This window comes from Pseudomonas sp. GW821-FHT01E05, assembly GCF_059422425.1.
In genome coordinates, this window is record NZ_JBWKWW010000008.1 from 57,672 (window position 1) to 284,673 (window position 227,002).

Annotated in this window: 208 protein-coding genes, 1 tRNA gene and 22 pseudogenes (2 of these 231 only partly in view); 105 read left to right on the top strand and 126 right to left on the bottom strand. The window is 58.8% G+C overall.

The features are described from left to right. The 6 genes from AC07W5_RS18550 to AC07W5_RS18575 form a co-directional block, all read right to left on the bottom strand. Nucleotides 1–835, bottom strand: partial view of a quaternary amine ABC transporter ATP-binding protein gene (locus AC07W5_RS18550; protein WP_495024056.1) — the 5' portion only. Its footprint begins 284 nt before the window's first position; 835 of the gene's 1,119 nt are visible here — the first part of the coding sequence; the start codon lies at nt 833–835; the stop codon falls past the left edge of the window. Between the two features lie 76 nt (nt 836–911). Continuing rightward, nucleotides 912–1,760: a glycine betaine ABC transporter substrate-binding protein gene (locus AC07W5_RS18555; protein WP_494995577.1), complete on the bottom strand. Its 849-nt coding sequence runs from the start codon at nt 1,758–1,760 to the stop codon at nt 912–914. Between the two features lie 72 nt (nt 1,761–1,832). Further along, the gene (locus AC07W5_RS18560; protein ID WP_494995578.1) at nt 1,833–3,179 is read right to left on the bottom strand and encodes an NAD(P)/FAD-dependent oxidoreductase; all 1,347 of its coding nucleotides are present in this window, start codon (nt 3,177–3,179) and stop codon (nt 1,833–1,835) included. After that, entirely contained in the window at nt 3,176–4,693 is a 1,518-nt protein-coding gene (locus tag AC07W5_RS18565) for an aldehyde dehydrogenase (RefSeq protein WP_495013422.1), read from the bottom strand. Before AC07W5_RS18565 ends, AC07W5_RS18560 begins: the two co-directional genes overlap by 4 nt. Beyond that, nucleotides 4,686–5,597 (bottom strand): dihydrodipicolinate synthase family protein, encoded by a 912-nt coding sequence (locus tag AC07W5_RS18570; RefSeq protein ID WP_494995580.1) that lies wholly within the window; start codon nt 5,595–5,597, stop codon nt 4,686–4,688. Before AC07W5_RS18570 ends, AC07W5_RS18565 begins: the two co-directional genes overlap by 8 nt. Beyond that, entirely contained in the window at nt 5,594–6,307 is a 714-nt protein-coding gene (locus AC07W5_RS18575; protein ID WP_494995581.1) for a GntR family transcriptional regulator, read from the bottom strand. Before AC07W5_RS18575 ends, AC07W5_RS18570 begins: the two co-directional genes overlap by 4 nt. A gap of 530 nt (nt 6,308–6,837) precedes the next feature. Between AC07W5_RS18575 and AC07W5_RS18580 the strand changes: the two are divergent. The 5 genes and pseudogenes from AC07W5_RS18580 to katG form a co-directional block, all read left to right on the top strand. Continuing rightward, nucleotides 6,838–6,963 (top strand): annotated as a pseudogene (locus tag AC07W5_RS18580) (MFS transporter); the annotation flags it as partial. 150 nt (nt 6,964–7,113) lie between these two features. Beyond that, nucleotides 7,114–8,052, top strand: a complete 939-nt coding sequence (locus AC07W5_RS18585) for a LysR substrate-binding domain-containing protein (RefSeq protein ID WP_494995582.1) — start codon at nt 7,114–7,116, stop codon at nt 8,050–8,052. Between the two features lie 147 nt (nt 8,053–8,199). Next, complete coding sequence (locus AC07W5_RS18590; protein ID WP_494995583.1) at nt 8,200–9,456, top strand: aromatic ring-hydroxylating oxygenase subunit alpha; 1,257 nt, start codon at nt 8,200–8,202, stop codon at nt 9,454–9,456. Between the two features lie 9 nt (nt 9,457–9,465). Next, nucleotides 9,466–10,608: an FAD-binding oxidoreductase gene (locus AC07W5_RS18595; protein ID WP_495024057.1), complete on the top strand. Its 1,143-nt coding sequence runs from the start codon at nt 9,466–9,468 to the stop codon at nt 10,606–10,608. Between the two features lie 1,293 nt (nt 10,609–11,901). Beyond that, nucleotides 11,902–14,136, top strand: coding sequence for a catalase/peroxidase HPI (gene katG, locus AC07W5_RS18600; RefSeq protein ID WP_495024058.1), 2,235 nt, complete (start codon nt 11,902–11,904; stop codon nt 14,134–14,136). An 822-nt stretch (nt 14,137–14,958) separates the two neighbouring features. On the opposite strand, the gene AC07W5_RS18605 is transcribed toward katG, so the two are convergent. Continuing rightward, nucleotides 14,959–15,300 carry a hypothetical protein gene (locus tag AC07W5_RS18605; protein WP_494992919.1) on the bottom strand — a complete coding sequence of 114 codons (342 nt, stop codon included), beginning with the start codon at nt 15,298–15,300 and terminating at the stop codon, nt 14,959–14,961. Between the two features lie 5 nt (nt 15,301–15,305). After that, complete coding sequence (locus AC07W5_RS18610; protein WP_494992920.1) at nt 15,306–15,545, bottom strand: hypothetical protein; 240 nt, start codon at nt 15,543–15,545, stop codon at nt 15,306–15,308. Nucleotides 15,546–15,627: 82 nt separating this feature from the next. Here AC07W5_RS18610 and AC07W5_RS18615 point away from each other — a divergent pair, with 82 nt between their 5' ends. Further along, nucleotides 15,628–15,864 (top strand): hypothetical protein, encoded by a 237-nt coding sequence (locus tag AC07W5_RS18615; RefSeq protein WP_495013560.1) that lies wholly within the window; start codon nt 15,628–15,630, stop codon nt 15,862–15,864. On the opposite strand, the gene AC07W5_RS18620 is transcribed toward AC07W5_RS18615, so the two are convergent. Next, a complete protein-coding gene (locus AC07W5_RS18620) occupies nt 15,861–16,202 on the bottom strand; it encodes a LysR family transcriptional regulator (RefSeq protein WP_495013561.1) in 342 nt (113 codons plus the stop codon). The two genes, AC07W5_RS18615 and AC07W5_RS18620, sit on opposite strands and share 4 nt — an antisense overlap. A gap of 148 nt (nt 16,203–16,350) precedes the next feature. Here AC07W5_RS18620 and AC07W5_RS18625 point away from each other — a divergent pair, with 148 nt between their 5' ends. After that, the gene (locus tag AC07W5_RS18625; protein WP_494992923.1) at nt 16,351–16,971 is read left to right on the top strand and encodes an isochorismatase family protein; all 621 of its coding nucleotides are present in this window, start codon (nt 16,351–16,353) and stop codon (nt 16,969–16,971) included. A gap of 187 nt (nt 16,972–17,158) precedes the next feature. Here AC07W5_RS18625 and AC07W5_RS18630 read toward each other — a convergent pair whose 3' ends face one another. Further along, nucleotides 17,159–19,159, bottom strand: coding sequence for a peptidase U32 family protein (locus AC07W5_RS18630; RefSeq protein ID WP_494992924.1), 2,001 nt, complete (start codon nt 19,157–19,159; stop codon nt 17,159–17,161). Nucleotides 19,160–19,295: 136 nt separating this feature from the next. Next, nucleotides 19,296–19,676: a RidA family protein gene (locus AC07W5_RS18635; protein WP_495013563.1), complete on the bottom strand. Its 381-nt coding sequence runs from the start codon at nt 19,674–19,676 to the stop codon at nt 19,296–19,298. Nucleotides 19,677–20,190: 514 nt separating this feature from the next. On the opposite strand from AC07W5_RS18635, the gene AC07W5_RS18640 reads away from it, so the two are divergent. Beyond that, nucleotides 20,191–21,027 carry an SDR family oxidoreductase gene (locus AC07W5_RS18640; protein ID WP_495024059.1) on the top strand — a complete coding sequence of 279 codons (837 nt, stop codon included), beginning with the start codon at nt 20,191–20,193 and terminating at the stop codon, nt 21,025–21,027. Nucleotides 21,028–21,127: 100 nt separating this feature from the next. Here AC07W5_RS18640 and AC07W5_RS18645 read toward each other — a convergent pair whose 3' ends face one another. The 5 genes and pseudogenes from AC07W5_RS18645 to AC07W5_RS18665 form a co-directional block, all read right to left on the bottom strand. After that, the gene (locus tag AC07W5_RS18645) at nt 21,128–22,042 is read right to left on the bottom strand and encodes an AraC family transcriptional regulator (RefSeq protein WP_495013565.1); all 915 of its coding nucleotides are present in this window, start codon (nt 22,040–22,042) and stop codon (nt 21,128–21,130) included. Nucleotides 22,043–22,262: 220 nt separating this feature from the next. Then, nucleotides 22,263–23,327, bottom strand: a complete 1,065-nt coding sequence (locus tag AC07W5_RS18650) for an alpha/beta hydrolase family protein (RefSeq protein ID WP_495024060.1) — start codon at nt 23,325–23,327, stop codon at nt 22,263–22,265. Between the two features lie 80 nt (nt 23,328–23,407). Then, nucleotides 23,408–23,785 carry a DUF1330 domain-containing protein gene (locus AC07W5_RS18655; protein WP_495024061.1) on the bottom strand — a complete coding sequence of 126 codons (378 nt, stop codon included), beginning with the start codon at nt 23,783–23,785 and terminating at the stop codon, nt 23,408–23,410. A gap of 196 nt (nt 23,786–23,981) precedes the next feature. Next, nucleotides 23,982–24,092 (bottom strand): annotated as a pseudogene (locus AC07W5_RS18660) (2-hydroxycarboxylate transporter family protein); the annotation flags it as partial. A gap of 212 nt (nt 24,093–24,304) precedes the next feature. Then, nucleotides 24,305–25,240 carry a Ppx/GppA phosphatase family protein gene (locus AC07W5_RS18665; RefSeq protein ID WP_495024062.1) on the bottom strand — a complete coding sequence of 312 codons (936 nt, stop codon included), beginning with the start codon at nt 25,238–25,240 and terminating at the stop codon, nt 24,305–24,307. A gap of 221 nt (nt 25,241–25,461) precedes the next feature. Between AC07W5_RS18665 and AC07W5_RS18670 the strand changes: the two genes are divergently transcribed. Further along, nucleotides 25,462–25,674 carry a hypothetical protein gene (locus AC07W5_RS18670; protein WP_494992931.1) on the top strand — a complete coding sequence of 71 codons (213 nt, stop codon included), beginning with the start codon at nt 25,462–25,464 and terminating at the stop codon, nt 25,672–25,674. A gap of 269 nt (nt 25,675–25,943) precedes the next feature. Here the strand turns inward: AC07W5_RS18670 and AC07W5_RS18675 are convergent, their stop codons facing one another. After that, nucleotides 25,944–26,168 carry a hypothetical protein gene (locus tag AC07W5_RS18675; RefSeq protein ID WP_495024189.1) on the bottom strand — a complete coding sequence of 75 codons (225 nt, stop codon included), beginning with the start codon at nt 26,166–26,168 and terminating at the stop codon, nt 25,944–25,946. Nucleotides 26,169–26,335: 167 nt separating this feature from the next. Between AC07W5_RS18675 and AC07W5_RS18680 the strand changes: the two genes are divergently transcribed. From AC07W5_RS18680 to AC07W5_RS18700, 5 genes are all read left to right on the top strand, one after another. After that, on the top strand, nt 26,336–27,712 hold the full coding sequence (locus AC07W5_RS18680; RefSeq protein WP_494993093.1) for a pyridoxal-phosphate dependent enzyme: 1,377 nt from the start codon (nt 26,336–26,338) through the stop codon (nt 27,710–27,712). Beyond that, on the top strand, nt 27,709–28,887 hold the full coding sequence (locus AC07W5_RS18685) for a cystathionine gamma-synthase (protein ID WP_495024063.1): 1,179 nt from the start codon (nt 27,709–27,711) through the stop codon (nt 28,885–28,887). Before AC07W5_RS18680 ends, AC07W5_RS18685 begins: the two co-directional genes overlap by 4 nt. Before the next feature lie 591 nt (nt 28,888–29,478). After that, nucleotides 29,479–30,219, top strand: coding sequence for a response regulator (locus AC07W5_RS18690; RefSeq protein WP_494992933.1), 741 nt, complete (start codon nt 29,479–29,481; stop codon nt 30,217–30,219). 5 nt (nt 30,220–30,224) lie between these two features. Continuing rightward, a complete protein-coding gene (locus AC07W5_RS18695) occupies nt 30,225–31,529 on the top strand; it encodes an ATP-binding protein (RefSeq protein ID WP_495024184.1) in 1,305 nt (434 codons plus the stop codon). Between the two features lie 127 nt (nt 31,530–31,656). Further along, complete coding sequence (locus tag AC07W5_RS18700; RefSeq protein WP_494992935.1) at nt 31,657–32,175, top strand: HvfX family Cu-binding RiPP maturation protein; 519 nt, start codon at nt 31,657–31,659, stop codon at nt 32,173–32,175. A gap of 358 nt (nt 32,176–32,533) precedes the next feature. Here the strand turns inward: AC07W5_RS18700 and AC07W5_RS18705 are convergent, their stop codons facing one another. The 4 genes and pseudogenes from AC07W5_RS18705 to AC07W5_RS18720 form a co-directional block, all read right to left on the bottom strand. Continuing rightward, nucleotides 32,534–33,286, bottom strand: a complete 753-nt coding sequence (locus AC07W5_RS18705) for an HvfC family RiPP maturation protein (RefSeq protein ID WP_495024064.1) — start codon at nt 33,284–33,286, stop codon at nt 32,534–32,536. After that, on the bottom strand, nt 33,279–34,136 hold the full coding sequence (locus tag AC07W5_RS18710; protein ID WP_494992937.1) for an HvfB family MNIO-type RiPP peptide maturase: 858 nt from the start codon (nt 34,134–34,136) through the stop codon (nt 33,279–33,281). The genes AC07W5_RS18705 and AC07W5_RS18710 overlap by 8 nt, the downstream gene beginning before the upstream one ends. Nucleotides 34,137–34,205: 69 nt before the next feature. Continuing rightward, nucleotides 34,206–34,649 carry an HvfA family oxazolone/thioamide-modified RiPP metallophore gene (locus AC07W5_RS18715; RefSeq protein ID WP_495024065.1) on the bottom strand — a complete coding sequence of 148 codons (444 nt, stop codon included), beginning with the start codon at nt 34,647–34,649 and terminating at the stop codon, nt 34,206–34,208. Between the two features lie 438 nt (nt 34,650–35,087). Continuing rightward, a pseudogene (locus AC07W5_RS18720) lies at nt 35,088–35,279 on the bottom strand (glucarate dehydratase); the annotation flags it as partial. Between the two features lie 147 nt (nt 35,280–35,426). Here AC07W5_RS18720 and AC07W5_RS18725 point away from each other — a divergent pair. Further along, complete coding sequence (locus AC07W5_RS18725; RefSeq protein ID WP_495024066.1) at nt 35,427–36,044, top strand: hypothetical protein; 618 nt, start codon at nt 35,427–35,429, stop codon at nt 36,042–36,044. 1,158 nt (nt 36,045–37,202) lie between these two features. Here the strand turns inward: AC07W5_RS18725 and AC07W5_RS18730 are convergent. Further along, nucleotides 37,203–37,502, bottom strand: a complete 300-nt coding sequence (locus AC07W5_RS18730) for a hypothetical protein (RefSeq protein WP_495024067.1) — start codon at nt 37,500–37,502, stop codon at nt 37,203–37,205. Between the two features lie 480 nt (nt 37,503–37,982). Here AC07W5_RS18730 and AC07W5_RS18735 point away from each other — a divergent pair. The 3 genes and pseudogenes from AC07W5_RS18735 to AC07W5_RS18745 all read left to right on the top strand — a co-directional run. Further along, a pseudogene (locus AC07W5_RS18735) lies at nt 37,983–38,603 on the top strand (tyrosine-type recombinase/integrase). Between the two features lie 182 nt (nt 38,604–38,785). Further along, nucleotides 38,786–39,502 (top strand): hypothetical protein, encoded by a 717-nt coding sequence (locus AC07W5_RS18740; protein ID WP_495024068.1) that lies wholly within the window; start codon nt 38,786–38,788, stop codon nt 39,500–39,502. Nucleotides 39,503–39,912: 410 nt separating this feature from the next. Beyond that, nucleotides 39,913–40,071: pseudogene (locus AC07W5_RS18745) on the top strand (bifunctional NADH-specific enoyl-ACP reductase/trans-2-enoyl-CoA reductase); the annotation flags it as partial. A 26-nt stretch (nt 40,072–40,097) separates the two neighbouring features. On the opposite strand, the gene AC07W5_RS18750 reads toward AC07W5_RS18745, so the two are convergent. Both AC07W5_RS18750 and AC07W5_RS18755 read right to left on the bottom strand, forming a co-directional pair. Next, the gene (locus tag AC07W5_RS18750) at nt 40,098–40,802 is read right to left on the bottom strand and encodes an SDR family oxidoreductase (RefSeq protein ID WP_495024069.1); all 705 of its coding nucleotides are present in this window, start codon (nt 40,800–40,802) and stop codon (nt 40,098–40,100) included. 225 nt (nt 40,803–41,027) lie between these two features. Continuing rightward, entirely contained in the window at nt 41,028–41,525 is a 498-nt protein-coding gene (locus AC07W5_RS18755) for a MarR family winged helix-turn-helix transcriptional regulator (protein WP_495013580.1), read from the bottom strand. Between the two features lie 26 nt (nt 41,526–41,551). Here AC07W5_RS18755 and AC07W5_RS18760 point away from each other — a divergent pair, with 26 nt between their 5' ends. Then, the gene (locus AC07W5_RS18760) at nt 41,552–42,292 is read left to right on the top strand and encodes a Mut7-C RNAse domain-containing protein (protein WP_495024070.1); all 741 of its coding nucleotides are present in this window, start codon (nt 41,552–41,554) and stop codon (nt 42,290–42,292) included. 330 nt (nt 42,293–42,622) lie between these two features. Here AC07W5_RS18760 and AC07W5_RS18765 read toward each other — a convergent pair whose 3' ends face one another. The 4 genes from AC07W5_RS18765 to AC07W5_RS18780 form a co-directional block, all read right to left on the bottom strand. Beyond that, on the bottom strand, nt 42,623–43,243 hold the full coding sequence (locus AC07W5_RS18765; RefSeq protein WP_495024071.1) for a dihydrofolate reductase family protein: 621 nt from the start codon (nt 43,241–43,243) through the stop codon (nt 42,623–42,625). A 201-nt stretch (nt 43,244–43,444) separates the two neighbouring features. Beyond that, nucleotides 43,445–43,924: a VOC family protein gene (locus AC07W5_RS18770; RefSeq protein WP_494992945.1), complete on the bottom strand. Its 480-nt coding sequence runs from the start codon at nt 43,922–43,924 to the stop codon at nt 43,445–43,447. 344 nt (nt 43,925–44,268) lie between these two features. Next, nucleotides 44,269–45,192, bottom strand: coding sequence for an NADP-dependent oxidoreductase (locus tag AC07W5_RS18775; protein ID WP_495024072.1), 924 nt, complete (start codon nt 45,190–45,192; stop codon nt 44,269–44,271). A 76-nt stretch (nt 45,193–45,268) separates the two neighbouring features. Further along, on the bottom strand, nt 45,269–45,709 hold the full coding sequence (locus AC07W5_RS18780; RefSeq protein ID WP_495013557.1) for a DoxX family protein: 441 nt from the start codon (nt 45,707–45,709) through the stop codon (nt 45,269–45,271). A gap of 212 nt (nt 45,710–45,921) precedes the next feature. On the opposite strand from AC07W5_RS18780, the gene AC07W5_RS18785 reads away from it, so the two are divergent. Then, a complete protein-coding gene (locus tag AC07W5_RS18785; RefSeq protein ID WP_495024073.1) occupies nt 45,922–46,821 on the top strand; it encodes a LysR family transcriptional regulator in 900 nt (299 codons plus the stop codon). A 204-nt stretch (nt 46,822–47,025) separates the two neighbouring features. On the opposite strand, the gene AC07W5_RS18790 is transcribed toward AC07W5_RS18785, so the two are convergent. Next, a complete protein-coding gene (locus AC07W5_RS18790) occupies nt 47,026–47,355 on the bottom strand; it encodes a hypothetical protein (RefSeq protein WP_495024185.1) in 330 nt (109 codons plus the stop codon). A gap of 454 nt (nt 47,356–47,809) precedes the next feature. On the opposite strand from AC07W5_RS18790, the gene AC07W5_RS18795 reads away from it, so the two are divergent. The 8 genes from AC07W5_RS18795 to AC07W5_RS18830 all read left to right on the top strand — a co-directional run bounded on the left by AC07W5_RS18795 (nt 47,810) and on the right by AC07W5_RS18830 (nt 55,249). Further along, a complete protein-coding gene (locus AC07W5_RS18795; protein ID WP_495024074.1) occupies nt 47,810–48,112 on the top strand; it encodes a putative quinol monooxygenase in 303 nt (100 codons plus the stop codon). Between the two features lie 539 nt (nt 48,113–48,651). Next, nucleotides 48,652–49,428 carry an ABC transporter substrate-binding protein gene (locus AC07W5_RS18800; RefSeq protein WP_494992950.1) on the top strand — a complete coding sequence of 259 codons (777 nt, stop codon included), beginning with the start codon at nt 48,652–48,654 and terminating at the stop codon, nt 49,426–49,428. 92 nt (nt 49,429–49,520) lie between these two features. Further along, the gene (locus AC07W5_RS18805) at nt 49,521–50,210 is read left to right on the top strand and encodes an ABC transporter permease (RefSeq protein WP_494992951.1); all 690 of its coding nucleotides are present in this window, start codon (nt 49,521–49,523) and stop codon (nt 50,208–50,210) included. Between the two features lie 12 nt (nt 50,211–50,222). Continuing rightward, the gene (locus AC07W5_RS18810) at nt 50,223–50,921 is read left to right on the top strand and encodes an ABC transporter permease (RefSeq protein WP_494992952.1); all 699 of its coding nucleotides are present in this window, start codon (nt 50,223–50,225) and stop codon (nt 50,919–50,921) included. Between the two features lie 8 nt (nt 50,922–50,929). Continuing rightward, nucleotides 50,930–52,042 carry a succinylglutamate desuccinylase/aspartoacylase family protein gene (locus tag AC07W5_RS18815; RefSeq protein WP_495024075.1) on the top strand — a complete coding sequence of 371 codons (1,113 nt, stop codon included), beginning with the start codon at nt 50,930–50,932 and terminating at the stop codon, nt 52,040–52,042. Nucleotides 52,043–52,060: 18 nt separating this feature from the next. After that, on the top strand, nt 52,061–52,825 hold the full coding sequence (locus tag AC07W5_RS18820) for an ABC transporter ATP-binding protein (RefSeq protein ID WP_494992954.1): 765 nt from the start codon (nt 52,061–52,063) through the stop codon (nt 52,823–52,825). 132 nt (nt 52,826–52,957) lie between these two features. Further along, nucleotides 52,958–53,866, top strand: coding sequence for a MurR/RpiR family transcriptional regulator (locus tag AC07W5_RS18825; protein ID WP_495024076.1), 909 nt, complete (start codon nt 52,958–52,960; stop codon nt 53,864–53,866). Between the two features lie 489 nt (nt 53,867–54,355). Further along, nucleotides 54,356–55,249 carry a CHAD domain-containing protein gene (locus AC07W5_RS18830; RefSeq protein ID WP_495024077.1) on the top strand — a complete coding sequence of 298 codons (894 nt, stop codon included), beginning with the start codon at nt 54,356–54,358 and terminating at the stop codon, nt 55,247–55,249. Nucleotides 55,250–55,549: 300 nt separating this feature from the next. Here the strand turns inward: AC07W5_RS18830 and AC07W5_RS18835 are convergent, their stop codons facing one another. Next, nucleotides 55,550–57,163 (bottom strand): PEP/pyruvate-binding domain-containing protein, encoded by a 1,614-nt coding sequence (locus AC07W5_RS18835; RefSeq protein ID WP_495024078.1) that lies wholly within the window; start codon nt 57,161–57,163, stop codon nt 55,550–55,552. A 9-nt stretch (nt 57,164–57,172) separates the two neighbouring features. Beyond that, entirely contained in the window at nt 57,173–59,125 is a 1,953-nt protein-coding gene (locus AC07W5_RS18840) for a DUF47 domain-containing protein (RefSeq protein ID WP_495024079.1), read from the bottom strand. Between the two features lie 671 nt (nt 59,126–59,796). Here AC07W5_RS18840 and AC07W5_RS18845 point away from each other — a divergent pair. The 4 genes from AC07W5_RS18845 to AC07W5_RS18860 are packed head-to-tail and all read left to right on the top strand — an operon-like array spanning nt 59,797 to nt 64,519. Continuing rightward, the gene (locus AC07W5_RS18845; protein ID WP_494992959.1) at nt 59,797–60,318 is read left to right on the top strand and encodes a winged helix-turn-helix transcriptional regulator; all 522 of its coding nucleotides are present in this window, start codon (nt 59,797–59,799) and stop codon (nt 60,316–60,318) included. A 23-nt stretch (nt 60,319–60,341) separates the two neighbouring features. Next, the gene (locus AC07W5_RS18850) at nt 60,342–61,469 is read left to right on the top strand and encodes an HlyD family secretion protein (protein WP_494992960.1); all 1,128 of its coding nucleotides are present in this window, start codon (nt 60,342–60,344) and stop codon (nt 61,467–61,469) included. Beyond that, nucleotides 61,466–63,031, top strand: a complete 1,566-nt coding sequence (locus tag AC07W5_RS18855) for a DHA2 family efflux MFS transporter permease subunit (protein WP_494992961.1) — start codon at nt 61,466–61,468, stop codon at nt 63,029–63,031. Before AC07W5_RS18850 ends, AC07W5_RS18855 begins: the two co-directional genes overlap by 4 nt. Before the next feature lie 21 nt (nt 63,032–63,052). Continuing rightward, nucleotides 63,053–64,519, top strand: coding sequence for an efflux transporter outer membrane subunit (locus tag AC07W5_RS18860; RefSeq protein ID WP_495012456.1), 1,467 nt, complete (start codon nt 63,053–63,055; stop codon nt 64,517–64,519). A gap of 36 nt (nt 64,520–64,555) precedes the next feature. Here the strand turns inward: AC07W5_RS18860 and AC07W5_RS18865 are convergent. Both AC07W5_RS18865 and AC07W5_RS18870 read right to left on the bottom strand, forming a co-directional pair. Next, nucleotides 64,556–65,076, bottom strand: a pseudogene (locus AC07W5_RS18865) (IS5 family transposase); the annotation flags it as partial. 110 nt (nt 65,077–65,186) lie between these two features. Beyond that, entirely contained in the window at nt 65,187–65,849 is a 663-nt protein-coding gene (locus tag AC07W5_RS18870) for a hypothetical protein (RefSeq protein ID WP_495012455.1), read from the bottom strand. Nucleotides 65,850–66,646: 797 nt separating this feature from the next. Here AC07W5_RS18870 and AC07W5_RS18875 point away from each other — a divergent pair. Next, a complete protein-coding gene (locus tag AC07W5_RS18875; RefSeq protein ID WP_495012454.1) occupies nt 66,647–67,198 on the top strand; it encodes a GNAT family N-acetyltransferase in 552 nt (183 codons plus the stop codon). 166 nt (nt 67,199–67,364) lie between these two features. Here AC07W5_RS18875 and AC07W5_RS18880 read toward each other — a convergent pair whose 3' ends face one another. From AC07W5_RS18880 to AC07W5_RS18920, 9 genes are all read right to left on the bottom strand, one after another. Beyond that, entirely contained in the window at nt 67,365–68,258 is an 894-nt protein-coding gene (locus tag AC07W5_RS18880) for a pirin family protein (protein WP_495012453.1), read from the bottom strand. A gap of 522 nt (nt 68,259–68,780) precedes the next feature. Continuing rightward, nucleotides 68,781–70,769, bottom strand: a complete 1,989-nt coding sequence (locus tag AC07W5_RS18885; protein ID WP_495024080.1) for a thioredoxin domain-containing protein — start codon at nt 70,767–70,769, stop codon at nt 68,781–68,783. A gap of 10 nt (nt 70,770–70,779) precedes the next feature. Then, nucleotides 70,780–71,628 (bottom strand): putative Fe-S cluster assembly protein SufT, encoded by an 849-nt coding sequence (gene sufT, locus AC07W5_RS18890; protein ID WP_495024081.1) that lies wholly within the window; start codon nt 71,626–71,628, stop codon nt 70,780–70,782. A 6-nt stretch (nt 71,629–71,634) separates the two neighbouring features. After that, on the bottom strand, nt 71,635–72,093 hold the full coding sequence (gene sufU, locus AC07W5_RS18895) for a Fe-S cluster assembly sulfur transfer protein SufU (RefSeq protein ID WP_494992968.1): 459 nt from the start codon (nt 72,091–72,093) through the stop codon (nt 71,635–71,637). Then, nucleotides 72,090–73,364 carry a SufS family cysteine desulfurase gene (locus tag AC07W5_RS18900; protein WP_495024082.1) on the bottom strand — a complete coding sequence of 425 codons (1,275 nt, stop codon included), beginning with the start codon at nt 73,362–73,364 and terminating at the stop codon, nt 72,090–72,092. Before AC07W5_RS18900 ends, sufU begins: the two co-directional genes overlap by 4 nt. Next, nucleotides 73,361–74,680 (bottom strand): Fe-S cluster assembly protein SufD, encoded by a 1,320-nt coding sequence (gene sufD, locus AC07W5_RS18905; protein ID WP_495024083.1) that lies wholly within the window; start codon nt 74,678–74,680, stop codon nt 73,361–73,363. The genes AC07W5_RS18900 and sufD overlap by 4 nt, the downstream gene beginning before the upstream one ends. Continuing rightward, nucleotides 74,677–75,441 (bottom strand): Fe-S cluster assembly ATPase SufC, encoded by a 765-nt coding sequence (sufC, locus tag AC07W5_RS18910; RefSeq protein WP_495012448.1) that lies wholly within the window; start codon nt 75,439–75,441, stop codon nt 74,677–74,679. The genes sufD and sufC overlap by 4 nt, the downstream gene beginning before the upstream one ends. Before the next feature lie 15 nt (nt 75,442–75,456). After that, on the bottom strand, nt 75,457–76,905 hold the full coding sequence (gene sufB / locus AC07W5_RS18915) for a Fe-S cluster assembly protein SufB (RefSeq protein ID WP_495024084.1): 1,449 nt from the start codon (nt 76,903–76,905) through the stop codon (nt 75,457–75,459). 246 nt (nt 76,906–77,151) lie between these two features. Further along, nucleotides 77,152–77,469, bottom strand: coding sequence for a Rieske (2Fe-2S) protein (locus tag AC07W5_RS18920; RefSeq protein ID WP_495024085.1), 318 nt, complete (start codon nt 77,467–77,469; stop codon nt 77,152–77,154). A 275-nt stretch (nt 77,470–77,744) separates the two neighbouring features. On the opposite strand from AC07W5_RS18920, the gene AC07W5_RS18925 reads away from it, so the two are divergent. From AC07W5_RS18925 to AC07W5_RS18935, 3 genes are read left to right on the top strand one after another with little or no spacing between them, the layout of a single operon-like run. Further along, on the top strand, nt 77,745–79,118 hold the full coding sequence (locus tag AC07W5_RS18925) for a glutamine synthetase family protein (RefSeq protein WP_494992974.1): 1,374 nt from the start codon (nt 77,745–77,747) through the stop codon (nt 79,116–79,118). Between the two features lie 52 nt (nt 79,119–79,170). Then, nucleotides 79,171–80,562: an aldehyde dehydrogenase family protein gene (locus tag AC07W5_RS18930; RefSeq protein ID WP_495024086.1), complete on the top strand. Its 1,392-nt coding sequence runs from the start codon at nt 79,171–79,173 to the stop codon at nt 80,560–80,562. Between the two features lie 2 nt (nt 80,563–80,564). Then, nucleotides 80,565–81,725, top strand: a complete 1,161-nt coding sequence (locus AC07W5_RS18935) for an iron-containing alcohol dehydrogenase (RefSeq protein WP_495012445.1) — start codon at nt 80,565–80,567, stop codon at nt 81,723–81,725. A 251-nt stretch (nt 81,726–81,976) separates the two neighbouring features. On the opposite strand, the gene AC07W5_RS18940 is transcribed toward AC07W5_RS18935, so the two are convergent. Both AC07W5_RS18940 and ggt read right to left on the bottom strand, forming a co-directional pair. Further along, nucleotides 81,977–82,447: a YbhB/YbcL family Raf kinase inhibitor-like protein gene (locus AC07W5_RS18940; protein WP_495024087.1), complete on the bottom strand. Its 471-nt coding sequence runs from the start codon at nt 82,445–82,447 to the stop codon at nt 81,977–81,979. 165 nt (nt 82,448–82,612) lie between these two features. Next, on the bottom strand, nt 82,613–84,340 hold the full coding sequence (ggt, locus tag AC07W5_RS18945) for a gamma-glutamyltransferase (RefSeq protein WP_495024088.1): 1,728 nt from the start codon (nt 84,338–84,340) through the stop codon (nt 82,613–82,615). Between the two features lie 217 nt (nt 84,341–84,557). Here ggt and AC07W5_RS18950 point away from each other — a divergent pair. Further along, a pseudogene (locus AC07W5_RS18950) lies at nt 84,558–84,791 on the top strand (flavohemoglobin expression-modulating QEGLA motif protein); the annotation flags it as partial. A gap of 84 nt (nt 84,792–84,875) precedes the next feature. Here the strand turns inward: AC07W5_RS18950 and AC07W5_RS18955 are convergent. Further along, the gene (locus AC07W5_RS18955; protein WP_495024089.1) at nt 84,876–85,130 is read right to left on the bottom strand and encodes a hypothetical protein; all 255 of its coding nucleotides are present in this window, start codon (nt 85,128–85,130) and stop codon (nt 84,876–84,878) included. Nucleotides 85,131–85,348: 218 nt separating this feature from the next. Between AC07W5_RS18955 and AC07W5_RS18960 the strand changes: the two genes are divergently transcribed. The 3 genes from AC07W5_RS18960 to AC07W5_RS18970 all read left to right on the top strand — a co-directional run bounded on the left by AC07W5_RS18960 (nt 85,349) and on the right by AC07W5_RS18970 (nt 88,860). After that, nucleotides 85,349–87,091, top strand: coding sequence for an ABC transporter permease (locus tag AC07W5_RS18960; protein WP_494992980.1), 1,743 nt, complete (start codon nt 85,349–85,351; stop codon nt 87,089–87,091). A 14-nt stretch (nt 87,092–87,105) separates the two neighbouring features. Further along, a complete protein-coding gene (locus tag AC07W5_RS18965; protein ID WP_494992981.1) occupies nt 87,106–88,428 on the top strand; it encodes an ABC transporter ATP-binding protein in 1,323 nt (440 codons plus the stop codon). A 237-nt stretch (nt 88,429–88,665) separates the two neighbouring features. Beyond that, a complete protein-coding gene (locus AC07W5_RS18970; protein ID WP_494992982.1) occupies nt 88,666–88,860 on the top strand; it encodes a hypothetical protein in 195 nt (64 codons plus the stop codon). A 45-nt stretch (nt 88,861–88,905) separates the two neighbouring features. Here AC07W5_RS18970 and AC07W5_RS18975 read toward each other — a convergent pair whose 3' ends face one another. The 9 genes from AC07W5_RS18975 to gabT all read right to left on the bottom strand — a co-directional run bounded on the left by AC07W5_RS18975 (nt 88,906) and on the right by gabT (nt 95,861). Beyond that, nucleotides 88,906–89,088: a DUF1289 domain-containing protein gene (locus tag AC07W5_RS18975; RefSeq protein WP_494992983.1), complete on the bottom strand. Its 183-nt coding sequence runs from the start codon at nt 89,086–89,088 to the stop codon at nt 88,906–88,908. Between the two features lie 3 nt (nt 89,089–89,091). Next, complete coding sequence (locus tag AC07W5_RS18980; RefSeq protein WP_495024090.1) at nt 89,092–89,463, bottom strand: hypothetical protein; 372 nt, start codon at nt 89,461–89,463, stop codon at nt 89,092–89,094. 84 nt (nt 89,464–89,547) lie between these two features. Beyond that, on the bottom strand, nt 89,548–90,933 hold the full coding sequence (locus tag AC07W5_RS18985) for a sensor histidine kinase (RefSeq protein WP_495024091.1): 1,386 nt from the start codon (nt 90,931–90,933) through the stop codon (nt 89,548–89,550). Then, complete coding sequence (locus AC07W5_RS18990; protein WP_495012439.1) at nt 90,909–91,574, bottom strand: response regulator transcription factor; 666 nt, start codon at nt 91,572–91,574, stop codon at nt 90,909–90,911. Before AC07W5_RS18990 ends, AC07W5_RS18985 begins: the two co-directional genes overlap by 25 nt. A 139-nt stretch (nt 91,575–91,713) precedes the next feature. Then, nucleotides 91,714–92,151 (bottom strand): hypothetical protein, encoded by a 438-nt coding sequence (locus AC07W5_RS18995; RefSeq protein ID WP_495024092.1) that lies wholly within the window; start codon nt 92,149–92,151, stop codon nt 91,714–91,716. 29 nt (nt 92,152–92,180) lie between these two features. Then, a complete protein-coding gene (locus AC07W5_RS19000) occupies nt 92,181–92,948 on the bottom strand; it encodes a COG4705 family protein (RefSeq protein ID WP_495012437.1) in 768 nt (255 codons plus the stop codon). A 334-nt stretch (nt 92,949–93,282) separates the two neighbouring features. Further along, nucleotides 93,283–93,771 (bottom strand): Lrp/AsnC family transcriptional regulator, encoded by a 489-nt coding sequence (locus AC07W5_RS19005; RefSeq protein WP_003174918.1) that lies wholly within the window; start codon nt 93,769–93,771, stop codon nt 93,283–93,285. A gap of 45 nt (nt 93,772–93,816) precedes the next feature. Continuing rightward, nucleotides 93,817–94,473, bottom strand: a complete 657-nt coding sequence (locus AC07W5_RS19010; RefSeq protein ID WP_495012436.1) for an HAD family hydrolase — start codon at nt 94,471–94,473, stop codon at nt 93,817–93,819. 95 nt (nt 94,474–94,568) lie between these two features. After that, nucleotides 94,569–95,861, bottom strand: a complete 1,293-nt coding sequence (gabT, locus tag AC07W5_RS19015) for a 4-aminobutyrate--2-oxoglutarate transaminase (protein WP_495012435.1) — start codon at nt 95,859–95,861, stop codon at nt 94,569–94,571. Nucleotides 95,862–96,133: 272 nt separating this feature from the next. On the opposite strand from gabT, the gene AC07W5_RS19020 reads away from it, so the two are divergent. After that, the gene (locus tag AC07W5_RS19020; protein ID WP_495024093.1) at nt 96,134–97,060 is read left to right on the top strand and encodes a 2-hydroxyacid dehydrogenase; all 927 of its coding nucleotides are present in this window, start codon (nt 96,134–96,136) and stop codon (nt 97,058–97,060) included. Nucleotides 97,061–97,194: 134 nt separating this feature from the next. Here the strand turns inward: AC07W5_RS19020 and AC07W5_RS19025 are convergent, their stop codons facing one another. From AC07W5_RS19025 to AC07W5_RS19085, 13 genes are all read right to left on the bottom strand, one after another. Next, nucleotides 97,195–98,274, bottom strand: a complete 1,080-nt coding sequence (locus tag AC07W5_RS19025) for a tartrate dehydrogenase (RefSeq protein WP_495024094.1) — start codon at nt 98,272–98,274, stop codon at nt 97,195–97,197. A gap of 26 nt (nt 98,275–98,300) precedes the next feature. Further along, nucleotides 98,301–99,758 carry an NAD-dependent succinate-semialdehyde dehydrogenase gene (locus AC07W5_RS19030; RefSeq protein ID WP_495024095.1) on the bottom strand — a complete coding sequence of 486 codons (1,458 nt, stop codon included), beginning with the start codon at nt 99,756–99,758 and terminating at the stop codon, nt 98,301–98,303. 250 nt (nt 99,759–100,008) lie between these two features. After that, complete coding sequence (gene argE / locus AC07W5_RS19035) at nt 100,009–101,166, bottom strand: acetylornithine deacetylase (RefSeq protein ID WP_495024096.1); 1,158 nt, start codon at nt 101,164–101,166, stop codon at nt 100,009–100,011. Then, nucleotides 101,163–102,317, bottom strand: a complete 1,155-nt coding sequence (locus AC07W5_RS19040) for an NAD(P)/FAD-dependent oxidoreductase (RefSeq protein ID WP_495024097.1) — start codon at nt 102,315–102,317, stop codon at nt 101,163–101,165. Before AC07W5_RS19040 ends, argE begins: the two co-directional genes overlap by 4 nt. Then, a complete protein-coding gene (locus AC07W5_RS19045; RefSeq protein ID WP_495024098.1) occupies nt 102,314–103,705 on the bottom strand; it encodes an FAD/NAD(P)-dependent oxidoreductase in 1,392 nt (463 codons plus the stop codon). The genes AC07W5_RS19040 and AC07W5_RS19045 overlap by 4 nt, the downstream gene beginning before the upstream one ends. After that, the gene (locus tag AC07W5_RS19050; RefSeq protein ID WP_494992996.1) at nt 103,687–103,995 is read right to left on the bottom strand and encodes a (2Fe-2S)-binding protein; all 309 of its coding nucleotides are present in this window, start codon (nt 103,993–103,995) and stop codon (nt 103,687–103,689) included. The genes AC07W5_RS19045 and AC07W5_RS19050 overlap by 19 nt, the downstream gene beginning before the upstream one ends. Beyond that, nucleotides 103,992–105,833: an ABC transporter ATP-binding protein gene (locus AC07W5_RS19055; protein ID WP_495024099.1), complete on the bottom strand. Its 1,842-nt coding sequence runs from the start codon at nt 105,831–105,833 to the stop codon at nt 103,992–103,994. The genes AC07W5_RS19050 and AC07W5_RS19055 overlap by 4 nt, the downstream gene beginning before the upstream one ends. Before the next feature lies 1 nt (nt 105,834). Next, nucleotides 105,835–106,710, bottom strand: coding sequence for an ABC transporter permease (locus AC07W5_RS19060; protein ID WP_495024100.1), 876 nt, complete (start codon nt 106,708–106,710; stop codon nt 105,835–105,837). Next, nucleotides 106,707–107,663, bottom strand: coding sequence for an ABC transporter permease (locus AC07W5_RS19065; RefSeq protein ID WP_495024101.1), 957 nt, complete (start codon nt 107,661–107,663; stop codon nt 106,707–106,709). Before AC07W5_RS19065 ends, AC07W5_RS19060 begins: the two co-directional genes overlap by 4 nt. 33 nt (nt 107,664–107,696) lie before the next feature. Next, nucleotides 107,697–109,334, bottom strand: coding sequence for an ABC transporter substrate-binding protein (locus AC07W5_RS19070; RefSeq protein WP_494993000.1), 1,638 nt, complete (start codon nt 109,332–109,334; stop codon nt 107,697–107,699). Between the two features lie 94 nt (nt 109,335–109,428). Beyond that, entirely contained in the window at nt 109,429–110,703 is a 1,275-nt protein-coding gene (locus AC07W5_RS19075; RefSeq protein ID WP_495024102.1) for an NAD(P)/FAD-dependent oxidoreductase, read from the bottom strand. Nucleotides 110,704–110,759: 56 nt separating this feature from the next. Next, the gene (locus AC07W5_RS19080) at nt 110,760–111,428 is read right to left on the bottom strand and encodes a haloacid dehalogenase type II (protein ID WP_495024103.1); all 669 of its coding nucleotides are present in this window, start codon (nt 111,426–111,428) and stop codon (nt 110,760–110,762) included. A gap of 536 nt (nt 111,429–111,964) precedes the next feature. Continuing rightward, entirely contained in the window at nt 111,965–113,437 is a 1,473-nt protein-coding gene (locus AC07W5_RS19085) for an aldehyde dehydrogenase family protein (RefSeq protein ID WP_495024104.1), read from the bottom strand. 241 nt (nt 113,438–113,678) lie between these two features. On the opposite strand from AC07W5_RS19085, the gene AC07W5_RS19090 reads away from it, so the two are divergent. After that, nucleotides 113,679–114,536: a GNAT family N-acetyltransferase gene (locus tag AC07W5_RS19090; RefSeq protein ID WP_495024105.1), complete on the top strand. Its 858-nt coding sequence runs from the start codon at nt 113,679–113,681 to the stop codon at nt 114,534–114,536. A gap of 69 nt (nt 114,537–114,605) precedes the next feature. Further along, nucleotides 114,606–115,319 (top strand): cupin domain-containing protein, encoded by a 714-nt coding sequence (locus tag AC07W5_RS19095; protein ID WP_495024106.1) that lies wholly within the window; start codon nt 114,606–114,608, stop codon nt 115,317–115,319. 24 nt (nt 115,320–115,343) lie between these two features. Here the strand turns inward: AC07W5_RS19095 and AC07W5_RS19100 are convergent. From AC07W5_RS19100 to sorA, 3 genes and pseudogenes are all read right to left on the bottom strand, one after another. Next, a pseudogene (locus tag AC07W5_RS19100) lies at nt 115,344–115,475 on the bottom strand (AMP-binding enzyme); the annotation flags it as partial. 76 nt (nt 115,476–115,551) lie between these two features. Continuing rightward, on the bottom strand, nt 115,552–116,190 hold the full coding sequence (sorB, locus tag AC07W5_RS19105) for a SorB family sulfite dehydrogenase c-type cytochrome subunit (RefSeq protein WP_495012423.1): 639 nt from the start codon (nt 116,188–116,190) through the stop codon (nt 115,552–115,554). An 11-nt stretch (nt 116,191–116,201) separates the two neighbouring features. Further along, on the bottom strand, nt 116,202–117,443 hold the full coding sequence (gene sorA, locus AC07W5_RS19110; RefSeq protein ID WP_495012422.1) for a SorA family sulfite dehydrogenase catalytic subunit: 1,242 nt from the start codon (nt 117,441–117,443) through the stop codon (nt 116,202–116,204). A gap of 385 nt (nt 117,444–117,828) precedes the next feature. Here sorA and AC07W5_RS19115 point away from each other — a divergent pair. The 3 genes and pseudogenes from AC07W5_RS19115 (at nt 117,829) to amrS (ending at nt 120,078) form a co-directional block, all read left to right on the top strand. Next, nucleotides 117,829–118,302: pseudogene (locus AC07W5_RS19115) on the top strand (MaoC family dehydratase). A gap of 185 nt (nt 118,303–118,487) precedes the next feature. Beyond that, nucleotides 118,488–118,778 carry a hypothetical protein gene (locus AC07W5_RS19120; protein ID WP_494993008.1) on the top strand — a complete coding sequence of 97 codons (291 nt, stop codon included), beginning with the start codon at nt 118,488–118,490 and terminating at the stop codon, nt 118,776–118,778. A 211-nt stretch (nt 118,779–118,989) separates the two neighbouring features. Continuing rightward, the gene (gene amrS, locus AC07W5_RS19125) at nt 118,990–120,078 is read left to right on the top strand and encodes an AmmeMemoRadiSam system radical SAM enzyme (RefSeq protein ID WP_495024107.1); all 1,089 of its coding nucleotides are present in this window, start codon (nt 118,990–118,992) and stop codon (nt 120,076–120,078) included. 52 nt (nt 120,079–120,130) lie between these two features. Here amrS and AC07W5_RS19130 read toward each other — a convergent pair. Continuing rightward, nucleotides 120,131–120,262, bottom strand: a pseudogene (locus AC07W5_RS19130) (3-methyl-2-oxobutanoate hydroxymethyltransferase); the annotation flags it as partial. Between the two features lies 1 nt (nt 120,263). Beyond that, nucleotides 120,264–120,517: pseudogene (locus tag AC07W5_RS19135) on the bottom strand (IS30 family transposase); the annotation flags it as partial. Nucleotides 120,518–120,691: 174 nt separating this feature from the next. Between AC07W5_RS19135 and AC07W5_RS19140 the strand changes: the two are divergent. Further along, nucleotides 120,692–121,585 carry a LysR family transcriptional regulator gene (locus tag AC07W5_RS19140; RefSeq protein WP_494993010.1) on the top strand — a complete coding sequence of 298 codons (894 nt, stop codon included), beginning with the start codon at nt 120,692–120,694 and terminating at the stop codon, nt 121,583–121,585. On the opposite strand, the gene AC07W5_RS19145 is transcribed toward AC07W5_RS19140, so the two are convergent. From AC07W5_RS19145 to AC07W5_RS19155, 3 genes are read right to left on the bottom strand one after another with little or no spacing between them, the layout of a single operon-like run. Continuing rightward, a complete protein-coding gene (locus AC07W5_RS19145; RefSeq protein ID WP_495012420.1) occupies nt 121,573–122,745 on the bottom strand; it encodes a (R)-mandelonitrile lyase in 1,173 nt (390 codons plus the stop codon). The two genes, AC07W5_RS19140 and AC07W5_RS19145, sit on opposite strands and share 13 nt — an antisense overlap. A gap of 19 nt (nt 122,746–122,764) precedes the next feature. Next, the gene (locus AC07W5_RS19150; protein ID WP_494993012.1) at nt 122,765–123,820 is read right to left on the bottom strand and encodes an alpha/beta hydrolase; all 1,056 of its coding nucleotides are present in this window, start codon (nt 123,818–123,820) and stop codon (nt 122,765–122,767) included. A 60-nt stretch (nt 123,821–123,880) separates the two neighbouring features. Then, nucleotides 123,881–124,975: an alpha/beta hydrolase gene (locus AC07W5_RS19155; protein ID WP_495012419.1), complete on the bottom strand. Its 1,095-nt coding sequence runs from the start codon at nt 124,973–124,975 to the stop codon at nt 123,881–123,883. Between the two features lie 309 nt (nt 124,976–125,284). On the opposite strand from AC07W5_RS19155, the gene AC07W5_RS19160 reads away from it, so the two are divergent. Beyond that, complete coding sequence (locus AC07W5_RS19160; RefSeq protein WP_495012418.1) at nt 125,285–125,446, top strand: DUF2986 domain-containing protein; 162 nt, start codon at nt 125,285–125,287, stop codon at nt 125,444–125,446. Nucleotides 125,447–125,537: 91 nt separating this feature from the next. Further along, nucleotides 125,538–125,687 (top strand): annotated as a pseudogene (locus tag AC07W5_RS19165) (transposase); the annotation flags it as partial. Between the two features lie 115 nt (nt 125,688–125,802). Here AC07W5_RS19165 and AC07W5_RS19170 read toward each other — a convergent pair. Continuing rightward, nucleotides 125,803–126,729 (bottom strand): LysR family transcriptional regulator, encoded by a 927-nt coding sequence (locus tag AC07W5_RS19170; RefSeq protein ID WP_495012417.1) that lies wholly within the window; start codon nt 126,727–126,729, stop codon nt 125,803–125,805. A 143-nt stretch (nt 126,730–126,872) separates the two neighbouring features. On the opposite strand from AC07W5_RS19170, the gene AC07W5_RS19175 reads away from it, so the two are divergent. The 4 genes from AC07W5_RS19175 (at nt 126,873) to AC07W5_RS19190 (ending at nt 129,929) form a co-directional block, all read left to right on the top strand. Continuing rightward, the gene (locus tag AC07W5_RS19175) at nt 126,873–127,487 is read left to right on the top strand and encodes an NADPH-dependent FMN reductase (protein ID WP_495012416.1); all 615 of its coding nucleotides are present in this window, start codon (nt 126,873–126,875) and stop codon (nt 127,485–127,487) included. Nucleotides 127,488–127,608: 121 nt separating this feature from the next. Then, nucleotides 127,609–128,463, top strand: coding sequence for an SDR family oxidoreductase (locus AC07W5_RS19180; protein WP_495024108.1), 855 nt, complete (start codon nt 127,609–127,611; stop codon nt 128,461–128,463). Between the two features lie 41 nt (nt 128,464–128,504). Beyond that, on the top strand, nt 128,505–129,410 hold the full coding sequence (locus AC07W5_RS19185) for an NmrA/HSCARG family protein (protein ID WP_495024109.1): 906 nt from the start codon (nt 128,505–128,507) through the stop codon (nt 129,408–129,410). A gap of 135 nt (nt 129,411–129,545) precedes the next feature. Beyond that, complete coding sequence (locus AC07W5_RS19190) at nt 129,546–129,929, top strand: VOC family protein (protein ID WP_495024110.1); 384 nt, start codon at nt 129,546–129,548, stop codon at nt 129,927–129,929. Between the two features lie 31 nt (nt 129,930–129,960). Here AC07W5_RS19190 and AC07W5_RS19195 read toward each other — a convergent pair. Beyond that, a pseudogene (locus tag AC07W5_RS19195) lies at nt 129,961–130,263 on the bottom strand (PhzF family phenazine biosynthesis protein); the annotation flags it as partial. 153 nt (nt 130,264–130,416) lie between these two features. Here AC07W5_RS19195 and AC07W5_RS19200 point away from each other — a divergent pair. Next, a complete protein-coding gene (locus tag AC07W5_RS19200) occupies nt 130,417–130,698 on the top strand; it encodes a DUF3761 domain-containing protein (RefSeq protein ID WP_495012412.1) in 282 nt (93 codons plus the stop codon). Between the two features lie 307 nt (nt 130,699–131,005). On the opposite strand, the gene AC07W5_RS19205 is transcribed toward AC07W5_RS19200, so the two are convergent. The 3 genes from AC07W5_RS19205 to AC07W5_RS19215 form a co-directional block, all read right to left on the bottom strand. Further along, on the bottom strand, nt 131,006–131,791 hold the full coding sequence (locus AC07W5_RS19205; protein ID WP_494993014.1) for a sulfite exporter TauE/SafE family protein: 786 nt from the start codon (nt 131,789–131,791) through the stop codon (nt 131,006–131,008). 250 nt (nt 131,792–132,041) lie between these two features. Then, nucleotides 132,042–132,575: a DUF3087 domain-containing protein gene (locus AC07W5_RS19210; RefSeq protein WP_495012411.1), complete on the bottom strand. Its 534-nt coding sequence runs from the start codon at nt 132,573–132,575 to the stop codon at nt 132,042–132,044. A gap of 151 nt (nt 132,576–132,726) precedes the next feature. Continuing rightward, nucleotides 132,727–133,731 carry a GlxA family transcriptional regulator gene (locus tag AC07W5_RS19215; protein ID WP_495024111.1) on the bottom strand — a complete coding sequence of 335 codons (1,005 nt, stop codon included), beginning with the start codon at nt 133,729–133,731 and terminating at the stop codon, nt 132,727–132,729. A gap of 53 nt (nt 133,732–133,784) precedes the next feature. Here AC07W5_RS19215 and AC07W5_RS19220 point away from each other — a divergent pair, with 53 nt between their 5' ends. Beyond that, nucleotides 133,785–134,612 carry an MBL fold metallo-hydrolase gene (locus AC07W5_RS19220; protein WP_495024112.1) on the top strand — a complete coding sequence of 276 codons (828 nt, stop codon included), beginning with the start codon at nt 133,785–133,787 and terminating at the stop codon, nt 134,610–134,612. Between the two features lie 259 nt (nt 134,613–134,871). After that, nucleotides 134,872–135,153 carry a DUF3303 domain-containing protein gene (locus AC07W5_RS19225; RefSeq protein ID WP_495024113.1) on the top strand — a complete coding sequence of 94 codons (282 nt, stop codon included), beginning with the start codon at nt 134,872–134,874 and terminating at the stop codon, nt 135,151–135,153. Between the two features lie 111 nt (nt 135,154–135,264). Here the strand turns inward: AC07W5_RS19225 and yfcF are convergent, their stop codons facing one another. Beyond that, nucleotides 135,265–135,897, bottom strand: a complete 633-nt coding sequence (gene yfcF / locus AC07W5_RS19230) for a glutathione transferase (RefSeq protein ID WP_495024114.1) — start codon at nt 135,895–135,897, stop codon at nt 135,265–135,267. A 419-nt stretch (nt 135,898–136,316) separates the two neighbouring features. On the opposite strand from yfcF, the gene pcsA reads away from it, so the two are divergent. Together pcsA and AC07W5_RS19240 are read left to right on the top strand one after the other, a co-directional pair. After that, nucleotides 136,317–137,036: a phosphatidylcholine synthase gene (pcsA, locus tag AC07W5_RS19235; protein WP_495024115.1), complete on the top strand. Its 720-nt coding sequence runs from the start codon at nt 136,317–136,319 to the stop codon at nt 137,034–137,036. 10 nt (nt 137,037–137,046) lie between these two features. Then, nucleotides 137,047–137,448 (top strand): DUF488 domain-containing protein, encoded by a 402-nt coding sequence (locus AC07W5_RS19240; RefSeq protein ID WP_495024116.1) that lies wholly within the window; start codon nt 137,047–137,049, stop codon nt 137,446–137,448. Nucleotides 137,449–137,626: 178 nt separating this feature from the next. Here the strand turns inward: AC07W5_RS19240 and AC07W5_RS19245 are convergent, their stop codons facing one another. Next, nucleotides 137,627–138,886, bottom strand: a complete 1,260-nt coding sequence (locus AC07W5_RS19245; RefSeq protein ID WP_495024117.1) for a cation:dicarboxylate symporter family transporter — start codon at nt 138,884–138,886, stop codon at nt 137,627–137,629. A gap of 113 nt (nt 138,887–138,999) precedes the next feature. Next, complete coding sequence (locus tag AC07W5_RS19250; RefSeq protein WP_495024118.1) at nt 139,000–139,425, bottom strand: VOC family protein; 426 nt, start codon at nt 139,423–139,425, stop codon at nt 139,000–139,002. A 187-nt stretch (nt 139,426–139,612) separates the two neighbouring features. Between AC07W5_RS19250 and AC07W5_RS19255 the strand changes: the two genes are divergently transcribed. Continuing rightward, on the top strand, nt 139,613–140,488 hold the full coding sequence (locus tag AC07W5_RS19255) for a LysR family transcriptional regulator (protein WP_494993023.1): 876 nt from the start codon (nt 139,613–139,615) through the stop codon (nt 140,486–140,488). A 30-nt stretch (nt 140,489–140,518) separates the two neighbouring features. Here the strand turns inward: AC07W5_RS19255 and AC07W5_RS19260 are convergent. Further along, nucleotides 140,519–140,683, bottom strand: a pseudogene (locus AC07W5_RS19260) (tautomerase family protein); the annotation flags it as partial. Here AC07W5_RS19260 and AC07W5_RS19265 point away from each other — a divergent pair. After that, a pseudogene (locus AC07W5_RS19265) lies at nt 140,673–140,768 on the top strand (LysR family transcriptional regulator); the annotation flags it as partial. The pseudogenes AC07W5_RS19260 and AC07W5_RS19265 sit on opposite strands and share 11 nt — an antisense overlap. Nucleotides 140,769–140,782: 14 nt before the next feature. On the opposite strand, the gene AC07W5_RS19270 reads toward AC07W5_RS19265, so the two are convergent. The 3 genes from AC07W5_RS19270 to AC07W5_RS19280 form a co-directional block, all read right to left on the bottom strand. Continuing rightward, a complete protein-coding gene (locus tag AC07W5_RS19270) occupies nt 140,783–141,367 on the bottom strand; it encodes an isochorismatase family protein (RefSeq protein WP_494993024.1) in 585 nt (194 codons plus the stop codon). 63 nt (nt 141,368–141,430) lie between these two features. Then, the gene (locus AC07W5_RS19275; RefSeq protein ID WP_495012405.1) at nt 141,431–142,267 is read right to left on the bottom strand and encodes a pirin family protein; all 837 of its coding nucleotides are present in this window, start codon (nt 142,265–142,267) and stop codon (nt 141,431–141,433) included. Between the two features lie 10 nt (nt 142,268–142,277). Next, nucleotides 142,278–143,348 (bottom strand): alkene reductase, encoded by a 1,071-nt coding sequence (locus AC07W5_RS19280; protein WP_495024119.1) that lies wholly within the window; start codon nt 143,346–143,348, stop codon nt 142,278–142,280. Between the two features lie 101 nt (nt 143,349–143,449). Here AC07W5_RS19280 and AC07W5_RS19285 point away from each other — a divergent pair, with 101 nt between their 5' ends. Next, nucleotides 143,450–144,331, top strand: a complete 882-nt coding sequence (locus tag AC07W5_RS19285) for a LysR family transcriptional regulator (RefSeq protein ID WP_495024120.1) — start codon at nt 143,450–143,452, stop codon at nt 144,329–144,331. Nucleotides 144,332–144,432: 101 nt separating this feature from the next. Here the strand turns inward: AC07W5_RS19285 and AC07W5_RS19290 are convergent, their stop codons facing one another. Further along, nucleotides 144,433–145,356: a LysR family transcriptional regulator gene (locus tag AC07W5_RS19290; RefSeq protein WP_494993028.1), complete on the bottom strand. Its 924-nt coding sequence runs from the start codon at nt 145,354–145,356 to the stop codon at nt 144,433–144,435. A gap of 138 nt (nt 145,357–145,494) precedes the next feature. On the opposite strand from AC07W5_RS19290, the gene AC07W5_RS19295 reads away from it, so the two are divergent. Continuing rightward, nucleotides 145,495–146,550 (top strand): tartrate dehydrogenase, encoded by a 1,056-nt coding sequence (locus tag AC07W5_RS19295; protein ID WP_495024121.1) that lies wholly within the window; start codon nt 145,495–145,497, stop codon nt 146,548–146,550. Between the two features lie 106 nt (nt 146,551–146,656). Further along, nucleotides 146,657–148,012, top strand: a complete 1,356-nt coding sequence (locus AC07W5_RS19300) for a dicarboxylate/amino acid:cation symporter (protein WP_495024122.1) — start codon at nt 146,657–146,659, stop codon at nt 148,010–148,012. A gap of 139 nt (nt 148,013–148,151) precedes the next feature. Here AC07W5_RS19300 and AC07W5_RS19305 read toward each other — a convergent pair whose 3' ends face one another. Next, a complete protein-coding gene (locus AC07W5_RS19305; RefSeq protein ID WP_495024186.1) occupies nt 148,152–148,586 on the bottom strand; it encodes a DUF1801 domain-containing protein in 435 nt (144 codons plus the stop codon). Nucleotides 148,587–149,030: 444 nt separating this feature from the next. On the opposite strand from AC07W5_RS19305, the pseudogene AC07W5_RS19310 reads away from it, so the two are divergent. Both AC07W5_RS19310 and AC07W5_RS19315 read left to right on the top strand, forming a co-directional pair. Beyond that, nucleotides 149,031–149,213, top strand: a pseudogene (locus AC07W5_RS19310) (hypothetical protein); the annotation flags it as partial. After that, a tRNA-Gln gene (locus AC07W5_RS19315) sits at nt 149,193–149,267 on the top strand. The pseudogene AC07W5_RS19310 and the gene AC07W5_RS19315, both read left to right, overlap by 21 nt. Nucleotides 149,268–149,411: 144 nt before the next feature. Here AC07W5_RS19315 and mug read toward each other — a convergent pair. Together mug and AC07W5_RS19325 are read right to left on the bottom strand one after the other, a co-directional pair. Next, a complete protein-coding gene (gene mug / locus AC07W5_RS19320) occupies nt 149,412–149,939 on the bottom strand; it encodes a G/U mismatch-specific DNA glycosylase (protein WP_494993098.1) in 528 nt (175 codons plus the stop codon). 12 nt (nt 149,940–149,951) lie between these two features. Beyond that, nucleotides 149,952–150,575 carry a TetR/AcrR family transcriptional regulator gene (locus AC07W5_RS19325; protein ID WP_495024123.1) on the bottom strand — a complete coding sequence of 208 codons (624 nt, stop codon included), beginning with the start codon at nt 150,573–150,575 and terminating at the stop codon, nt 149,952–149,954. 253 nt (nt 150,576–150,828) lie between these two features. Between AC07W5_RS19325 and AC07W5_RS19330 the strand changes: the two genes are divergently transcribed. The 5 genes from AC07W5_RS19330 to AC07W5_RS19350 all read left to right on the top strand — a co-directional run bounded on the left by AC07W5_RS19330 (nt 150,829) and on the right by AC07W5_RS19350 (nt 157,110). After that, nucleotides 150,829–151,965 (top strand): HlyD family secretion protein, encoded by a 1,137-nt coding sequence (locus tag AC07W5_RS19330; RefSeq protein WP_495024124.1) that lies wholly within the window; start codon nt 150,829–150,831, stop codon nt 151,963–151,965. After that, nucleotides 151,965–153,464 (top strand): DHA2 family efflux MFS transporter permease subunit, encoded by a 1,500-nt coding sequence (locus tag AC07W5_RS19335; RefSeq protein ID WP_495024125.1) that lies wholly within the window; start codon nt 151,965–151,967, stop codon nt 153,462–153,464. The genes AC07W5_RS19330 and AC07W5_RS19335 overlap by 1 nt, the downstream gene beginning before the upstream one ends. 19 nt (nt 153,465–153,483) lie before the next feature. Next, nucleotides 153,484–154,950: an efflux transporter outer membrane subunit gene (locus AC07W5_RS19340; RefSeq protein WP_495024126.1), complete on the top strand. Its 1,467-nt coding sequence runs from the start codon at nt 153,484–153,486 to the stop codon at nt 154,948–154,950. 144 nt (nt 154,951–155,094) lie between these two features. Further along, entirely contained in the window at nt 155,095–156,045 is a 951-nt protein-coding gene (locus tag AC07W5_RS19345) for an aldo/keto reductase (RefSeq protein ID WP_495024127.1), read from the top strand. A 126-nt stretch (nt 156,046–156,171) separates the two neighbouring features. Further along, nucleotides 156,172–157,110, top strand: a complete 939-nt coding sequence (locus AC07W5_RS19350) for a LysR family transcriptional regulator (protein WP_495024128.1) — start codon at nt 156,172–156,174, stop codon at nt 157,108–157,110. 63 nt (nt 157,111–157,173) lie between these two features. Here the strand turns inward: AC07W5_RS19350 and AC07W5_RS19355 are convergent, their stop codons facing one another. Continuing rightward, on the bottom strand, nt 157,174–157,446 hold the full coding sequence (locus AC07W5_RS19355) for a DUF2790 domain-containing protein (protein WP_495024129.1): 273 nt from the start codon (nt 157,444–157,446) through the stop codon (nt 157,174–157,176). A gap of 313 nt (nt 157,447–157,759) precedes the next feature. Here AC07W5_RS19355 and AC07W5_RS19360 point away from each other — a divergent pair, with 313 nt between their 5' ends. Further along, nucleotides 157,760–158,026 carry a glutathione S-transferase family protein gene (locus AC07W5_RS19360; RefSeq protein WP_495024130.1) on the top strand — a complete coding sequence of 89 codons (267 nt, stop codon included), beginning with the start codon at nt 157,760–157,762 and terminating at the stop codon, nt 158,024–158,026. Here the strand turns inward: AC07W5_RS19360 and AC07W5_RS19365 are convergent. Then, nucleotides 158,013–158,579 (bottom strand): hypothetical protein, encoded by a 567-nt coding sequence (locus tag AC07W5_RS19365; RefSeq protein WP_495024131.1) that lies wholly within the window; start codon nt 158,577–158,579, stop codon nt 158,013–158,015. The two genes, AC07W5_RS19360 and AC07W5_RS19365, sit on opposite strands and share 14 nt — an antisense overlap. A 463-nt stretch (nt 158,580–159,042) precedes the next feature. Between AC07W5_RS19365 and AC07W5_RS19370 the strand changes: the two genes are divergently transcribed. The 4 genes from AC07W5_RS19370 (at nt 159,043) to AC07W5_RS19385 (ending at nt 161,652) form a co-directional block, all read left to right on the top strand. Then, a complete protein-coding gene (locus AC07W5_RS19370; RefSeq protein ID WP_495024132.1) occupies nt 159,043–159,387 on the top strand; it encodes a DUF2946 family protein in 345 nt (114 codons plus the stop codon). An 85-nt stretch (nt 159,388–159,472) separates the two neighbouring features. Further along, nucleotides 159,473–160,498 carry a TonB-dependent receptor gene (locus AC07W5_RS19375; protein WP_495024133.1) on the top strand — a complete coding sequence of 342 codons (1,026 nt, stop codon included), beginning with the start codon at nt 159,473–159,475 and terminating at the stop codon, nt 160,496–160,498. Between the two features lie 168 nt (nt 160,499–160,666). Beyond that, nucleotides 160,667–161,041: a copper homeostasis periplasmic binding protein CopC gene (copC, locus tag AC07W5_RS19380; RefSeq protein WP_495024134.1), complete on the top strand. Its 375-nt coding sequence runs from the start codon at nt 160,667–160,669 to the stop codon at nt 161,039–161,041. A gap of 107 nt (nt 161,042–161,148) precedes the next feature. Further along, on the top strand, nt 161,149–161,652 hold the full coding sequence (locus AC07W5_RS19385; protein WP_495024135.1) for a TlpA disulfide reductase family protein: 504 nt from the start codon (nt 161,149–161,151) through the stop codon (nt 161,650–161,652). Nucleotides 161,653–161,914: 262 nt separating this feature from the next. Here AC07W5_RS19385 and AC07W5_RS19390 read toward each other — a convergent pair whose 3' ends face one another. From AC07W5_RS19390 to AC07W5_RS19410, 5 genes and pseudogenes are all read right to left on the bottom strand, one after another. Beyond that, a complete protein-coding gene (locus tag AC07W5_RS19390; protein WP_495024136.1) occupies nt 161,915–162,643 on the bottom strand; it encodes a hypothetical protein in 729 nt (242 codons plus the stop codon). A 341-nt stretch (nt 162,644–162,984) separates the two neighbouring features. Next, the gene (locus AC07W5_RS19395; RefSeq protein WP_495024137.1) at nt 162,985–163,752 is read right to left on the bottom strand and encodes a sterol desaturase family protein; all 768 of its coding nucleotides are present in this window, start codon (nt 163,750–163,752) and stop codon (nt 162,985–162,987) included. A gap of 306 nt (nt 163,753–164,058) precedes the next feature. After that, nucleotides 164,059–164,214, bottom strand: a pseudogene (locus tag AC07W5_RS19400) (histidine/lysine/arginine/ornithine ABC transporter ATP-binding protein); the annotation flags it as partial. 57 nt (nt 164,215–164,271) lie between these two features. Further along, nucleotides 164,272–165,051 carry an ABC transporter substrate-binding protein gene (locus AC07W5_RS19405; protein WP_495024187.1) on the bottom strand — a complete coding sequence of 260 codons (780 nt, stop codon included), beginning with the start codon at nt 165,049–165,051 and terminating at the stop codon, nt 164,272–164,274. Nucleotides 165,052–165,139: 88 nt separating this feature from the next. Continuing rightward, the gene (locus AC07W5_RS19410) at nt 165,140–166,309 is read right to left on the bottom strand and encodes a M20 aminoacylase family protein (protein ID WP_495024138.1); all 1,170 of its coding nucleotides are present in this window, start codon (nt 166,307–166,309) and stop codon (nt 165,140–165,142) included. 117 nt (nt 166,310–166,426) lie between these two features. Here AC07W5_RS19410 and AC07W5_RS19415 point away from each other — a divergent pair, with 117 nt between their 5' ends. The 3 genes from AC07W5_RS19415 to AC07W5_RS19425 all read left to right on the top strand — a co-directional run bounded on the left by AC07W5_RS19415 (nt 166,427) and on the right by AC07W5_RS19425 (nt 170,391). Beyond that, entirely contained in the window at nt 166,427–167,416 is a 990-nt protein-coding gene (locus AC07W5_RS19415; protein ID WP_494993047.1) for a LysR family transcriptional regulator, read from the top strand. 262 nt (nt 167,417–167,678) lie between these two features. Then, nucleotides 167,679–169,202, top strand: a complete 1,524-nt coding sequence (locus AC07W5_RS19420; protein WP_494993048.1) for a nucleobase:cation symporter-2 family protein — start codon at nt 167,679–167,681, stop codon at nt 169,200–169,202. Between the two features lie 457 nt (nt 169,203–169,659). Then, nucleotides 169,660–170,391 (top strand): CPBP family intramembrane glutamic endopeptidase, encoded by a 732-nt coding sequence (locus AC07W5_RS19425; RefSeq protein WP_495024139.1) that lies wholly within the window; start codon nt 169,660–169,662, stop codon nt 170,389–170,391. A 24-nt stretch (nt 170,392–170,415) separates the two neighbouring features. On the opposite strand, the gene AC07W5_RS19430 is transcribed toward AC07W5_RS19425, so the two are convergent. Together AC07W5_RS19430 and AC07W5_RS19435 are read right to left on the bottom strand one after the other, a co-directional pair. Next, complete coding sequence (locus tag AC07W5_RS19430) at nt 170,416–172,779, bottom strand: DNA polymerase II (RefSeq protein WP_495024140.1); 2,364 nt, start codon at nt 172,777–172,779, stop codon at nt 170,416–170,418. Nucleotides 172,780–173,053: 274 nt separating this feature from the next. Next, nucleotides 173,054–173,614 carry a DUF4174 domain-containing protein gene (locus AC07W5_RS19435; protein ID WP_495012389.1) on the bottom strand — a complete coding sequence of 187 codons (561 nt, stop codon included), beginning with the start codon at nt 173,612–173,614 and terminating at the stop codon, nt 173,054–173,056. 280 nt (nt 173,615–173,894) lie between these two features. Between AC07W5_RS19435 and AC07W5_RS19440 the strand changes: the two genes are divergently transcribed. Both AC07W5_RS19440 and AC07W5_RS19445 read left to right on the top strand, forming a co-directional pair. Further along, on the top strand, nt 173,895–174,254 hold the full coding sequence (locus AC07W5_RS19440; RefSeq protein ID WP_494993053.1) for a hypothetical protein: 360 nt from the start codon (nt 173,895–173,897) through the stop codon (nt 174,252–174,254). Between the two features lie 260 nt (nt 174,255–174,514). Further along, complete coding sequence (locus AC07W5_RS19445; protein WP_495012388.1) at nt 174,515–175,387, top strand: undecaprenyl-diphosphate phosphatase; 873 nt, start codon at nt 174,515–174,517, stop codon at nt 175,385–175,387. Between the two features lie 52 nt (nt 175,388–175,439). Here AC07W5_RS19445 and AC07W5_RS19450 read toward each other — a convergent pair whose 3' ends face one another. Further along, complete coding sequence (locus tag AC07W5_RS19450; RefSeq protein WP_494993055.1) at nt 175,440–175,862, bottom strand: HD domain-containing protein; 423 nt, start codon at nt 175,860–175,862, stop codon at nt 175,440–175,442. A gap of 664 nt (nt 175,863–176,526) precedes the next feature. On the opposite strand from AC07W5_RS19450, the gene AC07W5_RS19455 reads away from it, so the two are divergent. After that, nucleotides 176,527–176,820 (top strand): fructose-bisphosphate aldolase, encoded by a 294-nt coding sequence (locus AC07W5_RS19455; RefSeq protein WP_495012387.1) that lies wholly within the window; start codon nt 176,527–176,529, stop codon nt 176,818–176,820. A gap of 248 nt (nt 176,821–177,068) precedes the next feature. Here the strand turns inward: AC07W5_RS19455 and AC07W5_RS19460 are convergent, their stop codons facing one another. After that, on the bottom strand, nt 177,069–177,992 hold the full coding sequence (locus AC07W5_RS19460; protein WP_495024141.1) for a LysR substrate-binding domain-containing protein: 924 nt from the start codon (nt 177,990–177,992) through the stop codon (nt 177,069–177,071). Between the two features lie 232 nt (nt 177,993–178,224). Between AC07W5_RS19460 and AC07W5_RS19465 the strand changes: the two genes are divergently transcribed. The 5 genes from AC07W5_RS19465 to AC07W5_RS19485 all read left to right on the top strand — a co-directional run bounded on the left by AC07W5_RS19465 (nt 178,225) and on the right by AC07W5_RS19485 (nt 184,291). Continuing rightward, nucleotides 178,225–179,517 carry a dicarboxylate/amino acid:cation symporter gene (locus tag AC07W5_RS19465; RefSeq protein WP_495024142.1) on the top strand — a complete coding sequence of 431 codons (1,293 nt, stop codon included), beginning with the start codon at nt 178,225–178,227 and terminating at the stop codon, nt 179,515–179,517. An 11-nt stretch (nt 179,518–179,528) separates the two neighbouring features. Beyond that, the gene (cuyB, locus tag AC07W5_RS19470) at nt 179,529–181,001 is read left to right on the top strand and encodes a cysteate racemase (RefSeq protein WP_495024143.1); all 1,473 of its coding nucleotides are present in this window, start codon (nt 179,529–179,531) and stop codon (nt 180,999–181,001) included. A 689-nt stretch (nt 181,002–181,690) separates the two neighbouring features. Then, the gene (locus tag AC07W5_RS19475; protein WP_494993060.1) at nt 181,691–182,143 is read left to right on the top strand and encodes a hypothetical protein; all 453 of its coding nucleotides are present in this window, start codon (nt 181,691–181,693) and stop codon (nt 182,141–182,143) included. A 986-nt stretch (nt 182,144–183,129) separates the two neighbouring features. Further along, nucleotides 183,130–183,531 (top strand): hypothetical protein, encoded by a 402-nt coding sequence (locus AC07W5_RS19480; protein ID WP_494993076.1) that lies wholly within the window; start codon nt 183,130–183,132, stop codon nt 183,529–183,531. Nucleotides 183,532–183,967: 436 nt separating this feature from the next. Continuing rightward, complete coding sequence (locus AC07W5_RS19485) at nt 183,968–184,291, top strand: helix-turn-helix domain-containing protein (RefSeq protein WP_495024144.1); 324 nt, start codon at nt 183,968–183,970, stop codon at nt 184,289–184,291. Here AC07W5_RS19485 and AC07W5_RS19490 read toward each other — a convergent pair. Next, a complete protein-coding gene (locus AC07W5_RS19490) occupies nt 184,288–185,193 on the bottom strand; it encodes a hypothetical protein (RefSeq protein WP_495024145.1) in 906 nt (301 codons plus the stop codon). The genes AC07W5_RS19485 and AC07W5_RS19490 overlap by 4 nt on opposite strands. A gap of 239 nt (nt 185,194–185,432) precedes the next feature. Here AC07W5_RS19490 and AC07W5_RS19495 point away from each other — a divergent pair, with 239 nt between their 5' ends. From AC07W5_RS19495 to AC07W5_RS19505, 3 genes and pseudogenes are all read left to right on the top strand, one after another. Beyond that, nucleotides 185,433–186,890 carry an IS1182 family transposase gene (locus tag AC07W5_RS19495; RefSeq protein ID WP_495024146.1) on the top strand — a complete coding sequence of 486 codons (1,458 nt, stop codon included), beginning with the start codon at nt 185,433–185,435 and terminating at the stop codon, nt 186,888–186,890. A gap of 334 nt (nt 186,891–187,224) precedes the next feature. After that, nucleotides 187,225–187,356: pseudogene (locus AC07W5_RS19500) on the top strand (AAA family ATPase); the annotation flags it as partial. Between the two features lie 119 nt (nt 187,357–187,475). Continuing rightward, a pseudogene (locus AC07W5_RS19505) lies at nt 187,476–187,853 on the top strand (transposase); the annotation flags it as partial. Nucleotides 187,854–187,945: 92 nt separating this feature from the next. On the opposite strand, the gene AC07W5_RS19510 reads toward AC07W5_RS19505, so the two are convergent. The 4 genes from AC07W5_RS19510 to AC07W5_RS19525 all read right to left on the bottom strand — a co-directional run bounded on the left by AC07W5_RS19510 (nt 187,946) and on the right by AC07W5_RS19525 (nt 193,080). Continuing rightward, a complete protein-coding gene (locus AC07W5_RS19510) occupies nt 187,946–188,701 on the bottom strand; it encodes a class II aldolase/adducin family protein (protein ID WP_495024147.1) in 756 nt (251 codons plus the stop codon). Next, nucleotides 188,698–189,648, bottom strand: a complete 951-nt coding sequence (locus AC07W5_RS19515) for a CobW family GTP-binding protein (RefSeq protein WP_495024148.1) — start codon at nt 189,646–189,648, stop codon at nt 188,698–188,700. Before AC07W5_RS19515 ends, AC07W5_RS19510 begins: the two co-directional genes overlap by 4 nt. Next, nucleotides 189,645–191,393 (bottom strand): amidohydrolase, encoded by a 1,749-nt coding sequence (locus tag AC07W5_RS19520; RefSeq protein ID WP_494993065.1) that lies wholly within the window; start codon nt 191,391–191,393, stop codon nt 189,645–189,647. The genes AC07W5_RS19515 and AC07W5_RS19520 overlap by 4 nt, the downstream gene beginning before the upstream one ends. Before the next feature lie 82 nt (nt 191,394–191,475). Further along, a complete protein-coding gene (locus AC07W5_RS19525) occupies nt 191,476–193,080 on the bottom strand; it encodes a 5-guanidino-2-oxopentanoate decarboxylase (RefSeq protein WP_495012379.1) in 1,605 nt (534 codons plus the stop codon). Between the two features lie 150 nt (nt 193,081–193,230). On the opposite strand from AC07W5_RS19525, the gene AC07W5_RS19530 reads away from it, so the two are divergent. From AC07W5_RS19530 to tnpC, 6 genes and pseudogenes are all read left to right on the top strand, one after another. Continuing rightward, complete coding sequence (locus tag AC07W5_RS19530; RefSeq protein WP_494993066.1) at nt 193,231–194,136, top strand: LysR substrate-binding domain-containing protein; 906 nt, start codon at nt 193,231–193,233, stop codon at nt 194,134–194,136. A 300-nt stretch (nt 194,137–194,436) separates the two neighbouring features. Next, complete coding sequence (locus AC07W5_RS19535; protein ID WP_495024149.1) at nt 194,437–195,528, top strand: ABC transporter ATP-binding protein; 1,092 nt, start codon at nt 194,437–194,439, stop codon at nt 195,526–195,528. A 90-nt stretch (nt 195,529–195,618) separates the two neighbouring features. Next, nucleotides 195,619–196,731 (top strand): ABC transporter substrate-binding protein, encoded by a 1,113-nt coding sequence (locus AC07W5_RS19540; protein WP_494993068.1) that lies wholly within the window; start codon nt 195,619–195,621, stop codon nt 196,729–196,731. Nucleotides 196,732–196,741: 10 nt separating this feature from the next. Next, nucleotides 196,742–197,614 carry an ABC transporter permease gene (locus tag AC07W5_RS19545; RefSeq protein WP_494993069.1) on the top strand — a complete coding sequence of 291 codons (873 nt, stop codon included), beginning with the start codon at nt 196,742–196,744 and terminating at the stop codon, nt 197,612–197,614. Between the two features lie 7 nt (nt 197,615–197,621). Next, entirely contained in the window at nt 197,622–198,449 is an 828-nt protein-coding gene (locus AC07W5_RS19550; RefSeq protein ID WP_494993070.1) for an ABC transporter permease, read from the top strand. 63 nt (nt 198,450–198,512) lie between these two features. After that, nucleotides 198,513–199,165 (top strand): annotated as a pseudogene (gene tnpC, locus AC07W5_RS19555) (IS66 family transposase); the annotation flags it as partial. Here tnpC and AC07W5_RS19560 read toward each other — a convergent pair. Next, nucleotides 199,102–199,533 (bottom strand): LysR substrate-binding domain-containing protein, encoded by a 432-nt coding sequence (locus tag AC07W5_RS19560; RefSeq protein ID WP_494993071.1) that lies wholly within the window; start codon nt 199,531–199,533, stop codon nt 199,102–199,104. The pseudogene tnpC and the gene AC07W5_RS19560 sit on opposite strands and share 64 nt — an antisense overlap. A gap of 769 nt (nt 199,534–200,302) precedes the next feature. Between AC07W5_RS19560 and AC07W5_RS19565 the strand changes: the two genes are divergently transcribed. Genes AC07W5_RS19565 through AC07W5_RS19575 form a run of 3 tightly spaced genes read left to right on the top strand, consistent with a single transcriptional unit; the run spans nt 200,303 to nt 203,496 of the window. Beyond that, nucleotides 200,303–200,767, top strand: a complete 465-nt coding sequence (locus AC07W5_RS19565; RefSeq protein ID WP_494993072.1) for a MarR family winged helix-turn-helix transcriptional regulator — start codon at nt 200,303–200,305, stop codon at nt 200,765–200,767. Then, entirely contained in the window at nt 200,760–201,965 is a 1,206-nt protein-coding gene (locus AC07W5_RS19570) for an HlyD family secretion protein (protein ID WP_495012374.1), read from the top strand. The genes AC07W5_RS19565 and AC07W5_RS19570 overlap by 8 nt, the downstream gene beginning before the upstream one ends. Then, nucleotides 201,958–203,496 (top strand): MDR family MFS transporter, encoded by a 1,539-nt coding sequence (locus AC07W5_RS19575; protein ID WP_495024150.1) that lies wholly within the window; start codon nt 201,958–201,960, stop codon nt 203,494–203,496. Before AC07W5_RS19570 ends, AC07W5_RS19575 begins: the two co-directional genes overlap by 8 nt. Nucleotides 203,497–203,534: 38 nt before the next feature. Here AC07W5_RS19575 and AC07W5_RS19580 read toward each other — a convergent pair whose 3' ends face one another. From AC07W5_RS19580 to AC07W5_RS19605, 6 genes and pseudogenes are all read right to left on the bottom strand, one after another. After that, on the bottom strand, nt 203,535–203,993 hold the full coding sequence (locus AC07W5_RS19580) for a metallophosphoesterase family protein (RefSeq protein WP_494993075.1): 459 nt from the start codon (nt 203,991–203,993) through the stop codon (nt 203,535–203,537). A gap of 134 nt (nt 203,994–204,127) precedes the next feature. Next, nucleotides 204,128–204,886, bottom strand: a pseudogene (gene blaOXA, locus AC07W5_RS19585) (class D beta-lactamase); the annotation flags it as partial. Nucleotides 204,887–205,159: 273 nt separating this feature from the next. Further along, nucleotides 205,160–205,363 carry an FAD-dependent monooxygenase gene (locus AC07W5_RS19590; RefSeq protein WP_495024151.1) on the bottom strand — a complete coding sequence of 68 codons (204 nt, stop codon included), beginning with the start codon at nt 205,361–205,363 and terminating at the stop codon, nt 205,160–205,162. A gap of 151 nt (nt 205,364–205,514) precedes the next feature. Next, on the bottom strand, nt 205,515–205,898 hold the full coding sequence (locus tag AC07W5_RS19595) for a c-type cytochrome (RefSeq protein ID WP_495024152.1): 384 nt from the start codon (nt 205,896–205,898) through the stop codon (nt 205,515–205,517). A 3-nt stretch (nt 205,899–205,901) separates the two neighbouring features. Beyond that, nucleotides 205,902–206,627, bottom strand: coding sequence for a hypothetical protein (locus AC07W5_RS19600; RefSeq protein WP_495024153.1), 726 nt, complete (start codon nt 206,625–206,627; stop codon nt 205,902–205,904). A gap of 369 nt (nt 206,628–206,996) precedes the next feature. After that, a complete protein-coding gene (locus AC07W5_RS19605) occupies nt 206,997–207,620 on the bottom strand; it encodes a TetR/AcrR family transcriptional regulator (RefSeq protein WP_495024154.1) in 624 nt (207 codons plus the stop codon). 398 nt (nt 207,621–208,018) lie between these two features. On the opposite strand from AC07W5_RS19605, the gene AC07W5_RS19610 reads away from it, so the two are divergent. The 4 genes and pseudogenes from AC07W5_RS19610 to AC07W5_RS19625 all read left to right on the top strand — a co-directional run bounded on the left by AC07W5_RS19610 (nt 208,019) and on the right by AC07W5_RS19625 (nt 211,347). Then, nucleotides 208,019–208,861: an enoyl-CoA hydratase-related protein gene (locus AC07W5_RS19610; protein ID WP_495024155.1), complete on the top strand. Its 843-nt coding sequence runs from the start codon at nt 208,019–208,021 to the stop codon at nt 208,859–208,861. A gap of 223 nt (nt 208,862–209,084) precedes the next feature. After that, nucleotides 209,085–210,761 (top strand): AMP-binding protein, encoded by a 1,677-nt coding sequence (locus tag AC07W5_RS19615; protein ID WP_495024156.1) that lies wholly within the window; start codon nt 209,085–209,087, stop codon nt 210,759–210,761. Further along, a pseudogene (locus AC07W5_RS19620) lies at nt 210,749–210,866 on the top strand (hypothetical protein); the annotation flags it as partial. The gene AC07W5_RS19615 and the pseudogene AC07W5_RS19620, both read left to right, overlap by 13 nt. 52 nt (nt 210,867–210,918) lie before the next feature. Continuing rightward, the gene (locus AC07W5_RS19625) at nt 210,919–211,347 is read left to right on the top strand and encodes a nuclear transport factor 2 family protein (RefSeq protein ID WP_495024157.1); all 429 of its coding nucleotides are present in this window, start codon (nt 210,919–210,921) and stop codon (nt 211,345–211,347) included. Between the two features lie 502 nt (nt 211,348–211,849). Here AC07W5_RS19625 and AC07W5_RS19630 read toward each other — a convergent pair. From AC07W5_RS19630 to AC07W5_RS19685, 12 genes are all read right to left on the bottom strand, one after another. Next, a complete protein-coding gene (locus AC07W5_RS19630) occupies nt 211,850–213,280 on the bottom strand; it encodes an IS1182 family transposase (protein WP_495024158.1) in 1,431 nt (476 codons plus the stop codon). Nucleotides 213,281–213,609: 329 nt separating this feature from the next. Then, complete coding sequence (locus AC07W5_RS19635; protein ID WP_495012370.1) at nt 213,610–214,539, bottom strand: malate dehydrogenase; 930 nt, start codon at nt 214,537–214,539, stop codon at nt 213,610–213,612. Nucleotides 214,540–214,890: 351 nt separating this feature from the next. Next, the gene (locus AC07W5_RS19640; RefSeq protein ID WP_495024159.1) at nt 214,891–216,210 is read right to left on the bottom strand and encodes an OprD family porin; all 1,320 of its coding nucleotides are present in this window, start codon (nt 216,208–216,210) and stop codon (nt 214,891–214,893) included. A 192-nt stretch (nt 216,211–216,402) separates the two neighbouring features. Then, nucleotides 216,403–217,236, bottom strand: coding sequence for a phosphodiesterase (locus AC07W5_RS19645; protein ID WP_495012368.1), 834 nt, complete (start codon nt 217,234–217,236; stop codon nt 216,403–216,405). 25 nt (nt 217,237–217,261) lie between these two features. Further along, nucleotides 217,262–218,293, bottom strand: coding sequence for an ABC transporter ATP-binding protein (locus tag AC07W5_RS19650; RefSeq protein ID WP_495024160.1), 1,032 nt, complete (start codon nt 218,291–218,293; stop codon nt 217,262–217,264). Then, nucleotides 218,290–219,084, bottom strand: a complete 795-nt coding sequence (locus AC07W5_RS19655; RefSeq protein WP_494993080.1) for an ABC transporter permease — start codon at nt 219,082–219,084, stop codon at nt 218,290–218,292. Before AC07W5_RS19655 ends, AC07W5_RS19650 begins: the two co-directional genes overlap by 4 nt. Beyond that, nucleotides 219,081–219,899 carry an ABC transporter permease gene (locus AC07W5_RS19660; protein ID WP_495024188.1) on the bottom strand — a complete coding sequence of 273 codons (819 nt, stop codon included), beginning with the start codon at nt 219,897–219,899 and terminating at the stop codon, nt 219,081–219,083. The genes AC07W5_RS19655 and AC07W5_RS19660 overlap by 4 nt, the downstream gene beginning before the upstream one ends. 51 nt (nt 219,900–219,950) lie before the next feature. Beyond that, nucleotides 219,951–220,955: an ABC transporter substrate-binding protein gene (locus AC07W5_RS19665; RefSeq protein WP_495024161.1), complete on the bottom strand. Its 1,005-nt coding sequence runs from the start codon at nt 220,953–220,955 to the stop codon at nt 219,951–219,953. Next, on the bottom strand, nt 220,939–221,958 hold the full coding sequence (locus AC07W5_RS19670) for a LacI family DNA-binding transcriptional regulator (RefSeq protein WP_495012364.1): 1,020 nt from the start codon (nt 221,956–221,958) through the stop codon (nt 220,939–220,941). Before AC07W5_RS19670 ends, AC07W5_RS19665 begins: the two co-directional genes overlap by 17 nt. A 325-nt stretch (nt 221,959–222,283) precedes the next feature. Further along, on the bottom strand, nt 222,284–222,979 hold the full coding sequence (locus AC07W5_RS19675; protein WP_495024162.1) for a tRNA (adenine(22)-N(1))-methyltransferase: 696 nt from the start codon (nt 222,977–222,979) through the stop codon (nt 222,284–222,286). Between the two features lie 362 nt (nt 222,980–223,341). Then, nucleotides 223,342–223,473, bottom strand: a complete 132-nt coding sequence (locus AC07W5_RS19680) for a hypothetical protein (protein ID WP_454743288.1) — start codon at nt 223,471–223,473, stop codon at nt 223,342–223,344. Between the two features lie 160 nt (nt 223,474–223,633). After that, nucleotides 223,634–224,212, bottom strand: coding sequence for a TetR/AcrR family transcriptional regulator (locus tag AC07W5_RS19685; RefSeq protein WP_495013612.1), 579 nt, complete (start codon nt 224,210–224,212; stop codon nt 223,634–223,636). A 180-nt stretch (nt 224,213–224,392) separates the two neighbouring features. Between AC07W5_RS19685 and AC07W5_RS19690 the strand changes: the two genes are divergently transcribed. From AC07W5_RS19690 to AC07W5_RS19700, 3 genes are all read left to right on the top strand, one after another. Then, nucleotides 224,393–225,409, top strand: a complete 1,017-nt coding sequence (locus tag AC07W5_RS19690) for a zinc-binding dehydrogenase (RefSeq protein ID WP_495024163.1) — start codon at nt 224,393–224,395, stop codon at nt 225,407–225,409. A gap of 155 nt (nt 225,410–225,564) precedes the next feature. Beyond that, nucleotides 225,565–226,542 (top strand): zinc-dependent alcohol dehydrogenase family protein, encoded by a 978-nt coding sequence (locus AC07W5_RS19695; protein ID WP_495013610.1) that lies wholly within the window; start codon nt 225,565–225,567, stop codon nt 226,540–226,542. Nucleotides 226,543–226,618: 76 nt separating this feature from the next. Then, a protein-coding gene (locus tag AC07W5_RS19700) for an NADPH-dependent F420 reductase (protein ID WP_495024164.1) crosses the window boundary here: on the top strand, nt 226,619–227,002 show its 5' portion. Its footprint extends 216 nt past the window's final position; the window shows 384 of its 600 coding nt (coding positions 1–384); the start codon lies at nt 226,619–226,621; the stop codon falls past the right edge of the window.

Sequence of the window (227,002 nt, forward strand, 5' to 3'; positions counted from 1 at the left end):
TGGAAATGCCCGCCACAAATTCCGCGACGTAGTCGTCAGCCGGATTGAGCACGATCTCCTCGGCCGTACCCACCTGGATAATCACGCCGTCCTTCATGATCGCGATGCGGTCACCGATTCGAATCGCCTCGTCCAGGTCGTGCGTGATAAACACGGCGGACTTGCCAAGCTCCTTGGTCAACTGGCGAAATTCATCCTGCAACTGCCGGCGAATCAACGGATCAAGCGCACTGAAAGGCTCATCCATCAAAATCACTTCAGGATCCGCAGTAATGGCACGTGCCAACCCCACACGTTGCTGCATACCTCCAGACAACGCGCTGGGATAATGTGAAGACCAATCGCTCAAACCCACCTTGGCCAAGGCCTGCTCGGCTACCTTGTAACGTTCAGCCTTGCCCACGCCCTGCACTTCCAGGCCAAACGCCGTGTTCTCCAACACTGTTCGATTTGGTAACAAAGCGACGCTCTGAAAGACCATGCCAATGTGACGCGCCCTAACCTCACGAAGCTGTGCAGCTGTAAGGGAAGACAGATTCTTGCCTTTAACCAGGACTGTCCCTGAGCTAGGTGTGATCAGCTTATTGAGTAGCCTGATAAGTGTGGATTTGCCACTGCCGGACAATCCCATGATGCAAAAGATCTCTCCTCGGCGAACCTGGAGACTGACGTCGGAGACGCCGACCACGCAGCCGTAGTTTTGCAGGATCTGAGTCTTGGTGAGCCCCTGCTGAACAACAGCATTCATTGCTGCAGGTGCGGCTTTCCCGAAGATTTTCCAGACTGACTGGCAATCTATCAGCACTTCGTTGGTGTCAATTTTGGGCGTTGTCATTTTCGTAACCCGTGAACCAGTTTTCTGGTTTTTCTAATTAATCAAAGGGCGGCAGTGGCTACAAAGCAAAAATTGATTAGTTCTTGATATTTTCCCAACGCTTCAGCAGCTCGGCGTGGCTATCCGTCCAGCCCTTGATAGCCTGCTCCATCGTCTTGCCATCCTTGACTTCAGCATTCATCGCGGTGATGTCTGCGATCGGCACGTATACGCTCGCCATGAGTTCGCGAGCACGTGGATTGCCTTCAGCAAAGCCTTTGTGGCCGATCCAGTAGTAGCCTTGCTGTGGTGGGAATATGGCTTTTGGATCTTTCAGGAATTTAAGATCGAACTTCTTGGTCATCCAGGAGGGTTCCCAGACGGTTACAACTACCGGCTCTTTACGGTCGACGGCTGATTTCAACGCTGCAGTCATCGCGGTGGTACTGCCCTCGACCAGCTTAAGCTTGAGGTCATACGCTTTAACTACGTTGTTAGCGTCGCTCATCAAGCCAGACCCTGGCTCGATACCGATAATTTTGCCGCCCAGTTTTTCCGAGTTAGCATTCAACTGATCAATGGAATCAATGTTGACATAGCTCGGCACTGCAAGACCTTGGTAAAGGCCAAAGGAAACAGGAGATAGTTTCTCGATCTTGTTCTTGTTTTTGTTCCAGTAATCGTTCGCCGCATAGTCCGTTTGGGACGCCAACACCTGAACATCACCCTTGGTTAACGCAGCGTACGCGATGCCCCACTCGGAAAAATCTACAACTTTCACTGTGTAGCCAGCGTCTTCAAGCACCTTCTTGGTGATACCGGTGATGGGCGTCAAATCCTCCCAAGTCATCGTACCCATGGTGATGTTCTTTTCTTCGGCGTGAACTGGCAAACTCATTACACCAGCCACAGCGACAGCGCAGATTGCCTTCCAAATCTTTTTCATGGCGTACTCCGAACTACGGTTAAAACTAGAGATTAGGCCTTTATGAAATAAAAGCCGGTTGTGTGAAACACTTCAGCCCTCTCGCCCTGCTCTCAGCGCCTGCCAACGAATAACCGAGTTGACACCCAGCTTCGTTAATATCCTGGGTGGAAGCCTGCTTGGCCCAGGCGCTTGACTGAAACTTTCTAAAAACTTTGAATTGGTGCCGGAGGCCAACTCAGCGGCCATCACGCCCGCCAGGGTACTCTTGACAGTTCCCAGCCCATTTTCGCAGCAAGCCGAATAGAGGTTTTCTTCTATCTCGCCAAAGGCTGGAGCGCTGTTACGGCTCAAGCAGAGGCGTCCAGCCCAGCTAAACTCCAATGGAGTCGACTTCAGTTCGGGAAAGCGCGCGTCCAGCGAATGCCGTTGCTCTTCGGCAATCCCGGCAACACGCTTTAGTGTCACTTGAATACTTGGGTCATACGTGAACTTTGTACGGATAACGATGCGCGAAAGCCCATTTGAAGTAATCTTGCGAACGGTCGCTCCCATCGGATCCGCGGGTAACAAGGCCCATCGATCCTTACCTGTCACCGGCCTTCCAAACTCATGATGACTATAAGCAGCCGTCATCGAAGCGTAGGTAAACACGTGCAGCAGTCGACCTTGAAAATGGCCGAAGTCTTCGATATGGCCATTGACTCCAAGAATCACCTTAGGTGCATTAACCACACCACGATGAGACCTCGCCTTCCAGCTATTTCCCGATCTGGAAAGTTCAATAATCGGAGAGCGTTCATAAAGGCTGACGTTCTTATCAAGCCCAAATGCGAAATCCCTAATATATTGAGCGGGCTGAATCATCACCGCACCGGGCGTATAAAGCCCACCATGGTAATAACGGGAGCCGGTGATCTCTTGCATCTGCGCAGCGTCCAGCAACTCGTATTGCTCGCCAATGCCCTTTAGCGATTTCGCATAGTTGTCATTGAGCTTCATCCCCCGCTCTGTTGCAGCCGCGTTGATCTTTCCGGACGGATCAAAGGTCTCGACAGACATGCCGTACTCGCGTGCGGCTTGCGCTGCAAAAGCGATAGCAAAGCGGTTCTGGGCGATTTCCAACGACGTTGCAGACTCAGCGGCAACCGAATACTCCCCAGATGAAAGACTGTGGGGCACGTCGATCATGAAGCCAGAGTTTCTTCCTGCTGGCCCCTTCGCGACTTCATGGGCATCAACGACCGCGATGCTATCGCCGGGATGCAGTTGGGCTAGCCTGCGCGCAGCGGACAGACCTGCAAACCCTGCTCCGATAATCAGCCAATCTGCCGACACGCTCCCATCAAGCATGCGCACAGGAGCAGTGCGCGTGGAAATCGCCTCCCAACCTGAAACCCCGGTGTCTACCGGTAGGCGCTTGATGGTCTGGGTGCTCATTTTTCAGTCTCTTCATCCGACCGACCAGAAACATCGATCCAGATGGTTTTGATTTCGGTGTACTGATCGTGAGCAAAAATCGATTTGTCTCGACCGCCGAACCCTGACTCCTTGTAGCCGCCGAAAGGCGTGGAAGCATCGCCCTCACCAAAGCAGTTCACGGTGACGATGCCGGCGCGAATTTCCCGCGACAACTTGATCGCCCGTCGCAGACTGCCGGTATAAACAGAGGCGGCAAGGCCGTATACCGTGTCATTGGCCAAGGCAATGGCTTCGGAGATCGAGCTGAATGTGGTGACCGAAAGAACCGGGCCGAAAACCTCTTCCTGGAACAGCCGGTTGTCCCGACCTACGCCGTCAATCACGGTCGGCTCTACGAAGGCACCGTCTTTGGTCGCGCCGCCGTACACAACTTCGAGCTTTCCAGCGGTGGCATGCTCAAGGTACGACTTCACTTTCGCGAAATGCTCAGGGCTGACCAACGCCCCTACACGGTTTTGCGGATCGAGTGGATCGCCCATTTTCCATTCGCGGATGTAGGCGCCCATGCGCTGTAGCAGCTCATCTTTCACGGATGTGTGGACTATCAGGCGCGAGGTTGCAGAGCAATTCTCGCCCATGTTCCAGAACGCGCCGTTTACGACATGCTCGGCAACGCGATCCAGATCTTCCGCATCGTCCATCACCACGGCAGGATTTTTCCCGCCGCATTCGAGGACAATACGTTTCAGATTCGAATCGGCTGCGTAATGCAGAAACCGGCGACCGGTCGCGGTGGAGCCAGTGAAGCTCACCATGTCGACATCGTGATGCAAGCCAATCGGCTCCCCGACATCCTTGCCTGTACCCGTAATGATGTTGAGCACACCTGCGGGGACACCGGCTTCAAACGCGAGCTGCGCAACGCGCAACGTCGTCAGCGAGGTTTGTTCGGCGGGTTTGACGATCACCGAGCATCCCGCTGCGAGCGCCGGGCCGATTTTCCAGGCCAGCATTAGTAGAGGAAAGTTCCAGGGCAGCACGCAGCCCACTACACCTATTGGCTCGCGAACAACCATGGTCAGTGCGTCACTGCCCACAGGGGCGGTGTTGTCATAAATCTTGTCGATCAACTCCGCGTGCCAGCGCAGCGTGTGAATGGTGTCCGGCACATCGACCAACTGACATTCACTGACGGGCTTGCCGCTATCGAGGCTTTCCAGGACTGCCAGTTCGTGTTGATTGCTTTCAAGCAGATTCGCGAACTTCAGGAGAACGGCTTTTCGCTCCCTGGGAGAAATCGATCTCCAGCGTCCATCCTCAAAGGCTTCTTTAGCGTTACTAACTGCATAATCGACATCTTCAGACGCGCATGCGGCAACATCTGCCAGAAACTCACCCGTCGCCGGATTGGTCGTGGCGAACGTTTTGCCAGAGATCGCGGGCTTGAACGCGCCATTGATGAACGCGTTAGAAGGAAACGAAATACCTTTAGCGATGGCGGCGTATTCGGCCTTGCTCAGAAGATCACCCATGGCTGGCTCCCGAAGTGATGTTGGCAACGTCGCGCTTCACATCGCTGATGATCGCTTCAAGGCTTTTCTTCTCTTCTGAATCAAGCGGCTGAAGCGGCAACCGCACGTCCCCTACTTTCAGTCCAGTCAGCTCGCAACCAAACTTGATCGACTGCACGAACTTGCCGCCGTCCAAAGCATTCATCAGAGGCATCATCGCCGACATGATCTGACGGCCTTTGTCGAAGTCCTTTTCAATGACGCAGGCTTCGTAAAGCGCCACGTGCTCTTTCGGCAAAAAGTTGGAGCCTGCACACACCCAACTTCTGGCACCCCATGCAAAAAACTCAAGTGCTTGATCGTCCCAGCCGCATGACAGTGCGATGTTGGGAAACTTACGCGCGAGGAGATGCACCTGCCCCATGTCGCCGGAACTTTCCTTGATGGCAATTACGTTTTTCGATTTGCTCACACGGGTGAAGTAATCCTCGTCCATCGAAACGCACATGCGACCCGGGTAGTTGTAAAGCATGATCGGCAGATCGGCAGCACGATCAATGGTTAATGCATGTATCGCGTTTTCCTCGGAGGTAGGGAGCGCGTACGGTGGACTGGTGACGAGAATGGCGTCCGCTTTGATCGCTTTGGCATCCTTCGCATACTGCACCGCATCTTCAGTGCGAATGGCCCCGGTGCTAATGATCAGTTGCACCCGAGTGCCGATCACATCTTTTGCATAAGCGGCAAGCTCAGTACGTTCTTCTGCCGTCTGCGCATAATACTCGCCGGTCGACCCGCCGATAATAATGCCGTGTACCTTCGCCTCAATCAGCGACTCCAATACTTCGGAGTACACGCTCCAGTCGATCTCCCCATCAGGCTTATAAGGAGTCACCGCTGGTGTATAGATGCCTTCAAATTTCAAGATGATTTCTCCGAATATGAGTTACGTGGAAGGTCAACGAGCGCGTCCGCCTTGATGCCTTGGGGCGCGATAAAAATCTCCATGTTTTCTCGGGACAGTTCCCAATGTTCAAACACGAGATCAACTACTGCTTGTTCATCGCGACGTTCAATAGCCTCGATAAAAAAATCATGGTGCCCCGCAGAAAGTTCAAGACGCTCCTCCATATCCTCATTTTGAGGTCGGAAAAATGTATTACCGATTCGGGAGTGATCAATGAGCAATCTTTCCAAACTGGGTTGGAGATATTGGTTGCCGGCCATTTCGCCCATGATCGCGTGAAAACGATTGTTCTCGACGACCATTGCCAGCGCATCCCTTGAGGTGGTGGCAATGCGGAACCGGTGCTGCGTTTCTTTCAAATCGATCAGTTGGCGTGGCTTGAAGTTTTGAACCGCCAGACGGCCAATGGCTGCGTATATCATCGGTGCAACCAGGAAGAAATTTCGCAGTGTCGAGTGATTCATTGGAATAACCCGAGCGCCCCGGTTTTCTCGAATATCGACATAACCTTCACCGGCCAAGCGTCGGAAAACTTCTCGGACGGGCGTTCGGGATAAGCCATAACGCTCGCTGAGAATGACTTCATCCAGCGCTTCGTCAGGATCCAGTTCCATCGTCAAAATTTGACGTTTCAGGTCTTCGTAGAGACAAGTTTTGCCGTTTTTCACAAACGACCTCCAGAGGTAGTTTCGCTGTCAGGTGCGGCTGACTGATGAGTCGAGACTCGCATGGGTTTTGGGGATGGTCAATAGATTGTATTTTTTGTGTATACATAAAAAACACATGAAAAACACATGATTTTTTTGAAGAATTTTCTTTAAATTCATCAAGTTACTTAATTATTAAAAAAACGACGTAGTCGGTCACAGGAAAGAATATGGTCGTTTTTGGAATGTTTTTTCCTAGATCATTCCATAATAAAGCTTATTACCAAGCGCACTTTTGTATAGGGGCGGTTGGCCCGGTACGACGTTCCAGGAAGCGTTTGCGACATGCCTTTGAGGCAGCGGAGAGGCTTTAGTGAATGCGGACTGAAGACCCATTGTCAGAAGGCGATTCAAAGGAGGCGGTTCCAGCGTTTCTCGGTGCTGAGCGAACAGGCAATGGCGTGTCGCTCCAGAACAACCGCAGCGGCATACATGAGCGTATCGTCAAAGCAACCAAGCATCACTACGCAATGGCGGCATCACGTCGATAAGGTTTCGATGGATGGCCTGCGTCCTTGATCGGTTATGCCCTGGTGGGAGCTGGATGCTCAAACATCGTCCCTGTGCTTTTTACCGCCGCAGGCCGGCAGCAATGTATGCCACAGGGAGCGGCTATCCTGCAGATCGACACTGCCAACTGCACCCTTGGCGCAGCTCCCGTGAGCTGGTCACGTAGAGTTCGCCTGTACCCCGCATGACCGCCATGTCGGCTCGGTGCTTGAACGCAAGCGGTTGCTGCGCCCGTTCTCCTTTCAGGATCAACCACGATGGATAGTGAAGAAACCAGCAAAAAGGTTAAGGGTTACCGCCGGCTGATCCCTTCCATGACGGCGTTGATGGAGTTCGAGGCAGTAGCGCGGTTGAGCAGTTTCACACTGGCGGCTCAGGAACTGGGAGTGACCCAAGCCGCAGTAAGCAAACAGGTCAAATACCTGGAAGAAACCTTGGGTACCAGGTTATTCCATCGTCTACACCGTGCCATCAAATTAACCAGCGAGGGGTACGTGCTGTATTCGGTGGTCTCCGAATCCATGCAACGCATGGCGAGCGTCTTCGACAAGATTTCCGAGGGCATTCCCGAACAGGAATTGGTGCTTGCCTGTACTGCGGCGTTTTCACAACTACGAATCTTGCCCAGGCTGGCCTCATTGCGCCTGTCACAGCCGAAGCTGCAACTGCGCTTGATTACACACATACTCAATCCTGACGTAAGCCGACAGGATGTAGATATCGCCATTCGCTTCGGGAATGGAAAATGGGAGGACGGCACTTCGATTTTCCTGTTTGACGAAGAAGTTTTCCCAGTGTGTTCGCCGACCTGGTTGACCACTCATCCCGCACCCATGTCAGTCGACGACTTCCTGCATATGGATCTCATCGATTCGGAAACAACGCTCGAAGGTTGGATGACTTGGAATAGCTGGTTCAAGGAGCTGGGGCAGAGTCGCCCAAAGATGAATTACAGCCTGCGCTGCAGCAGCTACAACGACACTGTGCAGGCAGCGCTACAGGGGTATGGCATAGCCTTGGGCTGGAACAGGTTGCTTGGCCCTATGCTCCTCAGTGGTGAATTAGTTCGTATCACCCCCTATGTGGTCAAACCCAAAGATGCTTATTACTTGATTGTCCCGAATGGTCGAGAAATAACGCCATTAGTTAATGTCCTGGTCGATTGGTTGCGAGATGAATCAGTATTAGCGCACTGAAGTAAATGGTAAAAAACCGGCTGAAATTTCGCATAACTTTTAGATATGCCAAGGTGAGAATAAAGCGCATTGACGCAACCCTGAAGCATTTCGATACTTGCCTCACCGTCACCTGCTGATGATTTAGATCGACCCCATGAGGCTATAATGACAACTACCGTCGTGAAATCCCAACAAGAGCTTGTTACCGCGCGCACACCAGGCCATGGCATGCATGGGGCGTTGTTTGGCCGCCAGGATATTTTCGAAACCGACGTCGATATCTTTTTCACCAAACATTGGATTTTGGTAGGCGTCACGGCTGATATTCCCGAGCCTGGGGATATTTCGACCATAGACATCGGCAAATCCTCGATCATCGTCGTACGCGACGACGACGAGCAGGTGCAAGCATTTCGCAACGTATGCCGTCATCGCGGAGCGCGTCTGAAGCCGGCCGGCAAGTCGACTGTCGGTATGCTGGTTTGCCCTTACCATCAGTGGACTTATGATCTTGATGGCAGCCTGAAGCACGCCGCTCACATGGGCAAGGATTTCGATCCAAAGTGTAAAAGTCTGATTCCTGTTCATACAAAAGTTGCCGGCACGCATGTGTTCGTTTGCCTTGGCGATCAGCCTCCCGAAGATATCGCATATCTGGAAGAAACAATGGCTCCTCGGCTAGCCCCCTACAACATCATCTATTCGAAGATTGCCTATGAGGCGCAAATCATTGAAGACGGTAATTGGAAATTGGTCATCGAGAATAATCGCGAGTGTTATCACTGTTCAGCGACGCATCCGGAATTAACAGCATCTTTCCTGCCGGAAGATTTCGGTTTCTGCGCCGATGGTCTTAGCGAAGAATCGCTTCAGGCGCTAGATGAATATGAAGAACGCAATGCTGCTGCAAAACGGAACTGGGAAAACGACGGGTTTATCTGCGACGCGGTAGAACACCTGGACGTAGACGCAGTGACCCAATTTCGCACGCAACGGCTGGTCATCGCCGGCAATGGCGAGTCTCAAACGCTCGACACCCGGGTGGCTTGTACGCGCCTGTTCGGTGACCTGACCCGCCGCGACCTCGGCGACGTTCACCTGTGGACTCATAACTCCTGGACGCATGTGATGAGCGATCACGCGGTGATTTCCTACATCATCCCTCTCGCACCTGACAAGACCTTGGTGCGTACCAAGTGGCTCGTGAATGCAGACGCCATTGAGGGCGTGGATTACAACATCGATAAGCTGACCGAAGTGTGGAAAGCGACCAATCAGCAGGACGCTAACCTTGTCGCAATCACTCATAGCGGTACGCAAGATCCTGGCTACTCGCCTGGGCCATTCTCGGCGTTCACCGAATCCTACGTTGATCAGTTCTCTCGCTGGTACGCCGCGCGGCTTGCCGCACACGGTGTGTGAGGAATGACCATGACCACCTATGAAAAAACGCCGGTTACCGCAGGCGCCAGATCCGCGCAGAGGGTATTCACAAATCCTGACACCTGGAGCGCCTGCGGCGCACAGTGGAACAGTGGCGAACAAAAGGCGCTGCAATGCTGCGCTGTGCGCGACGAAACCCACGATGTAAAGACCTTTATCTTTCGTAGTGCGGATTTCAGCGCAATAAGTTTTGAGCCAGGGCAGTTCATTACCGTATCGCCGATTATCGCGGGGCAAAGCGTGTCACGCTGCTATACGGTGTCATCATCTCCCACTCGCCCCTTTGCGCTTTCGATCACAGTCAAACGCGTTCCCGGCGGGACAGTGTCGAATTGGCTGCACGATAACTTGCGCGAAGGCGATATGTTGCTTGCTTCCGGCCCCGCTGGCAGCTTCACGCCGGTCGGCCGTCCAGCTGCCAAGCTGCTTTACCTGTCGGCGGGTTCCGGAGTGACACCTCTGATGTCCATGACACGGGCGAGTTTCGACATGGCGGCCAGATTAGATATCGTCTTCGTGCACAGTGCGCGAACGCCAATCGACATTATTTTCCATGACGAACTGAGTCGGATGCAGGCCAGCATGCCTGGCCTGCGCGTCCTGAATATCTGCGAAGGGCGCGGCGTCGACACGGATTGGGCCGGGCCGATCGGCCGCCTGGATTTGGCCCTGCTCAGCGAGCTGGTACCAGATTTCAAGGAGCGCGAAGTGTTCACCTGCGGGCCGCAAGGCTACATGGATGCGGTCAAAACTCTACTCAAACAGGGAAGCTTTGATTTCCAGCACTATCACCAGGAAAGCTTCGATATCGCGGTGCTGGACGAAGAACCGCTCATAGAACAGTCGTCCGTCCTCGATCGGCGGGAGCGCTTTTTTACGGTCACGCTGTCCCGCTCGGGTAAAACCTTCAGCATGCCAGGCAACCAGACGGTACTGGCGGCTGCAAAAAAAGCCGGTGCTATCGTCCCCTCCTCCTGCAGCCAAGGGGTCTGCGGCACATGTAAAACAGCCGTGCTGCAAGGCACGGTGGAGATGAACCACAACGGGGGTATCCGCCAGCGTGAAATCGACAAGGGGCTGCGCTTGCTCTGCTGCAGTAAACCTACGTCAGACCTTGTCATCGATTTGTAAGCCCCACACCGCACAAATCAACCCTCAAGGCATCAGCAATCCATAGGTCGTCGACTATTGAAAGCCACTCGACGACCGTGGCCTTGATCCCTTCTCAATGTCAGGCGCTGATACGCCTACATTTACAGAAGCCAGTATTCACGGCACGCCAGCATCTCAGTTTACCGTTTGATGACTGACAATGGCATGGGGCGCTTGGAGGCGCCCTTTGTTTTTTTCAGGATTGAGCTGATGGACCGTCACCGTCAGTTCGGTCAGACGATTGCCGGGCCTTGCTACAAAGGTCGCTTGGCGTGGACTGCAGTCCACCGCCTATTGCGTCGCGTGTCAAGGGTTGCCAGGTCATTGCTGAGCCGCGTAGGCGACTCCCCGGTGACTTCCCACAGCAGCGCTGTTATAGCTTCCCCGTTAACCGTGCCGTGCTCTTGTAGAAGATCCGCCACAGCGGTGACAGCGGGCCAGTAACGACGCACCAGACAGCTGGACCGGGCGATTGCTTGGGATTCGGCATCGAGTAGCTTTCGTGCGGGCAGCAAACTGATCAACTCGTAACCCCGGCACCGGTCACCCCGGCCACTGCCGCTGATGAATTTGTCAGATCTGGTGTGCCTGTAGACTGCTTCGGCTACTGGGCCGGCGAAGCATTGGAGAAGGTCGCGTTCAATAGACTCGACCATGGAGGGCAAGTATTCAGCAATCCCGGGGGGGTCGAAGGATGGGTGCGGGACACAGTAATCAGCCTCTACCAACCCCTCTACGTTTTGCGGGTTGCCGCGCAGATCAATCATTGGGCCGGCGAAGGCTTCTGTCCTGGTGCGCACAGTGACGCGCTCTATGTGCTGATCATTCCACCAAAAGGCCAGGACGTGGCCAGCTTCGTGGATGGCCGTGCGGCGCGGGCGCTGATTCATGGGCGGGTCCTCTGCCGTGCATGGGTTCGTCGCGTAAAAGGTCTTACGAGAGCTACTCATACCCGCTGCTCCATCTCCAGAGGCCCAATAAAAGATTATGCCTATCAAGACCGAATACGCCACCTATTAGCTGACTGCTTTATAGGGGTCTACCCTTAACGCAGCGCTGGTGAAAACTGGCCGGTTGAGACCTGATAAGAGATACGAATAAGTCAGAAGCGTACTAGGCTTGCCGTGGGCCACCATGCTGGTAACTCGATTGCTGCTATCCGGATTTCCCGTGTGACCACGACGATCAATTGATCGAACAGCTGGCCCTGCAGCCGATGTCATTGATTTCGCTCGTCGCTATTGCGCGCCCACACCGGGCCGGGATAGCCGGATGAACACGACCAAAGGTAGCTCACACATGGCAACTGAATCGAAATGCCCGTTCAATCACGCCGCCGCGGGCGGTGGCCCGTCGAACCGCGACTGGTGGCCGAACCAACTCAATCTGAAGATCCTGCACCAGCACTCGTCCCTGTCCGACCCCATGGACGCGGGCTTCAACTACGCCGAAGCGTTCAAAAAACTGGACTTTGAGGCGCTCAAGAAAGACCTGCACGCGCTGATGACCGATTCGCAAGACTGGTGGCCTGCGGACTTCGGTCACTATGGGCCGCTCTTTATTCGCATGGCCTGGCACGCCGCGGGCACGTACCGCACCGGTGACGGGCGTGGTGGTGCCGGCTCCGGTCAGCAACGCTTCGCGCCGCTCAACAGTTGGCCGGATAACGTCAGCCTCGACAAGGCGCGTCGACTGCTCTGGCCGATCAAACAAAAGTATGGTCGTAACATCTCCTGGGCCGATCTGATCGTCCTCACCGGCAACGTCGCGCTGGAGTCCATGGGCTTCAAGACCTTTGGTTTTTCCGGAGGCCGTCCGGACGTCTGGGGACCAGATGAGGACGTCTACTGGGGCTCCGAAAGCACCTGGCTGGGGGGCGATGTGCGCTACGGCAAAGAGGAGAGCCGTACCGTCCAGGAGCGCAACCTGGAGAAACCGCTCGCCGCGGTGCAAATGGGCCTGATCTACGTAAACCCGGAAGGCCCGGAGGGCAACCCGGACCCGGTCGCTGCTGCGGTGGATATCCGCGAAACGTTCGCTCGCATGGCGATGAATGACGAAGAAACCGTGGCACTGATCGCAGGCGGCCACGCCTTCGGCAAGACCCACGGCGCCGGCCCTGTATCCAATGTGGGGCCCGTGCCCGAAGCCGCTGGCCTCGAAGAGCAGGGCCTGGGCTGGAAGAGCAGCTTCGGCACGGGCAAAGGTGGCGACACGATCTCCAGCGGCCTGGAAGTGACCTGGACCACGACACCCACGAAGTGGAGCAACAATTACCTGGAGAACCTGTTCGGCTTCGAGTGGGAACCGACCAAGAGCCCGGCGGGTGCAAACCAGTGGACGGCGAAAAGCGGCGCCGGCGCGGGCATCATTCCGGATGCTCACGACCCGTCCAAGCGTCGTAATCCAACCATGCTGACCACGGACCTGTCTCTGCGATTCGACCCGATCTATGAAAAGATTTCGCGGCGCTTCCTTGCGAATCCCGATCAGTTGGCCGACGCGTTCGCCCGCGCCTGGTTCAAGCTGATCCACCGCGACATGGGACCGCTCTCGCGCTACCTCGGCCCGGAAATGCCCAACGAAAAACTCCTGTGGCAAGACCCCATCCCGGCGCTCGACCATGCCCTGGTCAACGACAGCGACATCGCCTCACTCAAGAGCAAGTTCCAGTCCTGTGGCCTGACAGTCTCGCAGCTTGTATCAACTGCCTGGGCGGCGGCTTCCACCTTCCGTGGCTCCGACAAGCGCGGTGGCGCCAACGGTGGGCGCCTGCGCCTGGCCCCGCAGAAGGACTGGCCGGCCAACCAGCCTGAGCAACTGGCGAACGTGCTGGCGACCCTCGAGAAAATCCAGAGCGAGTTCAACAGCGCGCAGACTGGCGGCAAGAAGATCTCGCTGGCGGACCTGATCGTGCTGGCCGGTAGCGCTGGCGTCGAACAGGCGGCGAAAAATGCCGGTCACACCATAACGGTGCCTTTCATGCCAGGACGCATGGACGCGAATCAGGAACAGACGGATGTCGAGTCTTTCGGGTTTCTCGAACCCATCGCCGATGGCTTCCGTAACTACCTCAAGACCCGTTACCGGGTACCGGCCGAGGCATTACTGATCGACAAGGCGCAACTACTGACACTCACCGCGCCAGAAATGACGGTGCTCATTGGCGGCCTGCGCGTGCTCAATACCAACGTCGGACAAACCCGGCACGGGGTCTTCACCAAGCGACCTGAAACGTTGACCAACGACTTCTTCACCAACCTGCTCGACATGGGCGTGGAATGGAAGCCGGTCTCGGACGCCAATGAAGAGTTTGAAGGACGCGATCGCAAAACCGGCGACCTCAAATGGACAGGCACTCGTGTCGATCTCGTCTTTGGCTCGAATGCGCAATTGAGGGCGTTGGCTGAGGTCTACGCATGCAGCGACGCCCAGGAGAAGTTCGTGAAAGACTTCGTAGCTGCCTGGACCAAGGTGATGAACCTTGACCGCTTCGACCTCAGGTGATGCGAACGTTGGACCTGGTCTTGAACTGGGTCACCTCGACCTGATCGCTCAGGTTGGGGGACTCCAGGGAGGTTGCCGAGAGTAGATGCGGCATATTCCATTCGGTGCTCCTGAAAACCCGCAACGCCTCCCTGTGTGGAGGCGTTGGACTTTTTGCTCGCCGCATCGCGCAGTGACGCCCAGCCGCAGGTTGTAAATGCAGGGAACAGGCTTCGTCGGCGAGACTCGCCGGTACAGCGTCAGGTTCGGCAAAGCCGTGGGGAAGTCACCGACGCTTTCAGGAATCAAAGACAAGCCTTTGTTCATTCCCGACTCACAAAAAAGCCCCACCCGGCTCAACACCGAATGGGGCTCGATGACGCTGAACTCGCCTTAGGCGACGTTCATGGTCTTGATCGTTCCCACGCTCTGCGTGGGAATGCCGCCCCGGACGCTCTGCGTCCGCTGTAGAGATGACGCAGAGCGTCACCGGATGCGTTCCCACGCGGGAGCGTGGGAACAATCAACCCCGACTCACAAAAAAGCCCCACCCGGTTCAACACCGAATGGGGCTCGATGACGCTGAACTCCCCTTAGGCGACGTTCATGGTCTTGATCGTTCCCACGCTCTGCGTGGAAATGCCGCCCCGGACGCTCTGCGTCCGCTGTAGAGATGACGCAGAGCGTCACCGGATGCATTCCCACGCGGGAGCGTGGGAACGATCAAAGCCTTTGTTCATTCGCAGAAAAAAAAGCCCCGCAACCGAATGCGGTGCGGGGCAAAAAAATTGGTTGGTTGCGGCCAACCAAAGGAGCTCTATGAAAAGCGTTTACGGGCCGGGGTCAGATGCAATCCTGTGCGGCGCGTTCAAAACTCGAAGGCAGGAAGTTCGAGGCCAGCAAATGCCGCTCGTAGATGAACACCTTGCCGCCGTTCCCGGCCTTGTAGGCTTCCAGCACGTTGTCCGCCGAGACCTTGCTCGGCACCACGATCCGGTAGCTGCGCTGGGTCTGCGAGACAGTCGGGTTCAACGCACTGCCCTGCAATTTCGGTACGACGCAGTCGGCGTATTGGGCAGGGGTCTTGTTGGTCTGCAAGGTCAGGGTCGGATCGTTCGGCGCGGAGGCACAACCGGCGAGCAGCAAAGAGGCAAACGCCGTGGCAGACACGAAAAAAGGGCGCATCGGTCTCATCCTGAAAATAAAAGGTTCGGTTCATCAAACAGCGGAACTGCGTCACGAGCGCCGCCATTGCCATTGGTGTTTTGTGTGTTCAACCAGGTGCAGTAACCACTCCGCCCGTCAGCTGGGCTGACCAGAGCCAGTCGGGTCAATGTCTTCATGGAGCAAAGTTCTTGAGCCGCGTGTTCGATGGAGGCGATTTTCCGACTATTGCCGACAAAGCAGAACTTGCGTTTCGTAATGGTCATTATCACTTCTAGCAATAGTTGCGCGCCGTGCAGACGGATGCACACTCCATCACAACCAGAAAAGATTGATGAGGATCTCTCCTTGAGAACTTTTGACCTGATCCGCGACGCCGTTTTGCCCGATTTCCGTGACCGGGTGGCCGAGTATTTGATCCAATACGAAACCGTACTGTTGTGCGAAAACGCGCCCGACCCGGAGCTTGCGCGGGCCACCGCCAATCAGTTGCGCGGTTATTTGCGCGGGTTGAACACCACGCGGGTGCTGGGCATAGCGGATTGGGAGGAGCTGGATCGACGAGTGGTGAATACGTGGCTTTAGCGCCCGACCAAACACAGGCTCGACTTCCCGAACTGCGCCGCAGCATCCGGGCCGCCAACGCCCTTTCTTGCGATCTGAAGGTGTCCACTGAGCAATAACACCGGACGAGCCACCTTCAACGGCGGGGCCAGCGCGTGGCGATGGAACTCCGCGCCGATTTCCGTCACGACAAAACGCCGTGACGTGCGCTGAATCAGCCGTGCACCCAGCGATGCCTCCAGCACGAGGATGCGCCGGCTGATGCTAGACTTGGGTACGTCGAGCGCCCGAGCCGCAGCCGTGATGCCTTGGTGTTCGACCACCCTGGCGTAGTAGTAGACGTCACTGAGATCGAGCATCGGCAGCCCTCGGTGCACACGGCAGCCGACGTCTCGCGTCGACTTATCGTCCCGTCGTATAGACGATGGTTCTCATTTTGGCTAATTGTTCTCGGATTGTCCCAGCGCCAAGGTTAATGCATCTCAACCCGCCCCGGAGAGCCTTGCCATGAACTCGCCCCAGCTCCACGAACGCCTGACCCGCGAAAATGCCATCCTGCTGCTGGTCGACCATCAGGTCGGCCTTTACACCGGCGTGCGCGACATCGACACACTGGCCCTCAAGCACAACGTCGTCGGCCTGGCCAAGGCAGCGCTGGCGCTGAAGTTGCCGATCATCGTCACTACGACGACCGAGGGGATGTGGGGGCCGCTGATCCCTGAGCTCGTCGAAGCGCTGCCGGGTGTGAAGCGCATCGAGCGCACCACCGTCAATGCCTGGGACGAGCGTCGCGTCGTCGATGCGGTCAAGGCGACCGGCCGCAAGAACCTGATCGTGACGGGTATCTCGACCGACGTTTGCCTCGCCTTCCCGGCGATCTCGGCAATTGCCGACGGCTACAACAGCTATGCAGTGATCGATGCTTCCGGCGGCTTCACCCAGACGCAAGTCGCCATGGGCGTGGCGCGCATGCAACAGGCCGGCGTGATCCCCGTCGGTTATTCGAGCGTCGCCGTTGAGATTCTGGCCGACAACGCCGCACCCGAAGCCGAGGCCGTCTACGCTGCGCTCGGCATGCCCTTCGCCGGCCTCGTGTATGGCCTGAAGCAGTACTTCTCGCACAGCTGAGCGCCTACCGATTCACCACCAACCCTCCCTCTACAAGGAGTAAGGAGATGAGCAAGAAGAGCTATACGTAGACCAGGTTCTGCGCGGACGATGCAGCGCTTGTCCTGGATGGCTTCCTGCCCCTTGATCGCGCGAAGTTTGGCCAAGCGCGCGGGCGCGGTGCCGTAACTTCGCGCTCGCCCGTCACTCAGTGCGGGCCGCGAGGGATAGTCTTGAGCAGGTCCTCGGGGCTGATGTGCCCGACGACCGACTGCACCGCGCTGCCCGGTTGCGGCAGGTCAAGGATGTGACCCTTGATCTTGCCGACCACGTGCATCTCGCAGGGCTTGCAGTCAAACTTCAGCGTCAGCACCTCGTCGCCGTGTATCAGCTGCATCGGCGCGACCTTGGTGCGCACGCCGGTGACGCCCTTGGCTTGCTTGGGGCAGAGGTTGAAGGAGAAGCGCAGGCAATGCTTGGTGATCATCACCGGCACTTCGCCGGTTTCCTCGTGGGCCTCGAAGGCCGCGTCGATCAGCTTGACCCCGTGACGGTGATAGAAGTCGCGGGCCTTCTGGTTATAGACGTTGGCCAGGAACGACAGGTGCGACTCCGGGTACACCGGTGGCGGCGTGGTCTCGGCCTTGCGTCCGCCCCGTGGGTGGGCATTGATGCGGGCCGCGGTCAGCGCTTCGATGACTTCGCGGCGCAGGGCCTTGAGCTGCGAGTTGGGGATGAAGTACGCCTGCGGTGCATCCAGTTTGACGTCCGTGGCGTGGTACTCGGTGGTACCCAGCTGGCCGAGCAGGTCGTGCAGTTGCTCCAGGGCCTGTTCCGGCTTGTTGGCCAGGCCGAACGGACCGTCCAGGGCGACGCTGGCGCTGATGCCCTCCTCGCTGGTGGCGGTCAGTTCCAGGCGTTCCTCGCGCAGGCGAGCGACCCAGGCAAGGCCCACCCGGCGCTCGGCGGAGGTCTTGAGCAGGGCCTGCTGCCAGTTGTGATCCAGGTTGCGGCTCAGCGGGTGGTTCGGCCGTAGCTTGTACATCCCTTCCGGCATCTCGTTGGGCTCGACGCGGTAACGATAGCGTTTTTCGCCGTCCTCCTCGAACTCGCCCTTGGGTTCGGCGATGTTGGCGCGAAAGCCCACCACTTCGCGCTTGACCTGCACGTTGAGGCCATCACCGTTGGACAACGGTTCATGGGTCACCACCTGCAAATCGCGCTTGCCGACCTTCTCCACCACACCCACCGGCAGGCCGGTAAAGGTTGGCGTGTCGAAGGCGCCTATGTCGATCTTGCGCTCGCTGACGAAATAATCGGTGCTGCCACGGTGGAAGGTCTTTTCCGGGTCGGGCATGAAGAAGTGCGCGGTGCGGCCGCTGGAAGCACGGGCCAGGTCCGGACGGTCTTCGAGGACATCGTCCAGGCGCTGGCGGTAATAGGCGGTGATGTTCTTCACATAGCCCATGTCCTTGTAGCGCCCCTCGATCTTGAACGAACGTACGCCGGCCTCTACCAGGGCGCGGATGTTGGCGCTCTGGTTGTTGTCCTTCATCGACAGCAGGTGTTTCTCGAAGGCAACTACGCGGCCCTGGTCGTCTTTGAGGGTGTAAGGCAGGCGGCAGGCCTGGGAGCAGTCGCCACGGTTGGCACTGCGACCGTTCTGCGCGTGGGAAATGTTGCACTGGCCGGAGAACGCCACGCACAGTGCGCCGTGGATGAAGAACTCGATTGCTGCATCGGTCTCGTCGGCGATGGCGCGGATCTCCTGGAGGTTCAGCTCGCGGGCCAATACCAGTTGGGAGAAACCGGCCTGATCGAGAAACTTGGCCCGTGCCAGGGTGCGGATGTCGGTCTGGGTGCTGGCGTGCAGCTCGATCGGCGGGATATCCAGCTCCATCACACCCAGGTCCTGGACGATCAGCGCGTCGACGCCGGCATCGTACAGTTGGTGGATCAGCTTGCGGGCAGGCGTGAGCTCGTTGTCGTGCAGGATCGTATTGATGGTGGTGAACACCCGGGCGTGGTAACGACGGGCGAACTCCACCAATTGGGCGATATCGCTCACCTCGTTGCAGGCGTTGTGGCGGGCGCCGAAGCTCGGGCCTCCGATGTACACGGCGTCGGCGCCATGCAGGATGGCCTCGCGGGCGATGGCCACGTCGCGGGCGGGGCTGAGCAGTTCCAGGTGATGCTTGGGTAGGGACATTTTTTTTAGTCTGGCTTGTCACGGTCAAGGCACGCATTGTAGCGGCGAAACGCTTGACCGGCACCCGTGTGCTGCCCGGTGGCGGCCGCTCGCTGAGCGGGGCCGCCGGATAAGCTCACGGAATAAGCCCGCGGGTTCAGCCCCGGGCCGCCATCGCGGTGACTTCCACGCGCATGCCTTCGACCGCCAGGGCGGCCACGCCAACGGCGGCGCGAACCGGCCAGGGCTTGGCGAAGAAGCGCTGGTAGACCTCGTTGAAGGCGGCGCGGTCGGCCATGTCGGTGAGGTAGATGGTCAAATGCAGGACCCGGTCCATGGAACTGCCGGCGCGCTCCAGCGCTACCTTGAGCGCCTGCAGGGTGCACTCGCTCTGCAGGGCGATGTCGCCCAGCTCCAGGCTGCCATCGGCGCGGGTGGGAATCTGAGTGGAGACCAGCAGGCCGCCAAAACCGGCGACGTCGGATGAGATGGATTCCGGGTCGGGGTCGGGGATGAAGGTGAGGTCGTGGTTTGCCATGGGGATCTCTTGCTTGAGGTGGTAAAGGGGCGGTCGTGTATGGGCGGTGGGCCCGACATCGTCAGCGGGCTCGGTCCGCCAAGTCCGCAGGGGCATTCAATGAGGCAACGCCTTTTGCGCGGCCAGTTTACAGCGCCATCGTCGGGCCGTTCGTGAATTAGCTCGAAAACCCGGAAGGCAAGCAGATGGGCGTTTGCCGTGCTGGTGTATGCCCATCAGGCCGACGGCGTGATCCAGCTACGCGCTTGCGATCCGATTGAATCGTCTACTCCGAGCGCCGAATCCCCCCTATATCGAGAAAAATCCATCGGGCGCTTCTGATGCAATTCCGTCATTTCAGGCAAGAAATGCACCGATCCATGCAAGCTGTTTCACAGCGGGCCGCAGACAATGGCAGCGGGAACAAACGCTTTATGCTTGCCACTTGCTCACCTTCATTCGTGAAGCATGTCCAGCCACGGTTGAAACCCACCTCCCGAGCAGCACGCACACAACGAGAAATGAGGAACAGCACATGACTGAGAAAAAAGTCTGGATGATCACCGGCGCAGGTCGCGGGCTGGGCGTAGACATCGCCAAGGCGGCGCTGGCCGCCGGCCACGCAGTCGTCGCCACCGGTCGCAACCCCGAGAAGGTCGCGGCAGCACTTGGCGCCCACGCTGACCTGTTGACCATCAAACTCGACATCACCCGCCTTGAGGACGCCCAGGCCGCGGCCAAGGCGGCTGTCGAAAAGTTCGGTCGCATCGATGTGCTCGTCAACAACGCAGGCAATTTTTACGCGGGCTTCTTCGAAGAGCTCAGCCCCGAGCAGGTCCGCGATCAGATCGAGACGCTGCTGTTTGGCCCGATGAACATCACGCGCGCCGTATTGCCGGTGATGCGCAAACAGCGCAGCGGCCTGTTGCTCACCCTCTCCTCCACGGCCGGCATCACCGGTGGACTGTTCTGCTCAGCGTACGCCGCGGCAAAATTCGGGATCGAAGGCTGGATGGAATCGCTCACCCCGGAGATCGCACCCTTCGGTATTCAGACGATGCTGGTCGAGCCCGGTTTCTTTCGCACCGAGCTGCTCACCACCAGCTCGACCACCTACGCCACGCCCAACATTGACGACTACGTGCAACGCACCAGGGAGACCATCGCGGCCTGGAACAGCATGGACGGTAAGCAGGGCGGTGATCCCGCCAGGCTCGCCACCGCTCTCGTGCAGTTGGCCGGGCTCGAGAAGCCCCCTGCCCGTTTCGCCGCCGGTGCCGATGCCGTACAGACCTTCGAAGCCAAGGCCAACGATCTGCGCGCCCAGGCCGACGCCTACCGAGCGCTGTCTTGCTCCCTCGCCTACGACTGACAGAGCCGATGAAACCACGACGCGCGGGATAATGATGAGGAGGCCAATGCTGATCCCGATCGTCGTCGCCAACACCGCCAGGATCAGCAATGGCCTGCCATCAATGCACACGCATGCGCTTGATGTCCCGCTGCGGCGGCTCGCCAAACAACCGGCTGTATTCGCGGCTGAACTGGGATGGGCTGACGTAGCCCACCCGGTCGCCCGCGCTGCCGGCATCGACGTTTTCGCTAAGCATCAATTGCCTGGCCTGCTGCAACCGTAACTGCTTCTGGTATTGCAGCGGGCTGATGCCGGTGACGGCGCGAAAGTGCTGACGGAACGTTGAGGGGCTCATGTGCGCCCGGGCAGCCAGTTCATCCATGCGCAGCGGCAGACAGAAATTCAGCTTGAGCCAGGCCACCGCCTTGGCGATCTGCTGGCTGGGCGAACCGGCGGTGACGATGTGGCGCAACTGCGGACCGTGGGGACCGGTCAGCAGCCGCACGATGATTTCGTCCTGAATCAGCGGCGCCAGTTGCGGCAGTAACACCGCTTCGTCCAGCAGGTCAACCAGCCTGACCAGGGCATCGAGGGTGGCCGCATCCAGCGTCTGCACCGTGATCGGTCGATAAACACAGTCCTTCGGCGGCTGCGGTAATTGCATCTCGGCGGCAATGCGCATGATCGTTGTACTGTTCAATAACAGCATCAAGCCGAGAAAAGGCTGCGAAACGCTGGCCCGCGTCACATGAGAAACCACGGGCAGGTCAACGGTGCTGAGCATCGATTGGCCCGCAGCATAGGACAGCACTTCGTCCGCCACCATCACCTGCTTTGCGCCCTGGACCGTCACCCCCAGCCCAAGCCCGTAGAGGCAGTGCATCGGCGCCGTCGCGGCCTTGCGCCGATGAACAGTGAGTGCGGGGAGCGCGGTGTTGTAATCGCCATCAGTCGGGGCAATTCGGGCAATTGCGCGAGCAAGCGCGCTGGTATCTACGGCGCTGGGCGTGTTTACTTTATCTTCGGGACGCACTGTCAACTCCAAGCGTTTGACTCAATGCTCAAAGCATAGCGCTCTGTGCAGTCGCAAATTCGCTGCCTGACCTGACGCCTTCATTTCAGGCAGTAAAATGGTGGATGGCTGGATACTCTCCTTGATCCAACCCAGGCGTTAACCGTCGCGGTCATCCGCGGCTCAGTCAACAGGCTTGCGGCCTGTTGTGCCGGCTCGATTCAGCAAGCCCGCTTGTGGGTCATGCAAAGTGGGAATCAAACCACTCCAGCATCAGTTCAGGATGAGTCCCGAAGTAGTTGTAACCCTGAAAACGCTGGTCCGTCCCCTCAATCCAGAACAGTTTCTTGTCGCGCGAAGAGAGGGTATCGAAGATCTCCTGCACGTTCGACGGCTTGGTCAGAAAATCGTTACGGACCTGGGCGACCAGGGTCGGAACGGTCACGGCCCTGGCATATTCCATCGGCCAGACGTCGGCCAGGCGATAGCCCGTGCGCGTGTGGAAGGCCACGTCGAATCGTTCGACACCATTGACGATTTTTTGCGTTTGCATGGCGGTTTCGACGAAGACTCGCGGCGTCACCGGTTGCAGCGCAATCATCGCCTTGATGTGCTGGAACTCTTGCGGGTGCTTTTTCATCCCCACGATGGTGGCATTGGCACCCAGGCAGCGGCTGTACAGCGCGGTCTTCATGTCCTTGGTGTCGGACCGGGATTTCGCATAGCGCAAGGAGCCAATCACGTCACGGTACTCCAGCACACCGTGGCCATTGACCCCACCGCTGCCCGTTCCGCTGCGGCCATGGTTGCGCATGTCGTAGGCAATAATGGTGTAGCCCGCCTCGTGCAGAATTTTGTACTCCGGCAGGAAGTTCACCTCGAAGCCACCAAAATTCGTCCAGGGTTCCAGGTGCCCCGGGTAGCCGTAGCGGTTGCAGGGCATCGGATGGTTGCAGATGATGAGCCGGTCTGATTTGCCCGGAATGAACCAGCCCTCGATCGTCACGCCATCCATTGCCGGAAAGAAGATCTCCTCGTACTCCATGTCGTACTCATTCGGCCATCTCAAGATCGGCGTACGCGTCGAATGCGCCATCAAGTCGGCCAGACCATTGATGAACTCGTCGGATTTAACTTCGGGCATTTTGATACCTGTGCTGGTTTGCTTGTCCGCAGCCTGAACGGCTCCGAGTGTGGCGGCCACAATCGGCAGCGCGGCGAGGGCCGCGCCTGCTTGCAGAATTTGTCGACGGCCGTGAGCAGGGACACTCTGCGGCTGAACGGTGATGTCACGGGGGTTGCCCATATCAAGCTCCTGATTACCGTTGAGAAGTCGATTCAGCTGAGTGTTGGGGGAACAGAACGCCCCTTGTGCATCGACCCCCACTACTGCTGCGCAGGCACCAATCCTTCAGTGATCACGACCGAGCCTTGGGTGGCCGCGATGCGAAGTTTCTTCGCCGCGGTGTATTCAGCAGAGTTGTAGAAGCGCTGAGCGTCGGCAAGAGTTGGGAACTCAGCGATAGCCATCACCGACTTTGGCTGGCCTTCGACTACTGGTGCGTTGAGGTTGAAAACGATCACCTTGCCGCCGTATTTCGGCGCGAGCGGCCCGGCCGCTTCCATGTACTTCTGGAACGTTACCTGATCCTTGATTTCGTAGTTGGCGATCATGTAGCCGTGCGGTTGCGCATCCTGTGCCTGGCTGGTGGTGGCAAGCGCCGGGATGATCGCAGCAACACCACCTATGACGAGCTTCTTCATCGTATGAATTTCCATGGATTTGAATGGCAGACAGCACGAAACACCAGCCGATCCGGATGAGTCATCGGCGCTGAATCGTGGTGCTCGAAGTATGTGGTGCAGTGCCCGGAGCGAGTTGCCGGATCTGTTTCTTCTATTGCCTGATTCAGCGAATTCGCCCGCCGGGTCGTGAGCGGGACTCTGTCCTTACCTGAGATCAGGCAAACATTCTGAGCAGTAAGGTGGCCAGGATGACGGTTGAAGCCCCCCCGATACGCGTGGATATCTGCGCGAAGGGCATCAAGGACATGCGATTGGATGTCGAGAGAGGATTTCTTTGCTACTCCGAGCGCTCATAGAGCGCCCGGGCACTTGAGACTTGGATTCAGATATCGCTGGCGGGCCAGTCGCCGGAGCATACGGTATCGGCCTCTGCATCCGTAGATAGAGCAGCCATCAGGCTGCACGTTCGGGAGCGGCAATGAATCCAGAGGCGGTTCACCTCGCTGATACCTGCTTCTCTCAGGTAGCTGTCCGTGATTAGTGTTTACACATCAGACCATGAAGAACCCCGAACCTTAAGCCTGGCTCGGATGGCGTCATATGCGGGATGCCAAATACCTTGAACGCCGCCAGCATGACCACCAGACCGCCAGGCAGGATGCTCAGGCGATGGCTTTGCAAGCCCGCCAATTTGAGTTGTTTGACATGCCCCACTTCGAGCAGACGCAACGACAGGCGCAACAGACCGCCGTAGGTGATACCACCTTGGTCATAGTCGTTCAATCCGTTGGCCTTGAGCACTTTGGCCAGCATCCGTGCGGTACCTGAAGAGCCGATAGTCTGCTGCCAACCCCGCGCGCGATAACGGCGCACCACTTTTTCAAACTGTAGAGTGGCCACACGCTCAGCCTCCAGGAGCGCCTGAGCCGTGATACGCCCCCCTTGAAAGTAACGCGCACCAATGGTGCCGCTGCCAATGGCAATACTTTCGGTGACAAGGGGCTGAGCGCCCCTACCAAGAATCAATTCAGTGGAGCCGCCGCCGATATCCACGACCAGTCGCATACTCTCTGCACCAGGTATCCTATGGGCAACACCGGCATACACCAGTTGCGCCTCTTCATGCCCGGAGATGACGTCAATACGAAAACCCAGGTGCCGCTCCGCGCTGCCCAGAAACAGTTGAGCATTATCAGCTTCGCGCACCGCACTGGTCGCCACTGCCCGCACACGACCCGCCTCAAAGCCGCGTAATTTTTTGCCAAATCGCGCGAGCGCTTGCCATCCCCGATCCAGCGCCAACTCATCCAGATCCCCGCCTTGAAATCCCTCTGCCAAACGGACGGGCTCACGCAGGGTTTTCACTTCCTGGATCACGAACTGCTGGTTCCGTTTGACCGACTGACCAATCATCATGCGAAACGCATTGGAACCCAGGTCAATGGCCGCAAACAGGGAGGCGTCGCCTTTCATGGGGGATTCCTTGCAAATTCATCAACCAGCAGGCGGATGCCTGCTGTGCGCTGAAGACGGTTTGCGAGGATCTTGCCATTAGTTCGATGACGCCAAGATGACACCCTCTAACCTTTTCAAATGAACAGACACCCGGCCAATCTACCTGGATAACCGTGATGCTCCGGCACACTAGCCATGACGCTGCTAGGCTTTTCAGTTCACTCTGAGGAAATGTCGCCATGCCAGCAACGCCCCAACTGCCGGACATACTCGAAACCCTCCACGAAAACCAGCTCGCGCTCGCCGACGCCATTGAGTCGATAGCGATGTGGATCGATCAGAGGGGATCCACTGGCGTTTCCAGCACCGCTCTTGGAGCTGTCGCCACACTCGACTTGAACGCCGAGTCCGTCAGAAAGGGAATTGAGTCGCTGAGAAAAACCCTCAGATGAAACCCGTCAACCAGGTGCCTGCGCCGCTTGCGAGTCGCTATTGAGATCTCGAAATGGTACGAGCTTTTTTGCCTGGGCTCGTAATTGACCTGCACCACCTCACGAAGAAAGGGCTCTAGTGATGCTGATCAGAATCGAGGAAACGAACACGCCCGAAGGCTGGGTTGTCTGGATGAACGCGTGGTGCGTCAAATTTCGCAGCTATGCAGAAGCCGAAGCATTCGTGAAAAGACTGGAAGACCGCATAAACGCATCGCATCCCTTGCCTATCAGCATAAACAGACCTGTAGCAGAGCTGTCTTAAGGAGCCGTCTTCGATGCACCAGTAAATTCGTCATCGAGAACCAGCGCTCGCACGTCACCAAAGCCAACACCATCATCTTGCGCTCCAGACAGACCGACTGCGCCGCCTGTGCAATGAAGGCAATGACGCGGCTCTGGCTGGCGTAGGCGTAAATGTGCGCAGAGGTTAAGCGCACTGCAATTGTGTTCATCCGGTTGGTTGTCGTTTCGGCGGCGACGCTACCGGCTGGCTGCGCAAGGTTGCGGGCGGCGCAATCCCGGCCTATGTTCCAAGCGAGACATTGCCAGCGACTGACGCACGATAACTCGCCGCAGGTTGCTGTCCATCCAGTGCCGATTGCTGCAGCGAGGTGACGACATGCCGAACGACTCCCGCCCCGCCGTGCTCGAACTGATCGGCAATACGCCGCTGGTGCGTGTCAGCCGCTTCGATACCGGTCCATGCACGCTGTTCCTCAAGCTCGAATCGCAGAACCCCGGTGGTTCGATCAAGGATCGCATCGGCCTGGCGATGATCGACGCCGCCGAGCGCGATGGCCGCCTGCGACCCGGCGGCACCATAGTCGAAGCCACCGCCGGCAACACCGGCCTCGGCCTGGCCCTGGTCGGCCGCGCCAAGGGTTACCGGGTGGTGTTGGTGGTGCCGGACAAGATGTCCACCGAGAAGGTCCTGCACCTCAAGGCGATGGGCGCCGAGGTGCACATCACCCGCTCCGACGTCGGCAAGGGCCATCCCGACTACTACCAGGACGTTGCTGCGCGGCTGACGCAGGAGATTCCCGACGCCTTCTTCGCCGATCAGTTCAACAACCCGGCCAACCCGCTGGCCCACGAGTGCAGCACCGCTCCGGAGATCTGGGCGCAGACTCAGCATGATCTGGATGCCATCGTCGTCGGCGTCGGTTCGGCCGGCACGCTGACCGGGCTGACCCGTTTCTTTCGCCGCGTGCAGCCGGACCTGGCCATGGTGCTGGCCGATCCCGTCGGCTCGGTGGTCGCCGAATACAGCCGCAGCGGCACCCTCGGTACGCCCGGCTCCTGGGCGGTGGAAGGCATCGGCGAAGACTTCATTCCGTCTATTGCCGACCTTTCCAGCGTGCGCCAGGCCTATTCGATCAGCGACGAGGAAAGCTTCGATCATGCCCGCCAACTGCTGCGCGCCGAAGGCATTCTCGGCGGCTCTTCGACCGGCACGTTGCTGGCGGCGGCACTGCGCTACTGCCGCGAGCAAACCGAGCCGAAGCGGGTGGTCAGCTTCGTCTGCGACACCGGCACCCGCTACCTGTCGAAGGTCTACAACGACCAGTGGATGACCGATCAGGGCCTGATGCAGCGTAAGCACTACGGTGATCTGCGCGACTTGATCGCGCGGCGCTTCGAGGATGGCCGGGTGATCAGCGTGGGCCCGGACGACACGCTGCTTACCGCCTTCCAGCGCATGCGCCTGGCTGATGTGTCGCAACTGCCGGTGCTGGTGGACGGACAGCGGCTGGTCGGCGTGATCGACGAGTCCGATATTCTGCTTGGCGTGTACGAAGACGCTTCGCACTTCCGTATGACCGTCACCAGCGCGATGACCGACAAGCTGGAAACGCTGCCTCCCGGCGCCAGTCTGGCTGAACTGCAGGCGGAGCTCGACCGTGGGCTGGTGGCGATCATCAAAGACGCCTCGGGCTTCCACGGCCTGATTACCCGCGTCGACCTGCTCAATCACTTGCGGAGATCCCTGCCATGAGTCAGCACGACGAAACCGCCGCGCCACGCGCCTTCGCCACCCGGGTGATCCATGCCGGACAGGCGCCGGACCCTTCCACCGGGGCGCTAATGCCGCCGATTTACGCCAACTCCACCTATGCGCAGCAGAGTCCCGGTGTACACAAGGGCCTCGACTACGGGCGCTCGCACAACCCCACGCGCTGGGCGCTGGAACGTTGCGTGGCAGACCTCGAAGGCGGTACCCGTGCATTCGCCTTCGCCTCCGGGCTGGCCGCGATCTCCACCGTGCTCGAACTGCTCGACACTGGCGCGCACATCGTCTCCGGCAACGACCTGTACGGCGGTACTTTCCGACTGTTCGACAAGGTGCGCCGGCGCAGCGCCGGGCATCGCTTCAGCTTCGTCGATCTGACTGACCTGGAGGCATTCGAAGCCGCGCTGCAGGACGACACGCGGATGGTCATGGTCGAGACGCCGAGCAATCCGTTGCTGCGCCTCACTGACCTCGCCGCCATCGCGGGCATCTGTCGCGAGCGAGGCATCATCTGTGTGGCCGATAACACCTTCGCCAGCCCGTGGATACAGCGCCCGCTGGAGCTGGGTTTCGATATCGTGCTGCACTCGACGACCAAGTATCTGAACGGCCACTCCGACGTGATCGGCGGCATCGCGGTGGTCGGACAGAACGCCGAACTGGCCGAGCGCCTGGGCTTCCTGCAGAACGCGGTGGGAGCTATCGCCGGGCCGTTCGACGCGTTTCTCACCCTGCGCGGAGTGAAGACTCTGGCGCTGCGCATGGAGCGCCACTGCAGCAACGCGCTGGAGCTGGCGCAATGGCTTGCGCGTCAGCCGCAGGTGGCGCGCGTCTATTATCCGGGCCTGCCGTCGCACCCGCAGCACGAACTGGCGCAGCGGCAGATGCGCGGTTTCGGCGGGATGATTTCCCTCGACCTGAACAGCGACCTGGCCGGCGCCAAGCGTTTCCTCGAAAGTATGCGGATCTTCGCCTTGGCCGAGAGCCTGGGCGGGGTGGAAAGCCTGATCGAGCACCCGGCGATCATGACCCACGCCAGCATTCCCGCAGACACCCGTGCGCAGCTCGGCATCGGCGATGCGCTGGTGCGTTTGTCAGTGGGTGTCGAGGATGTCGAAGACCTGCGCGCCGACCTGGCCCAGGCGCTGGCGCGGATTTGAATAGGTAGTTGCAGGAGCGAATTTATTCGCGATAAAAGCCCCAATGAACTGGCAAGCGAACTTGCAGCTTATCTCGCAAGGCGCTTGCCGGTGGGCAACAGCGGCATGACTAGCCTCTCCTTATGTCGGAGAGATTGTCGCGAGAATACCGATCACGATCGTTAACGCTAAAAATCCGCCCAAGAAAATTGCAAGCTTAGCCATTAGGCCTCCTGAATGAGAGGTTTGCGGTACAGCGAAAATCGAGTCACATAGCGACTCTCCCATCAGGCTCAACTGGTGAGGCCCGCCGGGAGGATCATTGTCCGACGGAGGCTGGTTTCGATACAGATGCAGGTAGCGAAGAAAAACACGGATCAGTGCAACGGGCCGGTCTGTTGAGTGATTCGCTTCACTGCGAGGAGGAAGCCCCCTCCCCCGTTGGCGTTCATTTCAGGCTCGGGAGTTGTTGCGGATGTGTCCGTGACGGGGGCCGGTTGCCTCTCCACGTATCTGCCGGCGCACTGGATACACTGCAATACAAAGCGCGACAGGCAAGTGCCATCGGGCTCTGTACACTTCAGGGCACAACCACAGCACAGGTGCCGGGCGATGGAGCATGTCGATCACATCCTGATCGTTGACGATGATCGCGAGATCAGGGAACTGGTAGGCAACTACCTGAAGAAGAACGGACTGCGCACCACCATCGTTGCCGACGGCCGGCAGATGCGCGCCTTCCTCGAATCCAACGCGGTCGACCTGATCGTGCTGGACATCATGATGCCCGGCGACGACGGCCTGCTACTGTGTCGCGAGCTGCGCGCCGGCAAGCACAAGGCCACGCCGGTGCTGATGCTGACCGCACGCAACGACGAAACCGACCGCATCATCGGCCTGGAAATGGGCGCCGACGACTACCTGACCAAACCCTTCTCTGCGCGCGAGCTGCTGGCGCGCATCAATGCCGTGCTGCGCCGCACGCGCATGCTGCCGCCGAACATGACCATCAGCGAAAGCAGCCGGCTGATCGGCTTCGGCCAGTGGCGCCTGGACACCACCGCGCGTCACCTGCTGGACGGCGACAGCACCCTGGTCGCGTTGAGCGGCGCCGAGTACCGTCTGCTGCGAGTGTTCCTCGACCACCCGCAACGGGTGCTCAGCCGCGAGCAGTTGCTCAATCTCACCCAGGGCCGCGAGGCGGATATCTTCGACCGCTCCATCGACCTGCTGGTCAGCCGCCTGCGCCAGCGTTTGCAGGACGACGCCCGCGAGCCGGCCTACATCAAGACAGTACGCAGCGAAGGTTATGTGTTCTCCCTGCCCGTGCAACTGGTCGAGCCACAATCGTGAAGAGCCTGCCGCGCTGGCCGCGCACCCTCGCCTCGCGCCTCGCGCTGATCTTCTTCACCGGGCTGGTACTGGCCTACGGGTTGTCCTTCAGCTTCCAGTTCTACGAGCGCTACCAGAGCGCGCGCTCGATGATGCTGGGCAACCTGGAACGGGACGTGTCCACCTCGGTGGCGATCCTCGACCGCCTGCCGGCGGCGGAACGCGCGGACTGGCTGCCACGGCTGGAGCGGCACACCTACCGCTACCGCCTCGACGACGGCGAACCGGGCCAGGCGCTGGACCTGGACGAGGCGCCCATTGCGGCACTGTCCCTCGACAAGGCCATCGGTCGCCAGTACGCGCTGGACTTCCAGACCATCCCCGGGCCGGTCCCCCACTTCCAGGTCCATCTGCGCATGGCCGACGGCAAACCGCTGACCGTTGACGTGACCCCGGCGCCGGTGCCCCTGTCGACCTGGCTACCGATCGTGCTGCTGATCCAGCTCGCCGTGTTGTTGCTGTGCACCTGGCTGGCCGTGAAAACCGCGATTCGCCCGCTGACGCGCCTGGCCCAGGCGGTGGACCGTCTCGACCCCAACGCCCCCGGGCCGCACCTGGATGAAACCGGGCCGCGGGAAGTGGTCTACGCGGCGGTGGCCTTCAATGCCATGCAGGCGCGCATCGCTGCCTACCTGAAAGAACGCATGCAACTGCTGGCCGCCATCTCCCACGACCTGCAGACGCCCATCACGCGCATGAAGCTGCGGGTCGAGTTCATGGACACGTCCGCCGAGAAGGACAAGCTGTGGAACGACCTCGAAGCCATGGAGCATCTGGTGCGCGAAGGCGTGGCCTATGCCCGTAGCGTGGAGGGCAGCACCGAGGCCAGTTGCCGGGTGAACCTTGACGCCTTCCTCGACAGCCTGGTGTTCGACTACCAGGACAGCGGCCAGCAGGTGGCCCTGTGCGCGAAGAATGGTGCAGTGATCGAAACCCGGCCCCATGCCCTGCGCCGGGTGCTGGTGAACCTGATCGACAACGCCCTCAAGTTCACCGGCGCCGCGCAGCTGGAAGTCCGTTCCGGCGCAGGCCATACGACGCTGATCCGAGTGCTGGACAACGGCCCCGGCATCCCCGTCGAGGAATTGGAAGAAGTGCTCAAACCCTTCTACCGCCTGGAAACCTCACGTAACCGCAGCACCGGCGGCACCGGCCTTGGGCTGGCCATCGCACATCAATTGACCCAGGCCATCGGTGGCACCCTCACCCTGTCCAACCGCGACGGCGGCGGCTTGTGCGCGCAGATCGAGCTGTGCGGTCCGGCGGCCTGAGGGCCGCCTCTACACTGGGATACACAACGGCCTGCGGCGGACACACTGCAGATAAGACCGGTTGCAAGAATCCTGAACACAATAAGCGACGGCACCCCGCCGTCGCCGGTTGATTCAGGAGCTCTCCATGAAAACTATCGCCTTGCCATCGGGCTGGAAACTGTTCGGCATCCTCGCACCGCTGAACCAACTGGGCGCCTGGAGCGCCGACCTTGCCCTGCGGGTGTTCCTCGCCTGGGAGTTCTTCGAATCCGGCAGGGAAAAATGGAACGGCGAAAACTGGTTCGCGCAGATCCAGTCCGCCTTTCCCTTCCCCTTCAACCACCTGCCCGCCACCCTCAACTGGGAACTGTCGATGTGGACCGAACTGCTCGGCGCCCTCTTCCTGCTGCTGGGCCTGGGTACGCGGCTGTCGGCGCTGGTGCTGATGGTGGTGACGGTCGTGGCGATCGCCGCCGTGCACTGGCCGGCGCAGTGGTCGAGCCTCGCCGAACTGGCCCGGGGTTACGCCATCAGCAACCAGGGTTTTGGCAACTACAAACTGCCGGCCATCTACCTGGTAGCGCTGTTGCCGCTGCTACTGAACGGACCGGGCAAACTGAGCCTGGACTACTTGCTCCAGCACTGGCGCCGGCAACGGGCCTGAGCCCGCAAGAAAAGTCCGTCGCAAGACGCAATGCCAGTCAGTTAAGGAATTTCAGGTTCAGCACTGCCCCCCGTAGCAGCTGCCGAAGGCTGCGTCCGGCGGCGAAGCCGTCGCAAATCCTGCTTCCACGATTTGTCTGGAATACTGCTGTGACTGTTTTACGACTGCTGCGCAGCCGGACGCAGGCTTCGCCAGCTGCTACGTTCGCGTAATGTCTTAACTGACCGGCATTAGTCGCAAGACGGGCTTAATGAGATGGTCCGCCTGACCGAGAAGCCCTGCAGGTTTACGCTTGCAGGGCTTTCTCATTTTCGGTCGTGGATCACGCCACCCCCGGTGTGGAAGCGGCAGTGGGGATTCAGAGGTGGACCTGGGTGCCGATCACGATGCCCTGGGCGCGCAGCGACTCTAGCAGCGCCAGGCCTTGGTGCTCGATGGCCTGGGCATCGCCGCCGGCCGCTGCGGCCAGGGCCTGCAGGTGCTCCCGCCCACTGCGCGGGTGAGCGGCCAGCGAGGCCAGCAGGTGATACGCCAGAGGCGCCAACCGGGCAAAATGCACCTGATGCCCGGCATCGCGGTGCACCAGCAGCAAGGTCGGCACTTGCGGTGCCTCGGTGGGTTGATGGTCCGCAGCGATGCGGGTCACCGGCCAGCGGTACGCCAGCGGCATGGCCAGGCAGGACAGCAGCGGGACACCGGCCAGCAGGTCACCGTCCTGCTGGTGCGGCGGGTCCTGGGCGTCACTCAGGTACAACTGCGACTCGACCCACTCGTAGTGGGCCAGCTCCACCTGCCAGGGCGCGGCCGGGTCGGTATCCGCCTGCTGCTGTTGCAGGTAGGCGACGAACTCTTCGGCGATGCCCGTGAACAGTGGCGTCTGGCTGCGATGCCCGGCATAGAAGTCGCGCACCCGGGCATGCCAGCGTGCATCCCCGAGGGTGGACCGCAGCACCGGGAAGCTGCCGGCCAGCAGCCCTTCGATGGCGTTGTAGAACAGCTCGCGATAGACCTTCAGGCGCCGCGCCTCGATGCCCGGCGGCGGCGCCTGACGGGTCGGGTCGCGCAGGTGGCGGGCCAGGGTGAATTGTTGCTCGCGCAGGGTTTCAGACATGAGCGGCACTGCTGTTGGCAAGCGCGCCAAGACAGGCCTGCTGGATGGCTCGGATGCGCCCGGTTTCTTCCAGCAGGTCGGCCAGCGGCGGGTAGTTGAAATCGCGTTCCAGCACCGTGGGGTGCACACCGAAACGCTGGTAAGCGGCGGCCAGCAGCGCCCACACGCCGTCCCTCACTGTAGCGCCGTGGGTGTCGATCTTCAGGTCCGCGGCTTCGTCGTAGTGGCCGGCGACATGCAGGCTTGTCACCCGTTGTAGCGGTAGCGCGTGAAGGAATGCCAAGGCGTCGTAACCGTGGTTGCAGGCGTTGACGAACAGGTTGTTGACGTCCAGCAGCAGGTCGCAATCGGCCTCTTCCAGCACCGCTGTGATGAAGTCGATCTCGCTCAGTGCCTGGTACGGTGCGGCATAGTAGCTGATGTTCTCCACCGCGATGCGCCGGCCGAGGCGCTCCTGGGTTTCGCGGATGCGCGCGGCGACATGCTGGATGGCCTCGTCGGTAAAGGGGATCGGCATCAGGTCGTAGAGGTGGCCGTCATCGGTGCAATAGCTCAGGTGCTCGCTATACAGGCTGACCTGGTAGCGTTCAAGAAACTGTCGCGTGCGGACGAGAAAGTCCCGGTCCAACGGCTCGCTGCCACCCAGTGACAGCGACAGCCCGTGGCAGGCGACAGGAAAGCGTTCGGCCAGGCTGGCCAGCCCCTCGCCAAAGGCGCCGCCGACGCCGATCCAGTTCTCCGGCGCGCATTCGAGGAAGTCCACCGCGCCGTCCTCCATCGCCAGCAGCGCGGGTAGCAGCCCACGGCGCAGGCCGAGCCCGGCCTGGATTGGGTTATCGATCATGCTCATGGTGTGGCTCCGGGAAAACGCACGACGCCCCGCCTGTCAGGCAGGAGGGGCGAGGCGCAAGGGGGCAGGTCAGGACTTGTCGTTCTGCAGGTGGCTGAACAGGCCGTCGGGCATCGGCTTGCCGTTGGCCTGGTAGATGGCCTTCAGATGGTCGTAGGCCTCGCGTTCAGAAATGAAGCCGTCGTGGTTGCTGTCGATCTTGTCGAAGTCGGCGGCGCGATCCTTGGCCACGACGAGAAACTCGTCGCGCGAGACCTTGCCATCATGGTTGCTGTCGGTGCGTGAGAAGGACGCATCGCCGCACTTGCCCTCCCCGCATTTGCCTTCGGCCTGGCTCACCTTGGTGCCGGCGCCGCATTTGCCTTCACCGCATTTGCCTTCGCCGGCGGTTTTTGCCGAGGCCAGTTGGTAGCCCTGGGCCAGGGGCTCCACCGCGAAAGCAGAACCGCTGAGGAACATTCCGCCGACCAGGGCGGCGCCGATCAGGCCAAGGGTGCAGTGGGTACGAGACATGGTAATTCTCCAGTGTGGATTACGGCAGCGCCGTAGGGTTTGCGCTGCCCACCGGGGCGGCGCGTCGCAAGGTCATGGCTCGAACAGGGTTGAGGTCAGCGGGAGGTGGCATTTGCCGGATCCTCACCTCGCATGGCCCGCCGTGTTCGGGTGTGGCCATTTCGAGGGATGGATGTATCACCGGTGTATCCCGGCGCGAGGGGTTTTGTAAGGCAGTTGCAACACACAGCCGTGAGATACAGTGTGTTACAGCGGCGCGGACGGGAGACGCCGGCCAGGAGGTCTATGTCCTCAAGGGGGGATGCCCCCCACCACGCCAAGGATCAGCGCAAGTCAGGGTCATCAAAACCCGTGTTCGCGCTGACACAGTTCGGCGCGCCCTGCCCACCGCCCTGCCCCGACGGGCTTGCGCCCCATCAGGCCAAGTACCGCACGGGCTCAGAAACGCGGTTTGATGGTCTTCCACTCCGGCTTGTAACGTTGCATCTGTTTCACGTCATCGCGCTGTCGAATGCCGCATGTCAGGTATTGGTCGTGCAGCTTGCCCATCTGAGCGTGATCCAGTTCAGGACCCAGCCCGGGCGCACGGGAGATCTTCACGCAGCCATCGACGATGGGCAGCTTGCCGCCTTAGATCCAACTGTTGGAACACCACTTGGGGCGGACCGTGAGCACCATGCTCAAGACACTGTACGTGCTCAAAAACCACGTCATTCGTTCTCTTGACTCTGTGTCGCGTTTTCTGCCGCTACACTCAAGCGGAACAAGGCATTACATATGGACAAGGCGCGTTATAAGAAAAAAGTGGCGCAAAACATTACGCCATCTATATCACCTACTTATAGTGAGTCGCTCATGAGCCGTCGATTGCTCACCGTTTTCATCGCGATGTCTCTTTCATGGTCAAGTGTGCATGCCGGTTACTGGAAGGATTCAAATGGCAATCCATCCCCAGACACCGAATCAAGACGATCCATCGGCGAGTTTGGTGGCTCACTATTAATCACTTCCGATCTCGACTGGGAAAAAAAGTGGAGTACTTCGCCCGAAACCATTCCCGTATTTAACGAAGCAAAGATTGTTACCCAAGGTAAAAGAATCTTCACGTTGATTTTTTTTGCAAACCCGAAGCTGGATGCCAATCACGATGCAAACATAACGTGCGATCTGAAAGTCATCAGGCCGGACGGTACTGAATCGATCAATCAGAAAGATACCGTTTGTTTTCAACGACGCCTCAAGGGGAAGCCGAACAACCTGTACCTCGCCGCCCCCGTGATCGATTTCATCGGAGAGCCAGGCGACCCCACAGGTATCTGGACGGTAGATATCATTCTTAAAGACAACTTGCGCAAGGTTGTCCTGCCACTAAAAACAACTTTCACTCTGAAGTAGGCGCGCGACAACCCAAGCGCTGCCTTGATAAATTTAATATGCATTAAATATATAAGGAGCTGAAATGTTTAAATATATTAAGCGAGCTTTAGGAGTGCTAGCACTAACATTATGGTTCTCATCATTTTTCGTATGGGACTATTATGCCACTCATCGAGAGTCAACATATAGGCCTGGCAGCGAGAAAGTTTACCCTCTAAATACTCATGGATCCATCGTATACATAACATCGAGTGAGCATTTTTTCCTGTATGGCTTGATGGTTGGTGGAGCCATTTGTTTTTTGTTGACAGCAATAGTACACCTGACTGGAGGCCGAAATTAATTAAGGCAACTGGGTTTTACTGACAAAACGGAAGATAGGGCCTGAGTCGTGATCATCAGGTAGTGGACCTGCAATAGGAGGGTGTATGCTTAGATTAACTTTACAACTGATGATGTTGTGGTACATATTTATATCAGCTGCAATGGCGTTTGTGCCAGAGCGGGTGCTCGACTGTATAAAGCGAAGTCGCATCTGGATGTGGTACATGAAAACCATGTTTGGTATTACAATCGAGTCTCTTAGTAGTAAAACAGCTGTTCGATGGGTGCTCATTCAAGGAGGCATAGGTTTGGTTGCGGCATTGCTGGCGCAGTATGCTTGGCTTATTAATCCTACCTCTAGCCCATAGGCAGCCGTTCATCGGCGCCAATATTCACCGCATCCACGAATATTAACTCCTTAATTTAATTAAAGTATTTTCGCTGTAAAAGATCGACGGCGATCATTACTGATATTAAAGCCGCAACACCCAAAGACAACATATAAAGATGGTCGGATTGCGTCGAGGTTATATATGAATAGGCCCCGTGATCATTGATCAAAATTTGATGCGTCGCGTCTGAGCTTTTCGTGCCTTCCCCCCGCATATCGAACAAACAAGCTATTTCGATAGAAAAACAGTAAGACACCAGAAAACCCAGCCAAAAATTTAGAAGCAAAAATAACCATTTTCATGTTCGTCATCATAAATGCCCAACAGGTCTAGGAGCAGTATTCGTTTGTCTAGCAAAAGCTTCCTCGCCAATCTCACCACCTAGCATCAATCTCCCCCCTATTGCCATTTTACTTTGAGCCCCCAGTCGCCCAAACTAACGTTATTGCACCGAGAAAAGTCATGATCCACGAATGTTGAGAACTATAAATAGTGAGAATAAAAACACAAGAATGGCTGTTACTATTGCATAACAAAAGCTAAAGCCGATTTTGATAAGCAATATGTCGTCCGCTGCAACTTTATAGCCGATATATCCATTTATCAAAGCAGATGTTACGACTCCAATTGCCAAAATAGAAGGTGTTTTGTAGTCTGGAGCAAACAATGGAATGAGAGCCACATACGTTCCGCTTGTCGAGATGGTGAATATGACAACAATTCTTATAGCTGAGATAATATTGTTTTTCGTTGCGCTCATATTTATTCCCCTCTGATAGTGGCTTCCAAATAAGACTATTCAGCTTAATCGCGCATTTTGCATGGCAAGTTTTTTGAGTCTAGCACTGTGATCGGTATAACCAGTTAAGACGTCCATATAATTTCCCTTTGGCTCAACACGAGTAAGCCCCGGTTGAACAGACGTCGCTACCATAATTTTCCCGGCGGGTTTACTGCTGACTGCTAACGCTGACAGGGCCACTGAGGCCCGTCGCGCACGCCCCTGAGTTTGGCACCGAGATCGGCTCTTGGCCGTCATCAGCAGGCAATCTGCGGCACTGGTTGTGCGAAACAGCCAGGGCCTGCAATGTAATTTGCGCAAGATGTGGTTTCATACCGCTTGTAAGCTATTTGAACGCCGTTTCTTGCGATCAATCCAATGACTGCTGTGGGTCGAATAGCGACCACCACTCGTTGTGGCTGATCCACCCTTGTCCTCCCTCAACGTGGAGGACGAGCCATGAACACTATTGCTACATATAACCAACAGCCTTGGAACAAGGGAAAGCTTGTCGGGCAGAAAGTCCCGCTCCGAGTCAGAGATATCTGGGCCATCCGGGTCAGACTCCAGCTCGCGGAGAAGACACGTGATTTGGCGCTCTTCAACTTGGCCATCGATAGCAAGCTGCGTGCCTGTGATTTAACCAAGCTGCGAGTACGAGACATAGCCCATGGGGAGCATGTTCCGTCACGGGCCATCGTGATGCAGTAGAAAACCCAGCACCCAGTGCAATTTGAAATCACCGAGCAGACCCGAACGGTCCTGGAAGCTTGGATGCAACAGGCTCATCTTCGCAGCGAAAACTTCTTGTTTCCGAGTCGGTTGCACTTCTCCGATCATCTCTCAACCAGGCAATACGCTCGAATAGTCAAAGCGTGGGTGACCGCCATTGGCCTCGATCCAACTATGTACGGTACTCATACTCTACGGCAAACCAAGGCATCGCTGATCTATCGGAGGACGAAGAACCTGAGAGCTGTGCAACTCCTGCTTGGTCATACAAAGCTTGAAAGCACCGTCAGGCACCTGGGAATTGAGGTAGATGACACACTTGAAATGGCGGAACAGACGGAAGTCTGACTTTCCACTGTGACGGTCGAGGTTAGACCGTCGCTGTCCGACCCGGTGTAGATAGTCCGTCCGTTTTCTCCACATCGGACGCTCGACTCGACCAGTTATCCTACAATCATGTGGATGCAATAGACTTTCTTGAACTGTGGGCCGCTAAGAAATCATATCCAGCCAATATCAAGGAAGACCAAATGAAATCCACGCCGAACGTACTTCCCTGGAAAAATACCCCATATGAGATGGAGTGCAATCTTGCGATGGGTCATCTTCTTATGAACCTCAAGCCGCGATTGCAGGTCAATGGCCGCGTCCATGCTGAAACCTATATTGCGGCGATCGGGGCAATTGCGGGCTACGCTGCGCAGCGCACGCTGTTCGCCGAAACGCCGCCGGTTGTCGGGCACAACATTCATCGCATAGGCACGAAGTCTGGCGAACAGTACTGGTTTGGCGATGCACTGAACAATATGCTCATGCCCAAAACGGAAGCCGATGGGAATCGCTGCCTTTGGTCGTTGGCGGCCGGCGGCGCATTAGGTGCTGGCCTGCAGCCTCAGCAATTACCCAATCTCGATGCGATGTTTAAACACGTCGTGACGACGATTGGCGGAGCAAATGAAGGTCGATCTTCAGTTCCTGCTCAGCATCAAGCTCACCTTGCTGCACGAGATCTGCTGAAACTAGTGTGGCCTTTAGCACTCACCTGTCTTTCAGGAAAAATTCCTGGTGCCAAGCGCGAATTTGGAGCCGCGCCTGTCGCATGGTGGTCGGCCATCGCAGCACAAGCCTCGAATCGCCCTATCCAGGATGTGAAACAAGTGTTGGCCCCCGATATCGCTCTGACCTTGCTTATGGAGTCCGCAATTTATTGCAGCAAACTTGACCAATCGAGTATCGAATCAACGTAGGACCGCTTGGGGCCTGGGTAGCAATGCCTGGGGCATATTGAAACTGTTGAGCACTTTTGGGCGTCGAACCAGCGGCTATTGTTTGCGATCTGAGTAGGCCCGTCGACTGTCGGCTTCTGGCCGATTCTGTTGAAAAAGTCGGCTTCAGTTTCCGCGACAGAAAAGTACGCGTCTGAGATTGAAATCCGAGTTTTGCGCAGAAGGTTCAGGACTCAGATTTTACGTAGCAGCGCGCTGAAAACGCGCTTTCACCGCTTAATACATGGGTAGCCAGGCCGGGTCGACTTTTTCAACACAATCGACCCGTTGCCGTCATTCAGATCGCAGCTCGGCAACGGCCATACTCGAAGTCTAACGGCCATTCGCCCACGTGGGATCGCCTGGCGCTTGTCGGTCTTTGCCGACATATGGACCAGGTCACGAACGAGATCCTGTACGAGCCGACCGACTTCGCCAGCTACAGGACCGACTCCCCGCGTCTGTTCGGCTTCGAGATCGCCGACGTCGACTACAAAGCTGACGTGAACCCGGACGTGAAGATCCCGGGCATCATTGACGTCACGGCCTGACCCGACAGGCGACCGCTCCGGCGCAGTCAGTGCGGCGTCGCCTCATTCAGATAGACGCCCGCCGACAGTCCGGCCTTCACCTGCCGCGTGAGCTCGTCAGTGCACACTTCCTCCGCGCCCGCCTCGATCGCGTCGTACGCTTGGCGCACAACGTCGGCCGGCGTCGCCTTCGGCACTTCCAGCCCGCGCGTCAGATCCGTATCGATAAAGCCGGCATGCAGCCCGACGACCTGTGTGTGCTGCTCGCGCAGCGAATGGCGCAGGCCGTTGGTCAGCGCCCACGCGGCCGACTTCGACACGCCGTAGCTCGACAGGATCGGCCGGTTCACCCAGCTCGCGACGGACAGCACGTTCAGGATTGCGCCGCCGCCGTTGCCGGCGAGGCTCGCCGCGAACGCCCGCGACATCGCCAACATCCCGAGCACGTTGGTTTCGAAGTGATCGCGCAACGCGTCGAGCGCGCCGTCGTCCATCAGGCTGCCGAGCCGTGCGATGCCCGCGTTGTTGATCAGCAGCGTGACGTCACGCGCCGCGTCGGCGGCCGCGGCCACTGCCGCCGGATCGGTCACGTCTAGCTTCACGGGCACGACACCCGGCAGCGTCACGCTGGCTGGATCGCGCGCGCCCGCATAAACCTTCCGCGCCCCTCTATCGAGCGCCTGCTTCGCGAACTCGAGGCCAAGCCCGCGGTTCGCGCCCGTCACGAAAATGACAGCACCTTTGATTTTCATAATCTTTCCTTTCGAATGATGAATCGCATGCGCGCTGGTTCGCCGCTCGCGTGAGATCCGGTGGAAACAAGGCTGCAATCGCGTAACGAATCATTGCACCGCCTATCGACCTTTTCTGCAAAGCCACACGACACACCATCTGCGCTCGCGCTCTGCGACTGAGACCGCCGAGCCCTCGATGTGTCAAGACCGGAAAGGGATAGCGACAATACGACCGTTAATCGCTCATTCGCCGTTTCGGACTGACTTGATAAGATTGTTCCGCAGCGCCACGATCGCCTTTTGCACTTTAGCGAACTCGTCTGGCGCGAGGCCAGTCGCCTCAGAGAGACTCATAGTCAGGGCTTTTTCGCGCAGCTGTCGACCGTTTTTCGTGAGCCTGACCCGCACCTGACGCTCGTCTTCTGGATCGCGCTGCCTCTTCAGATAACCCATCACCTCAAGTTTCTTCAGCATCGGTGTGAGTGTGTTGGATTCGAGAAACAGCTTCTCGCCCAGACCGCTGACGGTCTGGTTGTCTTCCTCCCAAAGCGCAACAATCGTGATGTATTGCGTGTAAGTGAGCCCAAGCTCCTCGAGCATCGGCTTGTATGCCTTGCCGAACGCCAGGTTCGCGGAGTAGATCGCAAAGCACAAATAGTCTGACAGTGGCACGGCCTCAGCGGGCGCTTGGTTCGTAGTTTGGGGCCTGCCGGAGAAGATGTCCGGACTAGACTCGCTCATCCAGCAGCCCTGCCATACTGTTCAGCATGACCCGTGCAACCTTCCGCTTCTACGAGGAGCTCAACGATTTCCTGCCGGCCGAACGGCGGTGGCAGTCCTTCACCTGCGAGTGTGCGCGAGGGGCGACGGTCAAGCACATGATCGAGGCGCTCGGGATACCGCACACCGAGGTCGAGCTGGTGCTGCTCAACGGCGAGTCGGTGGGCTTCGAGCGGGTGATCTTCGACAGTGACCGGCTGGCGGTGTATCCCAAGTTCGAAGCGCTGGACATCAGCCCGCTGCTCAAGGTTCGTGCGCAACCTTTACGGGTGCTGCGCTTCGTCGCTGATGCGCACCTTGGCGGACTGGCCAGCCTGCTGCGCATGAGCGGCTTCGACACCCTCTATGACAATCGCTTCGAGGATGGCGAGATCGCCGAGATCGCTGCGCAGCAAGGACGCATCGTGCTAACCCGCGACCGCGAACTGCTCAAGCGGCGGATCATCAGCCACGGCTGTTACGTGCATGCCCTGAAACCGTCACTGCAGCTGCGCGAATTGTACGAGCGCCTCGACCTGGCGCGTAGCGCGCGGCCATTCAGCCTGTGCCTGCATTGCAACCTGCCGCTGCACGAGATCAGCCCGGAACTGGCCCGGCCGCAGGTGCCGCCACGCGTTGGCGCCCTCTATTCGCACTTCCTGCGCTGCGACGCCTGCCAACGGGTTTACTGGGAGGGTTCGCACTGGCGCAGCATGTGTGCACTGCTGGCACCTCTGCTGGACCGATAGCCGAGCGCATCGGGCCGGCGGCGTTGCCAGGGATAACCGGCTTTTGCATCAGGTAGATAACGGCCAGAAACGGACACCCGGGAACGCCTGCTCACGGCCCCAAGCTGCGGGAGTGACTGTCAGTCTGGGGCGCAGAGCTCCGGTCGTTACCTGTTGCAACCGACCTCAAGAGAACCCGCATTGATTTCATTCAATGCGAGCAGTTAGGGAATGAATCTGATTGGTCGCAGAGGCAGGCGTGTTTGCTCGACCATGCGCCTGCTCGCGTGAAGGCCGTGGCCCGTCAGGGACGTCGGCCTTCAACGAGTTGTCAGGCGTCACGGGCTTTTCCTACTCTTCAAACGCTCCCGTGCGCACGTCGCCGCTGCGCACGTAATGGGTGATCAGCACACCGCCAGGCGTGCTGGTCGAGTGCGCCAAAGTGAAGGCCGACGCTTGTGCGTTGTCGCCAAACAGGCGCTTGCCGCGCCCAAGTACGATGGGAAAAATCATAAGCCGAAGCTCGTCCACCAACCCGGCTGCAAGCAGTTGGCGCACCATATCGCCGCTGCCCTGCGTCAATAGGTGGGCGCCGTCCTGGTGCTTGAGCGCGCGTATCGCGTCGGCAAGGTTTCCCTCCAACGCATGACTGTTCTGCCAATCAAGCGTATCGGATCGATGCGTGGCCACATGTTTAGGCACGCTGTTGAACAGGTTAGCGATGACGCGGTTTTTTGAATCGGCCTGTCTGTGCGGCCAATACGCCGCGAATATGTCGTAGGTGCGACGCCCCAGCAGCAACTCGAACGGCTGCGCGAACAGGTCCTGTATGGCCTGGCCAAAGGCTTCGTCGGCGTAGGGCACTATCCAGCCACCGAGGCGGAATTCGCCGCCGGGATCTTCTTCAGACCCGCCGGGCGCTTGAATAACGCCATCCAGACTCATGAAAGCGGCAACGGTGAGCTTGCGCATACTCTTCTCCTGGTTCGTCCTCGTGAAAGTTCTCGTACAGGAAACGCCTACGATCACTGCGACCAATCAGATTCATTCCCTGACGGATAGTCGAACGAGACTCTGCGAAATCGACAGTGCGATGCCCGGATGACGCCTTGTCCAGCGCTTGGCTTGAGCACCGGCCAGCATCCGACAGCGCCCAGCCCCAAGCCGCGCGGGTTAACGCTCAAGAGCCGCTTCGATCGCAGCGATGTCGATCTTTCTCATCCCCATCATGGCTTCGAACGCGCGCTTGGCCGTCGCTCGATCGGGATCGGCTATCGCGGCCGTCAGGACGCGTGGCGTGATCTGCCACGACAGTCCCCACTTGTCCTTGCACCAGCCGCATACGCTTTCCTGGCCGCCGTTTCCGACAATCGCGTCCCACAAGCGGTCCGTTTCGGCTTGGTCGTCGGTCGCAACCTGGAACGAGAAAGCCTCGTTGTGCTTGAACGCCGCCCCCGCGTTCAGCCCGAGACAAGGGATGCCCATCACCGTGAACTCGACCGTCAAGACATCGCCCTGCTTGCCCGCCGGATAGTCGCCAGGCGCACGAAGGACAGCTCCCACTGCGCTGTCCGGGAACGTCTCGGCGTAGAACTTCGCAGCGTCCAACGCGTCACCGTCGTACAAGAGACAAATCGTGTTCTTGCTGACCATCTTGGTTCTCCAAAATCGGGACTGACACCTTCATTCTAGCCGCGCAGCCAGCCGGACCACTTCGGCAACTTGCCTACCATGGGGTAGCGCGCATGCGCGATCGTCCCCCACGGCGCCGATCGAGTGGAATTGTATTCACACATTGGATCAAGCCCATGGCCGGCGCGCTTTCACAGTACTCACGACGCAGACCGCCCCAAAGCTGACGCTCATTTCCTCCGCCAGTCATAAGCTCTGATTCCAACCGCTAAAGCTTTTGCACCTCTTCAACAAATCAGACCATCCAATCAGGCGATGCAATCAAGCGATCGCCTGCATGCTTGCGGTCTTTTATTGCCTGATTTTTATTGGCCAAGATTGAGTACGATTTTGCCACGTGTATGTCCGGCCATACTTTTTCCTACGGCCTGCTTCACCTGCGAGATCGGGAACACTTCGACCTCTATTGAGAGTTGGCCGGCATCGAACAACTCGGCGATGGCCGTGAGTTGCCTGCCATCCGGCCGAGTGGCGAAGTTTTTTGCCGAAACGCCGTGCACCTTCGCCAACTCTGCGTTCGGCGCACTGACCGGCGACACCAGGACCCCGCCCCGCTTCAATACCTTCCAGGAATGTAGCTGGGTTTCGCCGCCAATCAGGTCAAGCACGATATCCACATCCGCCACCACATCCTCGAAGGCCTGGCTACGGTAGTCGATCATCTGATTCGCGCCGATTTTTTCCAGATAGTCATGGTTGCCGCTCGAAGCGGTGGCAATGACCGTGGCGCCGGCATGCCTGGCTATCTGCACGGCCATGCTGCCGACTCCGCCGGCGGCACCGTGAATCAGCACTCGCTGACCCGCCTTGAGGCCCGCCTGCTCATGCAATGCTTGCCAGGCCGTCAGTGCCGCCACTGCCACACCACTGGCCTGCAGGGCGGAAAGACTGCGCGGCCTGAGCGCCAGGCGATCTGCTGGTACGGCAGCCTTTGTGGCATATCCACCGACGATGCCGATAAAACCAAATACCTTATCGCCGACTGCAAAACCACTCACGCCCTTGCCAATCGCGGAAATCGTTCCCGCCACTTCGGTGCCCGGCGTGTAGGGCAACGGCAACGGGATGAAGGCTTTCATGGAGCCGGAAAGAATCTTCCAATCGATCGGGTTGACCGCGGCACCTTCCACGTCGATCAGCACCTCGCCCTCCCCCGCAAGCGGGTCGGCGGCGTCTTCCAGGCGCAGCACATCCGGGCTGCCGTATTCATGCACACGTATGGCTTTCATGGTGAATCCTCGGATGATTTCGAAAGATGAAACCCGGGAGGCGCCGCAAGCGTTCATTCACTGCGGCGCCATTGGCTCAGCGACGACGGGCATCGAGGCTGAAGCGACCGGCGCCGAACGCGACGACCTGCAACAGGCCGCCCGCCATGGCGATGTTCTTGAAGAAGTGGATGAACTGGTTCTGGTCGCTCAGACCGTTATGGAATGCCAGGGCGGTGAACACGCTGAACAGGGCAAGCACCAGCGCAACAGTACGGGTGCGGTAGCCAGCGATCAGAGCAATACCGCCGCCGATTTCGATGATGATGGCCAACGCTAGAGCAAGTTGCGGGAACGGCAGACCAACCGAACCGATGTAGCCGATCATCATCGCCGGGGCGCTCAGTTTGGAGACGCCCGAGAGGATGAAGATGGCGCTGAGGAACACACGGCCGACCAGAGCAGCCGTGGCGGTGGTAGCGACAGAGCCGGACAGTTCATGGGTATCGCGGGAGGTAGTTGCTGTAGATTGAGACATGGGTTGTTCTTCCATCAAATAGGGCGCATCCACCATGGAGCGCCGCATTGAGGAAAGTCTGCCACTCACTCTACAATCGCAATAGCCGACTAATTTCGACGATTACGTTCTAGTTTTTCGAAATGTAATCACGCCCTGCTCATCTGGTACTTGCGGCACTACTGCACGTGAAATCAACATAAATGCCCCCGCAAGTGTTCAAGGAAATCGAAATGATCTCAGACCCAGGTACCCCCACTCTCGATCAACTGCGTGTATTCCTGACGGTTGTCGAGGTCGGCAGTTTTGCCGCGGCGGCGCGAAAACTGAGCAGGGCCACTTCTGTCATCAGCTACTCGATTTCCAATCTGGAGATGCAACTCGGCATTGTTCTGTTCGATAGAAACACCACCCGCAAACCCCAACTGACCGATGCGGGACGTACTGTGCTCGCCGAAGCACGCACCATCACTAATGGGGTCAACGGGTTGCGGGCCAAGGTGAAGGGGCTGCTGCAAGGCCTGGAGGCAGAGATCCACCTGGTGCTCGATGTGCTGTTGCCTGCCGAGCGCGTGGTCGATGCGCTCAAATCATTCCAGGAGACCTTTCCTACCGTATCCCTGCACCTTCATATGGAAGCCCTGGGCGCCGTCACTCAGCTCGTGCTCAATCGCAAGGCCAGCATCGGCGTGGGTGGCCAACTCGATAACATCATCGATGGAATCGAGCGCATCGGCATCGGCAGCGTCGAACTGGTGCCGGTCGCAGCGCCCAGCCACCCGCTGGCAACGACTCGGCTGAACGCCCCAGGCGCTGGACGCGAGCATGTCCAGTTGGTGCTGTCGGATCGTTCACCCTTGACCCAAGGCAAGGACTTCGCCGTCATCGGCACGAGGACCTGGCGCCTGGCGGATCTGGGGGCCAAACACATGCTGCTCAGGGAGGGGATAGGCTGGGGCAACATGCCGTTGTCCATGGTCAGGGATGACCTGGCGGCAGGCCGCCTTGTGCAACTCGACATGCCGGACCTCAAAAGCGGTGTCTACAGCTTCGATGCCATCTATCGCACGGATACACCGCCCGGTCCGGCGGCAAAATGGCTGATCGAGCGCTTCGCACAGCAACACGAGTAAAGCACCGACCATTCCAGTTTTTCGACCATTAGCGTCGACTTTATTCGGCTATTGCATGTCCTTTGCGTGTGGCAAATTCCTCCTCGCCGTGGCAGCGTCGCCGCGCCCGATCAGGAGCCCTGCCATTACAAAGGTGGATCACTTCCTGGCGCTTCTCGTGTGTGCGGCAATCTGCACCAGCGCCAAGGCCTCCATGCCACATCGTCATTTACGCGCCAACTTATACCTGACGCACTCTTCATAGAAGCTCTGCCGGACGGCAGCGGGCTTGAATCGGGATTTACTGTCGTAGGTTTGCTCGGTAATGCCCAAGGCCATCATTCGCATCCACCCCTTGCTAAACTTGTAAGCCTGTATCTTCTGGCGAGCGGCATACAGTGAAACCCCCGACAGCTTGAGTTCCTGGGCTCGTTGCGCGGTACCCGCTCCCCAACTGCACATAAACCGATCATTCGACATCAGCTCCTTGGCCTGGGCAGAGACTGTAACGCTCGCCAGGGCCAACGAGATGAGCGCGATCAATACATTCCGCATTTGCATTCCGCCTAACCACCTGAAAATAAAGTAATTTTGGCGATAACTTTCAGGCTTGGGGGCCAGCAATATGCCTTCTATTCGGCTTGCTGGAGTTACTCAGTGACACCCGGCCGAGATGGGTCCAGACAGTAGCCGCTGTTTCGGGTCGTTCTCTGCCAGTGGTGACTGACTGCAACCGGCCAGGAACTGCCGATCAGCAAAAATTTAGCGCCAATGAAGTTTACTCAAAGAACTATGCTGGTTTACTCGGCACGAGTCCTGGAAGCCCACTGACTCAATGCTGCGTCTGAAGCAACACCCTCAGAGGCGGCGGCAACGGCCACATTGCAGCGCTTGGGCGGCTGGGCAGTACCGTCGTGGCGGGTGTCTATGCCGAATCGGAGAGTATCGCGTCGGGCTTACTGGAAAGCGTGACGCAGGGTGATGCAGTCATCGCAACAGGAGGCACATCATGGTCAAAGTAGCGTTGTTCGTTCGTCTGCAAGCAAAACCCGGGAAAGAGAAAGAGGTAGAGAGCTTTCTCCTGGGTGGCCTTCCAATCGTGGAGCAAGAGCCAGCCACCACGGCCTGGTTCGCAATCCGCTTGGGACCGTCCACCTTTGGCATCTTTGACGCCTTCCCGGATGAAGCAGGCCGACAGGCCCATCTTTCGGGCAAGGTCGCAGCGGCGCTTATGGCCAAGGCTCCCGAGCTGTTTGCCAAACCGCCGTCAATCGAGCTGGTTGACGTCCTTGCGGCCAAACTACCCGGTTAAGCCGGCTCGACAGGGCGCTCCAGGCAACGTCCCTGCTGCCCGCGTTGCCTCACCGATGTGCAGGGGATCAACGCCGTAGAGATCCTGCAGATCGTTGCCAACATACGCGTAGCGGTGCTGTAACGGGGCTGCGCGCCTTCGCTCCAGCGTTGCCCACCCGATGCAACGCTGCGCTTGTTCCCCCTTCCGCCCTTTCAACCTCAGCGTGAATTCGTTATTGCGACGGATCTGGTACGCCCACGCCCCCCCGGTTTGCACCCATCTGCAGAAATGACGACCCGGCTGGAGACTCACCAGAAATGATGTTTTTATTTTCATAAATTTGATTTATGAAATAAAACGTGTCATTTATAGGCTCGACAAGATCATCAATACCGATCCACCTCGCCAGACCGGACGGCAAGCACCCTCACCTTTCAGGGCAGATCGCGACGCCGACTGAGGCAGTACCTCAGCCACAGCAGTTCCCCGAGAAGCGCCCACGCCGGGTACTTGCGGGTATCGAACCACCCAAACACCCTACAAAAGGAGTCAACAATATGAACAAGACTGGACTTCTAGGTGCTCTGGCACTTTGCGCCTTCAGCATCCTGGCCCACGCCGACGAAGAGAGTCTGCGTATCGGTATCGAAGCCGCCTACCCACCCTTCTCTTTCAAGACCCCGGAAGGCAACGTCAGCGGTTTCGATTACGACATCGGTAACGCGCTATGCGAGGAGATGAAGGTCAAATGCCAATGGGTCATTCAGGAATTCGACGGCATGATCCCCTCGCTGAAAGTGCGCAAGATCGATGCCGTGCTGTCATCGATGTCGATTACCGATGACCGCATGAAGTCAGTCGACTTCAGCAAAAAGTACTACCACACGCCGGGCAAGTTCGCGATGAAGGACGGCAGCGTGATCAACAACCCTCTGGTTGATCTCAAAGGCAAGAAGGTCGGCGTGCAACGCTCCTCGACTTACGACCGCTTTGCCACTGAGCAGCTTGAGAAAGCCGGGGTCGAGGTCGTGCGCTACTCCGCACAAAATGAAGCGTTCCTTGACCTGGCTTCGGGTCGTCTGGACGCCACGCTCGCAGACATCGTCAACACCGATGAAAGCTTTATCAAAACGCCTGCCGGGAAAGGTTTCGCCTTGGTAGGGCCGGACATCAACGACCCGAAATACTTCGGCAGAGGCGCCGGGATCGCCGTGCGCAAAGGTGACAGCGCGAACGCCGCACGCCTGAGTGCAGCGATTGACGCTATCCGGGCCAATGGCAAGTACCAGCAAGTGATGGCCAAGTACTTCGCGTTCGATATCTACGGCGAATAAGCGTCCACCCGTAACTCCGGCGCCGGCCCGTTGCAGGCGCCGCCTTTGGCTTGTCCCGCGCGCCTCCCGGCGCTCGTTTGAGGAACTTCATCATGCTTCACGGCTACGGATCGAGCATTCTCGATGGCGCCTGGCTGACTATTAATCTGGCCCTGACCTCCATGACCCTGGCCATTGCCCTGGGTCTGATCGGTGCAGCATTTCGCTTGTCATCGATCAAATGGCTGGCGGCGCTGGGCGAAGGCTACACAACCGTTATTCGCGGCATCCCGGACCTGGTGTTAATTCTGCTGATCTTCTACGGCGGCCAGGATCTGGTGAACCGCATTGCCCTTGCGCTCGGTTACACCCGGTACTTCGACATCAATCCCTTTATTGCCGGCGTCTGCACCATGGGCTTCATTTTCGGCGCCTATCTCTCGGAAACCTTTCGCGGCGCCTTTATGGCGATCCCTAAAGGTCAGGGCGAGGCCGGGGCAGCCTACGGCATGAGTGGCGCGCAGGTGTTCTGGCGGATTCTGGTGCCGCAGATGATTCGTTTCGCCATTCCCGGCTTCACCAACAACTGGTTGGTACTGACCAAATCTACCGCGCTGATCTCGGTCATCGGTTTGCAGGACATGATGTTCAAAGCCAAGAACGCAGCGGATGCAACCCATGAGCCCTTTACCTTTTTCCTCGCGGTGGCGGCTCTTTATCTGATGCTGACCAGCCTGTCGTTGCTGGTGCTGCGTTATCTGGAAAAACACTACTCGGTCGGCACCAAAGCCGCCGAACTGTGATTGGGAGCGAACATGATCCTCGACTACAACCTGATCTGGGAAAACCTGCCGCTGTACTTCAATGGCGCCTTGCTGACCCTGAAAGTACTGCTGATTTCCCTGGCCTTTGGCCTGGTGCTGGCAATTCCGTTGGCGCTGATGCGGGTGTCCAGATCACCGCTGATCAACTTCCCTGCCTGGCTTTACACCTATGTGATTCGCGGCACGCCAATGCTGGTGCAATTGTTCCTGATCTATTACGGGCTCGCGCAGTTTGAGGCGGTACGCCAAAGCGTGCTCTGGCCTTACCTGTCCAGCGCGACCTTTTGTGCCTGCCTGGCCTTTGCGATCAATACCAGTGCCTACAGCGCGGAACTCCTGGCCGGCAGTTTGAAGTCCACTTCCTGCGGCGAGATCGAAGCAGCCAAGGCCATGGGCATGTCGCGCTTCACCCTGTACCGCCGCATTCTCCTGCCGTCGGCCTTGCGCCGGGCGCTGCCGCAGTACAGCAACGAAGTGCTGATGATGCTGCAAACCACCAGCCTGGCGTCCATCGTCACGCTGGTCGACATCACCGGGGCCGCACGTACGGTCAGTTCGCGGTTCTATCTGCCGTTCGAGGCCTTCATCACCGCCGGCCTCATTTACCTGGTCCTGACCTTCATCCTGGTTCGTCTGTTCAAGCTGGCCGAGCGCCGCTGGCTGGCGTATCTGGCACCGCGCAAGCACTAAGGAGCTTTATGAAGCACATTCAATACCTGTTGCCGTGGAGTGCCTCGGGCACTGAACGACACCTGTCGCTGTTTCGTTTTGGCAGCGGGCCGCGCAAGGCTTATATCCAGGCATCGCTGCATGCCGACGAGTTGCCGGGCATGCGCGTCGCCGTTGAACTCAAACGCCGCCTGCGCGAGCTGGAAGAGCAAGGCCGCCTGACGGGCGTGATCGAGTTGGTGCCGATGGCCAATCCGATCGGTATCGCGCAGATGTTCCAGGCCACCCACCAGGGCCGCTTCGAGTTCTCCAGCGGGAAGAACTTCAATCGCGACTTCCCGGAGTTGGCTGACGCCGTGGCACCACACCTGGAAGGTCAATTGGGCGAGGATGCCAACGCCAACGTCGCACTCATCCGCCGCGCCATGAGCGATGCCCTCACCAACATGAGCGCACCGACATCGGAACTCGATGGCCTGCGCCGACTGCTGATGCAGCACGCTTGCGATGCCGATTTCGTACTGGACCTGCACTGCGACTTCGAGTCGATCATGCTGCTTTACGCCATGCCGCAAAACTGGCCGCGCTTGCGCTCGTTGGCCGCGCGCCTGAATGCTCGCGCCGCGCTGTTGGCGCAGGATGCTGGCGGCAGTGCGTTCGATGAAGCCTGCGCCATTCCCTGGCTACGCCTGGCCGAACGCTTCCCTGCCGCCAATATTCCGCTGGCGTGTGTGGCCACCACCATTGAATTGCGCGGCATGGCCGACACCGAGCGCGAGCAATGCGTCGACAACGCAGACGCCATTCTTGGCTTTCTTGCCGAACAAGGCCTGATCAGTGGTGATTGGCCGGACGCTCCGCCGACCTGCTGTGAAGCCACGCCGTTCGCCGGTGCACAGTACGCCTATGCACCGCATCCGGGAGTGGTGAGTTTTCTGCAACCGGTGGGTGCCTGGGTCAAGGTCGGCGACCCGCTGTTCGAAGTGATTGATCCGCTGACCGATCGCCACAGCGTGGTGCTTGCCAGCACCGACGGCATCCTCTATGCCCGCGAACGTCTGCGCTTTGCCCAGCCCGGATTGTGGCTGGCCAAGGTCGCAGGCGTTACCCCTATTCGCCAGGGTCGCTTGCTCAGCGACTGATTCAAAAGAGTGGAAACCATGTACAAACTCGAGATTCAGGATCTACACAAAAGTTACGGCACACACGAAGTGCTCAAGGGCGTGTCCCTGGAGGCGCAAGCCGGTGACGTGATCAGCATCATCGGCTCCAGTGGCTCTGGCAAAAGTACCTTCCTGCGTTGCATCAACCTGCTGGAGCAGCCCAACGCGGGCAAGATTCTGCTTAACGGCGAACAGTTGAAACTGGTGACCAACAAATCCGGCGGGCTCAAGGCCGCCGAGCCCAAGCAGTTACAACGCATGCGTTCGCGGTTGGCGATGGTGTTTCAGCACTTCAACCTCTGGTCGCACATGAGCGCCCTTGAAAACGTCATGGAAGCCCCCGTGCATGTCCTGGGCATGGACAAGCAACAGGCTCGGGAAAAGGCCGAGCACTACCTGAACAAAGTCGGCGTGGCGCACCGTCTGGACGCCTACCCGGCGCACATGTCTGGCGGCGAGCAGCAGCGCGTGGCGATTGCCCGCGCGTTGGCCATGGAACCTGAAGTGATGCTCTTCGATGAGCCGACTTCAGCACTCGACCCTGAACTGGTCGGCGAAGTGCTTAAAGTCATGCAGGACCTCGCCCTGGAAGGTCGGACCATGGTGGTTGTGACCCATGAAATGGGCTTCGCTCGCGAGGTATCCAACCAACTGGTATTCCTCCACAAAGGCCTGGTCGAAGAGCGCGGCAACCCGCGCGAAGTGCTGGTCAAGCCACAGTCCGAGCGCCTCCAGCAGTTCCTGGCCGGCAGTTTGAAATAACCGGTACCCTCACTCACCAACCGTTGGCTCTGCGCTGCACGCCAGCGGTTGGCTTCGGATACACTTCAGCCAACCTTATGCCAGGGCACCAGGCACAGTCCCTTCTAACCATCAAAAAATGTTGAGCCGGATATGCCGACCCCATCGAAAAACACGACTGTCTATGCCGCACCGGTGATGCGCAAACTGGCGGAAATCGTTTCCGATTTGCAGCCGTCACTGCGCAAGGTGGCGGACTTTATCCTGCGTCACCCACTCAAGGCAGCCACGCTGACCATCGAGGAACTGGCTCACGAAACGTCTACCTCACCAGCCGCGGTCAACCGCCTGGCCAAGGCCTTGAATCTGGGTGGCTACACCGGCATGAAGGCCGAGCTGGTGGCGACCTTGCAGCAAATGGTGTCCCCGGTCGACAAACTGCGCAACGAACTGGCACACCGCACCGGTGGCGCGTTTGGCCTGCATGAGCAAATCCAGAGCGCTACCAGCAATCTCGGCACCGCAGGCACCAACAACCATGCAGACACCTTTGAAGCTTTCGTCACCTGCCTGACCAAGGCCCGCAAAATTTACATACTGGGATTCGGCAACAGCGTCTACATGGCGGGACTCGCAGCCTCGACCCTGATGCCCTTCTGTGCCGACGCCACCGCCATCAGCATGGAGGGCGGCAACGAAAACGCCGCTTACCGCCTGGCCGCCATCACCGATCAGGACATCCTGTTGGCGATCTCGCTTCCGCGCTATTCCCTCGACACCTTGCAGCTCTCACGCTTTGCCCATGAACGTGGCGCTACGGTGCTGGCGATCACCGACTCACCCGCCTCGCCGTTGACCAATATTGCCCAGCACGTGCTATTTGCCCCCGCCGACCACCCGGTACTGACCAGTTCCAACATCGCCGTACTCGCGCTGATCGAAGGATTGGTGGCGGGCGTGATGGCGCGCAACAAAGAAGCCGTGAAGCTGGCAACCGAACTGACCGAAAGCGTGATGTCTTACCTGCATATACCCAATAGCAGCAAATCGTTAAAGAAGTGATAACGCGCTCAAGGCGGCGGGCACATCGAACGCCTGCCGGTGGCAGCATCACCCCTCGTGAGGCGCAGCCGCCAGACCGGAGTGCTTCACCGCTTCACGCAGCAGATCGGCCAGGTGGTCCTGAAGGTTGGCATAGCTAGCTTCCAATGCAGGCACTTCGTGGAGTGGGCGCGAAAGCAGAGCATGGCAACACGGGATGAGGAAGTTTCATGGCCGCTAACCAGTACGAATGCACGCTAAGCTGACGAAAAACTCAGAGCGCAAGCGTTCTGTTATGTGAGCCAGACGAACGTTGGATGTTCTGAATACGACGACCTTCTGCTGAGTGAGGGCATGAAACACATGCCTGTACCGGGCAGAAGGTCGTTGTTTATTGCCCGGCACCCTGCGTATTGACCCGATCAGTGTTTCACTGAGGAATGCTTTCCTCTAAGCCCCAACTTCCTCTGCTAATCTGGCTCCATCATCTCTGCAGTTGGATGGAATTTGATGGCATTCGTAGACTTGTTCGTTGCCCAAATCGTAGCGATCGAGGTAGGGCTCTACCATGCTCACGCCCGAATGGACGCCAGGACGGACAGTGAAGCGTTGCATGACCTCAGAATCAATCTGCGGCGCATAAGAAGTCTGTTACGGCCATTGCGCGAATTAGAAGGCATCGCACGACTGAATGAGGCAGCCGCCGAGGTGGGCAGGCTGACCACCCCCGAGCGTGATCTGGAGGTATTGATCGAAGAGCTTGAGGCGCAAGGGTTCACAAAGCAGGCCAATGTCAGAAAGGCTACTTTACAGGCCAGCTATGGCCGGATTGTTAGAGACCGTGCGATCAACCAGCTCTTTTCACAACTGGATGAGTGGCCCCCGGTTTTCCGAAGTGCTGAGCGGGCAGGCGCATTACGCAATATTAAAAAGCAGATCATCAAACGCTTGCACAAGCAGGTCGAGCGTCTCAAGACTGCGTTAGCAGACCCGCAGTTTGATCGCCATCAGTTAAGAATTCTGGTCAAGCGTACGCGCTACCTGAACGATGCTTTTCCTCAACTTTCACTCCTGTCTGATGAAGCCGCAGCATCGCTCAAGGCAGTACAGTCAGCCCTCGGCGCTTGGCATGACCATTTCCAGTGGTGCCTCAAAGCCAAACACGAAAAAGACCTGCAGCCGCTTGCGCAGGTGTGGCACGCAGCAGCCGAAACTGCACTCATGAAAGCAGAGGCTCAGTTGGCACAGCTGCTACGGCTACTTGCGACGAAAAAGCGCTTACCTCAAAGATCTGGCAAAAAACAAAATAAAGACCTGCCGATGCACGGCAATGCCACTCACGTAGCGCTCGCGGGCAATGACAATTCCGTCAGCATTTCACTGCAGCTTGTCGGTAGGGAATGAGGAGCATCGAGTCGAGCTTGCAGTCGTTCGGCAAAGGCTTCTGCTTGCTCATGACTGCGAAAACTCACAGCGCAGGTACCCAATGTTACCTCCCACCCAGCCTTGCTCTGTGCTGGTTTTATCTCAACTTTCATCCGTAAAGTCCTCAGGGAAATGACACAAGGAGCAGATGATAGCTTGTTCACAGCATGTGGCCAAACGCCATGTGATGGCTCTATCTTGCGGCTTTCAGGCTTTCAGGCTTATTGATTGTTGATGCCGTCAGTTGGCAGGGTAGCGTTTTAGACCAGTCGCGCTGCGCTAACTCGGGCCGTCGCGCCAGCGCCGCAGGTCGGCCAGCCAGGCCTCCGGCCGCTCGATCAGCGTCTCGTACTCGCCGCGCCAGATTTCGCCGCTGTCGCCGTCCAGGGTGATCAGCTCGCCCTCGGCCAGCACCTCGCCGCTGGCGAACTGTAGGTAGCCGCGCTCGGCCTCGACGTGCAGGCTATTGCAGCCGACCAGGCAGACCTTGTCCATCTGCCGTGCCACCACCGCAGCGTGGGCGGTGCGCCCGCCGCGCACACTGAGCACGCCGTTGGCCAGGGCGATGCCGGCGAGGTCCTGGGTCGCCATCTCCGTCCTTACCAGGATTACCGACCTACCGGCTCGGTGCAGCGCTTGCGCCGCGGCCAGGCTAAGGGCGATGCAGCCGCTGGCGACCCCAGGGCTGGCGGGCAGGGCACGCGCCAGCGGCATATCACCGGGGCGCAGCGCCAGGTGGCGGCGGCCGACAGCCTCCAGATCCAGACCCGCGAGCCGTTCCAGGGCGCGCGCCGGGTCGATCCGGCCCTCGCGCACCTGCTCGACCGCCACCACCACCGCCGCCCAAGGGGTGCGCTTGCCCGAGCGGGTCTGCAGCAGGTAGAGCACGCCTTCCTCGATGGTGAATTCGAATTCCTGCATGTCCCCGAATGCGGCCTCGAGCACCGTGGCGGCCTCCTGCACCTCGGCCGCCAGCGTCGGCATGCAGCGCTCGAACAGGTTCAGGTCGCCCAGCGCGTGGCGGCCGGAGACAAGGTCCTCGCCCTGACTGTTGAACTGGAAGTCGACGTACAGGTGCTTCTCGCCGGTCGCGGGGTCGCGGCTGAAGGCGACCCCCGAGCCCGAGGTGCCGCCGCTGTTGCCAAACACCATCGCCTGCACCGCGACCGCAGTGCCGAGGCCTTCCGGGATGTCATTGAGCTGGCGGAAGGTCGCCGCCTTGCCAGAGTCCCAGGATCTGAGGATCGCCAGTACCGCGCCCTGCAGCTGGTCCTGCGGATTCTGGGGGAACTCCTGGCCGGTTACCGCGCGGAACAGCTCGAGGCTCTCCCGGGTGAGCGCGCGCAGCGCGTGGAAGTCGAGCTCTGCCGGAGCGGCGACCCCCGCGGTGGCGAGATGCCGGGCGGTCAGATCATCGAAGCGACTCGCCGGTGCGGAATGCACCACTTCTGCGTAGCTTCTCACCAGGCGCCGGTAGGAGTCCCACACCAGGCGCGGGTTGCCGGTGATGCGCAGCACTCCTGCGGTAGTGGCGTCGCACAGTCCGATATTGAGCAGGGTCTCCAGCATGCCCGGCATGGACACCGGCGCGCCGGAACGCACCGACACCAGCAGTGGCCGGCGGTGGCCGCCGAAGCTGGTGCCGCTGCGCTGTTCCAGCCAGCGCATGTGATCTACCAGCGCACCGCCGAGTGTCGGCAGCGCGCCTCCTGCCTGATGCCAGGCCCGGTACCAGTCGGTGGTGAGAACGAAGGCTGGCGGCACCCGCAGACCGGCCGCGGCCATGCCCGCGAGGTTCCAGGCCTTGACCCCGAGCCGATCGGCGCCGGCCGCCGGTGCCGCCTCGCCGGCACCGATATGGAAGATCTGCTGAATGAGGGGCAGGTCGCTCATAGGTACTCCTCACAGGGCCGCGCGGGCCAGCGTCTGATCCCGCAGCATCTGCACGGTGTGCCTCAGGGCATCGGTCGCGCGCTCCAGATTGCCGGCGATGGCGTCGAGCACATAGAGCTCGCGCGCCTCGATCTCCTCGGCGAGCAAGGCATGGCGGACCTGACGCAGGGTGTCGTCGGCCATCTTCTCCAGATCGACTACCCGGTGCGCCGCCTGGAGGAAATCCTGCATGTCCTCGCGCGCCGTTCCCCGCCCCAACGCCTGTGCCGCGACCAGCGCCTTGAGGTATTCCTGAGTCGCCGACAGGGCGAGCGCGAACAGCGCCGCCAACGGAGTAGCGGCCGGGTGCGCCAACGGGCTGCGCGGCAGCAGCGAGCAGTGAAAGGCGGCCTCTTCCAGCTCATCGGTGACGTCGTCGGCACGGCTGGCGAGCCGGAGCATGAATTCACCGCATTCGACGCGCGGGCTCCTCTCGCGCACGCGCAGCACCAGGTCGTCGGCGCGCCGCTCCCAGTCCTTAGCGCGCAGGGCACGGGCCGCCAGGCACTGGTTGAAATCGGCGATGCCCAGTTGCAGCCAGGCGTCGCGCAGGCTTTCGGCGATCTCGACGGTGTAGGCCGCGTGTTCGACCACCGCGTCGAACAAGTCCTGTTCAGCACTGTGGAAGTAGCTGAAGAACTCGGCTTGCACCTCGTCGCGCACCAACGCCTGGGAGCGCCCGGCGAGCAGAGCATTGCTGCAGGCTGCAAGCACGAACTGCAGCAGGTGGCGCGCCTGCGGCAGGCCGATGATCTGTTGGAGTTGTTCGCCATAGCGCAGGCTGCCGTGGCCAGCCGACTCGAGCGTGTCGTATAGCAACTGCTGGCCACCACAGAGCAGGAAAGCTATGTGTCCATAGCCGTTCTTCGCCGCCCAGGACAGCAGCGCGATCGTCTCCTCGTTCGGCAGGAACGCCTTGAGCTGCTTGCGCGCCTTGTTCCAGTCGATCAGGAACACCAGCCGCGAGCCCAGCAGGTCGAGGAACTGCAGCAGCTTGTCGCGCTGGGCGGAGCGGAAGCGACCGATGCACAGGCGATAGAGCCCATCCTCCATGCTCGGGTCCTCGCGCGAACGGGCGCCTTCCCAGTCGACTTCGACGGCATCGAACAAGCCTTGGAAGAACTGCAAGCGCTGGAGGTGGACATCGGTGTAGGTGACGGTCACCTCGTCCACGCGCACATGCACCACCAGTACATGGGCGTCGGTGGTGCCGATGTCGTTCTGGATGATCAGGGTGTCGCCCGAACGGGTCACCGTGGTGCCAAGGCCGGGATGGTTGAACTTGAGCGGCGCCGTCTGGTGGAGGCCGGCCATGAACGCGCGCACCGCGTCCCGATCCGCCTCGTCGATGTTGTAGACCGCCGCCCCTTCCAGATACTCCGCGGCAAGCCGGCTTTGCACCTGGTTGAGCGCCTTGTGCGCATCCATCACCAGCAGATGCCAGCTGTCACCGGCTTCGCGGTCGCCTGAGGTCAGCAGGCCCAGGGCCTGGTCGTCGAGCAGGTCATCGGCAGGGCGCTGGATCCGTTCTGACAGACGCGCCAGTCGCGTAGTGAATTCCGCCTCTTCGCCGCTCCCGGCTTCGCCGCTTGCCAGCAGACCGAGCGGCACCAGCATTTGCTGCATGTCCTCGACGATACCGCAGACCAGTCCCTCTGCATAAGGGATGCGATAGCGGCCATTCTCCTGCAGGGCACTGCCGACCACTGTATCCAGCTCTACGCTATCCACACCGCAGGCCAAACGCTCGACGTGCATTGAGGAAAATGGCAAGTCTGGTCGTCGCGCATGGGAGCGAGCCGCCTGCAACAGGGCGAATCGGTATTTCAGCCGATCATTGGCGGCGAGCGCCGTGTTCACCAAGGCCGGCAGGGCGATGACCTCCTCGCCCAGGGCAAGCATGATCTTGCTCTTGTCCACCATGATGAACCCTCGCCGGGACCTTTCCCTTGTCTCTTCAGATTAGTCGCGCAGGGTGTCGCCCTGGGGGCGACTGGATGATCGGCAGCGGAGGCCGTGGCCGTTCGTCATAAACCTGCTGGACAGAGGGGGAAGGCTGGTTGCAGCGGGAGATGCCCAGTGGTGGTAATCACATCGTTTTTTTACCCTTGTTTTGCTCTATCTGTTCAAGTTGTTCTAGAACACGGAGCCCGGATGTGCTGCGGGACACGCTTTGGAACTGTCGGTCACGCAAGGCAATGACGCGGTCAAAGCACATTCAGATGCTGAAGATCTGTTGTCGCTGACTACTAACCGGGCCTGACCGTCCCCCCTGATCGTAGTTCGGTACGCGGCCTCCCGCCGCCGAGGACTTGCCTGGTCACCCAAGCGCGACCAGCCACGCGGTTTTCAAGGAATACGGGGCACCAAAGGCCTGCTGAGCCCAGACTAAAAAAGATCAACAAAGCCCCCGCATATCCATTCGCATCCTTCCCTCCCCCTGCGCCATCGAGCGAGCAGGCAATCGTACCGGCCCGGCGCCGAGAGCTGGCCGACGATCGGCACCGATTCTTCGTCAGAGTAACTTTCATTATGAAATTCACTATGTAATATTATGACCGAAATATAAACGAACACCGATCTGGAGAATCCCGATGAAAAGAGCCAGCTTCCAACCCATGCCTTGTCCGGTCGCCCATGCCCTCGAGCACATTGGTGACGGCTGGAGCTTGCTGATCCTGCGCGATGCCTTCTACGGCCTGCGCCGTTTCGACGAGTTCCTCAACAGCCTTGGTATCGCCTCGAACACCCTGACCCGCCGCCTGAATGATCTGGTGGCAGCCGGTTTGCTGGAGCGCCGCCCCTATCAGGACAATCCGCCACGCCATGAGTACCACCTCACCGAAGCGGGCCGGGATCTACGCCCGGTCATCCTGACGCTGATGGCATGGGGCGCCCGCCACTCCAGCGGTTCAGACAAAGTTTTCCTGGCAGACGAAACAACCGGACAACCCGTGGCGCTGGCGTTGATGGATGCCAATACCGGTAAGCCCATCACCCATGAGGGCCACCGAGTACATGTGTCGCACGATGCCGATGAATTGACTCAATGGCGTGTCCGTACCGGCCAGGCCTACCGCCAGACCGATGCTCTGGTCAGTCACTTTCCCAATTAACCTTCCGCAGAGGTCATTTCGCCATGGAAGCTCAAGTCAGCGCTGAGCCCAAACAAGCAGACACCCCCGCCTCATCCGCCCCCGCCCGCCGCAAGAAAGCATTGCGCCTGGGGCTGCTGGCCCTCGCCGTGATCGGCGCCGTCGGCTATGGCAGCCATTGGTGGTTGGTCGACCGCTTCATCGAAGATACCGACGACGCCTACGTGGGCGCCGATGTCACGGTCATCAGCGCCAAAGTGCCGGGTTATATCAGTGAGGTGGCGGTGCTGGACAACCAGTTTGTCAAAGCCGGCGATCTGCTTGCCCGTATCGATGTGCGCGACTATCGCGCCGCATTGGCCAAGGCCGATGGCGCCGTGGCGGCGCAGCAGGCCAGCCTGATCAATCTCGATGCGACCGAACAGCTGCAACAGGCGGTGATCGACCAGGCCAAGGCACAGATCGATGCCTCGGATGCCGAAGCGCAACGGGCTGGAGATGATCGCACGCGCTATCAGAATCTGGTGCGCAGCCAGGCTGTGTCGGTAGAGAGTGCCCAGCGGGTCGATGCCACCTGGAAAACCGCCCGAGCTGATCGCGCTCGGGCTGACGCCGGACTGCTGGCGGCACGCCGTCAACTGGCGGTGATCGAAAGTCAACGCGGCCAGGCCCGGGCAGCGCTGCAACAAGCACAAGCCGAGCGCGAACAGGCCCAGCTGAACATCGGCTATACCGAGTTGCGCGCGCCCGTGGATGCTTACGTCGGTAACCGCCGCGCCAGGGTCGGCACCTACGCCGCCGCTGGTAGCCAACTGATCTCGGTCGTGCCGGCGAAGGGGCTGTGGATCGACGCCAACTTCAAGGAGGACCAACTGGCGCGCATGCAGGTTGGCCAAGGTGTCAACATCCGGGCCGATATCCTGCCCGGCCGTGAGTTTCACGGTCACATCGAAAGCCTGGCGCCGGCCACTGGCGCGCAGTTCAGCGTGCTGCCACCGGAAAACGCCACGGGCAACTTCACCAAGATCGTCCAGCGAGTGCCGGTACGGGTACGTCTGGACATCGCCGATGCCGAATTGGGTGCACTACGTCCCGGGTTGTCGGTTGTTGCTCAAGTGAACACTCATGATGCGTTGCAGCACAACGACGCTGCATTGGCAGGCCAGCCATGAGCAGCCCACTGCCCACACTGACCATGGCACAAAAAGTCGCCGCCTTCGCCACCATGTGCGTCGGCATGTTCATCGCCCTGATCGACATCCAGATCGTCTCCGCCTCGCTCAAGGACATCGGCGGCGGCCTGTCGGCCGGCGCAGACGATACGGCCTGGGTGCAGACAGCCTACCTCATCGCGGAAATCATCGTGATCCCCATGTCCGGCTGGCTCTCGCGAGTGATGAGCACGCGCTGGTTGTTCGCCGTGTCGGCAGCCGGTTTCACCTTGACCAGCCTGCTGTGCGCGTTGGCCTGGAACATCGAGAGCATGATCGCTTTTCGCGCCTTGCAAGGCTTTCTCGGCGGCTCGATGATCCCGTTGGTGTTCACCACGGCATTCATGTATTTCACCGGCAAGCAGCGGGTGATCGCAGCCTCCACCATCGGCGCCATCGCCTCGCTGGCCCCGACCCTGGGCCCTGCAGTGGGCGGCTGGATCACCGACATTTCATCCTGGCACTGGCTGTTCTATATCAACCTGGTACCCGGCCTGTTCGTGACTTTTGTCGTGCCGATGCTGGTCAAGGTTGACCGGCCCAACCCTGCCTTGCTCAAGGGGGCTGACTATATCGGCATGGTCCTGATGGCTGTGTTTCTTGGTTGTCTGGAGTACACCCTGGAGGAAGGGCCGCGCTGGAACTGGTTCAGCGACAGCACCATCGCTACCACCGCCTGGATTGCGGGCATTAGTGGCGGATTGTTCATATGGCGCTGCCTGGAAATTTCCGAACCCATCGTCGACCTGCGCGCACTGGGCGATCGCAATTTTGCCCTGGGCTGCCTGTTTTCCTTTATCACCGGTATCGGCATTTTCGCCACTATCTACCTGACGCCACTGTTTCTAGGGCGCGTACGTGGATACGGCTCGCTGGACATCGGCCTGGCGGTGTTTTCCACCGGCGTGTTCCAGCTGCTGGCGATCCCGGTGTATGCGATGTTGGCCAACCGCATCGACCTGCGCTGGATTCTCATGCTGGGGCTGTCCTTGTTTGCCCTGTCGATGTGGGACTTCTCCCCCATCACCCATGACTGGGGCGCCAAAGAGCTGCTGCTGCCGCAGGCAATACGGGGCTTTGCCCAGCAAATGGCCGTTCCGCCCGTCGTCACCCTCACCCTCGGCGCCTTGGCCCCTAACCGCCTCAAGCTCGCCTCGGGGTTGTTCAACCTGATGCGCAACCTGGGCGGAGCCATTGGCATCGCCGCCTGCGCCACCGTGCTCAACGACCGGACCAACCTGCATTTTCTAAGACTGGCCGAGCACCTCAATACCCGCAACGAAGCCATGAATACCTGGCTCGACCAACTGACCGTGAATGCACAACTGCTCGGGCAGAACAGCATTGATGCCAGCCAGGTCGCACTGCATCAACTGTGGGCCCTGACCTGGCGGGAGGCACAAACGCTAACTTATGCCGACGCTTTCCTGATGATCATGGCCTGCTTCGTGGTCGCCACGTTGCTGGTGCCGTTGATGCGTAAAGTTCAGCCGCCCAAACAACCGTCCGCCGACGCTCATTAATCACGCTTGAAGGATTATTCGATGAACACTTTGCTTGATCGCATGCTTCCCTATGGGCGCTTTGTGCTGGCTGCGCTGGCCATCACGGTGGCCGGCTGCACAGTGGGTCCTGACTACCAGCGCCCCGCCGATCAGGCCGCCACTCAGTTCATGGCGCAGGACGCCTTGCAGCGCCGCGACGCCGGGCGCCCCGCACCCGAGCTGGAAAGCTGGTGGAAAGGCTTTGAAGACCCGCAACTGACCCAGTTGATTCAGAGGGTTCTGGCGCAGAATCTTGACCTGGCCGTGGCCATGGCCCGCGTGGAGCAGGCTCGTGCCGTCGCCCGAGAGGCCGGCGCGACGCGCCTGCCTCAAGGAAGCCTCGATGGCCAGGTCGTGCGGCAACGCCAGTCATTGAAAAGCCCTCAGGGCCAATTGGCTAGCAGCCAGCCCGGCTATGACCGCAACCAGACATTGAGCGACATCGGCGCCGGCGCGAGCTGGGAGCTGGATCTGGCGGGGGGGCTCAAGCGCGGCGAGCAGGCAGCGCTGGACGACGCCCAGGCCGCGCAAGCCAGCCAGGCAGGTGTACGCGTTTCCGTTGCCGCCGAAGCAGCTGACGCTTACTTGCGCATTCGCGGTGCTCAGCAGCGTATTCAGGTATCCGAACAGCAGGTAAAAAACCAAAGCGATTTGCTCGATCTGGTCGAGACACGCCTGGCCCAAGGGCTGGGCAACCAGCGCGAGACCGCCCAGGCCCGGGCAGTGCTGCAACAGGCGCGTACCACCCTGCCGCCCTTGCGAACCGAACTGGCGGTGCAACTCAACCGCCTCGACGTGCTGATGGGCGCCGCGCCCGGTACTTATGCCCGCGATCTGGCCGGTACCCCGCCCGATTTTTTTGATTACAAGATTCCACAGATTCCTTCCGACATCGCCCCAGGACAAATGCTGCGCCGGCGCCCTGATGTGATCGCGGCCGAGCGGCGTTTGGCCGCCAGCAACGAGCGGATTGGCGTAGCCACTGCGGAGTTTTACCCGAAGGTTTCGCTGGGTGGCCTCCTGGGTTTCTCCAGCCTGCATGGCGGTTCACTCTTTACAGAACAGGCATTCCAGCCACAGGCGCTGTTGGGGCTGCATTGGCGCCTGTTTGATTTCGGCCGTGTCGACGCGCAGGTCGCCCAGGCCAAAGGCGCAAATGCCCAGGCGCTGGCTGAATACCGCCAGTCGATGCTGCGCGCCAGCGAAGACGTCGAAAATGCCGTGGTGACCCTGACTCAACTAGAAGCCCAACGTCAGGATCTGGCCCTTGAAATCTCCTCCAGACAAGCCGCGCGACAAGCAGCGAGCGAGGCGTACCAAGGCGGTGCGGTGAGCCTGATCGAAGTGTTGAACGAGGACCGCGAACTACTCCGCACACGAGACCAGATGGCAGAACTCAATGCCAACGATGCGCGTGCCGCAGTGGCCACGTTCCGCGCTCTAGGGGGCGGATGGACCGTAGAGTAGCGCCGGTACGGTCGGCGAAAACCCAACTTTTTGAGACTTGGGCTTGTCGAACAGTCTGGGCAAGCCAGGCTTGGGCTTACGCTTCATGGTGCGCAAAAGAATCACCGGCTGCATCCGGTAGCGGTCGCAATAGCGCCGAAGGTGTTCAGCATCGTATCCTTTGTCCGCCAATAGCCAGCGACAGCACTTGCGAGGTCGTCCCCTCTGGCTGCCTGGGACTTGAACCTGATCAAGCAACGGCTGCGCATGAGCAATATCGCTGGCCTGTCCACCTGACAGGTTGAAACACAGAGCGATTGCGGTCGAATCGCAGAGCATATGAATCCTGGTCGTGAGGCCGCCGCGACTGCGGCCCAGTGCATGGTCTAGCGGTTCTTCAGGCCCCCTATTTTCCCGGTGCCGGAAGAGGCTCGGGTTGCGCGTATCGCGGTGGAGTCGATCATCCAGGTGTCCAGATCAATCAACCCTTGCTCGTTGAGCCTGATATGCAGGCGCTTGAGCATTTGGTCAAAGATGCCTCGATTGCGCCAGTCGCGAAAGCGTTGATAGACCGTCGATCATTTCCCAGGACGCATCGCTGAGTTTGTATCGCTTGGCCATCAGGGGCTCCTGCCTTTGATGGCGGCGATTTTACCCATTTCGGTGTTTCAAGGGTTTTCGTACAAACCTAGCGTGCATTCATACTGGTTTGCGGCGATGAAACTTCCTCATCCCGCGTTGCCATGCTCTGCTTTCGCGCCCACTGGGTCAGCGCCAGCATCATCGCGAACCCAAGCACAATCAGCACCGGATAAGCCATCAGCAACTCGAACAGCGAATATTTCCACGCAAGGGGGCGCCCAACGCCCAGCATCGCCGCATACATCCAGGACACGCCCGACAGCGCGCCGGAGAAAATAGCCAGCATCCGAACGCCAAACGTGAGATCGAACAACGACCCGGCCTTTTGCAGCGCAGGCAGCACGGCACGATGCAACAACATACCGTTAAACGTCAGTAGCAGGACAATGATGACTTTGGCCTGGAGTTTCGGATTCGCAAAATAGCTCATTCCCTTATCAAGATAATCCACACCGATCACAGCCGCCCCTGTGATCCACAAAAATACCAATGCAATAACCACAGTCTTTTGAAGACTCTGCATATGCGCATTATCGTGTTCGGTCGACACACGACCCTTTAATAAATCATTGACCATCGCAACATCACTGGTAAATACCAGACCAATAGCTACGCAACAGGCCACAAGATGAACATAAACAAGTCCTAACCGCAAAAACTCCATGGTCTCTTTCTGCTCGAGAAGGCTGATAATTGTATTTAACGCCACGGTTAATTCCCCCACTTAATACAATAGTGCAAACTGATCACTTAACAGGCTTATGAATTGCTTCATCACAACCATGATCAATCTCGTACAAACGGAACCAAATCAAAGACTTGGTATTACAAAAAAAATCGGCTCGCCCAGCGAGTCACGGATCCTGGCATTCGACCACTCCAAATTCCGAGTAAAAAAGCCCCATTTGCATTCAATGCACATGAGGTTCAACGTCCACTTCTTTTTTACTACTGACGCAGATCAGGTTCACAAGGATGCTGTCCGCTGGATGTTCAGAGGCCGGTACCCCCTGATCGTTCAGTACTGCCGACAGACGGTGGCAAATTAACACCTTAACGCTACCGCCTAATGCCAGCATCCTTCTCTCTAATGCGCGTAGCAGCAGGGCTGCTTCCCAACCGGTGCCGTTGATCGCACGAACAGTGAATAAGCATGCGCAAACAGACCAATATCGACCGAATTACATTTAAGTATCATTCCCAATAACAGCAAAGAACTCCCACTGACACGTGCAGACTTAAGGTAAAACTTGCGCAGCATGTCTGCGAGTTGAAGGACTTCAATCCCCGCCCCCAGTAGCTGCGGTTGACAGCATTCACTTTTGGCCTGGGTTGCGTGAAAACATTCGGGATTGTCTAACTCAGCGAATTTTCGTACAGAATCTAATTACAGTTAGCCATAATCGGAGTCTGTACGTGGCCGGGATGCTGCCAACTAACCTTGCATTCAAGAGGGACGCACTAAGGCGTGCCCCTTAATTTAGCGTTATGCACAAGGAGGAACGAGTGCACTTATTTGAAACACAGAGGCTGATCGGGCGGCCATTATCGCGGCAGGATCTGCCCGCACTTACAGAGATTCTGAGCGATCCTGAGGTGATGAAGTACTCTGTTCGTGGGGTTTGCGACGAGAATGCCACGCGTAATTTTATTGACTGGTGCCTGGAATGCTATGCATCTCACGGAATGGGTCCATGGGCGCTGGTGGAAAAGGTTTCCAATGACCTCGTTGGATTTTGTGGTGTTGGGCCAGAATTGGTTGACGGAGTAGAAGAAGCTAATTTGGGTTATCGGTTGGCCAGAAGGTACTGGAACCAGGGTCTTGCGTGCGAAGCAGCCAAAGGAGTTCTTGATTTCGCTTTTGCTCGCAGGCAACTGGCATCCGTCGTCGTAATAATCGAGCCGGAGCATGTGGCCTCGCTCAGAGTTGCTGAACATGCTGGATTTAACGAGTTCGACGTTCTTGAATTTCATGGTCGGCCGGTGCGCTTGTACCGGTTGACTTGCCAAGACTGGAATACATCGCATAACAACTCCATGCACGCGACAAGCGCGTGATGGCGGTGTCGACCTCTTGGGGCATTACATGGCGCCGCTCGCTTACGCCCAGATGCAGGTGGTTGCTCAGGCTGTCGAAGCGAGCGGTGGTGATGGCCGAACACAAATTATCTGACAGTCCCCCTGAACCTGCATCAGTCAAAACGCTTTCAGCAGCGGAGTCGGGTCATTTGTAGATCGGTACTGAAACCGATCCGGACCGCTGCCCGGCCTCTGCCCGTAGACGTTTGCCCAACTCCGTAATCTTTGCCTCTGCGGCTTTCAACGCTTCCAGGCTGGTGTGCACGGAGTAGTTACCCATATGCAGATCGTGAGGGTGAGCAATGGCCGACCCGAGCACAAACACCACGTCTTGCTTGTCCCCAGCCTCGAGTTTCAACGCACCGTTACCTGGCACGAAGGCGACGAGTTCTCCCGCCTGGACAAGCTGCGGTGTATGAACCGTTCCCCGACTGACACTGAGCCAAAGCACCTCATGCCCGGACGGTGGCTGGTACTCCCAGCTTTGACCCGCGGCCAGTGTCACCAATAGATAGTTCAGGCCCGAAGGGGCACGTACGGGGCTGCGAATGCCCTGGTAGTCACCGACGATTACGCGCGCCGGCCCTACCTGTGGGATGGCATGTGCTTCCAGGTACTGGCTGTCGACCGGTGCGTTTTCCAGGTCAGCGGGCAGCGCGATCCACAGCTGAAACCCCTGGATCCGCGCCGAGGTGCCGGCAGACATTTCTTTCCCATGCCAGACACCCCCGCCTGCGCGCATCCATTCGACACCGCCGTAGCCGATGAGTCCGAAACCTGCATCCGGATCATCAAAGCGAAGGTTGCCTTCAGTGATCACGGTAATGGTCGCGATCCCCGAATGGGGATGCAGCGGCATGCTGCCAATGAGCGACGTATCGGCGTCGATCAGGTCGAGAAACACAAACGGCTTGAGTAACTGGCCCAGGTCCGAAGGACTCATGAGTCGAACAATGGGGCCGTGCCCATGACCGCGGGTGCGCAGGCTGATGTCGCGCGAGGCATTTTTTTGGGGAGCGGTGGCGGGACTCATGTTCATGTTCTCTCCATTTTCGAAGTGGCGTCAGAGGTATTGGCCTGCCGCAGCTGCAAGGCCACGAAGATACGAATGGCCCAGACGATGCGGTTCAAAGCCGTCGTTGAAAGTGTCATGTAGCGTTTTTCCTGAAAGGGTTTACGAAATTGAGCCCAGCGTATCCAGACGCCTATTGATTGAGTAGTAGGCATAATTGACTTGAACCCGTCCATTCCTGGAAGTAATACGGTGCTGGACCTCAACGAAATCTCGATGTTTGTTCAGGTGGTGCAGGCAGGCAGTTTTGCTGGCGCGGCGCATGGGAATGCCGCCCAACACCCTGAGCCGGCGCGTTCGTTGAGCAGATCGTCAAGTATTTGCAGGAGGATGTTCTGTCAGGCCGCTAATAAGCCTGCTCATGGCATGTTGTGTTATCCGTCGATATTCCAGAGCGTGGGGGCGCGGACAAAAAGTACCCGCAAACAGAAAGTACCGAGGTACAACTTCCAGCAATAGCTACTAGCCCAAGGGAATGTGCATAGACGTTCACCCCAGGCAGCGCTCTACGAGCTCCGCGGCACTGGTTACTGGCGCTTCGCAGGTACGGTTACGGCACACATAGGCGCTGGTTTGCCCTGCGATCGCAAGCCGGCCGACGCCGTTGGGCACATCCTCGGCAAAGGCCAGGACTCGTGCCGGCAGGTAGCGGCGTCGCAGGCTCGCCACCAAGGCGCTGGCGGCGCAACGTTCGCCAGCGATGACGATGCTGACCGGACCACGCTGTACGAAGTCCTGCGCCGCCAGGAGATGGGCAAAGTCGAAGGGACTCCGGGCGGCTGCGGCGCGGTACATCGTGAACACCTGCTCGGCACGCTCGCGGTATAGCTCGCGGCCGGTCAGCTCAAAGAGTCGCAAGAACGCGAATACGCTGCTCGAGGTGCCCGACGGCCAGGCATTGTCGTGCGGTGCGCGGGGCCTGTGCACCAGCGGCTCGCCATCACTGGGCGTGAAGTAGAGCCCGTCCTCCCAGAACTTCTCGAGGATCAGCTCGACCAACCGCGTGGCGCGTTCGAGATAACGCTGATCGAAGTCGCACTCGTAGAGATCGAGCAACGCGTTGGCGAGGAAGGCGTAGTCCTCGAGAAAACCCGGAACCTTGGCCGTGCCCTCCCGCCAAGCCCGGTACAGGCCTGCCTCGGGCGTCGAAAGACGGTCCAGAATGAAATCGGCGGCGCGTCTCGCGGCGTCCAGGTGGGTTGCGGTTCCGGTCGCCTGATAGGCGGCGCAAAGACCCTGGATCATCAGCGCGTTCCAGCTGGTGAGGATGTTCTCGTCGCGCCCCGGACGAACGCGCCGGGCACGCGCCACCAACAGCTTGTCGCGCAGGCCCGCCAGTTGCGCTTCCTGCGTCACGTCCAGTGCGACGGCGCGGTGCAGCACGGTGCTGCCATGCTCGAAGTTCCCGCTGGCGGTCACACCCCAGGCCCGACAGGCCAGCGCGGCGTCCGGGTCGCCGAGGACGGCCTGCACCTGCGCGGGTGTCCACACATAGAATTTGCCTTCTTCACCCTCGCTGTCAGCGTCTTCGCTGGCGTAGAAACCGCCCTCAGGATGCGTCATGTCACGCAGCAGGTAGTCGATCGTCTCTTCGAACACGCGCCGCCAGGCAGGCTTGCCGGTCGCGCGATAGGCGTCGGCATAGAGTTTCACCAGCTGACCGTTGTCGTAGAGCATCTTTTCAAAATGCGGTACGGCCCAGCGCTCATCCACGCAGTAGCGAGCGAAGCCGCCGCCCAGGTGATCGTAGAGTCCACCGGCGGCCATGCAATCGAGGGTCAGCGCAAGGGACTGCAGCAAGTCCGGCTCGTGCAAGCGCTGATAGAGGCGCAGGACGAGATCGTGGCACGCCGGGTTGGGAAACTTCGGTGCGCTGCCCAGGCCACCATGCACAGGGTCGGTGTTCTTCGCAAACAGTCGGGCAGCAACGGCCGGTGGGTCTTGCTCCGGCGGCGTCTCGCCCTCCAGCATCAGCGTCTCCATCTCGCGGTAGCCCTGGAGGAGCAGCTCGACGTTCTGGCGCATCGCCGCGCGGTTGTTCTGCCAGGCCGCGCTCAGACCGTGCAGGAGCTGGGTGAACCCAGGCCTGCCATAACCCTCCTGCGGCGGGAAGTAGGTGCCGCCGAAGAACGGCTCGCGCTCCGGCGTGAGGAATACCGTTAGCGGCCAACCGCCGCCCTGCCCCATCATCTGCACGACTTTTTGATAAATGTCGTCGAGGTCAGGCCGCTCCTGGCGGTCGACCTTGATGTTGATGAAGCGCTCATTCATCAGGCGCGCAACCTCCGGGTTCTCGAACGACTCATGGGCCATTACGTGACACCAGTGGCAGGCGGCATAACCCAGCGACAGGTGGATGGGCTTGTCCTCGTCGCGCGCGCGGCGGAACGCCTCCTCGCCCCAGGGATACCAATCGACGGGGTTCTCTGCGTGCTGGCGCAGATAAGGTGAAGTTTCCCTGGCGAGTCGATTGCTCATCACTGACTCCTCACAACAGACCCAACTGCAGGCGGGCTGCATCGGACATGCGGCTTTGATCCCAGGGCGGCTCCCAGACGATTTCGACCTCGACCTGGCTGACCCCGGGGATGGTTTCGACCCTGGTGCGCGCCTCCTCCTTCAGCACGTCGCCCATCCCGCAACCGGGCGCGGTCATGGACATCTTGATCTCGACTCGCTGGCTGCCATCGGCGAGCGGCCGGGCCTGGCATTGGTAGATCAGCCCGAGATCGACCACATTGACCGGAATCTCCGGGTCGTAGACGGTGCGCAGCATATCGAGCACCTGCCGGATGTCGAAGGCGCCGCTCGCCGCCGGCTGGGCGCTCGCCTGGGGCTGCCCGCCCTGGTGAACATCCAGCCCCAGGGCATCGGCGTCGGCGGCGGCGATCCGCGCCAGCCGGCCCCTGGAGATTTGAACCGTGAAGCTGCCACCGAGTGCCTGGGTCACCACCACGCGCTCGCCGCGCCCCAACTGCAGCCGCTCCCCGCCCGGAATCAGGGTCACCGCGCAGTCCCGCGCAAGCTCTATCCACTGGGGCCGTCTTGGCTGGTTCGGGTTGTCGAACTGGAAACCGGCGCCGCGCAGGTCATGCACGAAATCGATGGACAGGCCATCGGCTCGCCGTGCGCTCGCCGGATCGAGCAACAGGCTGATGCCGTCCGTTTCGACGGCCATATCGCCTTCCTCGCCGGGCTCGAAGAGCAACTTATGCACGAAGCGCTCGTCGATATTGAGCCGCACCCCGTCCACGCGCCCATCCTCCAGGGCGTCGCGCAAGATTCGCCGCGCCGAGTCGCTGAGACGAATGCTGGGGATGGGTAGATCGGCTGCCATGGCTTATTACTCCGTCGTGACCTGTGAGCTGCCACCTTCGAGAGCGCTGCGCAGCGTGTGCCAGGCCAGGGTGGCGCACTTGACCCGCACCGGGAACTCCCAGACCCCTGAAAGCACCGCGAGCTTGCCAAGCTGCGCGGGCGTCACCCGGGCGTTTGGCCCCTCGGTGAGCAGCGCATGCACATGGGCAAAAAGTGTCAGTGCCTCCTGCGGCTTCTTCCCCTTGACTGCAAGGGTCATCAGGGATGCCGAGGCCTGGGAGATGGCGCAGCCGGCCCCCTGGAAGGCAATGTCCTCGATCACGCCGTCCGCGAGCTTGATATAAATCCTGAGCTGATCGCCGCACAGCGGATTGAAACCTTCCGCCGTACAGGTGGCGTCCAGGAGCTCGCGGAAATTGCGCGGCCGCTTGCCGTGGTCGATGATCACGTCCTGGTAGAGGTCGCGCAGTTCATCGTTGCTCACCGGAACACCTCCTGGACCTTGGCCAGACCTGCCACCAGCGCATCGATATCTTGCTCGGTGCTGTAGCAGCCGAGCGAGGCGCGGGCGGTGGCGGCCAGACCGAAGCGGTTCATCAACGGCTGCGCGCAGTGGTGCCCGGTGCGAATCGCGACCCCTTCACGGTCCAGAATGGTACCGATATCGTGCGGATGGATGCCGTCCAGAACGAACGAGAGGACGCCGACTTTCTGCGCCGCGGTGCCGATCAGCCGCAGGCCCGGCACTGCCGCGAGCGCCTTCTGTGCATAGGCCAGCACCGCCTGCTCGTGGGCGGCGATGGCCGCTGGCCCAAGCAGGCCCAGGAAGTCGACCGCCGCGCCGAGACCAATCGCGCCGGCCATGTTCGGTGTCCCTGCTTCGAACCTGTACGGCGGTTTGTTGTAGAGGGTCTTCTCGAAGCTGACCGAGAGGATCATGTCGCCGCCGCCCTGGTAGGGCGGCATGGCTTCGAGCAGCTCGTGGCGACCGTAGAGCACGCCTATACCGGTGGGCCCGTACATCTTGTGACCCGACAGAGCGTAGAAGTCGCAACCCAGCGCTCGCACATCGACCTTAAGGTGGGGGGCCGCCTGGGCGCCGTCGACCATTACGCGCACGCCCCGGGCATGGGCGAGTTCGACAATGCGCCGGATCGGGTTGATGGTGCCGAGCACATTTGAGACATGGGTAACGGCCACCAGCCGGGTCCGGGGCCCGATCAGCCGTTCCAGCTCATCGAGCAGGAGTTCGCCTGCGTCGTTGATCGGGGCCACCCGCAACCGGGCGCCGGTCTGCTCGCAGAGCATCTGCCAGGGCACGATATTGGAGTGATGCTCCATGGTGCTGATCAGCACCTCGTCGCCCGCGCGCAGCTGCGCCTTGCCATAGGTTTGCGCCACGAGATTGACCGCTTCGGTCGTGCCACGGACGAAGACAATCTCCTCGACGTGCTCGGCATTGAGGAAGCCCTGGACCTTGGCCCGAGCCTTCTCGTACTCCTCAGTGGCGCGCACCGAGAGGTAATGCACGCCTCGGTGCACGTTGGCGTTCTCCTGCAGGAAGAAGCGTGACATCGCGTCAATGACCGCCTGCGGCTTCTGGCTGGTCGCGGCGCTGTCGAGGTAGATCAGCGGCTTGCCATAGATCCGTTGCTTGAGGATCGGAAACGCCTGGCGCACGCGCTCGACGTCGTAGCCTGGCGTAAGGTCGAGCTGTTTCGAGCGTGCCTGAAGGCTGCTTTCGAGGTCATTCATGCCGACACCTCCAGGCCCCGCAGCTGCGCGGCGACCAGTCGCTCCACATGGGCCCGCAGCGGCTCCAGGTGAATGAGCTCCAGCATCTCGCTGACGAACGCATAGATCACCATAGACCGCGCCACCGCCAGGGGAATCCCCCGCGAGCGCAGGTAGAAAATAGCCTGCTCATCCAGTTGGCCGATGGCGGCGCCGTGGGCGCACTTGACGTCATCGGCGAAGATCTCCAGCCGTGGCTGGGTGTTGGCCTGGGCCAACCCCGACAACAAAAGATTCTTGTTGGTCTGGCTGGCATCCGTCTTCATCGCACCCGGACGCACGATGATCCGCCCGTCGAAGACCCCATGCCCGTGACCATCGATCACGCCCTTATAGAGTTCGCGGCTGGTGCAGCGCGGTGCCAGGTGCTCGATGGTCGTCTGGTTGTCCAGGTGCTGCTCGCCCCGGGGCAGGTACAGGCCGTTCAGGGCGACCTGCGCGCCAGGACCCTCGAGCATGATCCGCACCTCCTGCCGTGCCAGCGCCGCACCCAGTGCAAAGGAGTGCGCGGCGAAGTGGCTGCCCTGGGCCTGACGCACATTGAGCAGCGCGACATGGAACGCCGCCGTGCTCTCGTTCTGCACCCGGTAATGCTCAAGCGCAGCATCCGCGTCGAGTACCACTTCGCTGATGGCATTGCTGAGGTAGACCTCTGCCCCGCTGCCGACGTGGCTTTCCACCAGGGTCGCGCGGCTCCCCGCTCCCATCAGCACCAAGGCGCGCGGCTGGGTCATCAGCGGTGTGACGCCCGGGGCCGAGAGGAACACCAGATGGATCGGCTCATCGACCGTCGTATGGGCGGGTATCTGCACCAAGGCTCCGTCCTCGGCGAGGGCCGTATTGAGCGCGGTGAACGCCTGCGGTCGTGTGCGGAAGGCATGGGAGAACGGCGCTTCGAGCGTCCCGCTGTCGGCCGACAGCAGCCTGGCGAAATGGGTCACCCGGGTCTCTGGAGGTAGCGCCTCAAGCACCGAAAACTCAGCAGCGAAATAGCCATTGACGAAGACCAGCCGCGGGCCGCCATAGTTGCCGACGAGCTGCTCGATACTGGCGTCGGACAGGCCCCCGCTCGCGCCCGGCTCGGCTGGCCGCAAAGGAGTCTCCAGGATCGGCGCAACGCGTGTGTACTTCCAGGCTTCGTCCTTGGCCGCAGGAAAGCCGTGTTCGGCCACCCACTGGAACGCTGCGTTGCGCAATTCTCCCAGCCAGGCGGGCTGCCGGTCGTTGGCCCTGGGCTCAAGCCGCGCGAGAAACGCTACGCTCGCCGGAGTATTCATCGCATGGCTCCGGGCGCTGACGGTGCCTGCTCGAAGCTCCCATAACCGTGCTTCTCGAGTTCGACGGCCAGGGCCTTGTCGCCGGACTGCACGATCCGGCCGTTGGCCATGACGTGGACGCGATCCGGGACGATGTAGTCGAGCAATCGCTGGTAGTGGGTGATGACCAGCAGCGCGCGATCCTTGCTCCGCAGCGCGTTGACGCCGGCCGCGACTATCCGCAGCGCGTCGATGTCGAGGCCCGAGTCGGTCTCGTCGAGGATGGCCAGTTTGGGTTCCAGAATCGCCATCTGGAAGATCTCGTTGCGCTTCTTCTCGCCACCCGAAAAGTCCACGTTGACGGAGCGGTTCATGAAGCTCTGGTCCATCTCGACCAGCGCCATGCGCTCCTTGGCGAGCGCGAGAAAATCCAGCGCGTCGAGCTCCTCGAGTCCGCGCTGCTTGCGCACGGCGTTGAGGGCGGTGCGCAGGAAGTAGAGGTTGCCGACGCCAGGGATCTCGACCGGGTACTGGAACGCAAGGAAGATGCCGGCGACCGCGCGCTCTTCCGGCGCCATGGCGAGCAGATCCTGGCCCTCGTAGAGCACCTCGCCGCTGACCTCATAGGTATCAAAGCCCGCCAGCACTTGGGCCAGCGTGCTTTTACCCGAGCCGTTAGGCCCCATGATCGCGTGCACCTCGCCGGCGTCGACCCGCAACGTGATACCCCGCAGGATTTCACGGCCCTCGACGCTGGCGTGCAGATTGTTGATCTCGAGCATGCTCCACCCCGGGCCTCAGCCCACGCAGCCCTCCAGGCTCACGCCCAGCAGTTTCTGGGCTTCCACCGCGAACTCCATCGGCAGTTCCTTGAACACCTCGCGGCAGAAGCCGTTGACGATCATCGGCACCGCGTCCTCAGCGCTGATGCCGCGCTGCCGGCAGTAGAAGAGCTGCTCATCGCTGATCTTCGAGGTGGAGGCTTCGTGTTCGACCTGGGCGCTCGGGTTCTTCACCTCGACATAGGGGAAGGTGTGCGCGCCACACTGGCTGCCCAGCAGCAGGGAGTCGCACTGCGTATGGTTGCGGGCGCCGGTCGCGGCCTTCAGGATTTTCACCAGGCCGCGGTAGGTGTTCTGCCCATGGCCGGCTGAGATCCCCTTGGAGAGGATAGTGCTGCGCGTGTGCCGGCCAATGTGGATCATCTTGGTGCCCGTGTCCGCCTGCTGGTGGTTGGTCGTCAGGGCGACCGAGTAGAACTCGCCGACCGAATAGTCGCCCTGGAGAATCACCCCCGGATACTTCCAGGTGATGGCGGAACCGGTTTCGACCTGAGTCCAGGAAATTTTCGAGTGCGCGCCTGCGCACTTGCCGCGCTTGGTGACGAAGTTGAAGATGCCGCCGACCCCGTCTGCATCACCCGGGTACCAGTTCTGCACCGTGGCGTACTTGATCTGGGCGTTGTCCAGCGCGACCAGCTCGACCACCGCCGCGTGCAGCTGATTCTTGTCGCGCATCGGCGCGGTGCAGCCCTCCAGGTAGCTCACGTAGGCGCCCTCCTCGGCGACGATCAGCGTGCGCTCGAACTGGCCGGTATCCGCGGCGTTGATGCGAAAGTAGGTCGACAGTTCCATTGGGCAGCGCACGCCCTTGGGCACGTAGCAGAAGGAGCCGTCGGAAAACACCGCCGAGTTCAGTGTGGCGAAGAAGTTGTCGCTGTAGGGGACGACCGAACCCAGGTACTTGCGTACCAGCTCCGGATGGTTCTGCACGGCTTCGGAGAAGGAGCAGAAGATCACGCCGACTTCGGCCAGTTTGTGCTTGAAAGTAGTCGCCACCGAGACCGAATCGACCACAGCGTCCACCGCCACGCCTGTCAGGCGCTCCTGCTCGGCGAGCGAGATGCCGAGCTTGCCAAACATCTCGCGCAGCTCGGGGTCGACCTCGTCGAGGCTATTGGGCCCCGGCGTTTTCGGCTTGGGCGCCGAGTAATAGATGATGTCCTGGTAGTCGATGGGCTCGTAATGGACGTTCTGCCAGGTTGGCTCGCGCATCGTCAGCCAGTGGCGGTACGCTTTCAGGCGCCAGTCGAGCAGCCACTGCGGCTCGTTCTTCTTCACCGAGATCAGGCGGATGACGTCTTCGTTGAGCCCGCGCGGGGCGGCGTCGCTCTCCAAATCGGTGACGAAGCCGTACTTGTACGCCCGGCTGCTGAGTTCGCGGATCCTGGCATTGTCAGTGCTCATCGCTGACTCCTCCTGCGTCTGGCAGGACGAATTGATCTTTTTACTATACTCCCTTGCGGCGCGTGCGAGATCGCCAAGATCGTCCGAACGGGGGTACGCAAAACCTGTAGGAGCACGGCTTGCCGGCGATGGCGTCCTTGATATCGCCATCGTCGGAACGCCGCCCGGACCAAGCTCGGCTCCTACAAGGCCCGCAGCCTGCAGCCCCCAGCCCTAAGCCCGCGCAGCCCGCGCAGCCCGCAGTGCTCAAGTCTCTGCCGGCTCGCGCACCAGGATGTCGTCGCCGTCCAGCCGAACCTCGAACTGTTCGACCCGATAAGCCGATTCCGTGAGGCATTCGCCGCTGATCACGTCGAACTCATAGGCGTGTATGGGGCACGTCACGACGCTGCCGCAAAGCGTGCCTTCGCCCAGCGGGCCGTCCTCGTGCGGGCAGCTGTTGTTGATGGCGAAATACTGGCCGTCCACATTGAACAGCGCGACGGGCGTTCCCCCAAGGTTCACGGTCTTGCCGGTACCGGGTTCGATATCGCCCACGCAGGCGACCTTGACGAATTCACTCATGGTGCCACTCCAGGGTGCGACCGGCGCTCGGGCCATGATGCTGAGTCACCCGACTCAACAGCTGCACGGCCCCCTCTTGAATGTCATTTTAGCTTCTGGATCTGCTCCTGATTCGTCGGGTTTCGCTCCCCCAAAACTTGCGCGCAGCAACAGTAGGCTAAGCTTTCAGCAGCTCATTGCTCATGATGCTCGCTCCGGCAGGTTTTGGGTTTTCTGAAGAGCGTCTGCAACAGCTATTTCAGACAGGCCCAAGCATTTCACGCAGGACTGACGTGATGACCGAGCCCCTCCTCAGCTTTGAAGAACTCAAGCTCGCCGCCGCCTGCGGTGAAATCGATACCGTGCTGGTCTGCATGGTCGATATGCAGGGGCGACTGGTCGGCAAGCGATTCCAGGTCGAGTTTTTCATCGACAGCGGCCATGAAGAAACCCACTGCTGCAATTACCTGCTGGCCGACGACATCGACATGGAGCCGGTGCCGGGATACGCCGCTGCCAGTTGGAGCAAAGGTTATGGCGATTTTGTGCTCAAACCCGACATGGCCACGCTGCGTCGCGTGCCCTGGCTTGAGTGCACGGCGCTGGTGCTCTGCGACGTGCTCGATCATCACCACAGGCGGGACCTGCCCCACAGCCCGCGGGCGATCCTGAAAAAGCAGGTCGAGCGACTGCGCGAGCGCGGCTACAGCGGCATGTTCGCCTCCGAGCTGGAGTTCTATCTGTTCGACGAGAGTTACGAGGCTATCCACGAGCGCAACTACCGCAACCCGAAGACCGCCGGCCACTACATCGAGGATTACAACATCCTGCAGACCACCCGCGAGGAGCCGGTGCTTCGAGCGATTCGCAAACACCTGCAGGCATCAGGCATTCCCGTGGAAAACTCCAAGGGTGAATGGGGGCCGGGCCAGGAAGAGATCAACATCCGGTATGCCGACGCCCTGACCATGGCCGACCACCACGTCATCATCAAGCACGCCTGCAAAGAGATCGCGCAACTGCAGGGCAAGGCGATCACGTTCATGGCCAAGTGGCGCTATGACGCCGCGGGCTCCAGCAGCCATATACACAATTCGCTGTGGGACAAAAATACCAGGAAGCCCCTGTTCTTTGACCCCAAGGCCAAGTTTGGCATGTCCAGGCTGATGTGCTCGTGGGTGGCCGGGCAGCTCAAATACGCCAACGACATCACCTGTTTTCTCGCGCCCTACATCAATTCGTACAAGCGTTTTCAGGCCGGCACCTTCGCGCCGACGCGGGCGGTGTGGAGTCGGGACAATCGCACCGCGGGCTTTCGCTTGTGTGCAGAGGGCAGCAAAGCCATCCGCATCGAATGCCGTATCGGCGGCGCCGACCTCAACCCCTATCTGGCCTTCGCCGCCTTGATCGCCGCGGGTCTGGCCGGCATCGACGAGAAACTCAGCCTTGCGCCGCCCTTTGAGGGCGATGCCTACCTCGACGAGCACTTGCCTGAAGTGTCCAAGACCCTGCGCGATGCCTGCGCCGCGCTGCGGGCCTCGACCATGTTGCGCGAGGCATTCGGTGATGAGGTGGTCAACCACTACGTGCATACCGCCGACTGGGAACAGAAAGAATACGACCGGCGGATAACCGACTGGGAACTGCAGCGCGGCTTTGAGCGCTATTGAGCTATTCATTATTGAGCTATCCATTATTGAGCTATCCATTATCGAGAAAGTCATGACCGCAATGATTCAACTCATCTCACCGGTCGATGGCCGGGTCTACGCCGAACGCCGCCGCACCGAGGCGGCGCAGATCGAGCAGGCTCTGGCGGCTGCCGGCGCCGCCCAGGCGCAATGGAAGCGCCGGCCGCTGAGCGAACGCGCAGCCTGTTGCAGTGCCGCCGTGGACTCGATGCTGGCGATGAGCGCCGAAATCGTGCCGGAGCTGGCCTGGCAGATGGGCCGCCCGGTCCGCTTTGGCGCTGGCGAGCTGCGCGGCTTCGAAGAACGCGCACGGCACATGATCGCCATTGCGCCTGAAGCCCTGGCGGCGGTAGCACCCGCCCCTCTCGCGGGTTTTCGGCGCCATATCAAACGCGAACCGGTGGGTACGGTGCTGGTCATCGCGCCCTGGAACTACCCCTACCTTACTGCGGTGAATTCGATCATCCCGGCGCTGATGGCCGGCAACAGCGTCATCCTCAAGCACGCCACGCAAACGCTGCTGGTGGGTGAGCGCTTCGCCGAGGCGTTTCGCCGCGCCAATCTGCCCGAAGGCCTGTTCCACAACCTGCTGCTCGATCATGGGCAGACCGCCGCGATCATCGCCTCAGGAAGCGTGCAGCAGGTGAACTTCACGGGTTCGGTGGACGCCGGCAAGGCCATGGAAGTCGCCGCCATGGGACGCTTCCTCGGCCTGGGGCTGGAACTCGGCGGCAAAGACCCGGCCTATGTCCGCGCAGACGCCAACCTTGAGCATGCGGTGGAGAACCTGGTGGACGGCAGCTTCTTCAACAGCGGGCAGAGCTGCTGTGCCATCGAGCGGATCTATGTCGATAAAAAAATCTACCCGGCCTTTGTCGAACGCTTCGTCGCCCTGACTCGCCAATACGTGCTGGGCAACCCACTGGACGAAGCCACCACACTGGGCCCGCTGGTGACACCGAGCGCCGCCGAATCCGTTCGCCGGCAGATCGCCGAAGCACTGGCACTGGGGGCCAGTGCACTGATCGATCCAAAGGCTTTTGCCGCCGACGCGCCCGGCAGCGCCTACCTCGCGCCGCAGGTGTTAGTGGACGTCACCCATAACATGTCGGTGATGCGCGAGGAGAGTTTTGGCCCGGTGGTCGGGATCATGCCGGTTGCCAGCGACGAGGCAGCCATCACCTTGATGAACGACAGTGCGTTCGGGCTCAGCGCCTCCATCTGGACGCAAGATCTCGCCGCCGCCGAACGCCTGGGCGACGAGATCGCAACCGGCACCGTTTTCATGAATCGCTGCGACTATCTGGACCCGGCCCTGGCCTGGACCGGAGTGAAGGACAGCGGGCGCGGCGTAACGCTGTCGCGCATTGGCTACGAAAACCTGACTCGAGCAAAATCCTTCCATCTGCGCCACGAGATCTGAACATGAGCCTGACCGCGAACTGGAACTACCCCACAAGCATCCGCTTCGGTGTCGGCCGCATCGCCGAGCTGGCCGAGATCTGCCGCAGTCAAGGTATCCAGCGACCGTTGCTGGTCACAGACAGTGGCCTGGCACGTTCCTCGATCACCACGGCAACGCTGGACTCCTTGCGCGCTGCGGGCCTCGGTGTAGCGCTGTTTTGTGACCTCAAGCCCAATCCGGTGGAAGCCAATCTGGCGGGTGGGCTCCAGGCTTGGCATACCGGGAAACACGATGGCGTGGTCGCCTTCGGCGGTGGCAGCGGCCTGGATATGGGCAAGCTCATCGCCTTCATGAGCGGCCAGACCCGACCGGTTTGGGATTTCGAAGACATCGGCGACTACTGGACACGTGCCGACGAAAGCAGTATCGCCCCGATCATCGCGGTGCCGACCACCGCCGGTACCGGTTCCGAGGTGGGCCGTGCGGCGGTGATCATCGACGAGCGTACGCACACCAAACGCATCATCTTCCACCCGAAGATGATGCCGCGGGTGGTGATCAGCGACCCGGCCCTCACCGTCGGCATGCCGGCAAAAGTCACCGCCGGCACGGGCATGGATGCTTTTGCCCATTGCCTGGAGTCGTACTGCGCCCCCGGTTTTCATCCCATGGCCGAAGGTATCGCGGTGGAAGGCATGCGCCTGGTGGCCAATGCACTGGTACGGGCAGTCCACACACCCTCCGACCTCGATGCGCGAGCGCACATGCTGGCGGCTGCCGCGATGGGCGCCACCGCATTCCAGAAAGGGCTGGGCGGGATGCACGCACTCGCGCACCCGGTCGGCGCCCTGTACGACACCCATCACGGCATGACCAATGCCACGTTCATGCCCTATGTCCTGAAGTTCAATCGCCCAGCCATCGAGGAACGCATCACCCGCCTGGCAGCTTATCTGCGTCTGCCCACCCCGGGTTTCGACAGCTTTCTGGCCTTCGTCCTCAAGCTGCGCAAGGACATTGGCGTGCCGCATACGCTGGTTGAGCTGGGAGTGGATGATCGGCAGGCCGATCTGATCGCGGACATGGCGATTGTCGACCCCTGCGCCGGCGGCAACCCGCTGCCATTGACACGAAATGGCGCGGCAGAAATTTTCGCAGCGGCTTACCACGGCCGTCTGTAGGAGCAGCCGGTCGACGCTCGATTGGTCCGGGCGGCGTTCCGACGATGGACTTACCACGGCCGACTGTAGGAGCCGAGCTCGCTCGCGATGGACGTTAACGATAACGCGTGCTTTCTGAATAAACGCGTCGCCCTTGAGTCCATCGTCGGAACGCCGCCCGGACCAATCGAGCGTCGACCGGCTGCTCCTACACAAAAGCCGTCAGCCAAAGATCGTCCGAATGCGGCCCGAGCCTTCGGCAGCTCCTGCGCTCACCTCATTTTACGATAGGTGCCAATCAGCTCGGCCTTTGCCAGTACATGGCCGCGCATTGCGCTTTCGAGTTGGGCTTTGGTCGGCAGCTTCAGGTCCGGCAAGACCGTGTCCAGCGCGTAGAGCTTGTGAAAATACCGATGGTTGCCGATAGGCGGACAAGGGCCGCCGTAGCCGGTTTTCTGCCAGTCGTTGAGCCCCGGCAGCGTGCCGGGCGGCAGCATGCGCAGGTCTTCGGGCAACTCGGTTGTCGCCGCGGGCAGGTTATAGAGCACCCAATGCACCCAGGTCATCCTGGGGGCAGCGGGGTCCGGCGCGTCCGGGTCGTCCACGATCAGCGCCAGACTCTGGGTGCCTGGGGGGACACCGCTCCAGGCCAACGGCGGAGAAACATCCCGGCCTTCACAGCTGTATTGCGCCGGTATCGGACCTTGGGCATGAAAAGCGGGAGAATCAAGCATGAATGGCATGACCGCTACCTCTTTTTAACGTGTGTTTGACACCAGACTTGTGCCGCGCGGACTGGTTCCGCTGTTCCCGATAACAAGCACTCTTGTTGCACGCGACGCAGGTTCAACGCGATCAGGCTGAACTTGCGCCGCTCAACGAAGCCCTGAAACAGGGCTTCACATCACTTAGTAGCCCAGTGACAGGCCCGTGTTGCGACGCGGATCGTTCGCGCCGTAGAAACGGTTTTTGCCGACCGGTTTTGCGCCGAGCGAAGGTGCCCCGACCAATATCGCCGCGACATGGTTGGCGTTCTGCGGGCCGATGAACTTTTGTCCCCAGCTTTCGAGGATTTTCTGGGTATCAGCACTGACGGCGAACGTTTCAAGATTAGTCTCTTCAGGCAACCACTGTTGATGGAATCGTGGCGCATCGACCGCTTCCTGAATATTCATCTTGTAGTCGATGACGTTGAGGATCGTCAGCAAGGTCGCAGTGATGATCCGGCTGCCGCCTGGCGTACCGACGACCATGAGTGTTTTGCCGTCCTTGGTGACGATCGTCGGGCTCATTGAGGACAGTGGGGCTTTGCCTGGGGCGATAGCGTTCGCTTCCCCTTGCACAAGACCGTACATGTTGGGCACGCCGACCTTGGAGGTGAAGTCGTCCATTTCGTCGTTGAGGATGATGCCGGTCTTGCTGGCCATGACCCCTGCACCAAACCAATCGTTGAGGGTGTAGGTCACCGAGACCGCGTTGCCCCATTTGTCGACGATCGAGTAATGCGTGGTGTTGTTACCCTCGTGAGGCGCCACTCCAGGTTTGATCTCGCGGGAAATACCGGCTTTTTGCGGGGCGATAGCGGCGCGCAGCTTAGCCGCATAATCCTTGTCCAGCAGGTGCGCCAGCGGGTTCTTGACGAAGTCGGGGTCGCCTAGATAGCTGTTGCGGTCAACATAGGCGTGACGCATGGCTTCAATCTGATAGTGCAGCCCCTGAGCCGAGTGAAAGCCCAGGTTGGGCATCGGATAGCCTTCGAGGATGTTCATGATCTCGCAAATAATGACCCCACCCGAGCTCGGCGGCGGTGCGGAGACGACGTGGTAGCCACGGTAGTCGCACTCGATCGGCGCGAGTTCGCGGGTCTGATACTTATCAAGGTCGGCTTGCGTGATGAGGCCCTTGCCGGCCTTGCTCGAGTCGACGATAGCCTGGGCAACCCAGCCCTTATAGAAGCCCTCAGCCCCCTTACTGGAGATTTCCCGTAGCGTCTTGGCCAGGTCCTTTTGCACCAGCTTCTGGCCGGCCTGCATCGGCTCACCTTTGTTCAGGAAAATCGCGCCCGAGTCGTGCATGTCTTTCTTGAAGACGTCGGTCGCGGTTTCGAATAGATCGACGTCGCCCTGTTCAAGCACGAAGCCGTCCTCGGCGTATTTGATGGCTGGTGCAATGACATCGGCACGCTTCATCGTGCCGTATTTCTTCAGCGCCAGCTCCATGCCTGAAACGGTTCCCGGGACGCCGACTGCCAGGTGTCCCTTTGTACTGAGGTCCGGGACGACATTGCCATCCTTGTCGAGATACATGTTCGCGGTGGCTGCCAGGGGCGCCTTTTCGCGGAAGTCGAGGAAAGTCTTGCGGCCATCGGCCAACTGGATGGTCATGAAACCGCCACCGCCGATGTTGCCCGCAGCGGGGTAAACCACTGCCAGCGCATAACCGACCGCCACCGCCGCATCGACTGCGTTGCCGCCGTCCTTGAGCACATCGACGCCGACGTGGGTGGCCAGATGCTGGGCCGTGACCACCATGCCATTCTCGGCAGCGACCGGGGCTTGCGAAGCTGCTTGTGCACAGGTGAATCCAAGAGCGAGTGCCGTGGCAATAAATGATTTGGCAAGGGGCTCGAAATTCATGAGTCGATTCTCTTGTTTTAAGGTAAGTAAATGTCGTGTCGGATGGCCGACAGCCAAAAGACTGTAGGACAGTTTCAGCCTGCTCGACCGGCTAAATCACAACCATCGGACTCGCACACCCGCCAGGCGGGCAATCTCTTGGACTCCAGCCGCAACACGATGCTCTGGCAGAGCCTGAGTTTGGGAAAACTGATCCTCGTCCCCCAAGGAGGTTTGCGTGAGCACAGCGCCCCTGTCCGAACTCGATACCGCGCTACCCGGTCTGGCCCGCAAGATCCGCGTGCTGGATGCCCTGGCCTGGCCGGACGGGGTCGAGGAAGTCTTCCTGGCGCACTGGCGCGCCGCAGGTGCAGAACTGCCCAGGGTCGAGCTGCGCCCACGCGAGCACGGTGCTGACATCGCCTCCCTGGAAGCGTTTGCGGGTCGCTGCGATGAGGGGCACCCCGACGGCTGACAATGGATACGCACAGTGCGCAGAGCCGAACCAGACGCTGTGCAGAGCGCGATCCTTTAATATTCAAAAGTTATGTGAATTTTACACTTCTGTAATATTTTGATACGTATAATCCCGCCCTGAAAAGCGATTCATTGGCGCCTGGCCTGCTGGCAGCTGCAACACACGCAACACCCAAGCCAATGGCTTGATGACGTTAGCGTCAGGGTGCGGTTTCGCTTTTCCAGCCTCAATACCCATTTCAACCCCGCCAAAGGAGACTCCAGTCGTGGATCCTGCCCATTCTCGGTGGGCCATGTATGGGATGCCGAACACGGCGTAACCGGTGCGCGACATTATTCAGCAGTCTGTACCACTGAGTAACTCGGCCGCTCCCCCGGCAACTGCCCTGTAGCGTTCATTTGCGTGGCCTCCCTCCGTCGTTTTTTTTACCACTGCTCTAGAGTGTGCTGTGCTTAGACTGCCTCTGCTGCGCAGTTTCGTGCGTTTGTACTCTGGAAGGTGTTGACCTGTGGTCACGAACCACACTCAGAACGCTGCTGGAATCGCTGAACATGAAAAAGGTATTCCGTCATTACATCCCGGCTACGGCAAGGCGGCTGCTGCCCAATCGCTGGGATCTGGTAGCCCTGCCGCTGGTTGTCGGCTTTTTGCTGTTTTTCTCGATCGGTGCGCGTGAGACATGGGCGCCGATTTCGACCTTGCAGAGCCAGGTTATTTCGCTGGATCCGGCCAACCTGCCCGAATATGCGGTACGCACTACATTGCGCATGCTCGCGGCAATGGTTGCCTCGCTGATATTCACCCTGGTTTACGGTACGTTGGCTGCCAAAAGCCGGCGGGCAGAGAAATTGCTCGTGCCGGTACTGGATATCCTGCAATCGGTGCCGGTTCTAGGCTACATCTCGTTTACCGTGACGTTTTTTCTGTTGCTGTTTCCAGGACGAGTACTGGGCGCGGAATGCGCCGCCATTTTTGCCATCTTCACCAGCCAGGCCTGGAACATGACCTTCAGTTTCTACCAGTCACTGCGCATGCTGCCCCGTGATCTGGAAGAGGTATCCAGCAGCCTGCAGCTTTCCGGCTGGCAAAAATTCTGGAAGCTGGACGTTCCGTTCGCCATACCGGGGTTGGTCTGGAACATGATGATGAGCATGTCCGGGGGCTGGTTCTTTGTGGTTGCCTCTGAAGCCATCACCGTGGGTGACAAGACCATCACGCTGCCAGGCGTGGGCTCCTATCTGGCGACCGCCATTGAACAGCGCGACATGCATGCGGTGGGCTATGTCATTCTGGCGATGATTGTGGTCATCCTGATCTATGACCAGTTCCTGTTTCGGCCGCTGGTGGCATGGGCGGACAAGTTCCGTATGGAAGACACGGCCTCCCAGGGCGGCGCACCGGAGTCCTGGGTGCTGAATCTGATCCAGCGCACCCGGGTCATTCAGCGTCTGTTACGACCTTTTGTCCGCGCCATGACCCGCATTGGCCACATGCGCCTGAGCTTGCCACGAGCCCAGGCCATAGCGATGAACACGAGCCCGGCAACCTCACGAATCATTGACTGGGTCTGGGGCGGGCTGATTACTGCGCTCGCCCTCTACGCGCTGTACCACATAGTGCTCTACGTCAGCAGCGAAGCGACCTTTGCAGAGCTCTGGCATGTGCTCGGTCTGGGCTTGATCACGCTGTTGCGGGTGGTTCTGCTGATTGCCGTCGCGTCACTCATTTGGGTTCCACTTGGGGTGCTGATTGGTCTGCGTCCGCACCTTGCGGAAAAAATCCAGCCCTTGGCCCAGTTCCTTGCGGCGTTCCCGGCCAACCTGTTGTTTCCAGTGTTTGTCATCGTGATCCTGCACTACAAGTTGAACCCGGATATCTGGCTGAGCCCACTGATCGTGCTGGGTACTCAGTGGTACATTCTGTTCAACGTGATTGCCGGCGCCAGTGCGTTTCCGAATGACTTCAGAGAGGCGGCTACCAATTTCCGCATCCGCGGCTGGCAGTGGTGGCGCAAAGTAATGCTCCCCGGCATCTTCCCGTATTATGTGACCGGGGCGATTACCGCCTCTGGCGGGGCCTGGAACGCCAGTATCGTTTCCGAGTTCGTTTCATGGGGACAAGACAAGGTGGTGGCACATGGCTTGGGTGCCTATATCGCGCAAACCACGGCGGCCGGCGATTTTCCGAAAATCACCTTGGGCGTGGTGGTCATGTCGCTGTTTGTCGTGGCCTTCAATCGTTTGGTGTGGCGACCGATGTACGCCATTGCTGAAAACAAACTCCGTTTGAATTAACCCGAGTCGGTCTCATGAATAGCCATACCGAATACTCCAGCGCAGCCTCCGAAATCTACTCGCTCACCAAGGTGAGCAAGGGCTTTGGCAATGGCAAGGATGAGCGGCAAGTTCTTAGCAACGTTGACCTGACCCTGCGCGAAGGCGAGATTGTGGGCCTGCTGGGCCGCTCCGGCTCGGGTAAGTCGACGTTGCTGCGCATCATCGCCGGCCTTATACAATCCACCTCTGGCGAGGTCCGATACAACGGCTCATTGTTGTCGGGTCCCGCTGAAGGTGTGGCCATGGTCTTTCAGACCTTTGCCCTGTTTCCGTGGCTGACCGTACTGGAAAACGTAGAGGCCGGTCTCCAGGCGCTGCAGGTAGAACCAAAAGCTGCGCGCAAGCGCGCGCTGGCCGCGATTGACCTGATCGGCCTTGACGGGTTTGAAAACGCCTACCCGCGTGAGCTGTCCGGCGGGATGCGTCAACGGGTGGGCTTCGCCCGAGGCCTGGTGGTCAACCCCACCTTGTTATTGATGGACGAGCCTTTCTCTGCCCTGGATGTACTGACGGCAGAAACGCTTAGAACCGATTTGCTGGATTTGTGGAGCGGGGAGCAGCTACCGATCAAATCCATCCTGATCGTGACTCACAATATCGAAGAAGCGGTATTGATGTGCGACCGTATTCTGGTCTTGTCGTCAAATCCCGGGCGGGTTGTGGCGGAAATCAAGGTGCCGTTCGCCCACCCACGCAACCGTCTGGATAAGCCCTTTCGCAAGATGGTCGATGACATCTATGCATTGATGACCAACCGGCGAAGTGCCGACGCCAAGACCGGCAAGGCCGAACTGCAGGTGGGCAGTCAGTTGCCAGATGTCTCAACCAACCTGATGGCTGGCCTGATCGAAGCACTGGCGGCCGAACCCTATAACGGCCATGCAGGCTTGCCGAACGTTGCAGAGCGGTTGTTGCTGGAAGTGGACGATTTGTTCCCGGTGGCAGAGATGCTGGAACATCTGGGGTTTGCTGAACTCAAGGGTGCCGAGATCACACTCACCGAGGCTGGCAAGCTGTTCGCCGAGTACGGCACCCAGGAACGCAAAGTCATGTTCGCGGAACATCTGCTCAGACAGGTGCCATTGGCCGCGCGAATCCGACAGGTATTGCAGGAACGGCACGGGCACTGGGCGCCACGTGTACGTTTCGAGCAGGAACTGGAAGATTCACTCAGTGAAGCTTTTGTGGAAGAAACACTGGAAAGCGTAATCAGCTGGGGACGATACGCTGAAATTTTTTCCTATAACGACCACACCGAGACGTTCAGTCTGGAAGACGTCGAAGGCAGCCTGTAGCACTCGCCACGGGAGACAGGCCAAGGCAGAGCACGATTGTGTGCCCTGCTGGCCGACAGGATCCCGATGAAGAAATACGAAAAATACAGAACCTGTACCAAACTCCAACAGCCATGCGTTCGACGCTAATGCTGCGCCACTCCTGCGACAGGTTGGAACAACGGCAGGGTATGTGGCGGCGTTCGGAAGGTTATCGGATCATGCATTGTGTAGCTTCCAGCCAGGCGAGACTGAAAAATGAAGTTGAATCACGTCAAAGTTTTTTTAATGGTCAGCACTTTATTGTTGAGCGCCTGCTCTGGAATGACTACCAGCACTTGTTTTTCAGAGAGTTGCCGTCAGTCTGACACCAGTAACCCCAAGCTGAATGTTGGGGGGGCAACGCTGGGTAACAGTTTCAATCAATACAGTTCGGGACTGTTGCACGACTGAAACGGTTCCAGTGTCGGATGGCTTATCCGCGATGAAGCCAGCGGCTCACGCGTTCTTTTTTTGCAGACTTTGCAGGCGCAGGCTCGCTCGTTGCACGACGGCCATCTTTTCGGGGCGCTTCATGCGCTTCCATTTTCTGATGTCCTCCTTGGTGCGGCCACAACTCACACACAGCTCACCGCGCAGCTGACAAACGGCAATACACGGGTTTTCGATATCTTTGGCCATGCGTCAACCTCGAGTCGAGCGCTTGCGCGCCAGGCGTTGCTGCCAGTTTCCGGCATTGGCGCGCTGACATTGCTCTTCAGTGTCAAATTGCACGTGGGCCGAGACCGGACTGACGACAATATCCGCGTCACTGAACGCCGCGGCAGTCAGTTCGACCATGCGCTCACCTCGCCCGCTGGCCAGGGCCTGGCTCTTGTTGACCTGCGTGTCGAAGATCCAGGTAACCATCAGGCTGGCGGGGAACACCGTGTAATCCACCTCGTGGGTCAGCCAGGAGAACCCTGTAATTTCCGCTTTGGCCGTCTCACAAGCCTCGGTCAGGGTAGCCACCAGGCGACGCTCGATTCGCGCCTGATCGCGTTTGCTTAAAAGCATGGGTTGATCCTTGTATGAGTATCCAGAGCTGGCCGAAGGGGTATATGGGCCAGCCATGTGTTCTTTTCGCGGATGAATCCGCTCCTACAGACGGGCGACGACGGGGGCTCTGCGGGTGATCGCTGACGGCAACCACACCGAAACACACAACCCGCTTCTTCCCGTCTCATCGCAAAATCCCAGGCGGATCCGTGCCCCGTTGCGATCCGCTATCGCCTTGACGATGGACAGTCCCAATCCGGACCCCACCTCATGGCTCCCCAGGCTGCGATAAAACGGATCGAATACACGCTCCCGTTCCTCAGCCGCAATCCCGGGGCCGGAGTCCCTGATCTGCAACAGCGCCCCGCCCACCTCCATGCCCACCGAAAGGTCCACCCGCCCGCCCACAGGTGTGTAGCGAATGGCGTTATCGACCAGGTTCTTGACCACGGCGAGCAGGTCGATCTCATTGATCAGCACCTGCACATCCTGTTCGTCCTCGACGCCGATGTCGATCTGCTTGATTTCGGCCAGCGGCAGCAGGTCCTCCAGCACGCGACGATAGACACCATGCACGGAAACCGGCGATGTGGGCAGCATCGAGGTCGATTGTGCGGTGGCCAACGCCAACAGTTGATCAATGAGATTCTTGCCGCGCTCGATCCCCCGCCGCAACGGAAACAGACGCTCCCGGGCCAGAGTCGACATCTCTGCGCCAGCCAGGCGTTCGGCTTGCAGGGACAGCGCCGTCAGCGGCGATCGGAGTTCGTGGGCAGCGTCGGCGACGAAGCGGCGCTGGGTTTCCATCGACTGAGCCACACGGTTGAGTAATCGATTGATGGCCAGCACGAAGGGGCGGATTTCGGCAGGCAGATGGTTCTCGTCAATGGGGTGCAGTTCCTGCTCGCCGCGCTGGTCGATTTCACAAGCCAGTACCGCGATGGGTCGAAACAGCTTGCGCACCAGATCGGCAACCACCAGCAAGAGCACGGGAAACAGGATGAAAAACGGCAGCAGGCCGCGCCAGGCGCTCTCGCGGGCGTCCTTGTCGCGCACGCCGGTTTCCTGCGCGACGGCGATGCGTTCGCCACTTTTCATGGTCTTGACCAACACACGAAACGGTTCGCCACCGACTTCCAGCGTCGACAGCCCATCGACCAGCGTGGTCGGCAGTGGCAGCGGTGCCCCGGCATCAACGTTGCCCGACGCCTTGCTGCCATCGGTCAGGTGCTGAATGATGACCCTGGATTCTTCATCGTCGCCCTCGATACCCCCGCCGTGCTGCGGATAGGCCAGCGTCATCTGCTGACGCTCGAACAGCGCGGCCACCTGACGCAAGGTATTGTCCTGCATTTCGAGGGTTTCATCGAAGGCAGAGACGAAGGCGAAAATACCGGCCACGATAGCGACGATCAGGATGACCAGCGACAGGGAAACGGACAGCCTGAGTTGGACTGACTCGCTCAGTCGCTTTTTGAAACCATCCATCCCATACCCCTGACATTCTTGATGATGTGGCTACCCAGCTTGCGACGCAGTGCATGGATCAGGAACTCCACCGCATTGCTTTCCACTTCATTGCCCCAGCCATAGATACGGTCTTCGAGATCGCTGCGCGAAAGAATTGCGCCCGGCCTGATCAACAGCGCCTGCAGCAGCGAGAACTCACGGCTGGAGAGCTGGACGCCGGGATTTTCTTCGGTGCTGGCTTGTTTCGAGATCGGGTCCAGCGACACCACGCCGTTGCTGAACACGGGTAACGCGCTGCCACCTTTGCGGCGCAGAACGGCACGCATGCGGGCCAGCAATTCCGCCATTTCAAAGGGTTTGAGCAGGTAGTCGTCAGCGCCGCCATCGAGGCCGCGCAAGCGATCGTCGAGGCTGTCGCGGGCAGTAATGATCAGCAGTGGAACGCCGTTGTTGCCGGCACGAATGCTGCTCAATACCGCAAGGCCGTCCTTGCCGGGCAGGCCAAGGTCAAGCAGCACCAGGTCATAATGTTGAGTGTCCAGCGCAGTAAGGGCGGTCAGCCCATCCCTGACCCAGTCGGCGGCGTAACTGGCATCCGTCAGCGCGCCCTGGATCGCATCCCCGATCATGGGATCGTCTTCGACCAGCAATATCCGCATGGCCCTCTCCGGTGATAAGTGAGGCTCGACACTCACGCGGGTATACCTGCGTGAGTGTCGAGCCCGCATTGAATCACCTGTTCAAGCGTGCGCGAAGCGATTTATCTGGATTGAAAGCCGTCCCCTTCGCTTCTTGCCGTCATTTTTTTCCTTGCAGCGTATTGAAGGTTTTCAGCAAATCATCCATTGCCGCCTTGCAGTCGCTCTGTTTCGGGGTGCTGGCGCGCAAGGCCTCAAGTGCAAGGTCAATGGCCTTGTCCAGTACATGCCAGTCACTGGCAGCACGAGGCTTGATGCCGGCTTCCGCGGAGTCCCAGGACAATTCCAGGTCCTTGATACGTGTTTTCGCGCCCGGCAAGTCGTTCTTGTCGACGAGATCGGCGACGTTTGCCGCAATGCTCTGGAACGCCGACAGGTCGCCCAGTTTCGAGGCCGAGCTCTGCTGAACACTGGCCGCGCCCGAAGTAGCGCTCGTTTTTGGGGCGTCAGCAGGTTTCGAACACCCGGCGGCCAGGCCAAATACGACGATGGCTGAAAGGATGGCGGCTTTACGAATGGCGGTTTGAACGTAGACCATGATGATTCCTTGATAGGCTTTTGAACGTGTTATTCAGTGACGAGTTTGCGACTGCCGACGCTCATCTGCGCGGCGGCCACCAGAATCAGGATGACACTGAGGAAAATGGCGCTGGTCCACATCGCGCCCATGCCGAGGCCACCATAGGTCTTGGCTTGAGTCAGCAAGTCTCCCAGGGAGGCGCCGAAAGGACGGGTCAGGATGTAGGCGATCCAGAAAGTCAGGACCGTGTTGCCACCCAGGCGCCAGGCGGCGAAAGTCCCGGCGATCAGCCCGCCGAAAATCACAGCGCCCAGTGTGAAGCCAAGGCCCAGCGCCTCGGTGGCCAGATCGCCGGCCGCCGTGCCCAGCGCAAAGGTGCACAGCACCGTCGCCCAATAGAACAACTCCCGGCGCGGCGTGACGATTTCATTGATGGACAGGCTGCGTTCAAACCTGAACCAGACCATGAAATTGATCGCCAGCAGTACGGAAAATACGGCCGTGCTGGCATACAGGCTGATGCCCAGCTTGTCGGTGAGCACATCGGTAATCTGCGTCCCGACAACGCTCACCAGCACCACGGTAAGCCAGTAAATCCAGGGTGTGTAGGCGCGTGTGCGAAGTTGCCCGAACAGTGCGATCGCCAGCAGCACAGCCATGCCGATACTGGTCAAACCCTGTCCTAAACCCGCATCGACGGCAAGAAAGTCGGCACCGGTTTCACCCACGGTGGTGGACATGATCTTGATGACCCAGAACGACAGCGTCACTTCGGGGACTTTGTTGAGCCAATCGGCTTTTGTAAGCGGCTTCATGTGGGGTGCGTCTCCATAACAGCGCTGCAATTGGCGCAGGAGAGAGACTACGCAGGCAAACTTAGCTGGGACTGAGGAACGTCGACATTCGTCGGGAGCGCTGTTGCGAACCCGCTGCACACGGTGCCCTCGATGAGCATTTTTGTGGCCGGAAACAGCTATTTATGCGAAACACACCAAAATCAGGCGCAACGAGAGACCCAGCAGGCCCAAGGCTCTATCGAGGCGCACTCCAAATACGCTACCGATTGATTGGTACGTCAAAGCAGCCCGTCGCGCGCCTCTTTTAAAGGCGCGGCAAGCTGCATAACAGGAGGATGTTTGCAGAGTCAGTTCAGTGACGCAGCAATTTGCGCAGCGGCACGCCGTCCTTGAGCACCGGAGACTTGATGACGATGTAACTGAAGTACTTGGAGATGCCGATGTTCTTGTCCAGCAGGCTTTCGACCACTTCCTGGTAATGCTGGATGCTGCGGGTCATGAAGCGCACCAGATAATCATAGCCACCGCTGATCAAATGGCATTCGAGCACTTCGTCCACCAGACGGATATTGGATTCGAACTTGGCGAAGTCTTCACGCTTGTGGTCGCTCAACGTAATCTCGGTGAAGACCGTGACCGAATCGGTGATCTTCGCCAGATTCAGGTGAGCCTTGTAGCTGGAAATATACCCGGCCGATTCAAGCCGTTTGACCCGTTGCAAACAGGGGCTTGCCGACAATCCCACGGCATCGGCCAGGCTGACGTTGGTCATACGACCGTCTTTCTGCAGCTCAACCAAGATGCTGATATCGATCCGGTCCAGTTTCACTAAACCTTCCATTGGGTACCTCTTGATTGCCGTTTGTAGGACAATCTTCTAGCAAAATCAGCGCCGTAAAGACAGCTGATGCTGAGCCACCAGATCAGCCATGCTGTTTATGCAGTAATCCGCGGCGCAAGGCTGAAGGTGTTTCGCCCGACCACGACAGATCAGGCACACATGGGTGGCAGCCTGCCGACCGGCAGATGGCCGGGTCACTTGCAGAATTGTCCCGACTTCAAGCTCATTGGCCTGCAACCAGTCGTGATCCAGCAAGGGATCGCTGGCCAGTGAAATGAAATCATCGGGCATGATCCCCAAACGCTCACAGAGCAGCCCTCGATCTTCGGCATCCCGGTCGCCTTGCACCAGCATGCGATAGAACTTGCGCAGGTACAACATCGCGCCGGGCGCATCCTCGAACAGCGACCAACTGGTGACCGAGCGGGCAAAGCTCATGCCCTCCTCCCAACTGGCCCTCAGCCCCCAGCGCTCGGCCAACTGGCGATGGGCGAAACACAGCAGGCCACTGAAGCCCAGCTCACCGAAACGCGGGTAAAGCGCACGCACGACCTCGCCGTACTCGGCCAGCACCTGTTCCTTGTCCGGATTACCGCCCAAGCTTTCGAGCAGCGGTTGCAATGCCGTCCAGACACCCGAGTCCCGATCGACCAGGACCTCATCGCAATCGATGAGCAGTGCTCGATAATCAGTCAGCCCCATGGTGTACAAAGCCTCCGATGATGCGTTCCATCAATTCATGCTCCATAAATGCTCCCGGGCGATAGCCTGCGGCACCGCCCCGAGCAGGCATGAGTTCAGTTCAAGACTCGTGCCAGTGCCGCTTCAAGAATCCGCAGCGCTTCGTCGATCTGTTCTTCCCGGGTGACCAGCGGCGCGAGGAAGCGCAGCACGTTGCGGTACACCCCGCATTTGATCACCAGCAGGCCGCCTGCCCGGGCTTCATCGATCAGCCGCTGGGTCAGGTCTGCATCCGGGCTACGGGCCTCATCATCCTTGATCAATTCGAGTGCGAGCATGAACCCGGTGCCTCGCACGTCGCCGATACGCGGGTGGCGGGCCTGCAAGCGCAGCAGCCCCTGACGCAGACGCTCGCCCAAGGCTTCGCCACGGGACAGCAATTGCTCCTGCTCGTAGGCCTCGATCACCGCCAGTGCAGCAGCGCAGGCCAGGGCGTTACCGCCGTAGGTGCCACCCAAGCCGCCGGGCAGCGGTGCGTCCATGATCTCGGCCTTACCGACTACTCCGGACAGCGGCAAGCCACCGGCAAGACTTTTGGCGACGGTCACCAGGTCCGGCTGGATGCCGGCGTGCTGGAAACCGAACCACTTGCCGGTACGGCCGAAACCGGTCTGGATTTCATCGAGAATCAGCACGATGCCGTGCTTTTCAGTGAGGGCACGCAAGGCCTGGAGGAACTCCACCGGCGCCGAGAGGAAACCACCGTCGCCCTGCACCGGTTCGATGATGATGGCCGCGACCCGCTCAGGGGCAACCTGGGTGGCCAGCAACTCGTCCAGTGCCTTGAGTGCCATCTCGCTGCTGACACCGCGATAGGTATTCGGATATGGGGTATGAAACACCTCTGGCGCGAACGGTCCGAAGTTCTGTTTGTACGGCTGGCTCATGCCGGTCAGCGTGGTGCCGAGCAAGGTGCGACCGTGAAACCCGCCGCGAAACGCGATCACTGCCGAGCGGTTGGTGTGGGCGCGGGCGATCTTGACCGCGTTTTCCACGGCTTCGGCACCGGAAGTGAAAAAGGCCGCTTTATAGGCTTCTTGACCACCGACCAACTCACACAAACGCTGGGCCAGATCGAGGTAAGGCTTATAGGCAACCACCTGGAAACACGCGTGGGAGACCTTTTGCAACTGGGCCTGCACCGCAGCGACCACCTTCGAGTGGTTGTGACCGATGTTCAACACGCCGATGCCGCCGACAAAATCCAGGTAACGCTTGCCATCCACATCCCACAACTCGGCACCCTGGGCCCGATCGATCACCAACGGGTGAGCGGTAATCAGACCACGTGGCACGAATTGATCGCGCTGACGGAGCAAATGAGGGGTTTCGTCGACTTTGCTATTCATGGCATTTCCCATCGTGAGTCCGGCAACCGGGAAGTGGTTGCGATGGTGTTCAGGTTAAGGCTTGCGCGAAACGAACTACGCCGAACTTGCCCCCTGAGAAATTCGGATCGACTGTTTTCACCCTGCCAAACGGCAGATTCCTTCAGCCCGTCGATTCTGCCGGGTCATGGCCAATAGAACGTGGCGCAACGCGTTTAATCCGGCCCTTTCGACAGATCCTGCTCTGTCATTGCGCCATGCTGGACAGCACCTTCACCTTTCAGGAAATGCCCATGGCCCTGCTTTATAAAGCTGACCCTGTGCGCGGCGAACAGTGGAAAGCGCTGTTCGCCGAACACGCCCCGGATATCGAATGGCGCGCCTGGCCGGACATCGGCGACGCCAAGGACATTCAGTACCTCGCTGCCTGGCAGGCACCTGACGATCTCGAGGTTCTGCTGCCCAATCTGCACGTGCTGTTCGCCTTGTCCGCAGGAGTCGATCAACTGGATCTCAGCCGCCTGCCGGCGAGCTTGCCGGTGGTGCGCCTGCTGGACCCCGGCATCACCCGCGGCATGTGCGAATACGCCAGTTTCGCGGTGCTCAGCCTGCACCGGGACATGCTCCGCTATCGCCAGCAACAGGCGGCGCGGTGCTGGCAAGCCCACTTACTGCAACCGGCGGCCAAGCGCCGGGTGGGCGTCATGGGCCTCGGCACCCAGGCCCGGCAGATACTCGCCACCTTGCAGCCCCTGGGCTTTGCGTTGTCCGGCTGGGCGCGCAGTGCCCACCGGATCGCGGGCGTCGATTGCTATGCCGGTGCCGAACAACTGCCGGCGTTTCTGAGCCAGTGCGACATTCTGTTGTGTGTGTTGCCACTGACCGAACAGACCCAGGGCATCCTCGATCGCAGGCTGTTCCGGCAACTTCCCCATGGCGCGGCGCTGATCAACATGGGACGTGGCGGGCATCTGGTGGAAAGTGATCTGCTTGAGGCGCTGGACAGCGGACAGCTCAGCGGCGCCGTACTCGATGTGCTGCAGGAAGAACCGGCACCGGCGGACCATCCTTTTTGGGATCATCCGCAGATTCTGCTGACCCCGCATATCGCGGCAATGACCCAGCCGGAAAGTGCGTTTGGGGTGTTACTGGAGAACATTCGCCGGCATCAACGGGGCGAGTCGATGGTGGGTGAGATCGATCGAAAACAAGGTTACTGAATACACCCCCATTGATCGTTCCCACGCTCCCGCGTGGGAATGCAGCCCGGGACGCTCTGCGTCCCAAGAGCCGAACGCGGAGCGTCCGGTGAGGCATTCCCACGCGGGAGCGTGGGAACGATCATCAATCAACCTCAAAGTCCCTCGGCAATCGCTCTGCCCACCTCCTGAGTCGAGCCCTTCCCGCCCAAATCCGGGGTGATCGGCCCGTCAGCAATCACCCGCTCGATCGCCTGCAGAATCCCGTCATGCGCCGCGCGATAACGCTCGTCACCGTTGCCGAGGAAATCCAGCATCAACGCCCCGGACCAGATCATCGCAATCGGGTTGGCGATGTTCTGCCCATAGATGTCCGGGGCCGAGCCATGCACCGGCTCGAACAACGACGGAAAACGCCGCTCCGGATCGAGATTGGCCGAAGGCGCGATGCCGATGGTTCCGGCGCAGGCCGGCCCGAGGTCGGAGAGGATGTCGCCGAACAGGTTCGACGCCACCACCACATCAAAGCGGTCCGGTTGCAGCACGAAACGCGCGCACAGAATGTCGATGTGCTGTTTGTCCCAGGTGATGTCCGGGTACTGCTCGGCCATCAACGCCGTGCGCTCGTCCCAGTACGGCATGCTGATGGAAATGCCGTTGGACTTGGTCGCCGCCGTCAGGCGTTTGCGTGGTCGGGTCCGGGCCAGCTCGAAGGCGAACTTGAGAATCCGGTCCACGCCGCGCCGGGTAAACACCGACTCTTGCAAGACGAACTCATGTTCGGTGCCTTCGAACATCTTGCCGCCGACCGAGGAATACTCGCCTTCGGTGTTCTCGCGAATCACCACGAAATCGATGTCCCCCGGTTTGCGCCCGGCCAATGGGCACGGCACGCCCGGAAACAGCCGCACAGGGCGGATGTTCACGTACTGGTCGAAGTCCCGACGGAACTTGAGCAGCGAACCCCAGAGGGAAATGTGATCCGGCACCTTGTCCGGCCAGCCCACGGCGCCGAAGTAGATCGCGTCAAAGCCCTTGAGCTGTTCGAACCAGTCGTCGGGCATCATCTGCCCGTGTTCCAGGTAGTAATCGCAGTGGGCCCAATCGAGCACCTCGATGCTCAAATCCAGCTGCCATTTCTTCGCGGCCTGCTCCAGTACCCGCAACCCTTCGGGCAGGACTTCCTTGCCGATGCCATCGCCGGCAATCGCGGCGATTCTGAATGTCTTGCTCATCAATCATGCCTCCCCGTGTCTGTGAATTACAGCCCACCGATATGGAAGGCTTTGACTTCAAGATATTCATCCAGGCCGTACTTGCTGCCTTCACGGCCAAGCCCCGACTGTTTGATGCCGCCGAACGGGGCGACTTCCATGGAAATGATCCCGGTATTGAGGCCGACCATGCCGAACTCCAGCGCTTCGCCGAAACGCCATGAGCGGCGCAAGTCCTGGGTGAAATAGTAGGCGCCCAGGCCATAGGGCGTGGCATTGGCCAATGCGAGTGCTTCGGCTTCATCGGTAAAGCGCATCAGCGGCGCCACCGGGCCGAAGGTTTCTTCATTGGCCAGCAGCATGCCGGCGTGGGTATCACCGAGTACCGTTGGCTGGACAAACTGGCTGTCGCCCTCGGGAACACCGCCGCAGAGCAAACGCGCGCCCTGGCTCAGGGCGTCGTCAATGTGCCGGGCGACCTTGTTCACCGCTGCCGGGTTGATCAGCGGGCCAATAGTGACGTCGGCGTCGAGGCCGTTGCCAACCTTGAGCTTGCCCACCTCCTCCACCAGCCGCTGGGCGAAGCGTTCGTAGATGCCGTCCTGCACCAAAATGCGGTTGGCGCAGACGCAAGTCTGGCCGGCGTTGCGAAACTTGCTGAGCATGATGCCGGCCACCGCCTGTTCCAGGTCGGCGTCGTCGAACACAATGAACGGCGCATTGCCGCCCAGTTCCAGGCTCAAGCGCTTGATGTGTTCGGCACTCTGGCGCATCAGCAAGCGGCCGACCGCCGTGGAGCCGGTGAAGGAAATCTTGCGTACGGTCGGATTGCCGGTCAGCTCCTCGCCGATCCCCGCCGGCATCCCGGTCAGCACGTTGAACACCCCGGCCGGAATGCCGACCCGCTCGGCCAGTACCGCCAGGGCCAGCGCCGACAGCGGCGTCAGGTCCGAGGGTTTGACGATGATCGGACAGCCGGCCGCCAAGGCTGGCGCGCACTTGCGAGTGATCATCGCGTTGGGGAAGTTCCACGGGGTGATGGCGGCGCAGACCCCGACCGGTTGCTTGAGGGTCAGCAGTCGGCGGTCGCCGCTGGGGGCCGGCATGGTTTCGCCGTAAACCCGCCGAGCTTCCTCGGCGAACCATTTGACGAAACCGGCGCCGTAGCGAATTTCGCCTTTGGCTTCATTCAACGGTTTGCCCTGCTCACAGGTCATGATCAGCGCCAGATCGTCGAGGTTGTCGATCATGGCCTGATACCAGCGCTCCAGCAGCGCCGCACGTTCCGCCGCCGGACGTGCACGCCACGCCGGCCACGCCCGCTCTGCCGCTTCGATGGCGCGGCGGGTTTCCGCGCCTTGCATGGCCGGCACCCGGGCCAGGCATTGGCCGTTGGCCGGGTCGATGACGTCCAGGGTCGCGGCGTTGTCGGCGCCGATCCACTGACCGTCGATGTAGGCACGTTCTACCAGCAGGCTTGGGTCTTTCAAACGATTCTTGAGCATGGTCGAGTCCTGATCCGAGACACTTGCCAGTCTAGGGAGGTGCCACGAACGAGGATGCTGAAAGCGTCGCAACGGCAGCGTCGGATGCTGAAAATCGCGGTGGGACGGCAGGCTCTACCGAGGTGTTTTATGGTCCGTTACTGATCGTTCCCACGCTCCGCGTGGGAATGCCTCAATGGACGCTCTGCGTCCGCTCTTGGGACGCGGAGCGTCCCGGGCTGCATTCCCACGCAGAGCGTGGGAACGATCATCACTGCTTCAGGGAACCGAGCAACCCTTCAAGAAAGCGCTCTCCGGCCTCCATCTGGCTGATCTCGATGAACTCATCCGGCTTGTGCGCCTGTTCGATGGAGCCTGGCCCGCAGACCACCACCGGCACATCCAGACGCTGTTTGAACAACCCGCCCTCAGTGCCAAAAGACACTTTGGCAATGCTGGTATCCGGCGCGGCAAAGTGCTTCAGAAAACGCACTGCTTCAACGCTCGGGTGTGTCTCCAGGCCGGGATAGACATTCAGGGTTTCGATCTCGATGGCCGCGACGCTGGACAGCCGCTTGGCCTCGCGCACGATCACTTCGGCACGCTCCTGCATCTGCTCCAGGAACTGATCCAGATCGTCCGCCGGCAAGTTGCGCACTTCGAAATCCAGGGTGCACAGGTTCGGCACGATGTTCAGCGCCTTGCCGCCGACAATCTGCCCGACATGCACGGTACTGTAAGGCACGTCGTAGTCCGCATCCTGGGCGCCCTGCTCTTGCAACTGCTGCTGACTTTGACGCAGTGCCGCGATGAAATCGCAGGCCACGTGAATCGCATTGACTGATCGCGGTGCCAGCGAGGAATGGGCTTCCTGGCCCCGGCAGTACGTGCGGTAGGAGCCCTTGCCCTTGTGTCCCAGCACAAATTGCATATTGGTCGGTTCACCGATCAGGCACAAAAACGGTCGCACCGGTGCCAGGTGCAACACGTCCAGCAAACGCCGCACGCCAACGCAACCGGTCTCCTCGTCATGGGACAGCGCCAGCTGCAGCGGTCGGCTCAACGGGCTGTCCGCCGCATCGAGCATGGCGTCGATGGCCAGGGCAATGAAGCCCTTCATGTCGCAGCTGCCGCGGCCGTAAATCCTCCCGTCCTGCACCGTCGCCTGAAACGCCGGGAAGGTCCAGGCCTGGCCTGCTGCCGGGACCACATCGGTGTGCCCGGACAGCAAGATGCCAGGCAACTCGCCAGGCCCGGTACTGGCGAACAGGTTGGCCTTGTGGCCGCTTTCGTCCTTGACGATCAGCGACTCGATGCCCTTGGTCAGCAGTAGTTCGCGCACGTACTCGATCAAGGCCAGGTTTGACTCCGAGGAGACGGTATCGAAGGCCATCAAGCGTTTGAGAATATCCAGTACACGGGGTTTCATGAGGCCTTGCTCCGTTGCTCGGCTGAAGGGGCGAACCGGCGGATGGAGAACGGCTCAATCGAAGTGCTGGTGCTGCCGGTGCTGATCAGTTCGGCCATCACATCGCCGACGCCCGGGCCGAGCTGAAACCCGTGACCGCAGAAACCGAACGCGTAGAACAACCCGTCGACGGTGCCGCTGGGACCCATCACCGGCAGGGAATCGGGCAGGTAACCTTCGATGCCGCTCCAGACCCGGATGATGTTCAGGTTGCCGACACCCGGCAACAGGCGGCGCATCTGCTGGATCTGGTTGAGAATGCTGCGCGGCTCGACCTGAGCCCTGCGGGTGAGCATGTCCGGTTTGCTGCGGTAGCCACCGCCGATGACGATGTTGCCGCGAGGAATCTGCCGGAAATAAATCACTTCTTCAGGGATCCTGGTGTACACGCCGATCACCGTCGGCAAGGCATACGGCACCGGCTCGGTTACGGCCATTTGCGGGCCATGGGTATCCAGTGGCACCGGCTCGCCGAACTGCGCCGAAAGCTTCTGCCCCCAGGCACCGGCGGTAATCAGCAAGCGTTCGGCGTTGAACTGGCGACCATCGGTGGTGGCGATGTTGAACTCACCGCCCACCTTCTGCACCTCGGCAACTTCCGTCTGTTCTTCGATCCGCGCGCCGAGGCGTCGTGCCGCCCGGGCAAACGCCGGTGCCGCCAGACGCGGATTGGCGTGCCCGTCGTGGGGTGCGTAGGAGCCGCCCTTCACATCCGGCCCGAGGAACGGGAAACGCTGGTGCAGCTCTGCACCTCGATAGATTTTCAGGTCCAGCTGCGCCGCCTCCGGGGCTGCGGCATAGGCTTCAAGCTCGGCGATTTCGTCTTCGCGGTAACACACCCGCATGTGCCCGCTGGCGATGAACTCGAGGTCGTCGTCGATCAGCTCCGGCAAGCGCTTCCACAGCGCCCAGGAACGGTTGGCCAATTCCAGCTGCCCAAGGAAACGCCCCTGGCGCCGGACGTTGCCGAAGTTCACACCGCTGGCGTACTGACCGATCTGGTCGCGCTCCAGCAGGATCACCGACTGCCCGCGTCGGCGCAGAAAAAACGCCGCCGCCGAGCCCATCAGGCCGCCGCCGACAATCACCACATCGGCTTTCTGTACCGTCATGGCGACACCTCCTCGGTGAGCATCGAAAGCGGTTTGACCGGTGCCTGGCCGCGCTGGCGGCCGACCTGTTGCACATTGACGCCCGCCGCAGCGGCAATCACCTCGGCTCCGGCCTGGGAGCAATAACGGCCCTGGCACCGGCCCATGCCGACCCGGCTGAACGCCTTGGCCCGATTGACTTCGCAGGCGCCCTTTTCGCTGACCGTGCGACGCAATTCACCGGCGCTGATCATTTCACAGCGACAGACGATGGCTTCGTCCGGCAGTGCCTTGGCCTGGGCCGCCGGCCAGGGAAATGCCTGGGCCAGACCGAGACGAAATTCGTCCATCACCGCCAGGGCACGCCGCTGTTCGGCCCGCAGCCCGGCGTCCACCGGTTGCTGCAGATCTTCCAGCAGCGCCATCGCCACCAGGCGTCCGGCGTGTTCGGCCGCATCGGCTCCGCGAATCTTCGAGCCGTCACCAGCGGCATACACACCACTGACCGTGGTCCGGCCTTCTTCATCGGTGGCCAGCAACCATTGGCTGGACGCCTCATCGAAGCGCAGACGGCAACCGGCCAGATCTGCCAGTTGAGTTTCCGGGCGCAGGTGATAACCCAGGGCCACGGCATCGCAATCCACCGCCAATGTCTCGCCTGCGGCGGTCAGCACCCGCACACCACTGACGCCGCTCGCAGCGTCACCCATCACTTGCAGCGGTTTGATCCCCAAGTGCACAGCAATCCTGGCCCGATACAGCTGCGCCAACAGTTTCATGCCGGTGAACAGCAAACCGGGGCGCGCCAGCAATTTCGGTAATGCGCCGATGCGTTTGCTCAGCGGCGAGGTGTCGAGCACCGCCGCCACGTTGGCACCGGCTTTGAGGTATTGACTGGCGACCAGATACAGCAACGGCCCGCTGCCCATGAACACCACGCTATGACCAATGGACACCGCCTGCGACTTGAGTGCGATCTGCGCGCCGCCCAGGCTATAGGTGCCCGCTAACTGCCAGCCTTCGATCGGCATCAAGCGGTCGGTGGCGCCGGTGCAGAGGATCAGCGCGTCGTAGTCGACGGTCGAGTGTTTGCCCTGGCTGACGCAGCACAGTTGCCCCGGTGTCAGGTTCCACACCAGGGTGTCCGGGCGGTAGTCGATCAACCCGCGCAAGCGGTCGAAGCTTTGGTGCAAGTCTTTGGCCTTGGCGGCCTCGGTGCCGTACAGCGTGGCGTAATCGCGGGTAAAACCTTCCGGTTGGCGACGGTAGATCTGCCCGCCATCCCGGCGATTTTCATCAATCAGAATCGGCTTGCAGCCCGCCGCCAGCAAGGTTTCGGCGCAGCGAATACCGGCCGGCCCGGCGCCGACGATAACGACTCGATGAGTGCTCAGCCGTGCAGTGGCCATATCGCCTCCGGTTGTGTGGTGACGATATCCAGCCCTTCACGGACTTCGTTGGAACAGGCGCGCAGACGTTCTCCGTTGCGGGTCCAGACCCAGCAATCCTGACAGGCGCCCATCAGACAAAAACCGGCTCGTCGGCCCGAATCGAACTCCGATTGGCGCAAGGCCGAGCCCTGGGTCAGCAACGCGACCATCAGGGTATCGCCCTGCAACGCCTCGATGGGTACGCCGTCCACCTTCAAATTGACGGTCAGTCGGCCCTGCTCGGCCAGCCTCACAAAACGCCCCTTCATGCATAGGCTCCCAGGGTCATGGTGTTTAAATCCTGCTGAGTCTTGAGCAACTCGGCACTGTCGCGATGACAAAGGATTTCACTGCCGCCAACAATTGTCCGACGGTTCGGCGCGGTGCGATTGCACACGCCATCGACGCGCACCGGGCAGCGATTGAGAAAGGTGCACAGCTGCGGCACGTTGGCCTTCGCACCGATCGGCGGCAGCGTGCCGCAGGTGGTGCCACAGTTCTCCAGCCAACCCTGGCGCAGCTCCGGCACCGAGTGGATCAACAGGTCGGTGTAGGGATGGAACGGTGCCTGGGCGAACGACTGCCGACTGCCGGCCTGGACCTTGTGGCCGCTGTACATCACCACGATGTCATCGCACAGCGCCCGCACGGTTGAGATGTCGTGGCTGATGAACAGATAGGACACCCCCAGTTCCTGGCGCAAGTCGCGCAACAGTTCGAGAATCGCCGCGCCGACCACGGTATCCAGCGCCGAGGTCACTTCGTCGCACAGAATCAGGTCCGGTTTGGCCGCCAGGGCCCGGGCCAGGTTGACCCGTTGCTTTTGCCCGCCGGAGAGTTCATTCGGGCGACGCTCGGCCAGGCTCCGTGGCAAGCGCACCAGGTCCAGCAGTTCATCGATACGCTGGCGCAACGCGGCGCCCTTGAGGCCGAAATACATCTTCAGCGGTCGGCTCAGAATGGTGCTGACGCTGTGCATCGGGTTGAGCGCGGTGTCGGCGTTCTGGAAGACCATTTGAATGCGTCGGAACTGTTCATCGGTGCGCTCGGAGAGGCTGCCGCCCAACGGCTGACCATCGAAGGTCAGGCCACCCAACGCGGGCGTCAGCAACCCGGCCACCACCCGCGCCAGCGTCGACTTGCCGGAACCCGACTCACCGATCACGCCGATCGCCTGGCCCCTGCGCACCGTCAGGTCGATGTCTTCCAGCACGCGGATCGACGGCATGCCTTGCAGGTTCTTGTTGCCGTAGCCGGCGGTCAGTCCCTTGATGGTCAGCAGCGGTTCGTCTTCGGCGACACCGCAGGGCGGGCGAATCGTTGTATCCGGTCGCGCCGCCGCCAGCAGGCTGCGGGTGTATTCATGGGCGGGGCCTTTGAGCAAGGGCGCGGTGGCGCTCTGTTCGAAGATCTGGCCACCATTGAGCACCACAATCTGGTCGGCCATCTGCGCCACCACGGCCAGGTCGTGGGATACGTAGACCGCCGTCGCGCCGCGCTCGCGCACTACCCGCTTGAACGCGCGCAGCACGTCGATTTGAGTGGTCACGTCGAGGGCGGTGGTCGGTTCGTCGAGCACCACCAACAACGGATCGCTGATCAGCGCCATGGCCGCCATCACCCGCTGCAGTTGCCCGCCGGAGACCTGATGGGGATAGCGCTGGCCAATGTGATCGGGGTCCGGCAGGGCCAGGTCGCGGAACAGCTCGATGGCCTTGGCTTCGAGCACGGCCCGGCTGCCCAGGCCATGAATCAATGCGCCCTCCACCACCTGGTCGATGAGCTTTTTCGCCGGATTGAATGCCGCAGCGGCGCTTTGGGCGATATAAGACACACGGTTGCCGCGCAGGCCTTGCAGCTGGTTTTCGCTCAACGCCAGCATGTCGTGCTCGCCGACTTGCACCACGCCGCCAGCCAACCGACAACCGCGCCGGGCGTAACCGAGCAGCGCCAGGGCGATGGTGGTCTTGCCGGAGCCGGACTCACCGATCAGCGCCAGTACTTCACCTTTTTCCAGGGAGAAGCTCACGCCCTTGACGATTTCCACCTCGCCGCGTAAACCACAGGCGACCACGCGCAGGTCCTGGACTCGAATCAATTCACTCATCTCAATGACCTCCCGCACGTCGACTACGTCGGGACGACAGTCTGTCGATGAACAAATTCACACCGATGGTCAGGGTGCCAATGGCCAGGGCCGGAATCACGATGGCTGGCGCGCCCTGATTGAGGCCGCCGATGTTCTCGCGCACCAGTGAACCGAGGTCGGCATCCGGCGGCTGCACACCCAGGCCGAGGAAACTCATGCCACTGAGCAGCAACACGATGAAACCGAAGCGCAGCCCCAAGTCCGTCAGCACCGGGTTAAGCATGTTTGGCAGGATTTCCACACACGCGATATACAGCCGGCGTTCGCCACGGGTTCGGGCCACTTGTACGTACTCCAGCGCTTCGATGTTCACCGCCATGCTGCGGGCGATGCGGAACGCGCCGGGGGTGAAACTCAGCACCGCCGTGCAAATCAGCAACGTCACCGAGGAGCCGAAGGCCGAGACCATGATCAACGCCAGCATCTTGCTCGGGATTGAAATGAAGGCGTCCATCAAGCGACTGATCACCTCATCCAGCCACTTGGGCGAGACCACCGACAGCAGTGCGCAACTGGTGCCCAGACCGCTGGCGAGCACCGCGGCAACTAACGCCAGGCCGACAGTGAAGCGCGCACCAACGAGGATCCGGCTGAGCATGTCGCGGCCCAGGTAATCGGTGCCGAACGGGTACGCGGCACTCAGGCTGTCGAAGACATTGTCAGAGACCACTTCGCCTACCGGATGCGGCGCCAGCCACGGGCCGAAGACCGCCACCAGCAACCAGATAAAACACATCGCAGCCCCAACCAGACCCAGCCAGGACGGTCCATGAGACACCTTGCCGACCGACAGGTCGGGAGTCGCAGGCATCGATTTCACAATGAGCTTGTTCATTGGTTTCTCAGCCTTGGATTGGAAAGAATCGCGCACAGGTCGGCAATCAGCACCAATCCCAGGTACGCCGTACAAAACAGCATGGTGCAGGCCTGGACCAGCGCCATGTCACGGTTGGTCACCGCATCGACCATCAGGCTGGCGATGCCGGGATAGTTGAAGATCGTCTCGACGATCACCACCCCGCCCAGCAGATAGGACAGACTCAGGGCGATGGCATTGGCAATCGGTCCGATGGCATTGGGCAAGGCATGACGCAAGACAATCCGCACCGGGCTCACGCCTTTGAGCCGGGCCATTTCCACATAAGGGCTATCGAGTTGATCGATCACCGCCGCCCGGGTCATGCGCGCCATTTGCGCGACGATCACGCAGCACAGCGTCATCACCGGCAAGGCGTAAGTGCGCAGGAATTGCAGTGGTGAGGTGATGTCGCTGGCATAGGACAACGCCGACAGCCATCCGAGGTTCACCGCAAAAATCAGCACCGCCAGGGTCGCTACCAGAAACTCCGGTACTGCAACCATTGCCAGGGTGAAAAGACTGAGGAAGCTGTCGATGCGCCCGCCCCGGCCCATGGCCGAACCGATACCCAGAATCAAGGCCACCGGCACTGACACCAGCGCCGTGGCGGCCGCCAGCATCAAGGTGTTGGGAACCCGCCCGGCCATCAATTCGCCGACCGGCATGGCATTGGAGACGGACAGGCCCATATCGCCGCTGAGCAGGTTCATCAGCCAATGCAGGTAACGCACCACACCGGACTGATCCAGCCCCAGTTTCAGGCGTAGCGCCGCCACTTGTTCCGGCGTCGCAAACTGCCCAAGGGCCTGTTGCGCCGCGTCTCCCGGCAGCACCGCCGTGATGGCGAACACCACCATCGACACGATCAACAAGGTCACGATCGCAGCGCCCAGGCGCCGACCGATCAGCCACAGTGTGTTGCAATTCATAGCACTACTCCCGCAAGAACCTGCACCAGCCCATCAAGCGTCCAGCCAGACCTGCTCGGCGAACATGTAACCCATGAAACCGCCCAGCGGGTTGCTGCCATAGCCTTTGATGCGCTGGTCGACGCCATCGATGTTGCTGATGAACACCGGAATGCCAATGCCGCAGTGTTCATGCGCCAGGGTCTGCATGTCCGCGTACATCTTGCTGCGCTTGGCGTCGTCGGTTTCGCCCCGGGCGAGCATCAGCAACTGGTCGAACTGCTCGTTCTTCCAGCCCGATTCGTTCCACGGCGCGCTCGACTGGAAGAACTGCGAGAACATCACGTCGGCGTTAGGTCGCGGGTTGATGTTGCCGAAGCTCAACGGATGCTTCATCCAGTGGTTGGACCAGTAACCATCGCTGGGCAGGCGGTTGACATCGAGCTTGAGCCCGGCCTGTTTCGCCGACTGCTGCAACAGCACCGCGATGTCCACCGAGCCGGTGGCGGCTGGCGAAGCGGCCAGCGCCATGCTGACATTGTCCATCCCGGCTTTTTTCAGCAGGAAACGCGCCTTCTCGGGGTCATAGACCGTCTGCGGCAGGTCGGCGTTGTAGTAGCGCGAACCGGGAGCGATCGGATGGTCATTGCCGACCACCGCAAACCCACGGAATACCGCGGACTTGATCTGCTCACGGTCCATCAGGTGCTTGAGGGCCTGGGTGAATTCCGGGCTTTTGCCGGGCATCTGATCCTGACGGATGATCAAGTCGGTGTAGTTGCCCGACGGCGCATCGACGACCCGGTGACCGGCGCTGGCCTTGATTCGCGTGGTCGAACGCGGGTTGACCTCGTTGATCATGTGCACGTCGCCCGACAGCAGTGCGTTGACCCGCGATGGCTCGTCGGCAATGGCAATGAACTCGATCTCGTCCAGATAAGGCAGGCCCGGTTTCCAGTAGCCGGTATTGCGCGCAGCAATCGAGCGCACGCCCGGTTTGAACTCCTTGACCTTGAACGGCCCAGTGCCGATGCCCTGGTTGAAGTCGGTGGTGCCTTCGGGAACGATCAGCAGGTGCGACACCGCCAGGATCGACGGCAGTTCGGCGTTCGGTGCGCTCAGGCGGATCTGTACCTCGTTGGCGCCAGTGGCCTTGATCTCGACGAATTGCTCCATCAGCGGCATGACCTTGGAACCGGTCAGCGGATCCTTGTGTCGCGACAGTGAGAACACCACGTCGGCGGCGCTCAGGGTTTTGCCGTTGTGGAACGTTACGTCCTTGCGCAGGGTGATGGTCCACAGCGTGGCATCGGTGTTATCGATGCGCTCGGCCAGTTCCAGCTGCGGCACCAGATGGCCGTCGAAACGGGTCAGGCCGTTGTAGAACATGAAGTGGCGCACGTAGTCGGTGGACAGCGCCCCTTTGGCCGGATCCAGCGTATCGGCGGTGGAGCTGGACATGCCGGCGACGCGAATCCGCCCGCCCGGCTTGCCTTTGCCAGGGCTTGCGGCTTCGTCGGCAAACAGCTTGCCGGCGGCACCGAACAGGCTACCGGCGCCCGCGGCGGCAACCCCGGCCACCCCCAGCATTTGCAAGGCACTGCGGCGCGACATGCCGCGATTGAGCCCTTCGAATACCCGCAGGCTCTCTTGGCCCGAGATCAGTTTTGGGTCGGTCTTGTTGTCAGTCATATCAGTTGTACCTGTCGATAAAGAGAAGGCTCGAGTGTTCCGGTTGACCGGAACGTCCTGGAAACGCAAACGACGGTGACACCACAACATCAACTCAATGCAAATAGTCCTGGAACCGGTAATAAGCGCCCACCAGCGGCAGGAACCAGGGCTTGCCGAAATGCCCGGGAATCGCCGGCCAGTCCAGTTCGCGCCAGGGGTTGGCCTCGACATTGCCGTCCATGACCTCGGCCATGACCTGGCCCATGTGCACCGACATCTGTACCCCATGGCCGCTGTAGCCCATGGAGTGATAAACCCCGCCATGCTGGCCGGCACGCGGCAGCCGGTCGGAGGTCATGTCCACCAGACCGCCCCAGCAATAGTCGATCTTCACGTCGGCCAACTGCGGGAACATCTGCACCATCGCGGCGTGCAGTACCTTGCCGCTCTTGGCGTCGGAAACGCTGTTGGACATGGCGAAACGTGCCCGGCCGCCGAACAGCAGACGGTTGTCGGGCGTCAGGCGAAAGTAATTCCCGATCATGCGGCTGGTGACGTAGGCGCGCCGGGTCGGCAGCAGTTGGTCGATCAAGGCCTTGGACAAAACCTCGGTGGCAATGACAAAGCTGCCGACCGGAACGATCCGCCGCCGATACCAGCTCAATCCACCGTGCTGACAGGCGCCGGTGGCCAGCAGAACCTGCCCGGCTTGCAGCGAACCCTTGGTGGTGTTGACCTGATAACCGTTGGCATTGGCTTTCCAGTCCGTCACCGGCGTGCCTTGATAGATCAGTGCGCCGTGGCGTGCGGCGGCTTCGGCCAGGCCGACGCCGAAACGCCCGACATGCATCTGCACGCCGTTGCGCTGCAGCAAGCCACCGTGAAACTGGGCCGAGTCGACTTCAGCGCGTATCTGTTCGGCAGACAGCAACTCGACATCGGCATCGACCTCCCGGCGAATCAATTCGCAGGTTCGCGCCAGCCCTTCGTAATGCAGCGGCTTGGCTGCCAGCTTGAGCTTGCCGTTGCGCTTGAGGTCGCAGGCGATCTGCTCCTGCTCCACCAGCGAAACGACGCTCTGCACAGCGCTTTCATAAGCCTGGTAATAGGCCCGCGCCTTATCGGCGCCGAGGCTGGCGCTCAAGCCGGCATAGTCCTGAGCAACGCCGGTATTGCACTGGCCGCCGTTGCGCCCTGACGCCTCGCCAATCACCCGGCCGGCTTCCAGCACCACCACACTGGCGCCCTTCAAAGCCAGCGCCCGAGCCGCCGCCAGACCGGTGAAACCGCCACCGACAATGGCCACGTCGACCTGCCCGGGCAGTGCACCGAGCTGGGCACCGGTGAATGCCGGAGCGGTGTCGAGCCAGTAGGATTCGCTGCGCATGTCTAAACCGCCTATGCCAAAAAGAGTGCCTTGAACAGTGCCGTTACCGTTACGATTCAGAGACCGACCAGCGCGGCCAGCCCGCCGATGTCGGTGATCTGCTGGTAGCCGTAGAAAACATTGGCCGGAACTTCGTGGCCACGGGCGACGAAGGCCTTGTTCTTGATCTTCATGTCGTGGGCCGGCATCAGGTCGTAACGGAAGCTGGAAGAGACATGCAAGATGTCTTCCGGGCCGCAGTTGAGGTTGTCGAGCATGTACTCGAATGCCGCCAGACGAGGCTTGTAGGCCTGAGCCTGTTCGGCGGTGAAGACCTTGTGGAACGGTGCGCCAAGCTTGTCGACGTTGGACATGATCTGGCTGTTGCTGGCGTTGGAGAAAATCACCAGAGGGATCTTGTCGGCGATTTTCGACAGGCCGGCCGGTACGTCAGGGTGCGGGCCCCAGGTTGGCACGGCGTCGTAATACAGCTGACCTTCGTCACGGTATTCGATCCCCCAACGCTTGCAGGTCCGCGCCAGGGCGGTCTTGAGAATCTCGTCATACGGCATCCAGTCACCCATGACCTGGTCCAGGCGATAGGCGGAGAAGTCCTTGACGAACTGATCCATCTGCTCGGGCACGACACGATCGGCGAATAGTTCGCGAGTCATCGTTCCCATGTGGAAATTGGTCAGCGTACCGTAGCAGTCGAACGTAATGAATTTGGGGCGAAGAAAGCTCATTGAGTGCGGTCCTGAAAGTTCGTTGAGGTCATGGCGTGACAAGCATTCGCTCCGTTCCGGGAGCCGTGATGCAACGCTGCAGCACACCGTCATTACAACACCGTGAAATCAGCAGATGGCGTTAAAAGCGACCTCTGCTTGATACAAACCACCGTTTTACCGCCCCCCCTCAGCAGACTTTGCGGCTCGCTCCAGCCTTGGGCAAACCCCGTATTTGTGCGCTCTTATGGATCCTTGTTACCCCGCGGGGCTCAAGCACACACTTGTGTGCCGCAGAACCTGCGCCGGGCTCAACGAGAACGGGCGCTTCCGCGAGAAAGCGCCCGTTTGGGTGCGGTTTGAAACCTGCCTACGATCCCTGTAGCAGCTGCCGAGCCTGCGAGGCTGCGTCCGGCTGCGCAGCAGTCGCAAAATCAGAACTCGCGGTACATCAGACAGATCCCGCATACCAGGTTTACGACTGCTTCGCAGCCGAACGCAGCCTCGCAGGCTCGGCAGCTGCTACGGATTACGTCGTTCGTTAATTGATCGGCGGGTTAGCCAGCGATATCGATCAGCACACTCTTGAATCGCAAATTGGCTTCGAACGCTTCTCGCCCCAGGTCCTTGCCGATGCCGGAGCGTTTGTAGCCGCCGGTCGGCAGGATGTAGTCATTGCTGCGCCCGTAACGATTGACCCACACCGTTCCCGCCTCCAGGCGCCGAACCAGGCGCAGGGCGCGGTTGATGTCGGCGGTGTGCACACCCGCCGCCAGGCCGTAGGTGGCATGCGCGGCCAGGCTCAGTGCCTGCTCTTCATCATCGAACGCCTGGATCGTCAGTACCGGGCCGAAGATTTCTTCGCACACCGCCGGGTTCTCATTATCCAGACCGGCCAGCAAGGTTGGCTGGTAATAAGCACCGCCCAGGCCCTCGAACAATCCGCCGCCGGTCAGTACCTCGGCCCCGGCCTGACGCGAGCGCTGGACGATACCGTCGATGCGGCTGGCCTGTAAACGGGAAATGATCGGTGACAGCGTGCTCTCGCTCGACCAGGTCGGACCTGGACGCAGCTCCTCGAAATACGCCTGCAAGTGCGCGATAAACGGTTCCATGATCGAACGCTGGATCAACAGCCGCGAACCGGACACGCAGACCTGCCCGGCATTACCGGTAATGGCCAGCGCCACGGTGCGAGCGGTTTTCGCGATATCCGGCACATCGGCGAAGACCAGTTGCGGGCTCTTGCCGCCGAGTTCCAGTGTCACCGGTTTCGGTCCTGTCAGTGCACAGGTGGACATGATGCTCGACCCGGTCGCCGTGGACCCGGTAAAGGTCACCTTGGCCACACGCGGGTGGCGACATAAGGCATCGCCGGTGACGCGACCATCGCCCTGGACCACGTTGAAGATCCCGGCCGGAATACCCGCCTGCAACGCCAGCTCGGCAAAGCGCAGACTGGAGAACGGCGTCAATTCCGACGGTTTGAGCACCACGGCATTACCTGCCGCCAATGCCGGGGCAACTTTCCAGGAGGCCATGCTCAGGGGGAAATTCCACGGCGCGATGGCGGCGATGACGCCGTAAGGTTCGGCGATCTGCATGCCCAGCCGATCCGTCTGGGTCGCCGCGACGTGGCCGCCGTGCTTGTCCGCCAGTTCGGCAAAGAAGCGAATGCCTTCCGCCACGTAGGGAATGTCCCAGGCGATCACGTCTTTATGGGGACGGGTCGAGCCCACCGCTTCGAGCGGTGCCAGGACGGCTGCATCGGCTTCGATCAGGTCGGCCCAGCGGCGCATGACCCGCGCCCGCTCCCGGGGTGGGCGGCTTGCCCAATCGCTGCGGTTGAAAGCCTGCCAGGCATTGTTGACGGCTTCATCCACCAGGTCGGCATCGGCGACCGGCAGTTGGGCATAGACCTGGCCGTCCGACGGTCGCACGACCTCCAGCCCCGGTTGAGCATCGCGGTATTTTCCGGCGATGAAATGAGCGCTGCGCACAGCGATAAGACGAGGATCGAAGCTATCCATGGAGCACTCCAAAAAGGGACGGCGAGTCGTGAACTCAGGCCTTCATCGTAGAAAAAAAGCCCAAGCATTTGCTGCCGACCTTAGTGTGCAATTAAGTAGTAAGTGTGGTCTGTGGGCCTTGGGCGTGCGGAATCTGCCGAATGTTCCAGCCCCCCTTGTCAGGCCTTCACACAGATGGGATACAGGCACCATCGCTCTGGAAAACCGGTCGATCGCGCACACTGTCCAACGGAGACTCGCCATGTCCGCCTCGCAACAATCTGCTTATGTCTATCGCCCGATGACGGCCGCCGACCTGCCCTCGGCCCATGCCTTGTCCGTGCAGTTGAAGTGGCCCCATCGCCTGGAAGACTGGACCATGTTGCAGCGGGTCAGCGAAGGCTTTGTGGTCCTGGACGGCGAGCGTCTGATCGGCACGGCTTTCGCCTGCCCTCAGGGTGAGTTCGCCACAATCGGCCTGGTGATCGTCAGCAACGACTATCAAGGCCAGGGTATCGGTCGCCAGCTGATGGAGCAGGCACTTGACGCCTGCACATCACGTACCCCGATGCTGAACGCCACCCTTGCCGGTGCGCCGCTTTACGCCAGCCAGGGTTTTATCGAATTCGGCCGGGTTCAGCAGCATCAAGGCCAGGCGCAAGCACCCGCACCCGAACCGCTGGCAGACGGTGAGCAATGCCGCCCACTACGTGAGTCTGATCGGGCTCAGCAAATTTTCCTGGCCAACGCCGGCAGCGGGCTGGAGCGGCAAACCGTGCTCACGGATCTGTTCGATATCGTCGAGCACTCGGTGGGTATCGAGCGCGACGGCCAATTGCGCGCCTTCGCCCTGCTGCGTCCCTTCGGTCGCGGTCGCTGCATCGGCCCAGTCGTCGCAGAAAACCTCGAACAGGCCAAACACCTGATTGCGGTGTTGCTGGCCCAAGTGCCGGATGCCTTCGTGCGCATCGACATTCCGGCGGACTGCGGCCTGGGCGATTGGCTGGAGCTGGCCGGGCTCAAACAGGTCGACACCGTGGCGCAAATGTCACGGGGCACACCGCCGCAAGCGCTCAACGGCGTCCGGCAGTTCGCACTCGTGACCCAAGCCATTGGCTGACAACGGTGCGCAATACAGCCACTTGCACCCAACACCCTCTACACCCTGTTTCCATGGAGCGTCACCCGTATGTCCCAACCTACCCTTATGCTGCTGGCCCGCGCCGACGGCAGCAGTGTTTCTACCTCCTTCAATGCAGCGCCTTTGAGCTCCATCGATCCGTTTATGGACAGTCGTCAGATCGCCTACACCGGATCCGATGGGGTATCTGCGGGGATCGTGCATGCGTCCGGCGCGCTCAGTATTGATGATTTTCCACATACCGAAGTGATCGTGGTCCACGCCGGCCACGTCGTACTGCAATCCCCGGGGCAGACGCTGGAACTGGGGATCGGAGCCAGCGCAGTGATCGGTCGCGGGACCGCGTTGCGGATCGAGGCGCAAATCGACACTCAGTGGGCATTCTGCGCGGTAACCCGCCCCACCGCTGCCCCGACACCAGGACTGACAGCGCTCGACCCGCAGGCGATGCTGTCTCCCTCGGCGGCACCGGAACCACACATACTGATCGGGCCCGCTCCGCAGTGCCGGTCACGCAATGCCTTCGAAGACGACACAACAGACCTGCGAGTGGGTGTCTGGGACTCGACACCTTACGAACGCCATACTCGAGCGCACAAACTCAATGAGCTGATGCACCTGATCGAAGGCAGCGTCACCCTGCTGGCTCCCGACGGAACGAGCCTGACGGTCAACACCGGTGACACCGTGTTCGTAGCGCAAGGTACGCCGTGCGCGTGGAAAAGCACTCGGTATGTACGAAAGGTTTATGCCGTTAAATAAACCCGGTGTGGGAAGCCAATGTGCTCGGTCAAGGTATGCCCCCGACTCGCACACCACCAGGGCCATGGGGCGTTCACCCCATTGCTTATCGGCAATGCCCACGACCGCGACCCACATCACCGCGGAGTGTTTGCTGATCAGGCTCTCCAGTTCCAGACAGTACTCGGCGTCCACAGCGTTTTGAGTTCGGCTGCATTACACCATCAGGTATCTGGCCGAGCCGGGACCGGGCTTACTGGTGCAGTACGAAAGTCGCCAGGGTTTGCAGGTCGTCCGGGCTTAACTGCGCGAAAGGCGGCATCGGGATATCCCCCCATTTGCCGGTACTGCCGTGCTGAATGCTGGACGTTACCTTGGCCAGTGCCTGCGGGTCATTGGCATACTTGGCAGCCACATCGTGATAGGCCGGACCTACGACCTTATGATCGATCGCGTGGCAGGACAGACAGGAGTTGCTCTGCAGCAAGGCCATGGCGTCGACTTTGGCTACCGGCGCCGCCGTGATCTGGCCTGCCGATGGATTCGAGGCAGCCTGCACATCGGCATCGCTGGCATGGGCACTGCCGTAGGTCACCGCAAGGTAGGCGCCGATGATGCTCACATCCTGATCGCTGATCGGAGCACCATACACGTGCTGCATCTTGCTCGCTTCCCCAGTCCACTGCGCCAGGCTCATGCCGGGAGGCTGGAAGTTGATGTAGTCGGCAGAATGGCAGGTGGAGCATTTCTGCTGGGCCAACTGGTAGCCAGGCAGCGCATTGGGCTTGAGCACAGCCGTTTCGGGCGGCAACGTGATCGATAGTGGCGCTGCGCTAGCCATGGCAGCCAAACAAACCTGAGCCGCGCACAGCAAGGTGGTCATGCGTTTCATGCGGGGCCCCCTCAGGCGACGGTCACGTGGCTGGTTTCTACGACGTGGCGGCGGTAGCCACCGGGGTTCCAGTCGGCTCGCAGCGGCTGCGTTTCGCCCGCACTGTTACTGGCTCGCACCATCAACTGTGTGGCGCCCTTGCTGGTAAAGGTGATCGGCAACGTCCACTCACGGAAGGAGAAACGGCCAAGATCTTGCCCGAGCCTGGCTTCGCGCCAACTTTTTCCGCCGTCGATCGACACTTCCACCTTGTTGACTCCAATGCCGCCGTCGAACGCAATGCCCTTGAGCACCACGCTTTTTTTCAGCGGCAACACATCGCCGTGTTTGACGCTGGTGATGAAACTGCGTACCGGCATCTTGGATATCGGCCGCGTTTGCGCCGCAGTGGTGCCGGGGGCGACGCAGAAACAATCGTTGTCCGGAACGCGGTAGCCTTTAGCCATAAAGAAACCGTCGTAGGTGTGGTCGACGACTTCGATTTCACTCAGGTGCTTGACCCAGTACGTGCCGAAATAGCCTGGCACCACCAGACGTATCGGGTAACCGTTGAGGAATGGCAGGTCGGTACCATTCATAGACCAGGCGATCATGGGCTCGCCGTCCATGGCATGGCTGATGTCCAGGGCCTTGATGTACTCCGGCGTGCTCGGCAACACTGGCTTATCGAGCCCACGGAATGTCACTTGCCTGGCGTCGGCTTTCACCCCTGCCTTTTCCAATACCGCCTTGAGCGGTACCCCCACCCAGCGGGCATTACCCATTGAACCATTGCCCAGCTGAGCGCCGAACACGCGCGGCATCGAGAAGCCACGGCTGTTACCCGAACACTGATTGACGGCCACCACTTCTACCGGTTCGGCGAGGGCCTTGAGTTCTGTAAGGGAAAGTGACAGCGGCGTGTTGACCGAGCCCTTGATCGTCAGACGATAGCTGTCCGGATCAATGCTGGTAGGGATATTGGCCAGATGGTAACGCACAAAAAAGGCGTCATTCGGCGTGATGGGCCCTTCGTTGAAGACGGGGAATGGCGTCTCAAGGTGCGGTGGGCGGCTGGTCACCAGGGTCAACGGTCGTTTTTGCGGGTATTGCACCAGCGGTCGTGGGCCGGCAGCAAAGGTCACTTCTTCCGGTGTTTCGTCGGCTGCCCTGGCGAGGTTTGCCAATGGAGAAGCTGCCAGAGCCAAGGCGAAGGCATCGCGTAGTACGCGCCGGCGGCTGGGGTTGCCGTTATCAACAAGACTGAACTTCATGCTGCTCTCTCCAGGATTGTTTTACTGAGATGCAACTGACAGCCCCCCGTCAAGGCGGAGAGGCATCCGACGTAATGTATAAGCGGGTTTCGATTAACTGACCGACTTCGGTGACCAAGCCAGTATCGTCACGCACAAAGCGCCTGCTTTTCATTGAGCGTCAGTGACTTAACATTTGATGACAGATGATGCCGACACGTGAAGTATAGCGAGCCCGTCATCAAAACAATGCCTTCAAAGCGTCGATTCAGAAAGTTCAACGGAGTACTGACCGGATAGCTAGTGGCCTGGGCGGTTAATTCATTTCTTATTTATTGAACACTCCCTTGCCGCTACCCGTGCGATGAGTGGCCAATCCATAAAAACCACGACGAAGGATTATTCAGTGATCAGCATCAGACAGCGCGCCGCAAAAGGGCTGCACGTGGGTGATAGTTTCACGGTTTCCCGACTCTTTTCCGAGGAAGACATTTAGCTCTTCGCGAGGATTTCCCGGGACTACAACCCGGTGCATTTCGATACGCGCTACGCCGAGGCCCGCCGCTTCAGGACGCCGATTTCCCATCGCCTGCTGACGGCAAGTCTGGTCACCGAGATCGGCTGGCTGGCGTCCGGCATGACTTTCCACTTCAAGAAGCCGGTCTATGCCGGCGACACCATCCGCTGCCACTGGCTCATCAAGGAAATGGATGAACAGGGCCGAGCCTCAGCGACTATCACGATGACCAACGAAGAAGGCTTCACCGTACTGGAAGCAGAAACCAGCGGCGTCGTGCCTGGCGTGAAGGAGCGAGAAATCCTGACGCAGATGCTTGCTGAAGGTGATCCCACAAATGCTGTGGGGCCCCCTGGTGAATGACCGGGTCGACTCCGGTCAGTCGTGAAAGGCGGGAATCGGCCAGCAGCAGCCGATGGTCGTTGCATTTCGCTTGTCGCCGGCGTTTGGCTAAGCTGAATAAATAGGGACGAACTGAAACCCAAGTGATTGCGGCCATCAGCGAAACTGGATTGGCATTCTGACGGTAACTCACAAAGGAGATTCATATGTATACGGTTGTAAGAACCTACTTGGGTGCTGGAGCAAAGCAGCTTTTCGATTTTCTGGAAGAGCGCAAGGCCGACGTCGAATCTACCCTGCGCAAAGTGCCTGGCCTGGTTAGCTACACACTGCTCAATACGGGTGATGGCGGTATATCGGTGACTGTTTGCACGGACAAGGCCGGCACCGATGAGAGCTTGAAAGTCGCGCGCGACTGGATACAGAAAAATGCCTCGCATATCCACGCGAACCCGCCGGTCGTAACGGAAGGTCCGGTCATTGTGCAGATCAATTAGCGCGCCCTTGCGATCCCTCACGACGATATCGCTGTCGCAGGCATTGCTTTTGCCGATCCTGGGCACTCTGCAGCCAGGCTGCCACCGATCTGAAGTTTTGTACGTTTGCCCACAAGTGAGGAGCGCACACGGCTGAAACGCGCCCGCCGATTCTGGCATGTAGATATCCGTCTGGCGTGCGACACAGTCAGCAAGCGGCAGGAACCTGGCTATGAATGACCTGTCTGGACATTACTCCGGCCGCTGGTGGCACAACCTGCCCGATGGCCGAATTCAGTGCGACCTGTGTCCTCGTGACTGCAAGCTGCGGGACGGACAGCGCGGCGCCTGCTTCGTGCGCATGCGCGAAGGCGGGCAGATGGTGCTGACCACCTACGGCCGCTCATCCGGCTTTTGTATCGACCCTATCGAGAAGAAACCGCTCAACCACTTCCTCCCCGGCTCGGCGGTGTTCTCCTTCGGCACGGCGGGCTGCAATCTCGCCTGCAAGTTTTGCCAGAACTGGGATATCAGCAAATCGCGGGACATGGACCGTCTGATGGATCAGGCCAGCCCGCAGCAGATAGCCCTGGCTGCGCAAAGGTCGGGCTGTAGCAGCGTGGCCTTCACCTACAACGATCCGGTGATCTTTGCCGAATACGCCATCGATACAGCAAACGCTTGCCATACGCTCGGCATCAAGACGGTGGCCGTGACCTCAGGCTATGTGCACGACGAGCCCCGGCGCGAATTCTTCGCGGTGATGGACGCGGCGAATGTCGACCTGAAGGCTTTTACCGACGACTTCTATTTCAAGCTCACCGGCGCGCATCTGCAGCCAGTGCTGGATACCCTGGTCTATCTGCAGCATGAAACCGACGTCTGGACGGAAATTACCACCTTGCTGATTCCGGGCTACAACGATTCGAATGGTGAAATCGAGGCACTGTGCGCCTGGGTGTTCACGGAGCTGGGCCCGGATGTGCCCATCCACTTCACCGCCTTCCACCCCGATTTCAAGATGCTCGACACGCCGCCGACTCCGGCGGCGACGCTCACCCGCGCCCGACAGATAGCCTGTGCACAGGGGCTACGCTTTGTCTACACGGGCAATGTACATGATGCTGAAGGCGGCACGACTTCTTGTCCGGGCTGCGGCGAGCCATTGATCGTGCGTGACTGGCACCGCATCCTGCACTACCAGGTAACGGCAGGCGGTCGCTGTCCGCAGTGCGACTCCCCCATCGCCGGGCGCTTCGAGCAATATGCCGGCGCGTTCGGCCAGCGCAGAATTCCGTTGCGGCTGAACCCTGACCTCTGAGCAGGGGCAGCGTCCCATCAATAGCAAGCAACGAGCGCGCCGATCACATGGGTGCGCCGATACCTATGACCGGGATGCGCACCGCCTGGCTGATCTGTTCGGCCAAAGGACTGGGCAGGCATTCCACCAACAGCATCGCGGCCCCGGCCTCCTCCAGAGTTCGGGCGGCCTCAACCAGTTGGCGCGGCTATGGAGCGGATCGAGTTACCTGCCACCACTGCACGCGGAATCTCTTCGCGTTCAGCCAACGTCAGCGCCAATCCGGACCTGCGGCGTACAGCGGGCCTGATCCCCCTGTCTCCGCCAAGATGCGTTGTATCGATGAGTGGTTTCGTTCAAATAGTTGGGCGATCTGCTGGGGAGAGTCGCCTTTGCGCCAGTGATCCCACATCAGTTTTTTCTGGCTTTCGGTGTAATAGATCCGAGGTCTCTGCTTCATCTGCAACATTCCTTCCGCTTACGCAGAATTTAGTAGTGTTGCATCGACCGGTTGAATCCACAGCCAAAAGCGGATAGTCACGGTCGGTATATTTTATTCTTCGCTCGCTTGGCTACCGGGCGATCAATCGCCCAGATGGCATAATCGCAGACTGTTTATAACAGGGGCATATAAATGACCGTCGCAAGCTATGATCAACTCGCAATCTTCTCGGCCGTGGCCCAAGACCGCAGTTTCACCCGCGCCGCCGCCAGGCTCGGCATGTCTCAACCGGCCTTGAGCCGGGCAATGCGTCAATTGGAGGAGCAACTGGGGGTCAGGTTGCTTGCCCGCACCACTCGCAGCGTCTCCCCCACCGAAGCTGGCGAGCATTTGCTGCGGGTGATCGCCCCCCGGTTTGAAGAAATCGACAGTGAACTGGCCTTGCTCAGCGAATTCCGCGACAAACCGGCCGGCAAATTGCGCATCACGGCGGGTGAGCACTCGGCGATCACGCTGTTGCATCCGGTGCTAGCGAAACTGCTGCCCGACAATCCCGATCTCAATATCGAAATCATCGTCGACTACGGCCTGACCGACATCGTGGCGGAGGGGTTCGACGCCGGCGTACGGTTAGGTCAGCAAGTAGCCAAGGACATGATCGCGATGCGCATCGGCCCTGACATGCGGATGGCGGTGGTTGGCTCCCCGGCGTATTTCACCCGATATCCCAAGCCGGTCACCCCGAGTGACCTCATGGTGCACAACTGCATCACCCTGCGCATGCCGACTTACGGCGGTCTCTTTCTCTGGGAGTTCGAGAAAGACGGGCAAGAACTGAACGTTCGGGTCGAAGGCCAGCTGGTGTTCAACAACATCGCCATGCGCCTGGAGGCCGCCCTCCAAGGGTTGGGTTTGGCCTATATGCCGGAGGACCTGGTGCAGGCACATGTTGCGCAGGGTCGATTGATTCGCGTACTCGAAAATTGGTGCGAACCGTTCTCTGGCTACCACCTCTACTATCCGAGCCGGCGCCAGAGTTCACCGGCTTTCACGTTGCTGCGCGAAGCCTTGCGCTACTTGGGTTGATTGGCCTGGAGGGTGTCCAATGCTTCGCCGGCACGCTTGGCCGCAGCAGCATCACCTTGGTCGGCCAGCAGTTGGATCAGTTGACGCAACTGTGAAGCTGTCAAACCGACCCGTAGACTGGCAGCCATGTGCGAACGGAGTTGTGCCTCCACGCCAGGTGTGACCGCCAGCGCTGCAACCGTCGCCAGCTCACGACTTTGCCAGTCCAGGTTGTCACGCTCGAAGATGTCGCCGAACAGATGCACCTGCAAGTACTGGTTGATGACCGGAACGAAGTCGAACAGCGGGCCCTGAACAGGCGCACCGGCGATTCGCGTCTGATTGGCTTTGCCTGCTGCCAGGAGTTCATCGCCGACGGGAATGACCCGACCGGGCTCGCGCCCCGGATCGTCCTGAACGCCGCGTTGCTTGCGTACCTGGACCACACTCATCAGCTCGCCGAGTGCATTGAGACTGCGTGGAAAACCGCTGTAGGCGTAGAGTTGCACCAGAATTTCCTTCGCCTCGCTGACCGTCAGGCCCGCATCCAGCCCCTGATTCAACGCGGTATTGAGCCCGGACATGTTGCTCGTGGCCATGGCGGCGGCCATCAACGGGATGGCCTGTTGCCTGGCGGACAGCGTCTCGGACACCGGTTGGGTCGCCGGCACGGCTTTCGGTGCCTGCGAACCTTGGGCGTTGTATTGCTCGTCAGTCACTTTCTCCAGCCATTGCACACTCTTGCCATCCACCGAGCCAGTCACGGCCAGGTGCGTCATGGCGCTCGTCGCAGCAGCGCCATGCCAGTGCTTGACGCCCGGAGGGCAGACGATCACGTCACCCGGGCGGATTTGCTGCATCGGCTTGCCCCATTCCTGGACCAGTCCCACGCCGGAAGTCACCACCAGTCGCTGTCCTGCGGGGTGGGTATGCCAGGCCGAGCGCGCGCCTGGTTCGAAGCTAACATAAGCGCCGGAAGCATTGATCTCGTCCGTGGCGGGAAACAAAGGATCGACACGTACCCGCCCGGTGAAATAATCCGTAGGTCCCGCAACCGCCGCCTGAGTGCCCGCCCGGCTGATCTGCTGCGCGGTCCGGGACTCACTGGCATTGTCTGCACCGGCGGCGTCGGCAAAGGGGGCCGCGGCGCACACCGCGATGCCTATCAAGGTGTTCTTCATGAGGACGTACCCCTTCAAGTCAGAGCGTTCTGGCGTAAAACGCGGTCAACTGGCCCATTGCGACGTCCACATACGCAGGCACCCAGTAGGTGTCGATATGCGTCGCGCCATCGATGATGAAAAGTTTTTTGTCCTGGGTACCGGTGGCCTTGGCAAAGGCTTGTTGCGACATGTACAGGCTGTCGGCCTTGCTGCCCGCGATCATCAGCAACGGCTTGTCGATCAGCTCGATCTGATCCGTGGCATCGAAGCTCATCAGGTCCATCAGGCTGCTCTGGGTGTAACGGAAAGTCGAGTTGGGGTGAGCGTGGGTCTTGCCGTAATACTCGAAGCCCTGTCGATACAGATCAAACGGCAGCTTGGCGATCTGTTCATCGGTCAGTTTGACATCACCGACGTAGAGAACTTCCCCACCCGCCGCTTCCTGGGCGCGGGCCGCCGACGCCTGCTGCAAGCGTTCCTGAATCGTCGACAGCTGCGAATCCTGGTAGCCATTACGGCGAACCAGCCCGGAGTTGAACATGCTCAAGGTCGCAATCGACTGGAAGCGCTTGTCGGTTTGCGCCGCCGCCAATGAATAACCGCCACCACCGCAGATACCCAGCAAGCCCAGACGCTTGCTGTCGACGCCGGGATAACCGGCAATGAAGTCAGCCATGCCATGGATGTCTTCGATGCGATGCGCCGGTTTGTCCACATTGCGCGGCTCACCACCACTGGCCCCTTGATACGCCGCATCCGCCGTGATCGTGATGTAGCCCTGATCCGCCAGACGCTGGGCATACAGGCCCGCGACCTGCTCCTTCACCCCACCATTGGGGTGCGCCACAACGACGACCGGGTATTTTTTCGCCGCATCATAGTTCGCCGGGGTGTAAACGTTGGCGGCAATGTCCAGGCCATCCAGTTTGTAGGTGACCGGATGGATATTGACCTTACCCGGTTCGTTCCTGGTCAGCGCTCCACCGTAGGTCAAAGTGAATGGATTCTGCTTGTAGTCCGCAGCCTCGGCTTCGACGCCCGACATCCCGATCATGGCAGCCATCAATGTGGCCTTCAGCGTGGTTCGCATCATAGGAATACTCCTGACATTTCAAGTTTGTGAGAGGGGTGGCCGATATCGCCACGCGCTTGGTCAATCCAGATTTTTTTCAGCGAGAAACTGCGAAACCAGATCAGCGATCTCGACGTTGTTCATATCCGAAAAAGGAAAGTGGCTATTGCCCTTGATACCGATCTCCGGCAGGTGAACGAGCGTGACGTCACCGCCATGGCGATTCACCGTATCGCGCCACAGGCGCGCCATCTCGAGCCGCGCACGCCAACTGTCCTGGGCCGGCAACCGAACCGGTTGGTCGGGGATGTTGTCGCCGTAGAAAATAACGATGGGGATTTGGGTCAGTGCTTTGAACTGTTCCGCCGATACGGCCTGAGCCGAGAGCGTGTCGAACGCGCTGGCAATCGGCGCGGGCACCTCCCCCTCTGGAAACACGAAACTGCTGCCCGGTTCGAACGCTACGATGGCCCGCACGTTAGGGCTTTTGATCGCCGCCAGCCAACCGGGGCCGCCGCCCTGAGAATGGGTAAACAAAATGGCCGGCCCCGTCTTTTCCAGCAGAGCGGAAACGCCATTGGATACCACGTCAATGTCGTAAGGCCCGGTGTTGGGCGTCATCGACCGAAAGAACTGCTCCAGCGCCGCCTGCCCACGTGGAAACTGGCTGCCTTCGAAGCTCTCGGGCCACAGGCCGATGCGGAATTGATTGAACCACAGCTGCTCATCCGGCACTGGTTTGATCGTCATTTCAACCAGGCTGCGTCCCGCATCGCCACGGCGCGGCTGGTCGATCAGGTACGTGGAGAATCCTCGCCGCAGGAAAATGTTCTGGAACCCTTCACGGCCGTCGGCCGTTGTCTCCCAGGACTTCGCGGACTGCCCCGCGCCATGCAGCATGAGAATCGGCAGCGGACGAGCGTCGACGGGAACCTGATAGAACGCATACACATGGTCGCCGTGAAAGGTCTGGCCATCGGGCATCAACGGTTTGTAGGGGTCGAAGGTTCCCGGCTGGGTGATCAACCCACCGCCGGCAATGAGGCTGCCCTGATCCTTGATGATCAGCGGGGGGTGACCGTCAGCGCTGACAAACGCACTGGCACCTAGCGCGAAACAAAGACTGCCGGCCTTTGCAGTGGCGGGCATGCTTTTGCGGATGAAACTCTGAATCATGGCTTGCTCTCGATTTGATATCGCCGAGATGCAAATTACCTTTCAACGATTAATCGATAAAGCGCGCCAATCACATAGCACTAATACCATATTCACATAAATTCGATTAGTAAACCGAAAAGCTCGCCACATGCGGAAATGACAATTTTGGGTCAATAGATGCCCTTTACGACAGGCAGCTATCGGCCCAAAAGGTCATTCGGAGGCGTCCAGGAAACCAGGGGCGATTCACTAAGAGCGTGCTACAGGGATCTGTTTCAATATTTTAAGCTGATATCATTCAAGAATTTACAAGCCGAGTAGAAACTTATGAATCGTCGTAAAAAAATAAAGCAGTTATTAAAGGCTCACGCAAAAAAGGCCAGTGCCAAATTGGCACCGCCAAACAAGTCTAAATACATTAGTAAAGCTGACCGATTGAAGCTGGCGGCTGAATCCAGTCACGACTCAATCATTTCCTCTGAAAGCTGATCTATGCATCCTGAGAACCACCGGAATTTACAAATCTGGTTGGGCCAGGCATTCCGATGGCACGTACCGCGAGGATGCGGCTCGCTTCAATATGGCTATAGCCTTGATCGAGCACCAGGCCTGCGGCCTCGTGCTCAAGCAAAACTACAGCTACATCGAAGCCAGCCGTTCACTCGGCGTCGGCGAATCGGCCCTGCGCCGTTGGGTTGATCAGGTTCAGCAGGAGCGCCAAGGCGTCACCCGAACGACGGTCCAGGAGCGACGTTCTTCGTTCGCCCTTACTTGTGTGGGCACGAAGGCGGGCAGGTCGTCCGCGAGTAGTGGTGACGCAGGCGTAGAGGCCCAGCCGCCACTCGCTATCGACGCCGCACAGGTCGATGCACCTGCGGTGCGTCTGCCACATTCATCTTTTGGATCACCAACTCGATGAACGCCGATACCGCGAGCGGCAGGTGCCGGCGGCTCGGATACAGCACGCTCATGCTGTAGCCGGCGCGCTGGTATTGAGGCAGCACCGGGACGAGCACGCCGGCCTGAACGTCGAGCTTGGCCATCGCGGGCGGCAGCAGAGCGATGCCGAGTCCGGCCACGGTGGCCTTGCGTAGTGCCTGCGCGGTATTGCCGCTGAAGCGACCGGCGACTTGCACTTCTTCCTCGCCATTCGGGCCTACCAAACGCCATGTGGCGTGGCCGCTGGGATGCGCGGGGATCACACAGTCGTGGCTCACCAGATCCTGCAGTGTGTGGGGTGAGCCGCGCGCAGCAATGTAAGCGGGGCTTGCCACCATTCCGTCGCTGCGGGGGTCGAAGATTTGACGGCCGACATAGCCTGAATCGCGCAAGGGCCCGCCGCGAAAGGCGATGTCGATCTGCTCTGCGATCAAGTCGGCTTTCGCATCGCTGAGCACGAAGTCGAGTCGCACGCGCGGATGCGCGGCCAGAAACTCGGCCACCCACTCCATCGGGAAGAAGTCGAAGAAGTCAGCCGGCGCCGCCACCCGCACCAGGCCACTGGGTGCACTGCTGCCCGTAATCAACTCCTGCCCCGCTTCGAGCAGGCCGTCGACCGCTCCCGCGCAACGCTCATGAAAGCCTTGGCCAGCACTTGTGAGCGTGAGCTTGCGGGTGGAACGTTGCAGCAGTCGCGTGCCGAGATGAGCTTCGAGTTGCTGGACGCGGCGACTCACGGTATTGGGCGGCAAGCCCAGCCGCCGCGCCGCCTCTGCAAAGCTGCCGCTGCGCACCACCTGCACAAACATGGCGATGTCATTGAGGTCGAGCATGGCCGGCCATTCCTAGCGTGGGTGGACGAGTTCAATCCAATTGTACCGGCTAGTCAATCAATCGGCCCAGCCCTACCGTTCAGCTATCGAGCCGCGAGGCTCCCAACTCCGCACAGCGAGTTTTGCAAGGAGATCGATTTGCCATGACCAACTCTTCCTCCATAACCACCATGACCCAGCAGCAACAACCTCGGATCGGCATCGTCATCGGCTCGACACGCGAAGGCCGCTTCGGCAAAAAGCCTGCGCTCTGGATCCACGAGATCGCCAAGCAACGCGACGACCTCGCCTTCGAACTGATCGACTTGCGCGATCACCCATTGCCCTTCTTCAACGAGCCGATGTCGCCGGCCTGGGGGGCGGTGAAGAACGAGGCCGCGCAACGTTGGGCCGACAAGCTCGCGACCCTGGATGGCCTGATCGTGGTCACGCCCGAGTACAACCATGGACCGAGCGCGGTGCTGAAGAACGCGTTCGACTATGCGTACAAGGAATTCATCCGCAAGCCGATCGGATTCGTCGGCTACGGCGGGGTCGGCGCGGCACGCGCGGTCGAGCAGCTTCGGCTGACCACCATCGAATTGCAGATGGCGCCAGTGCGCCATGCCGTTCACATCGGCATGGTGGAGTTCCTGGGCATTTGGCAACAGGGCAAGAGCTTCGATGACTTTCCGCACCTGGCGCGGGCCGCCAACGAGTTGCTCGACGACATCGCGTGGTGGACCAAGGCGCTCAAGAGCGCGAGGGACGCCGCATGAGCATCACCCTCGCCACCGAAGCGCGCGCCATGCCCACAGCGTTGGTCACGGGCGGCAACAAGGGGATCGGACGCGCAACTGCGCATGCACTTGCGAAAAAATGACCAAGACGGAGGTTGACATGAAAATCGGTGTGAGTGGCGCCAGCGGCCATTTGGGCAGAGCCGTCGTTTCGGAACTGCTGCAGCGTCCCGACGGGCACGAGGTAGTGGCTATTACGCGCACGCCCGAAACCGTCTCTGGACCGACTCAGGGACGATTCGGGGACTACAACCGACCCGAAAGCCTTGCGCAGGCCTATGCGGGTCTCGACCGTCTGCTCATCATCCCGGCCCTGGAGCCCGGAAAGCGCGCGGCGCAGAACGTCGCAGCCATCGATGCGGCCGTGAGGGCGGGCGTCGAGCATATCGTCTTCATGTCGACCGCGGGCGCGCGGCAGGAGGAGGAGCCGGCGCTCAGCGCCTCCTATTGGCGGGGCGAGCAGCATCTTATCGCCACGGCGCCGGCCTGGACCATCCTGCGTATGAACTACTATGCCGAAGGTCTCGTGCAGCAGGCGCAGGCGTCGCTGAGCCAGGGCGTGCTGACCGGGCTGGCCGAGAACCGGGTTGCTTTCGTTGCACGCGGTGACGTGGCAGCCGCCGCAGCCGGAATCCTGATCGGCGACGGCCATGCAGGAGCGATCTACAACGCTACCGGCCCCGAGCGCCTGTCGGGTGCGGAACGCGCGGCCCTCATCGCCGAAATCACTGGCCGGCCGCTGGCGTTCCGTGTCGTCACGCCAGAGCAACTGCGCGCCGGACTGACACAGGCGGGTCTGCCGGTGGAGGTCGTCAACATCGCCATCAGCATCCAGGCGAGCTTCGCGGCGGGTGCGTTCGACATTGTGACCGGCGACGTCGAGCGCCTTGGCGGCCGGCCACCCAAGCCTCTGCGCGACGTACTTGCCGGGGCGCTGAAATCTCCTTCGGCCTGAAGACTTGCACCCGAACCGAAACTACTCATGGGAGAACTGCCATGTCAAACACCAAAAAGCTCATCGCAGTCGTCGGCGCAACCGGTCATCAGGGCGGCGCCGTTGTGCGCGCGCTGCAGGCGAGCGGTCAATTCAAGATACGCGCGTTGACGCGCAATCCGGACAAGCATCCGCAGTTGGCTGACGAAGTCGTGCTGGCGGATCTGGATCGTCCGCAAACACTGAAAGCCGCGTTTGCTGGAGCACACGGGGCTTTTCTGGTAACCAATTCCCGGGAACCGGGCACAGACGAGCGCAAGCAGGCACTCGCAGCCGTTCACGCGGCGAAAGATGCCGGCGTTCAGCACTTCATCTGGTCGACGCTTCCGAACGTGGAGACGATCAGCCGCGGCAAGCTCGATGTCCCGCATTTCACGGACAAAGCAAAAATCGACCGCATCGTGAGGGAGGCTGGATTCGCGCACCACACATTCGTGATCGCGCCGTTCTTCTACCAAAATCTGCTCGGCGTAATGGCTGCGCAGAAGCAAGCGGATGGAGCCATGGGTTGGGCGATACCGCTCGATCCGCACAAGCGCGTCATTCATATGGGCGACATCACCGAACTCGGCTACATCGTGGTTGGCGCATTCGCGCAGCCGGAACTCGCGGGGCACGGCGAATATTTGCCGCTGGTCGGCGACTTCCTGAGCTTCAATGAGGTCATCGCCACGCTGAATCGACAGGGACACAAGTTCTCGTTCAAGCAAGTCCCGCAAGAACTCTTTGCCGGCTGGTTCCCAGGCGCCAGGGAAGTCGCGCAGATGCTCGCCTACTTCGAGGCCCACACCTACCTCGGTGCGGATTCGCGCGACGCAATTACACTGGCCAACAGAGTCGCCGGCCGACAGCCGACGAAGTTTGCCGCGTGGGCTCGGGCGAACTTCGCGATCCCGGCACCCGCCTGAAAACACGACTCTGCGAAGGAGATCCCGAAGCGGTTGCAGAGGCGATGGTGGCCTTTCAAGAGACAACCGGGCGTCAGGGAATATTAGGCTCGCAGCCTATTTCGAAAACCTGGTCGAGGAAAAAGGAGGCGCAGCGTGAGCGTGCAGCTAAACCATACTATCGTCTGGTGCCGCGACAAGCAGAAATCAGCAACATTCTTCACGGAAGTTCTGGGCCTGCAATCCGCCACCCGATTCGGACCCATGCTGGTCGTTCAACTCAACAACAACGTTTCACTCGATTTCTACGAGAATGAACGCAAGATTTCCTCTCAGCATTATGCCTTCTTGATAGGCGAAGACGACTTCGATCAAACCTTCGCCCGCATCCATGATCGAGGGCTGCAGTATTGGGCAGACCCTGGCAAGCACCGGACTGGAGAAATCAACCGGAACGACGGTGGCCGTGGGGTGTATTTTGAGGACCCTGACGGTCATCTCCTTGAGGTCATTACTCGACCGTATGGGAGCGGCGGGTAGATGGGGCGCAGGGTAAGGTGGACGTGATATTGAATGTCGGCTTCTTGGTGATGCGGCCGGCAGCGATGATGGCTTCATCCTCGACCACCACCAGGTAGTCGTCGATGCGATACAGCGCCTCGGCGTGTTGTAAGCCGAGGGCTTGCAGCACGCCCGGTGGAATCGCTACAGCTTCGGGCTGCTTGGCCGGGAAGTCCATGGCCAGGCGCCCGCCTTCGCGGCGCTCCCGCAATTCACCGCTGCGGGTGGAGAAGCACAGCAGGTCACGGCTTTCACCGAGCTGTTCAAAGAGTACCCAGGCCGCCGCGAGGGTGGCGTGGCCACACAGGTCAACTCCTTTGAGGGAAAAAAAGGTAGTCTAGCCCCAAATTGCCATCATCCAGCGGGAAGGAATGAACGGTAATCACGCCCGTACGAATCCCCAAAATGACAAAGCCCAGCACAAGGCCGGACTCCACCACCCTACACACCAAGGATCGGTCACCAAATGAAACTAGCCTTCTTGGCTCTTACTGCCTGCTTGATCTTCCAGCCTGCCTTCGCAAGGTCTGATATTGATCGTCGCGCAGTAAACCCTGACGAATCGCAGCTGATCGAGCATGGCTCGTACATAAATAGCGACGGAAGAGCCGTACACAGCCCTGCCCACACGAAGTCAGATCGTGCACCAGAGGGCGCAACCGCCAAGTGCCGCGACAACTCCTACAGTTTTAGCCAGCACCGACGCGGCACGTGCTCACGGCATGGCGGCGTGATGGCTTGGCTGTAGATACAAAAAACCCAGCACTAAAACCGGGCTTTTTCGTTTCAGGTGACAACAGGAATCTCTGACCACCACAGCCCTCAGCCAACTCTGCTGACTGAGCCGCCCTACCTTTGATCAATTTCGATCTTTTGAGTTGGCTCTGAGCTGAAACTTGGGCGCTTGAGTTGCATACGTACTTGATGTGTATCGATTGACCCTTCGTTGGCAGGGTATCGATCCCGAGTGTCAGCAATCGGTCGATGAAAATCAGCGCGATGTGTTTCAGGTCAGTCCGATGCGGGCGATGTTCGGGGTGAGTATGGCAGCGGGATCAAAACACCAGCTTGGAGCCAATAAAAATCAGCATGACGGCCAGGCAAGGACGCAATACTTCGTCAGAAATGCGGCCGGATAAATGACTGCCAATGTAAATCCCTGGCAGTGACCCCATCAGTAGATAGCCTAATAGATGCCAATCCATATTACCCATGCTCGCATGACCCAGACCGGCGACCAGCGTCAGAGGCACCGCGTGTGCGATTTCTGTTCCGACCAAACGCTTGGTGGCCAGAAAAGGGTACAGGATAAAGAGCGCCACAGTGCCCAAGGCGCCGGCACCGATGGAGGTCAATGCCACCATTGTGCCGAGTATCATGCCAGTGACCACGGTCAGCACGTTCAAGCTCGAGCCGCTGAGGTGATAGCGATCGCCGGCATGCTTATGGGCCAATGCCAGTAACTGCTTCTTGAAGAAAATGGCCAGCGCGGTCAGCAACAAGACAAAGCCCAATGCCTGCTTGATGATTGCATTCATCGCTTGGGGGTCAGTATGTAAATTCTTCAAAAACCACAGGGTAAGCATTACCGCCGGCACACTGCCAAGCGTCAGCCAGCCGGTAATAGTCCAGTCAATATTTTTGTTCTTTTTATGAACCAGTACGCCACCGGATTTAGTGATTGCAGCGTAAAGCAAATCCGTCCCGACTGCGGTTGCCGGGTTAATGCCAAACCATAAAAGAATGGGCGTCATTAAAGAGCCGCCACCCACACCGGTCATGCCGACAACAAACCCGACAACCAAGCCTGCAACCACAAAACCAATATTACTGAATTCCATTATCACGACCTACAAATCAAGCGCGACTACAAAAAATCTAGCCAGCAGCATAGCGATTTTTCTTATAATCATTTATACCGATACGATCTTACTTTATAACCTTTTCTCTATCGCACCCGATACTCCGCCAAGCTCTGCGCCAGACCTCGATACGCTCAAGACAATTGCATCGCCATAGCTGCAGCCCACATCCACGCGCCCGCTTCGGGTCGCATCGGCCTTGCAGGCGTGCAGGCGCTGATCGCGGCGTTTACTTCACCGCACCGGCCTTCCTCACCGCCGCGAGCCAGGCGGGGTTCAATTGGTACTGTTCGGTATCGATTGCCAGAGCCTCCATGCACACCTTGTGTTGGTCGATCTCTCGCACCATCTGGCTGAGGGCGCTGGAGTTGCCATCCAGCTGGTGCATCTGCGTTAACCCCAGATGATAAAAGCGAAGCAGTTTCATCGCCGTCGGATCACCGGCCAGCACGCCGTCGGTGACCTGATGCATGGCGTTGGTAATGCTCATCAGACTACGCTTGAGCTGCCAGCCGTAAACGGCCGGTGCCATCCATGGCTGCGACCAGAACTTGATCCGAATCAGCGCCACGCTCAGCACCAGCGCGGCAACAACCCCGCCCAGATTCAAACGGAAATTATCGCCACCGGGTTCGCCTGCCAGCATCACGGCAACGCTGGACAGCACCATCGCCAGCAGCACGAAGATCAGGGCAATGATCAGTGTGCTGCGGCGCGTTTGCCGTCGATAGGTCTCAGGACTCATCTGCTTGATCTCGAACATCACTGCTGCAGGACTCCGTTGAGTTGAATTTAAAATTGCGCGGCATTATTGCCTGTAGCGATGGGCACTGACACGTTTAATGAATCGGCCCACCTTTCCTGGACGTTGCCTTGGGGTCAACGTGGTCAAAACCCAGTTGCCACAACCCGGGTCATAAGCGCCCGAACCGCTGCCTGTACTCCAGGGGCGTCAGCTTCGTAAGCTCCTTGAACATGCGCCGCAGGTTCGAATCGCTGCTGAATCCCAGCTCGGCGCAGATAGCGCTGACCGACGATGAGGTGAGAATGAGACGTTCGCTGGCTTGATTCAATTTGATACGGCGCGCATAGGTTGCAATCGGAACCCCGGTTTTGCCCATCACCTTGCGCGCGAGGGTGCGTTGAGCCATACCGAGTCGCTCAGCCAGCCGCTGCACCGTAATCTCTTGCGCGGGCAACTGCTCGACCAGGCCATGCAACTTGCGCAACAACACCGAGGACTGCTCGATCATGCTCATGGCTTGAAAGATGCCATGGGTCTGCACGGGGCGTGGGAGCACCATTAACTTGATCAGATGATGCAACGCGTCCGGACTGACATAGCGCTCTACCAATGCCTGTGCGATTGGCTGGTAGCCATTCACGCCAGATGCCGTGGCGGTACGGTCGTTCACAATGCAGTTCTGCTCAGTCTGCCACTTCACCTTTTTATAACGCTGGGCCATCGACTCTGCCAGCCACCACGTCACAGTTGCAGACTGCCCGTTGAGCCCACCGCTCGCCGCCAAGAGGCTTACGCCACTGCAATAACTCCAGAGCATCAAGGTGTTCGCGCGTGTCGCCAACGCCGATATCAGGGCCCCGCTTTCGCTGATCATCGTGTCTACCTGCGATGCCGATTCAGCCCAGAAACCGGGCACCAGAATCGCGTCCAGATCAGCCTGCCCAAGCGTTTCGTTCACCTGCAACGAGACGCCTTTAGCGCACTCGACCAACCCTGTCTGCAACGCGACAAAGCGAGTTTCAAAAAGCGTGTGACCTACCAGGCGATTGGCGGCGTTAAGCAAGTCTGAAAATGCAAACAACCCTGCTGGCATGCAGCGCGGGAAAAGCAGCAAGCCGATTCGATGTATTTTGGTCATGGCATAAAATGAACTGATTATGTCTTGGCGCGCCATTCTCCGCCGTTAAACGTATAGACACAATCAAGCCTCTTCCAAGAGGCCACGCCATGCATATCCATCAACTTCGCAACGCGACAATCATTGTGGAATTGGGCCCCCATCGAATTCTGATCGATCCGATGCTCGCCCCCAAAAATGGACTGCCACCCTTGCGTCTATTCGGCGCGAGGCAACGCAACCCCATGGTCGAGTTGCCGGAATCGGCAGCGCCAGCGCTTGAATCGGTGACCCATTGCTTGATTACCCACTGCCAGAAAGGCCACTTCGACCATCTCGATCGAGCAGCGGAAAAGTGGTTACGAGAGAAACGAATCCCGGTGATCTGTACGCCGCACGATGCCGGTTATCTGAGCGATCGCGGATTGAACGTCCAATCCTTGCCGAAAGATCATGAGCAACCGAATCCATTTCTCGGCGGCCAGATCCGAACCGTCCGTTGCACCCATGGAAGTGGGCTGGTCGGCAAACTGATGGAGCATGGTGTCGGGTATTTGATCGAAGTACCGGACGAACCCAGTCTCTACCTCAGTGGAGATACATTACTGACCGCTACTGTCAGGGAGTTCGTGGCGCGGCATCAGCCGCACATTAGCGTCATTCCCGCCGGCGGTGCCCGATTCGATCTGGGAGGCGACATCATCATGGGCCTCGATGAAGCTCTCGAATTCACCAGACTGGTGCCGGGCCTCGTCATCGCCAACCATCTGGAAGCACTCAGCCATTGCCCCGTGACCCGCAAGACGTTGGCCGATGCGGCACGACACGCGGGGGTTGAATCACGCTTACGCATTCCGGCAGATGGCGAAAGATTGAACGTCACCCTTCCCGACCGTGAGACGCAGCGGCCTCATCCTGAATCGCTGCGGGTTTCGTAGCCCCTACCGATGGGCACAGTACAGCGAACGGCTATGGAGCACTGAAGCGTGATGGGTGCGCTCGGGATTTGTTTCAGATGAAAGGAAAGAGGATCAGCGGTCATACGCGGGGTTGCGGAGGCTGCTATTCCTTCCCATGGGAGAAGTCGTTTCAGGCTGGCCAGGGTGCGGGCCGGGAACAGACGCGTGGCCGTGGTCGCGGCGCCCGCCCGGTACGCGAAAAGAAGAACAGGTGCCAATCCCTATCCGGAGGTGGCAGATGCTATACATCGTCAGTTGGTCGATCAGTCCCGAACGTCGCAATAGCGCAATCGAGCGTTTTCTCAAAACAGGTGGAGCTCCACCCGCAGGCGTAACCATGCTGGGACGCTGGCATGCTGTAGGACGCATGACTGGTTTTGGCGTCGCAGAGTCCAGTGATGTTGCGCTGATACAGAAATGGGTACTGGAGTGGAGTGACCTCATCAGTATGGAGATTCTCCCGGCACTGACCGATGAGCAGGCAGCTCCGCTACTGGCAGCAGCAATCGGCAAGCAATAATCTGCGGCTGAAAAGGCGCTGACCAAAAAGGGGCACCCATTAGCACTTGAGACCGGCTAATGGGCGCACCCGTTTCCCAATGAAGGTAGCTTCAAACGACGCGTATCCCGACTACATCGCAGGACGTTGCAGTTTGACCCACTCCTGCACCGTAGGTCGCTGCCATTGGCGCTGGGCGTATTCCACCAGCGCGGGTGGCACGGAGTCACCATTGAGTATCAGCCGGTTGAGCATCAAGGCCAGATCGACATCGGCGATCGACCATTGGCCAAACAGGTACTCGGGACTGTCAGCCAGCAGCGTTTGTGCTGCGCCGACCAGCTTGCGCGCGGCCGACTCGGCAGCTGGCGACAAGGGATCTGACTTGAGGCCATAAAACACAACCAATGTGGATCGCTCTTGCCGAATAGGCAGCAGGTCACTGCGCACCCACGCCTGGACCTGTCGTGCCCTGGCACGCTGTAGTCGGTCTCTTGGGTAAACCGGTGCCTGGGGGAAGGCGTCTTCCAGGTATTCAGTGATCGCCGACGATTCGGACAAGGCAAAGTCGCCATGCACGAGTGTAGGCACCCGCTGGGTCAGCGAGAGGCAGGCATAATCCTCTGCCTGGTTTTCGGACTCATCGAGGTCTAGCGGGCTCATTTCAAACTCGACGCCCTTTTCGCGAAGTACCACGAAGGCCGACATGGCATAGGGGCTAGTGAATCGAGAGTCAACATACAGGCGCAAGCGGGAATTATTCACGGCATGATCTCCATATCCAGAAGAGGACACGCTACGAGATCCAGCGCGATAAATAAAATTCGTGATTTTTATGGGCCTATTCTTGACCGGAATACCTTGTTGTCGACGACCCGCGCAGGCTGGGCAGTGACATCCGCGCCGTCAACGCCCTGGAGACGCTAGCTTGCGCTTATCGCCTGGAGTCATGGACCCGCCATGCCGAATCCCAGGCGTGCAGTGGGCGAGCGATTAATGTGATGCCCGATGGATCAGAGGGTGGCAAAAGGTAGGCTATGTTTACTGAGTGTCGACTTCGGGTCGTTTGAGCGCAGGTAAACCTTGTCGCCGGATACCCGGTCGATAGCCGCACCCCATCCAGATTTGCCGGTGACCCCGTCGGTGGTGGTAACCGGCCTGTTTCATTCGCTGGAGAACGCCCCTTGATATCGACGCGACGCATGGCCAGGCTCAAAGCCTGGGGCGCCCACGGCTTCACCGCCACCGGAGTGGTGATCGCATTCCTGGCGACTCTCGCCTTGTTCGATAATCAGCCCACAGCCTGCCTGCTGTGGCTGGGCGTAGCCCTGATCGTCGATGGTGTGGACGGCTGGCTGGCGCGCAAGGTCAATGTCCAGACGGTACTGCCGCATTTCGACGGATCCGTGCTGGATCTGGTCATCGACTACCTGACCTACGTGTTCATCCCGGCCCTGTTCATCTACCGTTACATCGACTTGCCCGCCTACACCCCGTTGCCGAGCACTTCAGTGATCCTGGTCTCGTCGCTCTTTTGCTTCTGCAACGTCAACATGAAGAGCAACGACAATTACTTCCAGGGGTTCCCCGCCACATGGAACGTCGTCGCCCTGTGCCTCTACATCGTTGCCCCACCCTCCTGGCTGACGCTGCTCACCATCATCGGCCTGGCGCTGTTGACGGTGACCCGAATGAAGTTCCTTCACCCGTTCCGCGTGCGCCGGTTCATGCCGATCAACATTGCCGTGACGTCCATCTGGATGCTGTGCAGCCTGTCACTGGTGCTCAACCATCCCGCCATCAACCCGTTGGTGATGGGGCTGTGGCTCGCAATGTCGGCTTACTTTCTGGGGGTCTGCATCTGGCGCACGGCCCTGGACGGGTTCGACGGATCCCGTGAGTAAAGGAGCATTCATGCCTATCCATATCGTGCGACTCGGTTCAGCCCGAACACCTCATGAAGGTCTGCGCCTGGGTACAGTACGCCGGCCACCGCGTGGCGTACCGAAGGGCGAATTCGCCAGCCGCGACTTTTACGACACCTGGCTCCCCCTCCTGTCCCCCAGCGCAGAACTGATAGCGCTAGCTAAAGCCGCAGCAGACGAAAAAGCCTGGGAAGCCTTTCGGCGCAAGTTCAAGGCCGAGATGAACCACTCGGCCCCCAGCCAACTGCTTGATCTGTTGAGCGCCTTGTCCCATCAGACATCGCTGGCCATCGGCTGCTACTGCGAGGATGAGCGCCACTGCCATCGCTCGGTGCTACGCGAACTGCTGAGGGCTCGTGGAGCACAGGTTGTGCCGCCTGAAGCCTTGTAGTCGGAGCGGCACTCGCCTGGTCAAGTCCTTCGGGTATTTGAAGCACGAGATCAGCTTCTGAAAATCCGACTGCATAGCTCAGAGCCCGGCAAAGAGAAAAGGCATAAAGATTTATTGTTGGCCTACGAATACAAGAAGAACCATGGGCGTTTGATGGCCGATGGCTCTTCACGGGTAGCTATGCTTTCTGCGCTACTCGCTCGACTCTTGAAGGCTCAAGCGTTGCTCTTTCCCATTTGGCAATGACCAAGGGTGCAATCGCATTGCCCAGCACGTTCAGCGTGGTGGTGCCGCTATCGATAATCCTGAAGATACCCGCGATAAGTGCTACCCCCTCCAATGGAAGACCGGCAGACGCCAATGTGGCGGAAAGGATGATGATGGCAAACCCCGGCACCCCGGCAGCACCTTTGGACGTCAGCACCATCGTGACCACCAGCAGAATCTGCTGAGACAGCGACAGGTCGACACCATAGAGTTGTGCGACAAAAATGGTCGCCACGCCGAGGAAGATAGACGCGCCATCCAGGTTGAATGCATACCCTACAGGCACCACAAAACTGACGATGCGACGTGGAACGCCATAGTTCTCCAGCTTGCTCATTAACTGCGGCATTACGGCCGCCGATGCTGCACTCGAAAAAGCCAGAATCAGCTCATTCCTGAAGTACTTGATCAGCTTGAAAATATTCTCGCCAATCAGGTAGCAGACACCGCCGAGCACCACCAGAGCAAAGAGAATCAGTGCCAGGTAAACCACACCGATCAACTTGAGCAAAGGCAACAGCGAGGCAAAGCCAAAGGTCGCAACGGTGGCACCGATCATGCCAAATACACCGATCGGCGCATAAGCCATGACGATTGAGACGACCTTGAACATTGCATCAGAGATACCTTGAATCACCGCAACCACCGGCGCACTTTTCTCTCTGGGGAGCGAGTTCAATGCCAGGCCAAACAGCACCGCGAAGAACAGCACCGACAACAGCTTCGCATCCGACATCGCTACAATAACGTTATCGGGGACGATGTTCTGCAAGATGACAAGGGCGCCTTTGGAAGGCTCCAGGTTCATCGAGGCGCTGCTGTGCGAGATTCCCGAAATGTCAGTGCCTGTTCCAGGCTCGAAAATATTCGCGAAGCACAAGCCCATTACAATGGCCAGACCGGTAACCGCAAAGAAGTAACCCAGCGATTTCAGGCCCATACGACCAAAAGACTTGTTATCACCGCCTCCTGCGATGCCCAGAATCATGCAACAGAACACGATTGGAACAACGACCATCTTCATCATTTTGATGAAGATATCGCCAAGCGGTTTGAGGATTTCAGTACTGACCCACAATTGATACTGCGGATGTGTATTGAAGTACCAACCGACGAGCACGCCAAGCAAAAGCCCGGCAATTATTTGCCAAACCAAAGGGATACGTTTCATGTCTAGCCTTCTTGTTGGAATGAACGTTCTGCGTTACGAGGCAGTAGCTAGATTCATGAGCTTCCAGCTCACTTGAGATCAAATGGCACAACGCTGTTGTGCCATTACTTTTGTTATTTGGCGAAGAGCTGACTCATATCCTTGAAGGCCTTGAATTCAAGCGCATTGCCGCAAGGATCGAACAGGAACATGGTGGCCTGTTCGCCGGCCTGCCCCTTGAATCGAATGTAGGGTTCAATCACAAACCGGGTGCCAAATGACTTCAGGCGCTCGGCCAACGCTTCCCATTGTTCCCAGCCCAGAATAATGCCGAAGTGCGGAACAGGAACGTCATGCCCGTCTACCGGATTGCTATGGACGCTCTCTTGGGAAGCCGTCTTGGGGTGTTCGTGAATGACCAGTTGGTGGCCATAGAAGTTGAAGTCGACCCATTGCGTGCTGGAACGACCCTCCTCCAGTCCGAACACCTCACCGTAAAAGGTGCGGGTTGCCGCGAGGTCATAAACAGGGATTGCCAGGTGAAAGGGAGAGAGGCTCATCAGAACTCCAATTGCGGTGTTTTTATAGGTTTATAAAATCGGAACAGCGAATTAAGGCCGTCCGACGGTTTTGAGCACCGTCCAAAAAATTCGGGGTTTTGAACGGAGTGGATGGGGTCATCCTAGAGGTACAGACCAAGCAAAAAAATCAATATATTTTTCTTAGAAACACAATTAATATTTGTGAATGATCAAAGAACTGAAAACACTTATAGCCGTCGCGCGGGAAGGCACCTTTGCCGCTGCCGGGAACAAGATTGGTCTTACCCAGGCCGCAGTGAGCGCCCAGATGCAACGCCTGGAAGCCGAGCTCGGCTTCGAGATTTTCGACCGCAAGGGACGCTCGGCCCACCTCAACCGGATGGGCCATCAAATACTCCTGCAGGCGCAGGAGTTGCTTCGACTTTATGACAGCCTGGGCTCCACCACGGTCGGGCTCCCCGCCAGTGTCCTGGTGAACATCGGCGCAATCGCTTCCGTGCAGCGCTCATTTTTACCGGACGCGCTGGCCAAATTTCACCAACAATGCCCCCAATGCCGAACCCGTGTGATCCCGGGTCTATCAATGGAATTGGTCAACCTGGTGGATGCGGGCGAAATCGACATGGCGGCGATCATTCGCCCCCCTTTCTCGCTCCAAAGCGATCTGCGCTGGACGACGTTGGCACTCGAACCCTATCGGCTGATCGTTCCGTGCGATGTTCCTGGAGAGGATTGGTCGGAACTGCTTTCCAGCCAGCCGTTCATTCGCTATGACCGATCATCATTCGGCGGCCGGCAAGTCGACCGCTTCCTGCGACAAACGCATTTCACCTTGCGTGAGGTATGCGAGCTGGATGAACTGGAGGCCATCGTCAAACTGGTCGCCAATGGTGTCGGCGTAGCGCTGGTGCCTCAGACCGCGACTCATCAAGACTGGCCCACCGGGGTGCGCGCCCTTGATCTGGGGCAGCACACCTTCCATCGTGATATCGGTCTCGTGCATCGGTCTCGGCAAAGCTTCACCGAGCCAGTCAGGATACTGGCCCAGCTTATTGGTGAGCAGGTTCAGAACAGGCCCTGAGCCAAACCTGCCCGATATCCGTCCCCAGGACTAATTGCCCCGCCCACCGGCGAAGGACCATTCATCCGCCGTGGTCGTGCTAATAACCACCATAACGTCCTCTGGATCAAGGCCTGGTGCCTGGTTCAACTTCTCGACCAGATGATGAAAGAAGCGCTGTTTCGTCGTGTTATCGCGGGGGCGGCCGGCGGTAAGTCTTGAGGTAAGGATCGCGCGCAATACCGAATTGCTTGCAATGATTGATGGAGGCGGCCTGGACCTGGCCTGGGAAACCGGACACATCCAGGCACGTTTTTAGCCTTGAAGCGCCTCCATCAGTACCTGCACCAATTGTCCGCCTTCTGGCGTCGCCCAGCTTCCGGCGAGTTCCGCAATCAGCTGGTTGGTTGTGGTCAGCGTCACGCCGCCTTTATCCATCCGACGCAGGGCAATGTCATCGGCCATTACGGTCGGTGAGCCACCACCATCGGCCACCACCTGAACTTCATAGCCGTCGCGCACCAGGCTCAGGGCCGGATAGACCGTGCACACGTCGTTGGTGACACCGGCAATGATGAGTTTTTTACGACCCGTAGCCTTGACGGCGGCGGCGAAGTTTTCATCGTCCATGGCGTTGACGATACCCAGGCGTTTGACGCGGGAAGCGAACTCGGCGGGCAGGATCTGCTCCAGTTCACTGAGCAGCGGTCCCTGAGCGTACTCCTCCATGCTGGAGGTCAGGACCACCGGGAGTTTCAGAATGCTGGCCGCCTTGGCGAGCATCAGCGCGTTGCGTTTGAGCTCTTCGAAGGGAATGGATTTCACCCAGCCCATGGTCCCCACCTGGTGGTCGATCAACAGCAGGGCGGCATTGTCGGCACTGAATTTTTCGTACGGCATGATGATTCTCCTGGCAGTAAGGTTGGGGCTCTAGCGCCCCGGGTTTGGGACTGTTTCGATCATTCAACGAGGTTGCAGCTTTCCGAACGCGCCACGCTGGTAGCCGTCAATGGCTTCGGCCAGCGCCTCTGAAGAGGCAAGCGCCAGCGGCCCTTGCCAATACACTGGTTGATTCAGCGGGACACCGGAAAACAGCACGGCCTTGGCGTTGCCCTTGGGTGCGCTCAACCTGACCACGCGATCGTCACGCTGCGGGAGTTTCACCGGCAGCGCGGGTTCGATGAGGCTGAAGGGGTCGCCATCGACCCACACTTCGCCGTCAATCGGCATCACGAACGCCACATGGCCTTCGGGGATCGGCACGCTGACTTCAGCGCCGTTCTCGAGAGAGATGTCCAGCACGCTCACTTCGGTGGGCACCGACATGGGTGATGACACTTGGGCGAAGCTGCCCAGTGGCACGCGCACCTTGACCCCTGGCAACCGCACCACGGGCACATCCTGGGCTTCGAGACTGAGCGCAAACGGTGCGTCCGCTTGGCGCTCCTGCGGCAAGTTGATGAAGATTTGCAGCATGTGTACCGTCTTGCCCGGCTCGGCGGGCACTTCCTCATGCACCACTCCTTTACCCGCCGCCGTCCAATGCAGCCCTCCAGGCTGAATCAGGTTGCGATTGCCCAGAGAGTCCCGGTTATCAATCCCGGTCTCGGAATCGAGAAACAGATACGACACTGCTGAAAACCCCGCATGCGGGTGTGGTGGAAAAGTTGGCCCGCTGATCCAGCCATGGTCGACCGCGAGGAAGGGGTCGATGGGCTCGGCGGACTGACCTCCCCGCAGCGTGAAAGCACGGAAGTGGTTGCCGTGATTCATACGCTGTAGTCGTGCGACGGTCGTCATGGCTGTTTCCTCAGGCGCTTTGTGCCGGGCTCATGGCCGGGTAATCGATATACCCTTGCGCGCCCGGTGCGTAGAACGTGTCTTTGTTCGGAACATTAAGCTCGGCGCCTGCACGAAAGCGCTCGGGCAGATCGGGGTTGGCGAGGAATGCGCTGCCAAAAACTGTCGCATCGGCCCGTCCCTCAGCGATCAGGGATTCGGCGGAGCGTTGGTCAAGTCCGCCACCGATCAGGTAGCTGCCGTCGAACAGTGGGCGCAACAACGCGTGGTAGTCGACGCTGGCCCCGAACAATGCGACGTGCAGATAGGCGAGATTGAGCCCACGAAGTTGCTCGACCAGATGGGTGTAGGTTTCTTGCGGCTTGGCATCGAGGATGTCGTTGAAGTTCATTTCAGGCGAGATCTTGAGGCCCACCCGATCACTACCAATCTCCATCGATACCGCGGCCAGCACGTCCAGTACAAAGCGAACACGGTTTTCAACCGATCCGCCGTACTCATCCGTGCGCTGATTGCTGCCAGTCGAGAGAAACTGTTCAGGCAGATACCCGGAAGCGGCATGCAACTCGACACCGTCGAAACCGGCCTCGATGGCCAGGCGCGCCGCCTGCCGGTAGCCCTCGATGACCGCGGCAATCTCCACCACGCTCAGCGCATGGGGGATGACGAAGTCCTGAAGGCCGGTCGCGGTCCAGGTCTGGCCGGCGGGTTTGATCGCGGAGGGTGCCTGTGGCTGGGCGCCATCAGGTAGCAGCGAAGGGTGCGAAATGCGTCCGCAGTGCATCAGCTGCATGAAGATCCGGCCGTCGCGAGCATGCACGGCCTCGGTGATCTGCTTCCACGCGGCGACCTGCTCGGCGGTTTCGATGCCTGGGGTACGGACATAGCCCTGGCCAAGCGCCACGGGGAACACGCCTTCACTGATGATCAGGCCGGCGCTGGCGCGTTGTGCGTAATAAGTCGCAACCAGTTCGCCTGGTACGCCGGCATCGTCGGCACGCGAGCGCGTCATCGGTGCCATGACCATACGATTGGAGAGGGTGTAGCGACTGATTTGGACTTGAGAAAAAAGCGAATTCATTGCGGGGCTCCTTAGTGGTGATGGAGCCATCATTGATCAATCTGAATCCGGGATAAACCGGGTAAAATTGAAATGACTGATCCACTGATGGAGCAATAGCATTGGAATTTCTGAACGATATGGCTCTGTTCGTCGAGGTCGTGAAAGCTCGCAGCTTCCGCCGAGCCGCGGAGGCGATGGGGATGCCGAACTCGACGCTGTCTCGTCGAATAAGTGGGCTGGAAAAGGCCATTGGATTACGGCTACTGCACCGCACAACGCGCAAGATCGAACTGACCGAGGCGGGTCAGCTGTACTTTGATCGATGCAAACGCATCGTCGACGAAGCCAGGCTGGCCCATGAACAGCTGGGGGAAATGCTTGCCCGACCCAGTGGCGTACTGCGTGCCTCGCTCCCGGTGGATTTCGCCAATATCTATCTGGCGCCGCTGATTGCCGAGTTTGCCCGGCTTTATCCCGGTATCAGCTTCGAGTTCGATCTGACCCCGCGTCAGGTCGATCTGGTGAGTGAGCCGGTCGATGTGGTCATTCGCATGGGAGAGCCTGCGAGTTCGAACCTGATCGCCCGTAAGCTCGCCAGTTTTCGGCGCTGTCTTTACGCCTCGCCCCACTATCTGGAACTGTCCGGTGAGCCTGCTCATCCCTCGGATCTGACCAACCACGAATGCCTGCGGTTGCGCGGGACGCGTGCTGACCGCTGGACGCTGTCAAACGATGAAGGGGCTGTGGAAGTTGAGATTGGTGGGCGATTCGAACTCAACAGTGTGGGAATGATTCGACGTTTGGCGACGCTTGATCTGGGTATCGCGCTACTAGCGGAAGGTATCGCTGCGCAAGACATTGCCAATGGAACACTGCGCAAAGTCTTGCCCCAGTGGCAAGCCACACCTATCTCGGTTTATGCCCTCACCGAGACGCGGCTGTTGCCGGCGAAAACCCAGCGATTTATCGAGTTTCTGCGCGAACGACTCGACAATGCATAGCGCTAACCTTTTGCAAAGAACGAGGCCGCTATGTCTAGTCCTGAAACAGGTTTGCCTGTTTCACTCAAACGCCCGATGCAGTGCATCGGGCGTTTTGTATTTCAGTCGAGTGTCGATTCCGACTCATCCAGGTGGTCGATATGCTTGAAGCGTTCGACCAGGAAATCAATCAGGCAGCGCACCCGCGCGGACAGGTGCAACTGTTGCGGGTAAACCGCATAGACATCCGCACGGGTCGGTGTCTGATCCTCCAGCACCAGACGCAGGCGACCACTACGCACATAACGAGCAATGTCCCATTCGGCCCGAAGCAGAATGCCGTAGCCTTCCAGCGCCCAATTCAATGCCACTTCACCGTCGTTGCAGCCTAAGGCGCCACGCACCTTGATGTTTTGCGTGCGCCCACCGTTGGTAAAACTCCACACACCGTACGGTGTTTCGTTTTGCCGCAGGAAGATGCAGTTGTGTTGCGGCAAATCCGCCAGGCGTTGAGGTACGCCGTGCTTTTCCAGGTACAGCGGCGAGGCGCATAACAAACGGCGATTGGACGCGATCTTTCGGGCGTGGAAGGCGGCATCCGGCAGCGTGCCGAAACGAATGCCCAGATCAAACCCGTGAGTCGCCAGGTCCAGCGGGTGATCGCTGATTTCCAGCTGTATTTCCACCTCGGGGTAGAGCGCGAAGAACGCGGCCAATGCCGGGCCGATGTAGCGACGACCAAACCCTAGCGATGCGTTGACGCGAATCAGGCCCTTGGGGGTTGCCCGACTGCTGCTGATCAGCTGCTCGACCTCATCGATCTGCGTCAGGATGCGAGCGGCATGTGAGAAATACAGCTCACCTTCCGAGGTCAGGCTCATCGAGCGCGTGGTGCGGTTGACCAAGCGTATCCCCAGCCGGGCTTCCAGCGCCGTCAGGCGTTTGCTCACCGCCGGCGGCGTAACACCCAGCTCTCGAGCGGTCGCAGCCAGGCTGCCCTGGTTGGCCAGCAGGTAGAAAAAAGACAAATCCAATGACTGATTCATTCGTAACTCAAAGTTATGTATGTAGTGATTTTGAGTAACTCACACCTCTTTACTCACTACATATACTCCCTTCACACCCTGCTTGGACAGACCGGTTCGACAGGCACAACAAGAACGTAACGAGAGTGGAGTTGATTGATGAGCGTATACAAAATTGCTGCGGTTCCCGGTGATGGCATTGGTGTGGAAGTGATCGCCGCAGGCGTTAAGGTGCTGCAAGCCCTGTCGAAAAAATCCGGTTTCGAACTGGACTTCAAACACTTCGACTGGAACTCCGATAACTACCTGAAAAACGGTTACTACATCCCCGAAGGTGGCCTGGAAGAACTGAAAACCTTCGACGCCATCTTCTTCGGCGCGGTCGGCGCCCTCAACGTACCGGATCACATTTCGCTCTGGGGCCTGCGCCTGCCAATCTGCCAGGGCTTCGACCAGTACGCCAACGTGCGTCCGGCTCGGGTGCTGCCTGGGGTAAAAAGCCCGCTGCACAACGGTGACCAGATCGACTGGGTGGTGGTGCGTGAAAACTCCGAGGGCGAATACTCCGGCAACGGCGGTCGCGTCCACAGAGGCCTGCCCGAAGAAGTCGCCACCGAGGTGTCCGTGTTCACCCGTGCCGGGGTTGAGCGCATTCACCGTTTTGCCTTCGAACTGGCGCAAAGCCGTCCACGCAAGCACCTGACCATGGTCACCAAGTCCAACGCCCAGCGTCACGGCATGGTGTTGTGGGACGAGATCTTCTACGAAGTCGCCAAGGATTTTCCGGACGTGAAGATCGATAAGGAGCTGGTCGACGCGGTTACCACGCGCATGGTGCTCAAACCGTCGACGCTGGACGTCATCGTCGCCACCAACCTGCACGCCGACATCCTGTCCGATCTGGCCGCAGCCCTGTCCGGCAGCCTGGGCATCGCGCCGACCGCCAACCTGAACCCATCGCGCAAATTCCCCTCGATGTTCGAACCGATCCATGGCTCGGCCTTCGACATCACCGGCAAAGGCGTCGCCAACCCGATCGCAACGTTCTGGACGGCGGCAATGATGCTCGAACACCTCGGCGAAGCGGCAGCGGCAAAACAATTGATGTCTGCCATCGAGGCCGTGACCGAAAGCGGTCTGCATACCCCTGATCTGGGCGGCAAAGCCACTACCCGGCAGATCACCGATGCGGTGATCGAGTTGATCGACCGCTGATGTTGTTCACGGATTCAAAGTAGTACTGCGGCACAACGCCAGGGGGCCGATCACCGATCCGACCCCTTGGCATTTCCTGACAACAATAAAAAATCAGGGCCCTGTCATGAAAAGAATTTTTGGCAAACTGTACGTACAAGTCCTCATCGCCGTCATCCTCGGCGCAATCGTCGGGGTGCTCGTTCCCGAAACCGGGACAGCGCTCAAACCCCTCGGCGACGCGTTCATCAAATTGATCAAGATGCTCCTCGCTCCGGTGATTTTCCTGACCGTGGTCACGGGCATTGCACGCATGGAAAGCATGAAGGAGCTGGGCCGTGTCGGTATTCGCGCGCTGCTCTACTTCGAAGTGGTATCCACACTGGCACTGGTCGTCGGTCTTGTCGTCGTCGATGTGTTCAAGCCCGGCGCAGGCATGAACATCGATGCCGCCACGCTGGACACCTCAAGTCTGGCGACCTACACCACGGCAGCGAAACACGCCTCGTTCATGGACTTTGTGATGAACATCGTCCCCGACACCATCGTGGACGCGTTCGCCAAAGGCAATGTGCTGCAAATTTTGCTGTTTTCCATCCTGCTCGGCATTGCCCTGGCACAGGTGGGGCCACGCGGAAAGGTTTTCGTTGATGCGCTGGATAGCCTGATGCAGGGCATGTTCCGCATCGTCAACATGGTCATGCGCCTGGCACCTATCGGCGCATTCGGAGCGATTGCCTTCACCATTGGCAAATACGGCTTCGGCTCGCTGTTCTCCCTCGGCAAGCTGATGGCCTGCGTGTACCTGACCTGCGCGGTGTTCGTGATCTTCGTGCTGGGCCCGATCTGCCGCTACAGCGGTTTCAGCCTGTGGAAGTTTCTGCGATTCATCAAGGAAGAGCTGCTCACCGTACTGGGCACCAGCTCCTCGGAGTCGGTGCTGCCGCAGATGATTTCCAAGATGGAAAAGGCCGGTGTTTCCAAGCCCGTGGCCGGGATGATCATTCCCTCCGGCTTGACCTTCAACCCGGACGGTCAGGCGATCTACTACACCATCGCAGCAATCTTCATTGCCCAGGCGACGAATACACCGCTCACCCTCACTGATCAATTGATCGTACTGGCTGTGCTGATGTTCACCTCCAAAGGCTCTGCGGGTGTAACCGGTTCGGGGTTCATCATTCTTGCTGCCACGTTAGCGTCGCTCGGTACCATTCCGGTGGCGGGTATGGTGCTACTGTTGGGCGTCGACCGGTTCATGTCGGAAGCGCGAGCAATCACCAACACCATCGGCAATGGCGTCGGCACCATGGCCATCGCCAAATGGGTCGGAGCGCTGGACACGGTGAAGATGAACAAGGCGCTGAATCGGGAGGTAGAAGAGGACAAGCCCGAGACGGTACAGGCAGATATCATCGCCGCGCCTTCATCGACAGCAGCCAGCACCTTGTTGCCCGGCCTTAAAAGCGCCTCTCAGGCATAAGACGTCGGGTGGTGTGTAGTTGTAGCGATCACCACCCGGAGTATTCGATTTTTGTTGATACTCAAGAGGACCAGTCCCTGAGCTCACTTCTAAAGGAATAGTATGTCGGCAAGACCGAATCAGGGTTTCGCAGGGCAGCTCATTCAACCGGTCTGGTGCGAGTGGCCGCTCGCACCGACGTGTTGAGCGCCACGGCGGCGCGAATGAGCGCCTTCAACGCGTCTTCATCAATCCTGTCGCCCTCATGGACATCAATGGCACGTCGGGTGTTGCCTTCGAGGCTGGAGTTGAAGAGACCTGAAGGATCCTCCAGCGAGGCGCCCTTGGCGAAGGTCATCTTCACGACATTCTTGTAGGTCTCACCGGTGCAGATGATTCCGCCGTGCGACCACACCGGAACCCCCCTCCACTTCCATTCCTCGACCACGTCGGGGTCGGCCTGCCGGATGAGCGTTCGGACCCGAGCAAGCGTCTCGCCCCGCCAATCACGCAGCTCCTCGATTCTCGCATCTATCAGCTGAGAGGCAGAGCCTTCCCCCTCCCCTTCCTTTGAGCCGATCTTCTGCGTCTTCATGGTGGTTGCCGCCTTCTTCATGATGGTTGTCGTCCTCGACCCTTTGCGGACAGTCCGAAGTGCCTATGAAACCAGGAGCGATTCAGTCCAGGAGCCAGGCACATTTCTATCTAGACGTTAAATATCTGCAAGAACATCCGTGTGAAACCGAACACGTGAAACTCCTCGCAGACTGCCCCGACGCATAGCGCCATGGCTGGCAGCGCAGGGGATTACTTCTGACTATCCATCGCAGCGGTCTTGATCGGCTCACGGTGTTTTCCATTCTGTACCATCGCACAGCATAGCGATAAGCCTGATCAGCAGGACTCTCATGCAGGCAAGAGCGCCTTGAAACCTTCGTGATACCTGATGACGTTCCAGCTCCCACTGGAAAGCTCAAAAGCCCCCGAGAGGATCGCGCCTGACCTCGATCAACAATAAGTGGCTGTTTTCAAACCAATTTGTGTGTTTTGGGTCTTCCCAGACGAAGCGAAAGTTGATAAATTTCCGCGCACTCCTGCAGAGGCCCTTACAGGGCTTGTCGCGAAAGGAAGCAACATCTCGATGTTGCTCGCGAGCTGCAAAGTCAGGAAGAGAGTGCTGGCCACTCGTAGCAACAGATACAGGGGCGTCGCCAAGCGGTAAGGCAGCAGGTTTTGATCCTGCCATGCGTTGGTTCGAATCCAGCCGCCCCTGCCATTTTCCTTATAGTCATCCAGGTGTAACTCAGCCGGCAGGTATTGCGCGAGTCCAGGATGATCGTCTTTACAGGGAACGCCAATGCCGATCCGGCCCGGCGTTCTTATGTCATCTTAGAATCATCTAGCCGCCCCCCTCCACCTCTCAGAGCCGGGGAAAGCGACTCTCGCCTGCTGCTAAACAGAGTTGGCGGTACGCGCCAACCAGTTGATCAAGCGTGAACGCACGATTTCGCCCACTAGGATTGGGCAGGACCCATACCGAGGCATTACCAAAGGTCTTTGACTGCAGCCCCCAGGTAATTTCTCGTTGGCCGGATAACGCGCAATACGCAGCTTTACCGAGAAAAGCCACAAAGCGTGGCGCATAGCGCGCGATCTTTTGTTCAAAATCGGCAGCGGCAGCGATAAATTCATGTAAAGACAGCTGATCCGCTCGCGCCGTAGGCCGTTCAACCACTGCCGTTAATCCACACTGATACTGCAAGATCGTCCGATCGTTTTCCGGGCGTATTTCCTGCGGCGTAAAGCCGGCGAGATGGAGTGTGCGCCAGAAGCGATTGCCTCTGCCCGCAAAATGATGCCCAAGGGCTGCGGCAGTCACTCCGGGATTAATGCCACAAAAAATCACTGCAAGATGCTCGTCAAGAATATCTTCGAGTCTTTCACCCACCATAAAAGCCTCTCATCCGCAGATCACGCCGACCGCATTGCGTGCAAGCTCCGTCAGTTCTGCGCGGGATTTGCCCGCCCGTGCACGTATCGAAATGCTGTGCAGCAGGGATGACGCGAGTACGGCAAGGGCCGCAGGGTCGACATCGCCTTTCAACTCGCCGGCATCGATTGCTGCTCGTAGACGCGTTTCGAGATCGGCATCGAGCCTGCTGAGCCGATCCGAAAGAACCTCTCGTATTTCAGAATCCTCGACAGCCTCGGTCGTCGCCGTGCCGATCGCAAAGCAGCCACGCGCTTGGCCGTCACCTGAAAAGTAGATCGACAACTGCCCCTCATAGAAACGCATCAACGCCTGGCGCAATGTCAGATCGCTGTCCGTCAGCGCCTCATGCATGGCAGCAGCGGCAAATTCCCAATACTGCTCCAGCGCCTTGATATAGAGCGCGTGCTTGTCACCGAATGCCGCATAGAGGCTTGGGCGATTCATTCCCGCCGCAGTGGCGATGCTATCCAGAGAAGCGCCGGAATATCCGGTGCTCCAGAACACACCCAGCGCTTGCTGCAGCGCTGTCTGCGGGTCATACGCGCGGGGGCGGCCTCGGCCTTTCCCCTCTGCAATCTTTTTTTGTGCCATGTTGTACAAAATCCTTGAATGAAGGTTAGCCAGTCGATATTCTTACACCATCGCACAAAATTAAGGAACCAGAAGTTCCTAAATTTCAGGTTTGTTGTAGCGGAGCTCGAACCGGGTGTTGCGGCGACGAAACAGGTGCGGCGGGGCGATCCTCCTGACCGCGCACGGGTTTGCTTTCTCACAGCAATTATTGACATCAGGGCCGCAGGCGACTTCTGCAGGCACGACTTCCCGGTTATAGGTGTACTCGATCATGACTAAACAGTTCGACATCCCAGCTTCGCAGACCTTTGAGCACCCAGGGCCGAACCCGACTGACACGCTCATCAAGAAACCGCTCAAGGAGAAATTACGACCACTGCTTATGGTGGGTTTCCCTGTCATCTTCGCTGCGGTTGGGTACGCACACTATGTGGCGGGTGAGCCCTTTGTTTCGACCGATAACGCTTACGCCCGGGTGGCGAAGGCATCGATCAACGCTCGCATTTCCGGACAAGTCGTCGAAATCGCCGTTGAAGACAATCAACCTGTTCACAAGGGCCAGGTTCTGTTTCGGATCAACCAGGAGCCGTTCCAGATCGCGGTTAACCGTGCACAAGCACAGCTGAGCGTCGCGCGGCTTCGCATCGATGGGCTCAAGGCCAGCTACCGGCAGCAGCAGGCCGAACTGCAATCGGCCAAAGAGTCGGCCGATTTCGACCAAAGGGAGTTCGCCCGCAAGAAGGCGCTTGTCGCTACCGAGTTCGTCTCGCGCGCCATTTACGAGCGCGCAGACACAGACCTTAAAGTTGCACGGCAACGAATAGCGTCTATCGAACAGCAGATCGCAAGTACCGTCGTTGCACTGAACGGCAATCCAGACATCGAAGCCGATAGTCACCCGATGGTTCGTGAGGCCAAGGCTCAGCTCGACGAGGCGCAGCTTTACCTCTCTTATGCGACGGTGTATGCGCCGGATGATGGCATCGTCGCCAAGGTCGACGATTTACAGGTTGGCAACTATGTAAACAGCGGTGCGCCAGCCTTTGCTCTTCTCTCTGATCGCCAGATTTGGGTTGAGGCCAACTTCCGCGAAACGGAGGTGACCCATATGCGTCCAGGGCAGGAAGCAACTATCAGTATCGATACTTATCCTGATCACGTATTCAAAGCCCACCTGACCAGCATGAGCCCGGGGGCCGGATCGGACTTCGCACTGCTGCCGGCCGAAAATGCGACCGGCAACTGGGTCAAGGTTGTCCAGCGGGTACCGGTTCGACTGGAACTGGATGAGGTGGATCCTGCCCTGCCCCTTTTCTCTGGCATCAGCGCCACGGTCAAGGTCGATACCGGGTATCGCACGCCCTGGTGGCACCCGCTCAAAGCGCTGTTAACTGCAGGTAACTTCTGATGAACGCCAACGCTATCGGGACCCCGGGGGGAGATGGTGCGCGCACGCTGCGGTTCGCCGTTCTGCTCGCGACCTATATGCAGTCTGCGAACCTGCCTGTGCCGAATGCGGCACTCAGGTTTATTCAGGGCACCTTGTCAATGACCGACGACGAGGCTGGCTGGGTATTCACGTCATACCTCGCTGCGAGCGCCATCACCATGCCGATTGCGCAGTGGCTCACCGCACGCTTTGGCTTGAAGGTTGTGTATCAAGCCGCGATAGCCATCTTCGTCCTTGGCTTGCTGCTCGCTACGGTTGCAACGACCCCACTGGAATTTGTCGGCGCGCGTATTATTCAAGGCGCCGCGAGTGGCGTGCTGGCACCGCTCTCGATGGCGATCGCAATGGAGACATTGCCACCTGCGCGGCGTGCAAAATTTGGCGCGGTGTTCACGGCCATCGTGCTCTTGGGCATCGCCAGCGCCCCGAGTATCGGTGGTTGGGTCAGCGAGTATTACGGATGGCGCTCGATCTTCTACATCAGCCTTCCGCTGTCGGCGTTTATCTTCCTCGTGGTGGCGTTTTTGCTTGCCGAGAAAAAGGCCGAGAAAAGTCCGCCTTTTGACTTCTTCGGCGTCGGCACCTTCACGCTGGGCATGATCGGCCTGCAAATGCTCCTCGACCGCGGTGAACGCCTGGACTGGTTCGCCTCGCCCGAGATCTGGATCGAAGCGCTGGCATGTGCGCTGGGGCTCTACCTGTTCCTTGTACATGTGCTGACCGCGAAGGTGCATTTCCTCAACAAGCGTTTGTTCAAAGACCGTAACTTCGTACTGTCGACGGTCATCTTTTTCGCACTCGGTTTCGTGCTGTTGCCGACTATGGCACTGACTTCCCCGATGCTGGATGAACTGCTCGGGTACCCGCCTGTCACCACAGGCTGCATGACGATACCGCGAGGTGTGGGGCTCGTAGGTGCATTCATGCTGATGAGCCGTGTTCCCGCGCATATCGACCACCGAGCCTTCGTTGCGCTGGCCGTAGCAGTAGTGATTTTCGCCAACTGGCTGATGCTTGGCTATTCGCCTCTGATGGACTGGTGGCCCGTGGCGGTTGCCGGTGCAATCCAGGGTATCGGCCTCGGTGTCTTGATGCCGTCGATCACCAAGGTGGCGTTCAGCACGCTCGACCCCAAGTTCCGCCCGGAAGGTACCGGTTTGTTCAATCTGTCACGTGTTTACGGAAGCACGATCGGCGTTGCGGTCGTGCAAACGCTCTTCTTCAACAATACGCAAGCGATGCACATGGCGCTTGCAAGCAATCTGACGCCCTATCGCGCCGCTGCACACTCCGTGACAGCCTCGACGCACTTGCCAGCACTGGCGGGGCTCAACGAAATGATTACCGGCCAGGCGGCTTTTATCGCCATTAACGACCAGTTCAAGATTTTGATGTTGGCGATGCTGGTGGTGAGCCCGCTGGTTATCTTTCTTCGCAAACCCGTTCCGACCAACTAGTTTTCGTGGAGTCTACCAAATGAAATCTAATGCGCTGGTAATCAACAGACATCTGTTCCAAACGAAGGTCGGTGCGGTGTTAGCTCTTATGTTGCTGTCCGCCTGTACCGTCGGCCCTGACTATAAAACGCCTGCGCAGAGCCTGTCGCAGCACTATGATCAACAGGCCGAGCAGCGTCTTGGCCAGAGCGGCAACAAGCCCGGTGAACAGCACATTGAGCTTGGCAAGAAGGTCAGCGGTGAATGGTGGTCTGCCTTTCATTCGCCGAAGCTCGACCAGGTTGTACGTCGGGCAATTGACGGCAATCTTGAGCTCGTAGCTGCAGACGCGACGATCCGGCAAGCGGCCTCCTCCGTCGCCGCGGCGGAAGGTGCACTTTATCCGCAGGTCGATTTTGGCGCTCAGGCTGGCCGCCAACGGGTACACAACGCGAAAGAGCCTTCCATCTCCAATTTCTATGCGATTGGGCCCCGGGTCGGCTTCGACCTTGACGCATTCGGCGGTAACAAGCGGCGGGTCGAGCAGCAGGAAGCGTTTACCGATCTGCAGAAGCATCGATACGAAGCGGCGTACCTCACTCTGACTGGCGATGTCGCGAGCCAAGCGTTGTTGGTTGCCTCTGCAAACGCGCAGATGGAAGCCGTCGAGAAGCTGCTCGCCAATGACGCAAAGAACCTCGAACTCGTGCGCATGGCGCACATCAATGGCACCACCACGCAGATCGACGTTTCGCTGGCCGAGACACGGCTCGCTCAGGACCGCACGCTGTTGCCGCCCCTCGCCCAGCAACGTGATTCGGCCCGACACGCTCTGTCGATTCTGACGGGAAAAGGCCCTGGGGACTGGATCGCGCCTGACTTCAATCTTGCCGAGTTTGCCTTGCCGTCAAACGTGCCAGTCAGCTTGCCCTCGGAAATGGCCCACGACCGGCCCGATGTACTGCAAGCAGAGGCTGAACTGCACATGGCCAATGCCGCAGTTGGCGTCGCGACAGCGAACCTCTATCCCCATGTAACGCTGTCCGCGTCGCTTGCACAGGCCGCTTCAGGCAATGGCGGCGCCGCACTCTGGGGCCTGGCTGCGGGGCTGGCGGGTCCGATCTTCGATGGTGGAACGCTCAAAGCTGAACGTCAGGCTGCAGTCGACGGCTACAAGGCGACTCTTGCCGGCTACCAACAGACCGTCATTACATCGTTCGGTCAGGTCGCAGACACACTGCAGGCAATAAACCATGACGCCGAGGAAAACCAGGCGCAGGAGGATGCGTTACGCGCGGCCGAAACGAGTTTTCGGTTGAATCAACAAGCCTACGCGCAAGGCGAGAACAGCATTCTCCAGGTGCTGGAGGCCGAACGTGCCTATGAGCAGGCGTTACTGGGTCAAATCAAAGTGAAGACCGCGCAGTATCTCGACACAGTGCGGCTGTTTGTGGCGCTCGGCGGTAATAGCGTCGGTGTTTTTGAGCAACGAGTTGCCAGTCGCTAAGAGCGCAAAACCTCCTATCAATAGCGGCGGCGTTTTTTCAAAACTTGTCTAGCGCCGTCCACTGGTTTTTTATCTGTCCATCTGCGTTTTACGAGAGGCCACTACCGCCATTGCGGCTGTGGCCCCAGACATCGGAGTAAAGACATGTCATACGAAGCGTTTCACGATGCACTTCGCGATACAAGATTTCCTCTTAGACACGGATCGGGTGAGATGCCGGCCGTTGGATTTGGCACGTTATTCCGGGATCTGACCGTTACAACCCAAGCAGTCAAGCACGCGCTGGAAACAGGATTTCGTCATTTCGATTGTGCAGAACGCTATCGAAACGAGGAGATGGTCGGCGTTGCTATACAAGAAGTTCTGGGGGCGGGTAAGGTCCGGCGAGAGGACGTGTTTATTACCACGAAACTGTGGAACACCAACCATCGCCCCGAGCGGGTTTTACCGGCTTTTGAAGCAAGCTGCCGACGACTTCAAGTTGATTATATCGATTGCTATCTCATCCACACGCCCTTTGCCTTTCAACCCGGTGAGAACCAGGACCCAAGAGACGAACAGGGTCAAGTCATCTACGACTCAGGCGTGACGTTGATAGAGACCTGGAGAGCACTTGAGCGCCTCATGGATGAAGGCCGGTGCAAGTCCATCGGCTTGTCTGATATCACGTTGGAGGCTTTACAAGAGATTGTCGCAGTGGCCCGGATAAAACCCGCCGTCGTGCAGGTCGAATCCCACCCTTATCTGCCTGAGTGGGAGCTCCTTGAATTTTGTCAGCAGCATGGAATTATCGTCCTTGCCTTTGCGCCACTCGGACATGGCATGGAACCGAACGTACTGGAAGACTCCGTGATTACAGGGATCGCTCGGCGCTTGCAGAGGACCCCGGCTCAAGTTGCATTGGCCTGGTCTGTACAGCGCGGAGTCGCTTTCCTGACCACTTCGGCAAACCCGAGCCATATCAAGGAAAACTTTGATATTTCTACCCTGCCTCATAGAGCCATGCGTGAAATTCAGGAAGATATTAGGACCAGGGTACGGTTTAACTCGGTTGTGGAAACCGGTGTGCCTGGATTTATTCCACGGAAAAAGTAACGCTCGACAAGGGGGGGCGGTCTGCTGCATGGCCGCCCCTTTTTATCCATGCGAACAAGTCTTCACGCGAGACATGCTCAGAGAGCATGCTGATATTTTTTTACTGACCCACCTGAGGTGGAAACGATGGACATTTTCCAAACCATGCGTTGTTTCGTTGCTGTCGCTCAGAGCGGCAGCTTTACGGCGGCGGCTGAGGTATTGGACACCACCACAACCAACGTTTCCAAAGCTGTCTCCAGTCTGGAGGCCAGGCTTCAAACACGCCTGATCAACCGCACGACCCGACGCCTGGCGTTGACCGAAGCAGGTGCGCGCTATTTGCAACGATGCGAGAAAATTCTTGACGAGGTACGTGAAGCCGATGAGGAAGCGGGTACCGCTCACGTCATGCCGGTTGGCAGGCTGAAGATTCACGCTATGGGAGCCATTGGTAATCATTATGTAATCGACGCCATTGCCAAGTATAGAGAGACTCATCCCTCGGTAATGTTTGATTTGACACTGACTAATCGGCTACCTGACTTGCTGGAGGAAGGATATGACATATCGATTGTTTTGGCGCGGGATCTACCCGATTCAGGGTTTGTAGCTCAGCGGCTCGGCATCACTTACAGTATTCTCTGCGCCTCGCCAGCATACCTGAAGAAACGCGGGATCCCCGATTCTCCGGGTTCCCTTTGCTCACATGATTGTTTGAGAATTGTTAATACGATAATGCCGGTTGAAAACTGGGCATTTGAGGGGCCCGAAGGCGTAGAGACAGTCAACATCCCATTGTCTCCCTTGCACATCAACACCGCCGATGGCATGACCGTCGCTATAACAAATGGGATGGGTATCGGTGTTCAGCCTATTGCTTCTGCAGTCGCCGGCCTCAGGGCGGGCACGTTAGTGCGCGTACTGCCAGACTATCATTTTGAAGAGTTTAATTTATTTGCAATATACCCATCACGAAAGTTCGTGGATGCAAAAATAAGGACATGGGTAGAGTTTCTTAAGGATTACATTCCGGGCTTGTTGGCATCCGATGAAAAAATCGTAGGCTCATCAAAAAAACGATAACAGCTTTTGAATTCGCTAGTGCTGCAGGCATGGAGTGTCGACCCTCCATCGTCCGCACAGTATTCAACCGTTTGAACAGCCAGTTCCCATTACTAGATACTGAAGGACATGTTGTTGACCGTGAGAGTCTTCATACGTCATTTGCGCCGGGACCGACCCGCACTGGTCCGGAATATCTGTAAGTGTAATGACTTTTTTTATGTCAAGTTTTGTTGCGTAAGTGTAAATTTCAACAGGTGCCTTGCTGGCCGCGGTAGTTGAATGGCTCTCGTCTGCAAGTGCGTGTGCCCCTACAATGCCAAGAGCAAGAAAAATCGCAACTTTTGAAAATTTCATTATATTCACCGTATCGTCTCAGGGTTACTTTGCGACCGAGATGATCGTAAAGCTCACATCGAACTTCCTGGTTTTCACCTCGCGAGCGGGTTAATACTTACTCCATTTGCTCACTGGGTAGAGACGATGCTAGGTGTTTATCCCTTCCCCATATAGCGGCCCACTGGACAAACACTGTTGACAGATTCCGCATGAATGGAGGGCCTGGAAAAACTGACGAGTCAGCCAGGGGGAAACCCGCCAGGCCGGAGCAAAGGGCAGCACGCGTTACAAAGCGTTGAAATGGATGTTTTAGGCAGCCCAATACTGGCGCGTGTTCTCGGCCTGCCTGTTCAACGTGCGCATCGGCAAGCGCTTCATAGGCGGGGCACAAAACCCCACCATGGTCGAATTCATCTTCAACAACGGTCGTTCCAACGCTGCAGTGCTCGACAAGCATTTTGAGGACAGGAAATTCATCGTCTGCGATCAGCTAACACTGGCAGATTTGATGTCTGCGCTCCCTTTCTCCCAAATGGCGCAAACCAAACTCCCCTACGACGAATTCCCGGTAATCACCCCCATTTTTAGCACTCACTAGAAATAGAGCTCAGGCCCTGCTTATTGTCCAGCGCGTTTTGCACAGCGTCAGTCGGCAGCTCGACGAATTGAGTCCATGAGCAACCGGACCCAATATTGCTGAAGCACTGGAGATCGCTCTGAGCCGGTGGAATGGTTGAGAGACTCTCCAGCTTGCCGCAACCGTCTCTGATCAAGACCTCTACGCCGGATTGGAATATCCCGTTATTAACCATCTCTAGCCGAAGCCGATATTTCGGTATGTTTTGCGGCGTATCGTTGGTGGAAACAAGCCGCACCTTCGCGTTCAGCCAACCCGACTGGCTGCCTTCGGACACCTGCGAACGGATGTTTGCCACAACGGGCGAGCTGAAGCTTTTGACCTTGTAGCACGCTGCGCAACCTGCATAGCCCGACTGGGCCTTAACGCTGTCCTTTACCTGCTGTTGGGTGAGCGCTTCGGGCCCCGCGCAGCCTGACAGGACAATACACAGAAATCCTGAAATCCCCATCGCGCGCATAAAATTCCCTGGATCAGATTCCCACAGATGATGCCAATATAATATCAACTTCAATACAAGCGATCCATATTGGTGAGTTCGCGAGTGGTTTGGCTTGGTGCAGGCAAGGATGGGAAACAGCATCGACCAAAAGGGACGCTCAGGTATGTCTACGAAACCAAGAGCGATTCACTGCTCGTAAGATATCTCGGCTATGGAAGCAGTCCTAAAGGGCACCGACGGCATACCTTGTCGAGCGCATTGGTGAAACAAGAGCATCAGGGCCTTTGTCGCGGGTTGCGGCGGAATGCCGCAGGCATTGTTGATCCGTTGTACTTGATCCCATTGTTTGCCACCCTTGCCGCCGACGAAGGACGAACGTCGCGGACGAACGTCGCAGGATCACTGCAAGCGTTAGCGAGCCGCGCACCTGGATTGAAGTGCGCCCAAGGCAATACCCGTATTTCGATTTTGCCATTTCGGCTTAATAACAATTAGCGACGTTCCTTTCGTGTCCATGCCCCGGGTTCCCCACTCATTGCGTCAGCTTGCCATGTACCTGGCCATGCTTGCAGCATTGCTGCCGAGCGTGATGCTGTGGCTGCCTGCTGCACATGGGCAGCCGATGGAGATGGGCGAACATTGCAACATGGCCGGACACGTCCAGGCCCCCGGCAGTGGCAACCCCGCTCCGGATCAGTATCACGAATGCCATTGCCTGTTGTGCGTCGTGCATGCGGTAGACATCGGTTTACCGCCCAGCATCGTGCAGTGGCAGCTGTCCGGCCACGCCAAAGTAGTACGTGCGCAAGCTACCTATAAGCCCTACATCAGTGCAATCTGGCTTATCTCGGAGCCGCGCGGCCCACCTGCTGTTTCCTGATTTCTTTTGCGATGACCAAGCATCCCCAGCCTGCTCGGGATGCTTGCCTCTATGCGTTGCAACTTAATCAAGGAATGCCATCTTTATGGTCATGCCATCACTGCGCCGTACCCGGCGTAACGTTTTGCCGTTCGCGGTTTTGTCTGTCACCGCTTTATTCCCGCACCTTGCGTTGGCTTGCGCCAGTTGCGGCTGCACCCTCAGCTCCGATTGGGACAACTTCGGCATCAGCAACTCGTCCGGGCTGAAGCTGGATCTGCGCTACGACTACCTGAATCAGAACCAGTTGCGCAGCGGTACCCATACCATTTCCCCCACCGCCGCGAGCCAAATCTCCAACAACGGCAATCCCCAGGAAGTGGAGAAATACACGCGCAATGATTATCTGACACTGGGTCTGGATTACAGCTTCAATCCGAGCTGGGGCGTGGATCTGCAAGTGCCCTACATCTTTCGCAGCCACAGCACGCTGGGAACAGCATCGGACGGCACCACGCCGGGCGATGGCGGTGGCCAGTACGACTCCAAGACCTCCAGTCTGGGGGACATCAAGATCATCGGCCGTTACCAGGGGTTCACGCCGCAGCATAATTTTGGCGTGATGTTCGGCTTGAAGCTGCCCACCGGCGCCCATGACGACACCGCTGCGTCGAGCGATCCCACCGCTCCTGATCCTGTGGCCATTGATCGTGGCCTGCAACCCGGCACCGGCACCACCGATGGCATCCTGGGTGTCTATTACATGGATACGCTCAGTAAGAATTGGGACTACTTCGGCCAGGCGTTGGTGCAGAAGGCGCTGAATTCGAGCGACCACTATCGCCCTGGCGACGGCGTCAATCTGAACGCGGGCCTGCGTTACATGGGCAACGCCTACGTCATGCCGCAAATCCAGTTGAATGTGCGACACGTCGAGCACGATGACGGCGCCAATGCCGATACCATCAGTACCGGCGGAACGCTGGCCTACCTCAGCCCAGGCGTGACAGTGCCGCTCGGTAAAAAGGTCTCGCTCTACAGTTTCGTGCAGGTGCCGGTGTATCAAAACGTCAACGGCGTGCAGCTTGCTCCGCGCTATACCGCGACCATGGGAGCGCGCTACGCGTTCTAGTTCGCAGGCTGTCGGCGGCTCACCGCCGACTTCACCAACTGACGGGCGAGCACACCCTCGCGGTACTACCCTGACTTTCTGATTCCAGACAAGGCGCATACAGGCCTGCACGGTCTCGAAGATGCCGAGTTGATACACCACCTATCCCACTACCGAAGGTACTTGAAGATGTCTGCTCATTTCACCAAGAAAGCCTTAACTGCTGTTGCCCTGATTACCTCTCTCGCGTCGATCAGCAATGCCTTTGCGCATGCTCATCTGAAAAGCGAAATACCTGCCGCCGACAGCAGCGTTACAGCTCCCAAAGAGCTGCGCTTGAATTTCTCCGAAGGCGTCGAAGCAAAGTTCACGAAAGTGACTGTCACTGACAACGGGCAGCCGGTTGCCATCAACGGTATCGACACGGCTCCGAACGACAAAAAACTGTTGATCGTTACCCCAGAACAACCCTTGAAGCCAGGATCATACAAAGTCGAGTGGCATGCCGTTTCAGTCGACACCCACAAGAGTGAAGGCAGCTACACGTTCAAGATCACCGAGTGATGATATCGGGCGTCGGTGACATTCTCCCGACGCCTTGTCACTGCATTTTGATTATCGGAAACCAACTGAGCCTGCTGTGCTGAGCTAATGAAACCGAGGGGAACCTGATGTCCGCAAAAAGACTACTGCCATTGCTCGCACTTTGTTGCAGCCTGATTGGTCTGCCCGCATGGGCGATTGATGTGGGCGAGCACGCCCCGAACCTGACGGCAAAAACGCTCAATGGCGAGACGTTTGATTTGCAGAAACAGGCTAATCAGGTGGTAATCGTGAATTTCTGGGCGTCGTGGTGTGAGCCATGTCGTGAAGAAATGCCAGCCATGGAAACCTATTACCAGCAGCACAAAGGTGAAGGGCTAAAGATTATTGCGATCAGCATGGATGAGCCAGAGGATGATCAGATGGTGCATAAGGTCATGGCCCATTACAGCTATCCCGCAGCGTTCCAGCGAGATGCAGATTTCCAGGGTTTTGGCCGAATCTGGCGCATGCCGATGACCTACGTTATCGACAAGCAAGGTGTGGTGCGCAAGGATGGCAGCGTCGGAGACCCGAAAATCGATCTGCCTTTGCTGGATAAACTCGTGACGCCATTACTGACAGCGCATTGAGTCACTGGTCAGGTAAATTTATCTACATGTTGCATAACGAGAAGCCGATTCAATCCCGGCACGGTCCCCACGTTGATGCAGGAAAAGAAACCTCCGGTCACCTTGGTTTTTTTCTTCTCCCTTAGTCACTCTTCCGTTGTTGTGCTCGCTTCCATTGGTGTCGCCTTGGCCACCTCAGCGATGGAAGACAATTTTGAGGGCTATAGGGAGATGGGGGGAGGCGAACACTACGATCACTTTGCAAAGGCCGCAGGTTTTTGTGTCAACCTGGCCCAAATGAGTACCCCAGGATCGGCTGCAGAAAAATATGCGTGCTGACGTGGGCTGTTTCTGCCGTTACAAAGCCATACCGCCAATAGAGGAAGCCCCAAAGAATGCCTGCCAGTATGAATCGCACGGCGACGTAGAACAAAAATATTGACGTTATGTGCGGCGGATAAAAACTGGCTTCGTTGAGCAGCATGGGGATGGTCTGGGCGAGAATAATGGCGATCCAGTAAGCGGTTTTTGGGGGTAGTCCTTGCGAATCTCGCCAGGCAAGTCCTATGCCCCATACCACAGCAGACATGAAAAATAGTCGGTAAAGAATGTTTTCGTTGAACGCGCGCAGCATGAAGTAAATCATGCGCTCGGATAGGGAATGCTCGGAAAAATAAGCAACGTAGCGCGGTGGTAACAGGTGCCTGAATACTACGACGTCCATGGTTGCGATATATATTGCGACGAGCAGCCCGATACCAAAAGCGACAGCAATAGGATGATCAAGATCATGGGAAGCCAGTCGAAGGCCGGTGCGCTGCGCAAAATAAATCCCCAGGGTAGTGAGTGCAAGAAACAGCGCGACGCGAATCCACGGCGTGTCGCCAGTGATGGCGTTGAAGACAATATCGAAACCTGCTATTGACGCAATCACCGCACCGACGAGCAGAAGCGTGCCAGCCGGTAGCCAGCTCGAACGAGGTGAGCTTTTTGAGAGCGCTTGGATACGCATGAGATTTTACAAATCCATAAATTAATGAACCCGCTTCGGCTAATGCCAGTCAGTTAAGACATTACTCGAACCGTAGCAGCTGGCGAAGCCTGCGTCCGGCTGCGTAGCAGTCGTAAAACAGTCACTGCGGTACTCCAGACAAATCGTGGAAGCAGGATTTGCGACGGCTTCGCCGCCGGACGCAGCCTTCGGCAGCTGCTACGGGGGACAGTGCTGAACCTGAAATTCCTTAACTGACTGGCATTACCCGCTTCGGCGGATTTTTCTTTGCGAGGTCAACATGCATCAGCTGGATCGCGAACCGTCCACGCGCCTTCGTGTTCGCCCGCACCTGATCCGTGCTACTTCGACCGGGCGGGCCAGATGATCGCATCGATCAGGCCGGACGGTTGTTTCCTGTCGTCGAGGCCGGTGGGTGGGAACTCCCCCGCGCGCGGCTGGCGGTAGGTGCCGAACAGCACGTCGAAGATCGGAAACAGCCCTGCGAAATTGCAGTCGTGGTGCTCAGGCAGCGCCGAGTGGTGAATGCGATGATATTGCGGCGAGTTCAGAACGAACGACATGCGGCCGAAGCCAATTCGGATATTCATGTGGGAGAACACGTTGTAGAAACTGATGGCCGCGTATAGGCCGACGATGGCGGAATTTGCTTTGAAGATCACCCCGGCCAGCATGTAGATCGTCAGCAACTTGATTCCGTGTTCAGCCCAATGATGCCGGTTGGTTGTCGTTGCGTTTAGCGCCGTATCGCTGTGGTGGAACGAATGCATGGCCCACATCAGCGCAAAGCGATGCTGCGCACGATGGAACAGGTACTCCATGAAATCGAGCGTGAAAGCATAAAGCAGAAAACCGAACAGTAGCCCCCATCCAGTGTTCGGCAGATCGATCCAGCCACCGCCTGCAGCATTGACGGCGACAACGGTGGCAACGGAGACGAGCGGAATAATTGCGGCCTGCGCCAAGGTGTTCAACAGCGTGTAGACCAGATTAAAGCCAGCCGACTTTAATGGTTGCACCTGGGCTGGATTGACGCGCTCGATGAGAAGGGCGATCACGACGATGGTCAACAGCGAGATGGTACCGAGCAAGGCGGCTTTAATGTCCATTGCGACCCAATCTTCCCAAAGTAGTGTCTTACGAACATTGCGGCGTACGGTGCTTTTTTTGCACTATCGACCAGACCGCGTCTTGTTCTTGGTCAACACATCAACCATCCGCTTCGGCGACTTTTTTATGATAGCAGACCAAAAACATGGCGCAGGTACAGCAATCGATCGTCAAGTTTTGTACCGCCTCAGATAGTCTGGACACGGTTTTGCGACTCAGGCGGCCTTTTTGAGGGTGGCTGCCTGACGGGCTTCTTTGAAGTCTGCGTTGCCAGCTGAAATCTGCCCACGCCTTCGTGTTTATTGTTACTTGAGGCTGCCAGCCAAAAACTGCTTCAGGCGCTCACTTTTGGGATGGTCGAGCACGCTGCCGGGCGGCCCTTGCTCAGCAAACAGCATCACTTGCGGCTCCATGGCCAACGCTCGAGCAATGGCGACGCGCTGTTGCTGACCACCGCAAAGGTGATGCTGAAGCAGTGCTGTCCAAGCCACTGCTTTGCTTAAAAGACAAGGTGCGTTTTATTGAGCGCCGTAGATGTCAAAGTCGAAGTACTTCTTGTTGATGCGGCCGTAAGTGCCGTTGGCGAGAATGGTCGCGAGGGCTTTGTTCAAGTCTTCGCGCAGCGCCACATCACTCTTGCGCACGCCGATGCCGTCACCGACGCCAAAGAATTTCGGGTCACTGAGCGTGGCGCCCGCAAACTCGTAGTCCTTACCCACCGGTTTATTCAGAAACCCGTAGCTGGCTTGAATAGAGCCTTGCAAAGAGGCATCGAGCCGCCCCACCACCAGGTCGGCGTAAACCTGATCCTGATTTTGATAAGAGAGAATATCGACCCCTGTGGAGCCCCAGACGGCTTTCGCATACGCTTCCTGGGTAGAGCCCTGCTCCACACCGATGCGTTTTCCTTTCAGCGATTCGACCGTTGGCAACAGATCCGATCCCCGTTTGACGACCAATCGTGCCGGCGCGTTGGAAACCTTGTCGGTAAACGCAATTTGCTCCATGCGTTTTGGGGTGATGGTCATCGACGATGCAACGGCGTCGAACTTGCGAGCCAGCAGCGCTGGAATCATCCCGTCCCAGCTGCTTTCCACCCAGACGCAGTGGGCGTGCAGCTCTTCGCAAAGCGCTTCGGCGATATCGATACCGAAGCCGGTCAACTTGCCATCCGGTGTTTTGTACTCCAGCGGTGGATACGTCGGATCGACGCCCAGCCTCAATTCTTTACCAGTCCAATCGGCCGCCCCGGCCATGCTGGAGACCGTCAAGAACACCAGTGAAACAGCCGCAATCATTTTATTCATTATTGTTTTCCTCTATAGGCTCGCAGAGCCCGGTTGCTGACGACTTTTGTACAGACGCTGACGCTCGAAGGGTGTTGCTTCAACTCAGAAAACGTTCAGCCAATTTGACCCAATAACTCGCACCAATCGGCAGGCAGGCATCATTGAAGTCGTAACCGGGGTTGTGCAGCAGACAACCGCCCTCCCCTTGGCCATTGCCGATCACCAGGTAGCTCCCGGGGCACTTTTCCAGGATAAAGGCAAAGTCCTCACTTGCAGTGAACGGCCGCAGGTCGTTGATCAATTGCTCTTCTCCCAACCACTCGCGGGCGACCTCACGGGCTAACGCGGTTTCCTCGGGATGATTGATCAGCACCGGATGGCAGTGCTGATAGTCGATATGGGCATGGGCACCGAAACTCGCCGCCTGCCCCTTTACCAGCTCGGTAATTCTGAGTTCGAGCAGTTGGCGAATTTCGGGGGTCAACGCGCGCACGCTCAAGATCATTTCGGCAGAAGCTGGAATGACATTCGAGACGGTCCCGGCGTGTATGGAACCCACCGTGATGATTGCCGTTTCTTGAGGGTTGACGTTGCGCGACACGATACTTTGCAGCGCAATCACGATCGACGAGCAGACGACGACTGGATCGATCGCTTTATGTGGCACCGCACCATGGCCACCGGTGCCGATGATCTTGATCGTCACGGTGTCGGCCGAGGCCATGAACGGTCCGCTGTAGAATCCAAAATGCCCTGCCGGATAACCCGGGATATTGTGCATCGCGAAAATGGCGTCGCAGGGGAATCGTTCGAGCAGGCCATCCTCAAGCATTTTCCTGGCACCGCCCAGGCCTTCTTCAGCGGGTTGAAAAACAAGATGAAGAGTGCCTTTGAACGCGCGCGATTGAGCAAGGTATTTGCCCGCCGCAAGCAAGGTTGCCGTATGGCCATCGTGGCCGCAGGCATGCATGACGCCGTCAATATGACTGGCATAGGGCAACCCGGTGGCTTCCTGTATCGGCAGCGCATCCATATCTGCGCGCAATCCAAGCGAGCGCCCCTCGCCATTTTTCAGGGTAGCGACCACGCCGGTCTTGCCAACCCCTTTACTGACCTCAAACCCCCACTCGGTCAGCCGCTGCGCAACGAGTTCACTGGTGATGAATTCCTCAAACCCAAGCTCGGGGTGAGCATGGATACTGTGACGCAGCGCGATCATCTCATCCTGCATCTCGGCAATGGCTGGTAGTACGTGGCCGGCATTCATGGCGCTGCTCCTCAATAAGATCCATCAGGCACCCGGATCCATGAGGCGAATCTTCGAGGCGCTGCTTGGGGCTGATCTTAGGGACCCGACGCGGTGCCGGGGAGGCTCAATTTGGTTATGATGACAACCAATTGTTGTCATCAAGGTAAGCTGATGAAACTGCATCAATTAAAAGCGCTGATTGCCTGCGCCGAGACGGGTAGCATCCGGGCCGCCGCCCGTTCGCTCGACATTTCTCAGGCTGCCGTGACCAAAGCGCTGCGCGAACTGGAGACGTCTCAACAGCTGCCGCTGTTCGTGAGAACCCCCAGCGGCCTGAGCTTCACTGAATATGGCAAGGTGTTGCTGACTCACGCCAGACTGGTGCTCAAGCAACTGGAACATGCCCAAACAGAACTCGATCACTTGCGTGGAAAAGCCAAGGGGCGACTCTGCGTCGGGATAACGCCATGGATCGCGTTGACCTTCCTGCCCGAAGTGGTCCTGGCATTTCGAGAGCGAATGCCGGAAGTCAAACTGGAACTGTTCGAGAGCCTGATGGCGGTCGCCCAGCCTCTTCTGCGCGATGGCAGCATGGATTTTGCGATTGGCCAGCTTCATCCTTCGCAAGCGACCCAAGAGTTTGCCTGCGAAACATTGCTCGATTACCAGACCTCGGTTCTGGTCCGCCAGGGCCATGCACGACAGGGGGCTCGAACCATTCTTGATCTGCTCGACCAGAACTGGACACTGAACTACGCGCCGGATGGACACGATGCACTCATGCGCGAGCTGTTCTGGAAGCATGGCGCGCAGATCAACGAGGAACGAATCGTTCAGGCCCATTCACTGGCGATATTGCAGATGATGGTCGAGCGAGCCGACATGTGCACCTGGGGGCCATCCATTTTGAGTATCGCCCCGCCTTTTCTGGGTCGAGTGGTTCCCTTGTCCCTGATCGAGCAGTTCGAACCCAGGCAACTGAGCATCGTCACACGCCGCAATGGCGCGCTCAGCAATGCGGCGAACTGTTTTACCGATTGCCTGCTGGAGGTCATTCGGCGTCACGCCCGCTCAGCCAAAAAAGAAGATCGACAACTCTTTGAAACATTGCGTCTGCTGGTTTGAGACGACTCTGGGTTCACGCATTTGCGCCGCGCTGCACAAACGCCGTTCAACCTGATCCTCGAGGCGCGCAAGTAACCGGAAGATCCACACCTTGGGCATGGCGCTGACGACACTTGGCGTCATGTCGGGGTGCAGACCGTCGGCTCATGGCCGAAGCAACCTTTGACGAGTTTCAAGTAAAAACATGTATACAATTTCATGGACAACTCTTTGTTTTATTGAATACAGTGTCGCCAACAATAAAAACAGAGAACCCTTCACCATGAAAACGCCTCTTGTTTCACAACAACGGCCTGAGGATGAAAATCTCGGGATCGGCGCGAATATGGCTTATGGCCTTCAACATGTGCTGACCATGTATGGCGGCATCGTCGCGGTACCGCTGATCGTCGGGCAAGCGGCCGGGCTGTCCCCTGCCGACATTGGTCTGTTGATCGCCGCGTCACTGTTCGCGGGTGGTCTGGCGACATTGCTGCAAACCCTCGGCTTGCCATTTTTCGGTTGCCAGTTGCCGTTGGTGCAGGGGGTGTCCTTCTCCGGTGTCGCCACCATGGTGGCGATTGTCAGCAGCGACGGCAGCGGGGGTTTTCAGTCGATATTGGGGGCGGTCATCGCAGCATCGTTGATCGGGTTGTTGATCACGCCGGTTTTCTCCAGGATCACCCGGTTCTTTCCGCCCCTGGTGACGGGGATTGTGATTACCACGATCGGCCTGACACTGATGCCCGTTGCGGCACGCTGGGCGATGGGTGGCAACAGCCATGCAGAGAACTTCGGCAGCATGTCGAACATCGGTCTGGCGGCGATAACCCTGGTGCTGGTGCTACTGTTGAGCAAGATTGGCAGTGCGACGATTTCGCGATTGTCGATTCTGCTGGCAATGGTCATCGGCACTGTCATCGCCGTTTTCCTGGGCATGGCTGACTTCTCGATGGTCAGCGAAGGGCCGATGCTGGGCTTCCCTACCCCCCTGCATTTCGGTGTACCGACCTTTCACGTGGCCGCGATCATTTCGATGTGCATCGTGATTATGGTGACGCTGGTCGAAACTTCCGCAGACATCCTTGCGGTCGGTGAAATCATCAATACCAAGGTCGACTCCAGGCGTCTGGGCAACGGCCTGCGCGCCGACATGCTGTCGAGCATGATCGCGCCGATCTTCGGCTCCTTCACCCAGAGTGCTTTCGCGCAGAACGTTGGCCTGGTCGCCGTCACGGGGGTCAAGAGCCGCTATGTGGTGGCCACCGGCGGGCTGTTTCTGGTGATTCTCGGGTTGCTGCCGGTGATGGGTCGGGTGATTGCCGCCGTACCGACGTCCGTGCTGGGTGGCGCCGGTATCGTGCTGTTTGGCACCGTCGCTGCCAGCGGCATCCGCACGCTGTCGAAGGTCGATTACCGCAACAACATGAACCTGATCATTGTCGCTACCTCGATTGGTTTTGGCATGATTCCCATCGCGGCACCGAACTTCTACGACCACTTCCCAAGCTGGTTCGCCACGATCTTCCACTCCGGCATCAGTTCTTCGGCAATCATGGCGATTGTCCTGAACCTGACATTCAATCACTTCACCACAGGCAACTCGGATCAACAGTCGGTGTTCGTCGCCGGCACCGAGCGTAGCCTGCACTTTCAGGATATCGCGGCGCTGCGTGAAGGCGATTATTTCAGCGGCGGCAAACTCTTCGACGCCGAAGGCAAGGAGATTGCGCTGGTGAGCGACGCAGTGGAGGCACACCCCTCTCATCAGTCGAGCGATGCGAAAGCGACGAGTCCGACCGCATAACACTCGTGTCAGCAGCGTCAACGCCAGACTGAGCGTCAGGCGCAGGACCTGTGGCGAGCAACGGGGGCAAGCCCAACACTGCCCTCTGTAGGAGCAGCCGGTCGACGCTCGATTGCTCGCGATGGACGTTAACGATAACGCGTGTTTTCTGAATAAACGCGCCGACCTTGAGTCCATCGCGAGCAAGCTGCGCTCCTACAGAGGGCGGCGTTGGCTTGACTAACCGGGGTTACTCCTCGGTCGAGACGGCACAATCGGTTCTTGCCGTCGTTTCAAAGGCCGGGTTCTTCCCGCCGATATTCTGAGTCATTACACACTCAACCAGAATCCGCTTATTATCGCCGCGGCCGTCGATGAGCGTTCGAATCGGCACGCGCAGGATATGGGAATGACACAAAGGCAGTGTGCTGACGCCTCCCGGATCTTTTATGAAAACCAGAACACCGGCAGGTAGCCAATGCTCACAGAAGGACTTTCCCATCTCATCGACTACGGTGTTTATCTGCTGCCTGGCCTGAGCCTCTGTTCCCTTTGGTTCTGGCTGACGCCCAAAACGCAGCCTGGCTTGCGCATCATGATCCTGCTGCTCACGTTTGTGCTGATGCGCGATGTGATGACCCCACTGGGTTTATGGTCCCTGAGCGACGACGTGCAGATCGGCTTTACTTCGAATCCGTTTGTCGTGGCCTCGTTAGGCATTCTGTCAGTGGCGATCATCGCCGCGCTGGCATGGATCGCCCCGCAGCTGTGGAAATTCGTCGTCTGGACAAAGGGCAATCCCGCCGTCGGGCTAGCGCTAGGTGTCGCTGCCGGATGTGCAATCGGCATTCCGCTGCGGCTCTATCAAGGAATCGATGTCGGTGAGACGGTCAGCTACTGGTCCTGGCTGGCGGCAATGGTGGTACTCGCCTATGGAGGAAATGCGCTGGAGGAGTTGCTGTTTCGCGGGTTCCTGCAAGGTCATCTTGAACACCACACAACCGCGCTTCGCGCCGCCCTGATTAGTGCTGTCGCCTTTGCCGCCTGCCATTCGTTCCTGGCGTTGACCGTCACCCGGATCGGGTGGCCAATCCTGGCGTTCACACTGATCGAAGGACTGGCTTGCGCCTTGGTCCGCATGCGCTACGGCGTGATCGCTGCCACGGCCGCACACGGGACAGCGATAGTGCTCATCGCCGTGCCCATGTAAACCTACGCACAACATGTGCCCGGCTCAGAACAAGCCGAGCTGGCCGCCGATCAATGTGCTGAAGTCGTCGTGCACGAACGGCAGGATGGCGTCCGCAACCGGTTGTAGCTGGCGCGTGACGTAGTGGTCGTAGTCGATTGGCGCATGCCGGGTTTCCAGAGGCTCGGGACCTGCAGTGGTGATGACATAGCTGATCCAGCCACCGTTCTGGTACTGACGCGGCCGGCCCTGGCTATCGTTGTATTCATCGGCGATACGCGCCGCGCGCACATGCGGCGGCACGTTGCGTTGGTAGTCATCCAGTGTCCGGCGCAGGCGTTTGCGGTAGATCAGTAGATTGTCGAGCTCACCGGCCAATGTGCGGCGCACATAGTCGCGCACGTAATCCTGATGCGGTTGCCGATTGAAGATGCGCAGGTAGAGTTCCTGCTGGAACTGTTGGGCCAGTGGCGACCAGTCGCTGCGTACCGTTTCCAGCCCCTTGTAGACCATCTCGCGACTACCGTCGGCGCGCGTGACCAGCCCGGCGTAGCGCTTCTTGCTGCCCTCCTCGGCACCGCGAATAGTCGGCATCAAAAAACGGCTGAAATGCGTCTCGAACTGCAACTCAAGCGCGCTTTCCAGGCCGAACGCTTTGAGCAGATGGTCGCGCCACCACTGGTTGACATGCTGCACCAGCGCCCGTCCGATACGCGTCGCATCGTCCTCTGAATGCGTGCGCCCGAGCCAGACGAAAGTGGAGTCGGTGTCACCGTAAATCACCGCATAACCTTCTGCTTCGATCAGCTCGCGGGTCTTGCGCATGATCTCGTGGCCGCGCAGGGTGATCGAGGATGCCAGGCGTGGATCGAAGAAGCGGCAGCCGCTGGAACCCAGCACGCCGTAGAACGCGTTCATGATGATCTTCAGCGCCTGCGAGAGCGGCCCATTGTGCTCACGCTTGGCCACTTCGCGACCTTGCGAGACACGTTCGACGATGGCGGGCAGACAATGCCGGGTCCGCGAGAAGCGCGCACCGCGAAAACCCGGTACCGATTCACTGTCCTCGGGATGTCGCATGCCCTCCACCAAACCCACCGGATCGATCAGGAACGTGCGGATGATCGAGGGGTACAGGCTCTTATAGTCGAGTACCAGCACGGACTCGTAAAGCCCGGGCCGCGAGTCCATCACGAAGCCCCCCGGGCTTGCCTCTGGCGGCCGTTCCCCGAGGTTCGGCGCGACAAAACCCTGGCGATGCATCTGCGGTATGTAGAGGTGCGAAAAGGCCGCGACCGAGCCACCGCTGCGGTCGGCGGGCTGACCTGTCACCGTGGCGCGTTCGAGCAGGAACGTCAGCAGCTCGGTCTTCGCGAAGATCCGCGTCACCAGCTCGCAATCCTTGAGGTTGTAGCGCGCCAGCGCAGGCTTGTCCTCGGCGAACATGCGGTCGATTTCGTCCATGCGCTGGTACGGGTTATCGATGGACTTGCCTTCGCCGAGCAATGTCTGCGCGACGTTTTCGAGACTGAATGAGGGGAAACTCCAGGTTGCCGAGCGCAGCGCCTCGATGCCGTCGATGATCAGACGTCCGGCAGCGGCGGCGAAAAAGTGATTCTTGCTCGTGCCGTGCTCGCGCCACTGCATCTCCTCGCCACCGCGCCCGAGGCGCAACGGTACGGCCAGGCGTCGAGCATGCTCGTGCAACACCCGCAGGTCGAACTGCACGAGGTTCCAGCCAATGATGGCGTCGGGGTCATGGAGGGCGAACCACTCGTTAAGCTTTTTGAGCAGCAGCGTCCGGGAATCGCAATACTCGAGCTGAAAATCTAGCGTGCTGCCATCACCGTTTGCAGGCCCAAGCATGTACACCTGGCGCTCGCCACAGCCTTCAAGCGCAATGGAGTACAACTCGCCCTGGGCGGTGGTTTCGATATCCAGAGAGACCAGCTTGAGTGGCGGGCGATAGTCCGGCGCGGGCTTCATCTGCGCCTCGAGCAGCATACCGCTGCCATCCGGCCTGCCGTCGAACCATACCGGCGCGGTAATGAAGCGTTCCATCAGGTAGCGTTCCGGCGGGCGGATATCGGCTTCGAAGACGTCGACACCGGCGGTGCGCAGCAGCTTGTCGAGGTGCATTAACTGACGGTGCTGCTGGCAATACAGACCGAGCACGGGACGACTCTGGAAGTCGCACAGACCCAACGGACGAAGTTCGACATCGCGTTCGCCGCGCAGCAGCAACTCAGCCTGCTCGCGTTGCTGCGCAGGAATGAAGGCCACCGAGGGCTGGTAAGGCAGACGGATATACCGGGGACCGTCGTCGGTCCCCAGCCAAAACTCGACTTGCGTACCCGCGGGCGTATCGCGCCAATGCCGGGTCAGGACAAAACCCTGCTGTAAATCCACCACTGCAACCTCAAGAACCTGCCTTTCACTGCGCGATTCTACGCGCCATCGCCTTGAATGGCGCGCACCCAAAACGTGCTCGGCATCGTCCGAAAACCCTGATACGGCAATGCACTGACTGTTTGCCGAAGAATTGGGCGATGACAGTCGCCAAAAAAATGAGTGCGGTGCAGTGCCCGGGTCTATGCCAAAGGTGTCGTCGGTGTGGATTTGAAAACGAGTCGTGCCCATTGCTTGCAATACCGGCACGACTCCAACGGCCCAATATCCCTTGTCAGTCTTCCAGCGGTTTGGGTGGCATCTCCGGCCTGGTTTCGCCTCCTTTGCCTTTTTTGCCTTTTTTGCCTGCTTTGCCCGCAGGGCCCGGCGTGGCCTCGGGCTCTGGTGGAGGTGGCGCTACAGTCTCTTTTTCCTGTTGGGGGAGCTGGTCGATGGTGCTGAAGATTTCCTTGGCTTCGATGGGGCCGGAGTGTTCGAGTTTCTTCTCGCCGTCCTTGCCCACCAGGATGACTTTGGCCTGGCCGCCGGCACCCAGTTTGAGTTCGCGAATCAGCGCCATGGTGGTCTGCGCGTCCAGGTCTTTGCCGTTGCGCTGGCCAATGGTATTGACCACGGTATAGAGCACCATGTTGCGTTCGGCGAACGCTGCGTGGTTGGCCGGCTCCTCCAGGGCCTTCTTCAGATTGACCAGCGTCGGATCCATGGCGCTGGGAGCGATGATGATCAGCGGGCGTAGTTTTCCCTGATCCTGAGCCAGAGGGGCATCGCTGTCGGCGGCCAACAAGGGGTTGATCACAGCAAGCAAGGTGACGAGGGTCAGTGACCGAATGAGCATGTGTACCACCTTTTCATGTCCATGCATCGTTCATTGAAAGTTTCATCCGTGAGAGTTCAAGCTCAGGGCCGCATCCGTTGTGCTGCTCTGAAGCTTAGGTCAGCGTGCTCATCGCGCAACCATTCGTCATCACTGAAGTTCTTTTACCTGGAGGCTCTTTGAAATGCCCTTCGAGGCGAAGGATGCCGGGTACCGGGTAGCCTTCACCGAGCCGAAGTTCGGTAGTGCTATAATTAAAAGTCTTGGGGGCACACGGGGGATTCGATTCGCAGGTGCTGCCATGCGAAACCTCAACAAGATGCTGCTGATCCTCGTCTGCTGCACGATAGTCCCCGCTAGCGTCCAATCCCGTGCCGGCAACCTGATGCTGGGTGGCGATTTCGCTGTCGACTATGGGCAAGGCCAGCGTTACGCCAATCCCGAGCCGGAGGAGTTTCACTCGACACCCCCCCAGCCTTATCTATCGACTTCACCCCAGAGTTTTGTGTTGATCACCGATCGGCATGACTTCCACAACTCCAGGTGGCCCACGGTCGTTGACGCCAAACCCCGCGTATTCATCCGCTCCTACAATCCGGTCGTGGGGGTGTACGTTGATACCGAGGTTATCGATCCGACGTGCATCCTGAACCCGCCGTAGTCGCGAGGCGCAGCCTGACCACCAGGTGATCGGCGCCGTATACAGATGGGTTTCGCTGGTGCTCCAGGCGAACAATAATGATCTCGACGGCAGGTAGAAAATCATCAGAAATAGGGCCATCATTCAGCCCGCAGTCACCACACACGACCGCCTCATATAGCGGTTCAGTTCAGGAACATTTGTCCACTACCTGGTTTTTCCGAGCCTCGCTTGGTGTTTTCGAGGGTAGTGGATAAGCCTTATTCTCTAGGAATAAAATTTTGACAAACGTCTGCTCCAGCGGCCTTGATATTGGCTTTGCTTCTCTGGATTACATGCAAATTGGCATCCTGGGCATCATTCAAGGCATCACCGAGTTACTACCCATTTCATCCACTGCGCACATGCGAATCGTACCGGCCCTTCTCGGCTGGCGCGATCCCGGCTCGGCGTTTTCCGCCGCCATGCAGTTGGCCGCATTGGCCGCGGTAGTCAGCTATTTCTGGCGTGACGTACGGGAAGTCGTCACTGGAAGCATCGGCGCCGTGCGACAACGTGACTTCAACAACCAGTCGTTCAAGCTGGCCGTTGCCATTGTGCTTGCGACCATCCCGATCGGCATCGCAGGCCTGGCCTTGTCCTCGATACTCAATGCGTGCGACTCACCATTAAGAGGCCTGATGGTGATTGGTATCTCATGCGTGGTGATGGCCGTTCTGCTGGCTGCGGCCGAACTCAGTTGCCGCCATCGCCGCACAGTGGGCGAGATGCGCCTGCGCGATGCGTTGATCGTCGGCATTGCCCAGGTTGGCGCGCTGATACCCGGTGTTTCCCGTTCCGGTTCAACCCTCACCGCAGCGCTCTTTCTTAACTTCAAACGCGAAGAAGCCGCGCGCTTCTCATTCCTGCTCGGGCTGCCCGCTATCGCGTTGGCCGGCCTGAAAGAGCTGTGGGTGCTGTTTCATGCACACATCCCGGCCGAAGCATGGTCGCACCTGATTTTCGGGCTGGTGATTGCCAGCGTGTCGGCATTTTGCGCCATCTGGGGCCTGATGAAGTTCCTGGAAAGGTTTTCCACCTGGCCCTTCGTTATCTACCGGGCGGCACTGGGTATTTTCCTGATTGTCGCGGTCAGTACCGGGCTTTTGAGCTAAACAACGTTCAAACGCTAATAGAGCCCGGCCCAGTGCCGGGCTTTTGGCTTATTTAGGAGCGCAGCAGGCCAATCGCCCGCCGATACTTTTCAATTCGCTCCAGGTCTTCCCAGGACGGCTGTGCAATTCGGGACAAGTCGCTGTTCTCTTCAAGGTCAGCCAGTTTGACCACCCGGCCTATCGGGTTCTGCGCCGCTCGTTCGACGAACAGCTCGTAGGACTCTCCAGGCACCCTGGTGACAGACTCAATGGCCGCCAGTACCGTTTCGCTGAAACCTTCTTTACGCAGATCATCGAGGCTGATGCCCGAGTCCTCGACCACGTCATGCAGAACCGCCACGATCCGTTCTTCCAGGGTGCTGACCTTCAGCATCACTTTCAGCGGGTGCAGTATGTACGGCGAACCGCCCTTGTCGACCTGCCCTTCGTGAGCGGCGGCAGCGATGGCGATGGCACGTTCCAGTGTTTGAGTCATCTCGGTTGTCCTTGGCTTGCAGGCCGTAGCGGTTGCTCACGTTGATGTTGAGCTTGAGCCAACCCGCGACGGACTTCCACTGAACGATAGAAGGTTGCGACCACTTGATCCTGACGTCTGCAAAACCCGTAGGAATCCCCCCATTATGGCGAGGGAGCAAGCCCTCATGCCGGTCAGTTAAGGAAATGAGGTCTCTGTAGGAGCGAGCTTGCTCGCGATGGACGTTAACGATAACGCGTGTTTTCTGAATAAACGCGTTGCCCTTGAGTCCATCGTCGGAACGCCGCCCGGAGCAAGCTCGCTCCTACAAAGGCTGCATTCACTTAACTGACCGGCATAAGGGCTTGCTCCCTCGCCACAATGACCACGCAACCGTCCTACACCCCGGTTGCAGTCGCCAAATTCGCCGCTTATAGTTCGCCCCGTCGCTGACACTGGTCGGCGACAGGGTTTCGCAGCCCTACAGAATAGAATCATCCTGCACCGTCATAAGACACCCAGGCGAGCTACGCCTGCGTTTCACTTTATGGCGGCTGTGCGTGGGAGACCTTCGGGTCTGCCGGGTTTGATTCTTCCTGGTCTGCGAACCCGCGCACAGTTGCCACCCATTTTGTTTCGCAGCAAAAAGGTGGCAGTTCTTTCCCATAAAAAAGAATCTATCCTTATGACAATGAATCACCCGCCCCACCGCTTCACCCCCTGCTCCCATTTCGCCACCGATCACCCCATCCTGCACATCGACAGCGACGCCCCGCTACGCGACCTCCACGCCTGCGTCAGCGAACGCCTCAGCGCCGTCCTCAAATACCTGAACCTGATGGCCTGCACCAACCTGCCCGACTACGCCGAGACCGACATCAACACTGTCACCAACATCGCGCGGGTCATGGTTCAGGATGTGGCTGATGTGTTTGGGGTGATTGAACAGCGTGGTTTCGATACGCCCAAGGGTCAGTGACCGCATTTCAGTCGAAAAAACCCGCATTGTCGCGGGTTTTTTATTGCCTGTTCCTCCTCCGTTTTTTCGACACCCAAAAGATCTCCGCTTAAAAATCCGTGGCGGGCTCAACCGGTCAGCGCAACGTACACGTTTTTCTATCACGCTAAAAAAATGGCTGATGCGAATTTGGCATGGGCCTATGCGTGACTCTCATCAGATGATTGGGCGACTCAATTTTAAAGAAGAAGCAACGTCGTACGTCACTCTTATTGAAGCTTTGGCAGGCCTCGCGATGCGGCTTCAAGCGTCTTCCAAAGGTCTCGCATCGTGGGGTTTTGATTGGCGATAGAACAATACGAGCGTATCTCCAGTCGAGTCCTCCACTCATCAGCGCCTGCCATCACCAATTGCCCTCGCGCCAGCTCATCAGTCACGGCGCTCAGAGGCAACCAGGCAACGCCATATCCCTCTATAGCCATCCTCATCAGCAGCATCGCCATATCCGCCTCATAGCAACGATCAAGAACGCAAGTGGTAGACGCATTCTTGATGACGATATCGGCCACGCGCCCCAGGAAAGTCGTCGCCGTATAAGCGAGGTACGGCACCGGCTTACCTGCCGCCCCCGGTAACCGATGCATCGGTTTGCCGTTTTTGTCAGGTGCGCAAAGTGGAACAAACGAATCATGCCCCAGGGTCAAACTGCCGAACTTCTCGGGGTCGAGCTGGATCGGAGCGAGGGGATGATGGTAAACGATCATCAAGTCGCAGCTGCCTTCCTCTAGCGCTATGACCGCATCGTGGATATTCGCGGCCACAACGCGAGCATTGAAGTGCTCATTCTGCTTTTGAAATTGGGTAAGCCATTTAGGCAGAAATGTCATGGAAAGACTGTGCCCGGCGGTAACCTGAATGGAGCGGCCAGGCATTCTTTCTCCCTCACGAAGGGCCAATCGCAATTGAAGCAAGGCAGCCAGCGCCTCGCGACCCTCTTCGCAAAAACTACGACCCGCTTGAGTCAGCTGAACAGGATAAGTGCCACGATCGACCAGTTCGGCCCCCACCCATTCCTCAAGTGAGCGAATGCGGCGAGACAGCGCGGACTGAGTGACGCAGCGTACTTCTGCGGCTCGAGAAAAGTTCTTCCATTCGGCAATCGCCAGAAGATCGTCCAACCATTTGGTTTGCATGCTGGCTCCTCATTCAGCCTCTGACGAAGAGTTTACTGCGGTGCAGTGGCGCCATTGAGGGTATTTCAAAAACTATTCCAAAAACGCATCACCCTATGGTGATTACTCATCATCCTGCGCAAACAGCGTCCTTAGAATCGGTGCCGTAGCCCCGCTGCCGTAGAGCATTGGGTCATTCCTGTCTTGTCTCCTGCCAAGTAGAAAAGCAACAACACCACTTGAGGAAAGCACCGTGAAAAAAAATAATTTACCCCGCCAGATCGCTCTCGGCATCGCCATGGGCATCGTTGCAGGTTGGGCTTGCCATCATTTTTCAGCTGATGAAAAAGCTGCAAAAGAGATCGCATCCTACTTCTCAATGGTGACAGACATTTTCCTGCGTCTGATCAAGATGATCATCGCTCCTTTGGTTTTCGCCACCCTCGTCGCAGGCATTGCCAGCCTGGGAAATTCCAGGTCGGTAGGACGGATCGGCACAAGAGCCATGGCCTGGTTCGTCTGCGCTTCACTGATTTCGTTGTTTATTGGCATGATGCTAGTGAATCTTTTCCAGCCAGGCGCAGGTCTGGATCTGCAAGTGACTCAGGCCACCGCGGCGCCTATAGCCGTAAACACGGGTGACTTCAGCCTCAAGGTGTTTATCAGCCATGTGTTCCCTCGCAGCATTGCTGAAGCCATGGCAAACAACGAGATCCTGCAAATTGTAGTGTTCTCGCTGTTCTTCGGATTCGCGTTGGCAGGCGTCAAGCGCGCCGGCTACACCAGGATCACCGACATTATTGAAGAGTTGGCGAAGGTGATGTTCAAGATCACCGACTATGTCATGGCGCTTGCACCTATCGGCGTCTTCGCTGCAATCGCTGCCGCTATCACCACCCAGGGTCTGGGCCTGTTAGTCGACTTCGGCAAACTGATTGCCCAGTTCTACCTGGGTATTCTGATCCTGTGGGCGGTCTTGTTTGCTGCCGGGTACCTGTTCCTGGGTCGTTCAGTCTTCACCCTTGGCAAGCTCATTCGTGAGCCTGTTCTGTTGGCGTTCTCGACTGCCAGCAGTGAGGCCGCGTATCCAAAAACCATGGAGGCCCTGGAGAAATTTGGCGCACCGAAGCGCATATCCAGCTTCGTACTTCCATTGGGGTACTCATTCAACCTCGACGGTTCGATGATGTATCAAGCGTTCGCGATCATGTTCATTGCTCAGGCTTACAATGTTGACTTGAGCTTCACACAGCAGCTTCTGATCTTGCTGACGCTGATGATCACCAGCAAGGGAATGGCAGGTGTAGCCCGAGCTTCGGTGGTTGTCGTAGCAGCGACGCTACCCATGTTCAATCTGCCAGAAGCGGGGATTTTGCTGATCCTTGGCATTGATCAGTTCCTGGATATGGCCAGGACCGCCACCAACGTCGTTGGCAATAGCATCGCAACGGCTGTAGTCGCCAAATCAGAGCCTCATGAGGAGCCGGACGACGCACCTGAAACCGAGGCCTCCACACTTGCGAATCGAACTGTAGCCAACGCCTGAGAGCTATTACGATGAAAGTTAAATCGAAGCCGTCTCGTGGGTCATCGTTTGTACGCAAGCTAGGCATTGTGGGTGGGCTTGGCTCGCTGGCCGGCGGCGATCTTTTCTACAAGTTGGTGAAGTCCAGGACTGTCCTGGAGGATCAAGGCCGCTATCACTTTCTGTTTGAGCAGCACCCCTTCAAAGATGTCTTGATGCCCTTGGACCAGGGCGCGAGCATGACCTCCAGAAAGTTCTATGTTTTTCAGGTTTGTCAGTCATTCGAGGAAAGTGCAGTCACTGCGGTCGTACTGCCTTGTTTTGCCAGCCATACCTTCCGGGAGGAGATCCAGGAGGAGATTGGCATACCTGTTCTGGACATGATGGCAGCGTTACGCAAGCACATTGACCATATCTGCGAACCAGGCGCTACATTGGGCATTATCGCTTCAGACTATGTTTGCCACTCCGGTTTGTTCGAGCGTTATTTCGGCACTGACTTCAAACTGGTTTATCCAGGTGATGACGAGCAGTCAGGGTTGATGGAGGCGATGTATGGGGTCAACGGTATCAAAGATGGATACCTTGACGGAGTACCGCTGGAGTGTGTGTATCAGGCTTGCCTTTCGCTTCAGGAGCAAGGCGCCACGATCGTCTTGCCTGGCATGACCGAGCTCTCGCTGGTCTGTGGCGACCTGCAGCGTCGGGGTGTCACTGTCCTGGATATCAACGAGATTTATGCTGGCTTCGCCACCCTGGAAAAAGGTCAATCGAATCGACCTCCATTCAAACTCGGGATTGTCGGTGGGGTGGGGCCTGCCGCAACGGTCGACTTCATGGGTAAGGTCGTTGCGCATACCCCGGCCGGCCGCGATCAGGAACACATCAAAATGGTGGTCGAACAAAACCCCCAGATTCCTGATCGCACAGCCAACCTGCTGTATGACGAGACGGATCCGACGATGGCGATGTATGCAACCTGCAAACGGCTTGAAAGCGCTGGAGCCAATGCTATTGCGATTCCATGCAATACAGCTCACGCGTTCGTTGAGCGTATCCAGGCACACTTGCGTGTACCCATTGTGAACATGCTTACCGAGACGGTAGAGGCTATCGTTCAACAGTACGGTGCGGGCAAAACAGTTGGGCTGCTGGCGACGTCGGGCACCATAAAAAGTCTGGTCTACCACGAGGCAGCCCGGCGAGCCGGGCTGCAAATAATCGCACCGGGTGTGGATTACCAAGCGTTGGTCATGGATGCCATTTATGGGGAGCGTGGTATCAAGGCTGGATTCACCGAGGGCATTTGTAAGGACCAGCTCCTCACCGCCGCAGAGCACCTGTGTGAACTGGGCGCCGATGTGCTGATCCTGGGATGTACAGAGTTGCCTCTGGTTCTGGAGCACAGCGATGCTTTCATGATCAAAGGCCATACAGTGGCGTTGATCGACCCGACAACCATTCTGGCAATGAAGTGCATTCAGCTTGCCCGTGAAACCCGGTAAATTCTCACCGACTCCAGGTAGATAACAGCAAGCTCAGGGGGCCACTTGTCTACCCCCTGCCGGCACAGCGAGCATTTTTCCAGGCGATGTCGGTACCCCACTCGAACGGCACCAGAAATGTCCGGCTGGCGATAGCATTTTTCCATCCTGCCGCTCTTCCCCTTGAATAAAATCGGTCTAAAAAGCCCGGCCAGCGCTTCAGACTTTTTGCTATTCTGAAGATGTAGGTGAAGACGCAGACTGATGCGCAACAAGAGGATAGCAAGGAAACGTGGGGCGCGTTCCCAAGGGTACACGGTTAGAAAGATCTCCGTGATGAGATCCAGCCCTTATGCCGTGTGAAGCAGAAGAGCACAAAACTGTTCTGTGAGACGCCTGATAAACCTTGTAAGCCGGAGACCAGCACCGGCCACCTACTTGATTTTCAAAGCCCGCCCTGTGCGGGCTTTTTCGTATCCGCAGGCACAAGACTAATCCCCTCCTGTTTCACTGGCTCGTTGCGGGTAGTTTGGGGTATCGCCGGGTCTTAACTCCTCGGTCTGCGAACCCGCGCACAGCTGCCACCCAAAACGGTGCATGCGTTTTCACACAGCTTGGGTCGTTAGCAGCCTTTCGAGACCGGTAGCTGTCGGCTGGAAGGCGATTAATGAGCTATACCCGCTACCGTTCTTCAACGCAGGAGGTTGGTAATGAAGCTCAGAAACTCACTTGCAGCGCTAATGGTCACCGCAAGCCTCTTCGGCTGCACCACTTCATCAGACCATGGAGTGAGCGTTCCTTTGGTAGCCACCCACCGCAACCTCGGTCAGATCGGCAATGCAACTTTGACAAGCTGGGACAAACAAACCGGATTCAGTTTCTTCATCAGTGGTGTTCCAAGCGGAGCCTCGCTGCCCTTGCGCCTCTACACTTTCATCAATAAAGGCAGCTGCCAGCAACCCGGGCCAGTCGCCTACGCAATGAATGATCAGGTCAACACCAAACGCCAAGCTATACGCGGCTGGAGTTTTTCAAGAGGCGCACCTGTCGCAATGCCAGTCCTGCTTTCCGGTGAGTACTCCATTGTTGTGCGAACTGCACCAACAGATGGCAACGTAGATATTTTTTGCGGGGATATCAGGCAAGGAGGCTCGGTGAAATAACCACAGCCATTTTGACCCGCCCGCGCAGGTTTGCGGTGGCCAACTACTCAATGCAGATCAAACCGGACGCCGCGCAGGGCATCCGAACCGGCAGGTATCGGCCATAAGCAAACGTTGGCAAACGTGCCATTCCACATGCGGAGCTATCAAGGACTTCGCATTTGTTAAGTTCAGCTAGTTACCGCCATATACCTCACCCCGGTGCTGAAGGGCGACGAAAGCGGCTGCTGTTATCTGTTGATCTGTCCAGTTCCTGGTTAACCATATGGTCAGAGACGCGCCGGATAGGTGCCACCACAGCATTCGTTGACTTGTGTTCTGTTTGATCAGGTGATCAGAAGCCACCCACCAGGCGACCCGCATATTCCTATCGGTTTTCCCTTTCAAAATGAAAAGGTCGTACAGATACGAATACGGACTTAACGGCACTATTACCGGCTCGCCTGAGACTTTGGCGAGGCTCCATACCCACTCACGCTGCGGGGCGGATATAGCCTGAGATGGGGGCAAAGGGTACTGCGAAATTCTATACAGACCGACCCAATAGGCACCCCAAGGCAGGATGAGCGCGAGTCCGAGAATTCCGATGAGCAAAAAGCCGACACGACGCATCATGAGGGAAAAGTCCTTTTGCCAGAAAGTAACCATCGTACATCGGTAATGTCTGCTTATGGCCCTTATCTGCCCTCTGCGAAGGGCAGCTAAGGGTCGACTGCGGCCCTTGGTGACAGGCAGAAATCGGCCAGGAGCGGACAGTCGCAGTAGACTCGCGCAAAGCGAATCGAGTAGTGTTTAAGCTGAATTTGCTCGTGCATCTGCGAGAGTAACCGTGGCTTTCCAGCCATGGTGTATAACTCCCTTATGTGGTCATCGGACCGCTGCAAAACCCAGCCTAGGCAGGAAACAAGGAATGTTATCCACCAAGTCCACGAAAGCGTTTTTTGCCCCATTTAGGGCCTATTTGTAGTTATACCGGATCCAAAGACATGAAACGCAAGCATCTGAAGATAATTTTAATTTCACTTTCAGCAATTACTCACAACGTGTCAGCGGATCAAAAAGGCTTGAGTCTTGAACCTCTTGCAATGGCTAACACAAGCTGCGCTGCGTTTTATGCGGCCGCACAAGTATTGATCAAGCCAGAAGCCAAGAAAGAGTATGAATCTAAATTCAGCACACATTACGCCCTATCACACCAGCTCAGCTCTTCATATGAAACGCTAACAGAGAACCTGAACAAAGAAATTCAACGCCAAGCCACCGATGCTTTATCTTTAAAAGAGAAAGTGCAGGTTGTAGACTTCCTAGCCAAAAACCTAATTAAGTGCAGTGCAATCGAAACCCAATCCACTGCAATAATTAAAAATAACACCACTTACCAAGAATAATTCACTGATTAAATACTCAACCACGACAACTCTATGAATCGTCCCCATTTTCGTAGACGGATCGAATGGCCTTTTCTGGCCAATATCGGCAGGTGACCACCGTCTGCTTCGGGTCCAGGCTGTGTGAAAACGTTTTAGAGCAGGTTTGACAGTCAGAATTGGAAAGAAAATCGCGTTCCTACGCAAATTTCCGGTCTGCTGATTAACCAAACGCTGGCAGATTTTACGTAGCAACGCAGACTTCAAAACGGCGCATGCGTTTTCACACAGCCTGGGTCGACTGCGGCCATTGGTGACAGGCAGAAATCGGCCAGAAGCTGTCGTTGGAATAGCACCGCAGTTCTGTGGGAGCGGACTCTCGCTTTTCCTCACCGCCGCCAATGCGCCCTATGACTTTCGCTGGAGACGGTTAAGCCCCGAACCTTTCGAAGTGGTCATGGTGCTGCGGGGCCTGTCACTATTCGACGAGGCACTGCAAGGACGTCTTCGGGGGCAAACGCCGCACACGCCACGCTTCGGGATATGTCCGGCTTCGAGGATCCGCAGCTGGTCGAATTGCTGCAATGCCTGCGCGAAGAAGCCGAACGGCCCGTGGCCAGCCGCCTGTTCGTTCAAGGCGTTGGGGCGCTTATTGCGCGAAACACAACTGAGCGTGGTCACTGTCGCCAATGAAGTCGACTACTCCAACCCCAGTCACTTCGCCCATGTATTTCGCAAGCACACCGGTCTTTCCCCAAGCGACTACCGGCGCCAGCGTTAGGCCTCTGCTGGCCGCAGATAGGGCTCGATAAAGCCGCAGCCAAGGATCTCGTTCAGGCGTTGCGCATCGTTCATTCGGCGAAACAGTCCAATAGTCTTCCACGGCGCGTGACCATCGACATTGGGCGCTCCCAATCCGGCCAACAGGTCGGCGATCAGTATTGATCGGGTCTCGAAGGAGATGCGTGTCAGCCCGGTGCTATTGCCGACGCCGGCATGGGCATGAGCCCCGGAAAAGGCGATCAGGCTCCCCGGAGCGATATCGACGGCAATCCCCTCCTGCGGGTCGATCGCTTCCAGCAGATGCGGAATGGCTTCGTCGGCATCCACGGCATTGCGGCCGTCTCGATGGGATCGCTGCAAAATTGCGCGCATATCGAAATCTGCGCTCGAATTACCCAGCGGTCGTTGCCAGAGGCCTGGATACAAGGCGACGGTACGCCCTGTCGCGATGGGATAGATGGGCGCCCACCAGTTGGTTTGTGCATAGATATTCGACCCCCAGGTATCGCGGTGAAACGCGATGGTGGCCGTCGTGCGGGCACGCGGCGTCGACTGCCCTGGCTCGCAATGCGGCTGAAAACGCAAATGCAGGAGATCGCACGCCAGGGTATCGGGGGCGATGCCAAGGCTTTGCACGACGTCCTGCCAGCGCTGCTGGACCTCAGCCGAGCCTGCGAAGTCGTTCTGAATTTTCGCAAAGCGCTCAGTCTGCTCAGGGTGGCTCAAATGGCGATGGATCTGTTGCGGCGACCAGGGATGCAGCGCGTCTTCGAGGAGCGCACGCGTATATTCCACCAGCGCCGTCATGGGCTGCAGGTCAGTGAAGCGAATGATCTCGCCAGCATAGATCCGGTCATGCAATTGGCGAGCGGTGCTCGGTATGGCAAGCGAGCTGTACATGACTGGAAGTCCCCTGAAGGTGCGCCCCTGACTTTAGATCCACGCCGATTGTGGCGAAAGTGGCAGGTGAGGCGAAAAAGTGCGGATCAGGCCCTGGGGACGTGAGCAACAGGCGACCTTCAAGCCATGAATGGGCGCTTATGGCAGTTCTTAGCAGGCAGTTAACGGCCCAGAGTGTGTAAAAACGCCTTCGCGAACACTTGCTATGAATTCTGAGGATTTCATCGCAGGGATCGCCCATGAGGCGCTTTATCCAAGGTGAACATCGAGGCCAAGGCACCTTACTTCCCGAGAGCCTCGACGACTACGTCAGCGATACCAATCCGGTGCGCGTAGTCGACGTCTTTGTCGACGAACTCGACCTGGTCAATCTGGGTTTTGACGGTGCCATTCCCGCCGATACTGGCCGGCCTGCTTACCACCCCGCGATCTTGCTGAAGATCTACATTTACGGTTATCTCAACCGCATCCAGTCGAGCCGACGTTTGGAGCGAAAAGCTCAACGCAACGTCGAGCTGATGTGGTTGACCGGGCGTTTGATGCCGGACTTCAAGACCATCGCCAACTTCCGAAAAGACAACAGCAAGGCCATCCGAGGCGTCTGTCGCCAGTTCGTCGTACTGTGTCAGCAGTTGGGACTATTCGGAGAACATCTGGTAGCCATCGATGGCAGCAAATTCAAAGCAGTCAACAACCGCGACCGCAATTTCACCAGCGCCAAACTGAAGCGGCGAATGGAAGAAATTGAATCGAGCATCAGCCGTTACCTGGCGGCACTCGATGCTGCCGATCGGCAAGAACCCACAGCTACCGAGCCCAGCGCCGTGCGGCTGGAAGAGAAAATCGCCAAGCTCAAAACTCAAATGAAGGAGCTTCAAGTGATCGAAATCCAGCTCAACGAATCCCCGGATAAACAGGTCTCCCTGACCGATCCAGACGCCCGTTCCATGATGACGCGGGGCACGGGAATCGTCGGCTACAACGTGCAAACAGAGGTCGATACCCAGCACCATTTGATCGTTGCGCATGAGGTGACCAACGTCGGTTCCGACCGCGATCAACTCAGCTCGATGGCCAAGCAAGCCCGCGAGGCGATGGCGTCAGATACGTTGTCGGTAGTGGCTGACCGAGGTAACTTCAAAAGCGAACAAATCCTCGCTTGTCACGATGCAGGTATCACCGCCTATGTGCCCAAGCCGATGACCTCTGGAGCCAAGGCTGACGGGCGTTTCAATAACGATGCCTTCATCTATGACGCGGCAAAAAACGAATACATTTGCCCCGCTGGAGAGGCGTTGATCTGGCACTATTCCTACGTTGAAAAAGGCCTGAAGTTGCATCGTTACGGGAGTTCGAAATGCCAAGGCTGCACGTTGAAGTCGCAATGCACACCGAGCACGGAACGACGAGTTCGACGAGTTCGACGAGTTCGACGAGTTCGACGCTGGGAGCATGACGCCGTATTGGAGGAAATGCAGCTTCGGCTGAGCAAAGCACCGGAGATGATGCGAGTCCGAAAACGGACGGTTGAGCATCTCTTCGGGACGCTCAAACAATGGATGGGTGCGACGCACTTCCTGACGCGAAAACTGGCCGGGGTGGGTGCGGAGATGAGTTTGAATGTGCTCGCCTACAACTTGAAACGGGTTATGAAAATCATCGGTGCCAACGGTTTGATGAAAGCGCTGACGGCCTGAAAAAGGCTGATTTTGGCCCATCCCAGAGGCTGTAAAAACAGCGCTGACGTGTTCCAGGTCGCGACCGATGCGACCCGCAGCATTGACCGTGCGATCGCTCAGCCAACGAAGGTCGATAATCCAAGACGATGAGGTCAGAGTGTTTTTGCACACTCTGGGCCAGAAGCAGACGTTCAATGTGACAAAGAGGGGGCAGTATCTTGCTCTCATCTGCATATAGCGCAGCAGACAACAAAAAATTCATTCCTGTGGCGTGGTCGCCCTACATCAGCCTTTAACTGATGCCCCGAAACCTGCACAATTGCCGGCTTTTTTCGCGACAGGAAGTCCGGCCGTGCAACGGATTGTAATTCTGGGCAATGCCGGTAGCGGCAAATCTACCTTCGCCCGCGCCCTCGGCATGCGCCTTGGCTTGCCCGTGGTGCACTTGTGTTGGCGCTCACGCCGAATTGAACCACGTGCTGATGCAAGACTGACCCATCTCCAAATCCGCACAAATCCAGCAAAAGGTAATAGTTATCGAGGTATCAGACTGGGTCACTGACATCTCGGCAACTAGGTCAATTCGGTGTCGGCGCCAGCACGCATTATCCGAAAGGCGACGGTGGCTGTCCGGCGTATCCGCTGATGGCGATGTTGCGGGTCCATCTACTGCAGAACTGGTTCGGCTACAGCGATCTGGCGATGGAAGAAGCACTGTACAAGACCACTATCCTGTGCCAGTTTTTGGGGCTGCATCTGGATCGGACTCCCGATGAATCCACGACCCTCAACTTCCGACGCTTGTTGGAAAAACATGAATTGGCCTGAGGGACTTTGCAGGTCATCAATGGTTATCTGGACGACCGTGGCCTGATATTGCGCCACGGTACGGTGGTCGATGCGACGATCATTCACGCGCCGAGTTCGACCAAGAATAAAGACGGCAAACGCGCCCCCGAAATGTATCAGACGAAGAAGGGGAAAACCTCAACCAAGGAGGGCATCAAAAATCGCTGACTACTTCAGACCTTCCTTAGCGGTGCGGTCGATGAATCTGAATACCCCCGCCGCGATCAGTCCCGATACCCCGGCGCCACTCGATCCAGCATTCTCAACAACGCCGCCCAGGCCAGTTGCATGGCATCCGGGTCATCGAACTCCCCCTCATCCAGCGGCCGCCCCGGATCGTTGAACTGCCGCTCGGTGTGCGCGCAAACCTCGGCCGAAGGTAGTACCAGCTCACCGGCGGCTTGCGCGGCCAACTGGATGTCACAGGCTTTTTCCAGGTAGTACATGCGCATGAACGCCTGTCCTACCGTCTCACCCACCGTCAGCAATCCGTGGTTGCGCAGCATCAGTACCGGCTTGTCGCCCAGGTCCGCCACCAGCCGTTGTTGCTCGCTCAGGTCCAGCGCCACGCCTTCGTAGTCGTGGTAGGCGACGCGACCGTAGAACTCCATGGAAATCTGGTTCACCGGCAACAACCCGCATTTCAGCGCCGCCACCGCGCAACCGGATCGGGTGTGGGTGTGCAACACACATTGCGCATCTTCACGGGCGCCGTGAATGGCGCTGTGAATCACAAAACCGGCCGGATTGACCGGGTATGGCGACGGTTCCACAGCGTGGCCATTGAGGTCGATTTTCACCAGATTGGACGCGGTGATCTCGTCGAACATCAGCCCGTAAGGGTTGATCAGAAAGTGATGCTCCGGCCCCGGAATGCGCACCGAGATGTGGGTAAAAATCAGGTCGGTCATGCGAAAGTGCGCAATCAAGCGGTAGCAGGCCGCCAACTCTTCACGCAAATGTTGCTCTGTCAATGTCATACCTCGGTAACCTCTTTCACGGTGCAATCTTCCAGCCCCTGCCCCAATGCCTCCCAGCCATCGAAGCCGCGACGAGCGATAAACACCAGGCGTGTAGAGCTGGCCTGGGCGTCATCCAGCGCCGGCAGAAACTGGCTGCGGGTGCCGACATGTTGCAGCCAGTGCGCGGTGCTGCCCGGAGTCAGCAGCACCAAGCCTTTGACCCGGAATACATCGCTGGGCAGTGCCTTCAACCAACCACGCAAGCATTCGATGTCGAGGGCAGCATTGCTCTGCCACAACCAGCTGCTGAACATCTCGCCATGATCGCCGTCGGAAACCCGCGTGAGCGGTTTCAGCGCCCGGGGCTCAAGGTCCAGGTCGGTATCCAGCCACAGCGCATCGGGCAACTCGGCCTGTACACTTTCATGCACGCGGGTCCTGGCGCCCAGTGCATCGCGCAACGCCTGCAGCTGTGATTCGTCGACCAGATCGGTCTTGTTCAGCAACAGCAAGTCGGCAGCGGCCACTTGTGCGCGAGCCAGGCGCGCGTACTCACCGTCGAGTTGCAGATGACGGGTGGCGTCGACCACGGTAATGACCATGTCCAGTTGCATCTGGCTGCGCAGTTGCGGGTAAGCCAGGGTTTGCACGATGCGCTGCGGGTCGGACACACCACTGCACTCGATGACGATGCGCTCCAGCCGTGGCTGCAGTTGCGCCAGGCTGCCGAGCTGCGCCAGCAGGTCTTCCTGCACGGTGCAGCAGATGCAGCCGTTTTGCAGGCTGTATACGGCGTCGGTGACTTCGGAAACGATGGCCGCATCGATGTTCAGCTCGCCGAAATCGTTGACGATCACCGCCAGCCGACTACCTTTGGCACGGCGCACCATGCGGTTGAGTAGCGTGGTTTTACCTGCGCCGAGAAACCCCGAAACGACGGTCACGGAGATACGTGGGGAAGTCATTCTGCCTTGCCCTCCAACACCGGTGGTTCGCCCTGCCAGACGGCCTTGAGGCCGACTTTTTCCAGTGTCGAATGGCGGTCGTAAACCAGTTGCCCTTCAACGAAGGTCAGCAGCACCTGGGTCTTGTGGATGTAGTTGCGCGCCGGTGCGGCGAACAAATCGCGGTCGATGACGATCAGATCCGCCGACTTGCCCACTTGCAGGCTGCCGGTGCTGTGCTCCAGGCCCATGGCCACGGCGCCGTTGCTGGTGATCACGGTCACCGCCTGTTCGAGGCTGATCGGGTCACCGAAGCAGGCCGGGTCGTCGTTCCACGGGTTCTGCCGGGTGATCATGGTTTCCAGCGCCAGCCACGGGTCGATGGATGCCACCGGCCAGTCGGTGCCCATCACCGCTGTGCCGCCCGCGGCGAGTACGCCTTTGAAGTCGTAAATGCGCTTGAGTCGCTCCTGACCGTAACCGGAACGCGCGCCGCTGGCGAACGGTGTCGGGTACCAGGCGGCCGGGGAAAACTCGGCGATGACATTCAGTTCCTTGAAGCGCGGCAGGTTGCCGGGATGCAGCAAGGTGCTGTGGGCGCACTGGTGGCGCACACCGCTGAAACCATTGCGACGACGGGCCTCGGCCACGGCGTCGAGGAACACGTCGGAGGCGCCGTCACCGGTGCAGTGGGCGATCACGCGAATGCCCTTTCGGTCCATGTCCACCACCATGTCGGTGATGTGTTCCGGGGTCAGATTGAGCTTGCCGCGCCAGCTCGATTCCTGCGGCCATGGCGTCAGCAGGTACGAAGACTTCGGCTCGACCGTACCGTCAAAATGGAACTTCACCGCGTTGGCGCTCAAGCGCGCGCTGCGGTAGTAGTGACGCTCGCCGGCCAGCAGTTCCCAGCGACGACGCACCGGGAAGATGTCGTCCTGCCAACTGATCGCTGCTTCGATGCGCACCGTCAGTTCGCCGCTGTCGTCCAGTTCCTTCAAGGCTTGCAAACGTTGTTCGCAGACGTGCACGTATTTGCTCGCCGTGACGCCGCGCGAGCTTTGGAAGTGCACGCCATCGCGATAGGCGCGGCGCAACACGCTGACCGGCGTCGGTGGCATGGCGGCGTGAATCATCGCGTAGGCGCCGTCAATCATCAGGCCAGTGGGTTCGCCGGTCACTTCGTCACGCTCGAAATAACCGTTGCGCGGGTCGGACGTGTGACGGTCGATGCCCGCCAGTTCCAGGGCCTTGGAGTTGACCATCATGGTGCCCCACATGCGGTCGAGCAGCGCCACCGGACGGTCCGGCATCACGCTGTCGAGCCACTCGCGGCCCGGGGTCAAACCGGCTTCGCGGAAGGTGTAGCGCACCCAGTACTGACCGTAGATCCAGCCGTCGCCGGGATGGCTGTCGGCGTAGGCGAGAATGCTTTCACGCAGCTGTTCCGGGGTCGGGTCTTCGATGCCGACATCGAGGTCATCGGCGTAGCGTGGTGCCAACGCAAGGTCGGGGTGAGTGTGCATGTCGTGCAGGCCCGGCATGCAGAACGCGCCTTGCAGGTCATGCACGCGAGTGTTCGGCCCCTTGTACATCTCGATCTGGCCGAGGCTGGCGACCCCGATCAACTTGCCGTCGCGGATGGCCACGGCCTCGGCCCACGGGTTGGCCGGGTCCTGGGTGTAGATACGACCGTTGGCGAGGATCAGGTCGGCGTAGGTCCCCTGCACGGAATGGGTAGAAGAAAAGTTATCGGACTCAGCCATGGTAGCCACCTTTGAGTTCAGGGAGATTGGAAGGTCCACCGGGCGTTGTGCATGTCGGCGACCTGAAAAAATTGTTGTTGTTTTACTCAGCCAGAAACGTTGTGGCGTCGACCTCGATCATCACCGGTTCATGGCGATTGCCGAGTTGCCCGAGCAGCTCGCGCAAGCCGTGCAGATGGCTCACCCGGTGATGGGCGACGTGGCAGCTCTGCGCCAGCGCAGCGAAGTCCGGCGTGAGGATGTCCACCCCCAGCAACGGCACCGCCTTGGCATTCATGTAGTCGCGGATTTCGCCGTAGCTGCTGTTGTTCCACAGCAGCAGGATCACGCCGACACCCGCCTCTTTGGCGGCGATCAGTTCGGCGCAGGAAAACTGCAAGCCACCATCGCCAACCAACGCCACCACCGGTCGCAGTGGTCGGGCCAGTTTGGCGCCAATGGCGGCGGGCAAACCGTAGCCGAGGGTTCCGTAGCCGCTGCCGGCGTTGAACCAACTGTCGGGGGTTGGCGCACGGTAGCCGAGGGCGCCCTGGTAAACCGGTTGAGTCGAATCACCGACGATCAGCGGCTGCGGCAAGTGATCACGGACCGTATCGAGCAAGGCTTGCATGCGGTTCTGCTGCGCGTTCCAGCCCGCCCGTTCGATGGCGTTGACCCGGCTCACCCGCTCGCCCGCCCAACCGGCAACAGCCTGACGTTGTGGCAGTCGCGCCAGCAGCGAACGTAAGCCCTGTCCGGCATCGCCGAGCAATCCGACCGTAGCTGTTTGCACGCCGAGCACTTGCATCGGGTCGATGTCCAGACGAATCAGCGGCGCCTTGAACGCCAGTGGACCGAGGCCGAAAAAGTCATAGTCGGTTTCCCCCAGTTCGGTGCCGATAGCCAATACCACGTCGGCCTCGGCGAACAGTTCGCGACCATGGGTCGACGACTGCACACCGTCGAGCAGCAAAGGATGTTCGGGAGCCAGCAGACCACGGGCGTTGGTGGTCAATGCCACGGGGGCCTGAAGACGTTCGGCGAGCGCGGCCAGGACTTCAGCGGCACGGCGCGCGCCGCCACCGGCGAGGATCAATGGACGCTTCGCGTTGCCGATCAGGGCCACCGCAGCATCGATGGCTTCCGGCGCCGGGGCAGGCGCTGCCGGTAACGGACGCGGGCGCAGGTCCAGACCTCCGGCAGACATTTCCAGCACATCCAGCGGAATCTCGATGTGCACCGGCCGCGGCCGCGTACAGCCAAACAAGGCAAACGCCCGCGCCAGCACTTCCGGCAATTGCGCCGGGTGCTGCAACGTATGGCTGAAGGCGCAGACCCCGGCGACCAGCGCGCGCTGATCCGGCAGTTCATGCAAGTGACCATGGCCCAGGCGCAGGTGTTCGCGACGGTTGCAGGTGGAAATCACCAGCATCGGCACCGAATCCGCATAGGCCTGGCCCATGGCGGTGATGATGTTGGTCATGCCGGGACCGCTGATGATGAAGCACACCCCGGGCTTGCCGCTGGCCCGGGCATAACCGTCAGCCATGAACCCGGCACCCTGCTCGTGGCGCGGGCTGACGTGCTTCAGGCGGCTGCCGTGCAAGCCGCGATACAACTCGACAGTGTGCACGCCGGGAATACCGAAGACAGTTTCAACGCCATAGCCTTCCAGCAACTGAACAAGCGCCTGGGCACAACGGGGCATGCAGCACCTCCTGGATAAAGGGCCACAGTGGCCCAACGACGAATGGGGCTAGTATTGTTGAATCAACCAATACAACAATCGATTTTTTTTGGCCTGACTGTTCGATTTACGTCACCATATGAGCCACTCAAAACAATAACGGGATGATTTATGCGTTTTCCTTCGATGACAGCCCTTCGCGCGCTGGATGCGGTTGCCCGCACAGGCAGCGTGTCGATCGCAGCCCGTGAACTGAACCTGACCCGCAGCGCCATCAGCCACCAGATCAGCAAGCTTGAGGAATGTGTCGGTTTCGCCCTGACCGAGCGCATTGGCCGGGGCATCGGCCTGACGTATCAGGGCGAACGCTATGCGCGGGAAGTGCACGGGATTCTGTTGAACCTGCTGGATGCCGGGCAGTTGATCGACGATCAGGAGGTTTCGGGCCGGTTGTGCGTGAGTTGCGCGCCGGGGTTCGCCACTTATTGGCTGTGCCACCACATCGGTGCGTTCCTGCGTCAGTATCCGCAGGTGCAATTGCAGCTGATCTCTCCGCGGACACCGGACGACACCAATAACCCCAACACCGATCTGTTCATTGCCTACGGCATCGGCGACTGGCCGGAAATGGTCGTTGAAGAGATTGTGGCGCTGCGTTTTTTCCCGGTGTGCAGCCCGCGTCTGATCAACGCCTTGAGCGGGCTGAAAAACCCGCAGGAACTCAGTGCCTACCCGCTGCTGCACATGACCGACTACTCGGACTGGCGCGTGTGGCTGACCGCTGCCGGTGCTTCAGGGGTCAACGCGACGAGCGGCATTCTGTTTTCCGATGCGCACTGCGCGCAGTCCGCCTGCATTGCCGGCCAGGGCATCGCCATCGGCGACAACCTGATCAGCGGCGATGCCTTGTCCAAGGGTTTGCTGGTGCGTCCGTTCGACATCAGCATCGACCTGCACCGTGGCTATTACCTGGTCGCCGACCCACAAAAAGCCGAGCGCGCGGTGGTCCAGGCCTTCAGTAGCTGGGTCAAGACGCAGCTTCAGTCATCCCATCAGACCTGGCAGGACACGCTGTAAAAGCACATCACATTCCCCTGTGGGAGCGAGCTTGCTCGCGATGAGGCCACCACAGTCACTATTGATGTCGCCTGATAAATCGCTATCGCGAGCAAGCTCGCTCCCACAGGGTAGAAGCTCTATTTCGGGGCCTCTGGCCGAGGCGAAATACACAGCTTATTTGTTCAATAAAACTAACCAATATCGGCAAAATAATTCCATTGATGTAGCGATATTTTTAACAATAATAGGCCCAAAGCCCATTTCGGATTTGCATCCGTCCTCGTACGTCATATGGGCAATAAAAAGAGGAACTCCATAGTGTCCAGCCGTTCAGCGATTCAGCTCAGCGCTCAAGGTATCAGCCAGTATTACGGTCGTTTCGCGGCGCTGGCGAACGTCGATCTCGACGTTCGCCAGGGCGAATTTCTTACCCTGCTGGGGCCGTCCGGCTCGGGCAAGACCACCATGCTGATGATCCTTGCCGGTTTCCTCAGCCCGACGTCGGGCAAATTGATGGAACAAGGCGTCGACATCATCAAGCGCTCCGCCGAGAAGCGGAACTACGGCATGGTGTTCCAGGGTTATGCGCTGTTCCCGCACATGAGTGTGGCCGACAACGTGGCCTACCCGCTACGCATCCGCAAAGTCCCCGCCGAAGAGCGCAATCGCCGGGTCAAGCATATTCTTGAAGTGGTCGGCCTCGGTGCGCACATGCACAAGAAGCCCGCCGAGATGTCCGGTGGTCAGCAGCAGCGTGTGGCGATCGCCCGGGCGCTGGTGTTCGAGCCGGAACTGCTGTTGCTCGACGAGCCATTGTCGGCCCTGGACAAGAACCTGCGCGAACAGCTGCAAACCGAGCTGCAACGCATCCACCGTCAGGTCGGTACCAGTTTCGTGTTCGTCACCCACGATCAGAACGAAGCCCTGGCGCTGTCATCGCGCATCGCGATTTTCAACCACGGCAAGCTGACTCAGGTCGACACCCCGGAAAACATCTACAACCGTCCCGAGAGTCGTTTCGTCGCCGAGTTCCTGGGCAAGATGAATCTGTTCCCGCTGGACAACCTGACCCGCAATGGCCAGACCGCCAGCGGCCGTTGCGGCACCAGCGTATTGCACGCCCAGGCCCCGAGCGCACTGAGCCAGGCGCCGATTGTGCTGGCCGTGCGCCCCGAGCACATGGAACTGCACAGCGAGTGCCCGACCCGGGACGGCTACAACGTGATGCCCGCACAACTCACCGACAAGGTCTATCAAGGCTCCAGTACCCATCTGGCGCTCAAGGTCGGCGGCGATACATTGCCGATCAACCTGTCCATACCCGGCAATCACCCGGGCGCGTCGATGACCAGCGGTGCTCCAGTGTGGCTGAGCTGGCCGGTGCAGCAAAGCTTCCTGCTACAAGCCTGACCCCCAAAAAAACTGCGTCACAAAGCTCTCTTCCAATGACAACAAAAAAGCCGGTGTCCACGCAGACACCCGCCGCCTGAGGACTTGCCCATGCGCCAGGATCACCAACAAGACTGCATCGAAGTGCTTATCGAAAAGGCCCGCGACGGTCAGATCAACCGTCGCACCTTTATCCAGGCTATGGGCCTGCTGGCCGCAGTGCCGCTGGCGCTGCGCAGCGGCATCAGCTGGTCGGCGGACAAGCCGCTGGTGGTGGTCAACTGGGGCGGTGATGCCCTCAACGCGTTCCGTTCGGCGTGGACCGACACCTTCACCAAGAACACCGGCATCCAGGTGCGCATCGACGGCGCCGGCCCGACCGAGGGCGCAATCCGCTCGCAACTGGCCAGCGGTCAACCGAGCTGGGACTTGGTCGACGTCGAGAGCTACAGCGCCATCGTGCTGGGCCGAGACAAGATACTGCAACCGCTGGACTACAACGTAATCAAGCGCGATAACGTGGCCCCGGCGCTCGCCTCCGATTTCGGTATCGCCAGCTACCAGTTCAGCTATGTCATGGCCTGGGACAGCGCAAAATTCGGCGACAACGGGCCGAAGACCTGGGCCGATTTCTGGGACGTGAAGAAATTCCCCGGCAAGCGCACGCTGTACAAATGGATGAACGGGATGCTCGAAGCGGCACTCCTGGCCGACGGCGTTCCGGCAGATCAGTTGTACCCGCTGGACGTGCCGAGGGCGATGAAGAAGATCGATGAGATCAAGCCTCACGTATTGTCGTTCTGGAGCTCGGGTGCCGAGAGCCAGCAATTGATGGTCGACGGTGAAGTGTCGGTGGGCGCGATCTGGCACACCCGCGCCAAGCTGCTCAGCGAAGACACCGACAATCGCGTGCGCTGGACCTTCGACAACGGTTTCATCAACTCCAGCAGTTGGGCAGTCCTGAACGGCAATCCGGGCGGCACGCAACCGGCCATGCAGTTCATCCAGCAAGCCTTGCAGCCTGAAGGCCAGCTCAAACTGTTTGAATTGCTGGGCAACGGGCCATCGAACAGCGCCACGGAAAAAATGATGTCGGCCAAGCAACTGGAAGCCAACTGCGCGTCCGAAGAGAACCTGAAAAAGCAGATCGCTCTCAATGCCCAGTGGTACGCCGACAACTACTCCAAAGCACTGGAAGAGTATCTGACGCGGTTGTCCAAGTGAGCCATTGACCATGACTACGACCCTGACCTCAACCCTGACCCCTCCCAAGCCCCGCTTCAGTTCGCCGGGGCTGGAGCGCAGCTTGCTGCTGTTCCCGCTGCCGGTGTTGCTGCTGGTCTTCTATGTGCTTCCGTTTGTCGGCGTGGTCGGCTGGAGCTTCTCGCTGCCCACGCCGGGCATCGAACAGTACCAGCGCATCGCCACGGACCCGGCGATCCAAGAGATGCTCTGGCGCACCTTGCGCCTGTGTATGACGGTCAGTTGCCTGGCCCTAGTGATCGGCTATCTGCTGGCGTACTGCTGGGTATTCAGCCCGCCGTTCTGGCAGCGGGTGGTGGAGATCTGCATCTTCATCCCGTTCTGGATTTCGGTGCTGGTACGGGCCTTTGGATGGTTGATCGCCCTGCGCAGCAACGGTGTGCTCAATAACGGTTTGATGGACATGGGCCTGATCGATCAGCCGCTGCAACTGAGCCGCAATGAAATCGGGGTAGTCATCGGCATGCTCCACGTGATGATCCCGTACGCGGTATTCCCGTTGCTGTCGACCATGCGCCAACTGGATCAGCGTGTGCTCATGGCCTCGCGCGGCCTCGGTGCTGGTGCCTTGCGCACCTTCTGGCAAGTGCTGCTGCCGCAGACCCTGCCGGGCATCCTGGGCGCCTTCATCATGGTCTTCGTGTTCTGCCTGGGCTTCTTCATCACCCCGGTGCTGTTGGGTGGCGGGCAAACGGTGATGATCGCCGAGTACGTGTTCCTGCAAATGTTCCAGACCAGTAACTGGGGCCTGGGGGCGGCACTGAGCGTAGTGTTGCTGGCCTTGGTCAGCGCATTGATCTGGGTGCTGTTGAAAATGACCCGCGTGAATCGACTGGTAGGCTGAGATCACTATGAACACCCATCGCACAAGCCTGAGTACCCGACTGCTGGCCGTGGTCGCCATGGCCTTCATGCTGTTCCCGCTGCTAACGGTCATCCCGGTGTCGTTCACCAGCAAACGCTTCCTGTCGATGCCCGAAGGCAACTGGTCGCTGCGTCACTATGAGGCGCTGGTCAGCAACCCTGACTGGTTCCACGCCATCAGCCAGAGCCTGGCCATCGCCTTCACCACCAGCATCATCGCCACCTTGCTGGCGGCGAGTTTTAGCCTCGGCATCTGGTACATGCGCTCCAAACTGGCCACGGCGTTGATTGGCCTGGTGTTGTTGCCGATGGCGATTCCACCGGTGATTTCCGCGCTGGTGCTGTACTTCATGGAAACCAAGCTCGGTCGCTTCGCGCCGGGCATGGGCTATGACACCCTGACCGGCGTGGTGATTGCCCATGTGATCATGGTGGTACCGTACGGCGTGGTGACCATGCTGGTTGCGTTGAGCCAGATTGACCGGCGCATCGAACTGGCCTCGCGCAACCTCGGTGCCAGCCTGATGCAGACCACGTTCATGGTGATTTTGCCAAACCTGAAACTGGGCCTGGCCTCCACTGCCCTGCTGGGCTTTGCCCTGTCTTGGGAAGAGGTGGCAGTGACGCTGTTCATCACCAGCGTCAACGTCGACACCCTGCCCAAACGCATCTGGAGCGGCCTGCGCGACAACGTCGACCCGAGCGTGGCAGCAATTTCGGTGTTACTGATCTCCCTGACGCTGCTGGTGCTGATTGGCCGCTTGGTGGTGCAGCATCTGGCGGACAAGCGAGCACAGCGACTGCAACACCCATAACCACCACGCATCAACACGGATAAAAAAGCCCGCGCTTCATCACGAAGGCGGGCTTTTTTACTCATGGCGCACCACCACGTGTTGGCGATGCTGCTGACCACCAAATACGTCGATGGTTTGCCACTGTATCGGTTCGAAAAATTACTTGGTCGACACGGCGTCGATATCCCCCGTCAAACCTTGGCGCGCTGGGTGATCCAGTGCGGCGAACACTTGCAACCATTGCTGAATTTGATGCGCGACAGGTTGCTGGAAAGTCCGGTGATCCACTGTGACGAAACGCGGGTACAAGTGTTGAGGGAGCCGGATCGAGACCCGACCAGCCAGCCCTGGATGTGGGTCCAAGCCAGCGGCCCGCCTGAGCGCCCAGTTGTCCTGTTTGACTACACCACCAGCCACGCGCAGGAGGTGCCCCTGCGCCTGCTTGCCGATTATCGCGGCTACCTGATGACCGACGATTACGCCGGCTATAACGCCTTGGGGGCGCGCAGCCCGGTGTCGAGCGTTTGGGCTGCTGGGCACATGCGCGACGTAAGTTCGTCGATGCGCAAAAAGTGCAGCCCAAGGGTAAGACCGGGCGAGCCGACATCGCGCTGAGTCTGATCAACAAACTGTATGGCATCGAGCGCTAGTTCAAAGAAGCCAGCGATGATCAGCGTTTTGGCGCTCGACAGGAAAAAGGTCTACCGGTACTCGCAGAACAGGGGGGCTTCCTGCTCCAGCAGCTTTTGAACCGTGCGGGCCGCCAGCGTGTTGGGCGACGCAGTGAGCTGGCCAGCACCACACTGCGCATGAGTTCCGGCTTGACGATACGGGCGCCCGAGAAGCGCGGGTCGTCGACATGTTCAAACAACCCCGAAGTGATTGCGTAGCCGCCACCGGCAGCGACGATTTCCCATTGCAGCCGGATCGAGTCTGCCTCCACGGCACAATCGAATTGAATGCCGTGCGACTTGGAGAGTTTTTCAAGCCGCGCGCGTAATGGATGTGGCCGCGATGGAAGCACCAGGGGCAGCCCCTGCAGGCTGGATAACTCGACGGTTGGCTGCGTGACATCCGGATCCTGGGCGCGACCGACCAGCATGAGTTTGGGGGTGTACCAGCACCGACTCTTCCAGGTTACACATCGGCTTCGCGTAGAAGCAGCGCCATGTCTACGCGCCCTTCATTGATCAGTTCCTCAAGGTGCGCGCTGCTGCCTTCGCAGATTGAAATCTGTGTTTTGCGCAGAAGGTTCAGGACTCAGATTTGACGTAGCGGCGTGTAAAAAAGGCGCTTTCACTGCTCAATGAATGGGTAGCCGGGCCGGGTCGACTTTTTCAACACCATCGGCCGTTTTCTGCCTCATGCGATGGGCAGCTATGGGTCCAGGCTGTGTGAAAACCCAGAGCAAAAATTGAAGTTCGCGTTTCTATGCGAAATCTGAAATTTATCGGCTGGTCAGCAGGCCTGGATTTTACGTAGAAACGGTATTTTCAGCCCTGTTTTGGGCACCAATAGCGCTCAAAAACGTTTTCACACAGCCTGGGTCGATAGCAGCCCTTCGCGAAAGGCAACTATCGACCAGAAGCAGGCACCAAACGAACATCTGCGCCGACACTTGCTCATCCATTGCGCAACCCAATTCCCGGTTTCAGCCTTCAGCCTTCAGCCAAGTATTTGCCGCCGATCATTCCCGGGGGGGTTGTTTTGCCATCGGCGAAAGGCACGGGCCAGGCAGCTGGCACTGCTGAGGCTCAACCTGCCGGAATGACTGATTTCGGCCGATCTTGTCGAACAATCCGCACATTTAGATAGCACGCTAATCACAAGCTAAACTATGATAAGGTAACTTCTTAGCCGCAGACCTCGACATGACTGACACATTGACACTTGGTTTTGCCCTGCATGACAGCGCCCGGTTGATGCGCAAGCGATTTGAGCAGCGGGCGCGGCATGTCGGCCTCACCCGCTCGCAGTGGCAAGTACTGGCCATGTTGTCGAAGAACGAGGGGATCCATCAAAAAGGCCTCGCGGATTTACTGGAGCTGGAGTCGATCACCCTTGTGCGTCTGCTGGACAAAATGGAGGAACGCGGACTGCTTGAACGGCGCCGGCATCCTACGGACCGACGCCTGTCCCTGCTTTTTTTGACGGAGCAGGCTCATCCGCTTCTGGAACTCATGCGTGACATGGGCCGATCGACACGCCTGGAGGCCACGAACGGATTCTCTGAAGAGGAAGAACAACTGCTGCTGCAAATGATGAAGCGGATGAGGTCCAACCTGATCGAAGCCTGCAGTCTTCCCATCGACGACGAGACGCGCCGCCATGGCTGATCAACGCCTGAAGTCACCTACACAGACTCCTGTGCTGCCCGTGACCTCACGACTGGAAGGCCCCGCTTCAACCGAGGCGCGCAAACCAGACCTTGGGCAAACCGACGGCAGCCAGAGCAGTGCTTCCCCTGCCCGTCCAAAACGGCAGCTTGTACGCAAAGCTCTCTTTACATTGTTGCCCGTGGCGCTTCTGGTCGCCGGTTACCTGTATGTGACAGGCGGGCAGATCATTTCCACCGACAATGCCTACATACAGGCTGATCATGTCGGCGTTTCCACGGATGTCTCGGGCCTGGTCGCCTCGGTGGATGTCAAAGACAATCAGCGGGTCGTCAAAGGTCAAATACTGTTCACCCTGAAACCGGAGCCGTTTCAGATAGCGTTGGCGAGTGCCAAGGCGCAACGGGACAACGTGCGCAATCAGATCCTCAACCTCAAGGCCAACTACAACCAGGCGCTGGCCGAAATCGATCAGGCACAAATCGACCTCGCGTACTACCAGGCCAGCTTCCAGCGTCAGCAAACCCTGGTCAGCGTTTCTGCGGTGTCCAAAACCAACTACGACGATGCCAAGCACGCACTGGACAGCACCCGGCAAAAAATCGCCGTTGCCAAGGCCACCGCACAAATGGTGCTGGCCCAATTGGGTGGGCATATCGAGACGCCCGTCGAACAACAATCCACGTTTCTACAGGCCCAGGCCGCCGTCGACGAAGCTCAGCGCAACCTGAACAACTCAGTCGTCAGGGCGTCGTTCGACGGTGTCGTGACCAACGTTGATTCGCTGCAAGTCGGTTCCTATCTACAACCACCACAATCAGGCATCAGCCTGGTGTCGGATGATCACCTGTGGGTCGCCGCGTCACCCAAGGAAACGGAACTGACCCACATGAAGCCCGGTCAACCCGTGGATATCAGTGTCGACAGTTACCCCGGCGTCCGGTGGCACGGCACCGTCGAAAGCATCAGCCCGGCGTCGGGTTCAAGCTTCTCGTTGCTGCCTGCGCAAAACACCACGGGCAACTGGGTCAAGGTCGTGCAACGGATCCCCGTGCGCATCAGCATCGATGATGCCGGACAAAAACCGCCGCTACGCACCGGCATGAGTGTGGAAGCGCAGATTGATACAGGTTCGGCGCGCGGCCTTCCGTCCATGTTCTCGGGGCTGTTTGCGAGCAAGGCCCCCGCCCATGAGTAATCCGGCAACGACGCAACCGGTGGCCCATCGCGGGATGATCACCGCTTGCGTCGTGCTGGCCGTGATCATGCAAGCGCTCGACACCACCATTGCGAACGTCGCCCTGCCCTACATGCAAGGCAGCATCTCGGCCAGTTCGGACCAGATCAACTGGGTGCTGACCTCCTATATCGTCGCCGCTGCCGTCATGACGCCGCCCTCTGCCTTCCTGGCCAGACGCTTCGGGCGCAAACGCGTGCTGCTGTGGGCGATTGTCGGCTTCGTCGTCTCGTCGATCCTTTGCGGCCTGGCGCAATCGCTGGAGGAAATCATCCTGGCCCGTCTGCTGCAGGGGCTTGCGGGTGCGGCGCTAGTGCCGTTGTCCCAAGGCATTCTGCTGGATATCTACAGCCTCAAAGAGCGCGGTTCAGCCATGGCCCTGTTTGGTGTGTCGGTCATGGTCGGCCCAGTGCTGGGCCCGATGCTCGGCGGCTGGCTGACGGAGAACTTCAGCTGGCGGTGGGTGTTTTTCATCAATTTGCCCATTGGTCTGCTGGCGCTGGCCGGGATCATCTATTACGTCAGCGAAACGTCGACCGACACCTCGTCACGGCTGGACTGGCTCGGTTTTGGTTCGTTGAGCGTAGCGATCATGGCCCTGCAACTGTTTCTGGACCGAGGTGAACAACTGGGCTGGTTCTCTTCCGGTGAAATCCTGATCGAAGCGGTGGTGGCCGCTGTCGCCGCGTACGTGTTTCTGGTCCATACCTTCACCACTGATTCGCCCTTCATCAGCCCGAAGCTGTTCAAGGACCGTAATTTTTCGATCAGCGTCATTTTCATTTTTATCGTCGGCATTACCTACCTGGCCTCGCTGGCGCTGATGACCCCTTACCTGCAAACCCTGATGGGCTATCCGGTGCTGACCGCCGGCATGGTGATGGGCCCACGCGGGTTGGGCACGATGCTGACCATGTTCCTCGCCGGCCAACTGCTGGGCAAAGTCGATACCCGCCTGTTACTGCTGACGGGGTTGGGTTTGTCAGCGCTGTCGATGTGGCTGATGACGGGCTGGACGCCCAATGTCTCGATACAAACCATCATCGTTGTCGGCTTCATTCAAGGCACCAGCCTGGGCATGCTGTTTGTGCCCTTGACCACGGTTGCCTTCGCGACCTTACCAACGTCCTTGCGGGCAGAAGGCACAGGGCTTTACAGCCTGTCGCGAAATGTCGGCTCCAGCGTCGGGATCTCTATCGTGACGGTGCTGCTCACGCAGAACATCCAGGCCAACCACGCGGAAATAGGGGCCTACGTCACGCCCTTCAACCGGGCCTTCGACGCCTGGCCGATCAAGCACTTTCTGGACCCGATGGTCGCGTCCGGGCGCGCAACACTGGACGCAATGGTCACGGTGCAGGCCAGTTGGATTGCGTACGTGGATGACTTCAAGCTGCTGATGGTACTGTCACTGGCGGTCATGCCGCTGCTGCTGATTATCAAAGCCCCAAAAATTCATGCGAATGAAGAACCCGCACCGGTCATGGAATAGATCAAGTCCGTGTGGGTTCGATAGCAACCCCTCGCTCTTCACTCCAATAAGTGGATCAGTAGAGGCTCAACTGAGGTTGGAGTTATCTCAAGCAGAGCCAGGGTCACCGGCAACTTGAAGCGTCGCCGTCCCGCGCTACCAGGATTGAGAAATAGCTGTTCCCCACGCCATTCTATCCGTGGCTTGTGGGAGTGGCCGGTGATCACCAGCTTGATGCCTGTATCCAGTTCGATCGGGAGATCGGCAATGTCATGTACCAACAGCGCTGGCCATCCGTTGACGTCGAAACGCAGAAGATCAGGGAGATTGGCTGCCCACGGAGCCTCTTGATCATTGTTCCCACGCACGACGTGTAATGACGCTATAGACGCCAGTTGACCAAGAATCTCGGGGCTACCGATGTCCCCGGCATGAATGATCTGCTCACATCCCGCCAGGGCAGCAAGGGCTTCGGGGCGAAGCAATCCATGAGTATCGGAAATAACGCCAACTTTCATGCCATTCACCAGAGCAAGCTCAGTAAGTTGACCACAGTGTAATGTGACAAATTTCTGTGATGTGCGAGATCTTCTCTACGGGCTGCGTTCGGCCAAAATCGGACATTGCTGCTCCCCGCCACGTTTCAGTCATCTCATTTCACTAGCGAGTTCGCTAGCTGAGGCCATTGCTCCATCAATGCATCGCGTACTCGTAGTCCTGCGGGTACGGGTTGCGCATCGTCGTCTTGAACTAGACGGGCGAAAACCAGCGAGTGCTCATCCTTTGTCGCCCAGCCGACAAACCAGCCGTTTCCGTGGGCTTCATCGCTGCTTCCGTCCTCCATTCGAGGGAAGGCCGTGCCTGTTTTGCCGTGAACATCCCAACCATCGGGTCGTTGGGCGATTTGCGAAATCCGACTCGTCATATCAAAGGCATGTGGGCTCACTGGCAATTGGCGATTCACCAACCTCTTCAAAAAAGTAATTTGCTCGTGTGGGGATATCTTCAAAGAGGAACTGATCCAGGCACGATCAAGGCCATTATTTTTTTTGGGGTCACCGGACAAGTCGGCATTCCCGTAATCGAATGCCTCGGCATATCGCTTGACCGTTGCCTCTCCGAGCGTATGAGTGACGCGTTGAGAGAACCACACCACAGAATACTGAAACCATCGAACTGCATCTGTAGGCTCCAGCCAAGCAGCTCCGCCCCAATCAGGATCACCGGGTTGATATGGCAACGTTGGAGAATGTTCATCTTGCAAAAAGGCTGCGTCGAAGCCCATCAGGCTTATCGCGATCTTGAATGTTGAGGCAGGAGTCACACGACTGTTGCAATCACCCTCTTGCTGCAAAATATCACCGCTTTTTGCGTCTGCCACGATGGTGCAGATAGTCCCGGCCTGTGCTGCTCAAATGCTGAATCCCAGAATCAATAAACCCAATGCAGCGCTGCGCATAAACATGCGTTCTATTCCTTTAGTAGGTACCCCCATGAGCCCTTCTCAAGAGCCTTGAGCGACCGTAGGGCAAACTGTTCGCCTGCTCGCTGGTGCGATGTAACTCATCCGTCCGAGCGAACTCTACCGGCAGGCACTGTATCAATGTCAGCTTTGGGTTGTGGATTGCGGTCAGTCGTGACGGAAAGGAATCGGCCAGAAGCAGCCATTAACCGAGATTGTTCATTAGCGATGTGCCCGCGAGAGGTCGACTGGCTCAGTAAGAATTTGGACCGTGGCAGGGGTAATCTGGCCCGCGCGACTCCGGCTCTCTACGTAATTTCCTGATCGATTCTCAATAACCACGTTGCTTATATTCATAAGAGAAAGAAGTTGCCCCAACATTAATCCAGCTGGGCCAGCTCCAACGATTGCAACCTTTGTCCGCATGAGTTCATCCCTCTAAGTTATAAAGTTTGAAGAAAATTCAGCGAGAGCCACTGATCATGTCTAATATCTCATCAGCTCTTCGCTGAATAATTTGTTTGTAACCAACCCTGAAATGGCTCTTGGATTTCTGTGCCCACCTCTCATCTCAAAATCATCGATTTTTTGAAATCACACCACTCATATATTGATTTAAATCGCGCAGATCCTTAATCCTCCAAGAGTACGGCGATAGCTTTACACCATTCTCTTGCAAAGTTTTTGGAATCAAGTCTCCATTTGGACGAAGTATTATCGATGATACAATAACGCCCGGATAATCATTTAGTCGTTTTTTGAAAGCGGACGTTGTAAGATTAGGTGTAGGAGGATTGCTTTTATTAGCCAATGGTCCTGTTCCTTTGAGATCTATTCCGTGGCACATGGTACATCTCTGTAAATAGAGATTTTTCCCATTGACATTATCCGCAAAGGATAGTGATGTTTGAATTAGCGATAAAATTCCTAGCGAAGCGATGAATAATATTTTCATTTTCATTTTTCATGTGGCCTTGTTGTATAAATCAGATCTGAATCGAGGGCAAACTCCGGAGGTGCCACTGCAACACTCAATTCTCTCGATAACATTTGAACCGAGATTGTTCATTAGCAATGTGCTTGGGGTTGTAGCCCTGGTGCCACCTTCGATCTGAGCGCCCCACAGGGTCAGTACGGTGGAGTCCACGCCCAGCGTGATGGGATTGAGGCGCAATTTGTCAAAGAGCCAGCGATAGCTGCTGCGTTGCACGCGACTCGCGCTGGCCTGCTCAAAGCGCTGGAACAAGCGCACGATGGCTTTGTGACCGGCCGCCCGGCCCCAGTCGAACAGGCGCACCAGCGTTGTGTCCAGTCGGGTGATGTCCGTGTGGGCAAAGCGGGCCGCGCCACACCAGATGCTCACGATCAACAGTTCGATGAGTTGCTCGGGCGGATATCCGCGGTTGGAGCCAGGTTGCGGAAGCTCCCACGGCATGTGGGTTTCGTACAGCCGCATCAGTTCGGGCATCTGTGCTTTACGGTGCCGTTCGGCAAACTTCAGTGCCTGGGGCAAGTCATCCCACGCTGCCTTGACCACGCGTCGCGCGGCGGCGAGCCTGGCGTGAGGTGGCTCATCATTGTGGTGATGGACGTAAATCAATCGGCTGCCGAACTGGAATTCGCATTGCCAGACACCCGAGGGAGTACGCCAGTGGCCAAGCATGGATTCGGTCAGTAGTTTGATGTCCATATCGGTACTACACAGATGGAAAGTTGCTCAGATTACCCTCTCAAGCACCAGCCTGGGAATGCCATAGGCGCTTGGGCTATTTGTCCGACATACACGGGATCTGACCGGCAGCATTAGGTCGATTGTGTTGAAAAAGTCGACCCGGCCTGGCTACCCATGTATTAAGCGGTGAAAACGCGTTTTCAGCGCGCTGCTACGTAAAATCCGAGTCCTGAACCTTCTGCGCAAAACTCGGATTTCAATCTCAGACGCGTACTTTTCTGTCGCGGAAACTGAAGCCGACTTTTTCAATAGAATCGGCCAGGGCGGCCATTCAATCTGGTATTCAGTTCCGGAAGATACGTCGCTGTTCGACGACGGTTACTCTTCCTAGTCCCTACGCCCTGCATAAAAGAGATGCGCAAAACCCTGCAGTGCCGTGTCCACGAAACGCTCATCGCTAGTGCCAGCGGGGAACTGCATAACGCCATGAATTACCAGCGACGCCAATCCATGCATGTGTGACCAGCCTGCAAGGGCAGCTCCCCGTACCTCCCGGCTTTCAACGTCAAGCCTGAGAATTTCGGCGATGATGCGCTTGTTTTCACCAAATGCGTCTTCGCGGGCCACGCGAAGCTCTGGGATCATTTCTCCAGAGGCGAATTCAGGGCCGAACATTAGTTGGTAAAGCGCTGGGTTGCTCCGCGCGAAGCTAAAGTAGGCCAGACTTGCCTCTCGCAGTTTCTGCTCTTGCGTGGCTGCTGAATCCCTAACAGCTAGCACCTTGGCAAGTTCTCGAAAACCCTGGGCGGCAAGATGCCCGAGGAGTTCGGCCCGGCTTGCATAATGATAGTAGGCGGCGGTGGAGCTGACCCCAACCCTTTCGGAAACGGCGCGTAGCGAGAGCTTGGTGGGCCCCACCTCGTCGAGCATTTCCCGGGCGGCACTAAGCAGCAGCGGCGCAAGATTTCCCACGTGGTACGTGTCGCGTGTTCGTAGTTTCGTGTTCGCCATCATCTACTCGATGCCAGAAAGTGCTGGGTAGGCCCTACGGGCGGGCGTCTTCATGGCGGAATCCTAACACGGCTAAGTATCTTGACACTGATAAGATACGAGCATAGCCTCTGCTCACAACAAGCCTAAGGAGAAGCCATGTCCTTCTCGATTTCGCGGCAGAGCTGGGCAGAGACAACAGGGTTGCTTGCGAACCGCTCCCATATCACGACCAGACGGCCTCTCGCAGTTCGCTTGAGCGCATCAAGCGCCTCGCCAGTTAGGGGGGCCGACAGCATGATCAATTCGGCTATCGGCCTGGGGCCGCGCCCCAATCTCTTCCACAGACCGCCGGTGCCGCAAGGCGTGGATTGGTGTGTGGAGATGCGTATTACCTAAACCCGAAAGAGACGACAACCATGCCGCTTAACCAGTCTTACGAGTGCTTCGAGATCTCTGTTGATAACGGAGTTGCTCATCTGCAACTGAATCGCCCAGCCAAGGCCAACAGTCTGACGCTCGCCTTCTGGAGCGAACTGCCTGCGGCTATCGACCAACTGAGCCGCTCGGGCAAGGTTCGGGCCTTGGTGCTGTCGGCTCAGGGCAAGGTGTTCTGCGGCGGGCTCGACTTGCAGATATTCACCTCTTCTCAGGAGTTCCACGCCACCAGCGCTATGGCGAGAGAGGCGATGCATGCCAGGCTGCTGCAGATGCAGGATGCCTTGAATGCTCTTGAGCGCGCTCGCTTCCCGGTGATCGCAGCCGTACAAGGCACCTGTGTTGGGGCAGGGTTCGATCTGATAGCCGCCTGCGACCTGTGCTTCGCTGTCGAGACAGCGAAGTTCCGGATCGAGGAAACCAACCTCGGAATGATGGCCGACCTAGGGATTCTCCAGCGCTTGCAGCACCTGATCCCCGCCGGTAAAGCGCGCTATCTCGCGCTGACTGGCGAAACCCTGGGTGCGGTCGAAGCCTTCCGCCTAGGGCTTGTCGCACAGACTTTCTTGAGTACCGAGACGTTGCTCGACGGCGCGTTCGCCGCGGCTCATCGCATTGCGGAGCTCCCACCCATCGCCGTGAGCGGGATCAAGCGTGCGATGCTCTACAGCCGCGACCACGGTGTCTACGAGTCGCTGCAGCAGACCGCGCTGCTGCAAAGCTCGATCCTCAGCGGCGAAGACATCCTTCGGTCGATCCAGACCAAGACGTCGGACTCCACAGCCCAGTTCGCGGACCTGAGCGAAATTCGTGCGACCTTCTGATGGCGTTTTTTTGACTTAATCTTATCGGTGATAAGTTTTGAGGAAAGATATGAAATACCATAACGCCGCCGTAATCGGTGCCGTTCGTGCACGGCGAAATCGAGTTCGAGATTGCCTTACACCAGCTCAGCGGCCGGGGTACCTCAACCCCTGGCGGTGCCAGCCGGGTCGCACGCCGTGTTGCAGTGCTGGTGTGTCCTAAAACAAGAACATGGAGACTGAAATGACTGATGCTAATCCCTGGGAAAAGAGCTATCCGGAAAGTCTGCGCGGCTACAGGGTCGACCCACAAACCCTACAGGGCAACATTGCCGACTTCGCCAGCGAAGGCGCGCGGCGCCATGGAGGCAATCCTGCTTTCACTGTTGTACTGCCTTCTGGTCTGCACACCGATCTGTCGTTCGAGGAAGTCGATGAACTTTCGAGTGCCTTTGCCGCCTATCTAGTCATCCAGCAGGGGCTGAGCCACGGCGATGTAGTGGCGATCCAACTCCCCAACTGCTTGCACTATCCCATCGCCGTGCTGGGTGCCTGGAAAGCTGGGCTCATTGTCACCAACGTCAATCCGCTCTATACCGAGCGCGAGTTGGACGCGCAACTCGCCGACAGTGGCTCCAAGCTACTCGTGGCCTGCGATCTGTTCGTCAAACGCGCCGAGAACGTGGTGGCCGCGCGGGGACTGAAGCTGGTCACCGCTAGCCTGGGGGACTTTTTTCCATCAGCGATAGGCTCTGCTATCCAGCAGAAGCTGGCGGCTGACAGCGGGGGCGATCTTGCTCCTGGCATTCCTCACGAGCGCTTCAGTGAGGCGCTCGCCATCGGCCAGGCACATGCTCCTGTCGTCGGATCGCATCACCCGGTGGCACTTTATCAGTACACGGGGGGAACCACGGGGCGGAGCAAAGGCGCGGTCCTGACGCATGCCAATCTGCTTGCCGTGTTGCGCATAGCCGAGGACTTTCTCAATGCCTATGGCGAGAACGCAGGTCATGGCGAGACGATCCTGACAGTACCGCCGCTCTACCACATCTTCGCCTTCAACTTTAACTTCCTGCTGTTCTTCAGATTGGGCGGGCGAAATCTACTGGTGCCTAACCCTCGACCGCTATCTAACCTCTTTCCCGCGTTCGACAAGTTCCCGGTGAGCTGGATGACTGGTGTCGATACGCTTTATGCAGGGCTGCTCAACGAGCCGTGGCTGCAGGCCAACCCGCCCAAACTCAAGTTTGCGGTTTCCGGCGGTACGGCCTTGCGCCCGAGCACCGCCGAGCGCTGGCAGGCACAGGTTTGCCCGATGCTCGAAGGTTATGGGCTGACCGAGAGCAGTTGTTTCGTCGCATGCAGCCCGCCTGGCGGGACTCCCCGAGCAGGAACGGTTGGCCTGCCGATGCCGGGCAGCGAGGTGCGGGTCGTCGACGAGGCTGGTCGTGTGCTGGATCCCGGGCAGCCTGGGGAACTGGTCGTGCGGGGGCCACACATCATCGAGAGCTACCTCAATCGGCCAAGCGAGACAGCCGAGGCGATTGTCGATGGCTGGTTCCATACCGGTGATATCGCGGTGATGGATAGCGATGGGTTCATCCAGATCGTCGATCGCAAGAAGGACATGATCCTGGTCTCGGGATTCAACGTGTACCCCAACGAGGTCGAGGCCGTCATTGCCGAGCACCCCGATGTGGCCGAGGTAGCGGTGATCGGTGTGGCGGATGAGATCACCGGCGAGGCGATACGCGCCTTCGTCGCGGTACGCCGGCCCGGACTGAACGACGAGGACATCATCCGCCACTGCCGTGAGCGGCTGACCGGCTACAAGGTGCCGAAGCAGATCGTCTTCCGCGAGCAACTGCCGAAGTCCACCATCGGCAAGATTCTGCGCGCGGAACTGCGCGGCCAGATTTAGCCGGCTTGCATATCCGCATCGCCGAGGGCGAGCCGCAGGTGTGCAGCTGAACTGGACGCCAAGCGTGCGATCAACGAAGGCTCGCGACTGGCCGCGGAGCTCTGATCTGACTCCCCAGAACACCAACCCCAACACAAGTGACCAACAGGATTTGAAAATGTCTGAGCTCAAACTACACCCCCAGGCCACCGTGTCCCTCCAGCGCTGGCACACCATGATTGCGCAAGGCGACCTGAGCGCGTTGCCTGACCTGCTGGACGAGCAGGCCGTTTTCCGCTCTCCCATGGCGCACACCCCGTATCCTGGAGCGCCCGTGGTATCGACGATCCTCAATACCGTGAGCAAGGTGTTCGAGGACTTCACCTACCACCGCGAACTAGCGACTGCCGACGCTCTCAGCGTAGTGCTGGAGTTCAGCGCCCGTGTCGGCGGCCGGGAGCTTAAGGGCATCGATATGATCCGCTTCAACGAGCAAGGCAAGATCGTCGAGTTCGAGGTGATGATCCGCCCCCTGAGCGGCTTGCAGGCTCTGGGTGAGGAGATGGGGCGGCGCCTGGGCGCTTATCTAGCAGCCAGCAAGAGCTGACTCACGGTGGTCTCAGTTCCGTTGAGGGGAAGGAAGCGTCCCTATTTCCTCGGTATGGGTTCGACGACATGGTGATTGCAGATCAAATGTGATGAGTCTATCGGAGCACATATCTAGGCTCTCATGCTGGAATCTCGGGGTAATTCAATAGAGTCAGCACTCAAACTCAATACGATTACCCGAGTTTGCGGGATGGTTGAAGTCACACTCAGCTATCCCGTTTTTTCTGGCCACTATTGATTTAAGTGGGTTGCTCTTACTCTGAATCACCCCTTTCTCATGGACGGTTCTGAGTGTCAGCAAAGGGTCGATTTCGATCAGTCCTGACAGGCTGCTATCGGCCCAGAGTGTGTAAAAACGCTCAAGGCCTCATCGTCTTGGGTCATTGACGTTCGTGGCTGAACGATCGCATGGCAAATGCTGCGTGTTGCATCATTCGCGACCTGGAACACGTCAACGCTGTTTTTACAGCCTCTGGGATGGGCCAAAATTGGCTTTTTTTTTATGCCGACAGCGCCTTTATTAAGCCGTGAGCACCGATGATTTTCATCACCCGCTTCATGTTGTAGGCGAGCACATTTAAACTCATCTCCGCACCCACCCCGGCCAGCTTTCGCGTCAGGAAGTGCGTCGCATCCATCCATTGTTTGAGCGTCCCGAAGGGATGCTCAACCGTTCGTTTTCGGACTCGCATCATCTCCGGCACTTTGCTCAACCGAAGCTGCATTTCCTCCAATACAGCTTCATGTTCCCAGCGTCGAATTCGTCGCTCCGTGCTCGGTGTGCATCGCGATTTCAACGCGCAGCCCTGGCAATTCGAACTCCAGTAACGATGCAACTTCAGGCCTTTTTCAACGTAGGAATAGTGCCAGATCAGCGCCTCTCCAGCCGGGCAAATGTATTGGTTTTTTGCCGCGTCATAGATGAAGGCATCGTTATTGAAACGCCCGTCAGCCTTGGCTCCAGAGGTCATCGGCTTGGGCACGTAGGCGGTGATGCCTGCATCGTGACAAGCGAGGATTTGTTCACTTTTGAAGTCACCTCGGTCAGCCACCACCGACAACGTATCTGACGCCATCGCCTCGCGGGCCTGCTTGGCCATCGAGCTGAGTTGATCTCGGTCGGAACCGACGTTGGTCACCTCATGCGCAACGATCAAATGGTGCTGAGTATCGACCGCTGTTTGCACGTTGTAGCCGACGATTCCCGTGCCACGCGTCATCATGGAGCGGGCGTCTGGATCGGTCAGTGAGACCTGTTTATCCGGCGATTCATTGAGCTGGATTTCGATCGCCTGAAGCTCCTTCATTTGCGTTTTGAGCATGGCGATTTTCTCTTCCAGCCGCACGGTGTTGGGCTCGGTAGCAGTTGGTTCTTGCCGATCGGCAGCATCGAGTACCGTCAGGTAACGGTTGATGCTCGATTCAATTTTTTCCATCCGCCGCTTCAGTTTGGCGCTGGTGAAATTGCGGTCGCGGTTGTTGACGGCTTTGAATTTACTGCCATCGATGGCGACCAGATTTTCTCCAAACAGTCCCAACTGCTGACACAGCACAACGAACTGGCGACAGACGCCTCGGATGGCCTTGCTGTTGTCTTTTCGGAAGTTGGCGATGGTCTTGAAGTCCGGCATCAAACGCCCGGTCAACCACATCAGTTCGACGTTGCGTTGAGCTTCTCGCTCCAAACGTCGGCTCGACTGGATGCGGTTGAGATAACCGTAAATGTAGATCTTCAACAAGACCGAGGGATGGTAAGCAGGCCGGCCAGTATCGGCTGGGATGGCACCGTCAAAACCCAGATTGACCAGGTCGAGTTCATCGACAAAGACGTCGACTACGCGCACCGGATTGGTATCGCTGACGTAATCGTCGAGGCTTTCGGGAAGTAAGGTGCCTTGGCCTCGATGTTCACCTTGGATGAAGCGCTTCATGGGCGATCCCTGCGATGAAATCCTCAGAAATCATAGCAAGGGTTCGCGGAGGTGTTTTTACACACTCTGGGCCAGAAGCGGCCATCGAATGTCTACTTATTCAGGGGCGATTCACAAGCAGGATTGGCCTGATAGGGTATGGGGACAGTCGAAACATGCATCGGTCGTCCGCGCCAGCTGTATACCGGTTTGAAGAAATGCAACTATCCGGCCTGTTCAGCCCCATAAAAGATCATAGTGCCACTGCCTTACACCAGGTAACACCATGACCCCGAGCGCCAGGGACCGGCGCTCCACTCCCCGTTGCGCCCCACCTCATATAACCCCGCTCACAAAGCATTCATTTCAGCAATATCGCGCACCACCTGATCTGCAGAGCGGTCGAACATCGCCTGCTCCTGCGCATCCAGAGACAACTCGATCACCCGCGCAACCCCATCCTCCGCCAGCACACAGGGGACACCCATGGCAATACCAGTTCGCCCGTACTCGCCCTCGAGAATCGCGACCGTCGGCAAAATGCGGTTTCGCCCATTGGCGATAGCATCCACCATCTGTGCAATTGCCACGCCCGGCGCATCGCAGGCGCTCCCCACCTTCTTCAAACCCAAAATCTCGCCGCCGCCCTGACGTGTGCGCTCCACAATCTGCTCTATCTGCTGATTGGACAGGAAGTGAGACAGCGGCACCGAACCGACCGCACAGTATCGCATCAGCGGCACCATGCTATCGCCATGCCCTCCCAGCACCAGCGCCGTGATATCCCGAGCAGAAAACCCTGTCTCCTCGGCAATGAAACACTTCATGCGCGCTGTATCCAGTACCCCCGCCTGCCCGAACACCCTGTTGCGTCCCAGCCCACTGAGACACCAAGCCCGATAGGTCAGCACGTCGACCGGGTTCGACACCACCAACACCGTCGCCGCCGGAGCATGACGATTAATATCCAGCATGATGCTATCGAGAATTGGCAGATTGATACTCAATACATCCTGACGCGACTGACCAGGCTTGCGGGGCACACCCGCCGTAATCACCACTAGGTCAGAATCCTGCAGCAATTCGGCATTGGACCCGCCGTAAACCCTGGTATCAGAACCTGACTCAACTGCCGCCTGCCAGACGTCCAGCGCCTTGCCCTGTGCCAACTCACCCTGCACATCAATCAACATCAACTCACGACAGAACTCTTCCCGGGCGATGATCTGAGCCGCCGCCTCACCCACCATACCGGCACCCACAATTGATAGCTTGTTCACCTCACACCTCCCAGCGGCTCGCGCCACCAGCAACACGCCCGCCTATACAGAGAAGTATTACCCGCTAATGCTAAAAGACCACCCGAAGGTGGCCTGTATTTGTTTTACCTGCTTTTCGCCATTCCCATGGCGGCATTACTTTAGCCTTTGATAACCCCCATAGGCCGAGCCGTGCGGCCTTAGCGGACTGCTCCGGGTCTATCGCAGCCCTTTGCCATCGTCCGCAATGGGTCGGTTGCAGCCCATCGCGACAGGCAGCTATCGACCCAAAAGCAGTCGCTCGCTTTAAGGGCAAATCAACGCCTGTCAGATAAATTCGCGCTCCTGGGTTTGGTAAATAACTTTTACGCCTTACATCAATGGAATTGTATAGCTCACGATCAGGCGATTCTGGTCCTGGTCGCGGGCGATATCACTTCGGGACATCGCGTTCCGCCAGCCGAAACCGACGTTCTTCAACGCACCGCTCTGGATCACATAGTCCAGAGAGATATCGCGCTCCCATTCGCTTGCGTCCTTGCCGCTGGCAGTCTGAATATTGTCGCCCTTGAGGTACATCACCGATGCCTTCAAGCCTGGAGCACCCAGAGCAGCGAAGTCGTAGGCATACTGCGCGAACGCGGTCCGCTCACCCGCCTGGATGAAGGTCTGAATGGTGCGGTCGGTGTAAAGATAAAGACTGGCACCTGCCTCTCCTTTATCGACCAGGCCACCCTGATTGAGTTGCGCAAAGTTGCTGTTATCGGAAACGCTCTGATAGCCCGCCGTAATCGCATGGCCGCCCAACGAATAAATGAACGCCGCGCTCCAGGTATCATTGTCGATTTCACCGGTACCGCCTTTGGTGAAACCGCTGAACTTAAAACCACTGGCGCGACCGGCCGCACTGCTGTTCTTGCCATCGGACGTGGTCTTGAAATAACGCAGGTCGGTTTTCAGCGAACCGTATTCACCGAGCGGCAACACATGCAGCAAACCAGCGAAGTGCTGTTGGTAATAGTCTTCGAGATTGGCGTAGTAATACTGAGCGGTCAGATCCTTCGTTAGTTTGTAATCGCCACCGGCAAAGGTAAATTTATTGCTTTCCTGCGTGCCGCCCGCAACGGCCAGACCTGCACTATCGCTGGAAGCACGCCCGGTGGCGTGTTCAAGTTGGCCGGCGGTGAAGGTCAGGTTATCGATTTCATTGCTGGTGACTTGCCCGCCCTCGAAGGTTTGAGGCAACAGACGGCCATCGTTGGAGACCAGAATCGGCAATTTCGGTTGTAAGGTGCCGTAACGCAGTTCGGTCCTGGAGAAACGCATCTTCGCCGTCGCACCGACACGACCCCATTGGTCCACGGCCTTGTCGCCGTCGCTGGGAAACATCGAGCCGCCGACATGACGACCCGTGCCGCTGTCGAGCTTCAATCCCAGCAGGCCAATAGCATCCACGCCGAACCCCACGGTGCCGTCGGTAAACCCGGATTGATAATTGAGCATGAAAGCCTGGCCCCACTCTTCGGTCTTCGAAGGCGCGGCGGCACCATCACGGTTATCGTTGTTGAAGTAGAAGTTGCGCAAGTTCAAGTCGGCTTTGCTGTCGTGAATGAAATCAGCAGACGCCAACGGACTCATGGCCATACTCAGGCCGCCGGTCAAAAAACTTAATACTTGAAACGTGGCTTTCATCAGGACGAGCTCCAGCGCAGAACCTATGTTCCGGGCACATTGAAAAGACAGCAGAAAGCATCCGGCCAATCAGCGAATTGACCAGTGCGCTAAACAATCATCGAGAAAAACTTCACCAACACACAGAAAGAGATAGTCGTTACGACCTCCGAAGAAACCCGGCAGAAAAGCGCCTTGAAAGTCCCTGTGTGATCAGTCGATCAATCCATGAGCGTCATAAAACGGATACGGCCCCGGATATTCACCGAACACCGCGTTATGGGTGATCAACCCCTGTTGCGCATGCCAGCGATGCAACAGATACCCGGCCGGTTCCAGATTGAAATGCGCCGGGGCGGTTTGCTGTAGATCCAGCACGATTTGATGCGAGGTACCGGGGCACACACAACTCAGGCTGCCACCGAAACGCCGTTGCATCGGCCGGTGCAAATGCCCGCACAGCAAGCGCTCCACCTGCGGGTGACGGGCGATGAGCTGCTCCAGCGCCGAGGCATTGATGAACGGCTCGCGGTCCATATGGCCGATACCGCTGATAAACGGCGGGTGATGCAGAACCAATAGCGTCGGTACATCGGGACGACATGCCAGTTGTTCATCGAGCCAGAGCAACTGGCTGTCCAGCAACTGACCGCCATGGGCGCCAGGGATCGTCGTGTCCAGACCGATCAGGCGCACCGGATACTCCTCAACCACCCAATCCAGTGGTGCGCTGGCCGACATCGGCAAGTAAGCATGATCGGCAAATGCCGCCAGCAAATGCTCGCGATTGTCGTGGTTGCCGGGCACGAGGTAGCAAGGCATGTGCAGGCGCGCCAGTTCGGGATGCAGCACGGCATATTCAGCAGGACGACCGAAGTCCACCAGGTCGCCACTGATCACCACAATGTCGGGACGCGGATGGCTGGCATTCAAATGATCGACAGCACGACGCAACGCGCCAAGGGTATCGACGACGCCATAAGTCAGTCTTTGACCGGCTTTAAGGTGCAGATCGCTGATCTGCGCAATGAGAAACGGACAGTTCAAAATAAGTTCTCTGAAAACAACAGCATCACGAATGCAGGGTGAACAGGGCTTGCGGCTCTATGGCCAGGGCAATCAGGGCGCCGGGCGCGTGAATGACGTCGTCGGTGCTGTCCACCAACAACGGCTGTGCGGCGTCGACGTCCACCAACAGGCGGCTTTGGGCGCCCTGGAAAAACTGACCCACCAGACGCCCGCGCAGATGGCCTTGACTGTCCATCACCCGCAAATGTTCGGGGCGGCAATACACTGTGGCGGGCAGACTGGCGCCATTCCATGGCAATTCGCCGCCGCTGACTTTCAAGCCACGGGGCGTGCGCTCGATCACCGAAAAAGCATTGAGGTTGCCAACGAAACCGGCGACAAAAGCATTGGCAGGCTGCTGATAGATTTCCCGCGGGCTGGCCAATTGCGCGACGCGGCCGTGCTCCATGACCAGGATGCGATTCCCCAGCGCCATGGCTTCTCCCTGGTCGTGGGTGACGAACACCGCGGTGATTCCCAAACCGCGTAGCAACTGATCCAGCTCGCTGCGCAAGCGTTCACGCAACTGTGCGTCCAGCGCCGCCAGCGGTTCGTCGAGCAGCAACACCCGCGGCCGGGGTGCCAGCGCGCGGGCCAGTGCGACACGCTGGCGCTGGCCGCCGGACAACTCGTGAATGCTGCGCTTGCCGTGATCGTGCAGGCCGACCAGCTCCAGCAACTCCGAGCAACGCTTGTTGCGTTCAGCGGGCGACAGGCCGCGAATTTTCAGGCCATAAACGATGTTGCCGGCCACATCCAGATTTGGAAACAGCGCGTAGTTCTGGAACACCATGCCCACGTCGCGACGCTCGATGGGCAGACGTGTGACCTCGCGGTCGCCAAAAAATATATGACCCGCGTCCGGGCGTTCCAGACCGGCGATCAGGCGCAAGGTGGTGGTTTTGCCGCAACCGGACGGGCCGAGAATCGCCAAGGTTTCCCCGGCTTCGATGGTCAGATTCAGATCATGCACAGCAACGGTGCCGTCAGAGAACGCCTTGCGGCAACCCTCCAGGCGAATGGTGGTTCCGGTCATCGACTCTCTCCACGGGAAAGACGGGCGCTGATGGCCTGCAACGCAATGAGCAGCGGCACGATCATCAACAGGAATATGAGGGTATAGGCGCTGGCGACTTCCAGCCTGGCCGAGGCATAGCTGTCGGCCAAGCCTACCGGCAATGTCTTGGTCATCGGGGTGTGAAGCATCCAGGTCAGGTTGAACTCGCCCAACGACAGGGTGACGACCATCAACGCCCCGGCGAGAATCCCCGCCCGGCAGTTGGGCACCACCACGCTGAAGAAACGCCGGATCGGCCCGGCGCCAAGGCTGGCCGCCGCTTCCTCCAGCGTTGGCAGGTGCTGACGTTGCATCACTGCCATCACCGGGCGCACCAGAAATGGCAGCGTGAACAGCACATGGCCGACGAGAATGAACACCCAGCTGCTACGAAACTCACCGAATTGACCATAGGTGAGCAGCAACGCCAAAGCGCTGGCCAGACCTGGCATCGCCACGGGCAGTACCATCAGCTCTTCGAACGCGCGGCTGAAGCGATTGTCCATCCGCACCAGCGCGTAAGCCGCCGGTACACCAATCACGCAGACACATAGCGCGCAGGCCGCTGCCAGTTGCAGGGATAGCCAGACGGTTGGTGAGTAGGTCTGCCAAACCTGTATCAGCCAGTCGAATGTAAGCCCGCTGGACAGGCCCACGAAATAATTACGCGTCAGCCCGGCCAGCAGCGACATCAGCACGGGCACCAACATGAAGGCGCAAACCAGCAAGGTAAAAGCCAGTTGCCCGACAAACAGCGTTGAGCGTTTCACAAGACAGTCCCCGATTGTTTGACCAGCCGCCGGGCCAGCAACAGTACGGCCCAGGTCACCGCACCCAACACCACTGACAGTGCAGCGGCCACGGCGAAGTTGGCGTAATTGGTGAACACGTTGTAGATCGCCACCGGGGTCACGTTCAGCCGAGTGCCCAAGGTGAAGGCCGTACCGAATGCGCCCATGGAGGTCGCGAAACAGATAGCCCCACATGAGACCAATGCCGGCGCCAGGCCGGGCACTATGACATCGCAGACCACTCGCCAATGACCCGCCCCCAGTGAATGGGCTGCTTCTTCCAGGCTACGATCCAGGCTTTCGCAAGCCGCCATCACCGTGAGGATCACCCGCGGAATCGAGAAGTACAGATAGCCGATGAACAACCCTGTCAACGAGTAGGCAAAAATCCAGCGCTCCCCCGCCAGCTCGAGGCCAAGCGTGGCGAACAACCCCTGACGACCGGCCAGCAGAATCACCAGAAAGCCGACCACCACGCCGGGAAACGCCAGTGGGAAGGTCAACAAGGCGACCAGTGCCGAGCGGCCGAAGAAGCGCTGGCGAGCCAGAAACACACCACTGATGCCGCCCACCAGCAGCGCCGCAAGGGTCACCACGAGGGCAAGAATGCAGGTCTGCGCCAGACTGCCCAGATATTGCGCGCTGGTCAGCACCTGCCAATAACCGCTGTCGCTGCCGTCGCGGCTTTGTCCACCCAGCCCGATCAGGTGCGCCAGCGGCAATAACCAGAACGCGAACAGCACCGCTGCTGCCGGCGCCAGCGCCCAGGCAGCGGTCGGCCGCAAGCGCGGCACGATGGCCCGACCCGACCTGCCTTCCTGAGCGTTTACTTGCGAAGCCGTCACTTACTTGACCTCACTCAGATAACGCGCGGAGAAGGCTTCCTGCACCGCCGCCATGTGTTCGTAATTGACTACGCCGGCCCGGGCATAGTCGCTGTCCGGCAGGAACTGCGCGGCGACGTTGGCAGGCATCTTCATCGCCCGCACTGGTCGCAGGTACGCTTTGGCCCACAGCGCCTGGCCTTGATCGGACAAGACAAAATCCAACACCTTCTCGGCGTTGGCCCGATGCGGGGCGTTGCCGACCATGCTCATCACGTAAGGCACGCTGATGCTGCCTTCCTTGGGAATCACGAACGCGACGTTGGCGTTGTCCTTGTAGCGAGCGCGATAAGCGTTGAAGTCGTAATCGACCAGAATCGGCAACTCGCCGGACAGCACCCGCGCATAAGCCGTCTGCTTGGGCACGATGGGCGAGTTTTTCGCCAGTTTTTGGAAGTAATCAATGGCGGGTGCGAAGTTATCCAGGGTGCCACCCATGGCCTGGTTGATGGCCACGGCAGAGACGTAACCCACGAAGGCGCTGGACGGATCAAGATAACCAACCATGCCTTTGTATTGGGGTTTGAGCAGGTCGGCCCAGCTTTGTGGAACCGGCAGGCCACCCAGCGCATCGACGTTGACCATGATGCCCAGGGTGCCGGAGTGAATCGCAAACCAGTGCCCCTCAGGGTCCTTCAAGCCCGCTGGAATCTGGTCCCAACCCTTTGGCTTATAAGTGCCGACCACCCCGGCTTTTTGCGCCTGCAAACCGAACGTCACGCCGTAATACACCACGTCAGCCACCGGTGCGGCTTGTTCGGCTACCAGTTGCGCCAATGACTGGCCGGAATTCTTATTGTCCAGCGGGACCTGCACGCCGGTGGTGTCGGCAATCGCCTTGAGCTGTGCGCCCCAGTCCGCCCATTCCGGAGGGCAGTTGTAGCAAATCGCCGTTTCGGCGGCTTGGGCCAGGCTGGCCACGCCGTATAGCAACAACGCCGCCAGGGTTTTACTGAAGCGGATCATCAAGCGTCTCCTCGTAGGGTTGAGTACTTTCGCCCGGCCGGATAAGGCAAGGCAGGCAATGGGAAACCGGTGCGGCGCCAGCGATCTGCGCCAGTAATTGATCGATCACGGTGCAAGCCAGCGCCTCGATGGGTTGAACGACGCTGCACAGCGTCGGGTGCATCTGAGTGCCGAGGGCGATGCCGTCAAAGCCAATGACCGAGAGCTGCCCAGGCACGTTCCAGCCGTTGCGCCGCAGTTCCGCGATCAGACTGATCGCCAGCAAGTCGTTGGAGCAGACCAGCGCACTGGGTGCCTGCGGGCCGTGCAGTAACGGCTCGATGGCGGCGAAGTCAGCCTGGGTATGGGCGGGCATTTCGATCACCGGCAGGCTGTCGAGGCCGGCCTCACGCATAGCGTCGCAATAACCGGCGTAACGCAGGCGAGAGCGGTCGGACTGCAAGGCTGGACCGGCGACCATGCCGATCTGCAAGTGTCCCGTTTCCAGCAGATAACGGGTGGCGAGCGCCATGCCTGCGCGGTTATCCACCGATACGGCGCTGTAGTCAGGATTGTCGGGCTGGTGATAGGCCAGCACAAAAGGCGTGTCTTCGCTGGCAAGGCTTTGCAGCACGCGGCTGCTCTCGGCGTCGGTCACGGTGAGGACCAGACCATCGACCCTCTGCCGCAACAACTCCTCAACCACCGCGCTTTCGCGCTCGCTGCTGTAGTCGGTAGTTGCCAGCAACAGGTTGTAACCGTGTAAGCGTGCAGCCTGCTCCATCGCCTGAAATTGCTCGGCGAACACCGGGTTGAGCAGATTGGGCACCACCACACCGATCAGGTTGGTGGTTTGCAAGCGTAGTTGGCGGCCGAGGCGATTAGGCCGAAAACCCAGCTGACGCGCAGCGGCGAATACTTGCTCTCGGGTGGCCGGACGCACCACTTCGGGGGAGGCAAAGGTTCGCGCGGCGGTCGCCCGCGAAACACCTGCCAGCCGCGCAACCTCTTTCAAATCAGTCATTGTCACTCGCTTGAGATCGATCTCATTTGCGAGAACAGTACTCAGGGAACATGGCATTCCCGCGATGAGTAGATGACGTTTAGATGTCAGAAACGACGTTCATAGACTGAACAGCATGGTTGATGCCCGAACTTCGTGCCTGTCTTCGACCACCAGCACACTTATTCGAGCGATCATGCTGCGTTGAAAACATGCTCGTGCGCGAGTCCGATCGGAATGCTCATTTACAACCAGTAAAGTCGAGCGCGACCCCGGCCGTTTCTCGCCTGTCTTCGCCTTGCCTGATCGCCGCTCGGCGACTTTTCATACAAACCCTGGACCGGGCTCAAGCCAGCAGCTCGGTGATCCATCGGGCCTGCCGAGCGACGTCCTGAACCTTCTCCTCGGGCACGGCCTGCCGCGCCCGGGCGAAGTTTGCCAGGGTCTGCTGTTTCTGGCTCAGCATCCGCTTCCACTTGACCAGGAACGCCGGGCTGCGTGCCTGCATCTGCAGCGGGCCGAAGTACAACTCCTCGGCGGTGTACATCACAGGCCCGGCGCGCTCGGCGACGATGATTTCGTAGTCGAAGCGGTTTTCCCGCAGCACTTCCTCGCAGAGGATGCGGTAACCATTTTCCATCAGCCATTGGCGCAGTGGCTGCTCGCCGCCGTTGGGCTGCAGAATCAGGCGCTCCTGTCCGTTCAGGCGCGCCTTGCCGCTGTCGAGGATGTCGCGGATCGTCTCGCCGCCCATGCCGCAGATGCTGATCGCCGTGATCCCGTCTCCCGGCTCGATAGCCGCCAGGCCATTGGCCAGGCGCACGGTGATCCGCAGGTCTTGGCCGTTCTCGCGCACGGTGCGTTCGGCCGAGCGGAACGGCGTCAATGCCACCTCGCCGGCCACCGCCGCCGCGATGGCGCCACGGCGCATCAACGCCACCGGCAGGTAGCCGTGATCCGAGCCGATATCGGCCAGGCGCGCACCTGCTGGCACATGCCCCGCCACGCGCTCCAAGCGCATGGACAATGTCTGTTCGTTCAACTGCCGCCCCTTTTCACCACGAACGTCCGGCACCTATGGCCGCATTGGGGCGCGATTCTGTCGAGCAACGCTGTACATTTCAAATATATGCGACCAGGGCCATGGCTGGACCCGTACCTACCGCTTGCGTATCGGCCCAAAGCGAACCCTGGTTATGGGCCGCTTTTGGCCGACCTTTGCGGAGCCTGAGAGGCTGCAATGGGTCGATTGCTGCCCTTGGCGAGAGGCAGGAAACGGCCATCTCCAGTCGTTCCTCTGCGCGCTCAGACGGACAGTCAAGCGTCGGCTCCGCCCGGATAGCGGACTTTCAGTCGTCACTCGAACTCGCGTCGCCATCGTCTGAATCGGCGAACATTCCAGTCTTACTGACTACGGGCAGCGACTTCTGACAGGTTACGTTGCTCGCTCTTTGCAAGGATCTCGCGAAGGCGGGCGATATTGATAGAGCCACTTGCTAAGTCGATGATGACATTGTGGTCGAGCGTGAGCTTCATAACTCGGACCTACCTCCGACTGGATTCTGAGAACCGAAGGATACGCACTCACCCACGGTGTGCCGATGCTGCGTCAGTCCACGAAAGGAAGCAGAGCATGACGCTCCAAATCGACGCCCTGCGGGCGCCGGTGCTGGACCACTCCGTGCAGCACGGCCGGTCAGCGAGTCCCCCGGGGCCTTGCAGATCTTACCTGACCGCTTTGAGCTGGCCATGCTTGCATGGCGACGTCTGCGATCGCCTTCAGCTTTTGCGGGCCGCCTCCGTCTCGTGCCTGGACGGCCATTCCGCGGGTCACGGCGCTGTAGAAGGCAGCAAGTGCGGGCACGTCGGTGTCAGGCGGTAAGTCGCCGTCTTCGACCCCCTTGCGCAACCGCTGCGCCATCATCTCTTCAGCGTTTGCGCGGTGCTTGGCCATCGTCTCACGAATAGAAGCGAATTCGGGGGGCAGCTGAGTGCCGGCCAGAGAGATCATGCAGCCCGATGGGTGGCTGTTTCGAGTGAATTCCACGACGGTAGCATCGAGAAGCTTCTTGAATGCTTCTCGCGTGTCGGCCGTGCCGAACAGTCTGCCAGCAAACCAGACTTCGGACATGCTCAAGTATGCTTCAGTCGCTTCCTTGTAGAGCTGCTCCTTGCTGCCGAACGAGTTATAGAAGCTCGAGGGGCTGATCCCCATGGCCTGGATCAACTGGTCGAAGGAGGTTCCTTCGTATCCCTGCTCCCAGAAGAGCTTCATGGCTCGGCTCAGAGCTTCCGTACGATCAAAGGTTGAGGGCCTGCCGCGGCTGCGCCGGGGTTGCGTATCTTTTTTTGTAGTCATGGTTCCAAAAATACTTGACATGCTGTAGAGACGAACCGACTCTACCATAATGGAGCGATCGCTCCAATAATCAAATCCTTGCGGAAGGAGTCTGTGATGCAACGAATTGTTCACGCCAACCATGGCGAGCCCGCCGAGGTGCTCACGCTGGAAGCATTTTCCGATGCTCCTTCTCTTGTGAGCGGAGCGGCGCTTGTGCGTGTGTCCGCCGCACCGGTTCATCCGGGCGACTTGCTGGGCGTCTCCGCTTCCCCCGCCTTCGGGGCGGCTCCCCTCATCCCGAGGGGAGGTCGAGTGCCCGGCATCGAAGGTGTAGGGGTGGTGGAAGCGCTGGCCGCTGACATCGACCCTTCACACCGGATTCAGGTCGGCACACGTGTGGCCTTCTTTCCCGTCAACGGCGCCTGGAGCTCCAGGATCGCCGCGCCTGTCCAGTCGCTGATACCCGTGCCCGATGAAGTGAGCGATGAGGTCGCAGCGCAGATGTTGGTCAACACGTTGACTGCACGCCTTGCGATGCGGGCTGGTCACAACGCGTTGCCTGAAGACAAGCGCGAAGATGTCACGGTTATTCAGACGGCTGCCAATTCCGCCGTCGGAAAGCTGCTCACTCATCTGCTCGTCGAAGTGGGCGTCAATCCGATCCTGCTCGTCGGCTCCAGGGCGAGCGCGCAAGCGCTTAAAGCTGCTCGCCCCAACCTTTCTGTCATCGTCACGGAGAACCAGGGCTGGAAGGACGAGCTTCGCGATGCGCTTGCGAACAAGCCCGTCTACGTGGCGTTCGATGGCGTCGGCGGCGCGCTATTGCCCGACGTAGCGAGCTTCCTCGCTCGCGGCGGAACGATCATTAGCTACGGCTCCCTGGGCGGCGCTACGACGGACATTCGTTCCATCGCCCCTCGAGCGCTGACCATCAAGGGTGTGTCGTTGTTCAGTTGGCAATTCGAACCTGCGGCGGTGCACGATGCAGACGTGGCCAAGGCGCTCGAGCTCGCACGCAACTTCCCGAGCCTTTTCCCCGTAGCGGAACGATATCAGGCGAGCGACTACCTGGGAGCGCTCGAACATACGTACCGCAGGGGAAGGGCCGGCATGGTGCTGCTCGCGTTCTAGCGCTACGCGTCCTGCGTAATGTGAGGCGCTCCTCGTCATGAGGGGCGGCTTGGTAGCGTTCACCCCGGTTTTTGCACGATTTCGAAATGAGCCCCGAGAGCCGAAGTATTGCCTCTCGGCTTTCCAGCTAAGCATCTTATGAAAGGACGTAAGCCATGCGTGCTATCCAGAACACCGCTTTCGGCGACCCCGTCGAGACTCTGAAACTCGTTGACCTTCCGGAGCCGGCCAACTCCGGCCCGGATGAAGTCCTGATCGCGATGGAGTATGCCCCCATCAACGGCAATGACCTGGCCGTCATCACCAATCGCTTCGTCTACTCGACTCCACTGCCCTCGATCGTGGGCAACGAAGGCGTCGGGCGAGTTCTGCAGGTAGGCTCGAATGTCTCCAACGTGAAGGTCGGCGACCGCGTGTTGCCCCCGCTTTATGCGTTGACCTGGCGCGAGCGCCTAGTGATCCCGGCCAAGGGGCTGATTGCGCTGCCTGCCAACGTCGATCCACGTCAACTGGCCATGCTGCGCATCAATCCTCCCACGGCCGTACTTCTGCTCGGGCGCTTCGTTGACCTCAAGGAAGGCGACTGGATCGTGCAAAACGCGGCCAACTCCGGCATCGGCCGCACGGTGATCGCGTTGGCGAAGAAGCGTGGCCTGCGGACCATCAACTTCGTACGTCGTCCGGAACTGGTCAAGGAACTGGAAGAAGCTGGTGGGGACGTCGTTCTCGTCGATGAGCCGGGCGCCGTCGACAAAGCCAAGGCCGCGGTCGGTCCGGGCAACGTCCGTCTGGCCATCGACGGCCTGAGCGGTTCGGCTGCGGTGCGCCTGATCGACGTGCTGTCGCAAAACGGTACGCTGGTGAGCTATGCGTTCACAAGCGGCGAGCTGGTCACGCCGCTCAAGGTCGTGGACCTGCATCTGCGCGGCATCGTCGTGCGCGGCATATACATCGACCTTCCCGAATACCTGCCATACATCATGGACGCAATCAAGGAGTCTGCCGAACTGATGGCTCGCGGCGAGCTTGACCTGCCTGTGGCTGCCGTCTATCCGCTTGCGGACTACCAAAAGGCCGTCGCTCACGCAATCAAGGGTGGCAAGGTGCTGCTCGACTTGCGCTCATCGAACTGACCTGCCTGTTCTGTTAAGTGCCGTGCTCCTGGACGAGCATGGCTTCGTTGACTTACGTTGCCGCTGAGGTGTCGAAATGAAGATTGGTTTTATTGGAGCCGGTGCTGTAGCGCAGTCCATCGCCAGGAGCGCCATTCAAGCAGGACATGAGGTTGTCTTGAGCGCTCGTCGTGGGCCGCAGGCTTTGGGCGATATAGTGGCCGGACTCGGTCCGAAGGCGTCGGCAGATACGGTCCAGGAGGTGGCCCGGCTCGAGCTGGTCATGCTCGCCGTTCCATGGCTTCAAGTCCCGTCGGCCCTGGATGGGCTGCCCAATTGGGCAGGTCGCATTTTGGTGGATACCACCAACCCTTTTACGCAACTCGAGCCTGAGCTCGTTCTGGCGGACTTGGGGGGCACGGGCGCCAGCGAGATCATCGCGGCACACGCGCCAGGGGCTCGCGTCGTGAAGGCGTTCAAT

Bases quoted from the DNA above. Each gene is read 5' to 3' on its own strand.
- AC07W5_RS18555 (WP_494995577.1), bottom strand. From the start codon at position 1,760: ATGAAAAAGATTTGGAAGGCAATCTGCGCTGTCGCTGTGGCTGGTGTA.
- AC07W5_RS18560 (WP_494995578.1), bottom strand. From the start codon at position 3,179: ATGAGCACCCAGACCATCAAGCGCCTACCGGTAGACACCGGGGTTTCA.
- AC07W5_RS18565 (WP_495013422.1), bottom strand. From the start codon at position 4,693: ATGGGTGATCTTCTGAGCAAGGCCGAATACGCCGCCATCGCTAAAGGT.
- AC07W5_RS18585 (WP_494995582.1), top strand. From the start codon at position 7,114: ATGGATAGTGAAGAAACCAGCAAAAAGGTTAAGGGTTACCGCCGGCTG.
- AC07W5_RS18590 (WP_494995583.1), top strand. From the start codon at position 8,200: ATGACAACTACCGTCGTGAAATCCCAACAAGAGCTTGTTACCGCGCGC.
- AC07W5_RS18595 (WP_495024057.1), top strand. From the start codon at position 9,466: ATGACCACCTATGAAAAAACGCCGGTTACCGCAGGCGCCAGATCCGCG.
- katG (WP_495024058.1), top strand. From the start codon at position 11,902: ATGAACACGACCAAAGGTAGCTCACACATGGCAACTGAATCGAAATGC.
- AC07W5_RS18605 (WP_494992919.1), bottom strand. From the start codon at position 15,300: ATGCGCCCTTTTTTCGTGTCTGCCACGGCGTTTGCCTCTTTGCTGCTC.
- AC07W5_RS18610 (WP_494992920.1), bottom strand. From the start codon at position 15,545: ATGACCATTACGAAACGCAAGTTCTGCTTTGTCGGCAATAGTCGGAAA.
- AC07W5_RS18620 (WP_495013561.1), bottom strand. From the start codon at position 16,202: ATGCTCGATCTCAGTGACGTCTACTACTACGCCAGGGTGGTCGAACAC.
- AC07W5_RS18625 (WP_494992923.1), top strand. From the start codon at position 16,351: ATGAACTCGCCCCAGCTCCACGAACGCCTGACCCGCGAAAATGCCATC.
- AC07W5_RS18630 (WP_494992924.1), bottom strand. From the start codon at position 19,159: ATGTCCCTACCCAAGCATCACCTGGAACTGCTCAGCCCCGCCCGCGAC.
- AC07W5_RS18635 (WP_495013563.1), bottom strand. From the start codon at position 19,676: ATGGCAAACCACGACCTCACCTTCATCCCCGACCCCGACCCGGAATCC.
- AC07W5_RS18640 (WP_495024059.1), top strand. From the start codon at position 20,191: ATGACTGAGAAAAAAGTCTGGATGATCACCGGCGCAGGTCGCGGGCTG.
- AC07W5_RS18650 (WP_495024060.1), bottom strand. From the start codon at position 23,327: ATGGGCAACCCCCGTGACATCACCGTTCAGCCGCAGAGTGTCCCTGCT.
- AC07W5_RS18655 (WP_495024061.1), bottom strand. From the start codon at position 23,785: ATGAAGAAGCTCGTCATAGGTGGTGTTGCTGCGATCATCCCGGCGCTT.
- AC07W5_RS18665 (WP_495024062.1), bottom strand. From the start codon at position 25,240: ATGAAAGGCGACGCCTCCCTGTTTGCGGCCATTGACCTGGGTTCCAAT.
- AC07W5_RS18670 (WP_494992931.1), top strand. From the start codon at position 25,462: ATGCCAGCAACGCCCCAACTGCCGGACATACTCGAAACCCTCCACGAA.
- AC07W5_RS18675 (WP_495024189.1), bottom strand. From the start codon at position 26,168: ATGAACACAATTGCAGTGCGCTTAACCTCTGCGCACATTTACGCCTAC.
- AC07W5_RS18680 (WP_494993093.1), top strand. From the start codon at position 26,336: ATGCCGAACGACTCCCGCCCCGCCGTGCTCGAACTGATCGGCAATACG.
- AC07W5_RS18685 (WP_495024063.1), top strand. From the start codon at position 27,709: ATGAGTCAGCACGACGAAACCGCCGCGCCACGCGCCTTCGCCACCCGG.
- AC07W5_RS18690 (WP_494992933.1), top strand. From the start codon at position 29,479: ATGGAGCATGTCGATCACATCCTGATCGTTGACGATGATCGCGAGATC.
- AC07W5_RS18700 (WP_494992935.1), top strand. From the start codon at position 31,657: ATGAAAACTATCGCCTTGCCATCGGGCTGGAAACTGTTCGGCATCCTC.
- AC07W5_RS18705 (WP_495024064.1), bottom strand. From the start codon at position 33,286: ATGTCTGAAACCCTGCGCGAGCAACAATTCACCCTGGCCCGCCACCTG.
- AC07W5_RS18710 (WP_494992937.1), bottom strand. From the start codon at position 34,136: ATGAGCATGATCGATAACCCAATCCAGGCCGGGCTCGGCCTGCGCCGT.
- AC07W5_RS18715 (WP_495024065.1), bottom strand. From the start codon at position 34,649: ATGTCTCGTACCCACTGCACCCTTGGCCTGATCGGCGCCGCCCTGGTC.
- AC07W5_RS18725 (WP_495024066.1), top strand. From the start codon at position 35,427: ATGGACAAGGCGCGTTATAAGAAAAAAGTGGCGCAAAACATTACGCCA.
- AC07W5_RS18730 (WP_495024067.1), bottom strand. From the start codon at position 37,502: ATGAGCGCAACGAAAAACAATATTATCTCAGCTATAAGAATTGTTGTC.
- AC07W5_RS18740 (WP_495024068.1), top strand. From the start codon at position 38,786: ATGAAATCCACGCCGAACGTACTTCCCTGGAAAAATACCCCATATGAG.
- AC07W5_RS18750 (WP_495024069.1), bottom strand. From the start codon at position 40,802: ATGAAAATCAAAGGTGCTGTCATTTTCGTGACGGGCGCGAACCGCGGG.
- AC07W5_RS18755 (WP_495013580.1), bottom strand. From the start codon at position 41,525: ATGAGCGAGTCTAGTCCGGACATCTTCTCCGGCAGGCCCCAAACTACG.
- AC07W5_RS18760 (WP_495024070.1), top strand. From the start codon at position 41,552: ATGACCCGTGCAACCTTCCGCTTCTACGAGGAGCTCAACGATTTCCTG.
- AC07W5_RS18765 (WP_495024071.1), bottom strand. From the start codon at position 43,243: ATGCGCAAGCTCACCGTTGCCGCTTTCATGAGTCTGGATGGCGTTATT.
- AC07W5_RS18770 (WP_494992945.1), bottom strand. From the start codon at position 43,924: ATGGTCAGCAAGAACACGATTTGTCTCTTGTACGACGGTGACGCGTTG.
- AC07W5_RS18775 (WP_495024072.1), bottom strand. From the start codon at position 45,192: ATGAAAGCCATACGTGTGCATGAATACGGCAGCCCGGATGTGCTGCGC.
- AC07W5_RS18780 (WP_495013557.1), bottom strand. From the start codon at position 45,709: ATGTCTCAATCTACAGCAACTACCTCCCGCGATACCCATGAACTGTCC.
- AC07W5_RS18785 (WP_495024073.1), top strand. From the start codon at position 45,922: ATGATCTCAGACCCAGGTACCCCCACTCTCGATCAACTGCGTGTATTC.
- AC07W5_RS18790 (WP_495024185.1), bottom strand. From the start codon at position 47,355: ATGCGGAATGTATTGATCGCGCTCATCTCGTTGGCCCTGGCGAGCGTT.
- AC07W5_RS18795 (WP_495024074.1), top strand. From the start codon at position 47,810: ATGGTCAAAGTAGCGTTGTTCGTTCGTCTGCAAGCAAAACCCGGGAAA.
- AC07W5_RS18800 (WP_494992950.1), top strand. From the start codon at position 48,652: ATGAACAAGACTGGACTTCTAGGTGCTCTGGCACTTTGCGCCTTCAGC.
- AC07W5_RS18805 (WP_494992951.1), top strand. From the start codon at position 49,521: ATGCTTCACGGCTACGGATCGAGCATTCTCGATGGCGCCTGGCTGACT.
- AC07W5_RS18810 (WP_494992952.1), top strand. From the start codon at position 50,223: ATGATCCTCGACTACAACCTGATCTGGGAAAACCTGCCGCTGTACTTC.
- AC07W5_RS18815 (WP_495024075.1), top strand. From the start codon at position 50,930: ATGAAGCACATTCAATACCTGTTGCCGTGGAGTGCCTCGGGCACTGAA.
- AC07W5_RS18820 (WP_494992954.1), top strand. From the start codon at position 52,061: ATGTACAAACTCGAGATTCAGGATCTACACAAAAGTTACGGCACACAC.
- AC07W5_RS18825 (WP_495024076.1), top strand. From the start codon at position 52,958: ATGCCGACCCCATCGAAAAACACGACTGTCTATGCCGCACCGGTGATG.
- AC07W5_RS18830 (WP_495024077.1), top strand. From the start codon at position 54,356: ATGGCATTCGTAGACTTGTTCGTTGCCCAAATCGTAGCGATCGAGGTA.
- AC07W5_RS18835 (WP_495024078.1), bottom strand. From the start codon at position 57,163: ATGAGCGACCTGCCCCTCATTCAGCAGATCTTCCATATCGGTGCCGGC.
- AC07W5_RS18840 (WP_495024079.1), bottom strand. From the start codon at position 59,125: ATGGTGGACAAGAGCAAGATCATGCTTGCCCTGGGCGAGGAGGTCATC.
- AC07W5_RS18845 (WP_494992959.1), top strand. From the start codon at position 59,797: ATGAAAAGAGCCAGCTTCCAACCCATGCCTTGTCCGGTCGCCCATGCC.
- AC07W5_RS18850 (WP_494992960.1), top strand. From the start codon at position 60,342: ATGGAAGCTCAAGTCAGCGCTGAGCCCAAACAAGCAGACACCCCCGCC.
- AC07W5_RS18855 (WP_494992961.1), top strand. From the start codon at position 61,466: ATGAGCAGCCCACTGCCCACACTGACCATGGCACAAAAAGTCGCCGCC.
- AC07W5_RS18860 (WP_495012456.1), top strand. From the start codon at position 63,053: ATGAACACTTTGCTTGATCGCATGCTTCCCTATGGGCGCTTTGTGCTG.
- AC07W5_RS18880 (WP_495012453.1), bottom strand. From the start codon at position 68,258: ATGAACATGAGTCCCGCCACCGCTCCCCAAAAAAATGCCTCGCGCGAC.
- AC07W5_RS18885 (WP_495024080.1), bottom strand. From the start codon at position 70,769: ATGAGCAATCGACTCGCCAGGGAAACTTCACCTTATCTGCGCCAGCAC.
- sufT (WP_495024081.1), bottom strand. From the start codon at position 71,628: ATGGCAGCCGATCTACCCATCCCCAGCATTCGTCTCAGCGACTCGGCG.
- AC07W5_RS18900 (WP_495024082.1), bottom strand. From the start codon at position 73,364: ATGAATGACCTCGAAAGCAGCCTTCAGGCACGCTCGAAACAGCTCGAC.
- sufD (WP_495024083.1), bottom strand. From the start codon at position 74,680: ATGAATACTCCGGCGAGCGTAGCGTTTCTCGCGCGGCTTGAGCCCAGG.
- sufC (WP_495012448.1), bottom strand. From the start codon at position 75,441: ATGCTCGAGATCAACAATCTGCACGCCAGCGTCGAGGGCCGTGAAATC.
- sufB (WP_495024084.1), bottom strand. From the start codon at position 76,905: ATGAGCACTGACAATGCCAGGATCCGCGAACTCAGCAGCCGGGCGTAC.
- AC07W5_RS18920 (WP_495024085.1), bottom strand. From the start codon at position 77,469: ATGAGTGAATTCGTCAAGGTCGCCTGCGTGGGCGATATCGAACCCGGT.
- AC07W5_RS18925 (WP_494992974.1), top strand. From the start codon at position 77,745: ATGACCGAGCCCCTCCTCAGCTTTGAAGAACTCAAGCTCGCCGCCGCC.
- AC07W5_RS18930 (WP_495024086.1), top strand. From the start codon at position 79,171: ATGACCGCAATGATTCAACTCATCTCACCGGTCGATGGCCGGGTCTAC.
- AC07W5_RS18935 (WP_495012445.1), top strand. From the start codon at position 80,565: ATGAGCCTGACCGCGAACTGGAACTACCCCACAAGCATCCGCTTCGGT.
- AC07W5_RS18940 (WP_495024087.1), bottom strand. From the start codon at position 82,447: ATGCCATTCATGCTTGATTCTCCCGCTTTTCATGCCCAAGGTCCGATA.
- ggt (WP_495024088.1), bottom strand. From the start codon at position 84,340: ATGAATTTCGAGCCCCTTGCCAAATCATTTATTGCCACGGCACTCGCT.
- AC07W5_RS18955 (WP_495024089.1), bottom strand. From the start codon at position 85,130: ATGTCGCGCACCGGTTACGCCGTGTTCGGCATCCCATACATGGCCCAC.
- AC07W5_RS18960 (WP_494992980.1), top strand. From the start codon at position 85,349: ATGAAAAAGGTATTCCGTCATTACATCCCGGCTACGGCAAGGCGGCTG.
- AC07W5_RS18965 (WP_494992981.1), top strand. From the start codon at position 87,106: ATGAATAGCCATACCGAATACTCCAGCGCAGCCTCCGAAATCTACTCG.
- AC07W5_RS18970 (WP_494992982.1), top strand. From the start codon at position 88,666: ATGAAGTTGAATCACGTCAAAGTTTTTTTAATGGTCAGCACTTTATTG.
- AC07W5_RS18975 (WP_494992983.1), bottom strand. From the start codon at position 89,088: ATGGCCAAAGATATCGAAAACCCGTGTATTGCCGTTTGTCAGCTGCGC.
- AC07W5_RS18980 (WP_495024090.1), bottom strand. From the start codon at position 89,463: ATGCTTTTAAGCAAACGCGATCAGGCGCGAATCGAGCGTCGCCTGGTG.
- AC07W5_RS18985 (WP_495024091.1), bottom strand. From the start codon at position 90,933: ATGGATGGTTTCAAAAAGCGACTGAGCGAGTCAGTCCAACTCAGGCTG.
- AC07W5_RS18990 (WP_495012439.1), bottom strand. From the start codon at position 91,574: ATGCGGATATTGCTGGTCGAAGACGATCCCATGATCGGGGATGCGATC.
- AC07W5_RS18995 (WP_495024092.1), bottom strand. From the start codon at position 92,151: ATGGTCTACGTTCAAACCGCCATTCGTAAAGCCGCCATCCTTTCAGCC.
- AC07W5_RS19000 (WP_495012437.1), bottom strand. From the start codon at position 92,948: ATGAAGCCGCTTACAAAAGCCGATTGGCTCAACAAAGTCCCCGAAGTG.
- AC07W5_RS19005 (WP_003174918.1), bottom strand. From the start codon at position 93,771: ATGGAAGGTTTAGTGAAACTGGACCGGATCGATATCAGCATCTTGGTT.
- AC07W5_RS19010 (WP_495012436.1), bottom strand. From the start codon at position 94,473: ATGGGGCTGACTGATTATCGAGCACTGCTCATCGATTGCGATGAGGTC.
- gabT (WP_495012435.1), bottom strand. From the start codon at position 95,861: ATGAATAGCAAAGTCGACGAAACCCCTCATTTGCTCCGTCAGCGCGAT.
- AC07W5_RS19020 (WP_495024093.1), top strand. From the start codon at position 96,134: ATGGCCCTGCTTTATAAAGCTGACCCTGTGCGCGGCGAACAGTGGAAA.
- AC07W5_RS19025 (WP_495024094.1), bottom strand. From the start codon at position 98,274: ATGAGCAAGACATTCAGAATCGCCGCGATTGCCGGCGATGGCATCGGC.
- AC07W5_RS19030 (WP_495024095.1), bottom strand. From the start codon at position 99,758: ATGCTCAAGAATCGTTTGAAAGACCCAAGCCTGCTGGTAGAACGTGCC.
- argE (WP_495024096.1), bottom strand. From the start codon at position 101,166: ATGAAACCCCGTGTACTGGATATTCTCAAACGCTTGATGGCCTTCGAT.
- AC07W5_RS19040 (WP_495024097.1), bottom strand. From the start codon at position 102,317: ATGACGGTACAGAAAGCCGATGTGGTGATTGTCGGCGGCGGCCTGATG.
- AC07W5_RS19045 (WP_495024098.1), bottom strand. From the start codon at position 103,705: ATGGCCACTGCACGGCTGAGCACTCATCGAGTCGTTATCGTCGGCGCC.
- AC07W5_RS19050 (WP_494992996.1), bottom strand. From the start codon at position 103,995: ATGAAGGGGCGTTTTGTGAGGCTGGCCGAGCAGGGCCGACTGACCGTC.
- AC07W5_RS19055 (WP_495024099.1), bottom strand. From the start codon at position 105,833: ATGAGTGAATTGATTCGAGTCCAGGACCTGCGCGTGGTCGCCTGTGGT.
- AC07W5_RS19060 (WP_495024100.1), bottom strand. From the start codon at position 106,710: ATGAACAAGCTCATTGTGAAATCGATGCCTGCGACTCCCGACCTGTCG.
- AC07W5_RS19065 (WP_495024101.1), bottom strand. From the start codon at position 107,663: ATGAATTGCAACACACTGTGGCTGATCGGTCGGCGCCTGGGCGCTGCG.
- AC07W5_RS19070 (WP_494993000.1), bottom strand. From the start codon at position 109,334: ATGACTGACAACAAGACCGACCCAAAACTGATCTCGGGCCAAGAGAGC.
- AC07W5_RS19075 (WP_495024102.1), bottom strand. From the start codon at position 110,703: ATGCGCAGCGAATCCTACTGGCTCGACACCGCTCCGGCATTCACCGGT.
- AC07W5_RS19080 (WP_495024103.1), bottom strand. From the start codon at position 111,428: ATGAGCTTTCTTCGCCCCAAATTCATTACGTTCGACTGCTACGGTACG.
- AC07W5_RS19085 (WP_495024104.1), bottom strand. From the start codon at position 113,437: ATGGATAGCTTCGATCCTCGTCTTATCGCTGTGCGCAGCGCTCATTTC.
- AC07W5_RS19090 (WP_495024105.1), top strand. From the start codon at position 113,679: ATGTCCGCCTCGCAACAATCTGCTTATGTCTATCGCCCGATGACGGCC.
- AC07W5_RS19095 (WP_495024106.1), top strand. From the start codon at position 114,606: ATGTCCCAACCTACCCTTATGCTGCTGGCCCGCGCCGACGGCAGCAGT.
- sorB (WP_495012423.1), bottom strand. From the start codon at position 116,190: ATGAAACGCATGACCACCTTGCTGTGCGCGGCTCAGGTTTGTTTGGCT.
- sorA (WP_495012422.1), bottom strand. From the start codon at position 117,443: ATGAAGTTCAGTCTTGTTGATAACGGCAACCCCAGCCGCCGGCGCGTA.
- AC07W5_RS19120 (WP_494993008.1), top strand. From the start codon at position 118,488: ATGTATACGGTTGTAAGAACCTACTTGGGTGCTGGAGCAAAGCAGCTT.
- amrS (WP_495024107.1), top strand. From the start codon at position 118,990: ATGAATGACCTGTCTGGACATTACTCCGGCCGCTGGTGGCACAACCTG.
- AC07W5_RS19140 (WP_494993010.1), top strand. From the start codon at position 120,692: ATGACCGTCGCAAGCTATGATCAACTCGCAATCTTCTCGGCCGTGGCC.
- AC07W5_RS19145 (WP_495012420.1), bottom strand. From the start codon at position 122,745: ATGAAGAACACCTTGATAGGCATCGCGGTGTGCGCCGCGGCCCCCTTT.
- AC07W5_RS19150 (WP_494993012.1), bottom strand. From the start codon at position 123,820: ATGATGCGAACCACGCTGAAGGCCACATTGATGGCTGCCATGATCGGG.
- AC07W5_RS19155 (WP_495012419.1), bottom strand. From the start codon at position 124,975: ATGATTCAGAGTTTCATCCGCAAAAGCATGCCCGCCACTGCAAAGGCC.
- AC07W5_RS19160 (WP_495012418.1), top strand. From the start codon at position 125,285: ATGAATCGTCGTAAAAAAATAAAGCAGTTATTAAAGGCTCACGCAAAA.
- AC07W5_RS19170 (WP_495012417.1), bottom strand. From the start codon at position 126,729: ATGCTCGACCTCAATGACATCGCCATGTTTGTGCAGGTGGTGCGCAGC.
- AC07W5_RS19175 (WP_495012416.1), top strand. From the start codon at position 126,873: ATGACCAACTCTTCCTCCATAACCACCATGACCCAGCAGCAACAACCT.
- AC07W5_RS19180 (WP_495024108.1), top strand. From the start codon at position 127,609: ATGAAAATCGGTGTGAGTGGCGCCAGCGGCCATTTGGGCAGAGCCGTC.
- AC07W5_RS19185 (WP_495024109.1), top strand. From the start codon at position 128,505: ATGTCAAACACCAAAAAGCTCATCGCAGTCGTCGGCGCAACCGGTCAT.
- AC07W5_RS19200 (WP_495012412.1), top strand. From the start codon at position 130,417: ATGAAACTAGCCTTCTTGGCTCTTACTGCCTGCTTGATCTTCCAGCCT.
- AC07W5_RS19205 (WP_494993014.1), bottom strand. From the start codon at position 131,791: ATGGAATTCAGTAATATTGGTTTTGTGGTTGCAGGCTTGGTTGTCGGG.
- AC07W5_RS19210 (WP_495012411.1), bottom strand. From the start codon at position 132,575: ATGTTCGAGATCAAGCAGATGAGTCCTGAGACCTATCGACGGCAAACG.
- AC07W5_RS19215 (WP_495024111.1), bottom strand. From the start codon at position 133,731: ATGGCGCGCCAAGACATAATCAGTTCATTTTATGCCATGACCAAAATA.
- AC07W5_RS19220 (WP_495024112.1), top strand. From the start codon at position 133,785: ATGCATATCCATCAACTTCGCAACGCGACAATCATTGTGGAATTGGGC.
- AC07W5_RS19225 (WP_495024113.1), top strand. From the start codon at position 134,872: ATGCTATACATCGTCAGTTGGTCGATCAGTCCCGAACGTCGCAATAGC.
- AC07W5_RS19240 (WP_495024116.1), top strand. From the start codon at position 137,047: ATGCCTATCCATATCGTGCGACTCGGTTCAGCCCGAACACCTCATGAA.
- AC07W5_RS19245 (WP_495024117.1), bottom strand. From the start codon at position 138,886: ATGAAACGTATCCCTTTGGTTTGGCAAATAATTGCCGGGCTTTTGCTT.
- AC07W5_RS19250 (WP_495024118.1), bottom strand. From the start codon at position 139,425: ATGAGCCTCTCTCCCTTTCACCTGGCAATCCCTGTTTATGACCTCGCG.
- AC07W5_RS19255 (WP_494993023.1), top strand. From the start codon at position 139,613: ATGATCAAAGAACTGAAAACACTTATAGCCGTCGCGCGGGAAGGCACC.
- AC07W5_RS19270 (WP_494993024.1), bottom strand. From the start codon at position 141,367: ATGCCGTACGAAAAATTCAGTGCCGACAATGCCGCCCTGCTGTTGATC.
- AC07W5_RS19275 (WP_495012405.1), bottom strand. From the start codon at position 142,267: ATGACGACCGTCGCACGACTACAGCGTATGAATCACGGCAACCACTTC.
- AC07W5_RS19280 (WP_495024119.1), bottom strand. From the start codon at position 143,348: ATGAATTCGCTTTTTTCTCAAGTCCAAATCAGTCGCTACACCCTCTCC.
- AC07W5_RS19290 (WP_494993028.1), bottom strand. From the start codon at position 145,356: ATGAATCAGTCATTGGATTTGTCTTTTTTCTACCTGCTGGCCAACCAG.
- AC07W5_RS19295 (WP_495024121.1), top strand. From the start codon at position 145,495: ATGAGCGTATACAAAATTGCTGCGGTTCCCGGTGATGGCATTGGTGTG.
- AC07W5_RS19300 (WP_495024122.1), top strand. From the start codon at position 146,657: ATGAAAAGAATTTTTGGCAAACTGTACGTACAAGTCCTCATCGCCGTC.
- AC07W5_RS19305 (WP_495024186.1), bottom strand. From the start codon at position 148,586: ATGAAGACGCAGAAGATCGGCTCAAAGGAAGGGGAGGGGGAAGGCTCT.
- AC07W5_RS19325 (WP_495024123.1), bottom strand. From the start codon at position 150,575: ATGGCACAAAAAAAGATTGCAGAGGGGAAAGGCCGAGGCCGCCCCCGC.
- AC07W5_RS19330 (WP_495024124.1), top strand. From the start codon at position 150,829: ATGACTAAACAGTTCGACATCCCAGCTTCGCAGACCTTTGAGCACCCA.
- AC07W5_RS19335 (WP_495024125.1), top strand. From the start codon at position 151,965: ATGAACGCCAACGCTATCGGGACCCCGGGGGGAGATGGTGCGCGCACG.
- AC07W5_RS19340 (WP_495024126.1), top strand. From the start codon at position 153,484: ATGAAATCTAATGCGCTGGTAATCAACAGACATCTGTTCCAAACGAAG.
- AC07W5_RS19345 (WP_495024127.1), top strand. From the start codon at position 155,095: ATGTCATACGAAGCGTTTCACGATGCACTTCGCGATACAAGATTTCCT.
- AC07W5_RS19350 (WP_495024128.1), top strand. From the start codon at position 156,172: ATGGACATTTTCCAAACCATGCGTTGTTTCGTTGCTGTCGCTCAGAGC.
- AC07W5_RS19355 (WP_495024129.1), bottom strand. From the start codon at position 157,446: ATGAAATTTTCAAAAGTTGCGATTTTTCTTGCTCTTGGCATTGTAGGG.
- AC07W5_RS19375 (WP_495024133.1), top strand. From the start codon at position 159,473: ATGGTCATGCCATCACTGCGCCGTACCCGGCGTAACGTTTTGCCGTTC.
- copC (WP_495024134.1), top strand. From the start codon at position 160,667: ATGTCTGCTCATTTCACCAAGAAAGCCTTAACTGCTGTTGCCCTGATT.
- AC07W5_RS19385 (WP_495024135.1), top strand. From the start codon at position 161,149: ATGTCCGCAAAAAGACTACTGCCATTGCTCGCACTTTGTTGCAGCCTG.
- AC07W5_RS19390 (WP_495024136.1), bottom strand. From the start codon at position 162,643: ATGCGTATCCAAGCGCTCTCAAAAAGCTCACCTCGTTCGAGCTGGCTA.
- AC07W5_RS19395 (WP_495024137.1), bottom strand. From the start codon at position 163,752: ATGGACATTAAAGCCGCCTTGCTCGGTACCATCTCGCTGTTGACCATC.
- AC07W5_RS19405 (WP_495024187.1), bottom strand. From the start codon at position 165,051: ATGATTGCGGCTGTTTCACTGGTGTTCTTGACGGTCTCCAGCATGGCC.
- AC07W5_RS19410 (WP_495024138.1), bottom strand. From the start codon at position 166,309: ATGAATGCCGGCCACGTACTACCAGCCATTGCCGAGATGCAGGATGAG.
- AC07W5_RS19415 (WP_494993047.1), top strand. From the start codon at position 166,427: ATGATGACAACCAATTGTTGTCATCAAGGTAAGCTGATGAAACTGCAT.
- AC07W5_RS19420 (WP_494993048.1), top strand. From the start codon at position 167,679: ATGAAAACGCCTCTTGTTTCACAACAACGGCCTGAGGATGAAAATCTC.
- AC07W5_RS19425 (WP_495024139.1), top strand. From the start codon at position 169,660: ATGCTCACAGAAGGACTTTCCCATCTCATCGACTACGGTGTTTATCTG.
- AC07W5_RS19435 (WP_495012389.1), bottom strand. From the start codon at position 173,614: ATGCTCATTCGGTCACTGACCCTCGTCACCTTGCTTGCTGTGATCAAC.
- AC07W5_RS19440 (WP_494993053.1), top strand. From the start codon at position 173,895: ATGCGAAACCTCAACAAGATGCTGCTGATCCTCGTCTGCTGCACGATA.
- AC07W5_RS19450 (WP_494993055.1), bottom strand. From the start codon at position 175,862: ATGACTCAAACACTGGAACGTGCCATCGCCATCGCTGCCGCCGCTCAC.
- AC07W5_RS19455 (WP_495012387.1), top strand. From the start codon at position 176,527: ATGACAATGAATCACCCGCCCCACCGCTTCACCCCCTGCTCCCATTTC.
- AC07W5_RS19460 (WP_495024141.1), bottom strand. From the start codon at position 177,992: ATGCAAACCAAATGGTTGGACGATCTTCTGGCGATTGCCGAATGGAAG.
- cuyB (WP_495024143.1), top strand. From the start codon at position 179,529: ATGAAAGTTAAATCGAAGCCGTCTCGTGGGTCATCGTTTGTACGCAAG.
- AC07W5_RS19475 (WP_494993060.1), top strand. From the start codon at position 181,691: ATGAAGCTCAGAAACTCACTTGCAGCGCTAATGGTCACCGCAAGCCTC.
- AC07W5_RS19480 (WP_494993076.1), top strand. From the start codon at position 183,130: ATGAAACGCAAGCATCTGAAGATAATTTTAATTTCACTTTCAGCAATT.
- AC07W5_RS19485 (WP_495024144.1), top strand. From the start codon at position 183,968: ATGGTGCTGCGGGGCCTGTCACTATTCGACGAGGCACTGCAAGGACGT.
- AC07W5_RS19490 (WP_495024145.1), bottom strand. From the start codon at position 185,193: ATGTACAGCTCGCTTGCCATACCGAGCACCGCTCGCCAATTGCATGAC.
- AC07W5_RS19495 (WP_495024146.1), top strand. From the start codon at position 185,433: ATGAGGCGCTTTATCCAAGGTGAACATCGAGGCCAAGGCACCTTACTT.
- AC07W5_RS19510 (WP_495024147.1), bottom strand. From the start codon at position 188,701: ATGACATTGACAGAGCAACATTTGCGTGAAGAGTTGGCGGCCTGCTAC.
- AC07W5_RS19515 (WP_495024148.1), bottom strand. From the start codon at position 189,648: ATGACTTCCCCACGTATCTCCGTGACCGTCGTTTCGGGGTTTCTCGGC.
- AC07W5_RS19520 (WP_494993065.1), bottom strand. From the start codon at position 191,393: ATGGCTGAGTCCGATAACTTTTCTTCTACCCATTCCGTGCAGGGGACC.
- AC07W5_RS19525 (WP_495012379.1), bottom strand. From the start codon at position 193,080: ATGCCCCGTTGTGCCCAGGCGCTTGTTCAGTTGCTGGAAGGCTATGGC.
- AC07W5_RS19530 (WP_494993066.1), top strand. From the start codon at position 193,231: ATGCGTTTTCCTTCGATGACAGCCCTTCGCGCGCTGGATGCGGTTGCC.
- AC07W5_RS19540 (WP_494993068.1), top strand. From the start codon at position 195,619: ATGCGCCAGGATCACCAACAAGACTGCATCGAAGTGCTTATCGAAAAG.
- AC07W5_RS19545 (WP_494993069.1), top strand. From the start codon at position 196,742: ATGACTACGACCCTGACCTCAACCCTGACCCCTCCCAAGCCCCGCTTC.
- AC07W5_RS19550 (WP_494993070.1), top strand. From the start codon at position 197,622: ATGAACACCCATCGCACAAGCCTGAGTACCCGACTGCTGGCCGTGGTC.
- AC07W5_RS19560 (WP_494993071.1), bottom strand. From the start codon at position 199,533: ATGCTGGTCGGTCGCGCCCAGGATCCGGATGTCACGCAGCCAACCGTC.
- AC07W5_RS19565 (WP_494993072.1), top strand. From the start codon at position 200,303: ATGACTGACACATTGACACTTGGTTTTGCCCTGCATGACAGCGCCCGG.
- AC07W5_RS19570 (WP_495012374.1), top strand. From the start codon at position 200,760: ATGGCTGATCAACGCCTGAAGTCACCTACACAGACTCCTGTGCTGCCC.
- AC07W5_RS19575 (WP_495024150.1), top strand. From the start codon at position 201,958: ATGAGTAATCCGGCAACGACGCAACCGGTGGCCCATCGCGGGATGATC.
- AC07W5_RS19580 (WP_494993075.1), bottom strand. From the start codon at position 203,993: ATGAAAGTTGGCGTTATTTCCGATACTCATGGATTGCTTCGCCCCGAA.
- AC07W5_RS19590 (WP_495024151.1), bottom strand. From the start codon at position 205,363: ATGCGGACAAAGGTTGCAATCGTTGGAGCTGGCCCAGCTGGATTAATG.
- AC07W5_RS19595 (WP_495024152.1), bottom strand. From the start codon at position 205,898: ATGAAAATGAAAATATTATTCATCGCTTCGCTAGGAATTTTATCGCTA.
- AC07W5_RS19600 (WP_495024153.1), bottom strand. From the start codon at position 206,627: ATGGACATCAAACTACTGACCGAATCCATGCTTGGCCACTGGCGTACT.
- AC07W5_RS19605 (WP_495024154.1), bottom strand. From the start codon at position 207,620: ATGGCGAACACGAAACTACGAACACGCGACACGTACCACGTGGGAAAT.
- AC07W5_RS19610 (WP_495024155.1), top strand. From the start codon at position 208,019: ATGCCGCTTAACCAGTCTTACGAGTGCTTCGAGATCTCTGTTGATAAC.
- AC07W5_RS19615 (WP_495024156.1), top strand. From the start codon at position 209,085: ATGACTGATGCTAATCCCTGGGAAAAGAGCTATCCGGAAAGTCTGCGC.
- AC07W5_RS19625 (WP_495024157.1), top strand. From the start codon at position 210,919: ATGTCTGAGCTCAAACTACACCCCCAGGCCACCGTGTCCCTCCAGCGC.
- AC07W5_RS19630 (WP_495024158.1), bottom strand. From the start codon at position 213,280: ATGAAGCGCTTCATCCAAGGTGAACATCGAGGCCAAGGCACCTTACTT.
- AC07W5_RS19640 (WP_495024159.1), bottom strand. From the start codon at position 216,210: ATGAAAGCCACGTTTCAAGTATTAAGTTTTTTGACCGGCGGCCTGAGT.
- AC07W5_RS19650 (WP_495024160.1), bottom strand. From the start codon at position 218,293: ATGACCGGAACCACCATTCGCCTGGAGGGTTGCCGCAAGGCGTTCTCT.
- AC07W5_RS19665 (WP_495024161.1), bottom strand. From the start codon at position 220,955: ATGATCCGCTTCAGTAAAACCCTGGCGGCGTTGTTGCTATACGGCGTG.
- AC07W5_RS19670 (WP_495012364.1), bottom strand. From the start codon at position 221,958: ATGACTGATTTGAAAGAGGTTGCGCGGCTGGCAGGTGTTTCGCGGGCG.
- AC07W5_RS19680 (WP_454743288.1), bottom strand. From the start codon at position 223,473: ATGAAGCTCACGCTCGACCACAATGTCATCATCGACTTAGCAAGTGGC.
- AC07W5_RS19685 (WP_495013612.1), bottom strand. From the start codon at position 224,212: ATGAAGCTCTTCTGGGAGCAGGGATACGAAGGAACCTCCTTCGACCAG.
- AC07W5_RS19690 (WP_495024163.1), top strand. From the start codon at position 224,393: ATGCAACGAATTGTTCACGCCAACCATGGCGAGCCCGCCGAGGTGCTC.
- AC07W5_RS19695 (WP_495013610.1), top strand. From the start codon at position 225,565: ATGCGTGCTATCCAGAACACCGCTTTCGGCGACCCCGTCGAGACTCTG.